Consider the following 230686-nt stretch of genomic DNA (forward strand, 5'->3'; position numbering starts at 1 on the left):
CAACAATAACAGAGGGGACGCCGGCGACGTCGGCCGCGAGCCGTGCGGCGTTCAGCGTGCGGACATGCTGGGCCGTGGGGATCAAGACCTTCCCGCCGAGGTGGCCGCACTTCTTCTCGCTGGCCAGCTGGTCCTCCCAGTGCACGCCGGCCGCGCCGGCGCCGATCATGGACTTCATGAGCTCGTAGGCGTTCAGCGGCCCGCCAAAGCCGGCCTCGGCGTCGGCCACGATTGGTACCAGCCAGTCCTCCACGGATTGCTTGCCTTCGGAGAATTCGATCTGGTCCGCCCGCAGCAGTGCGTTGTTGATGCGCCGGACCACTGTGGGTACCGAGTTGACGGGGTACAGGGACTGATCGGGATAGGTGTTGCCGGAGGTGTTGGCGTCGGCGGCAACCTGCCAGCCGGAGAGGTAGATGGCCTTCAGCCCGGCCTTGACTTGCTGCACGGCCTGGTTGCCGGTCAGCGCGCCGAGTGCGTTCGTGTAGCCCTCGGGGCCGGCGTTGCGCAGCTGGTCCCAGAGCTTTTCGGAGCCGCGGCGGGCCAGGGTTTGTTCCTCCATGACCCGGCCGCGGAGCTTCACGACATCACCGGCCGAGTAGCTGCGTTCGGTGCCGTCCCAGCGGGGGTTGGCGGCCCATTCAAGTTCGAGGGCGGCCGCGGCGTCAACGTTGTTCTGCTCCGGCGTCGTTGCGGGTTCAAATGCTTCAGTCATGGTGGTCGCTCCTTTGCGTACAATCCGTGTTCCTTCTTCGTGATTTCAACTATTCAGGTGTTCCCAAGGGCTTTCTAGAGGTAAATGCTGGAAAGATTTGCACTTCTTCGCGTATGGTCAAGAAATGAACAATGTGGGCTGGAACCTCAACGATGCGGCGCCCGACGACGATGGCACCGGAAGCGACGACGCCGGCGTTGACCTGATCGCGCTGGGCCGCCGCGTGCGGCACCTGCGCAAGAAGTTGGGCATGACCCTTGACGATCTTGGCGCGGCCGCCGGAACCGCGCCTTCCCAGTTGTCGCTCATCGAAAACGGCAAACGGGAGCCCAAGCTGACGCTTCTGCAGCGCCTGGCCGGGGCACTCGGCGTCGGGCTTGACCAACTCCTGGGAGCCGAGCCGCCCAGCCGGCGCGCGGCCCTGGAAATTGAACTGGAAAAGGCACAGCGCGGCCCCCTGTACCAGTCGCTCGGTTTGCCGAAAGTCCGCGTCAGTTCGCGGCTTTCCATGGAGGTGCTCGAGTCCCTGGTGGGGTTGCAGCACGAGCTGGAGCGGCGGCTGGATGAACAGTCGGCAACGCCCGAGGAGGCGCGCCGGGCCAACAACGAGATCCGGCTCGAGATGCGCGCCCGCAACAACTACTATCCGGAGATTGAGCGGCAGGCGCAGGACCTCCTCGCCGCGGTGGGGCATGACCGCGGGCCGTTGTCGCACCATGTGGCGGCGGACATCGCCGAACACCTCGGTTTTGACCTGCACTACGTGGGGGATCTGCCGCATTCCACGCGCTCCGTGACGGATTTGAAGAATCACCGAATTTATCTCACGCAGGGCCAGCGCTCCGACCACGACCCCCGTTCGGTGCTGCTGCAGGCACTGGGGCACTACGTGCTGGGCCACAAGACGCCGCGCAACTATGCGGATTTCCTGCGCCAACGCGTGTACACGAACTACTTTGCGGCGTCGCTGCTCATGCCGGAGCGGGCCACGGTGGACTTCCTGAAGGAGGCCAAGGCCGCCAAGGAGCTGGCCATCGAGGACATCCGCGACGCCTTCGCCGTGTCCTATGAGACCGCCGCGCACCGTTTCACCAACCTCGCCACGGAGCATCTGGGCATCACCACGCACTTCCAAAAGGTGCACGAATCCGGAATCATCCACAAGGCCTACGAGAACGACGGCGTGAACTTCCCCGCCGACCACACCGGCGCCATAGAGGGCCAGGCTGTCTGCCGGTTCTGGACCTCACGCGCCGTCTTCGACGTGCCGGATAAGTTCCGGGCGTTCAACCAGTACACGGACACGGCCGTGGGCACATACTGGTGCACGGCCCGGACCGAGCGGCATTCCTCGGGGGAGTACTCGCTGAGCATCGGCGTGCCCTATGCGCACGTGAAGTGGTTCCGCGGCCGGGACACCACGGAGCGCTCGCAGTCCCGCTGCCCGGATCCGGCGTGCTGCCGCCGGCCGCCTTCGGAACTGTCCGCCGAGTGGGCCGGCAACGCCTGGCCGTCCACCCGCGCCAACTCGCACCTGTTGGCCGCGATGCCGCAGGGGGCGTTCCCCGGCGTGGACGAGACCGAGGTCTACAAGTTCCTGGCCGCGCACGCAGACCGGTGACGTCCTTCCAGGGCCGGCGCTTACCTTGATGGCCGGCGCCGGCCGCGCCTGCCGGACCCGCAATTGTTGCCCGACGTTCATGTGGGGGCCACTCGCCCGCACCGCGGTGTGCGTAGCGTGAAAGGTGTCCGGCAGCACCAGCAGTTTCCAGCAGTGAGGATCAATCGTGACCACGAATCAGTATCCCGTCGTTTTGACCGTGGACGGCACCGAGGCCAGTAACGAGGCAATTGTCGATGCAAACGTTTCGGCCGTGAACTCCATGTTCGCGGCCCTGCTCAACGCCGAGGAAATCGCACCCAACGCCCTCCGCGCCTACTTCGTCGACTTCTACCTGACCCAGGCGCTCGACGGCGGATTCGCCCAGTATGTCTTCATGTCCCCGGACCGTGCCGAACTGGACACCTACATCCGCGACGGCCTCGAAGGCATGGGTGCCGCCAAGCACCTGGAACTCTTCAACCGCACCGCGGAACTCTTCGACTCGCTGTCCGACGACGACGCCCAGGCGTACCTGGATGGGGACCCCGAGGAGGTCGACGTCGTCCGGAGCGGGGGCGTGAAGTCCATGGACCTGCTCGATGGCGAATTCGACGACCTCCTGGACACCGAGGACCTGACGGCACTCGGCGCAGCCTGGCTGCGCAGCCAGGAGGGCCTGTTGCTGCTCGATGGCGAGGGCCTGGCCCTGCACATCGCCGGCCTCGTCGAGTTGATCCCGAACCTGGCCGAACGCCAGGCCGAGGCGGAGGAGGCCGAACTTGCCGACGCCCCCGAATTCGAGACCATCATCCGCGAACTGTGCGAAGTGGCCGGCTACCAGCTGGAAAAGATCACCATGGGCGATCCCAACTTTGAGCACAACGGCGAAACCGTCCTGGCGTGGCACTTCACCACCGACCACGGCGAGTTCATCATGATCGAAGAGGATGAGGAAGCGTTCATGATCAACCCCGAAACCAAGGCCGTCATCGCCATGGTCGAGTTTGAGGACGAGGACGAGGACGAGTTTGCCAGCGCCTAGCTGAAACACCAGCTTGATCGTTGAGGGGCGCATCTTTCGCGAAAGATGCGCCCCTCAATGCGTTTTGGCGGAGAAAACATCACTAAACGGGGCTGCGGTTGGTTTTATCCGCGCAGCCATTGTTGCGAATTTGTTTGCAAGAGTCCCGCGATGTTCAATTGACTGTAATTGGCGCCAGTGATCCCGGAATGCCAAATATGAAATCCGGCGGGGGTGCGGGAAAAGCTAATCGGCTAATTTGAATTAGCCGGACAGCTATTTGTCATGTGCGGAGAGTCCCGGGTTTATTCCCTGGATAGCTCCGGTCCGTGGCTGCCGGCGGGGGCGGTATTGGGGTGGTCGTCATTTTCATCCCTGACAAAGTCGGCGATCGTATTTCCCGTGAGAATGTCAATGACTTTGCCTAGAAGTCGCCTCATGCGTAGTCTCCCCCGTTGCGTGTGAAGCCAGTATTTCGGCATATCGGATTGATTGCAAGGGAATAGGCCGGCTTACGCGGGGATCGGTAATTATGACGAACCATTGCCGATCGTTGGCGCACATTGGCATAATAAATTCGGACAGCATGGGGGTTGTCACGGAAATTGAAACTCTCTTTGCTCGTCGTGTCCTTGAATCACGAACACGCCCTTCCAGAGAGAAGATTTTTCACATGGATAGAACGATTTCAGCCCGCTTGACTGCCGAGTTCCTGGGTACCGCCGTACTGGTCTTTGGGGGCTGCGGAAGCGCAATATTCTCCGCCAAGGTCCTGTCCGACAACACCGTAAATATGGGCATCGGCTTCCTCGGCGTCGCCCTGGCCTTCGGACTCACCGTGCTGGTCATGGTCTACGCCGTGGGCCACATCTCGGGCGGTCACTTCAACCCGGCCGTAACGTTCGGCGCCGCGATTGCCGGCCGCATCGAATGGAAAGCCGTCCCGGCCTACATGGTCACCCAGATCGTCGCCGCCTCCGTCGCCGGGTTGGCCCTCTTCGCCATCGCCAGCGGCAAGGACGGTTTCAACGCCGTCACGTCCGGCTTCGCCTCCAACGGTTACGGTGACCGATCCCCGAACGGCTACAACATGGTCTCGGCCCTGTTGGCCGAAATCATCCTGACCGCGATCTTCCTCTACGTAATCCTGGGCGCAACCGACAAGCGCGCACCCAAGGGCTTTGCCGGCCTGGCCATCGGTTTGACCCTGACCCTGATCCACCTGGTCTCGATCCCGATCACCAACACCTCCGTCAACCCGGCCCGTTCCATCGGTGTTGCCTGGTTCGCGGGCCCCGAGGCCCTTGGCCAGGTCTGGCTGTTCATCGTTGCTCCCCTCGTGGGTGCCGCGATTGCCGGACTGAGCTACCACAAGCTCTTTGGCGCCAAGGCGGTTGCCCTCGCAACCGCCGAGGAAGCAGCATTCGTCAAGTAGCCTCCGCCGCACGGGCATGGACGAGTCCTGCCGGGGAGGGCCGGCTTCCGGCCCTCCCCGGCATCGGCGTCCGGCGTCCGGCCCGTGCCGCAACGGGTACCTGCCCGGGGAGGCAAGGAGATGGCCGACACTGGAAAAGGGCGGCCGACGCCATGTGTCGTAAGGTCAACGCATGGATGATCTCAAATGGAGCGCTACGGCGCCCGCCGATGTCGCATGGGCGGCCACCCCTTCGCCCCCGGCCTTCACAAGTGGTACCTGACCGGCGCGATGCCCAAGGACATGGATTGGCCCGCGGAACTGAAGCCCCTCAAGCGTGGGGACCTGATCTATGTGGGGAAGGCGACGAACCTGCGGAGCCGGGCCCGGCACCACGCGGTCCAAACCTCAAAGTCCACCTTCCGCCGTTCCCTCGCAGCGCTCCTGGGCCTGCAGGCCCAGTGGCACGGCAAATCCGCCCATCCGCGCCTCACCGACCCTGACGAGGAGATCCTCAGCGCCTGGATGGTGGCCAACCTTGGCATGTCGTTCTGCGTGGTGCCGAAGCTGGAGCTCGTTGCCGGGCTGGAAGAGTCCATGCGGGAGGAACTGAGCCCGCCCCTGAACCGCGACGGGCGGACGCCCGAACAACTGCACGTCTCCGCCGTGGCCGGTGTCGCCCAACGCAACGCCCTGCGCGAGAAGGGCTGAGCGCCCCGATCCCTTGACCTTGGCGGCATTCCCCAGCATGCTGGCAGTTACCAACCGGTAGGCGGCTGGTGCGCGGGCTGCTGCGCGGAACGTGGAAAGGGCCCCATGGACCAGCAATGCCAACGGTTGCAGGGCAGGATCGCCCTGGTCACGGGCGCAAGCAGGGGGATCGGCCTGGCCATCGCGCAACGGCTGGTGGCCGAAGGCGCCCGGACGGCCATCACTGCCCGCGGCGCGGAGCAACTCCTTGCGGCGGGAAAATCGTTCCCGGAAGGGTCGGTCATCACCGTGGCCGGCCACGCGGATGACCCCGCCCATCGCGCAGAGGTGCTGGAGGAAGTCGCCCGGACGTGGGGCGGGCTGGACATCCTGGTCAACAACGCCGGCATCAACCCCGTGTTCGGGCCCCTTGAAACAGCCGATCTTGCCGCGGCCCGCAAAATCCTTGAGGTCAACGTCCTCGCCACGCTCGCCTGGACCCAGGACGTGCTGGCGCATCCCGGGCTCGGATTCCGGGAGCGGCGCGGAAACGTGGTCAACGTGTCCTCCGTCAGCGGCGACGTCCCGGCGCCGGGCCTTGGTTTGTATGGCATCAGCAAGGCCGCCGTCTCACACCTCAGCCGCACCCTCGCCGTCGAACTGGCCCCGGAAATCCGCGTGAACGCCGTGGCGCCGGCCGTCGTGAAGACCCGGTTTGCCCGGGCCCTGTATGAGGGGCGCGAAGACCAGGTGGCCGCCGCCTACCCCCTCAAGCGTCTGGGCACGCCCGAGGACGTCGCCGCCGCCGCGGCGTTCCTGGCCTCCGCCGACGCCGGCTGGATCACCGGCCAGGTGCTCACGCTCGACGGCGGCCTGGGCAACGCCGGTGGGCTCGGCTGAGCCACCCGCACACCAACCGCAAGGAGGAGCCGTGACGACAACTGCGCACCGGGAGGGCATGGGCCCGGCGGAGGCTGAGGAGCTGCGCCTGCGCACCCGCGACTTCATCCGCGGCACCGTGATTCCCGCGGAACCGCGCCCGGGCCAGGCGCTGAACCTGGCCGTCCGGCGTGAACTGGGGGCGGCCGCCAAGGAGGCAGGTGTCTACGCCCCGCACGTGCCCCGGCAATTCGGCGGGCAGGGGCTGCCGGTGGAGCACTGGTCGCCGGTCTTCCAGGAGGCGGGGTATTCGCCCATCGGCCCGGCCGCCCTGAACTGCATGGCCCCGGACGAGGGCAATATGCACATGCTGCATCTGATCGGCACGCCCGCGCAGCAGCGACACTACCTGGCACCCCTGGCCGCCGGGGACATCAGCTCCTGTTTTGCCATGTCCGAGCCACACCCGGGAGCCGGTTCCGACCCCGAGGCACTCGCCACCACTGCCGTCCGCGGCCCCAGGGGCTGGATCATTACCGGTCACAAGCGCTTCACGAGCGGCGCCTCGTTCGCCGCGTTCGCGATCGTCATGGCCCGCACGCCCGACGACGGCGCCGCGAAAGCGGGCGCCACCATGTTCCTGGTGCCCATGGACACCCCCGGCGTCCGGCTCGGCGCCCCCATCCACACCATGGACAGGTACCTGCCCGGCGGCCACCCGCATGTACACTTCGACGGCGTCCACGTGCCCGAAAGCGCTGTCCTGGGCGAGGTGGGGCTCGGGTTCAAGTACGCCCAGGTCCGCCTTGGCCCCGCCCGCCTGACCCATTGCATGCGCTGGCTGGGCCTGGCCCGCCGCGCGCACGACATTGCCCTCGACCGCGCCAACAGCCGCGAAATCTTTGGCCGGCACATTGCGGAGCTGGGCATCGCACAGGACATGATCGCCCAATCGGTCATCGACATCGAGACCTCGGACGCCATCATCGCCAAGTGCGCGGCGCTCCTCGGCACGGACCCCAGGGCGGGATCGGCGCTGTCCTCGGTGGCCAAGGTCCACTGCTCCGAGGCCGTCTACCGGGTCATCGACAGATCGCTGCAGCTGTGCGGCGGCGACGGCGTCTCCGACGGACTGCCGCTGGCCCAATACCTGAACGAGGTGCGCCCCTTCCGGATCTACGACGGCGCCACGGAGACCCACAAATGGGCCATCGCCCGCCGGGCCGCCGCGGACCGCAGCCGCGCCGTGGCCGGCGGCGAACCGTTCCGGGGAGCGGCCCGCACCCATGAGGACGAACTTCCGTGACCACCGCCCGCGACGTTGCGCAGACCTCCGCCGAGGCCCAAGGCATGCCCCTCCCGCCCCTGCTGGTGGTGGACCGGGTGGCGGAATTCCTGGACGCCTCCGGCATCGGCGCCGGCCCGCTGCACGTGTCCCGCATTGGTGCGGGGCAGTCCAACGTGACGTTTCGGATCAAACGCCACGGCGCCGACGTCGTGCTTCGCCGGGGGCCGCGGCCGCCCCTGCCGCCTTCCACGCATGACATGGTGCGGGAGGCGCACATCCAGGCGGTGCTGGCGACCTTGGGCGTCCCCGTGCCGCGCATCCTGGCCGTCTGTGCCGATCCCCATGTACTGGGCGTGCCGTTCTATGTCATGCACCATCTCGACGGCGAGGTGCTGACGGACGCCATCCCGGCCCATCTGGACACCCCAGCGCAGCGCCGGGCCGTCAGCGAGGCGGTGGTCGACACGCTGGTGCGGCTGCACTCGGTGGACACGAGCCACGGCGAGATCGCCGCGATCGGCCGCCCCGACGGCTACCTGGAACGCCAGCTCCGTCGCTTTGCGGGGCTGTGGGAAATGGTGGCCACCCGGGAGCTGCCGGCCGTGGCGCGGCTCGCCGCGTGGCTGGCGGCAAACCGGCCGGACACGCAACGGACCGCGTTGATCCACGGCGACTTCCGGGCAGGGAACCTCATGTTCAAGGCGTCCGGCCCGGCGCACGTCCAGGCGGTCCTGGACTGGGAGATGGCAACGCTGGGGGACCCGCTGGCCGATCTCGGCTACCTGACCGCCACCTGGACGGAGGCCGGCACGCCCGCAAGCTTCATGGACCTGACACCGGTCACGGCGCTGCCGGGATTCCTGACGCGGGCAGAATTGACGGCTCGCTACAACGAACGCGTCGGCCTCGATTTGTCGGCGCTGCCCTGGTACCAGGCGCTGGCGTTGTGGAAGGCGGCGATCTTCAGCGAGGCGATCTACGGCCGCTGGCAAAAGGGCGAACGCGGCGGTGATGCCCGCTTTGGCGAGGTCCTTGAAAGCGGCGTGCCGCAACTCTTGGACGTTGCGGCCGCGCACGCCGCCCGGCTGTAGGCCCGGCGGCGTGCAAGGCTGCGCAACTACCCTGCGACGTAGACGAGCCGCTTGTTGACGAATTCGTCCATGCCCAGCGGGCCAAGCTCGCGGCCGTAGCCCGAGCGCTTGACCCCGCCAAACGGCATGCCGGCGCCTTCGCCCTCAGCGGCGTTGACGGCTGCCATGCCCGACTGGACCTGGCGGGCCACGGCCTTGGCACGCTCCTCATCCGTGCTGAACACGGCGGCGCCGAGCCCGTAGTCGGAGTCGTTGGCCAGCGCCACGGCCTCCTCGTCGCTGGAAACCTTGTAGACCACCACGGCCGGGCCGAAAAGCTCCTCGCGGTAGGCGCGCATCTCTTTCGTGATGCCCGTCAGCACGGCCGGTTCCACGTAGGAGCCGGGGCCGTCCACACGCTTGCCGCCGGCGTGCAGCACGGCGCCCTTGGCCACGGCGTCGTCGATCTGGGCGAGCAGGCCGGTGGCGGCGGCGGCCGAGGACAACGGCACAAAGGTGTCGGGTTCCTCGCCGGCAGGGTCGCCCGGGGTGATCCGGGAGGCCTGCGCCGTCAGCTCGGCAACGAAGTCGTCGTAGATGTCGTCCATGACGATCATGCGCTTGTTGGAATTGCAGGCCTGCCCGGCGTTGCCCATGCGCGTTTCAAAGGCGTCACGCGCGGAAGCCTTGACGTCGGCGCTGTCCAGGACGATGTACGGATCCGAGCCGCCCAGTTCCAGGACCACCTTCTTCAGGTTCTTCCCGGCGATCTGGGCGACGGCGGCACCGGCACGCTCGGAACCGGTCAGCGAGACACCCTGGATGCGGGGATCGGCGATGATCGTCTCGATCTGGGCGTGGCTGGCGAACACGTTCACGTAGGCACCCGCCGGCAGGCCGGCGTCGAGCATGAGCTGCTGGATGGCCAGCGCCGAGCGGGGGCAATTTTCGGCATGCTTGAGGATGATGGTGTTGCCGAGCATGAGGTTCGGGGCGGCGAAGCGGGCCACCTGGTAGTACGGGTAGTTCCAGGGCATGATGCCCAGCAGCGGACCCACGGGAAGTTTCTCGATGACGGCGCTGGCGCCGCCAAATGCCTTGATGGGTTGGGCGGCGGCCAATCCGGGCCCTTCAGTGGCGAAGTACTCGAAGATCTCGGTGCAGAACTCCGCCTCGCCCACCGATTCGGCCAGGCGCTTGCCCATCTCCTCGGTGATGATGGCGGCCAGCTGGTCCTTGCGCTCGCTGAACAGCTCGCCAATGCGGGAGACAATGATGGCGCGTTCACTGATCGGCACCTTACGCCACGTCTGGAAGGCGGTGTCGGCGGCCGTGATGGCCTGCTCCACCTCGGCGTCGGTGGCCGTGGCGAATTCCTCGACGACGACGCCGGTGGCCGGGTTCACCACGCGGTAGGCGGGTGAGGAGGGGGTGGGGTTGCTGGCGGTGGTGGTCACGACCGGGGCCTTTCCTTCGATGGGGCGGGGACGTTCGGGGTGGGGTGGCAGGGCGCCGCGAAACGGCGCCGTCCACCAGCAAAACCTGGGAGGACGACGCCGTTCCGCACCATACCTTGATCCTAGGGCCGGGCGGCCTTCGGATACCAGACCCGCCCGCCGTCGGGAGCGGCGGAATAGTCCGGCCAGGCGAACTCGGTGGGCGGCATGAAGTCCGCCGGCAACAGTGCTTGCATGGGATCCGCCCGTACGCGTTCGTCGAACTCGGACTTCGCGGCGGCCAGGACGTCCGGGCTCGTGAGCAGGTCCGTGAACGTCCCGGCGATCGTCTTGCCGGCCACCTCGATGGTGGGGTCGATGGTTTCCGCGATCCCACCCAGGGCGTTCATGACCCAGCCGGGGTAGGCGCCCTGTCCGGGGGCCGGTTTCAGGGCCGGCCGGGAGACGTAGAAACGGACGGTGGGCGCGTAGTGGGTCATTTCCACGTAGTCGTCGCTGGTCCAGTTCTTTTGCCACGGGGCCAGGTGTTCGCGCAGGGCGGCCTCGGCATCCTGCGGGCTGATGAGCCGTTCGCACTCGTCCAGGAACGGCTTCTCCATCGGATCCAGGCCGAGGGTGCGTTGGATGTCCTGTGCGGCCGCAATCGCTGCGGGCCCGTACTGCGGCGCCCCCACGGATTCGAGGTTGTCGTACAGGGCCTGGGCGAGCACGTGGTTGGTGCGTCCCGGTCGGTTGCGGGCCACCCACGTGGTCTCCAGCGAACAGTGCGCCATGGCGGCGGCGTGTTCGGCGTTGCGGTCCAGCACGGTGAGCACGTGCTCTGCCATTTCCAGGGTGGGGCAGCGCCACGAATACTGGATTTGCGCGATCCGGGCCGGCAGGTTGTCCGCCGTGGCCTGGCCCTGGGTGAAGATGGCATCGGAGAGGCTCCAGCCGCCAAAGCTGGGCAGCATGGCGTCCTGCATGATGCGCGAGTTCGTGTACATGGCCATGAGAGCCACGTTCGCCCCCGGGGCCCGGGCCGCGGAGTGTGACGCCGGGATGGGCGAGTTCGGGTTCGCGTTCAACTGCCAGGTCTCCGGTTCGTCGCAGACGAACGTGTAGACCTTGCTGTAGTAGCTGCCGCATTGGGTGTCCCAGCGGGCCGTGTTGCACAGCGGCAGCATGTAGAACGGGTGGAAGCTCACGATCGCGTCGACGCCGTCGTAGTAGCCGCGCAGGCCGTGGACCACCTTGGAGCCCTGCACTTTTTCGGCCGGCTCGCCCGTGTATTTGAGCGTCCCGTCGATGCCGTGCACCGTCATGGCGTGCTTGGCGCCGAGCAGCCCGGCCAGCGTGGAGATGCCCAGCGCGGAGTGCGGATCCGTGTGGCCGGGCGCGTAGGGGCTCAAGCCCTCGCGGGGCGCCGCCTCGGTGCCGGCCGACTGGCAGTTGCCGGGTACGGCGTCGTATTCGGCATACGTCAGCAGGACCGGACCGCCGGATCCCTGCGACCATTCGGCGCTGAAGGCGGTGGGCATGTCGCCACTGCCGGCCTCCACCGTGAAGCCCTCGGCGCGCAGCAGCTCCACGTACCATTGGGCGGATTTGTATTCGCGCCAGGCCGGTTCGGCGAGCTCCCAAATGTGCCGGTGCCACAGCGACAGCCGGCCCATATTGTCTTCGATCCACTGCTGCGCGGTGGCCTTGGCGGCCGCGCCCAGCCCAGCCTTGGACAGCCCTGCCGTGGCGGTCTTCTCGTCGTGTTCCGTGGCGGACATCGTCATGGCGGCGTCCTAGTTCTCGGTGGTGGCGGCTGCGAACAGCTCGACCGGGACGTGGAGGAGCTGCAGCCCGCGGGCGTCGATGGCCTGTGCCAGCATCGGGGCGAAGTCCGTGGCGCTCGCAACCTTCCGGCCCGTTCCGCCGAACGCGGTGGCCAGGGCGGCCCAGTCGGGCTGGACCAGGTCCACGCCCACGGGGGTGATGCCGCGGTCGGTTTCATTGGCGCGGATTTCCGCGTAGCCGCCGTTGTCCACGCACACCACCACCAGGTCGATCCGCTGTTCCACGGCGGTCATCATTTCCTGCACGGCGAACATGAGCGCGCCGTCGCCGAGGATGCAGACCACGGGGCGTTCCGGGGCGGCGATCTTGGCCCCGATCGAGGCGGGCAGGCCGTAGCCGAGCGTCGCGTAGGCGGGGGTGTAGAGGAACGAGTGCGGGAGTTCCTGCGGGATGAACGACGCCGTGCCCAGGTAGGTGATCTGCGAGGAGTCGCCACCCACGATGGTGTTGGCGGGCAGCACGGAGGCGGCTTCCTCGGCGATCCGGCTCAGCTCGGGGGAAAGCGCCCGGGCCTGGTTGCGCAGGGTTTCCCGGAGCGCGGCGACCTCCGCCCGGGGCCGCGTTTGCGTACCAAGTTCCGCGACGAGTTGGGGGACGACGACGGCGGCGTCACCGATGAGCGCGACGTCCGAGGCCAGGTTCTTGTCCGCCTGGGACGGCAGGATGTCCAGCCGGATGACTTTGCCCCGGGGTGCAAGCTTGCCGCCCCACATCTCGGACTCGCCCACCTTGGAACCGACCACGAGCAGCACGTCGGCGCCGTCGCAAAGCTCTTGGGCGGCGGGCAGGCGGATGTCCGAACCCAGCGACAGCGGGTGGGATTCGGGCAGGGCGCCCTTGCCGTTGAGCGTGGTGACCACGGGTGCCTGGAGCGCCTCGGCCAGGCTGGCCAAGTCGGTGCGGGCCCGCAGCGAGCCGCCGCCGGCCAGGATCACGGGGCGAACGGCGCCACGCAGCAGGTTCGCAGCCGCCTGTACCTCTGCGGTGCCGGCGCCCTTGCCGGGGCGAAGCGGCTCGGCCTCAAGGAGTTCCTCCGGGCAGTCCGAGAGACTTTCGAGGATGTTCAGCGGCACCTCGATGTGGATCGGGCGGGGACGGCCGTAGCGGAACAGGACAAAGGCGTCATGGATGGCGGCCACGGCTTCCGTGGCCGAGTGGACGCGCCGGCTCCATTCCACGATGGCCCCGGCGGCCGCCGTCGAATCCTTAGTTTCGTGCAGGGACCCGATGTCGGCAAACTCCTCGCCCTCGGGGACGCCGGGGGAGAGGATGATCAGCGGCCGGGACTCGCAGTACGCGGTGCCCGCAGCGGAAAGCGCGTTGAGCAGTCCGGGGCCGGAGGTGGTGATGACCACGCCGGGCAGGCCGGTCTGCTGTGCCCAGCCGTCGGCGCCGTACCCGGCACCTTGTTCGTGCCGGGTGGTGACCGGGCGGATGCCCAGGGGTGCCAGGTGGCGGTAGAACTCCAGGTTGTGGGTGCCCGGGATGCCGAAGATCGCGTCAACGCCATAGTTGCGCAGGGTCTTCAGGATGGCGTAGCCGGCGTTGTTCACGATCGTCTCGCCGCTGGGGACGACGTCGCTTGGATTGGTCTGCTCTGTGGTGGTTTGCACGGGGAGCTCCTGTCAGGAAGTGGCGTGGTCGAGGACGGGCATGAGGCCGGAAACAGTTGGGTCCGCAGTGTATTGGCAGCTGCCGTCCACCCAGGTTTCCAGGACCGTGATCCCGGCGAGGTGTTCCGGGGCGTGCGTGAGGGGGTCGTGGCTGAGGATGGCGAAATCGGCGCGCTTGCCGGCGGCCAGCGAGCCAAGGTCGGCCTCGCGCCCCAGTGTCTTGGCCGCGTTGATGGTGTGGCCGGCCAGGGCCTGTGCGGCCGTGATGCGCAGATTGTCCGGGCCCAGCTTGTGCCCGTTGCGGGTCACCCGGGTCACGGCCGCCTGGATGGCCTCGAGTGGGCGCGGATCGGCCACGGGGGCATCCGAGCTGATGGTCACCGGGACTCCGGCCTCGATGAATTCGCCGAGCGGGTTGAACCGCTCGCCCGGGGTGCCGATGGCCTGCTGCACGCCCTCGCCCCAGTTGTAGTAGTGCTGCGGCTGGTTGACCGGGTAGATCCCGGCGCTCGCCATCCGTTGGATCTGCGCGGACGTGGGCAGGCCGCAGTGTTCAATGCGGTGCCGGGCGTCGGCGTCGGGCCGCTCGGCCAGTGCCGATTCAATGGCGTCGATGACCATTTCCAGCGCGGTCGGGGACTGGGCGTGGGTGGCGGTCTGGAGCCCTACGGCGTGCGCCTTGCGGATCAACTCCTTGTACGCGGCCGGCTCGTGGTAGAGCTGGCCCGTGCGGCAGGGGTCGCCCACATAGCCGTCGGGGAAGTAGGCGGTCCAGCCGCCCAGGGTGCCGTCGGCGTAGAACTTGATGCCGGCGAAGCTCAGCCGGGAGTTGCCGAACTGGCCGTGCAACCCCATGTCGAGGGCGTCGTCGAGCAGGTGGGAGAGCAGGTACATGCCCACCCTGACCTTGAGCTGGTTCGCGTCCGCGAGCTTGAGGTACATGTCGAACTCGCGGCGGGACACCTGGCAGTCACCAATGCTGGTCACGCCGCCGGCCAGGAAGTTCTCCTGGGCGACGCCGAGCTGGCGCAGATGTTCCTCGGGCTCGTCGGCCAGGTGGAAGTTGGGGCCGTGGTGGCCGATCTTCACCCCTTCCAGGCCGGTCAGGATGTTGCAGGCCGCGTCGGAGAGTTCGCCGGTGAGCTCGCCGTTGGCGTCGCGGAAGAATTCGCCGCCCTGCGGGTTGGGTGTTTCGCGGCCCACGCCGTGCAGTTCGAACGTGAAGGAGTTGACCACGCCGCCGTGTCCGGAGGCGTTCATCAGGTAGACCTCGCGGTCTGTGGCCACCTCATCCAATTCGAAGCGGGTGGGGTGGCGTTCCTCGAGGAGGTTGCGGTGTTCGTAGCCGTAGCCGCGAACCGGCAGGCCGTTCGGAATGCCGGCCGCCGCTTCCTTGAGCAGGGCCACGATCTCCGGGATGCTCCGGGCCTTGGCCGGGCCGCAGTCCACCCAGCTCATCATCTGGCCGAGCATGAGCGGGTGGGCGTGCGCGTCGATGAAGCCGGGGACGATCGTCACGTCGCCGAAGTCGCGGATGTCCGGCTCCTGCCGGCTGATTTCGGCGGCCACTGCGCGGCAGCGGGCCAGGGTGCCGACGGCGGCAATTTCCGGGCCCACCATGAGGAAGGCCTCGGCCGTGGGGTTCTCCGGATCCATGGTGCGGATGGTTTCCGCGGTCACGATGGTGGGGCGGTGGCCGAACGGGCGGCTGTCAAAACTGGTGAGGGTACGCAAAGTGGTCTCCGGTGGGATCTCGGGTGGTGTGGAACGGGCTAGCGGAGTTCTACGACGGGCGCATCGGGCCGTCCGGCCTGGTGCCAGCTTGCGACGTTTTGGGCTTGCTGGCGGACGTATTCGGCCTCGGTGAAGTCCGACAAGTAGGCGATGTGCGGTGTCACGAGGATGCGGGGATGGCCCAGCAAGGGATGGTCCGCGGCGGGTGGTTCCTGGTCCAGGACGTCGAGGCCGGCGCCGGCCAGGTGGCCGGAGTCGACGGCGGCCCTGAGTGCGGCCGGGTCGACGAGGGCGCCGCGGCTGACGTTGACCAGGTGGGAGCCCTGCGGCATCCCGGCGAGGAAGCCGGCGTTGATCATGTTCTCGGTGTCGGCCGTCAACGGCATGTGCAGGGACAGCACGCTGGCGTGCTCCCGCACCTCTTCAAGGGTGGTGCGGCGGATCCCGGCGGCGGCCAGCCGTTCCCGGGTTTCCGGGGTGTCGGGCAGGACGGGGTCGTAACCGATGATTTCGCCAAAGACCTTTGACGCCATCTCGGCGAAGCGGGTGCCGATCCGGCCCAGGCCCAGGATGCCGAGGGTGGCCTGGCTGAGCCGGCGGGGTACGATCGTGTCGCGGTCGTTCCAGGTCCCGGCCCGGACGCTGGCGCCGTAAAACGGGAGTACCCGGGTGAGCGCGAGGGTCAGGGTCAGGGCGTGGGTGGCGACCTCTTCGGTGGCCGCGCCCGGGATGTTGGTGACCCAGATGCCGCGGTCCCGGGCGGCTTCGACGTCGATGTTGTTGAAGCCCATCGACAGCAGGGCGATGATGCGCAGCTGTGGCATCGCATCCATCATGTCGGCCGTGATGGTGGCGTAGCCCACCAGCAAGGCGGTGACGTCCCGGCCCCGGGCCACGATCTGCCCGGGGTCAGTCGTGTCCAGGTAGTCGACCTGGAAACCGGCGTCCCGCAGGAGTTGGGCGCCGGCGGTGAAGTCGACGTCGTCCATGTCGGTGTAGGCTGCGCGCAGGGTGGCCTGGGCGGTGGTGGTGTTAGTGGACATGGCTGAGGAATTTCCTGGTTCGTTCGTGCTGCGGATTTTCAAAGAATTGCTCGGGATCGGCCTGTTCGACGATCACGCCGCCGTCGAACAAGGTGACCTCGTCGGCGACGCGCCGGGCGAAGCGGACCTCATGGGTCACCACGATCATGGTCATCCCGGTCCCGGCCAGGTTCTCCATGACCTCCAGGACTTCGCCGACCAGTTCGGGGTCGAGGGCGGAGGTGGGTTCGTCGAAGAGCATGACGGACGGGTTCAGCACCAGGGCCCGGGCAATCGCGACGCGCTGCTGCTGTCCGCCGGAGAGCTCGGAGGGGTAGTGTTCGGCCCGGTTGCCCAGCCCCACCTTGGCCAGCATGTCCATGGCGTGGGTGCGGGCCTCGTGGTGGGAAACGCCCTTGACGCTGGTCAGGCCCAGCATCACGTTGCGGACGGCCGTCAGGTGCGGGAACAGGTTGAAGCGCTGGAACACCATGCCCACGTCCTGGCGTTGGACGGCCAGCTGGCGTTCGGGCAGGTGCAGGGTGCCTCCCCTGTGGTCCCGGCTGCCGATCCGGGTTCCGTTGAGCAGGATCTGGCCGGAATCGGCGGGTTCCAGCAGGGCCATGAGGCGCAGCATGGTGGACTTGCCCGAGCCGGACGGCCCCAGGACGGCCTTCACCTGGCCCTTGTTGACCTCGAATTGCACACCCTTCAGGACGGCGTTGCCGTTGTAGGTCTTGTGCAGGTCCCTGACTTGGAGGACTGCTTGGCTGGTCATGGCGTGCTCCCGGGTGGTGTCGATGGAGGTCTTCATCAGATGCCTGCCTTGCTGGCTTCGAGGACGACGTCGTCGCTCTTCTTGGTCTTGGCCGTTTTGGACGTCCAGGCGAACTTCTTCTCCAACAGGCTCTGCAGGATCGACAGGACCGAGACGATGACCAGGTAGTAGACGATGGCGGCCGCGTAGTACTCGGCGTAACGGAACGTGATGTTCACGCCCACCTGGGCCGTCGTGAGCAATTCCCGCAGCGAGATGACCGAGGCCAGCGAGGAGTACTTGACCAGGCCGATGAACTCGTTGCCGGTGGGCGGCAGGGCGATCCGGATGGCCTGCGGCAGGACCACCTTGACCATGACCTTTACGGGCGACATCCCCAGGGCGCGTCCGGCCAGGGCCTGGCCGTCGTCGACGCTCAAGAGCGCGGAGCGGATGATTTCCGACATGAACGCGGCCTCCACCAGCCCCAGGCCGACCGAGGCGGCCAGGAACGGCGAGAACCAGTCGGCGCGCAGGGCGGGGATGAGCTGCGGGAGCGCGTTCCACATGATCAGCAGCACCAGCAGGGCCGGGATGGCCCGGAAGAACCACACGTACAGGTGGGCCGGGGCCTGCAGGTACTGTTTGCCGGAGGTGCGGGCGATGGCCATGAAGAAGCCGATCACGGTGGCCAGGATCAGGGAGAAGACGGCCACCCCCACCGACAGGAGGGCGCCCTTCATGTAGTCGGGGCTGACCAGCTGGGCGAAGAAGATATTGGGATCAAAAAGCATTAGCTCGTTACTTTCCTGGGGAACGTGGGTACCGGCCCACTGGTGTCTGCGGCGGCCATGGTGCTACTTGACGTCCAGGATCGTCGGCGCCAGGTTGTACTTCGTGGCAATCTTTGCCAGCGTCCCGTCGGTGTGCAGGGTCTTGAAGGCCGAGGCGATCTCGGGGCTCAGCGGCCCGCCCTTCTTGCTGAAAACGCCGAAGGTGGTGTCGGGCTCGAAGACCTGGGCGGCCAGGGCCAGCTTTCCCTTGTTCTGCGTGACCATGTAGGCGGCGGCCACGTTGGTTTCGACCAGGACGTCGGCCTTGCCGTTGAGTACCGCCAGTACGGTGTCGGAGGTCTTGGGGTATTCGGAAAGGCTCGGCGCGGGCTTGCCGGCGGCCTTGCACTGGTCGCCCATCGCCGCCACGGTTGCGGCATTGCTGGAGGCGGACTGGGCCACCACCTTGCGACCGCACAAATCGAGCTTCGACTTCAGCTCCCCGGCCAGGCCCGGCGCTGCCAGTGCGGCGGGGCCGGCGTTCATGATGGGGGCCGCGTCGGCCACCTGCAGCCGGGCCGCGCTCGTGTACAGCCCGCCGAGGATCATGTCGCAGCGGCCGCTTTGCAAGCCGGGCATGAGGCCGTCGAACGACGTGACCTCGTACTTGACCTTCACGCCCCAGTAATCGGCCAGGGCGCGTCCGGCGTCGGCGTCGAAGCCGATGATGTCGCCGCCGGAACCGTCCGCGTAGTACTCCAGCGGCGGGTATTCGGGGTCGATGCACATGGTGACCTGGCCGGCGTTGACCAGGTCCTTGGGCGTCTTGCTGTTGCCGGCTCCAACGTTGTCGGTGCCGGCGCCGGAGCAGCCGGAAAGGGCCAAAGTGCCGATGGCTGCAGCAGCGGCGAGCTTGAAGAATTTCGTCATTGTAGTTCTCCTCAACGGTGGGGCAGTGCTCTGGGGAAGTGCGGCTGCCGGGGCGTGGACTCAATTGTGTGGCACGACTCACATTAAGTCAACAAATTATCGGCCAAATAGCGTTCTGCCTAAAGTTATGGTCATCATGACGGGCTTAAGTCCCCGTTTTTACTAAAAATTGGCGAACATATTAATAATCTGCACCGACTGCCGGTTCTTGTTGATATAAAGGGAGGGTGAACCCATTGGACAGAGCCCTCATGCAACAGCTCCAGCTGGACGGACGAGCATCCTTCAGCGATTTGGCGAGGGCGGTGGGGAGCAACAGAACCGTTGTGGCGGCCCATGTGAACGAGCTGCTGAACTCCGGCAAGGTGCGGGTCATTGCCGCCATCCACCCGCGCGTGCTGGGACTGGAGGTGCTCGCCCACCTTGCCATCAAGGTTTCCGGCGATCCCGGGGAGGCCCTGGCTGGCCTGGACGACCTCGATTCGGCCGTGTACATTTCCGAAACCACGGGCACGTACCAGATTGTCATGGAGGTGCGCATGCCCGCGATGGGCGGACTCTACGACACCATCGCGTACGTCAACGGGCTGCCCACTGTGCAGGAAGTCAACGTCCTGGTCTACGAGCGCGTGATCCGCAGCCTGTTCCTGGGGGAGGAGCCGGCCATGGACCGCGTGGCACTCGACCAGACCGACATCGACATCATGCGGATCCTGCAGCGTGACGGCCGCACCGGCTTTGCCGAAATCGGCGAGGCCGTGGGCGCCTCCATGAGCACCTGCCGAAGTCGCGTCCTGCGCCTGCTCGATGCCAACATCATGCAGGTGGGCGCCATCGAGAGCCGCAGCGACACCTCGGGGACCATCGTGTTCGGCTGCGGGATGTCATTGGCGGGCAATGAATCCGCCGCCGTCGTGGAGCACCTTGCCGGCGTCGACGGCGTCGAGTTCGTGGCCCGGACCATCGGCCGCTACGCCATGGTTGCCACCATTGCCGTCGGCTCGCAGCGCGACTACAACCAGGTGGTTCGTGCCATCCGGGCACTGCGGGGCGTCAAGCACCTCGAAACGTGGCTGCACACGAACATCCTCCAGGAACGTTATGAGAACACCCTTGAGCAGTTGGTTCCGCACGGCAGCAGGTGAAGCCCACCGAAGGCCGCGCCCGCCGAAGCGCCGCGCCCGCCGAAGGCCGAGCCCGCCGAAGCGCCGCGCCTCAAAAGGCCGCGATCAGGCGAGCAAACCGCCCCTAGGCGGCCGCCGGCGTCGTCCTGCGTTGCCTTACGGCCAGGACCGCCACGAACGCCGCGATGGCCAACGCCCAGCCAATGCTGACGGGACCCGTGCCCCAATCCAGGCCGCCGCGGGCGTGCGAAACGGCCATCCAGTCGGCGAAGGAGGCGCCCAGCGGGCGGGTGATGATGTACGCGGCCCAGAATGCCGGGATGGCCCTGAGCCCCAGCTTCCAATACGCCAGGGCGGGGACGGCAATGGCAACGGCAAACAGCACGCCGGAGCCGAGGTAGCCGAGGTTGAACGTCACGGCCGTGAGGTCGCCGGCGGCGGTGCCCAGCGCAAAGGTGGCCAGTACGGTCAACCAGTAGAACGCTTCGCGCCGACGCGTGTTGATGCTGTGGATCGACAGGGTGCCCTCCACCCGCCGCCAGACGATGAACACCGCGGCGAGCACAACGGCATAGAAGATGGTGGATACCAGGTAGGGGATGCCCAGCCCCACGTGCAGCACGTCCGCCGCCATGGTGCCAAAAACGCTGACCATGGCCACGGCCAGCCAATATACCCACGGAATGTAGCGCTTTACGGCGAACTGCAGGGCCAGGGCGGCCGCGAAGCCGAGCCCGCCAAGGCCCACCGCAACGGCCGGGTCGAGGGTGTGCGCCAGGTAGTCGCTGGTGGTTTCGCCCATGCCGGTGGTGAGCACCTTGGTGATCCAAAAGATGGCCGTCACCTCGGGCACCTTTGACGCCAAAAGGCGTGCGGTACCGGGGGCCGCCGCCGTCGTTGTATCAGGGTGCGGGGAGTCAGGGGCCATAGGTGGATTCTCCAAGGCCAGTCTGGGAGATTCCGGGGAATGCCGTCCGCGGCGTCCGGCAGCGGGGTGGCGGCGCTAGGGTGAAGCTATGGGCAGGCTGCGGCTCACTGACTGGTGGGACAAACTCTTCGCGATCGGCATCCTCCTCAAGGGCCTCGACGGCGTCCTTGAGTTGGCGGCCGGCACCCTGCTGCTGTTCGTGGCTCCCGAACGGATCCACGCGTTCGCCGTAATCCTCACGCAGCCCGAACTTGCCGAGGACCCGCACAGCTGGGTGGCCAACCACATCCTCAACGGCACCTCGGCCCTCAGCCACGGCACGGTGTTTTTTGCCGCCATCTACTTGTTGCTGCACGGCGTGGTCAAGGTGGTCCTGGTGGTGGCGCTGTTGATGAACAAGCTCTGGGCGTACCCCTGGATGATCGTCGTGCTGGCCTTGTTCACGGCCTACCAAATCTACCAAATGGTCACGTCCCCATCCATCGGCCTGCTGGTCCTGACGGTGCTCGACGTCCTGGTCATCATCCTGACCGTGCACGAATACGGCAGGCAGCGCGACCATCGCCGGCGGCGTGAGGTGACTCTGTAGCTCCTCCACGACCACCGCCCGACGACGACGGCGCCCGGCCGCACCGCCGTCGTCGCACCGCTTGGGGCCCGGCCCGGAAACGGGGGGCGGGCATACAATGGCCAGAGTGTCAGAAAAGCAGCCCGTTACCGTGTCCATCGCCCGCACCGTCCAGCCCGGTTACCACCGACAATTTGCGGCGTGGGCGCATGCCGGCCAGGAGCTGGCCCGCGAATGGCCCGGCTACCTGGGTTCCGGCTGGGTCAGGACGGCCCCGGATTCCGATGAATGGCATGTGATGTACCGGTTCGCGGACGTGGATTCGCTGCAGGACTGGGACGATTCCCAGGAGCGCCGCTGGTGGATCGACAGCGCCGGAGAGATCATGGAGATCACCCGGGTGGAGCACCGGACGGGCATTGAGGGCTGGTTCGATCAGCCCGGCGACGTGTCCATCGCCGTCCCTGAAACGGTGGTCCCGCCCCGGTGGAAGCAGGCCGTGAGCATCTTCCTGCCGTTCTTCCCGCTGAGCCTGCTGGCGAACTTCCTGCTGCACCCGGTCACCGGGCATTGGCCGCTGGTGCTCTCCGTGCTGCTGAACATCTGCCTGTTAACGCCGCTCATGACGTACCTGTTCCTGCCGCTGAGCACGCGCCTGCTCCGGCCCTGGCTGCAGGCGCCCCGCAAACCCCGCAAGGGGTCCGCGGGGCGGTAGGGCCTACTCGCTGAACGGGGTGAGCACGATCTTGCCGCCGCCATGGCCGGCCATGTTCGCCTCGAACGCCTGCGCGAGCTGTTCCATGGGGTAGCTGGCGGACACGTCTACGGTGAGAGTGCCGTCGTCGACCAGCGCGCTGAGGCGGTCCAGTTCCTTCGCATCCGGGCGGACCCAGATGTAGCGTCCGCCGTGGCTCATCACGGTCCAGTCGGCGATCGAGGCGTGCTTGCCGCCCTCCTTCAGGACGGCGAGCGTGGCGTCGAGGGAGTCGCCGGCAAAGTCGGCGACGGCGTCAACTCCCTCGGGGGCCAGCGCCTGCACGCGCTCCACCAGGCCCTCTCCGTATTCGACGGGCTCGGCGCCGAGTTCACGCAGCCGCGCATGGTTCCGGGCGGACGCCGTGGCGATGACCCGGATCCCGGCGTGGACGGCCAGTTGGATGGCGGTACGGCCCACGCCGCCGGAACCGTTGTGGATCAGCAGGGTTTCGCCGGCGCCCAGGGCCAGGGCGTCAAGGGTGCGCTGGGCCGTCATGCCCGTCAGCGGAAGGCCGGCGGCCTGTTCCCAGGACAGTGATGCCGGCTTGCGTGCGACGACGGCGGCCGGGAGCGCGACGAACTCGGCGAACGTGCCGCCCTGGACGGTGTCGCGGCGGCCATAGGAGTACACCTCGTCGCCCACGGCGAATTCGGGGGTGTCAAAGCCGACCGCGACCACCGTACCGGCCACATCCCAGCCCGGGGTGACGGGGAAGTTGACGTCCATCAGGGCATCCAGGCCGCCCGCCATGATCTTCCAGTCCACCGGGTTCACACCCGCCGCCATGACCTTGATCAGCACGGCGCCCGGCGAAACCTTGGGCATGGGACGCTCGCTGCGCTCGATGACTTCGGTGCCGCCGTATTGTGCGTACGTCATGGCCTGCATTGTTGAACTCATGGGACTGCATCCTTTCGAAGGGGTCTATCCGGCACAACGTACGCCACCCGGAGGGTGATTCCCACCCCTGTGCGTGAAACTCGCCACGAATTCCGTGCAGCCGCGTCACTGGCGCGCAACCCGCCGCGGCTTGGGCGCATACCGGTGAGCCGGTCCGGCCGTCCGGGCGTAGTGTGTGGGGAAACAGCGTAGGGAAAGGTAACCGGCATGCCCAGGAACACCCGCAAGATCGAATCCGGCATTGAGACGGACTTCAGCGACAAGATGAGCTACGGCGGTTATCTGGCCCTGGACACGCTGCTCAGCGCGCAACGGCCCGTCAGCACGCCCGAACACCACGACGAGATGCTGTTCATCATCCAGCACCAGACCTCCGAGCTGTGGCTGAAACTGGTGCTGCACGAGCTGCGGGCCGTGCGGGAACACCTCGCTGCGGACAATTTGCGGGCGGCCATGAAGGGCGTGGCGCGGATCAAGCACATCCAGCGCTCGCTGACGGAGCAGTGGAGCGTGCTGGCCACGTTGACGCCCAGCGAATACGCCCAGTTCCGCGGTGACCTGGGGTCGTCGTCGGGCTTCCAGTCCTACCAATACCGGGCCGTGGAGTTCCTGCTGGGCAACAAGAACGCCGGCATGCTCAAGGTCTTCGCCGACAACCCGCACGCCCAATCCATGCTGGCGGAGCTCTTGGACCAGAGCAGCGTGTACGACGAATTCCTGCGCCTGCTGGCCCGGCGGGGATTTGCCGTCCCCGCCGAGGTGCTCGAGCGCGACGTCACGAAGGCCCACGTGTTCAACGAGGGCCTGGTGCAGCTGTTCAAGGTGGTCTATGAATCCCCGGACGAATACTGGGACCTGTACGAGGCCTGCGAGGAATTGGTGGATCTGGAGGACAACTTCCAGCTGTGGCGCTTCCGGCACATGAAAACTGTGATGCGCACCATCGGCATGAAGACGGGCACGGGCGGGTCCACCGGCGTCGGCTTCCTGCAGCGGGCCCTGGACCTGACGTTCTTCCCGGAGCTCTTTGCCGTCCGGACCGAAATCGGAAACTAGGCCCGCGGGCCTTTTGCCATGCGCAGGGCACGCCGGCGGCCGTTGCGCCCACCCCGTGCCTGCGCAACGCGTGCCCGCGTGTCGTGCGCATCCCACAACTGTCAGGCCGGGCGCTCCGCCCAGCGGTGCTGTGCGGCGGCGTCGACGGCGGCCTCCGCCCAGCGCCCCATGCCGGCATACGCCTGGGCCCTGACCTCCGCCGCGGAGAGGAACACGTCGTGGAACGCCGCCGGGATCCTGTGCAGGGTCACGTCCCGGCCCAAATCCAGTGACCGCTTGGCCACGGAATCGACGTTCAGCACCACGTCGGCGGCCAGTGCGTTGGAGGACCATTTGGGTTGCAGGTAGCTCTTGTCCGAGAGCATCACCAGCACGGGCACCTGGATGCCCAGGCCGCGGGCCACCTGCGCCTGGCCCTGGAAGACGGCGTTGAGGAACGCGGGCGTGACCGGGAAACCGCGGTCCGGGCGCCATTGCGGCTCATAATTCCATTCCCCGTCGTAGCGGGAGGAGACGGCGCGTGTGTAAAAACCGGGGTCGATCGGCGGCAGCGGCGCGAGCGGCTTGAACCGGGACCGGGCCTGGATCAGCGGCGCCACCACGGCCCTGCCCATCTCGCTGGCCTGGAACTCCAGCCACGGACTGTTCAGCACGACGGCGGCCGCGGCACCCGGGTGCCGGGCGGCCCACAGGCTCAGGGTCAGCCCGCCCGTGGAGTGCCCCAGCAAAATCAGCGGCCGCTCGCGCGGAACCGCGGGCGCTGCGGGGCGTTCCCGGCCCGTGAGCGCGTCGATCGCGGCACCCAGCCGGTGCCGGGCAGCTTCCAAGAATGCGTGTTCAAAGCTGGCCTCGTCCGGGGCATCCTCCGGCGCCGGGGCGGCCATCACCTCTTCGGCGGCCACGCTCCGCCCCATGGCGGACAGTGCGGCGGCGATGTCGTCGTCGTACTCGGTGAGGGAGGCAACCTGGCCCGGGACATGGCCCGGGCGCAGGCTGCGGCCGTAGTTGTGCAGGTCCAGGGCGTAGAAGTTGGCGCCGGCCCGGTGCCAGAACTCGGCCAGTTCGCGCTGGAAGAAATAGTCCGACCAGCCGTGGACGTACAAGACGTCGGCGCCCGTGAGCGCCGACGCCTCCCACGGCTCGGCGTCCCCGGCGTACCGCACCAGCGTGGCCGGGGCGCCGGCGGGCAGCTCGAGGGTGAGCTGTTCAAAATCCGGGCCGAGGACGTCCTGAAGCCATGAGGTCATGGCTCGATGCTAGCCGCTTATGACCAGTATCCGAGGGAGAACTCCGCGATGACCACCGAGAGCAGGAACGACGCCGTGATGGCCACCAGGCCCACGGGGATGATTTTCCAGCCAATGTTCCGCAGCAGCGGCACGTCCTTGCCCAGCGACAGCCCGGCCAGGGTCAGCATGACGGTGGCGATGGACAGGAAGTCCACGGCCGACACCAGGTCCGTGAGCATCTTGGCGCCGAAGAACCAGGGGCTGGAAACGTAGGCGCCAATGGTCGTGATCCAGATGATGGCCGAGACCTTGCGGGTGACCTTGTGCAGGAACAGGCCCAGCAGCACCAGCGCCATGAGCACCACGTAGCCGCCAATGATGTTCCAGTGCAGACCCTTGGCGGCCACGGACGCGGTGCCGACGCCGAGGATGGTCAGGGTGCCCAGCGACAGCCACAGCGGCAGCTTGACCTCGGCGGAGGACTTGGCGACCTGTTCGCGGAACTCGCGGTTGACGGCGTCGGCCTCGGTCTCCTCGCCGGTGGCGGTGGCGGCGGCCGTTGCAGCGGCGGGGGCGCCGGATGGGGTGACCGTCCGGGACTCAAGGGCGGCCTCGGTGGCCGTGCGCTTGCGGGTGAGGACCTTGTAGAACTTGTCGGCCAGGGGCAGTGAAACGTAGATGCCCACATACACGCCCAGGATGGTGGTGATCAGGTTGGAGACGGCCGCCATGCCCAGGATGGCTTGTTCGTTGCCCGGGTAGGCGTCGATGATGCTGGCGGCGGAGGCGGCCATCATGGAGCCCGAGCCCACGCCGGACCCCATGGCCAGGGCCAGCGGGTTGAAGAAGCCCCAGTTGGCCACGAGGGATGTCAGCAAGGTGATGAACACGGCGCCAAAGAGGGTGCCGAACACGTACATGGCGAGCACGCCGCGGTACTGGTCGGAGTCGGGGCCGTACTTTTCCGAGACCATGGCGAAGGACGGTTCACGGTCAAGGGAGAACGTGGCGCCCACGGTGGCCTTGCCCATGCGCAGTAGCACGGCCAGCGGCAGGGCCAGGAACACGGTGCCCAACAGGTGGCCGACCTCCTGCAGCAGCAGGGCCGGTCCGGCCTTGACCAGGGCGGGCAGGCTGGGGCCGATGTTGAAGGCCAGCCGGGCCACGAGCAGCATGACGGCCACGCCCACCAGGGCGGAGGCCACCTTTTGCAGGTCAATGCCCAGCGGCTTGAACTTTTGGATCGAGACCAGCAGGCCCACGATCAGGCCCCACACCATGGGGAAGATGACGATCGAGCCGATGCCGACGTTGATCTTGGCCTGGCCGATGTACTGCACGGCCAGGGCGATGATCAGCGCCAGCAGGGCGATCGGCAGGGTGTGCTTCATGCCGGCCTTGGCCGGTGCGGTTCGGGTGCTCATGCTGATTGGTCCTTGGATTGGGCTGCGCCGGAAAGTGCTGCGCGGCTGTGTGCGGCGGCGATGAAGCGCTCGCGTTGAGTGGGGGAGGTGGCGGCGTCGGCTGTGGTCCAGGCCAGCGCCACGGCGGCCTCGAACATGACGTCGTAGGCGGCCGGGGTGTCGGCCAGTGCGGCGAACGCGTGGGAGTGGATGGGCACGTCGGCGCCGGGGATGCTCAGCCATGGGTGGAGGCTGGGGATGACCTGGGAGATGTTGCCCATGTCGGTGGAGCCGCCGCCGAGGCCGGCGGCGGGGGAGGTGTCCTTGCCGAATACGTCCATGGCCGCCGTCCAGTGCGCGGCGAGGTCGTCGTCCTGGAGGAGTGGTTCGTACAGCGGCTCGGTGGATTCGATGGCCAATTCGGTGCCCGTGGCCAGGGCCGCACCCTCAAAGCAGTGGAGGACGCGGGTCAGCAGGGATTCGTAGGCGGGCAGCGTGAAGGCGCGGCACTCGAATTCGACGACTGCCTTCTCGGGAATGATGTTCGTGACGTGGCCGGCCTCGGCGACGTACATGGCCACGCGGTGGTCGCCGGGGATCTGCTGGCGCAACAGTCCAACGGCCACCTGGCTGAGGACCGCCGCGTCGGCGGCGTTGACGCCCAGGTGCGGGGCTGCGGCGGCGTGGGCTGCCTTGCCGGTGAACGTGGCACGGTAGCGGCCCACGGCCTGCGCGCTGGTGCCGGCGGGGTTGTAGGTGATGCCGTCCTGGACGGGGTGGACCATCAGGGCCAGCCCGACGCCGTCGAACGCGCCGGCGTCGAGCATGATCGCCTTGCCGCCGCCATGTTCCTCGGCGGGCGTGCCGATCGCCTTGAGCGTGATGCCCAGGGCGTCGGCCAGCGGGGCCAGGGCGAGCGCGGCGGCCACGGAGGCGCCGGCGATCAGGTTGTGGCCGCAGGCGTGGCCGATCTGGGGGAGGGCGTCGTATTCGATGCACAGCGCCACGGTCAGGTCGCCGCTGCCCGCGGTGGCCGTGAAGGCGGTCGGCAGCCCGGAGGTGCCGGTTTCAACCTCAAAGCCGCCCTCGCGGAGCAACTCGACAATGGCCGCCGAGGCGCGGACCTCCTCGAAGGACAGCTCGGGGTTGGCGTGGATGTCGCGGGCCAGTGCGTGGACCTTTTCACGCCACTGCACGACGCCGGAGGCCAGCTCGGCGTGGACGCCGTCCGCCTCAGTGGCGATGTTCGTCAAATTCATGGGGGTGCTCCTTGGGGCGCGGGATGATCGGTGCTGCGAAGGGGGTAGGAACGCGGCGGTGTTACTCGAGGTGGATGTCGAGGTCCTTCCACAGCTGTTGCGAGCGGCGGATGGTTTCGCGGCTGCGTTCCGGGTGGGCGGCCTGCATGCCGGCCAGCAGGCCGTAGACGAGGGACGTGGTGGCGGTGACCGATTGGAAGAACGCGATGCCTTCGGACGGGACGATCAGCAGGTGCTTGGCGATCGCGGCGAGCCGGCCGCGGCGCATGTCGCTGATGGCGATGATGGTGGCGCCGGCCCGATGCGCGGCCTCCGCGGCGGCGATGACCTGGCCAATGGAGCGCCAAATGTTGATGATGACCATGACGTCGCCCGGGCCCAGCGTGTTGGTGCTGGTGGCCAGGTGGACGCCGGCCCGGCTTTCCAGGTGGATGGGGTAGCCCATGGTGGCGCCCAGGTGGGCCATGACGCTTGCCGGTGCGGCGTAGGATCCGTGGCCCACCACCAGGATCGACTTGGCCGCCGCGAGGGTCGCGATGGTGGCCTCGACGTCGTCGGCCGAGTTGGTCTCCAGGGTGAGCCGGAGGTTTTCCATGTCCCGGGTCAGGGCGGCGTGCAGCGGGCTGCTGTGTTCGCCGTGCTGGATCAGGGTGTCCTCGGTGGAGATCTTCACCAGGTAGCGGGAGCGCAATTCGCGTTGCAGGTCCGGCCAGCCCAGGAACCCGAGGGCCTGGGCCGTGCGGACCACCGTCGAATTGTTGACCTCGGCGCGGGCCGCGATCTCCGCAATTTCCGCGTAGGACGCCAGCTGCGGGTTGCGCATGATGACGTCCGCCACGCGGTTCTGGGCCTTGGGCAGCGACGTGCCGGACATGATGTCGTCGAGCCAGTCGATGCCGGGGCCGGTCGGTGATGTTAGGTGGGTCACTCTAGCAATTATGATTGCAGTCACGTTCAATTGCAATCCCAGTTGCGGAATGTGGACATGTTGCATCGCGGCCGCCCCGCGTGCCTATGCTGGGGTTGCCGGGGTGCCGAGCCCACGAGGCCTGTGGCGCCGGCGGTGAATGAACCGGAATTTTTCAGGGAAAAGAGTGAAGGTTATGGCTGATTGGCGCGATTCATTGGGCGAGTGGGGAGCGGCCTGGGCTGCCGTGCGGGACCGGGAGGCCGCGGCCGACGCCGGCCTGGTCACGGTTGCCGGGGACCCCGCCGAGGTGATTTTCGCCTGGCCGGATGAGGCGGCAGCCCAACACGCTGCGACGTCCGCCCCGGGAACACCGCTGCGTCTGGTCACCGACGATGCGGACGGTGCCACGGCGTTTGCGGCGTCGCAGGGCTGGACCCCGGCCGGGACGCTTGTGCTGCTGTCCGCCCGGACCGAGGACCTTGACCTGGTGCCCAGCCTCCCGGCCGAGGCCAACATCGCCGAGGCGCCCATGGAAAACTACGACGCCGTGGAGGTCGCCGTGTTTGACCGCCCCGCGGCGGCCGGGCGGATCCGGCTCGGGGACGGGCTGGCCGTGCTGGCCGGATTGCGCGTGGAGGACGGCCATGACGAATTCGTGGACCGCTTTGAGCAGGCCATGGTGGCATCCCTGGGCGAGGAGGCGTTCCTGCACGGGGCCGACGTCCTCTACCTCGTGGCGGAGCCGGCCCAGGCGGCCCGCTTCGCCGCCGTGGACGGCTGGGAGCGGGTCGCCGAAATCCTCGGTTTCACCCGCTGACGCGGGGTTTTGAAACGGCGGATTTCCGGCAAGGCAGCGCTTGTCCTGCTTTTAGGGTGGCCCTAACCACCCTGAAAGCGGGACAAGCGCCGACACGTGGACAAACCGCAGTAGTGCGGGCGCACGCAGTGCGGGTAATGCGGAAGTTTGACCACGGGGGCGGCAAACGGGCTACCCTGAAAAGGCCAAGCAAAGTACCAGCGAAGTCCACGCAAGGAGTCTGCAAATGCACTATTGGTGGGTCAGTCACGGCCGCAACTATGAACAAGCCATCGCCGACGGGATGCTCTGGGCATGCCCGGACCCCGACGGGAAACTGCCCGACGGCGTGGCGCCGCTGAAGGACATGGGCCAGGGCGATGTGGTCTTCAACTACTTTGGTCCCTACGTCCGCGCCGTCAGCCTGGTGACGGAAAAATGGCAGGCCGCGGCCCGGCCCGAGGGCTTTGAGTCGCAGCTGGGCGAGCCCGACGACGGCCTGCTGGTCCGCACCACGGCCCTGGCCAAGGACCTCCGGGTGCACCGGGAGCGCGCCGCCGACATCACCGAGGAGGGCGAGGGGCCGTTCAACGCGGCCGGCAAGCCCTACCAGCGCTACATCACCGAGCTGAGCGAGGAGGAGGGCCAGGCCCTGCTGGCCGAGTGCGGCGTCACGGCCCCGCAAACCTCCGCCGGAAGCCTGCGCGGCCTGCCCGGAAGCGTCTTCGGCGTGGAGGAGCCGGACAAGAAGACCCTCACCACGATTCGCCTGGAGCAGGCCCACCTCCGCAAGCATCTGCTGCGCGGCCGGTTGAAGGCGCCGTGCGCGCTGTGCGGGGAGGACCTGCCGGCCCGGCTGCTCAGTGCCGGCTATATCAAGCCGAGGTCGCACCTGACCGAGGAGGAGCGGATGGATTACGCCGGCTCCGCCATGCTGACCTGCGCACTTAGCTGCGACGCCCTGTATGAATGGGGATACATCGTGGTGGGCGCGGACGGCGGCATTCATGCCGGGCAGCCCGCCGAGACCGAGCGGGTCCGCAACGCCGTGGACCGGCTGGTGGGCCGCCACTGCACGGCCTTCAACGAACAAACCCAGGCCCGCTTTGCCGAAAACGAGGAGCTGATGCTGGCGCCGCAACCCTAGCCGGGGCGCCCCGCGGCGGGACATGGCAGAATTGGGGGCGGCCCGGGTGCAGACGGGTCCAGTGATAATACAGCCGGCCGGCTGCCCCGCGGTTTCGTTGCGGGGTGGTGTGCTGGGCGAACCACTTACCCACGATTTGAGATTCCCCCTTATGTCTTCGCTGCAAAGCAACGCTTCCGCAACCACACCCGCCCCGAAAACCGGCCCCCGGTTTGCCGCCGTCGGGAGTCCCTACTTCGGCATCCTGCTGGCCTGCATGGCCGTCATCGTGATCCTGTCCAACATCGGTGCGTCCAAGGGCGTGCTGATTGGCCCGATCGTCACCGACGGCGGGTTCTTCCTGTTCCCCTTCGCCTACATTCTGGGCGACGTAATCAGTGAAATCTATGGCTTCAAGGTGGCCCGGAAGGCCATTTTCACCACCTTTGCCCTGTCCATTTTCGCCTCGCTGACTTACTGGGTCATCATCATCCTGCCCGGCTTCAGCGACGATTACGGGGTGGCCAAGCAGCATGCCCTGGAGGACGCGCTGGGCCCGGTTCCGCAGATCGTGCTGGCCAGCCTGCTCGCCTTCCTTGCCGGGCAGACCATCAACTCGTTCATCATGGTCCGGCTCAAGGCCCGCCAGGGTGAGCGCAAGCTGTGGGCCCGCCTCATGGGCTCCAGCGGTCTGGGCGAATTCGTGGACACCCTGATCTTCTGCACCATCGCCGCACCCGTCATCGGGATCGCCGGCTTTGGCATGTTCGCCAACTACGTACTGGTCGGCTTCCTCTACAAGACGGGCGTCCAATACGTGATGCTCCCGATCACGACGCTCGTGATCGGCTGGTTCAAGCGGCACGAACCCAGCTACGCGGCGTAGCTTTTCACCGAGTCTGACGGACCGACGCCGAGTCTGACGGTGCGCAACTGCGGTTTCGCAGCGCTCCGTCAGACTCGGCGTCGGTCCGTTTCTCTTTGGGACACGCGAACGCCTTTACTTGACGCTTCAAGTTAATTTCTGCGACACTTTACTTGTAGCTTCAATAAACTGAGGCCCTGCGCCTGCTCATAAAGGCCCGCCATGACCCCACGAAACGGTGAAACCCCATGAACAACCCCGCATTGACCACGGCCGCCCGAACCATCCTCCGCGTCGTCGTCGGCTTCCTCTTTGCCGCTCACGGCTGGCAGAAGTACAACGAGTTCACGATCGCCGGCACCCAGGGCGCCTTTGCCCAGATGGGCGTGCCGGCCGCGGACTTGGTGGCCCCCGTCGTGGCAACCTTGGAACTCGTCGGCGGCATTGCCCTGATCGTTGGCTTCCTGTCCCGCCCGGTCGCCGCCCTGCTGGTGCTGGACATGCTCGGCGCCCTTGTCCTGGTCCACGCCTCCGCGGGAGTCTTCGTCCAGACCGGCGGATTTGAGCTGGTGCTCCTGCTGGCCGCCGCGGCGCTGGCCGTGGCGCTGGCCGGCCCCGGCCGCGTGTCGGTCGACTACGTGTTGTTCGGCCGCAAGAGCTCCAAGCTGGCCGTACTGGCCTAAGGCGTTCCCTGCGGGGGCCGTTGTGGTGATCCGACGCCGGCCGGCCGGGGTCGAATCACCACAACGGCCCCCGCTCCGCGTGGCTAGCGGTTCGGGTAGTAGCGGCGCAGCGTCTCGGCCTTGAATGCGAAGAACGTGCCGTCCTCGATGGCGAGCCGGGCGTCGTCGACCATCTTCACCACGAAGCGTTCGTTGTGGATGGAAACCAGCGTCGCCGCGACCATCTCCTTGGCCTTGAACAAGTGGTGGATGTAGGCGCGGGTGTAGTTGGCGCACGCATAGCAGTCGCACTCCTCCGACAGCGGCGTGAAGTCGCGCTTGTACTTGGCGCCCGAGAGGTTGAAGCGGCCGTCCGGGGTGTAGAACGCCGAGGTGCGGGCCACCCGGGTGGGGGAGACACAGTCAAAGGTGTCCGCCCCGTTTTCGATGGCCGTGAAGATGTCGTCCGGTTCGGAGATGCCCAGCAGGTGGCGCGGCTTGTCCTCCGGCAGCTCCTCGGCACACCAGCGCACAATGGTGCCAAGGTTTTCCTTCTCCAGCGCCCCGCCGATGCCGTAGCCGTCGAAGTTCATGGCGCCCAAATCCTGGGAGGCCTTGCGGCGCAGGTCCTCGTACTGGGCGCCCTGGATGACGCCGAACAAGGCCTGGTACGGCTTGCCGACCCGCTCCTCGGTGAGCCGGAAGTGCTCGGCGATGCAGCGCAGCGCCCACAGCCGGGTGCGTTCCAGGGACATCTCCTGGTAGCCGCGCGAGTTCAGCAGCGTGGTCAGCTCGTCGAAGGCGAACATGATGTCCGCGCCGATCTGGTGCTGGACGTTCATGGACACCTCGGGCGTGAAGCGGTGCATGTCCCCGTTCAGGTGCGACTTGAACCAGACGCCGTCATCGTCAATGTGCGCCAGCCGCTCCTTGCCCACGGCCACGGAATCGTCGGCGCCGGCCTGCGGGGAGGCGGCCGCGGCGTCCATGTTGATGACCTTCTTGAAACCCGAACCGAGGCTCATGACCTGGAATCCGCCGCTGTCGGTGAACGTGGGGCCCTGCCAGTTCATGAACTTCCCGAGCCCGCCGGCGGCGTCGAGCAGCTCCGCGCCGGGCTGGAGGTACAGGTGGTAGGCGTTGGACAGCAGCGCCTGCGCGCCCAGTTCCGCCATGGATTCGGGCAGCACCGACTTCACGGTGGCCTTGGTGCCCACGGCGATGAAGGCCGGGGTCTTGATGGTGCCGTGCGGGGTGGTGATGACGCCGGTGCGGCCCTGGAACTTCCCGCCGTTTTGTGCGACGACGGCGGCCGACGGCGCGCATGTATCGTTCAGCCGGGTGGTGACCCGGAATTCAAACTCGCTCTGCGACGCCGGCCGGCCCGGGGCGGCGTCGGGTGCGGCCGGTGCGGCGGCCGGGCTAGTTGCGGGGTCGGTGAAAAGCAGGTCCGTGCTGGATTCTGGGGAGGGCATTAGTCCATTTTGCCAGTGTTTCGCCGCGCGCCCCGCCAGAAAGGACCCGGCGAGGAGCCTGCCGGGCATTGTCCGGGCACTAGGCCGGAGCTAGGCGGGTGCTACCCGGGCCGCTACGCCTCCGGGTAGTGGGACTCCATGAAGGAATCCCACTGGGATCCGATCGTCTCCAGCGCGGTGGCGCCGAGGCCGTAGGTAGAGGCGATGATTTGGGCTCCGGGGTGTTCGCGCAGCCCTTCGACGGGGGACTGCTGGGCCAGGATCAGCAAGCCGTCGCCGTGCTCGGCATAGCCGGTCACGGTCAGGCCCACCTGGGAGTCGGTGCGGTACCAAACCCGCCCGCCGAGGGTGGCTCCGGTGTTGAGCGTGACCTGGTACTCCTCGCCGGGGTCCGGGAGCCAGCCGGTGTCGATGCCGAGCGCGTCCCACAGATTGGTGTGGGCGGCGCTGGTGCCGTCGACGAAGATGGTGCGGCGCGGCGTATGGGGGTGGCGTTCCAGGGCAAAGCGGAGCTGCTGGATGAACATGGTCCAGCCCTCGGTGATGTCGGAATCGTATTTGGCCCACTCGCCGGTGGCCACGCCGCGGGTCATGGTCAGCAAGGTGCCGTCCGGGTGCGGTTCCAGCACGAACGAGTCGCCCATTTCCAGGTCGAGGCGCAGGTGGTCGGCGCTTTCGCTGACCTCGCTGAAGTAGATTTGCCGGATCTCGTCGTCCAGGCCCTCCATTTCCCAGCCATGCCACTGGGCCACCCGTGAGGGTTCCCGGAGCATGTGCCACACCTGTTCGGCATCGGCGTTGATGAGCACTGAGAGCTGGGTGGTGGTCATGAAAGGTAATCTACGCTGGTTCACCTAAACGAACCAGCAGCACGCGGCCGCTCCCACTGATCGCATCCGAACTGGGCCCACGCTTGCCAGGTTCCGGGGAAATCGCGCCAGCGATTTATTCGGCCGGCAAGTGGGGATTAACGGCCCAAACCCGCGTAGGCGATCGCCTGGCGCACCAGCGCCCCGCGGCCGCCCACGAATTCGGCCTGCACGCCGGGGCTGAGCACTTCCTCCGGCGTCATCCAGGTCAGTTCCAGGGCGTCCTGGCGCGGTTCGCATTCGCCGGTCACGGGAATCACGTAGACCAGGGCGACGGCGTGCTGGCGTTCGTCGGTGAATCCGGTCTGCGAAGGGGAGGGCAGGTATTCGGCCACCGTGAACGGCACCGGGCTGACGGGCAGCTGCGGCAACGCCAGCGGGCCCAGGTCCTTTTCAATGTGGCGGATGAGCGCGGCCCGGATGGTTTCCCGGTACAGCACCCGCCCGGACACCGTGGTGCGCACCATGGAACCCTCGTCGTCGGCCTGCAGCAGCAGGCCCACCTCGTTGACGTAGCCCAGCGGGTCCAGGCGCACGGGAACCACCTCCACGTAAACCATGGGAAGACGGTTCCGGGCCTCGTACAGGTCCTCGTCGGACAGCCAGCCGGGGTAGGGATCAGGGGTGCGGACGCTCATACATAAGTTGTACCCCATGAACCGCCGGCGCACCGCTTTCGGCCCGGTGCCGTTTCCGCCGGGCCTGCTTTAGGGGCGAAGGATCCGCAGCGCAGTCCCGTCGGGCGTGCGGAGCGAAAGTGCATCGGCGTCCGGCATGTCCGTCGCAACCCCCGCCGCGGTGAGGCGGGCGCCCAGGGCGGCAAGGTCGCCGCAGTACTCAAGGCCCAGTTCGACGCCGTTGTGCCCTGCCGGGTGCGTGGCCACGAGGCCGCCGTTCTTGGCCCGGAAGAAGGAGCCGCCGCCGGGGCGGGTGATGAGTGGGCGGGCGCCGATATCGGCAAGCACCTTCCGTGCGCCGGCGTCGTCGGTGGTGTGCCAATGCATGACGACGGTCAGTAGGCCCGGTCCCACGAGGATTTCCTGAGCGACGGGAACGGCCAGGAACGCGGTGCCGTCCGGGGCATCCACCCGGGCGGCCGGGCCGTAATCGGAGTCGACCAGCTCGGCGGGCGTGCCGTCGGCGAGGGTTCGGTGCACAAAGATCTCGTGGTCCCGGACCTCGAACTCCAGGCCTGTGGTGCCGTCCTCGGCGCTGCCGGCATCTACCCGGAGCAGCCCAACCCTGCCGTTGCCGGAGTCAAAAACCCGGCGGTCGCCGTCATCCGCTATGCAGCGCAAACCGAGCGCCGTGAGCAGGTGGGCGTACTCCTCGAGGCGGGAGGTGAGGTGGATGGGTCTGACGCGCAGCATGGGCTCTCCGAAGTTGGTGGTTTGTCCACGGTAGCAATGCGGGGAAGCCGGGCGGGAACTAGTGTTGACCCAATGAGCGAACTTCCCGAACTCCTTGTCCCGGATGTGGCCGCGTGGCGTGCGTGGCTGGCGGAGAACCACACCTCGTGCCCCGGCGTCCGGCTGGTGCTGCACAAGAAGGGCGGCACGGTCACGGCGCTCGATTATGCGGCCGCACTGGATGAGGCGCTGTGCTTTGGCTGGATCGACGGCGTGGTGGGCAAGCGCGACGACGAGTCCTTTGTGCGCCGCTTTACGCCCCGCACCAAGGCCAGCAAATGGTCCAAGATCAATGTCAGCCACTTTGAGCGGCTTTCCGTGGACGGGCGCATGACCCCAGCCGGTGTGGCCGCAGCGGATGCCGCCAAGGCTGACGGCCGGTGGGAGGCCGCTTATGCGGGGCAGGCCGCCATGGAAGTTCCGGCCGACCTCTTGGCTGCGATCGCCGCCTCCGGGCCCAAGGCGCAGGCCATGTTCGACGTGTTGACCGCCACCAACCGCTACGCGTTCCTGTACCGGATCGCCAACGTCAAGAGCGAGGCCGCCCGGGCCGCGAACATCGAGCGCTTTATGGCGATGCTGCAAGCCGGCGAAACCTTTTACCCGCTAAAGCGCCGGCCCGCCCCTGTGGGGTGAACGCGGTTCGCCCGGGGTTAGCCGCGTGTGGCGCGATCGTGGATGGTGACCGTGTAACCGTCGGGATCCTGGAATACGAAGGTCATGCCAAATGGGCCCTCGAAGGGTTCCCGAACGATGGTTGTGCCGGCCTCCGCGAGCGTTTGATGAAGGGCGACGGCCTCGGGGTCATGGAGCCAAAGCGCGACGCCGAGCCCCAGCTTGCCGGATTCGAGGTCCACTCCCGGTTCGGGGTCGCGAATCGCGAAGGTCGGCTGGGTGTCGAAGACGACCGCGTGTGGAGGTGAGAAAGGTGCCCGGTTTAGGCCGACGGTGTTCTCGTAAAAATCAGCAGCCTTCTCGAGGTCGCGTACCTGCAGGGCAATGAAATCGGGGCCGGTGATGGCCATGATGGTTCTCCTTGTATGTCAGTTTCCTTACATATAACAGTATGTCAGAATTCTTACATGAACAACAGTGAAGTGCAGCTCGGATATGTGGTGAAGCAGGCGCAGTCATTGCTTCGCCTTCGCATGGAGGAGGCGCTGCACCCGCACGCCCTCACCGTTTCCCAGTACTCCTGCCTGCACCGCCTGCTTCGCGAGCCGGGGATCTCCGCCGCGGGGCTGGCCCGGGCCACGTTCATGACCCGCCAATCCATGAACTCGATGCTGCAGCAATTGCTCGAACGCGGACTGGTCGAACGTCCCGCCCGACCCGAATCCGGACGCGCCTTGCCGACAGCACTGACGCCGGCAGGCGTTGAGCTCCTCGCCGCGGCACAGGCCGAAGTGGACGGAGTCGAGGAGCGGATGCTCTCGGGCCTTGGTCCGGCCGAGATCGTCTCGCTCTCTCGCGGACTCAGCGCCTGCGTAAAAGCGCTCGGCGGCTGAGCCTGCAAAACCCGGCTGCGGGCGCGACGGCCTGGAGTTGAAGCCGGCGAACCCGGGGGTGCCGCCGGGCCGGTGCAGGAATTAGTGTTGGCCCATGATTGAACTTCCCGAATTGCTGCTCCCGGACGCGGACGCGTGGCGCGGCTGGCTTGCGGAACACCATGCCTCAAGTGCCGGTGTCAGGCTGGTGCTGCACAAGAAGGGCGGCACCGTCACGGCACTGGACTACGCCGGAGCTTTGGACGAGGCGCTGTGCTTTGGCTGGATCGACGGCTTGATCGGCCGGCGCGACGACGGCAGCTACCTGACGCGGTTCACGCCCCGCACGCGCACCAGCAAGTGGTCCAAGAACAACGTGGAGAACATTGCCCGGCTGACCGCCGCGGGGCGGATGCAGCCCGCCGGGCAGGACGCCGTCGACGCCGCCAAGGCCGACGGCCGCTGGGAAATGGCATACTCCGGCCAGTCGAAGGCGGAGGTTCCCGCGGACCTGGCGGACGCCATCGCGGCCAACCCCAAAGCCCAGGCCATGTTTGAGGTGCTTACGGCCGTCAACCGCTTCGCACTCATCTACCGCACTACCACGGTGAAAACCCCCGCCGCCCGGGCAGCGAAGATCGACCGGCTCGTGGCGATGCTCGCCTCCGGGGAGACCCCGCACCCGCAAAAACGCCGCCCGTCCTGAAACGGCGTCTACACGCCGGTGGCCTTCCGGGTGAAGGCGTGCCGGTACTGGCTCGGGGTCAGTGACGTGGATTTCTTGAAGACCTGGCGGAAGTTGGCGCCGGACCCCAGCCCGACCGAGGCGCCGATGGCCTCGACCGGTGCCGTGGTGGTCTCCAACAGCTCCTTGGCCCGGTCGATTCTTTGGACGGCCAGCCACTTCATGGGCGTGAGCCCCACATGCGTGTCAAAGCGGCGGGAAAGGGTCCGTTCGCTCAATGAGGCGGCCGTGGCGATCTGCCCAATCGTGATGGGTCGCTCCAGGTGGGTGCCCGCCCACTCCATGGCGGCGGCCACGTCCCGGGGTTGGGATGCCGCACCGGATCGCGGGCGGCGCTCGATGAATTGTGATTGCGTGCCTTCGCGCCTGGGTGCGGCAACGGTGGACCGGGCCGTGCGATTGCCCTCGGCCGCACCCCAGTCCGATTTCACGATGTGCAGGCAGAGGTCTATGCCGGCCGCAACGCCCGCCGAGGTGAGCACCTGCCCGCTTTCGACGAACAATACGTTTTCATCGACGGCCACTGCGGGGTAAAGGCGGGCCATCTCGGCCGTGTGCTCCCAGTGGGTCGTGGCCCGCACGCCGTCGAGGATTCCCGCCTGGGCCAGGGCGAAGGCCCCCGTGCAGATCGAGACCAGGCGCGCCCCGCGAGCGTGCGCGGCCTGCAAAGCCAGCCTCACGTCGTCGTGCAGTGGAAGCCGGGCGGAAGTGAAGCCCGGGATCACAATGGTCGACACCTCCTCCAGCAGCTCAAGCCCGCGGTCCGGAACCACCGTGAATCCGCCGTCGGCGCGCACCGGCAGGCCGCCGGCGGAGCAGGTGGCCACCTCATACAGGTGCGCGGCATTGCGCCCGAGGATCTGGATGGGGATGCCAAAGTCCAGGGCCAGGACCTCCGGCAGGGCGAGCACGGCCACCTTGATCCGCTCGGGAACTGCAGCACCGGGTGCGGTTGTCTTGGCGGGATAGTTTCGCATAGTGGCTATTCTGCCACTGTTGCACGGGGCGATTCCTTGAAAATGTGGACTCATGACCATCTCCGCGCCACGTTTTCGCGTCCTGCTGATTCAGCTGATCGCCGCCCAGGCCTGCTACTACATGATCGTCAGCGCCGACCTGACCCTGACGGGACTCGTGGGACTGTCCCTGGCGCCCAGCCCCGCCCTGACCACGCTGCCGCTGAGCCTGATCGTGGTGGTGGGGACCGCGTGTTCGTTTATCGCCGGAAATGCCGCCTCACGCTACGGATACCGCCCCGTCATGATTGCGGGCGCCGCCTGCGCCGTTGCCGGCGGGGCACTCTCCGCGGTGGCCGTCGGCACGCATTCCTTTGCCTTGTTTTGCGTTGGCACGGCGCTGACCGGCGGATATCGTGCCGTAGGCGGGTTCCTGCGCTTCATCGCCTCCGAATACGCGCCGCCGGCCCGGCGCGAACGGGCCCTGGCCCTGGTGTTGTATGGCGGAATCGTCGCCGCGGTGTTGGGGCCGGTTGCGGCGGTTGCGGCCTCAACGGCATGGAGTCGGCCGTATGTGGGCTCCTGCTTGTTGATCGCGGCCCTGGGCCTGGCTGCGGCGGTGCTCGCCCGGACCCTGCCGCCGGCGCAGCGAAGTATGGACCAAACGGCCGTGGAAGCGGTGCGGATCAGGGACCGGCTGGGGCACCCGAAATTCCGGCAGGCACTGCTGGTGCTGGCGGGGTCCGGACTCGTGATGACCCTCGTCATGGCGGCCGGCCCGCTGGCGGGTCACCATGCCGGCCATTCCTCGGCCATGGGCGCCGCGATGATTCAGTGGCACCTGGTGGGGATGTTTGCGCCATCGGCCCTGAGTGCATGGGCGCTGCGGCGGCTCGGCACCGGCAAAACAGTGGCCATTGGCCTGGCCGTCATGGCCGGCGGCTGCGCGCTTGGAGCCGTGGGCGTGGCCGCATGGGCCATGGTCGGATCCCTGGCGCTGGTTGGCGTCGGCTGGAACGTGCTGTTCGTGGCCGGCTCGGCGCTGCTCCTGCAGTGCTACCCGCAAGGCCGGGGAAGCCGGGTCCAGGGATTCATCGAAGGCGCCACGGCCGGCGTTTCCGCAATTGGATCCTTCGCCGCAGCCGACATCCTGATGGGCGCGGGCTGGGGCGGGACCAGCCTGCTGGCCCTGGCTGCCACGGCGGTGCTTGGCGCCTTGTTTGCGATCCTGTGGCGCCGGAAAGTCACCCAGGAGAAGGGTCTGGAAGCGATCAACGCCTGAGTGATGGACCGTCCCCGGCCAGTGCGGCGCACACCGCCGCGGCCTCGAAGATGGTCCAGCGCTGCACGGCGGCGGACAGCAGCACCGGTTCCGGCCCGGTGAGGGATGCCGCCGTGCCCAGCACCAGATTCGACGCCGTCGTCCGGGCCTGGGCGGGCAGCCTCGGGTCGCCCGCGGCCACGGCCAGGTAGCGGCACAGGATGCCCGTGAACAGGCTGCCGTCGCCGCCGGGTTCCAGCCGCAGCGCCATGGTTCCCGGCGCGGCTAGCTGATGTTCGACGGCGGAAATCAGCGCCGCCGCCTGCTCGGCGTAGCGCGGATGGTCCAGGTGCAGGAGCGCGGCGAGGATGGGCCCCTGGTTGTAGGTGTAGATGGTGCGCTCCACGTCCCGGCCGGTCGCCGAGGGGTGGATGCCGTCCAGGTAGAGCCCCGTGTCGGGGTCGAACAATTCGGTGCGCAGCCAGTCCGCCACGGATTGGGCGAGGGCATGGTCGCCCGTCCGGGCAAACTGCAGGGCGGCCGGGCCGTTGGCGGGCGTGTTCTTGTAGTCCCGCTTCCTGGACCAGTAGATGCCGCCGCCCAGGACGTCGTCGTGCGCGCTTCGCAGCTGGCTCGTCAACACCGCCTCGGCATGCGGGGCAAGGCGACCCGGCTTGCCGAGGACCGTGCGGGAGAGCCCGGTGAGGCGTCCGGCGGCGAGCGCCAGCCAGGCCATGTCGTCGAAGAAGTAGTTGGGGATGCGGCAAAAGTTGCGGATCATGATGCCGCTCAGGAGGCTGTTTGCGAGGACGGCCGAGTCCGTGGCGGCCCGCCGGTCACCCGCGCGCATGGCCCGCAGGCCGGCATCCACCAGGACATCCACATAATGAGCCTGCCACCAGTAGTTCCATTCGCTCCACGGCATTTGCTGCGGGGCGGCCGGCGCCGTGACGGCGCCGATCCACGTGCCCGGCAGGCCCAGGAGTCGGTGGCCAAAACGTGCGTTGACGTCGGCGGCGGCGCGGGCGGCCAGCCCGGCCCAATCCGGCAGTGCTTCGCCGTGGCCCGCGGGTTCACCTTGATCGCCGATCATGGACTCAAGCGTACTGAGTGTTCCGGACGTGGCAAGGGGATGGCGCCCTCCCCGTTTGCCCCAAGGGTTTTCAGTTAGTATGCATTAACGCAGTTTTCACGGTGCCGTCCGCCTTGCGCGGCCGGCACGCCTCGACGAGGAGGACGCATGAAGATTTCAGGCAACGGCACGGTTGCACTCATCACGGGTGGCGCATCAGGCCTGGGCGCCGCGACGGCGCGCCGGCTGCATGCGGCGGGGGCCGGCGTCGTGCTGGTGGACCTGCCGCAGTCCAGCGGGGCGGAACTGGCGGCCGAACTGGGGGAGCGGGCCGTGTTTGTCCCGGCCGACGTCACCAATGAGGAGCAGGTGCGGGCCGCCATTGCCGCGGCCGCCGGGCTGGGCACGCTGCGGATCGCCGTCAATTGTGCCGGTATTGCTACCCCGGGCAAGGTGTTGGGGCGGGAGGGCGTGCTGGCGCTGGAACAGTTCAGCCGGGTCATCCAGATCAACCTGATCGGCACCTTCAACGTGGTGCGCCTGTGCGCCGAGGCCATGGCCGCCGCCGAACCGCTCGAGGGCGAGTTTGGCCCGGAGCGCGGCGTCATCGTCAATACGGCCTCCGTGGCGGCGTTCGACGGCCAGATCGGCCAGCCCGCGTACGCCGCGTCCAAGGGTGGAGTTGCCGCCATGACCCTGCCTCTTGCGCGTGAACTGGCCCGCACCCTGATCCGGGTCATGACCATTGCCCCCGGCATTTTTGAGACGCCCATGCTGGCGGGCCTGCCGCAGGCTGCGCAGGATTCGCTGGGGCAGCAGGTGCCGCACCCGTCGCGCCTGGGCAAGCCGGCCGAATATGCGGCGCTCGTGGCACACATTGCCGCCAACGCCATGCTCAACGGCGAGACCATCCGCCTCGATGGTGCCATCCGGATGGCACCAAAATGACGGGTGCCGGGCATGAGCTGCCCTCCGCGGACTTTTACGACTACGAGTCCCTGCTGACCGACGCCGAGGCGGCCAAGCTGGCGCAGCTGCGCGAATTCCTGGCCGCCGAGGTGGCTCCCTACGCCACCGGCTGGTGGAACGACGCCGAGTTCCCGGCGCACATCCTGCCCAAGATCGCGGCCCTGGAGCTGGCCGCCCCGGACCGGCGCAGCTTCAGCCACCTGTTCACGGGCCTGGTGGTGGCCGAGATGACCCGCACCGACACCTCCCTGGCCACGTTCTTCCTGGTCCACCACGACCTCTTTGTCCAGGCGCTCATCGACTTCGGCTCCGAGGAACAAAAGGCCCGGCTGTTGCCGGACGCCGTATCCCTGCGCACCACGGGCGCCTTTGCGCTGACCGAGCCCGACCACGGCAGCGACGTGGCCGGCGGCATGGTCACCACGGCCCAAAAAGTCCAGGACGACGACGGCACGCACTGGGTGCTCAACGGCGCCAAGCGGTGGATCGGCAATGGCACGTTTTGCAACCACATGCTCCTGTGGGCCAAGGACGCCGACACCGGCGAGGTGCGCGGCTTCATCCTTGACGCGTCCCTGCCGGGAGTCACGCGCAGCAAGATCGAGAACAAGATTGCGCTGCGGACCGTGCAGAACGCGCACATCGTGCTGAGCGACGTGCGTGTCGAGGAACGGGACAGGTTTTCCGGCGTCGGCTCCTTCGGCGACACCAACAAACTCCTGCGCCATTCCCGGATCTCCGTCGCCTGGCAGGCCGTGGGGCAGCAACTGGCGGCCTTCGACGTGGCCCGGGCCTACGCCGTCGAACGCCAACAATTCGGCAAGCCGCTGGCGTCCTTCCAGATGATCCAGGCACAGCTGACCAGGATGCTCGGCAACGCCAGTTCATCCCTGGCGCTCATGGTGCGGGTGGCCGGGCTGCAGGACCGGGGCGGCGACGGGGACGCCACCATGGCGCAGGTGGCGCTCGCCAAGGCGCACACCACCGCCGCGATGCGCGAGACCGTCTCGCTGGGCCGGTCAATCCTGGGCGGCAACGGAATCGTCTCCGATTACCGGATGGCCAAGATCTTCGCCGACGCCGAGGCCATCTACACCTACGAGGGATCGCACGAGATCAACACCCTCATCGCCGGCCGGGCGATCACGGGCGTCTCGGCGATCGTGTAACAGACCCAAGCCCGCGACAAAGACCTTGGCCCGCGAGACAGGTGGTGGTCAACGCCTGTCTCGCGGGCCAGGGTCTGCCATGCGGCTGCGGGTCTGTCTCGCGGCAGGCCTGGCCGGAAAGTTACTTGCGCGGGTCGCGCTCGCCGGCTTCGACGGCGGCGTTGATGCGGTTGCCCTCCACGGGCGCCGGGCAGGTGCCGAAATCGGTGAACGCGCTGGGGTAGTTGATGGCCCGGTTGAAGTCGACCACCACGGTGCCGTCGGGGCGCGGCCGGGTCAGCTCCAGCTTGCGCCAGTGCGAGCTGGTGACGTTGTTGGTGTCATCGAAGAACGTCACGATCAGCGAGCCCAGCTGGCCCTCCTCGGCGGCGAGCCGATAGGTGGTGCCGTCCAGCTCAACGACGACGTCGCCCACCGTCACCGCGACACCGGGAACCTCCGGGTTGGCCGTGACGATGTCAACGGTGCGCGGCTCGGCATACCGCTCAAAGGTGCCGGTGAGCACGAGCCCCGGGTTGTAGTCGAACGCCGGGACGCCGTGGAATTCGGTCAGCGTGGGGGACTGGGAATCGCGGGTGCGGATCATGTAGCGGTTGGCGCGCACACCCAGCTCAACCACAACGGTGCCGTAGCGCACCCATCGCAGCGATTCCTCGTCGGCCAGTTCGGCCGTGATGGTGCCCACCACGGGTTCCCCAGTCGAGACCAGCGTGACCTGGTCCTCGGCACTGACGGTGAGGGTCGCCGTCGTGCCGTCACTGCGCCACAGGCCGGGCACGCCGTCCAGCGTCTCCGGAGCCGACGGCAGCCAGTGGAAGGAGGTCAGTGTCAGCCAGCCGTGCTCGGTGGCCAGTGCCGTGGCGCGGCCGGCGCGGAACCGGTCCCAACGCTCGGTGAGGCGGGTGAGATCTGCGGTTTGTACAGTCAACGGTGCTCCTAAAATGCCCTGCGGGTGTGCGGCTCAAGCCACTGTAGGCACAACGGGCGGGCACCTGCGGGTATTCCGGCGACGGCGGTCACTGGACGGTAGCGTTCCGCCGCAGCTCGGAGCGCAGATAACGAAGCTGCCAAGATTTCCAGAATCCCACACACCGGTATCCGTTCGGGGTAGCTTGCAGGTGTACCGGAACGCGGGGACGCGCCCGCCGCATGGCGCGGGGCGAAGACTTTTGGGGGTCCAACGATGGCGTATCGCAAACCAGCATCACCCGTGGCTCGGCGGCTCCCCGTCGCCTGTGCCATCCTGGCCTTTACCGGCATCGTCCTCTTGCAGTTCGATCCCACGGATCAACCGGGGCACTGGTGGGTGCCCGGGTTCACGGCATCAATAATCTTTGCCCTGGCAACCCCCGTCGCCTTCACCGTGCTGGTCGCGGGGCGGGTGCAGAAGCCAAACCGCGATATGCGGTGGCTCATCGCAATCACGGCCCTGCTGGCTGTTCTCTCCGTCGCCGCGAGTTCGCAGATGCTGTCATACGGGAGCAGATACGGCGCCTCCGGTGATATCGGCGGCACCGCCATGTGGCTCCTGTCGACTGTCGGCTTGCTCGCGGTGGCGCTTGTGACGACGACGTACCTGCCCAAGTCCTCGCCACCATCCGAGCCACAACAGGAAAGCCCGGACGGGCCGCAATCGCCCTAAAACCCCTCACAAGAATGAACCGCCGGGAACTGGTGAAAGAATGGCGGGATGGCAAGTAATACCGAAATGAACAAGGACATGGCCCGCTTCGAGCTGGGCACCGTGACGGCCCTGGACGGCGATCGCGCGCAGTTGACGCTGACGCGGGATTACGAGGCGCCCATGGAGCAGATCTGGGCCATGCTGACGGATCCGGAACAAACCCAAAAGTGGTGGTGCAAGGTCCGCGGCCAGGCCCGCACGGGCTCCTCCTTCGACCTGAAATGGCTCAACGTCAAGGACGAGGGCCACGGCATCGAGACCGACTGGTGGAACGGGCGCGTGGTCAATGCCGAAGAACCGCACGTCCTGGAGGTCAGCAACTCCATGCACGGCACCATCCGGGTGGAGCTGTCAGCGCACGGCACGGGCACCACGCTGACGTTCACGAACATCATTTCCGTCCCCGACGAGGTGGTGTTGATGTCGCTGGCCGGCTGGCATGTGCACCTGGACCACCTGCAGGAGGCGCTGGAGGGCAAAAGCGTCGACTGGCCGCACTGGTGGGACGACTTCTACCCGTGCTGGGAACAAATCCACGCCGCCTACGCCGCCGTGCACGGCCAGGGGCGCCCCGACACTATTTGAGACGGATTGGCCCGTGTGAGCGCCCGCACAGTAGGATCCAAACGGCCCTGTTTCCGGGCCCCACCGTATTCAGCGCCGCATACGAGCACCTTAGAAGCACGACCGTACAGACCGTAAGGACGCTGACTCATGAGCTCAGAACTGCATCCAGACCCCCAGGGCACCTTCGCCGATCCCGCCGAGGACTCCGATCTTCGCCGCGACGTGCGCCGCGTCAGCACGCTGTTGGGTGAATCCCTGGTCCGCCAGCACGGCCCGGACCTGCTGGCCATGGTGGAACAGGTGCGCCTGCTGACCAAGGAATCCAAGGAAGCGGCCCGCGGCGAGACCGGCACCGGCCCGTGGAGTGCCAACGACGTCGCCGAACAGGTCCGCGAGGTCCTCTCCTCCCTGCCGCTTGAGCAGGCCACCGATCTGGTCCGTGCCTTCGCGTTCTACTTCCACCTGGCCAACGCCGCCGAACAGGTGCACCGCGTCCGTAGCCTGCGCTCGCGGCCCGAGCAGGACGGCTGGCTGGCCAAGGCCGTCACCGAAATCGCCGAAAAGGCCGGCTCCGAAGCCCTGCAAAAGGTCGTCAACGAACTCGACGTGCGCCCCATCTTCACCGCGCACCCCACCGAGGCCTCGCGCCGCTCCGTGCTGGACAAGATCCGCAAGCTTTCGGACATCCTGGCCACGCCATCGGATGAGGGCAGCACCGCCCGCAGCCGGCAGGACCGCAAGCTGGCCGAAATCATCGACCAGATGTGGCAGACCGACGAGCTGCGCAAGGTCCGTCCCACGCCCATGGACGAGGCCCGCAACGCCATCTACTACCTGAACAACATCCTCACGGACGCCATGCCCGAGGTGCTCACCGAGCTCACCGACCTCCTGGCCGTCCACGACGTGAAGCTGCCGGCGGATGCCGCACCGCTGCGCTTCGGCTCCTGGATCGGTGGCGACCGCGACGGCAACCCGAACGTCACCTCCGACGTCACCCGCGAGGTGCTGGTGCTGCAAAACGCGAACGCCGTGAAGAACAGCATCGCGCTCATCGACGAACTCCTGACGGTCCTCTCCAACTCCAGCTCCCTCTATGGTGCGGACAAGGAACTGACCGACTCCATCGCCGTCGACCTGGCCAAGCTGCCCGGAATCGATCCGCGCGTGCTGGAGCTGAACGCCGAGGAACCGTACCGGCTGAAGCTGACCTGCATCAAGGCAAAGCTGCTGAACACGCGCAAGCGCGTTGGCGCCGACGGCTACCACGAGCCCGGCCGCGACTACGCCAACACCGCCGAGCTCATCGCCGACCTGGAACTGCTGGAAACATCGCTGCGCAACAACTCGGCCGCCCTGGTGGCCGACGGCGCCCTGGCCTCCGTGCGCCGCGCGATCGCCTCCTTCGGCCTGCACCTGGCCACCCTGGACATCCGCGAGCACGCCGACCACCACCACGACGCCGTCGGCCAGCTCATCGACCGCGTCGGTGAGCTCGGCAAGCCCTATGCGGACCTGGAGCGGGACGAGCGCATGCGCGTGCTCAGCGCCGAACTGGCCAGCCACCGCCCGCTGTCCGGCCACCCGATCAAGCTCGACGGCATCGCCGACGGCACCTACGACGTCTTCCGCGTGGTGCGCCGGGCCCTGCACACCTACGGCCCCGACGTCGTCGAAACCTACATCATCTCGATGACCCGCGGTGCCGACGACGTCCTGGCCCCGGCCGTGCTGGCCCGCGAGGCCGGGTTGGTCCAGCTCACGGGCGAGAACCGCTACGCAAAGATTGGCTTCGCCCCGCTGCTGGAAACCGTGGACGAGCTGCGCGCCTCCGCCGAGATCGTGGACCAACTGCTTTCCGACCCGTCCTACCGGGAACTGGTGCGCCTGCGCGGCAACGTCCAGGAAATCATGCTCGGCTACTCGGACTCCAACAAGGAATCCGGCGTCATGACCAGCCAGTGGGAAATCCACAAGACCCAGCGCAAGCTGCGCGACGTGGCACTCAAGCACGGCGTGAACGTGCGCATGTTCCACGGCCGCGGCGGCTCCGTGGGCCGCGGTGGCGGACCCACCTACGACGCCATCATGGCCCAGCCCAACGGCGTCCTCGAAGGTGCCATCAAGTTCACCGAACAGGGCGAGGTCATCTCCGACAAGTACTCGCTGCCCGAGCTGGCGCGCGAGAACCTGGAACTGTCACTGGCCGCCGTCATGCAGGGTTCGGCCCTGCATCAGGCGCCGCGCCACTCCGAGGACGACCTGGTCCGCTTCGGTGAGGTCATGGAGACCATCTCCGACGCCGCCTTTGGCACGTACCGGACGCTCATCGACCACGATGACCTGCCCGCCTACTTCCTGGCCTCCACCCCCGTGGAACAGCTGGGCAGCCTGAACATCGGCTCCCGCCCGTCCAAGCGGCCCGACTCCGGCTCCGGCCTGGGCGGCCTGCGCGCCATCCCGTGGGTGTTTGGCTGGACCCAGTCGCGGCAAATCGTGCCCGGCTGGTTCGGCGTGGGCTCGGGCCTGAAGGCCGCCCGCGAGGCCGGCCGCGGCGAGGAACTGAAGGAAATGCTGGCCAACTGGCACTTCTTCTCCTCCACCATTTCCAACGTGGAAATGACGCTCGCCAAGACTGACATGGACATCGCCGCCCACTACGTGCGCACCCTGGTGCCGGAACCGCTCCAGCACCTGTTCGCCGCCATCCGTGCCGAATACGAGCTCACGGTTGCCGAAGTGCAGAACCTGACGGGCGAGGTGGAGCTGCTGGACAAGCAGCCGCTGCTCAAGCGCTCCCTGAACGTCCGCGACCAGTACCTGGACCCGATCTCCTACCTTCAGGTGGAACTGCTGCGCCGCGTCCGCGAGGCCGACATCTCCCAGAGCGAAGTGGACGAGCGCCTGCAACGCGCCATGCTCATCACGATCAACGGCGTGGCCGCCGGCCTGCGCAACACGGGGTAGTCCCTGCGACGGAGGGACCGGCATGCCCTCGGCTGCTTTCCGATCCTCGGCCGCGGGCGGCCTCCGGTCTCCCTGACGCAGCCTACGGGCAAACCAGTCCCTCCGTCGGTGCTTGTGGGGACCCATGTCGTTTAAGCTGGGTCAATGCCTTCCTTCCGTGCCACGCTGCAAATCACCGGCCTGCGCCCCGGCCACGCCCCCGAAGAGGTCATGGACATGGCCGTGGCGGTGCTCGGCTCCGCCCATGTAGTGGAGGCGAACCAGCTCGACGTCGTCGCCGGCGTCCCGCGGATCACCGTGCGTTTCATGGTGGAGGCCAGCGAGTACGACGCCGAGGACCGGCAGGCGCGCGACGCCGCAGCCGCGCTGCAACACGGCGTCAACGCCGTAGCCACCACGGGCGCCCTGCGAGCCTTCCGCCGCTCGGCCGGCAAGTGGCTCGCGCTCTAACGCGGCGACCCACCGCAATTCTTGGTCCTGGCTCCCTCGGCCACGGCGAGTGCGCAGCTGATGTCGCTTTCCGCGACCGATAACCGCATTATGTGCGCACTCACGAAGCCTCATGCAGATGTGATGCGGATCACAGTGAATTGACCGTGACGTTATTACTCCCCGGTACGCCTTATCTGTGAAGGCGCCAAACGGCACCAAGCGCACAGCAGCATGATGCGCATCGACTATTGGGAGTGATTGTCTTGACTACACAGCCTCAGGGAAAGACCCCGGCAACAGTACAGCAGGCCGGCACCAACAAGCCCGCAGCAAACACCACGGCCACGAGCCGCGGCACCACCACGGTGGCCGACGCAGTCGTCGCCAAGGTTGCCGGCATCGCCGCCCAGGACATCGCCGGCGTCTACGCCCTTGGCGGCGGCGCAGCCCGTGCCTTGGGCACGCTGCGCGAAGCCGTGGGGCAGAAGGACCTCACCCAGGGCGTCAGCGTCGAAGTGGGCCAGACCCAGGTGGCCGTTGACGTGACCCTCGTGGTGGAATACCCGCACCCGCTCCAAAAGGTTGCCGACGACGTCCGTGACGCCATCTACGCCGCCGTCGAGGACGTCGTGGGCATGGAAGTGACCGAGGTCAACGTCTCCATCACCGACATCCACATCTCCGGCGACGACAGCGACGACAAGCACTCCGACGACCGTCGCGGCGACGACAGCCGCGTTGACACCCGGAACGCCGATAACGCCGGGGAGCCCCGCGTGCGGGAAGCCCGCGTCTCATGAGTTCGGCCACCGTGGGCGTTGCCGTAGGCGCCGTCCTGGCGATCTCGGCCGTGGCGTTCGGATTCTGGGCCATGCTCCTGGTGGCGCTGTTCATGGCCGTTGGCGCCGTCGTCGGACGGGTCGTGGAGGGCCGGCTGGATTTGCGCGGCGTCCTCGATGCCCTGCGCGGCAAACGGACCTCGTCATGAGCGCCGGCACGCTGGAAGCAACGCGTGCCGGGCACACCTCAATCTCCGCCGGAACCATGACGCGCCTGGCCGCAGCGATTGCGGCGGACGCGTTCAAGGTGCCGTTGCGGGACGTTCGCGCCGGTGTCCGGGACGGGCAGGGACAACTTAGCGTCTCGCTCGCCCTGGCACTGGCCATTACGCCCTTTTCGGAAATTGCCCGCACACCGCGGGATCCCGATAACAACCGAAACCCCGGCGTCGGCACCGTGTTCCAGCGTGCCGACGCCGCCAGGGCGGTCATTGCCCGGCGCATGCAAGAGCTGGCCGGAAGCAGCGTGGGGCGGGTGGACATCCGCTTTACCGGGGTCCAGATGGAAAGCAGGGAGAGGGTCCAATGAGCCAGACATCATTCATTCGACGCACGGGCCGCCGGGAGACGCACTCGTCGCGCGCGGCACTGTCCGTAGTGAGCGCCGCCGTGATGCTGGCCGCAGTGCTGTGGCTGGTCCTCGAGCTGGTGCTTTCCCTGACGGGCAACACCGCGCTGCTGATCTCCCCAACGGAGCTCCTGTCGAGGCTGGCGTCCTTGGGAACTGCGACCATTCCCGCGGCCTTGATCGCCGCCGGCGTGGTGCTAGCGCTGATCGGGGCGGCCTATGTCCTGGCCGCAATCCTGCCCGGCACCAAGCCGCGGCACATTATCGAGAACCAGCGTGCCGCCGTCGTGGTGGAGCGTGACGTGCTGGCATCGGCGGTGGCCCGGACGGCCCGCACCGCGGCGCAACTGGCGCCCGAACAAGTCACCGCAAGCGTGGGACACCGGGACGTCCAGGTGCGGGTCCACCCCACCTCGGGCAAGGCCGTGGACCAGCTGGCCGTCCAGGAGGCGGTGGACCGGGAAGTCTCCGGCTATGCCCTGGCGCGGGCGTTGAAGGTAACCGTCGTGGTTGCCCGGCAAGGGGCGGTGGGGGTATGAACGGCACCCGTCGCGGACTGAACCGCACACTGTTGGGGGTATTCGGACTGGTCCTGATCGGCCTGGGAGGGCTCGCAGTGCTGGCCGGCAGCAACCAGGACTTTGCGAAGTCCTGGACCCGCAACGGTACAGAGCTGTGGGCCAGCATCCAGCAACAGCTGGCGGCGGCCAGGATTCCCGGCCAAGGCTACAGCTGGTGGACCGTCGCGGTCCTGGGATTGGCCCTGGTGGCCGCCATCCTGCTGGTGTGCTGGATCGCCTCCCAGGGCGGCGGGCGCACCAACCAGCTTGCCCGGCACGACGGCGACCCCGGCACCAGCACTGCCGGCACCACCACTGCCGGCACCACCACGGTGGAAACCGCCGTCGCCGGCCAGGCCATCAAGGCGGCCCTGGCCGGCAACTCGCAAGTACTCGCAACCACCGTCCAGTCGTGGCGGGTCAGGGGCGGGAACGGCCTCAAGATCAGCCTGCAAGCCCGCAAGGGCGCCTCACCCCGGGAGCTGACGGCGGTGCTCGACGACCTTGTCGAGGGCCTGGACGTCCTGCTGGGTGAGGAAATCCCCGTGCTGATCCGCATCAGGGCCGGCACCCGGACCAGGTTCGCCCGCACCGAACGCGTGGCATGACCGCCGCGGAACCACTGCGAAAAGCTGTGAACACAACCAACTGTAAAACCAAGGAGAACGTCATGGGACTGAACGAGAAGATCGGCAACAGCGCGGAAAAGGGCCTCGGCTCGGCCAAGGAAAAGGCCGGCAAGCTCCTGGGCAATGAGGAGTTGGCGCATCAGGGCCAGCGCGACCAGGCCTCCGCCGCCGCGAAGCAGGCCGGCGAGAAGATCAAGGATGCGGCCGCCGAGGCCGGCGACAACATCAAGGACGCCGCCCGGAAGCTCAAGGACGGCTTGACCAAGCACTAAGCACCAAACATCACGCTCGCAGCACCAAAAACGATAGGAGAACCCCATGGGTTTCTTTGGATTCATCATTCTCGGCCTGATCATCGGCGCGATCGTCAAGGCCATCATGCCCGGAAAAGTCGGCGGCGGGTGGATCACCAGCCTGATCCTGGGCGTGGTGGGCGCCCTGGTGGGAGGGGCGCTGGGTTCGCTGATCTTCCACACGAGCCTTGGCACCTTCTTCGACCTGCGCACCTGGCTGCTGTCCCTGGTCGGCGGGCTCGTCGTGGCCTTTGGCTACGGCGCCATCAAGGGCCGCAACTAAGCCGCAAGCAAGACAGGCGCTGCAGGCCGGCGGGCATATTCGTCCCGCCGGCCCGCAGTGCGCATAAGCTCATACCCATCGCAGGTGGACACCGAACCCGGGAAGGGACGGAAGTCGATTGATACGCAGCAATGAACCGGCCAGCCGGCTCGCCGACGCCCCTGACGCCGTCCTGGCCGAACGCGCCGGCGACGGCGACGTGGCCGCCTTTGAGGCGCTGGCCCGGCGGCACGGTCCACTCATGCGCGCCTACGCGCGGCGCCTGCTGAATTCCCCCGCCGAGGCCGACGACGTCGTCCAGGAATCCCTGATCACGGCCTGGAAGGAAATCGGTGCGCTTCGGGACGGCGCGGCCGTGAAAGCCTGGCTCATGCGGATCGTGGGGCATCGGGCGGTGGATGCCGGCCGGCGTCGGAAGTCCCACAGCAATGTGGAGGACCAGCACGAACTCTTCGACCCCGCGCCCGGGCCGGCACAGGCTGCCGTCGCCGACTCGGCCCGTACGGCCCTTGGCCGGGCTCTGGGCCGGCTTCCCGCCGAACAGCGGCGATGTTGGGTCTTGAAGGAATTTGGCGGCCAATCCTATGAGGAAATTGCCCAGACCCTGGGCATCAGTGCTGCCAGCGTGCGCGGCCGGTTGGCACGGGCACGGACCACGCTTGTGACCGAAATGGAGGAATGGCGATGAACCCCACGCGTGATTGCGGCCGGCGCATCGAGGACCTCAGCGATTACCTGGACACGGGCACATCGGAGGATTCCGAGCACATTGACCACTGCCCGCAGTGCCAGGCGCGGCTTGCCGGGCTGCGCAGCCTGCATGCCGCGGCCCTTGACCTGATGGACGACGACGTCGCCGCGGCGGGTGCCGACGATTCCGGCTGGCTCGATGGCATGTTGGCGAACCTGCGCCTGGAAACCCGTGCCGGACGGTCGATTCCGCTCTCCGGGGACCCCGGCGATGTCCTCACCGAGACGGAGGGCGCCGTGATCGCGCTGGTCCGCAACGTGGGCGACGCCCTGGGCGGAGTGCTCATTGGCAGGTGCCGGCTCGACGGTGAGGTGGGCGTGCCCGGTGCACCCGTGGACGTGAACATCAACGTCTCCGCCCGCTACGGCTACCCGCTGCCCGCCATGGCGGGGGAACTGCGCGAGGCCGTGCGCGCCGAGCTGGAAGTCCACACCGAACTCAACATTGCCGCCGTGAACGTGGCGTTTACCGACATGCGGGCGCCGCTGCCCGCCGCCGATCCCGTCGAAAGGGGCGATCAATGAGCCTGGAAGAGGAGCTTCACGCCCTGGTGCGCGGCCTGCCCGGGGTGTCCATCGTGTATGCGGCTGACCCCGTGTGGCGCTCAGTGGTGAAGGCGGTGGGCGCCATGCTCGGGCCCGGATCCGCCGACACGCAAATGCCTTTTGTGGTCTGCCAGATCGGCGACGGCGGCGACGAAGGTCCTGCCGGCGGTGGCCGGGGCGACGTCGGAAGCGGCGGTGGCCGGCAGGTCATGACGGTGCGGATCCGGATCGGTACGGACGGCTCCGTGCCCGCCCCGGCCCTTGCCCGGGCCGTGGCGGCCGCGATCCGCGCGCATGTGGCGGGAGCGGAACCGGGCGTGGACGTGGTGGCGGCCGTGGAGATTGCCGCGATAGGCGTTTAGTGGGGGAAGGCGGAGAGCTGCAGTTTCGACGCGAACCGCGTCGGTTCCCCGGTCAGCGGATCCGTGAAGGAGATGCTGTGCGCCAGCAGCTGTAGCGGCCTTGAGTAATCGTCCGGCGCCTGCTCATGCAGCACGGGGTAGAAGGGGTCGTTGAGGATCCCGATGCCCTGGCTGGCCAGGTGGACGCGCAGCTGGTGCGTCTTGCCGGTGTGCGGCTGGAGGTCGTACAGGCCAAGCGTCTGCCCCGTGACCGGATCCGTGCGGGTGTCCAGCAACTCGATCCGGGTTTCGGCGTTGGGCTCGCCCTCGACCTCCTCGGCCAGCAAATAGGTGCGCGACTTGATCATGCGGCTGCGCACCACCAGCGGCAGCTCCAGTTCCGGGCTGACCGGGGCAACGGCGTGGTACGTTTTTTGGATCCGGCGCTTCTCAAAGAGCAGCTGGTACTTGCCGCGCGTTTCCGGGTTGGCGGAAAACAGCAGCACGCCAGCGGTCATGCGGTCCAGGCGGTGGATCGGCACCAGATCGGGCGCGTCGAGCAGCACGCGCAGCCGCACCAGGGCGGATTCCTGCACGTACATGCCGCCGGGCGTGGTGGGCAGGAAGTGCGGCTTGTCCACCACCACCAGGTCCTCGTCCTGGTGCAGCACGCTCAATTCAACGGGCAGGCGGTCCTCCACGGGCAGTTCGCGGTAGTACCAAATGAACACGTGCTCGTTCAGGGCGGTGGCCGGCGTGACGACTTCGCCGCCGAGCGCCTTGACCTCGCCGCGCTCAAAACGTTCCACGATTCCGGCCGGGTCGACGTGGTTGAACTTGTCCAACACGTAGTCCATGGCGGTGGTCCACGGACCCTCCTCCGGCATTCGCATGCGGGTTGCATTGACGCCATTGCGCACGGGGAGGGGAGATTTCATCACCATTCAAGGGTACCGAGGGTTCCTGAAAGCCTGGACCAGTCGCCGTGGATTTCGACGAACCGCCCGTTGTGGCGGGGCACGGGATGGTGCGGCGGGGAGTTCGCCCCATGGGGGCTGGGGCCGGATGTTGGTAGCCTGACCATTCACGCTGTATGCGCCGTACGAGGTTGGAGGATGCCATGCCGGCAGGAATGCTCGGCGCCGACCCCGAGCAGTTGCGCGCCTTCGCCAAAGACCTGCAGACCTCCGCGGCAACCCTGGACCACATGGCAATGACCCTGACATCGCTCTCGGGCCGCATGCGCTGGCACGGACCGGACGCCGAGGAGTTCCGCCGGTCCTGGAGCGTGCACCGGCAAACCATCGGCAAGGTCTCCAGCGGCCTGGATGCGGCCTGCGCCGAGTTGAACCGCAACGCCGCCGAGCAGGAGAAGGCCAGTAGCGTCGATTCCGGTCACCTGCCGGCCGGCACGGGCATAGCGGGCAGCCCCGAGGACAAGGCGGCCGCACAGGACCTCACCGACAAGCTCAACGCCATGACCCCGGATGAACGCGCGGCCTACCTTGGCAGCGAAGAGTTCAAGCAGTGGGCGGCGCTCCATCCAGGAGGTGCAAAGCTCGCCATGGATGCCGCCGCAGACTCCGGCCTGATCCCCAAGAACTCCGAGGAATACGCCGCCTTCCTCAGCGACTATTGGAACAACCTGGCCATGCAGCGGATGGGCATTGACCCTGCCGTCTGGGACACGTCCAAGGGGACGACCGCCAACTGGGAGACCATCAAGAAGGTCTACGACTTTTACGGGCAGCAGTTCCTGGCCAACCCGGACCTGCAATGGGCGGGCATGGCGAACATGATCGGACCCTCCTTTGCCGGCGGGTTCAAGGACATGGCCATGATGCGCGACATCGCCCAAAAGATCGTCAGCGGCCCGGTCTCGGACATTCCGTTGAAGGAACTGCAGATGCTGCGCACGGTTGCGGCCATGGGCGATTCCGAGATCAAGTTCTACGAAACCTCCATGCTGGACATGAACAAGGAAATCTTCCTCGACCAGGCCCGCCAACACATGGCCTATGAACAAGGCGGCATGGCGGAGATCGAGCGGCTGCGCGACTCCGGAGCCATCACCCCCGCAACGGCAAACGCCTGGCGCGAGATCAACACCGGCGATCCCAAACAGGTCAAACATGGAAACACCGTGCTGTTGGACCGCGAACAAAACGAAATCATCAACGACGACTACAACACCATGCGCGGTCACCCGGTCACCGGGGAAGCCATGACCTATGTAGTCACCCTGGCCGGTGAACCGTCCATCCCGGGGGCCAAGAGCTACCCGGAGGTCTTCCCCTACAAGTTCAACATCGAATCACCCGGGCCAAAGGACATTCCCTTCACCAACACCGACAACCCTCTGCAATTCCGCACCGAGGTGACCACCGGATTCCCGAACGGAAACATCACGGATCAAAACCAGCGGTGGCAACTGATCAGCAAGGACACGCTGCCCGCCTACCAAAACCTCCTGGCGAACAACCCGGAGCATGCGCGGGAGATCATCGGCTCCGACTTCAACGACAGGGTTGAACAGTACCGACCCACCAACAATGTGGTTCCGATCGTGGCCAGGATTCTTGGCGGGTTCCACGCGGAGGTCCACCAACGATGACACCCAAGCAGCGCAAGGGGCCATGGCACGGCCGTGTGGCGGTCCTCGCCGCCACACTATTGATCGCATGCACACTGGCCGGCTGCGGGTTCACCGTCAGCGGACCGAAAAACGCTACCCAGGGGAGCACCATGGAAACCACGGAATTTTCAAGGCTTGACGACGCCGGCGTCGCACAAATCCTGGCCTCGAAATCAATGCGCCTGGACTTCCGCCAGGGCACCATTCCCAAGGCCGAGGTCGGCCTGCCGGACTCGGCCTACGCACCCGACGTGGTGGCCCCCACGGGGGACAAATTCACACTGAGCGTCACCGGCGGATCCGGGACCCTGAACGCCCAGACGGACCATGTCCGCTTCACCACCACCGACACCAGCCCGGACCTTGACCTGGTCTATTACTTCCTGACCACGGAGAGCCTGGACCAGTACGTGCAGTTGGTGCGCGACGCCGTCACGGACTACGGGCTCAATGCCGACGCCGCCAACCGGTGGATCGATGGTGCACTGAAGGACCCGGGGAAGAAGAGCAACTACTCCCTGGGAGACGGCAACAAACTGGGATTCAACGTGGGCTACGACCTCCGCTACGACGGCAGCAAGAAGACCCAGGTCATCATCGTCACCGTCTCCGCGGCGTCGTAGGGCTACACGCGGTCCAGCAGAAACTGGACCTCGCCGCCCACCACGGTGCCCAGGATCGAGCTCGCGGCCAGCTGGTCCGGAGCGGCCGTCAGCGGGTCAATCTCGAACACCGTGAAGTCGGCGTGCTTGCCCACCGTGATGGATCCCGAGACATCCCAGAGCCCCGCGGCGCGGGCCGCATGCGAGGTGTAGCCCTCCAGGGCCTGCAGCGCCGTGAGTGCCTGCTCCGGCACGATGGGCTCCTGGTCCGGGCTGCCGGAGCGGCGCCGCAATTGGGCGTCGGCCATGATGGGCAGCGGGGCAAACGGTGCGATGGGCCAGTCAGAGCCCAGTGCCAGGACGACGCCGGCGTCGCGCAGGTCCCGGCACCGCCACGCCTGGTTGGCCCGCTCCGTGCCGAGCCGGATGGACCAGTTGTCGCTGTGGTCGGCGCGGGAGTAGTGGGTGCAGTGGGTTGGCTGCATGCTGGCCACCGCGTCCAGCCGGCGGAACCGTTCCACGAGCTCATCCGGCACGGATTCAATGTGTTCGATCCGGTGCACGGCAGGCGCCGCATCCGTTGGCAGGGACTCCAGCGCGTCCAACACATGGGCCACTCCCGCATCACCGATGGCGTGGGTTGCCGTCGGGATGCCGCGGCCGGCAAAGAAGTGGACTGCAGCGGTGTAGTCGGCCGGGCTGGGCCAGAACGGCGCCGTCGACTCGCCGTACACGTCGGGCTGAGCCAGCCAGGCCGTGCCGTTGTCGATGGTCCCGTCGACGAACAGCTTCACGGCGTCCACCGACCAGCGGCGTCCGCCCCGGCCAACCTGGGCCGCGAGCTCCGCCCAGTCGTTTTCGTTCCCGCCGGGCATGCACCACGGGGCGCAGCGCAGTCGCAGCGGGAGCCGGCCGGCATCGTCGAGCTCCTGGTACAGCTCGGCGGCGTCCCCGCCCATGTCCATCACGTGCCCGCCGGTCAGGCCGGCACGGGAAAAGCCGTCCATAAGTGCCGCGAGCCGGGCCTTGCGGGATTCCGCCGGCTCCTTCGGCAGTCCGCGGGCCACGAGATCGATCGCGGCGGCCTCCAGGAGCAGGCCCGTGGGCTTGCCCCCGGCGTCGCACACCACCTCGGCCGCCTGGTCAAAGGTGTGCGGGCCGTCGATGCCGGAGAGCTCCAGGGCCGCGGCGTTGGCCAGTGCCGAATGCCCGTCAAAGAGCCGGATGAAGACCGGCCGGCCGCCCGGGATGCCGTCGATCTCGCGGCGGTGCACCGCCGAGGCGCCAAAGACGTTGGGGTCCAAACCCCAGCCAAGCACCCAGCCGGCCGGATCGGCGTCGTCGGCCGCGGCCCGCAGCAGGCTCCGCACCTCGTCGAGGTTCGCAGCCCCGGACAGGTTGGTCCCGCCGGTCATTTCCAGGCCGAAGATGGGGTGGATGTGGCAGTCGACGAGGCCGGGCGTGAGTGTTGCCGGGCCCAGCTCGATGACCTCGGTGGCGGCGGTCCGCCAGCCGGCGGCGTCCTCACGGCTGCCCACGGCGGCGATCATGCCGCCCTGGACGGCAACCGCCTGGACCGGGGTGGCATGCCCGTCCATGGTGTGGATGGTGTCTGCGAGCAGGATCAGCTCAGGATTCATGGCTTTCAAAACTTCCTATTTGGTTGAAGACGGCGGGGCGGGCCTTGCGCAGCCGCCGGGCGATGAGCAGCCCGGCGATGAACACGGCCGGTGCGATGACCATCAGGATGTTGTTGGTGAGGGCGTCGGCGCCGGTCAGCAGCTCGATGTTTTGGGCAATCAGCCAGACGACGCCGAACAGCAGCACGGCGGAGACCACGCTCAACGGGATGAGTAGCCGGCTCGTCACGGCGCCAGGGTGGCGGCGCAGGTACAGGAACGCCGCCACGGACACCAGGCCCTGCAGCCCCACGATGCCGAAGATGCCGGGGGTGTTGACCCAGATGAGCAGCTGCTTGTACGGGTCCGCACCCAGCACGGCGCAAATGATGATGACGACGGCGGCCAGCACGGTTTGGAGCTGGCCGGCAATGTGCGGGGACTTGTACCTGCGGTGCGTCCGTCCGAGGAAGGCCGGCAGCACGCCGTCGCGCGCCAGCATGTACGTGTACCGGTTGATCGCGTTGTGGAAGGCGAGCTGGGAGGCATAGACGCTCGTGACGATCAGGATGTACATGACCACCTCGGCCCACGGGCCCACGTAGTGGTTGATCGTGGCAAAGAACATGCCGCCGGAAAGCTCCTGAGCGGCCTTGACCACCTCGCCGTCGCCGTACGCCTGGATCACCGTCCACACGATGAACGCGTAGAAGATGGACATGAAGCCGACGGCGATGAACGTTGCGCGGGGACGGACTTGTCCGGGTTCTTGGCCTCGTTGCGGTACAGCACGGTCGATTCGAAGCCCATGAAGGCCGCGAAGCAGATGCCCAGGATGGCCAGCACACCCGGGTTGAAGGCGTGTTCGGGTGCAAAGGTCGCCATGCTGATCCCGTGGGCGCCGCCGCGGGCCAGGATGCCGACGCCCATGACGGCCAGGATGGCGGTTTCGGCGACGAGCAGCACGCCGAGCACCTTGGCGCCGACGTCGATGCCTCGGTAGCCAAGGAACCAGACGGCGGCCACTGCGGCCAGCGCCAGCACGGGCCAGGACACGTTCAGGCCGAAGAGCACTTGCAGCATGGCCTGGGTTTGGATGGCGAACAGCCCGTAGACGCCGATTTGCAGGCAGTTGTAGGAGACGATCGCCAGGATGGCCGCGGCCAGGCCCACGGTCTTCCCCATGGAAATGGTGATGTAGGTATAGAAGCCGCCGGCCGCCTTGACGTGCCGGGTCATGGCCATGAAGCCGATCGCGAAGACCAGCAGCACGACGCCGGCAATCAGGTAGCCCATGGGCGCCCCAATGCCGCCAATACCGATGGCCACGGGCGCCACGCCGGCCATGACGGTGAGGGGTGCGGCGGCGGAAATGACAAGGAAGGCGATGCCGCCGGTGCCGATGGCATTGCGTTTGAGGCCGTTGTCCACGGCCTGGGCCGGTGGCTTTGTTTCAATCTCAGACATGGTGTTTCCTCTGAACGGGGAACGGGAACGGGTAACCGAAAGGCTTTCGTTTAAGAGTATGATGGGCTGTGACCTGCCGCACAATACCCTTGGCGAATTATTTTTCGTTAGGGTCGTAGCAACCGTTCGAATGGAGAACTGCCCATGGCCCGCCCGCTGGTTCCACTGATATCCGTCGATGCCCTGGTCACGGCGGCGCTTGAGCTCGTGGACGAATACGGCGACTTCAGCCTGCCCAAACTGGCGCGGCGCATTGGCGTCAGCCAGTCCTCGATCTACAGCCACGTCAGCGGCCGGGAGGAGATCCTTGAGCTGATGCGGGGGCGGACCATCTCCGAGAGCCCCTCCGTCCCGGTGGATGAGCTCTCCTGGGCGGACGGCCTGCGGGCCGTGGTGCGCAACTACCGGGACGCCTTCGCCAGGCACCCCCGCCTGGCCCCCCTGATGGTGCTGCAGACCGTGCAAAACCTGGACGTGATCGCCATGTACGAGGACATGGCGCTGCTCCTGGAACGGGCCGGATTCACCGGCCCCGACGTGGTGGCCGCCATCTCCATGGTCGACAGCTTCGCGTTGGGCGCCGCCCTGGACCTGGCCGCACCCGAGGTGGTCTGGGCGCCGCCGTCCACGGGATTCCCGGCGTTGAGCCGCGCGCTCGGTTATGCCGGGCCGCCCACGCAGCGCGGCGAGGATGCGTTCAACTTCGGCCTGGAAACCCTTATCGCGGGCTTGCGGAGCAGGCTCGCCGGTGATTGAGCTCGGTGGTTGAGCCTGGTGATTGAGCCTGTCGAACTCACGTTCGGGGCCGGCTACGGACTCGGCTGGCAGCGCGGGCACCAATAAATGTCCCGCGGAGCGTGCGTTGGCGCGGCGGGTTCGGCCATTTTCGCGTGCCGGATCAGCGTGCCGCACCGCTTGCACGGCCTGCCCGCGAGCCCGTAAACCCACACGGCCGCATCTCCCCGTGCCGGCCCGCCCGTGGTGGAACGCGCGGACCTGTCCTTGTTCGCCTCCAGCAGGCGCTTGGCCAGTCCGATAATCCGGGGCAGGCCGGGCACGGAACCGACGGGCGTCGCGGGGTGCACGCCGCCCAGGAAGCACAGTTCGTTGCGGTAGATATTGCCGATCCCCGCGAGGTTCCGCTGGTCCAACAGGGCCAGCCCCAGGGGGCGGGCGGGATCGGCGAGCAGCCTTTCCGTGGCCATCGCGGCATCCCAGCCAGGTCCCAGGAGGTCCGGGCCCAGATGCCCGACGGCGGTGCCAAGGTCTGCTTCCCGCAACACTTCCAGCAGGCCCAGGGCGAACCCCACGGCGGCCACCCGGTCCGTGCCCAGCACCGCCCTGGCGGTGTGGGCCGGCCGCCGCCAGCGCGGAGCCGTGCCGTTGGCGGCCAGGGGATAGACGTCCCAGCGGCCTTCCATCGACAGGTGCGAGTGGATGACGTGGCCGTCCACATGCATCAGCAGGTGCTTGCCCCGGCTTTCGACGGATTCCATCACCTGGCCCGTGAAGTCCACCGTGGCGAAGGCGGGAACCCGGAAATCGCAGCTCGTCAGGACGGATCCTGCCAGCGCGTCGTTGAGCTCGCGGGCCGCCCGCCAGACGGTGTCCCCCTCAGGCACGGACCCGCACCCCTCGCGGCGTGCTGTAGGCGCCGGCCGCCAGGAGGGCCGCGGCGAGCGGGGTGTCCAGGATGTCGGCGCCGTTGACCTTCTCCATGGCCAGCTTGTCGATGCCGCCGCGGCGCACCACCGCCACGAGTGCGGCGGCCGCGAGGGCAACGGCGGCATCGTCCTCGCTAAAGCACAGCAGAGTGCGCCCGCCCCGCTCCACGTACAGGACCAGGGCGCCGTCGACCATGACCACCAGGGCACCGGCCTTGCGCCCGGGCCGATGCCCGGAATCCAGGGCCGGCCAGCCCAGCGCCGCCCCATAGGGGTTGGCGGGGTCCGTGGCGGCCAGTGCCAAGGCCTGCGGCGGGCGAGGATTGGCGGCGGCGTCCTCGCTGAAGGTGCGCAGCCTGTCCACCGTGGCGGGAACGGCAAATTGGGCGGCACCCAGGTGCTCAATGAAGTACCCGCGCCGGCATTTGCCGGTCTCCTCCAGCCGGGCCAGCACCTTGTACATGAGCCCGAACCCGCCCGGGATGCCGGCGTTCATGACTGAGCCGCGCGTCACCACGCCGAAGCGGTCGAGGAACAGCTCGGCCAGGGCATGGCTGCGCAGGGTCACGGCGCCTTCGGCGAGGGTATCGGCCTCGGGCAGCGCGCTCCACCGCCCGGCACCCATGGGGGGTGCTCCGCGTTGGGCGGCTGACGCCCGCCCCGGCAACCTGCCGTAACGCCCGGAGCGGGCCGGGCGCAGCCGCGACGGCGCCGGTTTTTGCTTGTGGGCGGAGTGCCCGCCGGACAGCAGGGCCCGCACCGGGGCAAAGGTGTCATTGCTGATCCGCCCACCCCAGAGCAGTTCCCACAGCGCCGCCGTCAACTCGTCGTCGGAGGGCACCAGGTCCGGGCCGTCCGCGACCATTTCGCGCAATTGGTGGAAGAAGTACGCGCCTCCGCCGGCCAGCGCGGCAAGGACCTGCCGGGCCAGCGCCGTCGGTTCAAAGTCCGCGGGCGGGTTCAGCGTCAGCTCCGCCGACTCGGCCACGTGCAGGCTCAGCCAGCCGTCGGTGCCGCCCAGCGCGCCGGCACCGGAGACGATCACCTCGCCGGTGGCCGTGAGTTCATCGAGCATGGCGGGGGAGTAGTCCGCCACTCGCTGCGCCAGCACCAGCGGCTCCCAGGCAGACGCCGGAATCGGCACGCCCGCCAGCTGGTCCACCACCGTCAACAATCCGTCGAGCCCCCGCAAGGCGGGTGTGCCGGAGGCCGCACCCACGTGCTGCCAGGCCGGCAGGAACCGCCCAAACGTGGTGGCATCCACGGGCTCCACCTCGGCGCGCAGCACGGCCAGCGAGCGGCGGCGCAGCCTGCGCAGCACCTCGACGTCGCACCACTCGGGCACCCCGGCATGTGGCGAAGCCTGGGATGAGGCCGGCAGGAATTCGCCCTCGGAAACTCGTTTGTCCGCGACGAGCCGTGCCAGCCCGGACTGTACGACGGCGACGCCAAGTCCCAGCCGTGCCGCGGCTTCCGCGGCGGTAAAGGGACCGTGGGTGCGGGCATAGCGGCCCAGCAGATCGCCCAGGGGGTCGGCCACCGGTTCGATGAAGGCCAGCGGAACGCCCATGGGCAGCGGGATGCCCAGCGCGTCGCGCAGCCGGGCCGCATCCTCAACGGCCGCATAACGCTGCCCGCCCGCCATGTTGACGCGCAGGGCCCTGTTGGCGGCCACCAGTTCCTCGAGATGGGCGGCGGCAGCCAAGTGCCCGGCGTCGTCCGGGGTGACGGGCGGGGAATTGTCCCCGTCCTCGTCCGCTGTGGCAGACGGCTCGGGGACCAGGCGTGCGGCAACCTCGGCAACGCTCAGCGGGCCCAGCAGGCGCAGGAGATCGGCCACGCCCTCCATGCCGCGGGCGCGCCGGTCCGGTGCCAGCCGCTGGAGCTCGGCCTCGGTGGTGGCGATGACGTTGGGGTCCAGGAGTTCGCGCAGCTCCGCGCGGCCCAGCAGCTCATCGAGCAGCGCCGGGTCCAGGGACAGGGCGGCCGCGCGGCGTTCGGCCAGCGGGGAATCGCCCTCGTACAGGAAGCTCGCCACGTAGCCAAAGAGCAGCGAGCGGGCAAAGGGCGACGGCTGTTGGGTGGTGGTCTCCACGATCCGCAGCTCGCGCCGCTCGATGCCGGCCGCTATGTCCTTCAGGGCGGGCAGGTCATAGACGTCCTGCAGGCACTCGCGCACGGTTTCGAGGACAATCGGGAACTGCGGGTACTTGCGGGCCACGTCCAGGAGTTGGGCGGATCGTTGGCGCTGCTGCCAGAGCGGGGAGCGTTTGGCCGGGTTCTGCCGGGGGAGCAGCAGCGCCCGGGCGGCGCATTCGCGGAAGCGGCTGGCGAAGAGCGCCGATCCGCCCACCTCGGCGGTGACAATCCCGTCCAGTTCGTCCGGGTCAAAGAGGAACAGTTCGGCGCCGGGCGGTTCGTCATCCATCATGGGAACGCGCAGCACAATGCCGTCGTCGGAGGCCATGGCAGAGCCGTCCAGACCGTAGCGTTCGTGCAGGCGGGCCGCCACGGCCAGCGCCCAGGGTGCGTGGACGGGCATGCCGAAGGGGCTGTGCAGCACCACCCGCCAGTCGCCCAATTCGTCGTGGAAGCGCTCCACCATGAGCGTCTTGTCGTCGGGCACCTGGGATGTGGCGGCCTTTTGTTCGTCCAGGTAGCCAAGCAGGTTGTTGGCAGCCCAGGTGTCCAAACCGGTGGCCGTGCAGCGGGCTAGGGCCTCCTCCCTCGGCGCGGCGCTGACCTCGCGGATGAACGCGCCCAGTGCGCGCCCCAAATCCACCGGCCGGCCCAGGGAATCGCCCTTCCAAAACGGCAGCTTGCCGGACTGGCCGAACGCGGGGGTCACGAGCACCCTGTCAAAGGTGATGTCCTCGATTTTCCAGCTCGTGGCTCCCAGGGCAAAGACGTCGCCCACCCGGGATTCGTAGACCATTTCCTCGTCGAGCTCGCCCACGCGCCGCCCGCCCTTGTTGGCCCCGGCGTCGTCGGATGGGCCCACGCCGGCGAGGGACCCGGAGCGAGCTTGCGAGCCCTGGGAGCCGGTGGGGACGATGTAGACCCCAAAGAGCCCGCGGTCGGGGATGGTGCCGCCGGAGGTCACGGCCAGGCGTTGGGCGCCGGGGCGGCCCGTGATGGTGCCGCCCACCCGGTCCCAGATGATCCGCGGGCGCAGCTCGGCAAACTCGTCCGAGGGGTAGCGCCCGGCCAGCAGGTCCAGCGTGGCGTCGTAGGCGGAGCGGGGCAGCGCGGCAAACGGGGCGCTGCGCCGGACCGTGTCAAACCATTCGTCGACGTCGATGGACCCCAGCGCGGTGGCAGCCACGGTTTGCTGGGCCAGGATGTCCAGCGGGTTGGCGGGCACAAACAGCGGTTCGATGCGTCCGGCCAGCATGCGCTCCACCGTCACAGCCGAATGCAGCAGATCGGCCCGGTGCTTGGGGAACAGCACGCCCTGGGAGATCTCTCCCACCTGGTGCCCGGCCCGGCCCACGCGCTGCAGGCCGCTGGCCACCGACGGCGGGGACTCCACCTGGATCACCAGGTCCACGGCACCCATGTCGATGCCCAGTTCCAGGCTGGAGGTGGCAACCACGCACCGCAGCCGTCCGGACTTCAGGTCGTCCTCGATGAGGGCCCGCTGTTCCTTGGACACGGAGCCGTGGTGGGCCTTGGCCAGCACATTGGGCGCCCCGGCCGTCGTGCCGGCCTGCGCCATCATCTCGGCGGGCATCCCCACCCGCTCCCCAGCCTCGCGACCCCGGCCGGGGCCCCTCGCGGGCGTGGCCCCGTCCGGGAACACCACAGTCCGCCACGGATCCGCAGCGGTGGGGGCGTCGTCGGCGCCCGGCTCAACGGCCGCGGCCTCAACGGCCGCGGCCTCAAGGGCCGCCAGCTCGAGGCGCTCCACATAGATCTCGTTCAGCCGCCCCGTGAGGCGCTCGGCCAGGCGCCGGGAATTGGCGAAGACGATGGTGGACTTGTTGGCCAGCACTGCGTCAACGATCTTCTCCTCCACGTGCGGCCAGATCGAGGCATTGGGCGCCAGCCCGGACGCCGGTCCCACGTCGTGGGCCTGGGCCAGGGCCGGCAGCGCCGTCATGTCCTCCACCGGGACGGTGACGGTCAGGTTCCAGTTCTTGGTGCTGGCCGGTGCCACGATGGTGACGGGAGCGCTGCCGCCCAGGAACCGGGCCACGGTGGACCGCGGTTCCACCGTGGCGGACAATCCGATCCGCTGCGCGGGCCGCTCCAGCAACGCGTCAAGTCGTTCCAGGGATACGGCCAGGTGGGCTCCGCGCTTGGTTCCGGCCACGGCATGGACCTCGTCGACGATCACCGTGTGCACCCCGGCCAGGGTTTCCCGCGCCTTGGACGTGAGCATCAGGAACAAGGATTCGGGCGTGGTGATGAGGATGTCCGGCGGGTGGCTGAGCAGGCGCCGGCGCTCATTGGCCGGGGTGTCGCCCGAACGCACGCCAACGCTGATGGCCGGCACCTGCTGCCCCAGCCGCACGGCGGTTTGCGTGATGCCGATCAGCGGCGCGCGCAGATTGCGTTCGACGTCGACGCCCAGGGCTTTCAGCGGTGAAATGTACAGCACGCCGGTGCCGCGCGTGGCGCCTGCCTGTGCGGAGGCCAGCCCGTCAAGGGCCCAGAGGAAGGCGGCGAGGGTCTTCCCGGAGCCCGTGGGCGCCACCACGAGGGAGTGGCTGCCCTGGGCGATTGCGTCCCACGCACCCGATTGGGCGGGGGTGGGGGAGCCGAACGCGCCCAAAAACCATTCACGGGTGGGGGCCGCGAACTGGTCCATGGCGTCGCCGGGCAAAATTGCGTTCACCGCTCCATCATCCCCCACGGCTCCGACATTGATGCGAGAGGATAACGATTCGGCCGGGAGGTCCCGGCGTCGGCGAAAACTGTCGGAGGGGCGCTGTAATCTAGCGGTAAGGGGTGGCAATGGTTGCCGTTGCTGTTCCACACGGGTTCTTCGTGTCCGGCCGGCGTCCCCGGCGAAAAATGGGCAAGGAAGGGCAAGCGCGGTGAAGTCACGGCATGTGGGGAACAACTGGGTCCCGCTCGTTTGCTTGTCGCTGCTCTTTTTGTTCTCCGGCGCCCTCAGCATGATGGTCCAGCGGGGCAATGGCGCCATTCCCGGATTCTTCGCCCTGGGCACCCTGGTTGCCGGCATTGTCAGTGCCGGCTGGCTGTGGCGGCACCCGTCCTGGTGGCTGGCCGAACGCAAAAACTATTTGTACCTTGCCGGCGGAACCGTGGCCGGCGTGCTGCTGACCGCCCTGATCCCCTTCCTCAACGGTTGCGGCCCCTGGGTGGTGTTGGGCGCCGCCGTGATCACCTACGGCGTCTTTGAACGCCTTCGCCTGCTGGTGACCGTGGGCGGGGCGGTGGCCTTTGCCGGATTCCTGGCCCTGGTGATCCGGGCGGACGTGTGGGGCGGGGCGCTGCACCTGATCTGCGCCGTGATCCTGGCGTTTGGCGCCAACCGGCTCTATGTCCTCCGCCACGGGCGCCCCCGCGAAGTCCAGGACAGCGACCCGTCCTTCATCGGCTCGTTTGAGGAATTCGAGGACGACGGCCGCGTGGGTTTCTAGGCAAAGGCTTCCAGATCTAAAAACGGCAAGGGCCGGCGCCCGCCACCCAGGTGGCGGGCGCCGGCCCGTTAATGCAAGTTGCTGCAGGAATCCCTACGAAGTCACCGCAGGCCGTGGCTGTGCGCCAGGGCGATGGCCTCGGTGCGCGATCCGACGTCGAGCTTCTTGAACAGGTTCCGCACGTGGAACTTCACGGTGTTCTCGCTGATGCCCAGCGTCACGGCGATGGTGCGGTTGCGTTGTCCGGCGGCCAGGTGCTGGAGCACTTCGAGCTCCCGGGCGGCAAGGTTCCAGCCCTCGACGTCCCCGGCCGGCTGCGACGGCGGGTCCAGGGGAAGGGTGACAAAAACGTCCGAACCCCAGCCCGGCATAACGTCGATCTGCAGGCGCCCGGTGAGCGCCTGGACCCGGCGGTCAAGGCGGCCGATGCTGGGCGCGTCGACGGCGAGCGAGCCGCCGCCGTCGTCGCGCACGTTGATCAGCAGGTTCTCGCCGTCGCAGTCCCACTGCGTCCGGATCCGGCTGACATCGTTTTGTTCCATCATGACCAGCACCAGCCCGCGGACGATCGCCCGTGCCGCATGGGCCACTTCGCCCGGCAAGTCCCGCCCCTTCAGTGGCGGCTTGATGAATTCGACCTCGATGCCGCTGAAGCTCGTGAGCGGCCGCAGGTCCTCCCGCAGGCGTTCGAACGCCGTGGCGACGGGCTCCTTCACCAGGTCCGTGGTGCGGTCACTGAGCGTGCGCAGCCCCACGAGCGCCTTGGCGGTGAGGTCGGTGACGGTGGTTCGCGCCACTGCATTGTCCATGGAGGACGAGCGCAGGGCGGCCAGCAGGGTCTCCAGCGTGGTGGAGTGCAGATCGGTCAGCTCGGCCGTCACGCGCACGCGTTCGGCCGAGGCCGCCCGCGATTCCAACAGGTACGACGGCGGCGCATCGGCCACCTTTTCCTGGATCCGCCGGGCCGTGATGCGCCACAGGTAGGCCACCAAGTCCATGCCGGCGTCGTTCCCAGGATCGACCGGCCGGGGATCCGTGAGGACCAGGAGGGCGCGGCTGGACGGGTGCTTCAGGGCGAGCACCGGGCGGATCCGCCCGGCGAGCTCGGCTTCCCCGAACCAGGGGCCATTGTCCGGCAGGGTGCCGCGAACCGTGTCAAGTTCCGCGATGGAGACCCGGGAAATGATCTCCTCGTCCCCAGCCTTTTTCTGCGGCCGTCCCGTGCAGTCCTCGGTGAAGATGACCAGTGCGCTGCTTCCCATGGCCGGCGACATCGCTTCGCGCAACCGGTCGGCTATCTGGGTCAAGGGGGCGTCGGCCAAGGCTTCCACGGCCTGCAAGAGCGGCCACTGCAGTTCTGACAAGGACATCGTTGTTCCTTAGATAGGGCTCGTAGGGGCTGTGTTTTGGGTCAGCCTGTGGGTGTGGTGCGGGTCTCCAATCCTAAAGTGTAGTCAGAACTGTCAGAAAACAGTGTTACTCCTATCCGTTTGTTTCGACAGGATGGTTATCAGTTAGCAGGTATCCATTCGGTTCCCGGTTGTCGGGGGTGGTGGATCGATCAGGAAGGGATGTAGTTGTGAGTTCTGTAGCAGTGGCACCGCGTTCGGTGCATAGTAGCGCTGATGATATTGTCCGTAATCTTTCCCTGGTTCGTGATGAGATCGCGGACACGGCGGCGAAGATCGATGAGCATGAGGTGGCGGGCCTGGCCGGTCATTTGAGCCAGAACGGGCGGGTCTTTATCGCCGGTGCGGGCCGGAGTGGTTTGGTGTTGCGGATGGCCGGGATGCGGTTGATGCATCTGGGGTTGACGGTCCATATTGTCGGGGATACCACGACGCCGGCCATCAGTGCCGGGGACCTTCTTCTGGTGGCGTCGGGGTCCGGGACCACGGCCGGGGTCGTGAAGGCGGCGCAGACCGCGGCGAAGGCCGGGGCCCGGATCGCGGCCTATACGACGAATCCGGTCTCCCCGCTGGCCGAGCTGGCTGATGCGTTGGTGATCATTCCGGCGGCGCAGAAGACCGATCACGGCTCGAACCTTTCCCGCCAGTACTCCGGTTCCTTGTTTGAGCAGGTGTTGTTCCTGGCGACCGAGGCGGTGTTCCAGTCGTTGTGGGACAACACGGACGTGCCGGCCGAGGAGCTTTGGCTCCGCCACGCCAACCTCGAATAACCCCCAGACTTACCCCCTAGTTTTCCACCCTGTTTTTTTACCCATGTAGTTCCCTAGAGAAAGAAGCATGATCATGAAACTCCAAGTAGCGATGGACCTGTTGACGGTCGAAGATGCCCTCGAGTTGGCGAACCAGGTTGCCGAGTACGTGGACATTATTGAATTGGGTACTCCCTTGATCAAGGCTGCCGGGTTGGCCGCGGTGACCGCGGTGAAGAACGCGCACCCGGATAAGATCGTTTTCGCCGATATGAAGACCATGGATGCGGGCGAGTTGGAGGCCGATATCGCGTTCAAGGCCGGCGCCGATCTGATGACGGTCCTGGGTACTGCCGATGATTCCACGATTGCCGGGGCGGTCAAGGCTGCCAAGGCCCATAACAAGGGCGTCGTGGTGGATTTGATTGGTGTGGCCGATAAGGTCACCCGGGCCAAGGAAGTTCGTGCCCTGGGGGCGAAGTTCGTCGAGATGCATGCCGGCCTGGACGAGCAGGCCAAGCCCGGCTTCGATCTGCGCGGGCTGCTGACCGCGGGCGAAGAGGCCCGTGTTCCGTTCTCCGTCGCCGGTGGCGTGAACCTGAGCACCATCGAAGCCGTTCAGCGCGCTGGTGCCGACGTCGCCGTCGCCGGTGGCTTCATCTACAGCGCCCAGGACCCGGCCCTGGCCGCCAAGCAGCTCCGCGCCGCCATCATCTAACCCCCACCAAGGGTGGCGCCCCACACCAAAACAGTGGGGCGCCACCCTCGGGCCGGCTCCTGGGGGAGCCGGCCCGAGGGGCATCCCCATCCCTGGAAGGAAGCCGTTCATCATGCGTAGTCAAGGCACCGAGCATTTGGAAGTCGTCGTGACCAAACCTGGTCAACTGCACGAGTTGCTCGACAATGCGGAGGCCGTGCTCCGGAAGGTGGCAATAGCCCAACGGTCCGCCGGCATCCTGGTGACCCGTCATGATCCGCTCCGCTACACGCTTGCCCTCTGCGACGCGGTCCCCTTCGGCGAGACCTGGGAGCAGACACTGTCGCGGCCGTTGGTCAACGGTCGCACCGCCGGGCCGTCACCGGTCGAAAATTAGAAGGCCACAATGTCCGTACATTTCATCGATTCGTGCGTGACGTCCGGAAGTACCGTCACCTCCGGGCGCAACCCGCTCCGGGACAGCCGGGACCGCAGGCTGTCCCAGGTGGCGGGCCCGTCGTCGCTGGTCCTCTTCGGGATCACCGGCGACCTCGCCCGCAAGAAACTCATGCCCGCCGTGTACGACCTCGTCAATCGGGGGCTGCTGCCGCCCAGCTTTGCCGTGGTGGGCTTCGCCCGGGCCAACCGGGAGAATGAAGATTTCATCGCCGAAATCAAGGAAGCTGTCCAGGCCTATTGCCGGACCCCCTTTGATGAAGCGGTGTGGAACCAGCTTGCCGAGGGCCTCAGTTTTGTCCGGGGCGAGTTCGACGACGACGATGCCTTCGTCCGGCTTGCCGCCATGCTGGCCGAGCTCGATGAGCAGCGGGGCACGCAGGGTAACCATGCGTTCTACCTCTCGATCCCGCCGAAGGCCTTTGAACTGGTCTGCCGCCAACTGTCCAAGCACGGCCTGGCCCAGGCCGAGGGTGAGAAGTGGCGCCGGGTGGTGATCGAGAAGCCGTTCGGGCACAACCTCGAATCGGCCCGGACGTTGAACAGCATCGTCGAATCGGTGTTCCCGCCCGACGCCGTGTTCCGGATCGACCACTACCTGGGCAAGGAAACGGTCCAGAACATCCTGGCGCTGCGCTTCGCGAACCAGTTCTTTGAACCGCTCTGGAACGCGAACTATGTGGACCATGTGCAGATCACGATGGCCGAGGACATTGGCACCGGTGGTCGGGCCGGTTACTACGACGGTGTGGGCGCGGCCCGTGACGTCATCCAAAACCATCTCCTGCAGTTGTTGGCCCTGACGGCCATGGAGGAGCCCATCTCCTTCAACGCCGAGGACCTGCGTGCGGAGAAGGAAAAAGTCCTCGCCGCCGTGAAACTGCCGGCGGATTTGTCCACGCATTCGGCGCGCGGCCAGTTTGCCGGCGGCTGGCAGGGCGGCGAGCAGGTCCTCGGTTACCTGCAGGAGGAGGGCATTCCGGCCGATTCGACCACGGAGACCTTTGCCGCGATCCGCCTGGACATCAACACCCGCCGCTGGTCCGGGGTCCCGTTCTACCTGCGGGCCGGCAAGCGGCTGGGCCGGCGGGTCACCGAGATCGCGGTCGTGTTCAAACGGGCACCCAATCTGTTGTTCACCGACCATGCGGAGGATGACTTCGGTCAGAATGCCGTGGTGATCCGGGTCCAGCCCGATGAGGGTGTGACGATCCGTTTTGGGTCCAAGGTGCCGGGCACGCAGATGGAAGTCCGCGATGTCACAATGGACTTTGGCTACGGGCACGCGTTCACCGAATCGAGCCCGGAAGCCTACGAACGCCTCATCCTGGATGTGCTGCTCGGCGAACCGCCGTTGTTCCCGCGCCACCAGGAAGTGGAACTGTCCTGGAAGATCCTGGACCCGTTTGAGAAGTTTTGGGCTGCCGAGAACGTGCAGCCCGAAAGTTATGAACCCGGCAGCTGGGGGCCGGCGTCAGCGGATGAACTGCTGGCCCGGGATGGAAGAACCTGGAGAAGGCCATGATTGTTGATTTGTCAGCGACTACCACGTCGAAGATTGCCAAGAAGATCACCTCCCTGCGGGAACAGGGCGGCGTGAATGCCCTGGGCCGGGTCATGACCCTTGTGGTCATCACCAAGAACGGGCTCGAGGAGGAAGCCATCGAGGCGGCCAACCTAGCCAGCCGCGAACACCCCTGCCGCATCATCGTCGTCACGGATGCCGGTGCCGATGCGCCCACCCGGTTGGATGCCCAGATCCGGGTCGGTGGTGACGCCGGCGCCTCCGAGATGATCGTGCTGCGTGGCTACGGGGAACTGGCCGGCGCCAGCGAGTCACTCATCGCGGGGTTGTTGCTCCCGGACGCCCCGATCGTGGCGTGGTGGCCGCACGGCGCCCCGGCCAATGCGGGGCAGATTTCCATTGGCAGGATCGCGCACCGGCGCATCACCGATGCGGCCAACGAGGCGGACCCGCAACAAGCCCTGGCCGCACTCCGGCGCAGTTACACTGCCGGGGACACGGATCTGGCCTGGACCCGGCTGACGAACTGGCGGATCCAACTCGCCTCGATCCTGGACCAGCTCGACGCCTCACCCATCACCGCTGTCACGGTTGAAGGTGCCCCCGATTCACCCAGCACCACCTTGCTGGCAGCCTGGCTGCACCGGGCCCTGGGTGCTCCCGTGACCATCCTCAAGCAGCCGGCCGGCTCCGGGATTCGCGGGGTCCGGCTTTACCGGGCCGCGGGAGAGATCCGCCTGGCCCGGCACGGACACGGCGCCAACGGATTGACCGTGACCGAACTGACCCAGCCCGGACAACCCCTCCAACGAATCTCCCTGCCACCCCGGACCCTCCAGGACTGCCTGACAGAGGAACTGCGGCGCCTGGGCCCCGACGACGTCTTCGGTGAAACACTCCGCAGCCTTGAGCCGGGCCCGGCCCACCAACAAATCCGCTCCACCGTCACCAGGGGCGCCCAGACGAAACTCGCCCAGAATCGACTGGAACTGGTCCCCGCCTAAGGACCATGCATCAACAAGGGGTCCAACGGAGCGCTTCCGCGCTCCGTTGGACCCCTTTTGCCGTTTCCCGTCAGAACAGGAACGGTGCCAGTCGTGTCGAGAGTTCACGGGCCGATTCCGCATGCTCACTGATGGTGCTGAACCGGTCCGAGGGGCCGGAGAGGCAGATCGCTGCACCGATGGACCCATTGGGCATCCTCACGGGAAGCGCCAGGGTGGCGGAGCCTTGCTCCAACTCGTTGATCTCTGAGGCCTCGCCGTTGAACCGCACCGCCACGAGGGACTCCTCCAGCGCCCGCCTGTCCGTGATGGTGTGCTGTGTCAGCTTCATCAACGGCCCGCTCGGAAGAGGGGACGCCGAATCGCCAAGCGAGGCAAGCATCAGTTTCCCTGCGGCCGAGGCATGCGGATACCGGAGCATCTCAAAGGTTGATTGGAGCGGATAGTCCGGATCCTCGTCGCCGACCCGCAGGGAGGCGTTGCGGAACATGACCAGGTGCACGGCAAATCGTTTCCCGCTCCGGAACTTCTCCACTACCTGGCGGGCCGCCGTGGGAACTGTTGGCGGGGTGGCAGCCGTGATCAAGCCCGAAATGGCGTGGCCCAGCGCAAATCCGCGGAGGTCGGAGGTGCGGGCAAGGTATTCGTCGCCAACCAAGGCATTGAGCATCCGGTAGGCGGTCGCCGGGGGCATCTTCAGCGCATCGGTGATTTCCTTCGCCGTAGTCCCGGTCCCCAACTGGGCCACGATCTCCAAGATCCGCAGTGAGTTTGATGCCGTGCTGGGCCCGGACGTTCAGACCTGTAGCTCATTGGACGGGACCGCCACGAAACAGGTCCATTTCCCGGGTCTCGTCGTAGATGCCCACCGACGCCAGGCGCGCGGGCCGCCGGAGGCGCAGGAACAAGGCGTAGAGCACGCTGGCCAGGAGGACGCCACAATAGATAAAGGTCTGCGGGCGGCCATCGCCGATGGATAATGTGGCAGCTTTCCAAAGGACTGCGCCAAGGGCGAGGGAGGTTGCGGCCCCCAGAATCCAACTCGCGTAGGTATCCTCGCCAATCCGGCGCAGGAAGAAAGGCAGCGAAGCGCTGGCAAGGATATAGGCGCCCAGGTACCCATAGGCGCCCAAAGTGAAGAGCATGACGAGGCCCTGCTCGGCGCTGGCGCCGGAGACGATGACCACAACGGGAACCAAGGCGATCACCGGCATGACCACCATGATTGCCATCGAGGGGGTCTTGTAGGAGGGATGGGTGCGCCCGACCACCCGCGGTGCAACACCTTCCCTGCCCATGCAGAAAAATATCCGGGCAAGCGCATTGACGGAGGCGATTGCGCAGGCGAAGAACGATGCGGCGATACCCAGGTCAAGCACTGCGGCGAATACGGGGGAAGTCTGGGAAAACAGGTCGGACAACGGTGTGGAGCTGGACGTAATGCTTAACGGTGCATCGTGCAGGGCCACGTCCTGTGCCGTGACGGCAAGTAGGTACAGCACTCCGGTCACGATGGGGGTCCAGGTAATGGCCCGGGGGACGCTCACGAACGGTTTGTATGCCTCGCCTCCCAGCGTCGTCGGGCTTTCGAAACCGACAAATGCGCTTACGGCTACGACTATTCCGATCCACAACGAGTCGAAGTTTCCGTTCCAGGCAAACACGCTTGCGACACTCACCGTTGGTGTGTTGAAGGCGAAGTAGACAACCATGAGGATGGTCAGGACTGCGATGGAAATGGACTCCATCAACAACGTAAACCATGCCGATACCTGGATGCCGCGCACCATGAGGAAACAGGCGGCAGTCGCGGCAACCAGGACCACCAACACGGTGAAAATCTTTGGATTCGCCAACTGCACCCCGAGGTTGAAGAACAGTTGGGTGATGTAGGTGCCCACCACCAGCAGGCCGGCCATGGCCACGAGGCCGTAGCCAAAGATCGCCGACCAGCCCACGGTGATGGCCGTTCGCTGGCCCAGGCCCTTGGCCGTGTAGCTGTACAGGCCGCTGACGGCGGCCATGCGTTTTGCCATCGGCCTCAGGCACAGGGAAACCAGAATCATGATGGCCATGGTTGCGCCGAACGTCAGCACCAGGTTCGGTCCGGTGGAGCCAAAAATCAGGGCAGGGAAGATCAGCGCCGGAATCACCGACATGGCGCCGGCCGGTGCCACGGCGGCCACCGCTTGCGCAAAGACCGGCAGGAAGGAGAGCTTTCGGCGGCTTAGGCCCTCCACCGGGGAGCGGGCAGTGATGAAGCGGTCACCGTGAGTAGACACTGAGCATCGACTTTCCCTCCGACGGGCAGGCCCGCCTTGGCTATGGGACACAAGTCATCGACCCGAAGTCCAAAACATTAGCATTCCCGGATCGGCAATCACACCATGTGGCAGGTTTCTTAATGTTTCCAACATGTAAACTGCGTTGGGAAAATAGGTCAGAGAGTTTCTCACGTAAATATTCAATAAGGACTCGCCTCAAAGAAATTCTTGATGTAATCGCAATTCGCAAAAAAGGGTTATTCGACCTGTTTTAGTTCGGTCGGGTCCTTGGTGGAGCTCGACCGATCCGCCAAAAGTTGGGAATGCCGTCGTCGTCGGCGGGCCTGTCCATCCCTGGCTCCGGTTTCCCGCCAGTTGGCGGCGGAGAAGGCCGACACGGTTTGCGCCCACATGGGTAGCTCGCCGGGGTCCGACCCACCCGCCCAAGGGTCCGCTCGATCCCTGCAGCCATCCTCATTGGTCCTTTTGGGCCTGAATCTAGCGGGTTTCGGCCATTTGGCGGCCCAATCCTAAAGTGTAGTTAGAACCATCAAAAAACAGTGTTTCCCCCGCCCGCTTGTTTGGGGATCATGGATACCAACCGGAAAGCATCCGTCCGGCAGTTACGGGCCGACGGTCGAATCGAAGGGGATCAATCGTGAATCCAACAGCGAATGCACAAGTGGTGAAGCAATCATCACGGGCAGACACTGGGCAGCAACTTTCCCTCAGGAGGGCGGGGCCTCCTGGACCATGAGAGGCGCAAATCGCCGGCGTGCAAGTGCCGGCAATGACCGTCGCGGACATGATTTGGAATGTTTCCAACATGTTAACTGCAGTGGGAAAACGGGGATTCGAATTTCTCATGTAAATATTCAGCAAAGACTCGCCTAAATGAATTCACTGACGTACTTTTACTTACGTGAAAAGAGTCAAAGTGACTCACGTCACGCCAGTAGAGCTCAGAGTGGAGCTCGGCTGACCCTCTAGAAACAGAGAAAGTCGGGTTTGCAGGCGATACCTCCCGAATCCCAACCAGGATTTTGGAGAACGCGTGCAGCGCAGTCCTCAATGCATCAATGATGAACAGTTCTGACAATGACGAACAGTTCTGACGGTCCAAAGATCCTTAGCTATCCAGCGGCGCCGCAACGGCCACTACGGCCTGGCGGGCCGGATACCGGATCAAGTCCGGCTTTTGACTCACCTCAACTGCCAGGCGACACGGACACTCATCCTGAACAAAGAACCAAGGAGAAAACCATGACTATCAACACCGCAACCGAAGCTTCAGTAGGCGTTTCGCATCCTCTTGATCAGTTGTCTCGTGCGGAGATTTCCCGGGCTGTGTCGATTTTGAAGGATGGTCCGGCCGGGGCGGAGACGTTCCGTTATATCAGTGTTGAGATGCGTGAGCCGTCGAAGGAGGACTTGCGGAACGGGACGGTGACTGAGCGTGAGGCGGACGCGGTCCTTATTGATCGGGCGGACGGGCGTGCGTATGAGGCGATCGTGAATCTTGATGCGGGGCTCGTGACCCGGTGGACGCAGTTGGCGGCCGGCATTCAGCCGCCCTTCATGCTGGATGAGTTTGCCGAGTGTGAGGAGAACTGTAAGAAGGACCCGCGCGTGGTCGAAGCCCTGAACGCTAGGGGTTTGACGGATCTGGATTTGGTGTGTTTCGAGCCGTGGTCGGTGGGTTGGTTCGGTGAGGATGCCGAGGGTCGGCGGCTGATGCGGGCCCTGGTGTTCGTCCGGCAGGATCCCGACGATAGCCCGTACGCGCACCCGATCGAGAACCTGGTGGTCATTTATGATCTGAGTTCGGGCACGGTGGCCCGGATCGAGGACAACGAGGTCATCCCGATCCCGGCAGCCTCCGGTAACTACCTGCCCAAGTATGTGGGCCCGGCCCGGACGGATCTGAAGCCGCTCTCGATCACCCAGCCCGAGGGTGCCTCCTTCACCGTCACCGGCAACCACGTGACCTGGGCTGATTGGTCCTTCCGGGTCGGGTTCACCCCGCGTGAGGGCCTGGTGCTGCATCAGTTGCGGTTCCGGAACAAGGACACCGAACGTCCCGTGATCAACCGTGCCTCGCTGGCGGAGATGGTGGTCCCCTATGGTGACCCGGCCCCGGTGCAGGCGAAGAAGAACGCCTTTGATTCCGGGGAGTACAACATCGGTAACATGGCCAACTCCCTCAAGCTCGGTTGTGACTGCCTGGGTGAGATCCAGTACTTCGACGGGATCACCACCGATAGCCACGGCAACCCGATGACGATCAAGAACGCGATCTGCATGCACGAAGAAGACGACAGCATCTTGTGGAAGCACTTCGATTTCCGGGAGGGCACCGCCGAGGTTCGACGCAACCGTAAACTCGTCATCTCCTTCATCGCCACGGTCGCGAACTACGAGTACGCGTTCTACTGGCACCTGTTCCTCGATGGCAGCATCGAGTTCCTCGTCAAGGCCACCGGTATCCTTTCCACCGCCGCCCAGCACCCGGACCAGAAGACCCCGTATGGTCAGGCGTTGAACAACGACGGCCTCTACGCCCCCATCCACCAGCACCTCTTCAACGTGCGGATGGACTTTGAACTGGACGGGCTGCGGAACTCCGTCTACGAAGTCGACACCGAAATCCCGGAAGACAACCCGACGCTGACGGCGTTCCGGGCCGTGGACCGGCTCCTGGAAACCGAACAACAAGCGATCCGTAAGGCCGACGTCGCCAAGCACCGCTTCTGGAAGGTCGTCAACCACGAGAGCAAGAACCTCGTCAACGAGCCCGTCGCGTACCGGTTGATCCCGACCAACGCGATCACCCTCGCCGCGGACGAACGCTCCCACGTGAGCCAGCGTGCCCAGTTCGCCCGCAACAACCTCTGGGTCACCCCCTACAACCGCGACGAACGCTTCCCGGCCGGGGAATACCCGAACCAGTCCACCGGCGGCGACGGCCTGCCCGAATGGACCAAAAACGACCGGAACATCGTCGATGAAGACCTCGTGGTCTGGTACACCTTCGGCATGCACCACGTCGTACGCCTCGAAGACTGGCCCGTCATGCCCCGCCAGAACATCGGATTCATGCTCGAACCCCACGGCTTCTTCGACCAAAACCCCGCACTGAACCTGCCCGACCTCACCCAGGCCGCCACAACAACCAATGAAAGCACCTGCTGCAGCGGACACGAACAATGAGCCGTAAAGGCATCGTGGGGAATGCGAAACACACGGCAAGTTCCGGGGCTGCCAAGCCCCGTACCCAACCGGGTAGTTTGAAGCCCAACAGCCTGGGGCTGTGGGATGTGGTTTTCATGGCCGTCGCGACGTCCGCGCCGATCACGGTCATGAGCGGCAATGTCCCGTTTTCGGTCGGTTACGGCGTGGGAACGGGAACTCCGGCAACATACATTTGGGCGACGGTGATCCTGTCGATCTTTGCGATCGCCTACGTCACCATGGCCCGTTATGTGACATCGACGGCCGCGTTCTACGGTTTTATCTCCCGCGGTTTGGGACGCGTGTTCGGCCTGGGGACCGGTTATATGGTCACCTTTGGCTACATTGTTTTTGAAGCCAGCATCATCGGCATCTTCTCCTACTTCGGGGAGCTGGCCTTCAAGGAACAATTGGGACTGAACGTCTCATGGATTGTTTTCGCGGTGGGCGGTCTCCTGCTTATCGGGCTGCTGACCTACTTTGAAATCAGTCTGGCCGCGAAGATCCTGGCCGTATTGCTGGCCACCGAGATCGCGATTCTGGCAGTCATGGCCTTCGGCGTCCTCTTCCATGGAGGCGGACCCGACGGACTGATGCCGGAGACGCTGAACCCGGTCAATGCATTCAAACCCAATGGGTTGCTGGTGGCTTCGGCCGGCCTGGCCATGTTCATCGCTTTCTGGTCCTGGACCGGATTCGAATCGACGGTCATGTATGGCGAGGAATCCAAGAATCCGAAGAAGATCATCCCGATCGCCACCATGATCGCGGTGACCGGCGTGGGCGTCTTCTACACCTTCGTCTCCTGGATGTCGGTTGCCGGTAATGGTGCCAAGGGTGCAATTGCCTTGGCACAGAGCGCCAATCCGCTGGACATGTTCTTCCACCCCACGGACGTCTTTGTCGGCCACGGGTGGGTCCTGGTCATGCAGTGGCTGATGATGAGTGGATCCTTCGCCTGTGCGATGGCTTTCCACAACGCCGCATCACGGTACATGTACGCGCTGGGAAGGGAAGGAATCCTGCCCGGTGTGCTTGGCAAGACCCACAAGAAGCACGGGTCTCCGTTCATCGCATCGTACGTTCAGACAACTGTCGCCATCGGCTGGGTCGTCGGGTTCTGGCTCCTGCACAAGGATCCGTACCTGGATGTCTTCGTCCTCCTGGCAGTGCTCGGGACGTTCTCGCTCCTGATTGTCCAGACCATCACGATGGCCGCGGTATTCAACTACTTCCGTCATCACCATCCGGAAGAGAATGTGTGGCGCACCAAGGTCGCCCCCATACTCGGCGGGGTGGGGATGTTGGGAGTGGTGATCCTGATGGCCATGAACCTGGATACGGCGGCAGGGCCGGCAGCATCGTCCCTGCTCTTCAAGCTCATCCCGTACATCGCGGCAGCACTCTTCCTCACCGGCGCCGGCCAGGCGCTCTACCTGAAGAAGACCAACCCGCTCAAGTACGAGACCATCGGCCACGTGGTCCTCGCCGAGGACTCCCACGGCCTGGTCCTGAGCGAGGAAGATCCGGAGCCGGTACCCGCGATCGACTTCGCCCTCATCAGGGACCTGGAGCTTGAACCCAAGAGCGATCTCGATCTCGAACTTGAACTCGAGCTCACCTTGGAAGACGAACGCGAGCTGGATAAGGACTAGCTCCAAACAGATGGTCCCCGGTGCGGTTGGCAGCCGCACCGGGGAACAGCTGTACCCACCCCGAACCTTTAGTGAGAGTGTGAATCGCGTGTTTAGTATCCCCGCAGTTACCTGGACCCTCACGGCCGTCCTGCTGTTGAGTGGAAGCTACCATTTCATGGCGGCAGCTAGGGCCCACCGACTCACGGACCGGGTCAACAACGGCCTCCACGCCCTCATGACCGTCCTGATGGCAGCCATGTTGTGGAACCTCGCGCCGTCGACCATGCTGGTCCAAATCGCAGTCCTGGGCGCCGCGGCACTGTGGTTTGTCATTCAGGCGGTTGCCCGGCCGGAATTCAAACTTCTCTGCGCGGGCAGCCAGGGCCGGCTCAAGTGCGTCTATCACAGCCTCACCATGGCCGCCGCCGCCGTCATGGTCGCAATGATGGGCCACGTGACCACCGGCAGCCACGGGACTGCGCCGATGGACGGAATGTCGATGAGCGGCATGTCGATGGGACATGACCACCATGCGATGGCAGCCGCAGCCCAAAGCACTGTCGCGGTAACATCCAGCCATTCGCCCGGGCTGGCGATCCTGTTGACGGTATTCTTCGGAACCGCGGCAGTGATTTTCATGATCCTCCTGCTGCGCTTCCGGGCAGCAAAGACTGCGCACCGCCACCACGGGACTCCGCGACGAACGTTTGGCGCGGATCACGGACTCGAAGCCATCGGGGCCGCCGTCATGGCCCTGATGTTTGCCACCATGGTGGCCTAATTCCCGTTCATCCCCGCCCATACTTTCGGGGACCGTGTGGACAGCGTCGTCCTGCCGGTTCCCGCCGAGCACCCATTGTAGCCGCCATCGAAAGGCAAATATCATGTCTGCAACACCCCTGAAGTGCTGTATCAATCCCAGTATCCTGTCCGCTGATTTTGTGAATCTTGAGGCTGAGCTGGCCCGGATCGCCAACGCCGATGCCGTGCATGTGGATGTCATGGACAACCATTTCGTGCCGAACCTGACCATTGGTTTGCCGGTGGTGGAACGGTTGCAGGCGGTCAGCCCGGTGCCGTTGGACGCGCACCTGATGATTGCCGAGGTTGACCGGTGGGCGCCGGCCTATGCCGATGCCGGGTTGGCGTCGGTGACGTTCCATGTGGAGGCGTCCAATGCGCCGATCAAGCTGGCCCGGGAATTGCGGGCCCGGGGGGCGAAGGCGGGGATGGCGTTGCGTCCGGCGACCCCGGTGGAACCGTATTTGGACATGCTGAGCGAACTGGACATGTTGTTGATCATGACGGTGGAGCCCGGTTTTGGCGGGCAGTCGTTCCTGGATGTGACGTTGCCCAAGATCCGCCGGGCCCGGGCCGCGATCGAGGGCTCCGGGGTCAATGTGGCGATCCAGGTCGACGGCGGCATCACGGAGGAGACCATCTCCCGGGCCGCGGAGGCCGGCGCCAACGTCTTCGTGGCCGGCTCCGCCGTCTACGGGAAGGCCTCACCCGAGGAAGCCATCGAAACACTCCGCGCTCACGGCCAGTTCGCGTTCGTCTAAACACCCAGCAGCAACCCCACTCCCAACAACTCGAAGGACCACTCATGCGCGTTCACATTGGAACCGACCACGCCGGCATGGAGCTTAGCGCCCACCTCATCACGGCATTGACAGCAAGCGGCTACGAGATGATCGACCACGGGCCGCAGGCCTACGATGCCGAGGACGATTACCCGTCGTTCTGCATCAACGCGGCCCTGGCGGTCGTGGCGGACCAGGAAGCCGGCGTGGATGCGCTGGGCATCGTTTTGGGTGGTTCGGGCAATGGTGAGCAGATTGCCGCGAACAAGGTCAAGGGTGTCCGTGCGGCGCTGGCGTGGAATCTGGATACGGCCAAGCTGGCCCGCGAGCACAACAACGCCAACGTGGTGGCCGTGGGCGGCCGCCAGCACAGCGTTGAGGAGGCCACGGAGCTGATCGAGGCGTTCCTGGCGGAGCCGTTCAGCGACGCTGAACGCCATGTGCGCCGCATCGGCAAGATCGGCACCTTCGAGACCACCGGCGTCGTCGGATAGCTTGAAGCATCGCTTCACCAAAAAAGGACGAGGGACCACGCTTGCCGGCGTGGCCCCTCGTCCTTTCCGTCTGCGCCGGCCAAAAACTGCGCCGGCCAAAACTGCGCCGGCGCAGACGCCCACGGGGCGGTTACGTGGCGGGACGGGTGGCGTGCCCGCCAAACTGCTGGCGGAGGGCCGACACCATTTTCATGGCGGGGGAGTTGTCCTCGCGGGAGGCAAAGCGGGCGAACAGGGCTGCGGTGATGGCGGGGGTCGGCACGGCGTTCGCGATGGCCTCCTCGACGGTCCAGCGTCCTTCGCCGGAGTCTTCGACATAGTCATCGATCGATGCCAGGCCGGGATCCTCGTCCAGGGCCTTCACCATGAGGTCAAGCAGCCAGGACCGAACCACGGTGCCTTTTTGCCAGGCCCGGAACGTGCCGGGCAGGTCGGTCACGATGTCCTTCGCGGCCAGCAGCTCATAGCCTTCGGCATAGGACTGCATCAAACCATACTCGATCCCGTTGTGGACCATCTTGGCGTAGTGCCCCGCACCGACGCCGCCCACATGGACAAAACTGTCCGCCCGATCACCCTCGGGGCGGAGCGCATCAAAAACAGGCAGGGCGCGCTGGATGTCCGTGGCGTCTCCTCCGGCCATCAGGCCATATCCGTTCGCCAGGCCCCAAACGCCGCCGGAAACGCCGCAGTCCGCGAACCGGATGCCGTTGACGGACAACAGTGCGGCGTGCTTCTGGTCTTCGGTGAAACGGGAATTGCCGCCATCGATGACCAGGTCTCCCCGGTCAAGCTTGGCCGCAAGTTCGCCAATGACGGCGTCGGTGACCTCGCCGGCCGGGACCATCACCCAAATCAGCCGCGGCGCCGGGACGGCCGCCAGCAGTTCATCGACGGACCCCACGTCGCTCACGTCGGGGCTGCGGTCGTAACCGGTGACGTCGATCCCTCCCTTGCGCAGGCGTTCGCGCATGTTGAAACCCATTTTGCCGAGGCCTATCAATCCAATGTGCACGGTGAATACTCTTTTCTGCGCCGGTTGAACAGGACGGGCATGACCAGATGATTCCTGGTCATGCCCGTCAGTGCCAGCCGGCGCTGTAATGGTGGTGGTTTGCCGGGGAAATGCGAAGAACGTCCTTGCCTGTGGTTTAGGCTGCGTTGCGTGCGGTGGTGAGGGCGGTGTTGATGTCGGTGAGGAGTTCTTTCCAGCTGGTGACGAATTTTTGTAGGCCTTCGGTTTCGAGTTGTTCGACGATGGTGTCGTAGGAGATGCCCTGGTCTTCGAGGGCGTCCAGGATGGTGGCGGCTTCTTGGTAGTGGCCGGTGATGGTGTCGCCGGTGATGGTGGCGTGGTGGTAGGTGGCGTCGAGGGTTTTTTCGGGCATGGTGTTCACGACGCCGGGGGCGGCGAGTTCGGTGACGTAGAGGGTGTCGGGGTAGGTGGGGTCTTTGACGCCGGTGGAGGCCCAGAGGGGGCGTTGGGGGCGGGCGCCGGCGGCGGCGAGAACGGCCCAGCGTTCGGTGCTGAAGAGTTCTTCGTAGAGTTGGTAGGCCAGGCGGGCGTTGGCGAGACCGGCTTGGCCTTTGAGGGCGCGGGCTTCGTTGGTGCCGAGGGTCTCGAGGCGGTGGTCGATTTCGGTGTCGACGCGGGAGACGAAGAAGGAGGCGACGGAGTGGATCGTGGTCAGGTCGTGGCCGTTGTCCTTGGCTAGTTTCAGGCCGGCTTGGAAGGCGTTGATGACGGCGCTGTAGCGTTCCAGGGAGAAGATCAGGGTTACGTTGACACTGATCCCGGCGCCCAGGGTCGCGGTAATCGCGGCCAGGCCTTCCAGGGTGGCCGGGATCTTGATCAGCACGTTGGCTTTGTTGACCTTCTTGTACAGTGCCTTGGCTTCGGTGATCGTGGCTTCGGTGTCCCAGGCCAGGCGTGGGTCGACTTCGATACTGACCCGCCCGTCCACACCGTTAGTGGCCGTGTAGAGCGGGGCGAAGAGATCGCAGGCGTCGGCGACGTCGGCGGTGGTGATCTCAAAGATCGTTTCTTCGACGCTGGCGCCCTGGGCGGCCAGGGCGGTGATCTTTTCCTGGTAGTCGGTGCCGGAGGTGATCGCGGCCTGGAAGATCGAGGGGTTGGTGGTGACCCCGACGACGTTCTTCTCGGTGATGAGGCGTTGGAGGCTGCCGCTGCTGAGCCGGGCCCGGGAGAGATCATCGAGCCAGATCGACACCCCGACCGCAGAAAGCAGCGCAGTCGGAGTCTCGGTTGTGGTCGGGGTTGTGGTGGGGGTTGGGGTGGAGGTGGTGGTGGTGGTCATGGCGGTTTCTTCCTTCAAAAAGGGGAGGGGTGCGTGGAGGGGGTGGGGGTGCGGCCGGCACCATGGACCTCCCCCCAAAAAGGTTGGGGGAGTGGTCCGTGGTGCCGGCCGCGTGTTGCTGGGTGTTGCTGGGTGCTGGGGGGTGGTTAGTTGGTGTTTGCTGTGGTGAGGGTGTTTTTCGCGGCGGTGGTGACGGCGTGGGTGGTGATGCCGAATTCCTGGAAGAGGCGCTTGTAGTCCGCGGAGGCACCGAAGTGTTCCAGGGAGATGGACTGGCCGGTGTCGCCGACGAATTCCTTCCAGCCCAGGGCCAGGCCGGCTTCGACGGAGACCCGGGCTGTGACGGCGGCCGGGAGTACGGACTCCTTGTAGGCGGGGGTCTGCTGGTTGAACCATTCCACGCAGGGCATGGAGATGACCCGGGTCGCGATGCCCTCGCCCTGGAGTTGCTGGCGGGCCTCGATGGCGAGTTGGACTTCGGAGCCGGTCGCGATCAGGAGCACCTGCGCCGGGACCGTGACCCCGTCCCTCGAGGCTTCGGCCAACACGTACCCGCCACGGGCGACGCCGGCGGTGGAGGCGAAGGTGTCACCGGTGGCCGGGCCGGTGCCGCGGGGGTAGGTGGGGACGTTTTGGCGGGTCAGGATGATCCCGGCCGGGTTGTCCTGGTTGCCCAGGATGGTTCTCCAGGCGGCGGCGACTTCGTTCGCGTCCCCGGGACGGACAACGTCCAGGCCCGGGATCGCCCGCAGGGTCGCGAGTTGCTCCACGGGCTGGTGGGTGGGCCCGTCCTCACCCAAACCGATCGAGTCATGCGACCACACATAGATCGACGGGACCCCCATCAACGCGGAGAGGCGGATCGCGGGGCGCTGGTAATCGCTGAAGATCAGGAACGTGCCCGAGAACGCCCGGGTCGGACCCCCCAGGTGGATGCCGTTGACGATGGAAGCGGCGGCGTGTTCCCGGATGCCGAAGTGCAGCACCCGCCCGTACGGGTTGCCCTTCCACGCGTCCGTGGAACGCGAGGCCGGGATGAAGGAGGGGGAATTTTCGATGGTGGTGTTGTTGGATTCGGCCAGGTCGCAGGACCCGCCCCAGAGTTCGGGCAGGACGGGCCCGAGTGCGTTGAGGACCTTCCCGGACGCCGCCCGCGTCGAGACATCCGTGCCCGCTTCGAAGACCGGCAGCACCGTATCGAGGTTGGCGGGGAGTTCCTTGGCTTCGATGCGCGCCAACAACGCCGCGTTTTCCGGATGCGCCTCCTGCCAGGCCTGGAACGCGGTGTTCCAGGCGGTGTGGGTGGCGGCACCCCGGGCGGCCACGGCACGGGCATGCGCCACCACGGCCGGGTCAACCTCGAAGGACTGGGCCGGGTCGAAGCCGAGCACGGTCTTCAACGCGGCGACTTCCTCGGCGCCCAGGGCGGAGCCGTGGATTTTGCCGCTGTTCTGCTTCTTCGGGGCCGGGTAGCCGATGATGGTCCGCAGCGAAATGATCGAGGGCCGGGTCGTGTCGGCCTTCGCCGCAACCAGGGCCGCATGAAGGGCCCGGACGTCCTCGACATACTCGCCCGTGCGGGTCCAGTCCACGCGTTGGGTGTGCCAGCCATAGGAGGCGTACCGGGTCAGGACGTCCTCGGTGAAAGCAATATCGGTATCGTCCTCGATGGAGATATGGTTCTCGTCGTAGACCACCACCAAATTGCCCAACTCCTGATGCCCGGCCAAGGAGGACGCCTCACTGGTGACGCCTTCTTGGAGGTCACCATCGGAGGCAATCACCCAGATCGTATGATCAAAGGGGCTCGTGCCCGGGGCCGCGTCGGGGTCCATGAGGCCGCGCATGCGCCGCTGGGAATACGCGAACCCGACCGCGGACGCCAGGCCCTGCCCCAACGGGCCCGTCGTGATCTCCACCCCCGGGGTGTGCTTGTATTCCGGATGCCCCGGCGTCAACGACCCCCACGTCCGCAACGCCTGCAAATCCTCCAGTTCCAGGCCGTAACCGGAAAGGAACAGCTGAATGTACAAGGTCAGGGAGGAATGCCCGGGAGAAAGAATAAACCGGTCCCGCCCCGTCCACTCCGGCACGGCCGGATCATGACGAATCACCTGCTGAAAAAGCAGATACGCCGCCGGAGCCAACGACATGGCCGTCCCGGGGTGGCCGTTACCGACCTTCTCCACCGCATCCGCGGCCAACACCCGGGCCGTATCCACCGCCCGCCGATCAAGCTCCGTCCAGGAAAACGGGGCCAACCCCGACCCGGGAACGGAAACAGCAGGAATGGATGGTGAAAGTACCGCAGTCGTTGGATTCACGATTCTAGATCCTCTTCGAGTAAGTCAACAACCCCACAACAGGGTCGACTGGATGATGCCTGGCTACATCCATCGTCTCGAATCAAACAAACAGGCGGAACACTGATTTCTGACAGTTCCCACTACCCAAAAGAACAGCAACCACCCCAACCACACCCACAACCCAGCCACCAACCCCACCCAAACAGGCAGCCACATCGCCATAAAACCCCGGCATGTCCTAGCTAGGGCTGGAACGCCCCGATCGTCAACAACTGGATCGCACTGTTGCTGCACGCCGTCAACGGGTGGGCAATGATGATCCTGTCCGTGGCACCCGGGGGATAAACCATCACCGAATCGGCCTGGACCTGGGTGCAGCTGGGGTAGTTTCCGGCCTGCGTGTACCGCAGGGCGGCGGATGCGCTGGCCCCGGGCGCCAGCGAGATGGGCCCGCTCGACGGCGCGGAGGCATCGCGCACCGCGGGCGCCCCGATGGGGGTGTCGGAGCTGGCGTTGACCAGGGAAACCCCGGGGTAGCCGTCCAGGATGCAGGTGGTGGAGGAGGAGTTCTTCACGATGAGCTGCATATAGATGTGTCCCGCCGCCCCGCCGCCGGAATCATCCAGCGAACCGGCCAGATCGGCCGCGGTACACAGGGCCGCAGCCGCTGTTGTGGCAGTCCCCGTTGTGGATGGGGTTGCGGAGCTGGACGCCGTGGCGCCGGACTCGGTGGGTGCGGCGCTGCTTTCCACCGATGAAGGCGAGGACGACGTCGTCGGGCTGGCCGAGGTGGGCGCCGCGGGGGAGGATGTGGTGGCTGACGGAGAGGGGGTGGAGGTGCATCCGGAGAGCCCCAGTGCGATCACGGCGGCCACGCCAAGGATGGCGCCCGCTCCGCGATTCCAAGGTGCGTACCGGCGGGACGAGGTGTTCGGATCCGTGTTCATGGCTCCACCTTTGCGCCCCTGCCGGTGGGAGTCAACTGCCCCCGCCGCAAAAAACGCGGGTCCACACCAAATTGGTATCAACGGTGAAATCGAAGATGCCGGCATTGGTGCGGACCCGCGCCGCCACTCACGCGGTGCGGCTATGCCTTGGTGCGTCCGGAGCGCATGAACGCGATGGCGCCCATGACCAGTCCGGCCAGCCCCGTGCCAAGGCCGAGCCAGGACGGCCAGGTGGGGGCGGCGGCGTCGTTCATGTCGGAGGAGGCCGCAGCGGGGGTGGCGGTACTGTCGCCGTGGCCGTGCTCCGTGGTGGCCACGGCGGCGGTCACGGCCAACGACGGCGCGGGGGACTTGACGCTGTCGTGGTCCTGGCCCGCCGCGGGAATGTCCTTCCAGTCAGTGGAGCCCTTTTCACATGTTTGCAGGGTCGGGAAGTACAGGGTCTTCCCCGCGGCATCCGGTACCTTCAGCGACAGTGTGAATGAGTCGCGCTGGTGGGCGTCCAACGGCGTCTTGGCCGTGTAGGTGACCGCGCTGGTGCGTTGGGTGATCTTGCTGCCGTCGGCCAGTTGGCGGGGCGTGGTGAACTTTTCGATGGATTCGCTGATGGTCCAGTTCGGGTTGACCGTGGGGGTCACCGCGTTCAGCTCCTCCGGCAGCGTGATCCTGATGCTGGTGGTGGACGAGCCGTCGCAGCCGTGCGGCACCGAGAACGTGAACAGGGAGTAGCTGCCGACGGCCGTGTCGGTGGGGGTGGCCGAGACATGGGCGGACGCAGAGCCCAGGCCCAGGGTCATCAGGCCGGCGGTGGCGCCGAGGGCAAGGGTGGTCTTGAGGGTACGGGAAAAACGCATGGGAATACCTTTCGATAGCGCCGGGGCGCAACAAAATGAGGGGGGTACGACACCCCTCAAAATTGTTCGAAGGGTGCTAGACGAAAAATGCCGCGAGGGCGGGCGGGCCGCGCTGGGGATCCGGCGGAAGGTTGCGCCAGGGCAGCTGCGGCAGCGGCATCGGCGCCACCGCGGGGCGGGCCTGCCGGGCCGGAAGTGGCCGAATCGCGGACGCGCTCCGGTAGAGGGGCCGCAGCCATCCGGCCAGGGCCCACAACGCCTTTTCGCCCTGGGCCAGCACCACGGCGGTGACCAGGGTGGCCACGATGTGTGCCGGCACCATCGCCCCGGACAGGGCGTTGGCATGGCTCATCAGATCCATGCCAACGGCGCCCGATTGGCCGGTGGAGCCCAACAGCGCTGCCGATTGCAACATGGCGGAGGTCTGCGCCTCAGCCGAAAGGGAATGGTCGTGGAGGGGGATGCCGGACGGCATGGAACCCCTGGGGATGCCGGCGGACAGGAAGCCAAACGCCTGGTGGAGCGCAAGCTGGCTGGTGGCTAAAAGTGCCAGCATGGCCGGAAGGCCCAACCGGAACTGCGTGACCACCGTGGAGCAAAGCACATGCAGCGCCAGGAGTGCTGCCATGAGCGGAGGGACCGGGAGCGTTCCGCCGGCCACAAGGTGTGCGCCGGCTGCCAGGCCAAGGATGGTGGCGCCGATCGCGGTGGTTCTGAGCAGCCTGAAGGGGGCGTGTGCGGTGCGCATACTGCTCCCTTCGATAGGCCGAGTGCATAGCCTATCGAGGAAAACCCTTACTGGGGAGTTGTTCGCGCCGTTATGACGTGGGCAGTTTTGCCAGGGTGTCCTCCGGCAGGCCCTCCGACGAGCTGTTTTGTTCGCCGTTCCTGGGACTTTCCTTGGCGCCGTCCCTGGCATGGTCCGTCAAGGCTTTGGGACCCAACACTCGGATCGCGGCGGTCACGGGACCGCTTTTGGGGCCCTCCGGAAGGGGCGGCAGGCGCAACGTGAAGCTGGTTTCGCCGGGATTGCTGGTGACGTCCACCGAGCCGTGGTGTGCCGTCATGATGGCCTGGACAATGCTCAGGCCAAGTCCGGTGCTTCCGTGGGTGCCCGTGCGGGCCACGTCGGCCCGGGAGAACCTGTCAAAGATGACGTCCCGGAACGCCGGGTCAATGCCGGGGCCGTCGTCGCTGACCTCGATGACGGCCGTGCCGTCGCTTTCCTGGCTGACGACGGTTGTCACGGTGGTTCCGGCCGGGGTGTGCTTGGCCGCGTTGGAGAGCAGGTTCAGGACCACCTGCTTGAGCTGGCCGTCGTCGCACTTGGCATTGACGGGTGAGTCGGGCACATCAAGTTTCCAATGGTGGCCGGCGGCACCGACCCGGACGTCGCTGACCGCGTCCATGACGATGGGGGTCAGATCGACGGTGCGCAGTTTCAGCGGCTGGCCCTCATCGAGCCGGGCCAGCATGAGCAGGTCCTCCACGAGCCGGCTCATGCGCAGGGATTGCGCCGTGACCCGGCCCAGCGAGGTCTTGCCGTCGGGGCTCAGCGACTCGGTCATCTGCAGCAGTTCGGTGTATCCGCGGATGGCAGTCAACGGGGTGCGCAGTTCGTGGCTGGCGTCGGCCACGAAGCGGCGCACCTTGGTTTCGCTGCGCTGGCGGGCCTGCAGGGCATGCGAGACGTTTTCCAGCATGGCGTTGAACGCGTGGCCCACGTTGCCCACTTCGGTGCCGGGCCGGGCTGCGCTGTCCGGGACCCGCACGCTCAAGGCGACCTCACCGGCGTCGAGCGGCAAATGGGCCACCTTGGTCGCGACGCCGGAAAGCTGCTCCAGCGGTTTCATGCTGCGGCGGATGATGAACGAGCCGGCCAGTCCCAAAAAGACCAGGCCCGACAAGGAAACCAGGATGATGGTCAGCACCAGGGCCGCCAGGGTTTGCTCGGAGGCAGCCAGTGGCAGTCCGGTGATCAGGACGTCACCGTTGGGCACACCGGTGGCCTTGAGCCGGTAGTTGCCGATCGAGAGGGTGGCGTCGGTCAGGACGCCGGTGGTGGGCAGACCTGCCAGTATTTGGGCGTCCGCGTTGGTGAGTTTCTGATGGGCGCCGGTGGCGTCCAGGATGCCCGCGTAACTGACGACGCCATTGCTCAGCACACCGCTGAGCTGCCCGGCGCTCGTGGCCCGGGCATTGAGCGGGTCCCGGGTGCCCCCGGCCGGCGGGGCGGAGAAGTAGAACTGGTTGGTGCGCAGGCTGGCCTGCTGGACGGAAGCGTCGAGCTGGTTGTTCAACGAAACACTGATCGTTGTGTAACTGACAAAACCCACCAGCGCACAAATGACCGTGAGCAGGGCAAGCATGACGGCGACAAGGCGGGTGCGCAGGTGCCAGGTGCCAGGGTGGATGGCCCGGGAGGCGGTGGCACGCAGGCTTGCCAACGCGGAGCGGCCCGCCGTTCCGTCTGTTTTCCCCGTCGCTGCCGGGGCGCCGTGGGTTACGCGCATGGCTTGATGACGTAACCGGCGCCGCGGACTGTGTGGATCATGGGTTCGTTGTCGGCGTCGATCTTCTTGCGCAGGTAGGAGATGTACAGCTCCACGATGTTGCTTTGGCCGCCGAAGTCGTAATCCCAGACCCGGTCGAGGATGCGGGCCTTGCTCATCACGTGGCGCGGGTTCTCCATCAGGAACTGCAACAGCTCAAACTCGGTGCTGGTGAGCGGGATGTCGACGCCGGCGCGAGCCACCTCGCGGGTGTCGCGGTTCAGGACGAGGTCGCCCACCGTGAGTTCGGCGGAATTGGGGGCCGTGACGCCGGCGCGTTGGACGATCCGGTGCAGGCGCAACAGCACCTCCTCCATGCTGAACGGCTTCGTGACATAATCGTCGCCACCGGCCGACAGCCCGGTCAGCTTGTCCTCGACGGCGTCCTTCGCCGTGAGGAACAAGGCCGGAATATCCGGGTAGATCGTGCGGATTCGGCCCAGCAATTCCACGCCGTCCATGCCGGGCATCATGACATCAAGGACCAGTACATCGGGGTGGAAGGCGCGGGCCGTCTTCAATGCGGCCTGGCCGTCGTGGGCCACGGCGATCTCCCAGCCGGCCAGTTCAAGGCCCATGCGCATCAGGTCCGCCAGCGACTCCTCGTCGTCTACGACGAGCGCGCGGATCGGCTCACCGCCTGGGCGGGTGAGTTTGCTGAGGCCGGCCGATGCAAAAGGAAGGGACATGCATCCATTCTCTGACGCTTGACCCGAATCCGTCTGTACGATTCCTGAATGTTCTCTGTGTTTCAGGGGCCTCATCCCGGCGCCCGCGTGAGACAGACCCGGGACCGCGAAACAGTGGCTGGCCAACGCCTGTTTCGCGGGGAAGAGTCTGTTTCGTGCCCCAGGGTCTGTCTCGGGCGCGTCCCGGGAACGACAAAGGCCCCTGCTTCCCTTATAAACAAAGGGAAGCAGGGGCCTTGCCACTTGGCGGTGACGGTGGGATTTGAACCCACGTCAGGCTCTCACCTGAACAACATTTCGAGTGTTGCACCTTCGGCCGCTCGGACACGTCACCAACGCGTCAACCTTACCGGGTCAACGGCCCACAACAAAAATGAGTGCAGCGGCGGCCGCCCCGATGGGGCAGGATAGGCGCATGGACAGTGCGACGCAGCGTGCCTGGAGCTGGCACAAACAAGGCTTGGACGGCTCGTTGGCGGGCAAAAATGCGGCGGAAACGCTCACCGCCGCCGGCTGGGCCCGCTCGGTGGGCGGAGCCAATCCCTACCTGTCCTTATTTGCGCGTGCGGGGATCCGGCGGGAAGAGGCCGACGCCGACGTCGCGGCCCTGCGCATCCATGAACTGCCGACGGCGCGCGGCTGCACCTATGTGCTCGGCGCGGACGACTACCCGTGGGCGCTCACACTCGGACTGGCGGCCGCCGAAACGCAGGCGAAGGTCCTGGACAAGCTCGACGTCCCCCGAGCGGATCTGGCCACCCTGGAACAGCAGGTCCTCGCGGTCCTGACGGACGCCGTCGAACCTCTTGACCCCAAGCAACTCAAGGACCAGCTGGGCGATGCCGTCCGCAGCCTCGGCGAGGCCGGCAAGAAGAAGGGCGCCTCCACCACGCTTCCCGCCGCCCTGGGCCTGCTGCAGGCGGACGGCCGGATCCGGCGCGTTCCGGTCAACGGCCGGCTGGACCAGCAGCGCTACGCGTACACGGCATGGGGCCTGGAAGCGGCCGCCGGGACGCCCGAGCAGGCCAGGACTACGCTCATGGAGCGCTACCTTGGCTGGACTGGCGGCGCAACGCTCAAGCAAACCCAGTGGTTCACCGCATTCACCGTGGCCCAAAGCAAGGCGGCGCTGGCGGGTGCCGGCGCGATCGAGGTTGACGGCCTGTGGATACTGCCGGCAGACGCCGAGGCGCGCGCCACCTTCACGGCGCCCAAGGACGAACAAATCCAGCTGCTCGCGGGAACCGACGCGTTGTTCCTGCTCCGGCGCAACGCCGGCGACCACTTCGCCGAACAAGACCAGGACCGCCAACTTGAGACCACCCGCCTGGCCCTGACCGCCGACCTGCCCGACCATCCCATCGTGGACCGCGGGCGCATCATCGGCCTGTGGCAATACGATCCCGCCGGGGAACGCATTGCCCACTGGCTCTTTGACGCACCCACCAAGGCCGTGGCGCACCGGATCAAGGAGGTGGAGGCGTTCATCCGCGAGGACCTGGGAGACTTCCGCTCCTTCAGCCTGGATTCACCGGCGTCGCGCGCGAAGCGCATCGCGGCCCTGGACGCGGCCGGTACCGCCTAGCCACGCGTCGGGCTGGGCGCCGACCCCGCGCCACACGATGCGCTCACCCATCGAGACGCTCATCTCGCCAAACTGGGGGCCGGCGTCGCCCAGGGTATAGGGCTGCATGATGCTCAGGGATGCGCCTTCAACGTGTTCGGTTGCCAGGTGGACGGCGTCCGTGCCCTGGTACCGCAGCGTGACGTCGGAGACCACGATGGACGCGCGAAGCTCATCTCGGCGTTCGGTCAGGCCGTGGTAGCAGTCGGCGATGATCTCCGTCGATTCGGGATTCTCCTCCTGGCGCGGTTCGGCCATGATGTAGACGGGCTGGCCGTCCGTGCCGATGCCGGCCGCAAACGGCAGGAACTCCCCGTACTTGCCCAGGCACTGGTGCGCAAAGGGCAGGGCGATGTTCAGCAAATTCTCCAGGTCCTCCTGCGCCGCCTCGGACACTGAATCCCGCCATGATGCCACTGCAAACCCCCGAATAAATTGTCCTGCGCCCGGTTATCGGGCCCGGCAGCCGACTTTATCAAGGCGCCGCGGCTGGTGCGGGAGCGGTTAGCGGTGGGCGCCGAAGAAATCCTTCAGCAGCACGGCGCATTCGTCCTCCCTGACGCCCGGGAACACCTCCACCCAATGGTTGAGCCTGCGTTCGCGCAGCACGTCAAACACGGACCCGGCTGCACCGGCCTTCTCATCCCAGGCACCAAAGACGACGCGCGGCACCCGGGCCAGCACGATGGCCCCGGCACACATGGTGCACGGCTCCAGCGTGACCACCAGGGTGCATCCCTCCAGCCGCCAGGCGTCCAGCTTTTGTGCCGCCTGGCGGATGGCCACGACCTCCGCGTGTGCCGTCGGATCCTTGTGCGCCTCACGTTCGTTGCGCCCCACACCCAGCACCGCGCCGTCGGGCCCGAGGACGACGGCGCCAATCGGCACGTCTCCCGTGGCCAGGGCCAGCTGCGCCTGTTCGAGGGCCAGACCCATCCACCGGGCATGCGCCGTCGTGGCGGGGGTCTCGATTTGGCGGGATTTCGCAGTGGAGGACACGGCTCAATGGTAGCTTTTATCTATGCGCGTACTGGTTGCGGATCATCCGCTGATTGCCCACAAATTAACCGTCCTGCGGGACAAGACCACCCCGTCGCCGATTTTTCGGCAGCTGACGGAGGAGCTTGTCACCCTGCTGGCGTACGAGGCGACTCGCGAAGTCCGCGTCGAGCCCGTCAACATTGAAACTCCCGTGACCGCCACCGTGGGTACCGGACTGACCAAGCCCACCCCCCTGGTGGTGCCGATCCTGCGCGCCGGCCTGGGCATGCTCGAGGGCATGACCCGCCTGCTCCCCACGGCCGAGGTCGGCTTCTTGGGCATGGCCCGCAACGAGGAAACCCTCGAGGCCATCACCTACGCCGAACGCCTCCCCGAGGACCTGACCGGCCGCCAGGTGTACGTCCTGGACCCGATGCTGGCCACCGGCGGCACGCTGATCGAGGCGTTCAAGTTCCTGTTTGACCGCGGCGCGGCCGACATCACCTGCATCTGCCTGCTGGCAGCCCCCGAGGGCCTGGCCAAGCTCGAGGCCGCCCATGGCGACCGCGACAATGTCCACGTGGTCCTGGCCTCGATCGACGAAGGCCTCAACGAGCAGTCCTACATCGTGCCCGGCCTGGGCGACGCCGGCGACCGCCTCTACGGCGTCGTGGACTAACCCACGCTTGCCACCTAAAACTGTGACGCGGTAGTTGCTGAAAACGTTCTCGTTTTTAGCAACTACCGCGTCACAGTTGGTTAAGGCGCAATTCGTGCCGGCCTAGTACCAGCCGACGGCCACTTCCTGAGCCCAGGCGCCGCAGGGGCTGCCGTAGCGCTCCGAAATGTAGCCCAGGCCCCACTGGATCTGCGTCTTGTAATTGGTGCGGTAATCCGCCCCGGCGCTGGCCATCTTCTCGGCCGGCAGCGACTGGGCAATGCCGTACGCGCCGCTGGAGACGTTCTCGGCGGACGTCAGCCAGCTGGACTCCTGCGTCCACAGCTGGTTCAGGCAGCCCATCTGGTCCTGGCCCCAGCCCTTGGAAGCCAACAGGCTTGAGGCGTAGGCCTGGGCCGCGGCCGGATCATCGACCAGCGCCGGAGCGGCGGCCTTCACTGGAGCAGCGGCCTTGACCGGTGCAGCAGCCTTGGCCGGAGTGGGCGTGGGCGTCGCAACGGGAGTTACGGCGTCGGCCTCGCTCTTGACGGTGGTGGAGGGCTTGGCTGCAGCCTTCGTGGAGCCGACCTGGATCCGGGAGAAGTCGATGGCGATGTCCGTGGGCGCCGAAATGGCGGACGGGGTCGCTGCGGCAGACGGGGCCGCCGTGGCCGCGACGGTGGCAACATAGCTTGCCGCGGACAGAGTGTTGCTGGAGGTGTTGGTGGCCGCCTGGGCGAGTCCGCCGCCGGCCAGCAAGACGCCGGCTACGGCAACAATGGCCATGCGCCGGACGGGGCCGGCGGCCTTGGAGCGGGAGCGGGCCGCTGCACGGGTACCGGTTGCGGTCGGTGCGGTTTCGGCTGTGGATGGGCGGACTGATTCGGCGCGGCGTCGGCCGTGCTGGGGTGCTGCAGACATAGAAATAGAGCCTCTCTACGCCTGCGAGGTGAGCTGTCGGGAACGGATTAGAGCATCCGGCCGGGCGGCAGGCAGCAACAACTGCTTGCGTTTCGGCTTAACCCCAAGGGCATCCAAGTGGAGGCCCGTAAAGATTGGGTCCCCCGTCTCTGCCATACATGTGAACGGGAAATGGGCGGCGGCAGAGCTCGGCGATCCGTCCATTTGTGCCAAGGAACCGTGGGTGGTTCGGCGGGCACGTTTTTCACACTACCCAACCTTTTCGGTGATGTCACATTTTGGTAACGGCCGTGAGGGGTTTCATATTTACTTAGCATTGCTAATGAACTAGGCTGCTTTGTAGTAGATACGTAACCTTGTGAGCCAGGCAGATACAGACGATGACGCAGAATTCAATGAAACTTTCGACGCCGGGGCCAGCCCCGGAAGCGACCCCTCCGCAACGCCAGGCGCGGACCGAGGGGGTGACGAAGAACACATCACGACCCACCGGCGCGGCGCCGCTCGCCGCCGAACTTCGTGTGGCAATCATGCGCACCTCGCGCAGGCTGCGCGCGGAAGCCGCCTCCCATGACATCAGCCCCGGCCAGTACTCGGTCTTGGCCGCCATCCTTCGCGCCTCCATGACGGTTGGCCAGCTGGCCGAACGCGAAAAAATCCAGGCACCGTCCATGACCCGGATCGTCAACGACCTGGCCGCCGCCGGCCATGTCACGCGGGGGGCAAACCCGCTGGACAAGCGCCAGGTGCTGGTCCAGATCACCGACGACGGCGCCGCGGTGCTGGAGCGGGCCCGGAACAAGCGCACCCAGTGGCTGGCCAAGCGGGTGGCCGCACTGACGCCCGAACAACGTGCCACGCTCCATGAAGCGGCCCTGATCCTGGCGGAGATGAGCAGCTCATGAACGCCATGTTCCGCGCCCTGAAGGTGTTCAACTACCGGCTCTGGGTGACCGGGGCATTGGTTTCAAACATCGGCACCTGGATGCAGCGCGTTGCCCAGGACTGGCTGGTGCTGACGGTGTTGACGCACAATTCCGGAACCGCAGCAGGCATCACCACCGGCCTGCAGTTCCTCCCGATCGTCTTCCTTGGGCCCTTTGCCGGGCTGCTGGGCGACAGGGTCAACAAACGCAAGCTTCTGCTGTGCACCCAGACGGCCATGGGCCTGTGTGCATTGCTGCTGGGGCTCCTGGTGGTCACCCACTCGGTGCAACTGTGGCACGTCTACGTGCTGGCCCTGCTGCTCGGTGTTGCCAGCGCCTTTGACGCCCCGTCGCGCCAGGCGTTTGTCTCCGAGGTGGTCGCCAAGGCCGACGTCCCCAACGCCGTCGCCCTCAACAGCGCCTCCTTCAACCTGGCCCGCCTGGCCGGCCCCGGTGTCGCCGGACTGGTCATCGCCGCCTTCGGCACGGGCCCGGCATTCCTGATCAACGCGGCCAGTTTCGCGGCCGTGATCGTCTCCCTGTGGCGGATGCGGGTTTCGGAACTGCAACCATCCGTTCGCGTGCCGCGGGCAAAGGGGCAGATCCGCGAGGGCTTCTCCTACATCCGGCAACGCCCGGACCTGATGATGATCATGGCGCTGGTGTTCATGATCGGCACCTTCGGGATGAATTTCCAGATCACCAACGCCCTGATGGCCACCACCATCTTCCATCTGGGGCCGGGCGAATACGGCCTGCTGGGCTCGGTCATGGCCGTGGGCACCCTGGCGGCGGCCCTGCTGGCCGCCCGCCGCAAGAACATGCGCATGGCCTACATTGTTGGCGGGGCGCTGGCCTTCGGGGTGACGGTGGCCATCGCCGCCTTCATGCCCAGCTACGCCCTGTACGCCCTGGCACTGGTCCCGGTGGGCCTGGCCTCCCTCACCTTCATGAACGCCTGCAACACCACCGTCCAGCTGACCACGGATTCGGCCATGCGCGGACGCGTATTGGCCGTCTACATGGCCGTGCTGCAGGGCGGGACGCCCATCGGGGCGCCGCTGGTGGGTTGGATCGCCACGGAGTTCGGCGCCCGCTGGTCCCTGGGGATCGGCGCGGTCGTGTCCGTTGCGGCGGCACTCATTGCGCTGGCCATGATGAACAGGCGCAACCACGTCCGCTTCCGCGACCAGGTACGCGGCCTGCGTCCCTTCGCCATGGCGCAGGCACTGCACCGCTGATTCCGGCAACTCCGGGGTCCTGCAACGCGGGTCAAAAAGGGCCGTTGCGGGGCCGGAGAGTGCAGCGCATTACGTGAACTTCTGTTTACCTAGCGTAAAATGCTGGGGATTATCTGGGTGTCCAAAAGGGCTTGCGGCAGGCCACCGCGGCAGACAAAAACGCTGGATGAATTAATTTATTGAAAAGCGGACTTGCGTCGAATATTTTTCACGGATAGGCATCAAAATTGTGATTTTGTTTGACGCAAGCCGTCATCGGCGATTCAAATGAGATCAAAGTGACAGTGTTACCTTCATCACAAAATACGCCAAAGTCTCAAAATGTGGACGTATTGCCCCATTGTTACTTGCAAGTTCCGTTTATTACGTAGGACACTGACTTATGTGAACACCCACTCAGTGAATTCTGCAGCCGCAGCAACCGTCCTTGATGACACCCATGGACGGTTCTTGTGTAGTTGTCGAATGCCGGCCTAGCTCACAACCCATTTGTTTTAGGCACTTTCGGCCATCTGGCCAGCCCCTGACCGGGCATTTAGTCCCGGCCCGCCGGGATACGAAAAAAGCATTCGCGCCGTAGGATACGGCCATACACCTAGGTAGTTCAATGTCTGTAGCTTCCGGATACGTCCACATCTCAGTTCGAAATGCAGCCAAGGCAGTTGCCCGCGGCGGCTCGCAAAACCCGCTGGCCAGGGCACCCCAGCAGGATCAGCCGTCCTACGGCAATCCCGCCGCCTACCGCCGCGATAACGACGCCGTCGCCGCCCGGCTGCGCGCCGTCCCCCCGATCGACGCCCACCCCATGACGGCGCCCACCCCCGTCATTGCCGGCAGCGACAAGCTCCGCGGCGTCAGCCCGGACAACGTGGCCCGCGGTTTCGTGCTCTACGTCGGGGTGGATGAAGACACCGCCGCCGCCGCCGGAACTTCGCTCGCCAAACTGGCCCAGGACATCCGCGCCTACGCCCAGAGCCTCGTCCCGCAGGCCCAAAGCTACGCAGCCGTGGCAATTGCGCCGTCGGACGCGGTGGGAACCGCGCTTGACGTGGTCCGCTCCACGTTCGGCGACCCCACCGTGGCCAACCGCCAGCGCCAGGAAGCCGTCCGCGTGCCCGTCGCCGCCGAACAGCGCCCCTCCGGCGTGCTCATCGACCTGGCCCGCCGCGAGGTCCACCTCGACGGGGAAACCCTGAACCTGACGTTCAAGGAATTTGAACTCCTGAACTACCTGGTGGAGAACGGCACCCGCACCGTGGGCCGCGACGAGCTCCTGGAAGGGCTCTGGAGCAACGCCGACGAGATCCCCAACGAACGCACCATCGACGTCCACATTCGCCGCCTGCGCTCCAAACTGGGCCGCCTGGCCAACACGGTCCGCACCGTGCGCGGCGAGGGCTACCGCTTCTACGAGCACCCCGAAGTGGTTGTCTGGGCCGCCCCGGAATACTCCATCTAGTCCCCACGCCCTCCCACTGCCCGCAGGCTCGCAGCGGGCCCTGGGGCGCGTGGGACCAGCGATGCATTTGGAACGACGGCGGTCCGACCCTCCCGGGGGTGGGACCGCCGTCGTTCTCCTTTAACACTCACTAAACTGTGAGCATGAGCGAACACCATGTGAAACGGCTGATCCTGATGCGCCACGCCAAGGCGGCGTTCCCGCTGGGTGTTGCGGACCATGAACGCCCCCTGGCCCAACGCGGCCACAACGAGGCGCCGCTGGCCGGAAAATGGTTGCTGGAAAACGATGTGGTGCCCGACTTCATCCTGTGTTCCTCGGCGCTGCGTACTCGGCAGACCTGCGCGTGGGTGGGCCAGCAACTGGGGGAGAAGGGGCCCACGCCCAAGCTGGAGGACGAGCTGTACGACGCCGGCCCCACCCGGATCCTGTCGGTCATCAACCACGTCCCCGAAACCGTCACCACGCTCATGGTGATCAGCCACATGCCCGGCATCCAGGAGGTGGCGCTGCGCCTTGCCTCCCGCGATTCGGACCAGGAGGCCTATATGTCGCTCGCCTCCGGCTACCCCACCAGCGCGTTGACCGTCCTGGAGCACACGGGGGACTGGGCCACGCTCGACGGCCAGGACGCCCGCGTCACCCACTTCGTGGTGCCCCGCTAATCACCCAGGCCCGCGAAGCAGGCGAAAGGATTGTGGAATGCGCAATGACCGGCTCATGCCGATTCACGGCCCCGAATTCAAGGCCATGGCCGGGCGGGTCCTGCAGGTCACGGCACTCACCTCCCGCCTGAATGCGCTGCCTTTTGAGGACGACGCCGGCAAGGCCGCGCTGCTCGAGCGGATCCTGGGCCGGGCGCTTCCGGAGCGGGTGACGATCTACCCGCCCTTCTACACCGACCACGGGCTCAAGCTGGAGCTGGCCGAGCGCGTCTTCATCAACCAGGGCTGCACGTTCCTGGACTATGCCGGAATCCGGCTCGGCGAAGGCGTCATGATCGGACCGAAGGCCACCTTCATCACGAGCGGCCACCCCGTGGACCCGGCCGAGCGCAGGCTCTACCTCACCGGCGCACCCATCGACGTGGCCGAGAACGTGTGGATCGGCGCCGGGGCAACCATCCTGCCCGGCGTCAGCATAGGCCGGGACGCCGTGATCGCCGCCGGCGCCATCGTGGCCGACGACGTGCCCGCGGCGAGCCTGGTGACAGGCACCAAAGCCGCCGTCCGGCGTCGTTGGTGACGGCCGGACGGCAACGCCCGCACCCGGCGCTGGTGTGACTAGACCTCGATCTCCGGCATGAGCGTCTTGAGCGTCCACGTCTTGCTCTTGAAGGACGCCAGCCAGGCCAGGCCCAGGCCCAGCAGCGTATAGCCGGCCAGGCCCAACACGATGGGCAACAACGGGGTCAGGTCCGCCCCGTAGATCAGGTGCCGCATGCCGTCCACCACATGCCCCATGGGCATGATCTGGTGCACAAGGTGCAGGGGCTGCGGTGTGGTTTGCCAGGGGAACGTGCCGCCTGAGGACACCAGCTGCAACACCAGCAGGAGCAGCACCACGAACTTCCCCGGCGTACCCAGCAGGGCCACAATGCCCTGGATCAAGGCGGTGAAGGCCAGTGAGGCGAGCGCCAGCAGCCCCAGGGTAAGCCACGGATGGCTGGGGGACAGCCCCAGGCCAAAGACCACGACGCTGTACAGCAGCGCTGCCTGCACCACGGACACCGTGGCGAACGGCAGCCAGCCGCCCACCGCGATCTTCCATGACGGGGCGTTGGAGGCCAGTGCGCGCTTGGTCAGGGGCCGCATGGCCTGGACCAGCATGAACGCCCCGATCCACAGCGCCAGGACCAGGAAGAACGGAGCAAGGCCCGAACCGTAGTTGGCGGCCTTGGCCTGGGAGATCGAGTTGACCTCGATCGGGTTGGCGATGACGCCGGCCGCGTTGGCCTGGTCCTTGCTGGAGGGATTCGGCACCGCCCCGGCGCCCTTGTCCAGCTGGGTGGCGAGCTCCTTGGCGCCCGAGGCCAGCTTCGTGGAGCCGGTCTTCAACTCGGTGGCCCCGGAATTGACCTTCTTGGCGCCCGCGGCCAGCTGGTTGGCACCCTCAAGGGTGCTGTTCTCCCCGTCCGCGAGGGTCGTGGCGCCGGAGGAGAGCTGCGCGGCGCCGGAGTGGGCCTGGCCAATCGCCGAGGCCAGGGCCGGCGTTGCCGCCGACAACTTGGCGGCGCCGTCGGCCACGGCCCGGGAGCCGTCGGCCAGCTTTTGGATGTCCGCGGCATCGGTGGCGAGTTTGTCCTTCACCGCCGTCACGGCCGGACTGGTCGTGGCGGAGGCCAGCGAGGTGCGAATTTGTGTGGCCTGCGCCGCCGTAATGGTGCCACCGGAGACCAGCTGGTCCAGTTTGCCGTTGATCGCGGCCGTTGCGGCAGTGTCGAGCTCATCCGCGGTACCGATGGCACCCTGGACTTTCGTATTCAGCGCGGCGTTGCCGGCGGCCACAGCGGCGGCCCCGGACGAAAGCGTGGCGGTATCCGCCGGCAGCTTGGCCGTCTGGGTCTGCAGTTGGTCCAGGCCCGAATTAAGGGCGGCAGCTCCCGAGGACAACTGCTCCGCCCCGGCCGCGAGTTGCACCTGCCCGGCCGCCAGCGCATCCGCGCCCCGACTCAACTCGGCCGTACCGGATTGCAGGGTCCCCACCCCCGTATTGAGCGTGGCTGCGCCGTTGGAAAGTTGCGTGGCGCCGGCAACGGCCTGCACCAGCTGCGCATGGATGGTCCCATACCCGGAGAGCAGCGCATTGGCCGTCTGTTCACCGACCTGTTGCGCCACCGATGCGTGCACGGAGGTGGTGAGCTTGTCCACGATGGACGTCAGCAGGTAGTTGTTCGCGTCGTTGGTGGTCACGCTCATGATGGCCTGCGTGGCCGCGTCAAAGTTTTCGGGGGAGGCCAGGTTCGCGGAGAAATCCTTGGGAATCATCAGCGCAAAGGCGTAGTCGCCGGAGTCGACGCCGGCGTTCGCCGCAGCCGGGCTGGACACCTCCTGCCAATTGAACATCTTGGCGTCAATCAGGTTCCGGGCCACCTGCTCGCCCACCTTGAGGTCCTTGCCGTCCTTCGTCACGGTGCCCTCATCCTGCATGACGATGGCGGCCTTGAGCTGGTTCAGGTGGGCGTAGGGATCCCAGTTTGCATACAGGTAGACGGCGCCGTAGAGGAGCGGCACCATCACGAGGGCCACGATGGTCAGCTTGGGCAGGATGCCGCCGGTCATGCGCTTGAGCTCGGACAACGCCAAACGGAAGACGGTCATCGGGATTCCTCCGGGATTTCGGTTGGTTCTAAGGTTTCGGTGTCGTCGTCGCCCGTGCTTGGGTCCGTGTTTTGGACCTCTGCCCTGAGGGACTCGGCCCGGGTATGCGGGGGCCGGGACGGGATGGGCGGCTGGACAAGGTGTTCGGCCGCGGGTTCGCCTGCGGGAGTCTCGACAGGCTCGACGACGGCGGTCTCGGCGGCCACTGGGGTCTCGACAGGCTCGACCGACGGGGTCTCGACAAGCTCGACCGACGGGGTCTCGACAAGCTCGACCGACGGGGTCTCGACAAGCTCGACCGACGGGGTCTCGACAAGCTCGACCAACGGAGTCGGGGCCTCGGCAGGCTCGACCACCGGGGTCTCGACAGGCTCGACCAACGGAGTCGGAGCGACCACTTGGTGCACGGCATTGCCGGCAATGATGGCCGGACCGTCCCAGTCGTCGGGGAGGCGCCCCACCACGCCAACCACCACCAACGGCCGGGCCGTGTCGGCGGCGGCCTGCACCAGCAGCGGCAGCCAGGCACCGACGTCGGCCGTGTGCCTGTCGGGGGAGTCCACCACCATCAGGGTTGCCGCCGGGTTGGAGAGGGCAAGTTCGATCTGCAGGTGCAGCAGCCGGGCCGGCTCCAGCTCCTCGACCCATTTCGTCACGATGTCGCGGAAGCCGTGCTTCACCAGCCATGCCGTGGGGCGGGTCCGGTCGCGGAACTTCGATGGCACCAGGGCCAGATCCTCGGCCGCCAGGGAGCGCACCGTCAAGTGGTTTTCCGGTTCGTTGACATCGGGGGAGTCCACGATGACGCTGTGCTTGCGCAGGCCGGAGAGGGTCTTGTCGTGGCCCAGCGCCACGGCGCCCGAGGACGGCTTCATCCGCCCCGTCAACGCGAGGGAGAGCGCCGTGCGCCGTTCCTGGCCGTCGGCCTGGATCAGCAGCACCGCCCCGGGCTGAGCTTCAAGGGTGGTGGCGGGCAGCAGGGTGTGGCGGCGCCCGGCGATGTGCAATTTGTTGGCGGTGAGCAAGTGGGCGCTCCTTCAGCGAGGGGTTAGCTGTACCAAATTACCAGTACTGACCGGTCAGTACAATTGATCGTGTCCCGACTCACTTGCCACCCTCCCACAAAGGCGTGCGCCCGCGCCTCAATCGCGAGCCAATTGTTACCGTTCCTGCCGGCTTCCAGGTTTGCACCGGCGAGGGTCCGGCGACCACGCAAAAAGGTGGCCCCCGAGTCACGGGAGCCACCTTTTGTGAACTATCAAGGGACGCGGGCGCGCCCGCGGGGTGCCTTAGGCCGTCAGCGCGTCCTTGAACCAGCCGGTGATCGTGGCCGGGTGGGTGATGGCGGTGCCGACCACCACGGCGAAAGCGCCGGCGTCGAGGGCCTGGCGGGCCTGTGCGGGGGAGTGGATGCGGCCCTCGGCGATGAGCGGCTTGCCCAAGTCTGCGGCGGCGATCTGGGCAATGAGCTCCAGATCGGGACCGTCGGTCTTGGGGCGTTCGCCCGAGTAGCCGGCCAGGGTGGTGCCAATCAGGTCGGCGCCTGCCTCGGCGGCCGCCACGGCGTCCTCGAAGGATCCGCAATCGGCCATGACCAGGGCGTTGGAGCCGCTGTGGATGCCGGCAATGGTCTCGGCCAGGGTCAGGCCGTCCGGGCGGGGGCGGCGCGTGCCGTCAATGGCCACGATATGCGCGCCGGCGCTGGCGCAGGAGAGCGCGTGGCGCAGCGTGGGCGTGATGAAGACGCCGTCGTGGCCGTCCTTCCACAAGCCGATCACGGGCACCTCCACGGCGGCGCGGGTGAACTGGATGTCGGCAATGCCCTGCACGCGGATCGCGGCAGCCCCGCCAATAACGGCCGACGCCGCCACCTGGGCCGTGGTGCGGGGGTCGCGCATGGGCTCGCCCGGGTAGGCCTGGGCGGAAACCACAAGCGCACCGGCGAGGGAATCGAGATCTGTCAGTTTCAGCGTCACGGGGACTCCTAAAAGAGGGTTGAACTATTGCTATTTACGACAGGAAAATTAGTGACAGGACTGTCTAGGAGAGGGCTGTTTAGGAAAGGACCAGGGAGGCGGCGCCCACCATGGCGGCGGTGTTGCCCAGGGATGCACGCACCACGGACACGCCGGCCAGGGGCGCCAGGAGTTCGGCGCGCAGGGCCGCCTCCATGGGAGTCCACCATAGTTCGCCGGCGTCGGCCAGTCCTCCGGAAACAACCACGACGGCGGGATCCAGGATGTTGACCAGGCCGCCAACAGCCTGGCCGGCGGCACTGGCGGCGATGTAAATGACCGAGCGGGCCAGTTCGTCGCCCAGCCGGGCGGCGTCGAACACGGCGCGGGTATCCGGCAGGGAGGTGCTGCCGCCGTTGCGCACGTAGGCGGCGTGGATGGCGGGGCCGGAGGCGATGGCCTCGACGTGCCCGCTGTGGCCGCAGGAACACGGCAGCGGAATGGTGCGGTCCACGGCGTAGGGGGAGGCGAAGTGGCCCACATGGCCGCCCACGAAGTGGTGGCCCAGCAGCGGCTTGCCGTCGACCACGAAGCTGCCGCCCACACCGGTGCCAAACGCGACCATGAGCGAGGTTCCGTTGCCCGCACCGGCGCCAAGCCAGGCCTCGCCCATGGCGTGGGCATGGACGTCATTGACGACGGCGGCCGGCAGTCCCAGCCGCGCGGCCAGTCCCGCGGTGATGTGTGTACCGGTCCAGCCGAGGATCGCATCCGTGGCCGAGATGACGGTGCCTTCGGCGGCATTTATGACGCCGGCCGAGCCGATGCCTACCGCATCCACCACGGCACCCTGGGCGGCGACACGCTCCACGAGGGAGCGCACCAGCGCGGCCGTGGCGTCCAGGATGGCCTCGCCGCCGTCGCGGTTCAAGGTGGGGACCTGGTCGGTGAGCAGCACCGAACCGTCCTCGCCGATGACACCGGCCGCCGTCTTGGTCCCGCCAAGGTCAACGCCAACTACATACCGCATGAAGAATCCTTTGAAGTTCAAATCAAGCAAAAACAAGTGCTCCCCAACCGGGCGCGTGGGCCAGCGATTTGGGCCCACGCGCCCGAGGGGCCCCAACCGAATTCGCGCCAGCGGATTCGGTTGGGGAGGGCGTGGGGACTAGATCAGGCCCGTGCGCGCAAGGATGACCTTGATGGCTGCGGTCTCGTCCTCGTCCAACGCGAGCATGGGGGTGCTCATGACGTTGGTCTTGATGATGCCCATGAGCATCAGGGCGGTCTTGAAGGCGCCCAGGCCCGCGGCGTTGCCGGAAACGCGGCCGGCCTTGGGGGTGTAGACGATGTTGAAGACGTCGGTGATGCGGTCCTGCTCGGCTGCGGCACCGGCCCAGTCGCCGGCGACCGAGAGGTCGTACAGGCGGCGGTAGGCGGCCGGGTCAACGTTGCCCAGGCCCGGCACGACACCCTGTGCGCCACCGAGGAGGGCGCCGTCAACAACCACTTCGTGGCCGGTGAAGATGTCGAAGTTCGGGATGTCCTTGGCGCCGATGAGCAGCTGGCGGAAGGAGACGTCGTCGCCCGAGGAGTCCTTCACGCCGGCCAGGACGCCTTCGCGGCCCAGTTCCAGCAGCAGGTCGGTGGGCAGCTTGAAGTGCGTGCGCACTGGAACGTCGTAGGCGAAGACGGGGACGTCCACGGATGCAGCGATGGCGCGGAAGTGGCGGCCGTTTTCCTCGGCGTTGCTGATGGCGTAGTACTGGCTGGTGGCCACGATGCCGTCGGCGCCCAGGGCGGTCAGGCGGGCGGCTTCCTCGATCACGCGGTTGGTGGTCTGCTCAACGGCACCCACCAGCAGCGGAACCTGTCCGGCGTTGACGCCGGCAATGGTGGTCAGCACGGTGTCGCGCTCGTCGTTGGTCAGGTGGGTGACCTCACCGGAGGAGCCGTTGACGAACAGGCCGGTCACGCCGCCTTCGATCAGGTGGCGGGTGACGTTCTCAAGGGAGGGGACGTCGATGGCGCCGTCGGCCGTGCGGGGGGTGACGACGGGCGGGATGACGCCCTGGAAACGGGAAGCGACAGTAGTCACGGTATAACTCCAGAATATTGTGGTGATTGGTGAGAAAACGAGGGGCCATGCGCCCTAGGGCCCCACTTTGGTGCGGAGCACCAAAGTGGGAGGGAGGACACGGGGATTAGATGTGAAGCAGGGACGGCGCGGCGCCGAGCAGCTTCTTGGTGTAGTCGTTGGTCGGATTGTCGAAGATCTGCTCCGCGGAGCCTTGCTCGACGATCTGTCCGTAGTACATGACGCAAATGCGGTCGGAGACGTAGCGGACGGTCTGGATGTCATGGCTGATGAACACCATGCCCAGGTTCAGTTCCTTCTTCAGGTCCGAGAGCAGGTTGAGCACCTGGGCGCGGACGGAAACGTCCAGCGCGGAGGTGGGCTCATCCGCCACGATGATGTCCGGGTCCAGGGCCAGGGCGCGGGCGATGGCCACGCGCTGGCGCTGTCCACCGGAAACCTGCGACGGCGTGACCTCGGCTGCCGACTGCGGCAAGCCAACCAGCGACAGCAGCTCCGCGACCTTGGCCAGGCGGGATGCGCCGTTGCCGATGCCGTGGACTGCCAGCGGATCAACCAGGATGTCCTGGATGGTCATGCGCGGGTTCAACGCCGTGGACGGGTCCTGGAAGACGACCGAGACCGAGCGGCCAAATTCCTTGCGCATCGCTGCGTTGCGCTTGATGGCCGGCTTGCCGTGGAAGAGCACCTGGCCGGAGGTGGGCGTCTGCAGGCCCACCAGGACCGAGGCCAGCGTGGACTTGCCACAGCCGGACTCGCCCACGATGCCGACGGTTTCGCCGCGGCTGATGGAGAAGTCCACGCCGTTGACGGCCTTGACGTAGTTCGGCTTGAACAGGCCGCCGGAACGGGTCCGGTGGTGGACGTGGAGGTCCTTGAGTTCAATGACGGGAATGCTCATCGTGCACCTTCCTGGTCTGCGCCGGCGCCGGCAAGGGCGTCCTCGCGCTGGTGGCTGGCCCAGAAGTGGTCGGTCTCTACGCCGTCACGGGTGAGCGGCACGAAGGCGAGCTTCTGGGCCGGGTCGGCGTCCTGGCGCTGCGAGCGGCCGGCGAACCGGTCGCCGTCGGCGAATTCGCGCGGCGACGGAACCGTGCCGGGAATCTGGTGCAGGCGGACGGCGTCGGACTCGATCGAGAGGACGGCGCCGAGCAGGCCACGGGTGTATTCGTGGGTGGGGTGCGCCAGCAGCTCCGAAGCCTGCGCGGACTCGACGACCTGGCCGGCGTACATGACCGTGATCTTGTGGGCCAGGGAGGCCACCAGGGCCAGGTCGTGGCTGACGAAGACCATGGCGAAGCCGAGCTGTTCGCGCAGTTCGTTGAGCAGGTCCACGACCTGCTTCTGGACCGTGACGTCGAGGGCCGTGGTGGGCTCGTCGGCCACCACGATCTTCGGCGAGCGGGACAGTGCCATGGCGATCAGCACGCGCTGGCGCTGGCCGCCGGAAAGCTCGTGCGGGTAGCTCTTGAGCGTGCGGACAGGATCCAGCTTCACCATTTCCAGCAGTTCCGCGGGGGTCTTGCGGCCGTTGCGGCGGGTCAGCTGCAACATCTGGTCCTTGATCAGCATGGACGGGTTGAGCGAGCTCAGCGCGTCCTGGTAGACCATGGCGATCTGTTCGCCGCGCAGGCCGACGTAGGCCTTCGCGTCGCTGTGCTTGGTGGCCGGGTCCAGCAGTTCCTTGCCGTCGAACTTGATGGAACCGGTGACGACGGCGGTCTTGGGCAGCAGGCCCATGATGGCTAGGGAGGTGATGGACTTGCCACAACCGGACTCGCCCACCAGGCCCATGGTCTCGCCTTCGCGGACCGTGAAGGAGACGTTGTCCACGATCCGGGTCTCGCCGAAGCGGGCCGGGAAGCGGATGGAGAGGTTGGTGACCTCCAGCACCACGCGGGCGTCGGCGTTGACCTGCGGGAGGCGGTCGGAGCGGGTTTGCTCAACTGCCTGCAGGAGGAGCAGTTCCTTGTTCAGGGCCGCGAACGGGTCCTCGATGGCTGCCCGGGCGGCGGCGTCGGCCTTGGCGAGCTCCAGCGCGGCGGCGGCGGAACCGTCGTCGTCCTTCACAGCCGGGGCCTTGCGCAGCTTCGGGTTCACCATGGCGTCGGTGAGGCCCTCGGCCAGGATGTTCAGCGCCAACACGGTCAGCAGGATCACGATACCGGCGAAGGTGGTGGCCCACCAGCCGCCCGAGAGCACCAGGTTGCGGCCGTAGGAGATGACGTTGCCCCAGCTGGGGTTCGGGTCCTGGATGCCGGCGCCCAGGAAGGACAGCGACGCCTCGAGGATGATGGCGTCGGCAACCATGACGGTGGCGAACACCAGTACGGGGGCCGCGGTGTTCCGGACGATGTGCTTGAGCATGATGTACAGGCGGCCGGCGCCGATGACGCGTTCGGCACGGACGTAGTCCTCGCCGTACTGGGCCAGGACGTTGGCGCGGACCACGCGGGCAATCTGCGGCGTGTAGATGATGGCGATGGCGACGATGATCGTGGGGATCGAGTTGCCGAACGCGGTCAGCAGCACGGCGGCCAGGGCGATGCCCGGGAATGCCATGAGGATGTCCATGACGCGCATGATGATCTCGTTGACGGCCTTCGACGACGTCGCGGCGAGCGAGCCGAGCGTGGCGCCGATAATGATGGCCAGTGCCACCGAACCGAGGCCGATCATCAGCGATGCCTGGGCGCCGTAGAGCAGGCGGGACAGGACGTCACGGCCGATCCTGTCGGTGCCGAACCAGTGGGCGGCGCTCGGGGCCTGGGCCGGATCGCCGGTGGCCAGGGGATCGAACGGGGAGATCACGGGTGCCAGGATGGCGACGACGATGATGAACAGCAGGAAGATGAGGGCCAGCTTGGAGCCCAGTGTCAGGGCCTTGAAACGCAGGCCGGGCGCGCTTAGCCGTTCGGCAAGTTTGCTTCGCATGACTTAGACCGTCCTGATTCGGGGGTTGATGAGCAGGTAAAGAAGGTCGACCAGGATGTTCACGATCACGAACGTCACGGCGATCACGAGGACCACGCCCTGGACCAGGTTCGTGTCCGAGTTGGTGATGCCGTTGAGGATCTGCTGACCCATGCCCGGCAGGGAGAAGATCATTTCAATCACGACGGCGCCGCCGAGCAGGTAGCCGATGCGCAGGCCCAGCACGGTCACCGGGGTGACAAGGGCGTTGCGCAGGACGTTGCGGGAGACGACGGTGAAGTACGGGACGCCGTTGCCGATGGCGGTGCGGACGTAGTCGCGGTCCAGTTCCTCCACCATCGAGGTGCGGACCACGCGGATCAGCGAGGCGGAGACGGGGACTGCCAGGGCCAGGGCCGGCAGCGTCATGGAGCTGAGCCAGCCGGAGAAGCCTTGGGAGGGATCGGCCAGGCCGCCGGAGGGGAACAGCGAGTTCTCACCCAGGGCGAACCACTGGATCAACAGGATGCCCAACCAGAAGGAGGGGGTCGCGATGGCTGCGATGGAGAAGACGCGGATCAGCTGGTCAACCCAGGTGTCGCGGTACAGGGCCGCAAGGACACCGAAGACAAGTGAAATGACAACCGCGATGATCACGCCAACAAACGTCAGCTGCAAGGTCACGGGGAACGCGCTGGCAATGACATCGACGATGGGCTTGGCCGGCGGGAGCGTTGAACCAAGGTTGCCCGTGATGAGCTTGCCCAGGTAGCTGAAGTATTGAATGAAGAGGGGATCGTTGAGGCCGTTGACCTGGCGGTATTGTTCCAGTGCCTCGGGGGAGGCGCCTTCACCAAGCGCGGCAACGGCACGGTCGCCAGGGGCGAACTGCAACACCACGAAGACGAGCAGGGTGACACCCAGGATCATCAACGGAAGTGCTGCGAGCCGGCGTCCCAGCAGTCGCAAAAAGTTTGCCAATGTACTAACTCCGGTTCTATTTGCGGCACTGTGTGCTGCGTCATAGGAAAGATGGTGTGACACGGGAGGGGCCATGGCCGAAAGGCCACAGCCCCTCGCGGTCTGTGAAACGTGGTTGGACCTAGGAGGTCCGGCCTACCCCAATGAAGGCAACGCCCGTGGTGGGCAGCGGTGCGAAGCCCTTGAGCTTCGAGCTGTCCCACGCGGTGGGCAGCTTGCGGTGGAAGATCGGGTACAGCGGAACGGCATCGGAAATGATGTCGATGATTTCCTTGTACAGGGCCTTCGCATCGGCGTCGGAAGCAGAGACGGCAGCGTTGAGCTTGGTCTGGACTTCCTTGTACTCTGCGGTGTTGGACCAGGCAAAGCGGTTCTTGGCCCAGGTGTCGCCGCGGTAGAACCAGCTGAGCAGGATGTCGGCGTCGTTACCGAACACGGACGGATCGCCGGGGGCGGCGACGACGTCGTAGTTCAGGCCGCCAACCTTGTCGGGGGCGTAGACGGCGGCGGAAGCCAGCGGCTCCAGCGTGGTGGAAACACCAATGGCGTCCCAGTTCTTCTTGATCAGCGGGATGACGTCCTTGACCCAGGCGGTGTCGGTGCTGGTCAGGGTCAGCTTCAGGTTGGTCACGCCGGCGGAGGCCAGCAGGGACTTGGCCTTGGCCGCGTCGAAGCCGTAAACCGTAGCGGCTTCCTGGTAGTTCGGGCTGCCGGGCTGGAAGTAGGAGGACGCCGCGGAGCCGTTGCCCAGGAGGGCCGTCTTGATGATGGATTCCTTGTCCAGGGCGTAGTGCAGTGCCTGGCGGACTTCCTTCTTGTCGAACGGTGCGCGGGACAGGTTGAACATGAGGAACATCAGGCCGAAGGACTGTACGGACTGAACGTCCACCTTGGACTTGAGTGCGTCAACGTCCAGGTAGGGGACGTCCTCGATGGCCTGGACGCGGCCGGACTGCATGGCCGTGACGCGGGCGCTGGCGTCGGAGAGCAGGAACCAGGTCATGCCCTTGGCCAGTGCCGGCTTCGGGCCGTTGTAGGCGTCGAAACGCTCGAAGACGATCTTGTCGTCCTTCGCTGCGGAGACGAACTTGTACGGGCCGGAGCCGACGGGGTTGGCGTCGAAAGCCGACTGATCCTTCTCGGCGACGGCCTTCGGGACAACCTTGACCACGGAGATGCGGGGGCGAAGCTGGCGAACGGGGTGTTGAGCTTGAACTCAACAGTCTTGGCGTCAACCTTCTTCACGGAGTCGATGAAGAAGATGAACTGTGCGAACAGGGCCTTGTTGGCCGGGTCCATGACGCGCTCGAACGAGTAGACGACGTCGTCGGTCGTGACGGGGGAGCCGTTGTGGAACGTTGCGCCGTCGCGGATGGTGACCTGGTAGGTCTTGTCGTCGATCTTCTTGGGGTCGGAAGCGGCGAGTGCGTTGTAGGGCTCGCGGGTTGCCGGGTGGAGTTCAACCAGGCCTTCGAAGATGTGCAGGTTTGCGGCCAGCGGCGTGGCGCCCGAGGAGGACATCGGGTCAAAACCGGTGGACAGTGAGTACGAGATGCCGGCCTCAATGGTCAGGTCTTTGTTGACCGTACCGTTATTGGCAGCGCCGCTCGTGCTCGTCTTGGACGAGCCGCCGCAAGCGGCGAGGGTGGCGGTAAACGCCGTTGCGGTTCCCAGGACGCCTGCGGCCTTAAGGAACTGACGGCGCGAAGCCTTGTTCAGAGGCAGGTTCTGAAGAGAGTTGCTCATTCTGTTGACTCACCATTTCGTATGTTAGTTATCGGATGTAGGACGTCCGATGCTTATGAGGAAACTGTAATAGCGGTCACAGCGATTGGTCAAGTGCCCTTGCGATGTTGTTTTGGCGGCTATTTGCCCGGCGTTGGCCAAATGGTTGCCTGGTGGTCAGGAGCACGGCGCTGTGATCGAATGTCTGGTGGGGTGGTTGATGGGTTTCGCGCCCGACATGAAGTGCTGCGCGGATTCGCCGGCGCGCGGAAGGTCTCAAGGATGCGCATCGAGGATTCTCTTGCCATTATGTAGGCAAGTGGTGGGACATCCGATATTCTATGTTCTAGATCACGTTTGGCAAAGAGTGCCGATCGGATGATTGACTTGCATCACTTGTACCGATATTTAGGAGTTCCGTTGCCCACCTCCACACTAGTTCCGAAGGCGCGCTTCAGCGCGCATGTGCGTTTGCGCGCACTGCAGGCCGACATTATGGAACTCATTTTGGACCGGGACCTCGACGCCGGAGACCCCATGCCCACGGAGAACGAACTCTCCGAGGTGCTCGGTGTCGGGCGCAACACGCTGCGCGAGTCCCTGAAGGTGCTCCAGGCGCTGGGCGTCATTGAGATCCGTCATGGTTTTGGCATGTTCGTGGCCCCCAGCAACTTCGACGCCCTGGCCGACGGGCTGACGTTCCGCGGCCGGCTGTCCCTGCGCCACGAGGGCCTTGAGGCACTCCAGCTCGTCGACATCCGCCAGGCCCTGGAATCCGGCCTGATCGGGGCCTCGATCGCCCAGGTCAGCGACGATCACCTGGCGCGCATCGATGCCGCCGTGGCCAAGATGGAGGAGCTCGCCGCACAGGGCGAGGCCTTCACCGAGGCCGACGCCGAATTCCACCGGCTGCTCTTTGAGCCCCTTGGCAACGACCTGCTCATGAACCTGATGAGCGTCTTTTGGAAGGTCTACCGCAAGATCCACCTGGAAATCGGGACCGGCGGCGCCGACCTTGTCGACACGGCCGCCCAGCACCGCGCCATTTACGACGCCGTCGCCGCCAAGGATGCCCCCCTGGCCTCCGAACTCCTCAACCGCCACTTTGACGGGATCCGGGCCAAGATCCAGCAGTTCGTGGACGCCGAGTAGGCACTTTCGCCGGGGCCCGCGCCCGCGAGGGGCCCCGCCCGGGGTACGAGGGCGGGGACTGTTTCGGGCCGCCTTTACGGCGAAGGCCCGCACCTCGGACATACTGTGGAGATGACGGTACGCAAGGTGGTGGCGGGTGGCCACGTGGTGGTCACCACGGACAGTGATGGGGTTGCGGGGCGGACATTCCTGCTGGTCCACGGGATCGGCATGGGCATTTCCTACTTTGCCCAGCTCAGCGACGCCCTCCAGGCCCACGGCCGGGTCGTGGCAATCGACCTGCCCGGCTTTGGCGACGCGCCCGAACCGGAGCAGGCATTGACCATGGCGGAACTGGGTGCGGTGCTCGTTGACTTTGTGGCCGTGGAGGGGTTGGGCCGGCCCGTCCTGGTGGGACATTCCATGGGCACCCAGGTGGTGGCCGAGGCCGCCGCGCAACGCCCGGAATTGTTTCCCGAAGTGGTCCTGGTGGCGCCCACCGTCAACCGGCACGAACGCAGCATCCGCCGGCAGGCCTGGCGCATGGCCCAGGACTTGTTTGGCGAGAGCCCCCGGGTATGGGCCATCGGCATGCAAAACTACGCGAAGACCGGGCCCCGCTGGTTCATCAAGAAGCTGCACAGCATGATGGACCACCCCATCGAGGAAACCCTGCCGCTGATCCAGGCCCACACCCTGGTGATCCGCGGCAACCGGGACCCCATCTGCCCGCAGGGCTGGGTGGCGGAGGTTACGGCGCTGATCCCGGATGCCCGCATGGTGGAGGTTGCCGGGCGCGGGCACGAAACCATGGTCAAGGACGGTGAGTGCGTGGCGGACTACATCGTGGCGCATGTGGAGCACCGGTGAGGACTGCCGTACGGGCCTGGTGGTGGCTTCTGGACTACCTGTACGCACTTCGGCGGCAGCTGGCGTCCGCGTTCCGGCCGCGCGTTCCGGCCGCCTACTCCGCAGGGGATCCCGCGTTGCCGGCCATTGTGCTGCTTCCCGGCGTCTATGAAGGATGGCTGTTCCTCGAGCCCGCGGCCAAGCGCCTCAACAAGCTGGGATTCCGGGTGTTCGCCGTGCCGGAGTTGGGTGCCAACAGCAGCACGGTCCCGGCCTCCGCGGCGATAGTGTCGAAGGCGTTGTCCGGTTTGCGGGTCAGCCACGGGGTGGAGCGGTGCATCTTGCTGGCGCACAGCAAGGGCGGGCTGATTGGCAAGGCCCTGATGCTCGACGCCGGTATCCGGGAAGAAGTTGATGCCCCGGGAGATGCCGGCGTGCAGGTCCAGGTCCAGGTCCTGGGCCTGGTGGCGGTGGCCACCCCATTCGCCGGATCGCGCTACGCCCGCTACCTGCCGTCGCGGTCCTTGCGGTCGTTTTCCCCCAGGGATGCCGTGTTGGTGTCGTTGCAGGCGCAAACGGCCGTCAACGCCCAGGTGGTCTCGATCTATCCGGAGTTTGATCCGCACATTCCCGGCGGCAGCGCCCTGCCGGGTGCGGTGAACGTGGAGCTGCCGGTCTCCGGGCACTTCCGCACCCTGGCCGATCCCACTGTGCTGGCCGCCGTCGAGCTCGCCGTGGTGAGGCTCTCCGGCGGCGACGATCGAGCATAAGGGCGCTTTCTTCGCTTATCGGCGGGATATTACCCGCCTATAAGCGAAGAAAGCGCCGTCAAGCGGCGAATCCGCGGCTACGGGTTGCCGGCGGCCACGAGCTGTTCCAGGACATCCGGGGTGAGCGGGCTGCCCGGGAAGGACGCAATCCGGCCCAACGGCATGGAGCCGACCATCTTCATGAGCTCCGGATCGGAGAGCAGCGCCATCATTTCGCCGCCTTCGCCCGAAGATTGCGCGGCGGCAAACGCGCCGCCCAGCACCTGTCCGCCCACCGGGTGTGACAGCCACTCGGCGAGCGTCGAGTTGCCGTCCAGGGGCACCAACAACGTGTCGCCGTCCACCGCAACGGAGGCATGCTGCCGGATATCGCGGGACGACGCGCCCACCTCCACGAGGTAGTCGCCGCACTCCACGGTCCAGCCGGCCACCGGCACGTTGTAGTAGGCCAACTCGTCGCGCGGGATGTCCAGGACAACCCGCTTTGTTTCGCCGGCCTCCAGGGCCACGTTCGCGAAGGCGCGCAGTTCGCGCGGCGCGCGGACCACGGCGGAGCCCGGCAGCCCCACATAGACCTGGACCACTTCGCGGCCGGCCCGGGCGCCGGTATTCGTGACGTCAACGGACACGCCCACCCCGGCCTCCGTCGCCGCGACCTCCAACCCCGCGTAGCCGAAGCTCGTGTAGGAGAGCCCATGTCCGAACGGGTAGCCGACGTCCATGGTGCGGGCGTCGTAGTACCTGTACCCCACGAACAGGCCCTCGCCGTAACGCACATGCGAGTTTTCGCCCGGAAAGTCCAGGAAGGACGGGGTGTCGGCCAGCCTCACCGGGATGGTTTCGGCCAACCGGCCCGAGGGATTGACCGCGCCGAACAATACGTCCGCGACCGCCCCGCCTCCGGCCTGGCCCAGCAGCCAGCCCTCCACGATGGCGGGCACGCTGTCCGCCCAGCCGGAGAGCCGCACCACGCTGCCGTTGGAGAGCACGACGACGGTCCGCGGGTTCGCGGCCACCACCGCCGCGAGCAGTTCGGTCTGCCCGGCCGGCAGTTCGATGTGCGTGCGGTCGAAGCCCTCCGACTCGTCCCCGCCCGGCAGGCCCAGGAACACGAGCGCGACGTCGGCGGCCGCCGCAGCGGCGACGGCCTCGGCAAGCAGGCCGGTGGCGTCGGCGCCGTCAAGGGCGTAGCCGGGTGCGAACGTCACATCCGCGCCAATTGCCCGGATCTCGTCCAGCGCGTTGTCGAGCTTCGTGGGGTTGATGAGCGAGCTGCCGGCACCCTGGTAGCGGGGAGTGCGCGCAAATTCGCCAATGACGGCCACCTTGGCGGAGGCGGCCAGGGGGAGGGTGCCGTCGTCGTTCTTCAACAGCACGATGGCGCGCCCGGCGGCCTCTCGGGCCAGCGCATGGTGGGCGTCCTGGTCGTAGGAGGCGTTGGCATCGGCGCCGGCAACGGCCTTGTCCACCAGTTCAAGGGCCCGGCGGGCGGCCGTATCCAAAACGGCCGGATCCAGGCTGCCGTCGGCCACGGCCGCCACGATCTGGGCGTCCGTCACGCCGCCGCTGGCCGGCATTTCCAGGTCCAGGCCGGCCGCGAGCCCGGCCACGCGGTTGTTGACGGCGCCCCAGTCGGAGACCACCAGGCCGTCAAAGCCCCATTCGCCGCGCAAAACGTCCGTCAGCAGCCACGGGTCCTCCGAGGCGTAGACGCCGTTGATCTTGTTGTAGGAGCACATGACGGTCCACGGCTTGGCCTCGGTGACCACGCGCTGGAAGCCGCGCAGGTAGATTTCCCGCAGCGGGCGTTCGTCGACGTCGGCGCTGACCCGGAGCCTGTCGGTCTCCTGGTTGTTCGCGGCAAAGTGCTTCAACGACGAGCCCACGCCCTGGCTTTGCAGGCCGTTCACGAGCGCCGCGCCCAGGACGCCGCTGATGTGCGGATCCTCGGAGAGGTATTCAAAGTTGCGCCCGCCCAGCGGGGAGCGCTTGATGTTGATGCCGGGGCCCAGCAATACGCCAACTCCCTCCGCCTTGGCCTCCTCTCCAAGTGCGACGCCGACCCGTGTCACCAGTTCGGAGTCCCACGTGGAGCCGAGGGCGACGGCGGGCGGGAAGCAGGTGGCCGGGACGCTGTCGGCGAGGCCCAGATGGTCGCCGCCCTCGCGCTGCTTGCGCACCCCGTGCGGGCCGTCGGTGAGCATGATGGCCGGAATGCCCACCCGCTCCACGGGCTTGGTGTACCAGAAGCTGGCGCCGCTGGTCAGTGACGCCTTTTCCTCGACGGAAAGTTTGGACAGTGATTCTTCTGCGTGGGTCATGGTGTTCCTTATGGGGTGGAGGAGGTTTTAGGCGGAGTAGCGCAGGCCGTGGCCGAACCGGAACAAGGGGTCGATGGTGTCAAACGGTACGTCCGGAAGGTTGGCGTGTACAGCCTCCATGGACCGGGGCAGGTCCATGGGCAGCTTGCCCTGCGGGGCGGACACTCCGAACAGCACGTCCAGCAGGGCCGGGCTGCCGGCGCCGAAGTTGGCGGTGATGGCGGCGGCCTCGCCGGCCAGTGGAGTGAGGATGGCCGGGCGGTCCAGGAAGACGTCCAGGACTGTCGGCACGGTGCGGCACAGGGCTGTCAGCTCCGCAATCTGTTCCGCCGGGTAGTCCAGCGAGCCGGCGTGGAAGAAGTTCTCGAACATGGTCTCGCGCTGCTCGTAGGGCGCCTGCAGGCGGACAATCGCGACGTCGGCCTCCTCGGGGGTGTCCACCACGATGGCATAGCCGGCCGCGGCCTCCGCATCGACGCCGCGCAGGTAGACCTTGACGCCGCGGGGCAGCGGCAACGTGGGCGCGCCTCCGTCCGCGGGCTGGTTGGTCAGCAGCGTGAACGACGCCCGTTGCGCGGCGTCGCCGGCGGCCCGGAATTCGTCGCTGCCCACCACGGCGGCGGCCTTTTCGACGTCGACCAGGGGCTTGTCGAACAGGCCCAGCACGAACTTCTCCCGCAAGAGCCGGCGGGCGGACACATCGATCCGTTCCTCACTGACCTCGCCGCTGCGGACCAGATCGATCAGCACCTCCGGGATGGCCTCGCCGCCAAACTGGTCTGCTCCCGCGTTCAACACGGCCAGCATGCGCTCGCGGGTGGAGAGGTGTTCCACGCCCCAGGCGCGGGCCGGGAACGGGGATCCGGCGATGACGGCGTCACTGAGCAGGCCCCAGTCGGTGCATACGACGCCGTCGAACTTGTAGCGGTCGCGCAGCAGGCCGGTGATGACGGACTTGTTGAAGCCGAAGCCAACCTCGTCGTACTCGGTGCCGACGGGCATGCCGTAGTAGGGCATGATCTGGCTGGTGCCGGCGTCGAAGGCGGCCTCGAACGGCTTGAGGTGGTGTTCAAAGTTGTCGCCCGGGTAGACCTGTTCGCGGCCGTAGGCGAAGTGCGGGTCCTCGCCGTCCTTTTGCGGGCCGCCGCCGGGGAAGTGCTTGGTCATGGTGGCGACGGAGTCTTCGCCCAACGTTGCGCCCTGGAAACCGCGGATGTAGGCGGCGGCCAGCTTGCCGGTGAGCTCGGCGTCCTCGCCAAAGGTGGCCACCTGGCGGGCCCAGCGCGGCTCGGTGGCGAGGTCGATCTGCGGGTGCAGTGCCACGCGAAGTCCGACGGCGGTGTACTCCTGGCGGGCGATGTCGCCAAAGCGCTCCACGAGTTCTTCGTCGCCAATGGCGGCCAAACCCAGCGGTTCGGGCCACTGCGAGAACGGACCGGCCAGCATGGCGGTGCCGGGGTTTTCGGTGAAGGAGTGCCGGGGGTCGGTGGACAGCGTGACGGGGATGCCCAGGCGGGAGGAGCCGGCCAGTTCCTGCAGTTTGTTGTGCCAGCCGGCCATTTCCGCGGCGCTGGTGGCGGCGCCAAAGACGTTGAAGTGGGTCATGGCCCGGTCCGACACCAGGTCCTGGGTGGACGGGATGCCAAAGACCGGGTTCGCCTCGGCCAGCTCGCCGCCCTCGCCAATGGCGAGCATGGTGTGGAAGAACAGCCCGGCCTTCTCCTCCAGCGTCATCTGGCCGAGCAGCTTCTCCACCCGCTCCTCGAGGGGCAGGCTGCCGTCCCGGAAACTCGTGTCAATGGCGTTACTTGTGGTGCTCTCGCTCATGGTGTTTGTTCCTTTGTTGTTGAAAATTTTGGCTCAGGGTGCGGTGTGAAGTTTGCGCCGGGTGCGGCGGGCGTCGTCGCGGGCCAGCAAGGGGGCGCACAGCCACCACAGCATCAGGGTCACGCCGGCGCCGAGGACGGCACCGGCCACGGTGTCCGTGAGCCAGTGGGCGCCCAGGAAGGTCCGGCTCCACATCATCACCAGCACGAACGCGATGCCCACGGGCCACCAGAAGCGGCGCACCGCGGGTGCCAGCAATACAGCGATCAGGATGACGAACGCCGCGGTCTGGACCGCATGGCCGGACGGGAAGGATCCGTGGTCCACGATCACCAGAGGGTCGGCCGGGCGGGGCCTGTCCACCATGTTCTTGAGCAGCTGCGCGAAGAGCATCGGCACCATGTAGCAGAGGACGGCGAACAGCATGGCCCACCAGCGACGGGCAAACGCCAGGATGACCAACAGCACGGGCAGCACGATCAGGCCCGGCGGACGGCCAAACGCGTCCAGGAACGCGACCACGCCGGAGACCTTGTAGCCGGCCGGGGCCGTGGCGATGGAATGCCACCACGCGTCCAGGCCCTGGTAGAACGGCTGGGCCGGATTGGGCAAGAGCGTGAGCGTCACCGCGACGATGAACGCTCCGCAGCCGGCAGCTGTTACCCACTGCCAACGCCCGCGCCCGCCCCCGGAAAGTGACGCCCGGCCACTTTGCCGGGCACCCGGCGTCGTCCGCTGCCCTGCATTCACGGCACCGGACACTAGCGCACCGACTTGATCGGCAGGATCGCGACGGCGCCGAGGAGGGCGAACACCATGGCCACCGGGAACAGTGTTCCGTAGCCGCCAAAGCTGACCACGATGACACCGGCCACGGCGGGGGCGAGGGTCTGCGGCAAGGTGGCTGCGATGTTCACCACGCCCAGGTCCTTGCCAAAGTCCGTCTTGGAGGGCAGGACCTCGGTGATCAACGCGGTGTCGACGGCCTGGAAGCAGCCAAAGCCGACGCCGGAGATCGCGGAGTAGATCATCATGCCGGTCAGGGTGGGGGAGACGAACGGTACCAGGAGGGCCGCTGCCAGCAGGACGGAGGCGATCACGACGAAGATCTTGCGGCGGCCGAACTTGTCGGAGAGCGGGCCCGAGACCAGGGATGCCGCAATGATGCCGACCAGGCTGATCAGGCCAAGCAGCGGCACGTAGCTGATGGCGCTGTCCCCGAGGCCGATGTAGTCCTGGAGCATGTAGAGCTGGTAGCCGCTCACCGCAAAATAGCCGGTGTACAGCAGGAGCCGGCCGGTGAAGCCCCAAAAGAAGTCGGGGTGCGCCACGGGGTTGACCCAAAAGGTCTTCAGGAACAACACCAGGGAGAACGGTTCACGGGGTTCGCCAACGCTGGAGTGGTCGGGGTTGAAGACGACGAACAGCGTGATGACCACGAGGGTGATCCCGGCCAGGATGACGTAACCGGCGGGGATGTTGGAGGCCAGTTGCGAACCAAGGATCTGTCCACCGATCGAGCCCAGCATGAGGCCGAGTCCGGAGAGGGCGGCAAAGGTGCCGCGCACGGAGCGGGGCACCCGGTCGGGCATGATGGCGCTCAGGGGGCCCTGGGTGAAGTTGAAGGCTATTTGCACCATGACCCAGGCAAGGGTGATCTGCACCAGCCCGTTGGCGGCGCCCATGCCGATCAGGGACAATCCGCCCACCAGGGCGCCCAAAACCATCCAGGGGGCGCGGCGGCCAAACCTGCTGCGGGTCCGGTCCGAGACCATGCCGGCAATGGGCTGGGCGAGCATGGCGGCAAAGGCGCCGATTCCGGACACCAGGGCCAGGTTGGCGGCCTTGGCGCCCTCGTCGATGTGCTGGATCTGCAGGGCCAGCAGGATCCCCGGCACGGCGCCCCAAATGAGGAAGATCGAGATGTTGGTGGGCAGCATCCAGATGAGCAGCTTGCGCAGCCGGCCCTTGATGGGGACGGCTCCTTCGGTGGAGCCGTCGATGAGCTGCGGGTGGAGATTCCCGGCGTGTGACGTCGTCGTCATGGGTTCATGGCCTCTCGGGTGGGCGTCATCCTTGACGCGAATAGCAAAACCATACAATGCACGGTTTTGTCGCGCAAGGGTTAATTTTTTCCCCGTGCCGGTGTTGTAGCATCGGGACATGTCAGCGAAAGGTTCCTACCCCAAAGGCGTCGCCAAGCGCGAGGAAATTCTGCGCACCGCGCTGGAGATCTTTTCCCAGGAGGGGTACCGGGGCACGTCCCTGCGTGAAGTGGCCCGCGCGTGCGGCCTGAGCCTTCCGGGGCTCATGCACTACTTCAATTCCAAGGAAGAGCTGCTGGCGGCCATCCTGAAAAAGCGCGACGAGAACGACTTCGCCACCCGGTACGTGGAGGGCGAGGACCCGTTCGCCATGCTCAGCGCCATCATGCGGCACAACGCCGAGGTGCCCGGGCTGGTCCAGCTTTACGCAACCCTGTCCGCGGCGGCCAGCGATCCCGCCCACCCGGCCCACGAATTCTTCGTCGAACGGTACCGGGAGGTTCGTTCCAGCGTGGCCGGGGCGATCCGCGAACGGCAGGCCGCCGGGAAGCTCGCCGGCAACCTGGACGCGGACAAGGTGGCCGCCATCGTCATTGCGCTCGCCGACGGGCTGCAGGTGCAGTGGATGCTCGAGCCGCACATCGACATGGCCGAACACATCGACTATCTGCTCACGCTCATCAACGCCAAGGCACCCTCCGGGGCGTCCGCCAACTGAGCGCGCCGCCAATGGCTAAACTCGGGCCATGGCACTTCGAAGTTCCCCCGTCGCAAACGATCCGGCAACAACCCTTGTCAGCGGCGACGTGCGCCGGCACAACCTGAGCATCGTGGCCCGCTACCTGGTGGACCACGGCGCGAGCTCGCGCAGCCAAATTGCCGACGGAACCGGCCTGACCCGTGGATCCGTCACGGCATTGGCGGCGCTGCTGCTGGAAGCCGGGGTCCTGCACGAGGCCGCCCCGCAGGACGCCCGCGGCAAGGGCCGCCCGCTGACCCTGCTCAATCTCGCCGCCGACCACGTAGCCATCCTGGCGCTCCAGCTGGACGCGGACCAGGTCACCGGATTCCTGACCACGCTCACGGGTGAGCCGCTGCTGCGCATTGCCGAACACCACGGCCGTCCCATGGGGGCGCCGGAGCCGATCCTTGACCAGCTGGCCACTGTGCTGGGGCGAACCCTTGACGCCTGCGAGTCCCTTGGCAGGCGCGTGGCCGAGATGACCGTCGTCGTCTTCGCCCCGGTGGGCGGGGAGCCTGCCGTGGTCATCGCCGATACCGATCTGGGCTGGGGGACCGTGGACGTGCTGGAAGGCTTGCGACGGCGCGAGCCCCGGACGCCGTCGTTCGCGCAATTGCTGCCGGACTCCACCCTGGCAGCGCAGGCGGAACTGGGCCTGCTGGCGGACACCCGGGACATGATCTACCTCAAGAGCAACTCCGGCATTGGCGGTGCCGTCATCATCGACGGCGCCGTGGTTGAGGGCTCGCACAAGCTTGCCGGGGCGCTGGGCCACCTGCCGCTGGTGCCACACGGCGAGCCCTGCGGCTGCGGCCAGCGCGGATGCCTGGTGACGGTTGCCGGCCCGGACACCGTGCTGCGCGCGGCCGGCCTCGGCGAGCTGTTGGATGCCCGGGGGCTCACGGAAGCGCTCGCCGAACTGACCGAACGAATCCTCGCCGCCGAACCGCGCGCGGTGGCCGCCTGGAGTGCCGCCACGTACTGGGTTGGCAAGGCCCTGCAAATCCTGACCATGGCCGTGGACCCGCAGGTCATTGTGGTGGGCGGCTACTGGGCACACCTTGCGGAGTCCATCGGGGAAAGCTTCACGCAAAACCGGCCGCTCGTGGTGCCGGAGGTGCCGTGGCCGGGGGTTGCGGTGGTGGCCGGACAGCTGGACAACGACGCCGCGTTGTTCGGGGCGATCTGGAGTGCCAGGGACAGGCTGTTGTTGGATCCGCTCCAAATTTCCATATAGTTCAACCCTTGAATTATTAGCTGCGTCACGGCATACTCGTTTTCTAAGCCCGTCATTTACCGGCGGGCGCACGTTTGAATCCGAGAAAACTCAACGATGAGGAATGTCGTGTCCACTCCAGCTCCCACTCCCGGCGTCGCCAGCCCCGGCGGCCCGGAAACCAACCCCCTTGGTCCCAGCAACGCAGCGGTTCCCGGCGACGAGGACCAGCTTTCGATCAGCCCACCCGCCGCCAGGGGGCTCCTGCCCTGGATGGCGATCGCCTCGGTCTTCCTCTTTGCCACCTATTCGGCGTTGACGGGCATCCTGCTGCCGGTCCAGGTGGCGCTGATCAGCAATGCCGACAAGGTCGCCAACCTGGCCATCGTCACCACGGTCTCGTTTATCTTCACCCTGTTTGCCCAGCCCATCGTCGGCGCCTTCAGTGACAGGACCCGCAGCCGGCTCGGTCGCCGCGCACCGTGGATGCTCATTGGCTCCTCGATCGCCGCGATCGCCCTGCTTGGCCTCGGCGGCATGAGGAACGTCCTGTGGATCACCGTTTTCTGGGTCATCATCCAGGTCGCCCTGAACGCCTTCCAGGGACCGCTTTCGGCCATCGTCCCCGACCGTTTCCCCCGCTCCAAGCGTGGTGCGGCCTCGGCCATGGTCGGCATGGGCATGATGATCGGCGCGGCCGTCGGAGTTGTTGCCGCCGGCCAGTTCGCCGGCAACGTGGGAATCGGATACACGGTCTTCGGCGTCGGAGTGCTCGTGGTGACGGTGCTCTTCGTGCTGTTCAACCGCGACAAATCCAGCGCGGGCCTCGTCGTCGAACCCTTCAACTGGAAGCAGTTCGCGGCCGGATTCTGGATCAACCCGAAGGAAAACCCGGACTTCGCCTGGGCCTTCGCCGCCCGCTTCTTCTTCATCCTGGGCTACTTCGTGATCTCGGCCTACAACCTGTACATCCTCACCGACTACATCCACCTCACGCTGGCGGACGCAGCCGTCAAGGCCGGCCTGCTCGCGATGATCGGCATCATCCCCACCGTGATCTCCATCGTGCTGGCCGGATTCTGGAGCGACAAGCTCGGCCGCCGCAAGATCTTCATCTACGCCGCCACCGTTGTCATGGTGGTTGGCCTCGCCATGCCGCTGCTGATGCCCAACTTCACCGGGATGCTCCTGATGAGCGCCATCAACGGCTTCGGCTTCGGCCTCTACATGGCCAGCGACACCGCCCTCATGACCGAGGTGCTGCCCGGCGGCGGCGTCGCTGCAGGCAAGGACCTTGGCATCCTGAACGTGGCCACCAACATTCCGCAGGCCATGAGCCCGGCGGTTGCCGGCCTGCTGATCGCCTTCCTCGGCGGCTACCACGCACTGTTCATCTTCGGCATGATCTCCGTGGTCATTGCCGCCCTCGTCCTCATCCCCATCAAAAGCGTCCGCTAGGAGCATCAACCATGACTTCCCCTTCACAGCAGCCCGAAGTAGCCACCCAGGCCGGCGCCGTTCGCGGCATCTGGCGTGACGGATCCGCGGCCTTCCTTGGCATTCCATTCGCGGAGCCGCCCGTTGGCGAGCACCGTTTCCAGGCACCCGTGCCGCACCGCCCCTGGGAAGGTGTCCGCCCCGCCGTCGAGCAGGGTGCCACGCCGCAACGCAAGGCCCTCGCCGAGGTCACGCTCATCCCGGAACCCTCCGTCCCCGGAGAGTCCACCCTCAACGTGAATGTGTTCACCCCGAACCCCGCCAAAGCGGACGACGGCGGCCTGCCGGTGTTGGTCTGGATCCACGGCGGCGGCTACGTGGCCGGCTCGCCCGCCAGCCCCTGGTACGACGGCGCCGCGTTCAACCGCGACGGCGTGGTCACCGTCAGCGTCTCCTACCGATTGGGCTTCGACGGCTTTGGCTGGATCGAGGACGCCCCGCGCAACCGCGGCGTCCTTGACTGGCTGCTCGCCCTGGAATGGGTCAGGGACAACATCGCCGCGTTCGGCGGGGACCCGTCAAGGGTGACCATCTCCGGCCAGTCCGCCGGCGGCGGCGCAGTGCTGACCCTGCTCGGCTCGCCGCGGGCGCAGCCGCTGTTCAACCGCGTCATTTCCCTTTCCGGCCCGCCCACCAACGTGACCCTGGCGGCGTCGGAGGCGTTGGGCCGCAAGCTGGCCGAACTCGGTGGGGTGGCCCCCACCGTGGCGGGCCTGTCCACCCTGACGGAGGCCGAAGTCCTGGCGCTGCAGGCCCAGGTCTCCTCGGTTGGCAACGACGGCGGCGGCGGCGGGGATCCGGTCGCCGGGCTGGCCGCGATGCTGGGTGAGGGCCTGACGCTGGGACCGGTGATCGACGGCGAGCTGATCCCGCTGCCGACGTCCGAGGCGCTGGCCGCCGGTATCGGGGCCGACAAGGAACTGATCCTTGGCACCACCGACAACGAATTCAACATGGTGCTGGCTGGCGCGGGGGAGGCCCTGGCCGCGGTTCCGGCGGCCGCCGTGCTGGGCGCGGTGGGTGCCGCGCCCGCCGTCGTCGAGGCCTACATTGCGGCCCATCCGGGGCTGGACACCGCCACGCTGGTGGGCCAGTACGTCACCGACCACATGTTCCGGGCGCCCGCGCTGAACCTTGCGGAGCTCCGCTCCTCGGTCCCGGCGCCCACCTGGCTGTACCGGTTCGCCTGGGATTCGCCCACCGTGGGCAGCGCCTGCCACTGCCTGGACGTGCCGTTCATGTTTGATGTGCTGGGCGGTGAGCGGATCGTGCCGTTGGCCGGGCCGAATCCGCCGCAGGTCCTGGCCGACGAGGTGCATGGCAGCGCCGTGGCCTTTATTGCCACGGGGGATCCGGGCTGGCCCGCCTGGGATGACGCGGACCGTGCCGTCCGGGTCTATGACCTGCCCACCACGGTGGTCGCCGACGGCTACGCCGACACCCGGGCGCTCCTGCCCGAGCGGGTGGGTTGAGAGCGGGATTTACGCATAACGGCGCATTCCGGGCTTATCGGCGGTTCCTTTCCCGCCGCTAAGCCCGGAAAGCGCGTACAAGCCGCGAAAGCAGAACTTAAACAAGGAAGCCCGGCACCAAGTGGTACCGGGCTTCCTTATGAAGTGCGCGCGAAGGGATTCGAACCCCCAACCTTCTGATCCGTAGTCAGATGCTCTATCCGTTGAGCTACGCACGCATATTTTGTTTCTTTGTTTCTTTGTTGACCCTCGGGCCGTGAATAACTCTAACCCAGCTTTGCCCTCGTGTACAAATCGAGAAGGCGTGAAAGCGCAGTGTTCCCCACCACTATACCGGTCTAGGTGATCTGCATCACAATTGGTTGCGATCACATTTGGGTAAACCCCCGGATTCTAGGCATTCCGGACTCGGCTGGGCCGTATAGATCCCATGTCCTTCCCCCGAAAGGCGGGATTTGCCGGCCATAGCATTTATCTCACCAACTGACTGACCCAATGAAGGGATACACGATGGGCCACGCGCCAGTGCAGGAATCTCCAGTGCAGGAATCTGTAGAGCAGGCAATGACCACCCACTCCGGCCTCGCGGCCTGGGTTGCGCAGGTTGCCGAGATGACTCAGCCGGAAAAGATCCACTGGGTTGACGGGACCGCGCGTGAATATGCCCAGCTGACGGGCGAGCTCGTGGCGGCCGGTACGTTCACGGCACTCAATCCCGAATTGTTCCCCAACTCCTTCGCCGCGTTCTCGGACCCGGCGGACGTTGCCCGCGTTGAGGGCCGGACCTTCATCTGCTCGGAGAACAAGCGCGACGCCGGCTTCACCAACAACTGGATGGACCCGGCCCAGATGCGCGGGATCCTGGATGAGAAGTTCGCCGGCAGCATGCGCGGGCGCACCATGTTCGTCATCCCGTTCGTCATGGGCCCGCTCGACGCCGAGGACCCCAAGTTTGGGGTCGAGATCACCGACTCCGCCTACGTGGTGGCCTCGATGCGCATCATGGCCCGGATCGGCACCGACGTGCTGCGCCAGATCGAGCTGAGCAACGCATTCTTCGTGCCGGCCCTGCACTCCCTGGGCGCACCACTTGCCCCGGGCGTGAAGGACGTCCCCTGGCCGTGCAACGAGGAAAAGTGGATCGTGCACTTCCCCGAGGAGCGCTCCATCTTTTCCTACGGCTCCGGCTACGGCGGCAACGCGCTGCTCGGCAAGAAGTGCTTTGCCCTGCGCATCGCCTCGGTCATGGCCCGCGACGAGGGCTGGCTGGCCGAGCACATGCTCATCCTCAAGCTCATCAGCCCCGAGGAGAAGACCTACCACGTGGCCGCGGCCTTCCCCTCGGCCTGCGGCAAGACCAACCTGGCGTTGCTGGAACCCACCATCCCCGGCTGGAAGGCCGAGACCCTGGGGGACGACATCAACTGGATGCGGTTCGGCAAGGAGGGCGAGCTGCGCGCCGTCAACCCCGAGGCGGGCCTGTTCGGCGTCGCCCCCGGCACAGGCTGGTCCACGAACCCCAACGCCATGGCCGCGATCGCCAAGGGCAACTCGATCTTCACCAATGTCGCCATCACCGACGACGGCGGCGTCTGGTGGGAGGGCATGACCGACGAGGTCCCCGCCCACCTCACGGATTGGCAGGGCAACAGCTGGACCCCGGACTCCGGACGCCCGGCGGCCCACCCCAACTCGCGCTTCTGCACCCCCATCGACCAGGTGGACATGCTCTCCAGCGAATACTTTGCCCCGGAGGGCGTGGAAATCAACGCCATCCTCTTCGGTGGGCGCCGCAAGACCACCATCCCGCTGGTCACCGAGGCCCGCGACTGGTCCAACGGCATCTTCATGGGCTCCACGCTGTCCTCGGAGACCACCGCGGCCGCCACGGGCGCCGTCGGCGTTGTCCGCCGCGACCCCATGGCCATGCTGCCGTTCATCGGCTACGACGCCGGCGACTACCTCAAGCACTGGATCGATCTGTCCGCCAAGGCCAACCAGGCCCGGCTGCCCAAGATCTTCCTGGTGAACTGGTTCCGCCGCACGGCCACCGGCGGCTTTGCCTGGCCCGGCTTCGGCGAAAACAGCCGCGTGCTCAAGTGGGTCATCGAGCGCATCGAGGGAACCGCCGACGCCGTGGAAACCCCCATCGGGTTCGTCCCGGCCCCGGACGCCCTGGACGTGACCGGGCTGGATCTGACGGCGTCGGACCTTGAGGATGCGCTGAAGGTGGTCCCGGCCGAATGGGAGACCGAGTTGGCGGGCATCGACGAGTGGTACGCCCGTTTCGGCGATTCCCTGCCGGCCGAAATGGCCGATCAGCTTGCCGGGCTGAAGGCCCGCTTCGCCGCCTAAACACAAAACTGTGGCGCAGTAGTTGCTGGAAATCCTTGGGTTCCCGGCAACTACTGCGCCACAGTTGTGTTCAATCGCGTTCCATGACGAGGCTACGCTCCCCAGATCTGCAGTTCACCCGGTTCCAGGAAGGGATCGGCGAACGCCCACCCGTCCGCGCTTTGGTGGTACGGGCGCACGGCGGAAACGCCGACGCCGGCGCTGTGCTCGGCCATGACGTGGATGGCGTCCGTGGCGTCGTCGGGCAGGTGGATGTCGCAGACGACGGCGGCGGCCCGGTTTTGCGCGCGTTGCTGGCCCAGCGCCTCAAACAGGTCGGCGATCATCTCGTCGGCGTCGAGCTCGGCTTCCGTCTCGCCCTCCACGGTGTTGGGGGAGACAGCCACGAGGCTGATCTCGCCGTCGTTGCTGACCACCAGCCCCACGGGCAGGAACGCGCCGTGGGCCTCGAGCTGGTCCCCGGCCACGCCGAGTGCGGTGCCGATCAATTTGTTCAAATCGTCCTGGACCTGCCGGTCGGCGGCGGTGTCCGGGGTGCTGTTCTCTTCCACGGTTTCTCCTTGTTTCGCGGCGCGGTTACTGGCGGACCAGGGCCAGGACGGCGTCGCGGACCTCTGCCATGGCGGCGGCGTCGACGGCCTCGGCGTTCAGGCGCAGGAACGGCTCGGTGTTGGAGGCGCGCAGGTTGAACCACCAGTTGCCGTCGTCGGCCGTGAACGTGACGCCGTCCAGTTCGTCCACCGTGACGCCGTCACGGGTGTAGGCGGCCCGGACCCTGGCCACGGCGGCGGGGACGTCGGCCAGCTGGGAATTGATCTCGCCGCTGGAGGCGTAGGGCTCGTATTCGCGGCCCAGCTCGGACAGGGCGCCGTCCTGCTCGCCCAGGGCGGCCAGCACGTGCATGGCGGCCAACATGCCGGTGTCCGCGTTGAAGAAGTCGCGGAAGTAGTAGTGGGCGGAGTGCTCGCCACCAAAGACGGCACCCTCGGCGGCCATGGTGGCTTTGATGAAGGAGTGGCCCACCCGGGTGCGCACGGGGCGGCCGCCGTCGTGCGCAATCAATTCCGGCACCGCGCGGGAGGTGATGAGGTTGTGGATCACGGCGGGGTGTTCCTCGCCGAGCGCCTTGACGCGGGCGATCTCGCGGCGGGCCACGAGGGCCGTGACGGCGGAGGGGGAGACCGGGGCGCCGAGTTCGTCGATGACGAAGCAGCGGTCGGCGTCGCCGTCGAACGCCAGGCCGATGTCCGCGCCATGGGCGACGACGGCGGCCTGGAGGTCGCGCAGGTTTTCCGGTTCCAGCGGGTTGGCCGGGTGGTTCGGGAACGTGCCGTCCAGCTCGAAGTACAGCGGCACGATTTCGAACGGCAGTCCCGGTAGCAGGGTGTCGCCCAGGACCGCGGGGGTGGTCATGCCGGCCATGCCGTTGCCGGCGTCGACCACGATCTTCAGCGGCCGTGAGCCGGACAGGTCAACGAGCTTGCGCAGGTATTCGGCGTAGTCCTTGAGCACGTCAATCTCCGTGATGGTGCCCGCAGTACCGGCCGGGATGCCGTTGGAAAGGTAGCCCTGGGCGAGGTCGCGGATGTCCATGAGCCCGGTCTCGGAGGAGACGGGGACGGCGCCGGCCTTGGCCATCTTCATGCCGTTGTACTGGGCGGGGTTGTGGCTGGCGGTGAAGACCACGCCGGCCGCGTCGAGCGCGCCGCAGGCAAAGTACAGTTCATCCGTGGAGATCAGGCCCAGCAATTTGACGTTGGCGCCGCGCCCGGACGCTCCGGCGGCGAACGCCTGGGAGAAGTCGGGGGAGGAGGGGCGCATGTCGCCGCCCACCAGCACCGTTTGGCCGGCCAGGCCCAGCACGTCCACGAACGCAGCGCCCACGGCCTCGACGGATTCCGCCGTGATGGTTTCGCCCACGATGCCGCGCACGTCATAGGCCTTGAAGGAGCTGGAGAGGTCAACAGGTACATTCTCTGCGGTAGTCACGGCATCCATGCTACCGGGGCGCCGCAGGGGAGAGCTTATCCACAGATTTGGAATTCGGCGGTTTCTTGTCGGTGGCCGCTGGGATACTGGGGGACATGACATTCAGCCAGGCCCCCGACCTCACACCCACCGTTTCACCCCAGGCCAACCCCGCCACGCGGGAGCAGGCGCAGCAGGTGCTACGCAAGCTCGTTGGCCATCCCGAGGCGGAGTTCCACGACGGCCAGTTTGAGGCCATCGAAGCATTGGTCGACGACGGCCGGCGGGCCCTGGTGGTCCAACGCACCGGCTGGGGAAAGTCCGCCGTGTACTTTGTCTCCTCCCTGCTGTTGCGGGCCCGCGGAGCCGGCCCCACGCTGATCGTGTCGCCGCTGCTGGCGTTGATGCGCGACCAGGTGGCCGCCGCCGAACGCGCAGGCGTGCGGGCCATGGCCATCAACTCCGCCAACGCCACCGAGTGGGACCTGGTCTCCGCGGCCCTGGCGGCCGACGAGGTGGACGTGTTGCTCGTGTCCCCGGAGCGGCTGACCAACCCGTCCTTCCGGGAAAACCAGCTGCCCACGCTGATCAGGCGCACCGGCCTGTTGGTGATTGACGAGGCCCACTGCATCTCCGACTGGGGCCACGACTTCCGGCCCGACTACCGCCGGATCGCGGACCTCATCGCCCATCTGCCGGCGTCGGTCCCCGTCCTTGCGACGACAGCCACGGCCAACTCCCGCGTGGTTTCCGACATCGAGGAACAGCTCGGTACCGGGGTGTTCACGATTCGGGGTCCGCTGGCCCGCAAGTCCCTGCGCCTGGGCGTGCTGCGCCTGCCCGACTCCCGGGACCGGCTGGGCTGGCTGCTGACGCACCTGGCCGAGCTTCCCGGCTCCGGCATCATCTACACGCTCACGGTGTCGGCCGCCGAGGACACCGCACGCCTGCTGGCGGAGGCCGGGCACGTGGTGCGCGCGTACACCGGCCGCACCGACCCCATGGACCGGGAGGCCATGGAGGAGGCGTTGAAGAACAACCAGGTCAAGGCCCTGGTCGCCACGAGCGCCCTCGGCATGGGCTTCGACAAACCCGACCTCGGCTTCGTCATCCACCTCGGCGCGCCGTCGTCGCCGGTTGCCTACTACCAGCAGGTGGGCCGTGCCGGCCGTGGCAGCGCCAACGCCGACGTCCTGCTGCTGCCCGGCAGCGAGGACATGGAAATTTGGAAATACTTTGCCACCGCCTCCATGCCCGCCCAGGACAAGGCAATGGCCGTGCTGGAGACGCTGGGTGAGTCGGCAAAGCCCATGTCCACGCCGGCGCTGGAGGCCCGGGTGGACCTGCGGCGCACCCCGCTGGAACTGCTGCTGAAGGTGCTCGCCGTGGACGGCGCGGTCCGGCGCGTCTCCGGCGGCTGGGAGTCCACCGGCCAGCCCTGGGTGTACGACGCCGAACGCTACAGGCGCATTGCCCAGGCCCGGGTCGATGAACAAAATTCCATGGTGATCTACGAACAAACCACCGGCTGCCGCATGGAATACCTGGCCGCCGCGCTCGACGACGACACCGCTGCCCCGTGCGGGCGCTGCGATTCATGCGCCGGGCGCTGGTTCTCCACCGATATCGGCTCGGGCGCCGTGGAAGCGGCCAGCGAGTCCCTCAGCCATGCCGGGCTGCCCATCGATCCGCGCACGCTGTGGCCCACCGGCATGGACCGGCTGGGCGTGCCGGCCAAGGGCAAGCTCAAGGCGGAGGAACAAGTGGCGCCGGGCCGGGTGCTGGCCAGGCTGACGGACCTTGGCTGGGGGAACGCGCTGCGGGCCATGTTTGCCGCCGGCGCCCCCGACGCCCCCGTCGACCCGGCCATGGCGCAGGCCGTGGTCGCCGTGCTGCGCGACTGGGGCCAGGCCCGGTGGGCAGGACAGGGGCGGCCCGTGGCCGTCGTGTCGATGCCGTCCCGGAACAAACCGGAACTGGTGCGCTCGCTGGCGCAGGCCATGTGCGAGATCGGTCGGCTGCCGTACCTGGGCGAAATGTCGCTTCAGTTTGGCGGGCCCACGGGCGAGCGCGGTGGCAACAGCGCGTACCGGCTCGCCGGCGTCTGGGACAGGCTTGCCGTCGGTCCCGAGCTGGCCGACGCCATTGGCGCGTACGGCGGCGGACCCGTGCTGTTGGTGGACGACCTCGTGGACAGCCGCTGGACCCTCACTGTCGCCGGCCGCGCACTGCGCCAGGCCGGTGTCGGACAGGTCCTGCCGTTGGTCCTCGCCCAGGCCGGCTAACCCGGGCCACGGCGTTCCCGGAAGCGGAAAGCGCAAGGCACGTTCCGCCGTCGTCCCCTAGAAACGCGGTATCACTTTTGGCGGCATAAGTGCCGACGCCGTATCACTTTTGGTTCGAAATACACCAACGACGTATCACTTTTGGTGCGAAATACTCCAACGACGTATCACCTCTGGTGGGAAAAACACCAACGCCGTATCACCAAAGGTGATACGGCGTTGGTCGAAAACTCACCAAACGTGATACCGCGTCGGTCGAAAACTCACCAAAAGTGATACGGCGTCGGCCGAAAGCGCGCCAAAGGTGATACGGCGTTGGGGCCTATTGGTTGGCGGGGCGCAGGCGGAGGGCCTGCATGCCGCCGTCGACGGCGATCGAGGTGCCCGTGGTGGAGCCGGACAACGGGCTGGCCAGGTACGCGACGGCGCCGGCGACCTCGTCGGGGTGCACCAGGCGTCCGTGCGGTTGGCGGGCGTTCAGGGCGGCACGCTCGGCGGCGGGATCGTCGGCGGAGTCCAGCAGGCGCCCCACCCAGGGGGTGTCGGCCGTGCCCGGGTTGACGGCGTTCACGCGAATGCCCTCACGCAGGTGGTCCGCGGCCATGGCCTGGGTCAGCGACAACACGGCGCCCTTGGTAGCGGAGTACAGGGCGCGCTCCGGCAGTCCGGCGGTCGCCGCGATGGAACAGGTGTTCACGATCGCGGCGGCGGCGGAGCGGCGCAGGTGCGGCAGGGCTGCCCGGGACACCCGGACCATGCCGACCACGTTGATGTCCCACACGCGGTGCCATTCGGCGTCGTCGTTGGCTTCGATGGTGCCCTGGGCGCCAATGCCGGCGTTGTTCACCACAATGTCCACGCCGCCAAACGCGGCAACCGTGCCCTCGATCGCGGCCTTGACGGACGCGTCATCGGAGACGTCGCAGGCAAAGCCGCGCTGGCCGGCGGGCAGATCGGCCGGGTTCAAATCAAGCACGGCCACCTGCGCGCCCATGGCTTGCAATTTGCTGGCAATCGCAGCACCCAGGCCGGACGCGCCGCCGGTGACCACCGCGGTTAGGGTGGAAAGTTCCTGGTTCACGTTATGCCTCCTGGGCGGTAGTACCGGTGGTGCCGGCGCGGAAGAATTCCTGGCGCTGGCGGCCCAGGCCGGCAATTTCAACTTCCACGACATCGCCGTCCTGGAGGTACGGGAAACGCCCGGACAGGGCAACACCCTCGGGCGTGCCGGTCAGGATCACATCTCCGGGTTCCAGCACCATGTACTGGGAGAGGTGGTGGATCACGGTGGGGACGTCAAAGATCAAATCCGCCGTGTTGGAGTCCTGGCGCGGTTCGCCATTGACCCAGCTGCGCAGCCGCAGGTCATTGGCATCGACCTCGGACGCAGGCACCAGCCACGGCCCCAACGGCGTGGACTTGGGCAGCGATTTGCCCTTGGTCCACTGGCCCGCGGCACCCGGAAGCTGGTATTCCCGCTCGGAGAGGTCGTTGGCAATGACGTAACCGGCCACGGCGTCAGCCGCCTCCGCCACGCTGGACAGGTAGCTGACCTCGCGGCCAATCACCACGCCCAGCTCCACCTCCCAGTCGTACTTGGCCGCCAGCGGCGGGATCGGCGAGGCGTCAAAGGGCCCGGCCACGGTGTTGTTCGGCTTCAGGAACACCACGGGAATGGTGGGCGGCAGCGCGCCGGACTCGGCCGCGTGCGCCGCATAGTTCATGCCGATGCAAACAACGCTGTTGGGCCGGTCCAGGGGCGAGCCGATCCGCAGCGTGTTGGCGCCTTCCAGCTCGGGCAGTCCGCCGCGGGCGACGGCGTCGCGCAGTTTGGCGATCCCGTCGGCTGCCAGGAACCCGCCATCAACGGCGCTCGTGACGGGGCGGGCGTCATAGGTGCGTTCGACGCCGGCGGCGTCCGGGGCGATGACGACGGGGATTTCCTGCCCCGGCTCGCCAAGACGTGCAATCTTCATGGGGTTCATTCCTTTAGCTGCCGGCCCACGGGGAGACGGCCTTGTTTCCGGATGTTCTGGACCAGTTTCAGGCCCTTAACGTCTGAGCTTTTAAGCCACTTTACCCACATGGTTCGGGTTTTTTCGCACTTATGACAATATTGACATGTAAAACATCGGATGTTTAGCTTGATTCAAGTGTTTCTCAGTTCACTACAACTTTTAGGGGCCATCTCGTGAGTACAGTCATCGCCGTGGAGACCAGCGACGTTCGTTTTCCCACGTCGCGGGATTTGGATGGCTCGGACGCCATGAACCCGGATCCCGATTACTCCGCAGCGTACTTGCGTGTGGTGACGGACAGCTCCGACGGCCACGAGGGCCACGGCTTCGTCTTTACCATCGGCCGCGGCAATGACGTGGAAACGGCCGCCATTACGGCGCTGACCCCCTACCTTCTGGGTCGCGACGTGGAGGAACTGCTCGCCGACATGGGCGCCACCTGGAAACTGTTGGCCCACGATTCACAGCTGCGCTGGCTGGGCCCGGAAAAGGGCGTCATGCACATGGCCATCGGCGCCGTCATCAACGCCCTCTGGGACCTGAAGGCCAAGCGTGCCGGCCTGCCGCTGTGGCAGTTGCTGGCCGCCATGACCCCCGAGGAACTTGTGGACCTGGTGGACTTCCGCTACCTCAGCGACGCACTGACCCGCGAGGAGGCGTTGGAGATCCTGCGTGCCGCCGAGCCCGGCCGGGCGGAGCGCACGGCAACCCTGCTGGCCGGCGGCTACCCCGGCTACACCACCACCCCGGGCTGGCTGGGCTACTCGGACGAGAAGCTGACCCGCCTGGCCCGCGAGGCGGTCGCCGCCGGTTTCAAGCAAATCAAGCTCAAGGTGGGCGCCGACCTGGCCGACGACGTCCGCCGCCTCCGCGCGGCCCGCGCCGCCGTTGGGCCGGACATCAAGATTGCCGTCGACGCCAACCAGCGTTGGGACGTGGCCGAGGCCATCGAGTGGATGAAGCACCTGGCGCCCTTCGACATCGCCTGGATCGAGGAACCCACCAGCCCCGACGACATCCTCGGGCACGCGGCCATTGCCCGCGGCGTTGCCCCGATCCCGGTGGCCACCGGCGAGCACGTGCAAAACCGCGTGGTCTTCAAGCAGATGCTCCAGGCCAATGCCCTGCAGGTCCTCCAGATCGATGCCGCCCGCGTGGCCGGCGTGAACGAAAACGTGGCGATCCTGCTGTTGGCCGCCAAGTTCGGCGTCCGGGTGTGCCCGCACGCCGGCGGCGTGGGCCTGTGCGAAGCCGTCCAGCACCTGTCCATGTTTGATTTCGTGGCTGTCTCCGGAAGCCTTGAGGGCCGCATGATCGAATTCGTGGACCACCTGCACGAACACTTCGTCACCCCGATCGACGTCCACGACGGCTGCTACTTCCCGCCCGTGACCCCGGGCGCCGGCAGCGAAATGCATGCGGCCTCGATTTCCGAGTTCACGTTCCCGGGCGGTAAATTCTGGCTCGAAGACGCCCAAGCACAGGCACTCAGCGGTGCAGTAAAGGAACTGGTGTAATTTCCATGTCGACCCAGGTACACATCGACCACGCGCCGTGGTTCACGGAAGCCCGCTTTGGCATGTTCGTGCACTGGGGGCTGTACTCGCTGGCCGCCCGGCACGAATGGGTCATGTACCGCGAACAGATCTCGGTGGAGAACTACAAGAAGTACTTCGAACACTTCGACCCGGACCTTTACGATCCGCGTGAATGGGCGGCCGCCGCCAAGGCCGCCGGCATGAAGTACGTGGTGCTGACCACCAAGCACCACGACGGCTTCTGCCTGTGGGACTCGGCGTTGACGGACTACAAGTCCAGCAACACGCCTTATGGGAAAGATCTGCTGACGCCGTATGTGGAGGCGCTGCGGGAGGCGGGCCTGAAGGTGGGCTTCTACCATTCCGTGATCGACTGGCACCACCCGGACTTCCCCATCGACGCCAATCACGCCGATCGCAACAACCCCGACGCGGTTGAGATCAACAAAACCCGCGACATTGCCAAGTACCGGGCCTACCTGCACGGCCAGGTGCGCGAGCTGCTCAGCAATTACGGGCAGATCGACTACCTGTTCTTCGACTTTTCCTACCCGAATGCCGGCGGCACGGCCCCGGCCGGGGACAAGTTCCCGGGCAAGGGCCGCACCGACTGGGGCTCCGAAGAGCTCATGGGCATGATCCGGGAACTTCAACCCGGCATCGTGGTCAACGACCGCCTGGACATTCCCGGGGACTTTGTCACCCCGGAGCAGTACCAGCCGGCCGGCGCCATGATGAGCGGGGACAAGCTGGTGCCCTGGGAGGCCTGCCAGACGCTCAACGGCAGCTGGGGCTATGACCGGGACAACCTCGATTACAAGTCGGCGGACCTGCTCATTCGCATGCTGATCGACGGCGTCGCCAAGGGCGGGAACCTGCTGCTCAACGTTGGTCCCACGGCCCGCGGCGAGATTGACGCCCGGGCCAAGGATGCGCTGGCCGGCATGGGCGAGTGGCTGCGCGTCCACGGGCGGTCCATCTACGGTGCGGAGGCCGCGGCCGCGGTGCCGCCGTCGGACGCAAGGTACACGCGCCGCGGCAACCGGCTCTACGTGCACCTGTTTGCGTGGCCCTTCGAGTATGTGCACCTGCCCGCCCTGGCCGGCAAGGTCGCCTACGCGCAGCTGCTCAACGACGCCTCCGAGGTGGCGCTGCTGGTGTTGGATCCGGACCAGGAGGCCGGGCACATGACGCCCGCGGGCCAGGCTGCCGGCACCCTCACGATCAAATTGCCGGTGCAGCGGCCCAACGTCGCCGTGCCCGTGATCGAGCTGTTCCTCAACGATGAAAGTGACATCTGATGCAGAAGATCGCCCTGCACACCCGGCTCAAGGCCGGCAAGGAAACCGAATACGACGCCGTCCACTCAGCCATCAGCGACGAGCTGGACGCCGCGCTGCGTGCCGCCGGCGTGGATAGCTGGAACATTTGGCGCAGCGGCCGGGAGCTGTTCCACGTCGTGGAGGTGGCCGACTACCAAGCCATGCGCAAGGAACTGGCGCTCAACCCCGTCAACATCGCCTGGCAGGCCGTCATGGCGGAACTGCTGGAGGTCGAGGACGACTACTCCGGTGCCGACACGGGCCTGGCGAAGGTGTGGGAACTGCCATGAGCCTGCCCGAGTTGGGCCGACTGGGCTTTGGTGCCGCCGGCATCGGCAATCTGTTCCGCGCCATGGACGACGACGTCGCTGCCGCCACCGTGGGTGCCGCCTGGGACGCGGGCATCAGGTACTTCGACACGGCCCCGCACTATGGACTGGGCTTGTCCGAGCGCCGCCTTGGCGCCGTGCTGGCGGGCAAGCCGCGCGGGGACTTCGTCATTTCCACCAAGGTGGGCCGCATCCTGGAGCCCGCCGCCAACCCGCAGGGCGCCAGGGACACCGAGGGCTTTGACGTGCCCGCGGACACCGTGCGCCGCTGGGACCCGTCCGAGGCGGGTATCCGGCGCAGCATCGAGGACTCCCTGGAGCGGCTGGGCCTTGACCGCATCGACATCGCCTACCTGCACGATCCGGACGTCTACGATCTGGAAGCCGGCATCAACCAGGCCCTCCCGGCCCTGGAAAAGCTCCGCGAGGAGGGCCTCGTTGGCGCGATCGGCGTGGGCGCGAACTCCGCCGACGCCCTGCGCGAGTGCGTGCAGGCCGCCGACCTGGACCTGATCATGCTGGCCGGGCGTTACACGCTTCTGGAACAGCCGGCGGCCGCGGACCTGCTGCCGCTGTGCGCCGAGCGCGGCGTGGGCGTTGCCAACTGCGGCGTCTACAACTCGGGCCTGCTGGCCCGCGCCGAGGTTCGCGGGGACGCGCACTACAACTACGCACCCGCCCCGGCATACATCCTTGAACGGGCGCGGGCCCTTGCCTCCTGCTGCGCCGAGTTCGGCGTGGAGCTGCCGACGGCGGCCCTGCAGTTCGCCGCCAAGAACCCCGTAGTGCGCACCGTGGTGGTGGGTGCGGGTACTCCCGAGCAGATCCGGCAGACCGCCCACCGCATGGCCGAACCCGTGCCGGCGGAGCTGTGGGAGGCGATGGCCGCCCGCGGCCTTCTCGCCGAAGACCTGGTCCGTGGCTGACATGACCGTTTCCGAGACGGCACAGGCTGAAACTGCCCTGGCGGGCGACGGCGTCGTCCGGCTGGACGCACACCTGCACCTTTGGGAGCTGGGGGAGGGACGCTATTCCTGGCTGAGCCCTGACCTTGGCCCGCTGTACGCATCCTTCACGGCCGCCGAAGCCCGTGACACGCTGGCTGCTGCCGGCGTTGCCGGGGCCATCCTGGTCCAGGCGGACGACACCGCCGCGGATACGGAAGCCATGCTGGAAAACGCCGCGTCCCATGACTTCATCCAGGGCGTGGTGGGCTGGATTCCGCTGGAAGACCCCGCCGCGGCGGCCGCACTGTTGGAGAAATGGGCGGCGCACCCGAAGTTCCGCGGCGTCCGCACCCTGATCCACGACGACCCGCGCGCCAATGTCCTTGGGTTGGCGCCGGTGCGCGAGTCCCTGGCCCTGCTGGCGGCGGCCGGGATTCCCTTCGACATGCCGGACGCCTTCCCCCGGCATCTGGGCCAGGTGGCCGATCTCGCGGCGGAGCTGCCCGGGCTCACCGTGGTGGTGGATCACCTCGGAAAACCGCCGCGGGCGGGGTCCGCCGACGCCATGGACGCGTGGGAAAGGCAGCTGCGCGCCGTGGCCGCATGCCCCAATGCCGTGGCCAAGGTGTCCGGGCTGCACTGCAGCGGCACGGCATTTGCGCCGGATGCGCTGGACCGGGTGTGGACGGTGGCGTTGGAGGCATTCGGCCCCGCGCGGCTCATGTTTGGCGGTGACTGGCCCGTGAGCCTGTTGGGCGCCCGCTACTCCCGCACGGTGGAGGTGGCGGCGGCGTTGATCGACTCCCTGTCGCCCGAGGAGGCCGCCGCAATCTGGGCTGGCACGGCCCAACGGGTTTACCAACAATAACTTTTTCGTAAACATCGGATGTTTTAGCGATTAATGTGTGATTTTGTGCCTTCGGTAACATAACATGATGTAAGTTGAATCACTCTCCGGCTTCGGAGGACGGGATGAGACCCCGGATTTACGGTATTTCCCGCACAATCTACCCGGCTTCTCCAGGCGGCACGGCACCTCCACAAGAGGTCTGATGTCAGATCTCATGGAAGGGGCTTGAGAGGGCAGTATGAGTAATCATCTTCTTCGCATGAGTGGTGTGAACAAGAGCTTCCCCGGAGTGAAGGCGCTCTCGGACATGCAGCTGGACCTGCGCCACAACGAAGTCCTTGCCCTGGTGGGTGAGAACGGTGCCGGAAAGTCAACGCTCATGAAGTTGCTGTCCGGCATCTACACGCCGGACTCGGGCACCTTTGAGATTGACGGCGAGGAGGTGGCCATCACCGGCACCAAGCACGCCCAGGAACTTGGCATCAGCATCATCCACCAGGAATTCAACCTGATGCATGACCTCACGGTGGCCCAGAACATCTACATTGGGCGTGAACCCCGCGTTGCCGGCATCTTCCTCAGCGAACGCCGCATGAACCGCAAGGCCCAGTTCCTGTTCGACAAGATCAACATCGATCTTGACCCCAAGGCGCGGGTGGGCGACCTGACGGTCGCCAAGCAGCAGATGGTGGAAATCGCCAAGGCGCTTTCCTACAAGTCCCGGATCCTGATCATGGACGAGCCCACCGCGGCGCTGAACGACGCCGAAGTGGCCACGCTGCACGATCTGATCCGCAACTTCACCAATGAAGGCACCGGCGTCATCTACATCTCCCACCGCATGGATGAGCTCAAGGCCATCTCCCACCGGATCAGCGTGATCCGCGACGGCGAGTACATTGACACCGTCAGCACGGCCGACACCTCCATGCGCGCCGTCATCAACTTGATGGTGGGCCGGGAAATCTCCGGCAACCAGCGGCCCGCGGAAATTCCCGCCACGGACCAGGTGGTCCTGAAGGTCACGGGCCTGTGTACCAAGGACCTGCTCCGCGACGTCAGCTTTGAGCTGCGCAAGGGCGAAATCCTCGGCTTTGCCGGGCTCATGGGCGCCGGCCGGACCGAGGTGGCCCGCGCCATCGTCGGCGCCGACAGGATCAGCGCCGGCACCATCGAACTCGGCGGCAAGGCCGTCACCATCGGCAACCCGGCCGTGGCCGCAACCCTGGGGCTGGGTTATCTGTCCGAGGACCGCAAGCACCTGGGCCTCATGCTCGAACGCGATGTCAAGGACAACATTGCCCTGAGCTCGCTGAAGATGTTCTCCCGCATGGGCGTCCTGGACAACCGCGCCATGAAGGCCACCGCCAGCGAATACATCGGCAAACTGCGCATCAAGACCCCGTCCAGCGCGCAGGCCGCCAAGAACCTCTCCGGCGGCAACCAGCAAAAGATCGTCATCGCCAAGTGGCTTGTCAAGGACTGCGACATCCTGATCTTCGACGAACCCACCCGCGGCATCGACGTCGGCGCCAAGGAAGAGATCTACGCCCTCCTGAACGAGCTGGCCGCCCAGGGGAAGTCAATCATCATGATCTCCTCGGAGCTGCCCGAAGTCCTGCGGCTCTCGCACCGGATCGCCGTCATGAGCGAGGGCCGCCTGACGGGCTTCCTCACCAACGCCGAGGCCAACCAGGAAAACATCATGGAACTGGCAACCCAAAACATTGCCACTGCCCAAACTGCCGGCGCGCAGCGCTAACCAAGCACAAAAGAAAAGGCACTAAAAATGACCTTGGTCAAGGAAACTGCGCAAACCAGCAAGATTGCCAGTGACAAGAAATCAGAGATGTCCACCCGGATCCGGGCCAGCTTCCAGCAACTGTTGGCGTTCGCCAGCCTGCTGGCGCTGGTGCTGTTCTTCTCCGTGGCCAGCGCCAACTTCTACCAGGCGGCGAACCTCTCCAACATCCTGCTCTCCACCGTGGTGACGGGCCTGCTGGCCCTGGGCACCACCTTCGTCATCATCACCGGCGGCATCGACCTCTCGATCGGCACCGGAATGACGCTGTGCTCGGTCATGACGGCCGTGTTCATGACCCAGCTGGGCATGCCCATGATCCTTGGCGTGCTGTGCGGGGTGGCCTTCGGCGCCCTGATGGGCGGCGTCAACGGCTTCTTCGTCGCGGTGCTGAAGATCCCCTCCTTCATTGCCACCCTGGCCATGATGATGGTGGCCGCCGGACTGGCACTCGTCATTTCCGGCACCAAGCCCATCTACACGAATGAGGTGTCGGGTTTCCAGAAGATCTTCGCCCTCGGCAAGTCCATCCCCGGCCTGGTCATCCCCAACGCCGTGTTCATCCTGTTTGCCGCCGCCATCATCGCCGGGCTCATCCTGTCCAAGACGATCCTGGGCCGCTACACCTACTCGATCGGCTCCAACGAGCAGGCTACGGCGCTGTCCGGCGTGAACGTGCGCAAGTGGACAGTGCTGATCTACACCCTGGCCGGCTGTTTCACCGGCCTGGCCGGCGTCATCGCCACGGCCCGCCTCAACTCGGCCCAGCCGGCCGGCGGCATGGGCCTGGAGCTTCAGGCGATCGCCGCCGTCGTTATTGGCGGGACGTCGCTGCAGGGCGGCAAGGGCTCCATCATCGGCACCGTGATCGGTGCGCTGATCATGTCGGTACTCACCAACGGCCTGTCCATCATGTCGATCCCGCAGGAATGGCAGCAGGTGGCCGTCGGCGTCGTCATCCTGCTGGCCGTCTACCTGGACATGATGCGCCGCAAGCAGACCGCCAAATAGTTTTCACAAACGCAAGACAACATCATCATCACTGAACCGCACGTCCTTACGAAGGAGTAAAGAAAATCATGCAAAGAAGGAAATTTCTGGCCCTGGCCTCGGTTGCCGCACTGTCCCTGACGGTTGCCGCGTGCGACACCCCGGCGGGAACCTCCGACGCCGTTGCCGGCAAGAAGCCGTACATCGCCATTGTCTCCAAGGGCTTCCAGCACCAGTTCTGGCAGTCGGTCAAGCAGGGTGCGGAAAACGCCGCCAAGGAATTCAACGTTGACATCTCCTTCGAGGGCCCGGACAAGGAAACCAACGTCCAGCAGCAGATGGACCAGCTGAACAACGCCATGGCCAAGAACCCGCAGGCCCTGGCCCTGGCTGCCCTGGATTCCAAGGCCGCCGAGGGCGTTCTCGAGGATGCCAAGAGCAAGAACATCCCCGTGATTGCCTTTGACTCCGGCGTGGACTCCGACATCCCGGTCGCCACCGCCTCCACCGACAACAAGGCCGCCGCCGCCGAGGCCGCAAAGCACCTGGCCGAGCTGCTGGGCAACAAGGGCGAGATCGCGATCATCGGCCACTCCCAGACCGCCACCTCCGGCACCGACCGCCGCGACGGCTTTGTGGACTACCTCAAGACCAACGCACCGGACATCAAGGTTGTCGACATCCAGTACGCCGACGGCGACCAGGCCAAGTCCACAGACGCCGCCAAGTCCATCATGACCGCCCACCCGAACCTGGCCGGCATGTACGGCACCAACGAAGGCGCGGCCATCGGCGTCGTCAACGCCGTCAAGGAAGCGGGCAAGACCGGCAAGCTGGTCATTGTGGGCTTCGACTCCGGCAAGGCCCAGATGGATGCCATCAAGGACGGCCTCATGGCCGGCGCCGTCACCCAGAACCCCGTGGGCATCGGCTACGAGACGGTCAAGGCAGCCGTTGCCGCCATCAAGGGCGAAAAGGTCGAGAAGGTCATCGACACCGGCTTCTACTGGTACGACAAGACCAACATCGCCGATCCCAAGATCGCCGCGAACCTCTACGAGTAGGATCCACGCACAGCAGGCCCGCCGTTCACGAGAACGGCGGGCCTGTTGTGCTTAAGGGTCGCGGGGGCTGAAACGGTGATTCGCCCCCGGCCGGCCGCCGTCAAAAGGCAACAGCGGCCCCCGGAGGTGCCGGAACGGCCCCCGCGAACGCTAGAGGGCCTGCCGGAGCCAGTGCTCCACGCCGCTGATGTGGACGGTGAGCAGGGCCTTGGCCAGTTCGGCGTCGCCGCGCTCCAGCGCCTCAATGATGGCCGAGTGCTCAAAGAGCGTCCGGTCCACGGCCTTCTCCTGGGTCAGCCCGCGCCAGATGCGGGCGCGGACGGTGCTGCTGGACAGCCCGTCGAGGACGCTGGCAAGGTAGGAGTTGTTCGCGGCTGTGGCAATCAGGCCGTGGAACACGAGGTCGTGCTCCACGAGGGATTCGACGCTTGTTTCGTCGCTGATGTCCCGCATCGTGGCGCGCAGGGCCGTGATTTGCTCGGGGGTGATCCGGCCCGCGGCAATGGCTGCGGCGGCCGGCTCCAGGATGCGGCGGACCTCAAAAATATCCAGGATGGACTTGTCCTGGTGCAGGTCCACGATGAAGGTCATGGCCTCGGTGAGCAGTTTCGGCTCCAGGCTGGTGACATACGTCCCGTCGCCCCGGCGCACATCCAGTACGCGGATGATTTCCAGCGCCTTGACCGCTTCCCGCAGCGAGCTGCGCGACAGGCCCAACTTTTCACTGAGCTCCTTTTCCGGTGGCAGGCGGTCGCCCGCGGACAGCTCGCCGGAGATGATCATGTCCTTGATCTTGGTGATTGCTTCGTCAGTTACGGCCATGAAGCAATTCTATTGGTCCGATGTTTGATTTGCCGCCCATTCGCAGGGGTGGCGGCATGTGAAGGCACACAAAAAAGCACCCCCGATGAATTCATCGGGGGTGCTTTTTCTCTGCGGAGACGGGGAGATTTGAACTCCCGGTGGAGTTGTGCCCCACACTTCATTAGCAGTGAAGCCCATTCGGCCGCTCTGGCACGTCTCCAGCACTGGCTAAGGTAGAAGCCCCTAACCAGCATCCCAAACTTTACCCAATGGGAGGGGTGCAAAGCAAAACGAGCGCCTCCGTTTGGTGAACCGGCCCGCGCTTACAGGGTGCCGGTGAGCGCCCGCCACAGGAATTCGTGCGAAGCGGTGTGCAGCCGGGCCGCCTGGGCGTTGTTTCCCGCACCCGCATGCCCGCCCTCAAGTGCCTCATGGAACCACAGCCCGCCGATGCCCATGGACTCCATCCGGGCCGCCATCTTCCGGGCCTGGACCGGCCCCACCCTGTCGTCGGAGGTCGCCGTCCAAATGAACGTCGGCGGGTACGCAACGCCGGGGCGCAGCAGGTGGTACGGGGAGAACGTCTTGATGAACTCCCACTGCTCCGGCACCTCGGGGTCGCCATATTCGGCAATCCAGGACGCCCCTGCCGAAAGCTTGGTGTACCGGCGCATGTCCAGCAGCGGCACCCCACAGGAGACGGCGCCAAACAGTTTGGGGTATTGCGTGAGCATATTGCCCACCAGCAAGCCGCCGTTGCTGCCGCCCACGCAGCCCAGATGCGCCGGCGAGGCGACGCCGCGGGCCGCCAGCTCGCCGGCCACGGCCGCGAAGTCCTCATACGCCTTGTGCCGGTTTTCCGTCAGCGCCGCCGTGTGCCAGCTTGGCCCGTATTCGCCGCCGCCGCGAATGGTCGCCACCACGTAGACCCCGCCGCGTTCAATGCCGTCGACCACGGCGCGCCGCTCCAGCCACGTCCGTCCCACGGTCCCGCTGTATGCCGGCGTGCGCGAAACCTCGAATCCGCCGTATCCGCTGAGCACCGTCGGGTTTCCGCCGTCGAGCACCAGGTCCTTGCGACCCACCTGGAAGTAAGGGATGCGGGTGCCATCCAGCGAGAGCGCAAAGTGCTGTTCCACGGTGTAGTCCGCGGCGTCGAAGAACGACGGCGCCTCCCGCACCACCGCCGCCGGTCCGCCGGGGGTGCCGGTCGCCAGGGTTCCGCGGCATACCGTGGTGGGGGTCAGGAAGCCGGAGGCGACGAGCCAGTAATCGTTGCCGGCGTCGTCGTCCTCGTCGTCCACGGCGAAGGCGTCCACCGAATGCAGGGGCGGGCAGGCGTCGAGTTCAGTGGCGGCAAAATCCTGTGCCGGGTCGAGGACCAGGATCTTGGAGGACACGTCTTCGAGCAGGTTCAGCAGCAGGAAGTCCTTGGTCCAGCTCCATGACTGCAGGGACTGGGCGGGCGTGGGGGCGAAGATCGTCCGCAACGCGCGGCTCCCGGCCAGGAACGCCTCCAGCTCAATGGCCAGCAGTGTCCCGGCGTCGTAGACGGCGTCGCCCAGATGCCAGTCGGTGCGCGGGCGCAGCAGCAGCCATTTGCGGTGGAGGGAGACGTTCATGTCGTCGGGGACGTCGATGTGCACCCAGTTGCCGTCCACGCGCAGGTAGCTGCGGCTGTTGAAGAAGTCCAGGACGTCGTAGGCCACGTCCCGTTCAAAGCCGGGCGTGCTGTCGTGGGACACGCCGCCGCTGAGGTGGTCCGGCGGCACCGCGAACAGCGGCTCCTTCGCCGCGAGGTCCGCCAGGGATTCCCCGCGGCGCAGCACCCGGGCCGCCGCGGGGTAGGAGGACTCCGTCATGGAGCCTTCCCCGGTGTCGGTCCCGACGTACAGGGTGTCGGCGTCGAGCCAGCTCAGCCGCGTCTTCGCCGTCGGAAGGTCAAAGCCGCCCTCCACGAAGGTGAGCGTGGCCAGGTCGAATTCCCGGTAGGCGACGGCGTCGCCGCCATCGGGGGAGAGCGCCACCATGGCCTGACGGTATTCCCCGCCCGGCGCCGGTCGCAGCACGGAGGCGCCCGCCCACAGCCATTGGGCGTCCTCGGCGGCGCTCAGGGCGTCTACGTCCAGGAGTACCTGCCAGTCGGGGGAGTCGCTGAGGTAGGAGTCCCAGGTGGTGCGCCGCCACAGCCCGCGAGGGTTCGCCTCGTCCCGCCAAAAGTTGTAGTACCAGTCTCCGCGCTTGGACACCATGGGAATCCGGTCCCGCGAATCCAACACCTCAAGGACGGAGGCCTCCAACGCCGTATAGGCGGGGTTCACCAGGGCTGCGTCGGTGCGGGCGTTGCGCTCACGGACCCAGGCCATGGCATCATCGCCGTGGATGTCCTCAAGCCACAGGTTCTCATCGGCGGGTTGCTCGGCAACTCCGGCCTCGGAAGCAACGCCGGCCTCGGAAGCAACTCCGGCTTCGGACGCAACGCCAACGGGGACGGAGGGGACGGCGGGTGCCGGGGTTTCTCTCATGAGCCAATCCTAGGGCTGCCCCCGCCGGCCCGGTGCCGCCATCCGTTAAGCTCAAGGGGTGGAATCTTTGGGCGGGACGGCAGTTGTCATTGTGGGGGCGGGGCCCCGCGGGACTTCCGTCATGGAACGCCTGCTGGCGCAGTATTCGGCAAGGACGGCGAGCACCGGCGTCTCCGAAGCGCTGGACATCCACCTCGTCGACCCATTCCCGCCCGGGCCCGGCCACGTCTGGCGCACGGAACAGTCCCGGCTGTACCTGATGAACACGCAGTCGTTCTTCCCCACCCTGATCCCGGACCAGGGTGTGGCGGCCCGCCCCCTGGCCGGCTGCACCTTTGACGAGTGGCGGCTGCTTCAACGATCCACCCCGGATGCCTCACTCAGCGACGGCGACCGCACCGAACTTGCCGCGCTCGCCGCCACCGGCTTCCCCAGCAGGGCCCTGTACGGGCGTTACCTCAGCTGGTGCTTTGCCCAACTCCTGGCGGCACTGCCGGCGGGTGCCACCGTCACCGTCCACCAAACCGTTGCCCGGCGGGTGGCGCGCGACCACGCCCTCGGCGGGTTCGGCGTCGAACTCCTGGACGGGCAGACACTGCACGCGGACAAGGTGGTGCTGGCGCTGGGCCATGTGGAGGCGCGGCTCAGTCCGGCCCAGCGGGAGCTGCGCGACGACGCCCGCGCCAACGGACTTCACTACCTGCCCCCCGCCGTACCCAACGACGTCGACTGGGCGCAGCTTCCGGCCGGCGAGACGGTGCTGGTGCGCGGCATGGGGCTGAACTTCTTTGACGTCCTGGGGCAGCTGACCGAGGGCCGCGGCGGCCGCTTCGAAGCGAGCGGCGGCGCGCCCGGACACACCCTGGCCTATGTGCCCTCGGGGCGGGAACCGGTGATCGTGGGCGCCTCCCGCCGCGGCACCCCGTACCGGGCCAAGGCCGAGCTGGAAAGCTACTACCCGTCCGGCGTCGAACTGCGCTTCCTGAGCGAGGACGCCGCCGCCACCATCCGGGACATGGGCGCCACGGCCGGTTTCGACCATGATATTTGGCCGCTGCTGCACCGGGACACCCTGTGGGCGTACTACACCACGCTGGCGCGCACCCGGCCCGACGCCGTGTCCGGGAAGTTCCTGCCCGAGCTGGATGAGCTGCTGCATTCCGGGCTCGACGGCGAGGCGCGCGACTGGGCCGGGCGGCTCAAGTCCCTCGTGGCCGGGCAGGTGGCCGAGGGCCACGCCCTTGATCTGCAGGCACTGGCGCGGCCGCTGCGCCGGGACCCGCTGAGCCCCGGCGGGCAGCACCGCTTTGCCTCCCAGGAACAGCTGGACCGGGCCGTTTTGGCCTATTTGTCCGACGACGCCGCCGGCTCCGCCCTGGGCGAGGACGACCCCGTCAAGATGGCGATCGGCGCGCTCAACGCGGGCCGGGCCGTCATCAAGTCCCTCGTGGCCGACAGGGGCATCACGCAGGAATCCTGGCTGGGCGAACTGCGCGGCTGGTTCGAAGGCTTCGTGGAGGGCCTGGCCAGCGGGCCGCCCGCCCTGCGCATGGAACAACTGGCGGCCCTGGTCCGTGCCGGGGTGGTGCACTTTGCCGGCCCGGACCCCGTCTTCCGGATCCAGTACGGCCGCTTCCTGACCAGCTCCCCCTGGGTGGCCGGCGAACCGTGGCAGGCGCGTTACCTGGTGGAGGCGCTGGCCCCGGCCAACCGGATCCAGGGCAGCGATTCGGTGCTGCTGAACAACCTGCTGGCCGACGGCCTGGTCAGGCCCCGGGTCATGATCGCCGCCGACGGCGACCCCGTGGTCACGAGCGGCCTGGACGTGACCAACCCGCCCTACCGCCCCCTGGACGGTGCCGGCAAGGCCGTGGAAGGCCTGTATGTCCTGGGCCTCCAGCTTTCCAGCGTGCAATGGGGCACCGCCATTGCGGCGCAGGCCGGTGCCGAATACCGCAGCGGCTACCGCACGGTGCTCGACGCCGACGCGATCGCCGCCGCCATCGTCGGCTAAATCGGACCGCCGCTGCTTCGGCCCGTACTTATTCGCCGCAACGCAAAGAAGGACCCCGCCGGTCCGAACCCTTGAGGGATCGGACCGCGGGGTCCTTGTTGCTACCAGCGGATGCTAGTGGCGGGCTTCCTTGCGTCGCGAGGCGAAGGCGAATGCCGCGCCGGCGCTGAGCAGGATCAACGCACCCAAACCGAAGGGAAGCATGGAGCTACCCGTCGAGGCGAGTTCGTCGTTGCCCTGTGCGCTGGTCGTTGCACTTGCACTCGCACCGCCCTTTGCCGGGGTTGTCGCAACCGTGCCGGACGTCGTCGTCGAAGTCATCGTCGCCGTTGCGGACGGTGAAGACGAAGACGTTGCGGTGTCCGTCGGGTTTGACGTTGCCGTGTCGCTCGGGTTCGAGGTAGCGGTGTCCGTCGGGTTGGCGGTTGCCGTGTCGCTCGGCTCGGCGGTAGCCGTGTCCGTCGGGTTGGCGGTTGCCGTGTCCGTCGGGTTGGCGGTTGCCGTGTCGGTCGGTTCTGCCGTCGCGTCGCCGGCCACCGGCACCAGGATCGGCAGGCGGGCGAACGTGCCGCCGTTGGTGGTGATGGTGATGCGGCCGCCGTTGAGCACTGCCGGCACCGTGAAGGTCAGCGTTGCCGAACCATTGGTGACGGGTGCGGTGCCCAGGACGGTCGGCATGACATCGGCGGTGACAACGGCAAAGCCGGTGCCGCCACCCACGCCCGAGGGCTCGTAATTGGCCGTGACCTCGGTGGACTTGGTGACGCCCAGGGACGTCAGGTCAAGCTTCTTCAGGCCAACGGTGACTTCCTGGCCCGGGGTGACCGTGGCAGGGGCGCCGACGACATCCACGCCGCGGCGGGAGAAGTCCGGAGCGATCGGGGTAACGGCCGACTTGTCACCCAGGTACTTGATCCAGGCATCGCGGTCAATGAGGCCGGAGTCCTTGGTGTTGGTGCCCTGGGTGAAGACGCGGAAGTTGTCGCCACCTGTTGCCAGGAAGCTGAACGTGCCCACGCGGTAGGAGCGCTTCTCATCCAGCGGTGCACCGTTGATGGTGACCGAGGTGATGTGGTCGCCGAGCTTGCGGCCGGAGTCGTACGTGTAGTCCACGTTCGAGGACAGGCCCAGGTTCAGGAACGGGCGGCTGGGGATGGATCCGTCCGCGTTGGTCTGCCACTGCTGCTCGAGCAACGTCTTGACCTGGGCGCCCGTGAGGGAGGTGGTCCAGAGGTTGTTGACGAACGGCAGGACGGCGTTCGCGTTGGCGTAGGTGACCACGCCGTCCGCGAAGCCGGCGTTCTTGTACAGCAGGTCAGCGCGGAGGCCGCCCGGGTTGACGACGCCGATTTCGGCACCGCCGGTCTGGTCCGACTTCAGGGATTCCAGGAGGGCATTGCCTACCAGGTTGCCCAGTGCGGATTCGTTGGCCCGGTCGTCACGGTTGAACGCACCCGTGACCGGGTCAACGGTCTGGGCGGTGGAGATGTCTGCGGAGATCTTGCCCACGGAGACGTTGCCGGCAAGCTTGGCGTCCGCCAGTGCCTTGTCAACGATGGTCTTCACCGTTGCAACGCGCGGGAACTTGGTGACAAGTGCGGCGTCGGCTTCCGTGGAGCGGGCAACGTTGCGTTCCTTGTACGAGGTCACCTTGTGGGTGTCCGCGTCGACGTAGAGCTGGATCTGGCCGATGTTCTCGCCGTAGCTGCCGGTCTGGAGCACGGGGCGGGTCTTCAGGGCGGCGTCGGCGGCAACACCGGGGATGGCTGCATCCCAGGAGTATTCCTTGTGCGTGTGGCCCGTGAAGATGGCGTTGACCAGCGGGCTGGTCTTCTCGACGATGTTCTTGAAGGCGCCGCCCTCGGCCAGTTCCTGGTCAAGGGTTGCACCGTCGGGTGCGCCTGCTCCGGCACCTTCGTGGTATTCGGCCACGATGACGTCGGCCAGCTTCTCGTCGCTGATCTTCTTGGCTACGCGGTTCACTGCGGCAACCGGGTCGCCGAATTCCAGCGTGGAGATGCCCGACGGGGTCACCAGCGTGGGGGTTTCCTGGGTGACGGTGCCGATGATGGCAACCTTCACGCCGTTGACCGTGAGGACCTTGTACTCGTCAAGCACCGGGGTGGTGGTGCCCTTCGCGTAAACGTTGGCGCCCAGGTAATCCCACTGCGCGGCGTCGCGAATGCGGCCCTGCAGATCGTTCCAGCCCTTGTCGAACTCGTGGTTGCCCACGGCCGAGGCCTGGAGCCCGAGGGCGTTGAGCACATCGATGGTGGGCTGGTCGTTCTGCGAGGAGGACGCAAACAAGCTGGCGCCCAGGTTGTCACCGGCGGACAGGAAGGCCGTCTTGTCATCACCGGACGCGGAGCGCAGGTTCTCGACCGTTCCAGCGAACTTCACCGTGTTGGCGTCGATGCGACCGTGGAAGTCGTTGATGTTAAGGAGGTTGATTTCCTTGGTCTCAGCGTCGCCCAGGTTCAGGCCCACCACGACGGGGTCGTGGTCGGACGCGGCAAACGCCGAGGTGTCGTAGAAGTTGGTCGCGTTGTAGTTGACGCGGCTGTAACCCATGGCGATGGTCTCAACGGAGTTGATGTTCCAGATGTCCACGCCGGTCACGAGTGCTTCGGCGGCGGGGGAGGCCAGGACGTGGTCCAGCGAGCCGACCATGCTGTCGTAGTTGTAGGAGTGCTTGGACGTCTTTGCATCCTGGTCGACGTAACCGGCATCGGTGATGGTCCGGATCGGGTCTTCGAACAGGTAGGCGTTGAAGTCACCCATGAGCAGCACCTTGTCGGTGCCCTGGGCCGCCTGCTGGTCCGTGGAGAACTTCAGCACCGCCTTGGCCTGGGCCGTACGCGCCAGGTTGGAGTTGCCCTGGCCCTTGTCGGTGTCGTCCGGGGTGGCAGCCGAACCCTTCGACTTGAAGTGGTTGACGATGATCAGCATCTTGGACGAATCCGGGGTGCCGACGCGCTTGAAAGACTGTGCCAGGGGCTGGCGGGCAATGTGGGTGAAAGCTTTGTCATCGAGGATGACGGAGTTGCCCACGGGAACGACCGTTGCCTTCTTGTACACGAAGGCGGTGCGGATAACGTCCTCGTCGGCCAGCACGGGGCGCTGGTCGGCTGCGGGAGAGCGAACGTAATCCCAGACTCCGGGTGCCTTTTCATTCAGGGCGGCGGTCAGGATGGAGAGGGCGTTGTCGCGGTCCTTGCCAAACTGGGCGGAGTTTTCAACTTCTTCCAGGGAGAGCAGGTCGGCGCCGGAGGCGATGATCCCGGAGACGATCTTGTCCTGCTGGTTCTTCAGCGCTGCGGGGTTGGCCGCGCCGCGCTGCAGGCAGCCGCTCTTGACCGTGACGGGAACGCCGGCGCGGTCGTTGTAGAACGCGCACTTGGGGTCCTGGTCACCGGTGGTGGGGAAGTAGTTCTGCACGTTGAACGAGGCAACCTTGAGGTTGCCGCCAACCGCGCTGGGCGTTGCCTGGCGGGTGTTGCCGAAACTGATCGGCAGCGAGCCGGCGTCACTTGCCGCCGTGACGGTGGTCAACGGCTGGAACTTGTACGCGTTGTTGCGGTTGTCAAAGATGACGGGCTTGGTGAACGTGGCCGTCGTGCCGACACGCATCGGGGTTGCGGCCGTCAGGTACGGCAGCGGTGTTGAGTTCCCGGCGGCGTTCAGGAAGTTGGTGCTGGCGCCGTCGTCGAGGCCGATCTTGTTGGCCGCGTTGAAGGCAACCTTGTCGTTGTACGCCTTGGAACCGACCGGGGCAATTGCGGTGGGCTGAATCAGGGCGGAGTCGCCCACGGCAAGGGTGACCTCGCCGTAGTTGTTCAGCGAGTAGTTGTCGGTGATGGTGAACTGGCCCTGGGGCATCACCAACATGCCTTCAAGGGTTTCACGCTGGGCGTCCGTGGACGGGAACGTCGACAGGACCGCTTCCTTGACCTCGGGCACAGCGTCCGGGAGGACCTTCATGCCGCCGGTGGCGACATTGATCTCGGTGGTCTTGTTGGCATCGGCTGCGCCGCCAAATTCGGTGACGAGGCCCGAGACCTCAACGTAGTCGCCAACCTTGACCGTGTCGACAGTGGCCGGGGAGTACACGAACACGGCGTCGGACGCCGTGTGGGTGGCGAGGTCGATGTCGCCGCCCGTGCCGGGGGTCTGGATGTAGTAACCCAGGAATCCGCCGGAGGGGTATACGGCCGTGACCTTGCCCTTGGTGGTGACGTTGGTGCCGGCGAGGGGGCTTTCGGCACCCGTTCCCTGGACTTCCGCGATGGTCTTGACACCGGAATCCGCAGGCGGCAGGGCAGGGGCAACCCCGCCCTGAGTACCTTCGGGCGTGGCTGCAGCGGCCGTGAAGTCGGCGCCGTTGTTGTCGGTGTCGACGAAGCCGGTGCGGTTCAGCGACTTGCTGACGCTGCCGATCGGGGCAAGCGCGCCCTCAAAGGTGTTTGAGGTGCCGTAGCCGAGCAGGTCGACTACGCCGGCCTGGCCAACCACCGTACCGGTCGGCAGGCTCGTGAACTTTGCGGTCTGGTCGGCGAGCACGATCGTGCCCGTGCCCGCTGCGAAGGCGAGCGAAGAGGATTCCGCATCGGCTGCCGGCAGGTCGTCACCGGCCGGGGTTGCCCCGCCGTTGGCCGCGCCCTTGACCAGGTAGTAGCCCTTGGCGGGGATGATTCCCGTGGTGCCGGGGCCGCCCAGGGTGGCGCCGATGGAGATGGCCCCGCCGTTGCCGCCGGGCCGGTACTGCAGACTCCAGTTGCTCAGGTCGACGGGTGAGTTCGTGGGGTTGTACAACTCCACGAAGCGGTTCTTGAATGATGCCCCGGCGCTGCCGCCGTTGAGGTAGGCCTCGTTGATGATCACGTGGGATGCTGCCGTGACGGCGGGCGCCAGGGCGCGAGTTTGCGCAAGCACCGCCGTCTGTGTCAGCTCCGCGGGTGCGGAGCCTTGGCTGGCCATCGCGGGCGCGAGCGCCAACGGGGCCGAGACAAGCCCGAGCGCCAATATGGCACCCAGGCCCGTCTTCATAAGGGTATTGCTCGTCATGTCTCCAACTCTCGTTGTCAGGCACATCTTTGTGGCCATGAGTGATGATGATCTGCTCTTTGGTTTTTGAATGAGGCAAACAAAAAAGGCTGGCCCCCGGCCAGCCAAGCAGGATCGTGTTTGATCCAAACACGCAAATGTGAATGAATCATGAATTGGTTGCTACGGTCAAGTGAACTGGGCCACGTTGTTAGGATTTGGATGAAAAAGTTTCATTTCGTAACCAACCTCACGTGTGGCTTGAATCACTGTGCGAACAAGTGGTTTTTTCGTGTCAATATTGTGACCCCGCTGTGATCCAATCGAGACGCCAAATTGGGACTTAAGAGCAAAAAGGGAAGCAGCCTCGTCACGAGACTGCTTCCCTGATATTCGCGCGGAAGGTGCGAGATTCGAACTCGCGGTACGGGGTTACCGCACACTGGTTTTCAAGACCAGCTCCATCGGCCGCTCGGACAACCTTCCTTACCCTAGTAGTGTTTCATAAGCAGAGCGGTGCCACCAAAGCGACCGGGTTGGGCCTGCAATTTTTGGCGGCAAGAGAATGTAAGTGGAGAGTGTCATGAAGGCGATTGTTGTCCCGCAGGCCGGGGGTCCGGAGGTATTGACCGTGGCCGACGTCCCCGCACCCGTTCCGGGCCCGGGCGAGGTGCTGATCGACGTGGTTGCCGCCGGAATCAACCGCGCCGACGTCCAGCAGCGGCGCGGCTTCTACCCGCCGCCGGCCGGGGCCTCGAACATCATGGGACTGGAAGTTTCGGGGCGGATCGCCGGCTTCGGCAGCAATGTGACCCGGCCGTTCGCCCTTGGCGAGAAGGTCGTGGCGCTGCTTTCGGGGGGCGGCTATGCCCAGCAGGTGGCCGTGCCGGCCGGCCAGGTGCTGCGCCTGCCCGACGGCGTCGACGTCGTCAGTGCGGCCGCGCTGCCCGAGGTTGCCGCCACCGTCTACTCAAATTTGTTCATGACGGCCCAGTTGCAGCCCGGGGAAACAGTCCTGGTCCACGGCGGCACCGGCGGGATCGGCGTCATGGCGGTGCAGCTCGCCAAGGCCGCCGGCGCCAAGGTCATTGCCACGGCCGGCAGTGACGAAAAAGTCGCGATGCTCACCAGTTACCTTGGCGCGGACGTGGCCGTCAACTACCGCACCCAGGACTTCGTAAAAGTGGTGGCCGACTTCACCGACGGCCAGGGCGCCAACGTGATCCTCGACGTCGTCGGCGCCAAGTACCTTGGGCAAAATGTGTCGGCACTTGGGCTGTACGGGCGCCTGGTGGTGATCGGCCTGCAAGGCGGGGCAACGGCGGAACTGAACCTGGGCACCCTGCTGGCCAAGCGCGCCGCCATCATCGGCACCACGCTGCGGGCCCGGCCCGTGCATGAGAAAGAGGCCATCATGGACGGCGTGCGCGACCACGTCTGGCCGCTCATCGCCTCGGGTGCCGTGAAAAACATCGTGGACAAGACATTCCCGCTGGCCCAGGCGGCCGCGGCGCACGAGTACTTCGACTCCGGCGCACACGTGGGCAAGGTCCTGCTCACCCTGTAACCCGGCTCCTTCCAGCTGTGGGTCATTTTCGGCTCCATGCTTGCTTCCTGCATACCCGGTAGGTAACGTGCTCCATACGCGGTATGTATGCCGTCGTTGCGACCGGTCATTGGGGGCGGTCGCGCCGAGTTGGGGGAGTTGCCATGTCGATCAGACATTCACTTTTGGCGTTATTGCAGGATCAGCCGCGGTACGGCTATCAGTTGCGCGGGGAATTCGAGGAGCGGACCGGGGCTACCTGGCCGTTGAACATCGGGCAGGTGTACACCACCCTTGACCGCCTGGAGCGGGACGCCCTGGTGGAAAAAGACGGGGACGACGGCGACGGCCACGTAATCTACAGCATCACCGCCGCCGGGCGCGCCGAGGTGGTGGGCTGGTTCGCCGCCCCCGTCGCGGCCACGAATCCACCACGCAATGAGCTGGCCATCAAGCTGGCACTGGCCTTGACCCTCGACGGCGTCGATGTTGCCGCCGTCATCCAGGCCCAACGCACCGCGTCGATGCGGCTGCTGCAGGACTACACCCGCCAGCGCCGCACCGCTGCGGGCAGTGCGGGGGTCGGTCCCACCGGGGCTGCCGGTGCGTCCGACGCCAATGACGCCGCCTGGCTGCTGGTGCTGGACTCCCTGATCTTCTCCACGGAGGCCGAGGTGCGGTGGCTGGACCACTGCGAGGGCTGGATGGCCCAGCGGGCCGTGAGGTCCCGGCAGGCTGGACCCCCGGTGGTCGAGCCTGCCGAGGCCAAGGCCTCCCGCAAGGCCCCGAAGGTGGCCTCCAAATGAGCAACGAGGTCCTGCAACTCGACGGCGTGAGCCGCACCTACGGCGAGGGCGCCACCGCCGTGGCCGCGCTGCGCAACGTCAATTTGACCATCCGCGCGGGGGAATTCGTGGCCATCATGGGTCCGTCCGGCTCTGGCAAGTCGTCACTGTTGACGCTGGCCGGCGGCCTGGACAAGGCAACCGGTGGCGAGGTGTTCGTGGAGGGCACCCCGCTGGGCGGGCTGAGCATCAACGAACTGGCCAGACTGCGCCGCCGCGCCGTGGGGTACGTGTTCCAGGACTTCAACCTGGTGCCCACCCTGACGGCCGCCGAAAACGTGGCGTTGCCGCGTGAGCTGGACGGCATCCCGGCGCGGAAGGCGCGCCGGCAGGCCAAGGATGCGCTGCGCCTTGTGGGCATCGAGGATCTGGCGGACAGGTTCATGGACCAGATGTCCGGCGGCCAGCAGCAGCGCGTTGCGATTGCCCGGGCCATTGTGGGCCAGCGTCGGCTGATCCTGGCCGATGAACCCACGGGTGCCCTGGACTCGGCGACAGGTGACGGCATCCTCGAGGTGCTGCGCGGCCGCGCCGAGGCCGGTGCCGCCGTCGTACTGGTGACCCATGAGGCGCGGCATGCCGGCTGGGCGGACCGGGTGGTGTTCCTCAAGGACGGGCGCATCGTGGACGAGGCTGCCTCGGCCCACGATCCGTCAGTGCTGCTGACCGGCTTGGGGCGTTGAGATGGCGCTCGACCTGATGCCCGTCAAAGGCGGGCGGCGGCACCGGCTGCGCCTGGCCCTGACCATGGCGTGGCGGGACATTCGCCGGCACAAGGGCCGCTCCGCGCTGATTGTTGCGTTGATTGCGCTGCCCGTCTTCGCCATGTCGGTGGCCGCTACGGCCGGCATGAGCATGGTGGCCACACCGGCCGAAACCGCCGCCATGGAACTGGGGCAGACCCAGGGCCGGCTGACCGAAATGCAAACCCTCAACAGCAAGACGGTCCAAAGCGTGCAGGGCGATACCGGCGGCGGCTGGGCCATGACGGGGGACCCCGATCCGCACTTCACGCCGACCGCCCCGGCCGACGCCGTTCCTGCCGGTTACACGGCGATTCCCTTGCAGTCCACCTCCCTCACCTCGCCCGTCGGCAAGGCCCAGGTGGACCTTTCGGCAGTCGTGACCGACGTGCTCAACCCGGCCTTCGAGGGCAAGTACGTGCTGCTGGCCGGCCGTGCGCCGTCGTCGGCGGGGGAGGCGCTGGGCTCGCCGGGCCTCTTGGACCGTTTTGGCTTGGCGCTCGGTGACAAGCTGACGACGTCGGCCGGTACCTTTGCCATTACCGGCACCGTCCGTGCAGTCCGCCAGGGTGACGGGGAGTCGTTTATCTTCCTCAAGCCCGGCCAGTTGCCCGCCGAGATCGCCAAGGGGCTGTCCCCGGCAACCATCTACCTGGCCGGGGACAGGCCGCTGGTGTGGGCCGACGCCAAGGCGTTCAACGCCAAGGGAGTGCTGCTCACTTCCCGCAGCCTGCTCCTGGATCCGCCCAGCAAGGCACAACTCGGCGAGGATGCCCAGTACATGCAGGATGACTGGCGCGGGACGATGATTGCCACGTACTTCGTCATGGGCCTGCTGATAGCCGTCCTTGCGCTTCTGGAGGTTGGTCTGCTGGCCGGGGCGGCCTTTGCCGTGGGAGCCCGGAAGCAGCAGCGCGACCTTGCCCTGTTGGCCGCCTCCGGGGCCGAGGGCGGCATGGTCCGCAACACCGTCACGGCCGGCGGGCTCTGGTTGGGCCTGGCCGGCGGCGTCGCCGGGGCAGTGCTGGGCACCATTGTTGCCATCATCGGCGTCCTCGTGGTGCGGTCAAGGGGGTTGGCCATGTTCCCGGGCCTGCACGTCATGTGGCTGCCGGCCCTTGGCTTGGTGGTGCTCGGCGTCGCAGCCGGAATCGTGGCCGCACTTGTGCCGGCCCGGGCCGTGGCAAAGCAAGCCACGCTGTCCGCGCTGAAGTCCGGCCGCACGGCGGACACTCCTTCCAAGTGGACGCCCCGCGTCGGCCTCGGGTTGCTGCTGCTTGCTGCACTTGCCATGGCGGCCGCCGCGGCCGTGACGGTTGCCACCCGTGGTAACGACTCGCAGTACCTGTGGGCCCCGTGGCTTGCCGGCCTGGTGGTGGCCGGTGCTGTCTTGTTGGTGGTTGGCCTGATCTGCCTTACCGGGCGCATCATTGGCGCCCTGACGGCACGGACCTCTTGGCTTCCTGTCCCGTTGCGCCTGGCCGCCCGGGACTCCGCCCGCAACCGTGGGCGCACCGTTCCCGCTGTGGCTGCCGTGCTCGCCGCGGCCACGTTGTCCGGTGCGCTCATGGTGGGTACCGCCAGCCTGATGCAACAGTCCAGCGACGACCACCAATGGCAATACAACCTGAACCAGGCCGGGGTTCGCCTCGAGTTCATTGAAGCCGACTACTCTCCCATGGGCGTCTCCGGCGAGCCGCGGCTGGCAACTGTTGACCCCAAGGTAGCCACGGCTACGCTGACGGACGTTCTGGGGCCCGCGGCGGTGACGCAGGTGCTGCGCGGCACGGCCAGTGACACACGGTGCACGCTGGACCAGCAAAAGGCCGACATGGCAAACAACGGCGCCCCGTCGGCAGACGCCACCGTGTGCCCTCAATGGGCGCTCGCGGAACCTGCGGAGAACCGCTGTGAAATGGCTAAGGACTGGAAGCCCAAGGACCTTGACGACTGGCGTTGCACCGGACCCATGAGCGGGCAGGGCTACAGCGCCGGAATCCCCGCGATCGTGGCCGGCGGCGAGGCCGAACTGAGCGTCTTGCTGGGCCGCGCGCCCAGTGCACAGGCGCTGCAGACCCTGGCCGACGGCGGCATGGTGATCACGAACAAAATCTTCCTGTGGCCGGGTGACACCGCCAAGGTCATCAGTTTCGATCCGAGGGCGGAAACCTCCTACACCCAGGTGGATCCGGGCAATTCAAATGCCATGTACTTGCGCCCAACACCGGTCCCTTTGACCGAGCAAGCGATTCCCGCCGTCGTGGAGGTGCCCGAGAAGCCGTTGAACTTCTATGGCATGGTCTCGGAAAAGACCGCAGCGGCCCTGAAGATCCCCGTCAGCGACCAACTGCTGCTGGTCACGGTGCCCCAACGTCCCACCGCGGCGGAATCCGACCGGCTGCAATCGGCCATGACCCCGCTGCTGGGGCAGTACAACGGGGTCTACTTTGAGCCCGGCCCCAACACCGCCATTGGGATCGTGCTGTGGACCATTGTGATCGGTGGCGCACTGATCACGCTCAGCGCGGCCGGCATCACCGCCGGGTTGGCGCTCGCGGACGGTCGCAGCGATCACGCCACTTTGGCCAGCGTGGGGGCCGATCCCAGGCTGCGCAAGGCGCTGTCCGGTTCGCAGACCCTCATGACCGCCATGATGGGGACGGTGTTGGGCCTGTTCGCCGGGGCCGTGCCAACCGTCGTCGTGCTGTCCTTCCAGCGCGGCATGCCGATTGTGCTGCCGTGGCTGCAGATGGGGGCGCTGCTGATTCTGGTGCCACTGTTCGGTGCGGGCGCCGCCTGGCTGCTCACCCGGGCCAAGCTGCCCATGACCCGGCGGCAAACCCTCGTGTAGCCCCAACTGAGACGCAGTAGTTGCTAAGAATCGGCGCAAATCCAGCAACTACTGCGTCACAGTTGGGAGGGGGCCGTGAGAGACTGGCCGTATGACTGAGAAGGCGCACACCCCGCCCAACGGAACTGCTCCCAACGGCGCCCCGGCGGAAGGCACTGTAGTGGACGACATCACCGAATCCGGCCGTCCGGCCGCGCATCCAAGCGTGGCCGACATGGTTGACCAGCCGGCCAAGGTCATGCGGATCGGGACCATGGTCAAGCAGCTCCTCGACGAGGTCAAGAGCGCGCCTCTGGACGACGCCGCCCGCGCCCGCCTGGCCGAAATCCATGAACGCTCCATTGCCGAGCTCGAGGACGGCCTGTCGCCGGAACTCGTGGAGGAACTCCACCGGCTGAGCCTTCCGTTCAGCGAAGACACCGCGCCCTCCGACGCCGAGCTGCGCATCGCCCAGGCCCAGCTCGTGGGCTGGCTTGAGGGCCTGTTCCACGGCATCCAAACAGCCCTGGCAGCGCAAGCCATGGCCAACCAGCAACTTGCCACCCGGATGGCCATGCGCCAGCTGCCGCCCGGAACCGTCATTGCCCCCGGCGTGGTGGTGGGCCAGAACGGTGAGCCGCAGCGGGCCCCGATGGAGCAGCCCGAGACACGTTCCGCGGATGCCGGCCTGCCCGACACCGGCGGCCCCGGACAGTACCTCTAAGCGGCATGCTGAAAGGACTTTTTGGCGGCTCCCGGCCGGGCCGGCGGGACGACGCGGAACTAGGCAAGGGTGTGTGGCGCCGCGCCCACGACAGATTCCGCCGCGGCCTGGACAGATTCCACCAAATGCTCGAAGGCATCGAGGCCGACGCAACCGGGCCGGCCGCCGGACAGGCCACGGCCGACACTTACGCGGCACTGATCCCCATCGCCGACGGCCTCGCGGACCTGCTGCCGCGGGTGCGCCGGATCGCCACCGACGCCCAGGCAATCGCGCCCAGCGACGGCACGGAGATCCCCACGGGCACGGGAGGCTACCTCAACGACGTCCACCGCGAACTCTCGCGTGCCGGCAACGCCCTCGCCGCCGCGGCCGAGGCCGTCGCCATGCTTCGGTTGGGCGCGGGGGAGCGGGCCGCCGTCGAACGCCGGGCAGCCATAGTCCACGAACACGTGGAGCGGGCCGAGGCGCTGCTGCGCAAGCGTTAACCTACCGGCGGGTAGCAGCATTGGGGTCGCAATTCACCCGCGCGCGACGAGAGCTGCGTCACATTTGGCCGCAATTAAGCCAAGGCTGCCCTTAGCTTGGATTACGATCAATAAACGTTCGCTATTTGTTTCCATCAGCCGAAGGGCCCCCATGAAGTCCGTGTTCAGCAAGTCTCTGTTCAGCAAGTCTGCGGTTAGCAAGTCTGCGGTTGCCGCCATTGCCGGCGTATCCATGCTCGCCCTGGCCGCGTGCGGGGGCACCACGAGCCCCGCAGCCTCGGAAGGCGCCCAGGGCTCGGCCACGGATGCCATCACCGTCTACAACGCCCAGCATGAGACCCTCACGCAGGCCTGGGTTGACGCTTTCACCAAGGAGACCGGCATCAAGGTCACCGTGCGCAACGGTGACGATTCCGAGCTAAGCAACCAGATCGTCCAGGAGGGCGCCAAGTCCCCGGCCGACGTTTTCCTGACGGAGAACTCACCCGCAATGACGCAGGTTGAAAACGCCGGACTGTTCACGGCCACCGACGCAAAGATCCAGGCGCAGGTCCCGGCCGAATACCGCCCCTCCACGAACAAGTGGACCGGCATCGCCGCCCGCAGCACGGTGTTCGCGTACAACAAGACCAAGCTCACCGAGGCCCAGCTGCCCAAGTCGATCATGGACCTGGCCGACCCCGCCTGGAAGGGCCGTTGGGCCGCTTCCCCGTCCGGTGCCGACTTCCAGGCCATCGTCTCCGCCATGCTTGAGCTCAAGGGTGAGCCCGCCACGCTGGCCTGGCTGAAGTCCATGAAGGAAAACTCCAAGGCCTACAAGGGCAACAGCACCGCCATGAAGGCCGTCAACGCCGGCGAAGTCGAAGGCGCGGTCATCTACCACTACTACTGGTTCGGCGACCAGGCCAAGACCGGTGAAAACTCCAACAACGTGGCCCTGCACTACTTCAAGAACCAGGACCCGGGCGCATTCGTCTCCATCTCCGGCGGCGGCGTGCTGGCCTCCAGCAAGCACCAGGAAAACGCGCAGAAGTTCCTGGAATTCATCACCGGCAAGGCCGGCCAGACCATCCTGCAGACCGGCACGTCCTTTGAATACCCGGTGGCCAGCGACGTTGCTGCGAACGCAAAGCTGACCCCGCTGCCCGAGCTGCAGGCGCCGAAGATTGACGCAGCCAAGCTGAACTCGCAAAAGGTCACCGACCTGATGACGCAGGCCGGTCTACTGTAGTACTGATGCCACAGACACAAAGTACGACGCCGGTCCAACCGCCGCGCACACGATTCTTCCGTACCGCCGGGGGCCGGGGCACACGCTCCGGCCCCTGGGCCGTCGTCGTACTCTGCGTCCTGATCGCGGCAGTATCCCTGCTTCCGCTGGGATACGTGGCCGTCATGACCGCCAACGCAGGGTGGGACACCGTCAAGGCCCTGGTGTTCCGCCCGCGCGTGGGCGAATTGTTGTTTAACACGGTTGCCCTGGTGGTGATCACCGTCCCGATCACCCTGGTGCTGGGCATTGGCGGGGCGTGGCTGGTGGAACGGACCCGGTTGCGCGGACACAAGGTCTGGGCGGTGCTCCTTGCGGCGCCGCTGGCCATCCCGGCCTTCGTCAACAGCTACGCCTGGGTCAGCGCCATCCCGTCGCTGGGCGGCGTCTTCGGCGGCGTGCTGATCTCGGTCCTGTCCTACTTCCCGCTCGTCTACATCCCCGTGGCGGCCGTGCTCAGCCGCCTGGATCCGGCGCTGGAACAGTCGGCGGCCTCACTGGGGCTGGGCCCGTGGCGGGTGTTCTTCCGGGTGGTGCTGCCGCAGTTGCGGCTGGCCGCGGCCGGCGGCGCGCTTTTGGTGTCCCTGCACCTGCTGGCCGAATACGGCGCCTTCGCCATGATCCAGTTCGACACCTTCACCACCGCCATCTACGACCAGTTCCGGTCCACCTTCAACGGGGCCGCGGCCAACATGCTGGCCGGGGTGCTGGTGCTCCTGTGCCTGCTGCTGCTCCTGGGCGAGGCCAAGACGCGCGGCAACGCCCGGTACGCGCGGGTGGGTGCCGGCGTGCAGGCCAACCCCGTCCGGCTGCCGCTGGGCTGGTGCCAGGCCCCCGCCCAACTGGGTTTGGCGGCACTCTCCGCGCTGGCTCTGGGCGTCCCGCTGTTCCATGTGGTTCGCTGGCTCGTGGCCGGCGGCGCCGAGGTGTGGACCCGCGACGCGCTGGTGACCTCGCTGCTGCAGACGCTCGGCTACGGGCTCGTGGGCGCCCTCGCCACCACCGTGGTCGCCTTCCCGCTGGCCTACCTGGTGATCCGGCATCCCGGCCCCATCACGAAGATGCTCGAAGGCGTCAACTACATCTCCTCCTCCATGCCCGGCATCGTTGTGGCGCTGGCCCTGGTGACCATCACGGTGCGCAACGTGCCTGCGATCTACCAGACCGCCGTTGTCCTCGTGGCCGCCTACGCCCTGCTCTTCATGCCGCGGGCACTCGTGAACCTCCGGGCGGGCCTGGCGCAGGCGCCCCGTGAACTCGACGAGGCCGCCCAGGCGCTGGGCAAGCCGCCGCTGCTCGCCTTCCTGAAGGTGACGCTGCGGCTCAGCGCCCCGGCCGCGGCCGGCGGTGCGGCGCTCGTGTTCCTGGGGATCGTGAACGAGCTGACGGCCACCCTGCTGCTGGCCCCCAACGGCACCAATACCCTGGCCACCGAATTTTGGGCGCTCAGCAGCGAGATCGATTACGCGGGCGCGGCACCGTACGCGTTGCTGATGATCCTGCTCTCGGCCCCCATGACCTACCTCCTCTTTGCCCAATCCAAGAAAGCAGCCGGACAGTGACAGCAACACCCGGGCCGTTGGCAGCAACCACCCCCATCGCCGGGTACAAGCCCGACGCCGGCCACGCCACCGAGCACTTACAGGTGCACGGCGTGCGGAAGTCGTTCGGCGGAACCGAGGTGCTCAAGGGTGTTGACCTGACGGTCGCCCAGGGCCGCACCACGGCCATCGTGGGGGCCTCGGGCTCCGGCAAGACCACCCTGCTGCGCCTCATTGCCGGCTTCGAGGCGCCCGACGCCGGCCGTGTTTCGTTGGGCGGTGCGGACGTGGCCGGACCCGGATCTTGGATCCCGGCCCACAAGCGCAGCGTGGGCTATGTGGCACAGGATGGTGCCCTTTTCCCGCACCTGAGCGTGGGCCAAAACATCGCCTTCGGCCTGTCGCTGCGCGGCAAGGCGGCCGCGTCCCGGGTGGCCGAGCTGCTGGAGATGGTGTCGATGGATCCGTCCTATGCCAAGCGCAAGCCCTCGCAGCTTTCCGGCGGCCAGCAGCAGCGCGTGGCCCTGGCCCGCGCCCTGGCGCGCCAGCCCGAACTCATGCTCTTGGATGAACCGTTCAGCGCCCTCGACGCCGGGCTGCGGGTCGCCACCCGCCGGGCCGTGTCGCAGACCCTGAGTGATGCCGGCGTGACCACCATTTTGGTCACGCACGATCAGGCCGAGGCGCTCAGCTTCGCCGACCAGGTGGCCGTGATGCGCGAGGGCCGGCTGGCCCAGATCGGCAGCCCCTTCGTGGTGTATACGCGGCCCTCGGACCGGGCCACGGCCGAATTCCTCGGCGACGCCGTCATCCTGGAGGCCTGGATGGAGGGCTCGCTGGCGCTGTGCTCACTCGGCGGCATTCCCGTGCGCCGCCCGCCCGTGCAGGGCCGCGTGCACCTGATGCTGCGCCCCGAACAGATCCGCATCTCCGAGGGTGGCAACATCCGCGGCCGCGTGGTGGACACCGACTACTTCGGCCCGGAAACCACCGTGCGGATCGCCCTTGAACCCATCGCCGTGGACCCCGCCAAGCCCGTGGACCCGCACCAGCCCGTGGGCGGGGAGATCATCAGCATCCGCCACTGGAACGCCATGCTGGCCCGGCCCGGCACCCAGCTTTCGCTCAAGGTCGTCGGCGAGGGCGTCGTCTTCCCCTGGGAGGGCTGAGCCCCACCGGCTCTGGCGTCGAAGCCGGCGTTCCGCCGGCGATTTTCCGGCCATCGGCCGCGGGCGGCCTTCGGCCTCCCTGACGTCGCCTACGGGAATACCGCCTCCGCAGCCTCGGTCGTCGACACCGACTACCGCCGGCGGTGCGCGATCTCCGTGTGGACCGTCAGGGCCACCAGCAGGGCCACGGCAACCGCAAGCAGCGCAGCCGCGGAGACCGCTGCACCCAGCGGGATGAGCAGCAAGGAAACGGCTATTGCGGGCAGGGCCCAGGGCAGCACCGCACGCATGGGCTGGCCGTAGCGCAGCGTCACCAAGCCGTTCGTGGCGTAGAAAAGTGCCAGGCCGCCGCCGAGGGCCGTCCGGGCACCCAGGGGCAAATGCTCGTAGGCTTCCGGAATCGCCGTGGCGATTCCCGCAGCAATGGATGTGATGCCCAGGACCAGCAAGAACGGCAGGAAGAGCGTGGTCTGCAGGATTCCGGTGAAGTCGGACCGTGATTGCAGCCGTTCCAGCCCGGCCGTCACCATTCCGGTGCCGTATTGGAAGAACGCCCAGCCCAGCAGCGCAACAAGCAGGAATCCGAGGGCGCCTGCGATTCCGGCTCCGGCGTTCCAGTCAGCCGATACCTCGCTGACAATGGTGAAAACCGCTTCACCCAGGACGATGACGACAAAGAGTCCCAGCCGCTCCGAGGCGTGTTCAATGTTCACGTCGGCCGCCGCGCGCCCGGCCCACAGCCGCCCGCCAATGGTCACCATGGCAACCTCCACCGCGATGGCGAGGGCCCACAAGACCACTGCGAAATGCAGCGGCAGGAAGGAGGACGCCAACCAGAGGACGGCAGTCCCGCCGTTGTAGATCCAGATCCGCCAGGGTGTTGGGCCCGGCTGTTGGCGGTCCTTGTAGAGCCATAGGACCAGCAGGATCACGCGCATCCCCGCGTTGCCCAGCGAAAAAGCCCAGGCCCGGTCCCCGAAAGCGCCGGGAGCTGCGGCGGCCATGACGCCGGCCGCTGCCATGGCCGCCAGCATGGCCACGCCCAGTGCTCGGGCGGACAGCCCGGGCATCAGGTTAACCACGGAGACGATGTTCGCCCAGGCCCACCATGCCGGAAAGAACAGCAGCACAAAGGTGCCGAACTGTGCCCACCCTGGGTCGCCGTGGATGCCGTGCGCCAGCTGACCCACGAAGACCACAAAGACGAGGTCGAAGAACAACTCCATCCAATGCACCCGGCCCGGTTCACGGGCGGCCTCCCGGCCCAGCCGCTGCACCCCGGTGTGTTTATCGTTCATGGGCCCATGCTAGGTCCAGACGGGTGGGAAACGGCTGCGGACGCCAAAAATCCCCCTGGAACGTGACTGCTCCAGAGGGATCGAGGGGCAGACCCGGCAGGATCGCCAAGCCATTGTCAGCTTAGACAGAGACTGCGGTGAGGTTTTCCGTGGCGGCGGGTTCGGCGTCGAGCGTCGACGGCAGGTGCACGGCCTCCTCGTTGCGGTGCCGGCCAAGGATGGCCAGGGCTATGCCCACCACCGACCAGGCTGCGAGCACCAGCCAGTGGATGCCCTGGGCGGCATCCGGGAAGTAGGACAGGTCCCGCAGGAGCGTGCCCGTGGCGCCCGGCACGAACCATTGGCCGATGGCGCCCCACGCGCCCGGCAGGAATTCCTGCGGGGACGTCAGCGAGGAGATCGGGTTGCCGATGAACATGGTCAGCACGGCGCCGATCGGGATGCCCGGCTTGCCCAGCAGCGATTCCAGCCCGACGATCGTGATGGCGATGGCAAACAGACCCAATCCCATGGCCAGGGCGTTCAGCAGGTACGGCCCGGACAGAATGCCGAACCAGCCCTGCAGGATGCCCACCAGGCCAAGGCCGCCGGCCACACCGTAGACGGCCGCGGCGGCCAGGCGCCGCCGGAATCCCGTCACGACCAGGGAAATCAGCACGCCGCCGATCATCCCGCCCATCGCGAGGGGCAGGCCCAGCAGCGCCAGCCCGGTGCCGCGGGAGTCCTGCGGGTTCAGGGGCACGACGTCGGTCACCGTCACCTTGGGTGCCGGCGCCGGCGCCGGCCCGGCGGCTGCGATGATCGCGGCGAGGTTGCCGGTGGCAATGGCCGAGTTCAACTGTGCGGCGTGTGCAGCGGCGGACTTCTGGGCCAGGCCCTGGGTGATGCCGGCAGCGGCCTGGTTCATGATCTGGACGACGACGGGGCTGGCGGCGGACGCCGTCAGGACCTCCACGCCGGATCCGTCCGGGGCCACCACGAAGGCGCCGTAGGCGTCGCGAGAGGTGACCGCGTCCACGGCTGCGTCCCTGCCCTCGACGGGGCTGAGGGCAAAGGCGCCCGTCTTCTCGAGTTGGGTGTTCAGTGCGGTTGCGGCCGGACCGCTGCCCGAGACCACCACGGGCAGGTTGTGCACGGAGGAGGTGACGGTGGGCCAGAGGAAGGCCAGCAGGATGACGGCAACCACGGCGGAGGCGCCAATGGCTGTTGCGAGCGTCAGCCCCCAGCGGGTGTGGGGTGTTGCGGTGGTGGCCATGGCGGCTCCTTTGAAAGAAAAAGAATGTTCGTTCTTTATTAAGCCATGGTGGCGCCCCTGCGTCAAGAACGTTCGTTCTCTTTTGCTGATAGTCTGCGTCACATGCCCCGTGTTAGCGATGAACATCGACAGATCATGACCCTGCGAATCGAAGAGGCCGCCCTGGAGTGCGCCCGGCGCAAGGGGGTGGCCGAGATGTCCATGGCGGATATCATCGGCGAATCCGGGCTGTCCGCCGGTGCCATCTACGGTTATTACAAGGGCAAGGACGAGATCCTTGCCGCCATGGCCAGGCGCCTGGTGGGTGGCAGGGTGGCGATCCTGGACGAGATGGCCGCACGCTCTCCCATGCCGCATCCGGCGGAGGCGTTGCTTGAGTTCATGGACTCGGTCTCCGGCCCGCTGCGTGACGGAAGCCTGGTGGTCCAGATTTGGGGCCTGGCCACCCATTCGGAAACCATCGGCCTCATTGCGCGGGAGTCCTATGGCCAATTAACCGAACACCTGGAAGGGTACCTGGTTGCCTGGTACCGGGAAGCCAGGGGAGTGGATGCCGCGGGCGGCAAGCAAGCTGCCGCCGCGATCCTTCCCGCCGTGCTTGCCTTGATGCAGGGTTGGCTGTTCAAGGTTCCGCTGGCCGGCATCGAGGACGACCAGCAATATTTGGACTCCGTGGCAACCTTGCTGCGACACCTCTAGGCCGGAGTCGGCGGGCAACAAAAAATCCCCCGGTTCACCAGGAACCGGGGGATTGAATGAGCCTCCAAACAGAATCGAACTGTTGACCTTTTCATTACGAGTGAAACGCTCTACCAACTGAGCTATGGAGGCCTGTGATCATCGAAGAACCCTTGTGGGGTTCATCCGCCGAACACAAGAAACAACTCTAATATGCTGCGGCCCGAAGTACAAAATCGAGTCCCCGTCCGGCACTAGCAGGTGGTTCCCGCAGCCGGGACGACGCCGTCCACAAAGTAGTTGTCCACCGCGGAAGTCAGGCAGGCATTGGATCGGCCGTAGGCGGTGTGGCCGTTGCCCTTCCACGTCACCAGGACCCCCGAATCGAGCTGCTTGGCCAGCGACTGCGCCCACGCGTACGGGGTGGCGGGGTCGCCCGTGGTGCCAATGACCAGGATGGGCCCGGCGCCCGGGGCATGGATGGCGTCCGCTTTTCCGGTGGGCGGGAACGGCCAGTATTTGCAGGCCAACCCCGAGTACGCCAGCAGCTTGCCAAACGTCGGGGACGCCTTTTCGAGTTCCTTCGCGTCCTGGCGCATGTAGGCGGTGTTGGAATTCATCTGGTAATCAAGGCAGTTGATGGCCGTGAAGGCCGCGGCGGTGTTGGAGTTGTACTTGCCGTCCGTGCCGCGGTCGGCCGAGTAATCGGCCAGCGTCAGCATGGCCGTGGCGTCGCCGGCAAAGGCCTGCTTCAGCGCGGCCGACAGCGGGTCCCACAAATCCGTGGAGTACATGGCAAAGGCCAGGGCATTGGTGAACTCGGTGCCCGTGACCACGCGGCCCTCATGGGTTTGCTGCGGCGTCTTCTCGTACACGGCCTGGAGCTCGCGGATCTGCCCCATGGCGTCGTCCACGGTTCCGGACACCGGGCAGTCGGTGCCGGACAGGCAGTTCTTGGCCCAGGCGCGGAGCGCGTTTTCAAAGCCGGCGGCCTGGCCCATCGAGATCTGGTCGATGGTCAGGGTGGGGTCCAGGGCGCCGTCCAGGGAGAATTTTCCCACCCTGTCCGGGAACAGCCCGGCATACGTGGCGCCGAGCTTGGTGCCGTAGGAGAAGCCCATGTAGTTCAGCTTGGGGTCTCCCACGACGGCCCGCAGGATGTCCATGTCGCGGGCGGAGCTGACGGTGTCAACATGGGAAAGCACCGGTCCGGTGTTCTTCACGCACAACGCGGTCTGGTCCTTCGTGGCAGCCTCGGCCTTGGCGAAGCCGGCGTCGGTGTCCATGTTGAAGTCCACCTGCCGGGCGGCGTCCGTCTGGGCGTCGTTGAGGCACTTGACGGGATCGGAGCGTTGCACCCCGCGCGGGTCAAAGCCGACAATGTCGTACGCGCTGCGGAGCTTGTCCGAAAAATACGACTTCGCGCTGTTCTTCGCCATGTCCACGCCCGACGCGCCGGGCCCGCCGGGGTTGATCAACATGGCGCCCAGCCTTTTGCCGGAAGCGGGCAGCCGGGTCACGGCAAGCCGGATCGTGGCACCCTTGGGCTTGGCGTAGTCCATGGGCACCTCCACGGTGGTGCACTGGAAGCCGCCGCTGCACGACGTCCAGGTGACCGGCTGCGAGTAGAAGCCGGACAGCTCCGCCGGGACGTCGCCGATGGTCGACGCCGCCGCGCTGGAGGTCACCGTGGCGGTGGGGGCCGGGGCCAGCACCGAGCAGGAACTGAGCAGCAGCGCACCCACCGTCGCCGCGGCGGTGAGGAACAGGCGGTGGCGGGATCGCCGTCGTAAGGGTCCTTGTGGCATGAACAAATCCTTCACGGGTTTAGAGCAGGCTGACGGTCATGGCTTCGAGGGCCAAAAGCGGGGAAACATTGGTGGTGGTGAGGCGCCGGCGCACGGAATTGATGGCATCCATGCGGGCCAGCGTCGCCTCGGGGCGGGCGCGTGCGGCAAAGTCGGCCAGGGCCTCGCGCAGGTAGTCGTTGACAAGCTCCACCTGGCCGGCCGCGGTGTCCTGCGTGCCGGGTTCGACGCCGTGGACGGCGTGCGCCGCGAGCTGGAGTACCAGCACGTCCCGGTAAAAGGAGAGCAGGTCCGTCAGGGCACGGTCCAGCTGGTCCGTCACGGAACGCTTGGAACGCCGTTTCTGGTCCTCCTCCAGTGCGCGCACCTGGGCGCGCAGGGGAGGGGGCAGGATGCCGGTCTCGGGGGCGCCCAGGGAGAGCAACAGCTTGGCCTTCTCCGTCGCATCGCGCTCCTCGTTGGAGGATGTCGCCTCGGCCTGGGCCAGTTCCAGCAGCGAACCGGCCGCGCGGACGGCGGCCGTGACGTCGCGCAGCGTCAGCGGGAGCCGCACGATCTCGTCGCGGCGGGCGCGGGCGTCGGCGTCCCCGGCCAGGCGGCGGGCAATGCCGATGTGGCTTTGTGCGGCCCGGGCCGCGTGCAGCGCGAGAGTGGGGTCGATGCCGTCGCGGCGCACCAACAGCGCGGCGACGTCGGCCACCGGCGGCAGGCGCAGGGTCAGCGTGCGGCAGCGGGAACGGATCGTCACCAGGACGTCGGCCGGGCTGGGCGCGCACAGGATCCAGATGGTGCGTGGCGGCGGCTCCTCGATGGCCTTCAGCAGCACGTTGGTGGTGCGTTCGGTCATGCGGTCCGCGTCGCCCACCACAATGACCCGCCAGCGCGACGACGACGGGCTGTCGTGGGCCTTGCGGACCAGTTCGCGGGCCTCTTCGATGGCGATGGTGGTCTTTTCCGTGGCAATGAACGTGACGTCGGCGTTGGTGCCGGTCAGCGCCGTGTGGCAGGCCTTGCATACGCCGCAGCCGCGTTCGGCCAGCTGTTCACGTTCACAGACAAGGGCCGCCGCAAAAGCGAGCGCCGCGTTGGAGCGGCCGGACCCGGGCGGGCCGGTGATCAGCCAGGCGTGCGTGGGGGAACCTGACTGCGCGGCACGGCGCAACTGGTCCACCACGGGGCCCTGGCCCTGGAGGTCAACCCAGACACTCATGCAGTCCCCGCAGGCTGTCCGGCCGGGTGACTTGCAAGAAGAGCGGAAACGCGGGCCTGAATGGCGGCGGCAAGTTCGGCCACCGGCTGCCCGGCGGGCAGGACCAGGTAGCGCTGTGGGTGGGCCGCGGCCAGGTCGAGGAACGCCTGGCGGATTTCGGCGTGGAACGTATCGGGCTCCGATTCGAGCCGGTCCTCCGCAGCGTCCCCGGCGGTGCGGCGGCTGCGGCCGTCCTCCGGCGTCACGTCAAGCAATACGGTCAAATCCGGCCACAGGCCCTGGGTGGCCCATTCGTTGACGCGTTCGACGTCGCCCGCGCCCAGGCCGCGGCCGGCGCCCTGGTAGGCAATCGAGGAGTCGATGTAGCGGTCGCTGATGACCACTTCGCCGCGGGCCATGGCCGGGGCAATGACCTGCACCGTGTGGGCCGCGCGCGCCGCGGCGAAAATCAACGCCTCGCAGCGGGCGTCAATCTCGCCCTGGCCGTGGTCGAGCACCAGCGAGCGCAGTTTCTCGCCCACGGGCGTGCCGCCGGGCTCGCGCGTGCGCAGCACCACCTTGCCGGCGTCGGTCAGTGCCTGGGTCAGCACGGCTGCCTGGGTGGATTTTCCGGCCCCGTCCCCGCCCTCGAAGGCGATGAACAGGCCGGGCTGGGAGGCAGAGGGAAAAGTCACGTCCCTAGCCTACCGGCCGGTGCTGTGAGGACTTCCGCCGCACCGCGCCAACGGCCGCGTGTTATCCACAAGCGGGTCATGGAATTGCGGCGGGCGTGACGGCGCGCACTAATCTGGAAGGCATGACCACTGAACCCTCCTCACACCCCGACACGCTCAGCCCTGACACCGTTGTGGTTGCCACCGGCCGCCCCGCCCGTGTCCACGACGCCGCCGTCAACCCGCCGATCGTGCTCTCCTCCACCTACGTCGGCACCGGCCAGGTCGTGGACGGGGACCGGGCCTACGGGCGCTACTCCAACCCCACCTGGGATCCGCTGGAGCAGGCGTTGTCCGAGCTGGAGGGCGCCGAGCTGCCCGGTCTGGTCTTTAGCTCCGGCCTCGCCGCGGTGTCGGCTGCGTTGTCGATCATCCCGGTGGGCGGTGTCCTGGTGATGCCGCGCCACTCCTACCAGGGCGCCCTGGTCATGGCACAGGAGCTGGCGGCCAAGGGCCTGTTTTCGCTGCGCACCGTCGACATTGCCAACAATGACGAGGTCATCGGCGCCCTGACGGGTTCGGGCGAGAAGGCCGCGGACATGTTGTGGCTGGAAAGCCCCACGAACCCCATGCTGGAAGTGGCCGACCTCCATGTCCTGTGCCGGTCCGCCCAAGCCGTGGGCGCCGTCGTCGTCACGGACAACACGTTCTGCACCCCGCTGGTGCAAAAGCCGCTGGACCTGGGCAGCGACGTGGTGCTGCACTCCGTCACGAAGTACCTGGCCGGGCACTCCGACGTCATCCTCGGGGCCCTGGTCACCTCCAACCCCGAGCTCCGGGCGCAACTGCTCCACCACCGCTCCATCCACGGCGCCATCGCCGGCCCGTTCGAGGCCTGGCTCGCGCTGCGCGGCCTGCGGACCCTGGCGCTGCGCGTGGAGCGGGCACAGGCCAGCGCCATGGATCTGGCCCAGCGGCTTGAGACGCACGACGGCGTCGACAAGGTCCTGTTTCCCGGCCTCGACTCCGACCCCGGCCACGACCGCGCCAAGGCGCAGATGCTCGGCTTCGGCTCCGTGCTCTGCATTGAGGTTGCCGGCGGCGAAGAGACGGCCACTGCCCTTGTGGAGGCGCTGCGGCTGTGGACGCCGGCCACGTCGCTGGGCGGGGTGGAGTCGCTGATCGAACGCCGCCGCCGCCACGCCAACGAACCCGACACCGTGCCCGCGAACCTGCTGCGCCTGAGCGTGGGCATCGAGAACGTCGAGGACCTGTGGAACGACCTTGCCCAGGCCCTGGAAGCGGTGGCTGCGCAGCGGTAGAAAACCGGCGGGAATCATCACGTGTTGCCGGCCGGTGCCACGCGCTAGGCTGGTGGTGTGATCTTTTTCGTGAACGTCGTCTCATTTGTCATTTTGACCGCACTGGGTGCCCTGGCATTTGGTATTCAGCTGTGGGCCCTGAGCGACTGCCTGCGGACCCCGGGACCCGACTTCCAGCGCGTGGACAAGCGCACCAAGCAGTTCTGGGGCGCGCTCACGGGCGTGTCGGCATTCCTAGGCTTCGTCTACATCCTGGGGCCGGTCACCTCGTTGACGGTCCCCGGCATTGGCCTGGGCATGATCTTCAACCTGGTCGCCGTGACCGTGGCCGGCGTCTACCTGGCCGATGTGCGCCCCGCGCTCGTGGAGGTACGCGGCCGCGGCAAGGGCAACCAGCGCCGCGGCTCGTCGTCCTGGTAAAGACCTAAAGCGGGTCGACGGCGGACCACGCCACCGTCAATTCGCCCAGCCGCCACCGTGACGGGTCCCGGGTGAGCGGCCAGCCGTCGTCGTGCATCCGGGAGCACATGTTCAGCCAGCGCTGGCGGTTGCCAAAGGATGCCAGCGGCGCCCCGGCCAGCCAATGCTGGTCAAGCGCCTGCAGGAACGCATGAATTTTCTCCCCCGGCACGTTGTGGTGGATCAGGGCCTTGGGCAGGCGCTCGGCCACATCGCTGGGAAGGTCAAAGGCGCCAAAACGCAGCGAAATGGTCAACGACTGCGGCCCGTTCCTGTCCAGGGCAACCCAGGTGCTGCGCCGGCCGATCTCATCGCAGGTGCCGTCCACGAAGATCCCGTGCGGGCTCAGCCTGGCGCACACCGTGGCCCAAATCAGCCGGACATCGGCCTCATCGTATTGGCGCAGGACGTTGAACGCCCGCACCATGACGGCGTCGCCGGGAACCGGAATTTCAAAGCCCCCCACCCGGAAATCCAGGCCCTCATGCTCCAGCGGCTTGGCCCGGCGCACCCGGTCCGGCTCGATTTCAATGCCGGTCACGTGGACGTCGGGGCAGGACTTGCTCATTCGCCCGTACAGTTCCACGGCCGTGGTGGGGGAGCCGCCGTAGCCTAGGTCCACCACCAGGGGCGCCTGATCCGGTGTCCAGTCCAGGCGCAGCCGCCACGCTTGCGGGCCGGCCAGCCATCGGTCCACCCGCCGCAGCCGGTTCGGGTTGGTGGTGCCACGGGTGACGTTGCCAAACGGCTTGTTGCGCTGCCGGGCGGGCGTGTTTGCGGGGTCGGCGGAGGAGCCCCCGACCCTCTGCGCACGTTGAACCACCCGGCAATTCTAGTGGCACGCGCTGTCAGCACACAGCCGCACCGGGCTTGGGCCATGCGCACGACACACCGGCGCGGGCTGCGCACACACGGGGTGGGCGCCAGCGACGCCGGCGTGTCGTGCGCATGGCACATCGAATTCGGGTGTGTGTCGCGCGCATGTCCAAACTGCGGGCGCGCGGCGTAGCAATTCAGGCCCGCGCAACCCCTGCCGGTAGAATATGGCCATGACTTATACGCTGATTTTGCTCCGACACGGCCACAGTGACTGGAACGCCAAGAACCTGTTCACGGGTTGGGTTGACGTCGATTTGAACGACCAGGGACGCACCGAAGCCGTGCGCGGCGGCGAGCTGCTCGTGGAAAACAACATCCTGCCGGACATCTTGTACACGTCCCGCCTCAAGCGTGCCATCAACACCGCCAACCTGGCGCTGGATGCTGCCGACCGCGGCTGGATCGACGTCAAGCGCGATTGGCGCCTGAACGAACGCCACTACGGCGCGTTGCAGGGCAAGGACAAGGCGCAGACCCTGGCCGAATTCGGCGAGGAGCAGTTCATGGAATGGCGCCGCAGCTACGACACCCCGCCGCCCGTCCTCTCCGACGACAGCGAATTCTCCCAGGCGCACGATCCCCGCTACGCCGGCCTGGGCGACGCCCTGCCGCGCACCGAGTGCCTCAAGGACGTCCTGGTGCGCCTGCTGCCGTACTGGGAATCGGACATCAAGGAAGACCTCAAGGCCGGCAAGACCGTGCTGGTCACGGCCCACGGCAACTCGCTGCGCGCCCTGGTCAAGCACCTGGATGGCATTTCCGACGAGGCCATCGCCTCCCTGAACATCCCCACCGGCATCCCGCTCGTGTACGAACTGGATGAGGACTTCGCCCCCATCACCCCCGGCGGCAAGTACCTGGACCCGGAGGCCGCAGCCGCCTCCATCCAGGCCGTGGCCAACCAGGGCAAGAAGTAACCCACCCCCGTTGAGGGGACACATTTCCCCACAAACGCGTTGAGAGGCCAGATAATCCTAGGATTATCTGGCCTCTCAACGTTGGTGCAGGGGTGGCTCAACTGCCGATGTTAGCCGGCCAGGAAATCCTCGGGCTGCCATTCGCCGGTCACCAGGTAGGAGACCTTGCGCGCCACGGACACGCCATGGTCGCCAAAACGCTCAAAGTAGCGGCTGGCCAGGGTGACGTCCACCGTGGTCGACGGCGTCTCCGACCACTCGGGTGCGGACATGGTGGTGAAGACCGTCCGGTGGAGCTTGCTGATCCGGGCCTTGGCGGTCGTGATGTCGTTGACGAGCTCCAGGTCGCGGGAGTCGAGGAGCTCGGTGACCTTTCCGGCAATGAGCACATCCAGCTGCGCCATCTCGGCAAAGGTGTCCGTCAGGGATGCCGGGATCACCTGGTTCGGGTAGCGCAGGCGGGTCAGCTGGGAGATGTGCCGGGCCAGGTCGCCCATGCGTTCCAGTGATGCGCTCATGCGCAGGGAGCCGACAATCATTCGCAGGTCGCTGGCCACGGGGCCCTGCAGTGCCAGGACGTCGATGGCACGCTCGTCCAGGTCGTTTTGTAGGAAGTCGATGCGGGCGTCGGCGGCAATAACCTCTTGGGCGGCCTGCAGGTTGGCAGTGGCAAAGGCAGCGGTGGACTTTTCCACGGCCTCAGTCACCAGAGACGAGATTTCAATCAAGCCCTCCCCGATTTGGTGGAGTTCGGCCTGGAAAACTTTGCGCACGCGTGTGTCCTTTCATGGATAGCCCAACTCACAAGTGGGCTCGATCATGACTTAGCCTGCCATCCAAGAGTGAACGCGGTCGCTCCACAAGGTGAACGTTAGTTGAACGGCAGGTCGCGACGGCACACTTTGAGGTAAACGTCCGGGTTGTGCGCATAGGCTTGAGGGGTGAACCCATTGCTGATTGGAGTTGCCGCCGGCCTGATTGGCCTGGCGCTGGGCGTCTTTGGCATGCTCGCTTTCAGCGTCAGCGAGCGGGCCCGCCGGCAAACAGTCGACGTCCGTGAGCCTGCCCTGCCGGACGGTTCCGCGGAGGTCCTCTCCGTGGTGGGCAAGGCGTTCATCGTCATCGACGTGGTGGACGGCGTGGTGCGGGCCAGCCCCGGAGCCTACGCGTTTGGCCTGGTCAGGGGCCATACGGTGGTCCACCGGGAACTCCTTGAACTGGCCCACCGGGTGCGCCGCGACGGCGTCATCGAGGAACGCGACCTGTTGCTGCCGCGTGTTGTGTTGCCGGGCGCCGGCCAGGGGACAGGCACGACGCCGGGCGCGGACCCGGGCGACTCAGTCCAGGGTGCTTCAACCCACGCCGCCGCGCACCATGGCGGGTCGGCGCAGGGAACCCTCGTCATCCAGGTCCGCGTGGCGCCGCTGGGCGAGGAATACATTCTCCTGCTGGCCGATGACCGGACCGAGATCGCCCGCACCGAGGCCGTCCGCAACGACTTCGTGGCCAATGTCTCCCACGAGCTGAAAACCCCCGTGGGTGCCATTTCATTGCTGGCCGAGGCCCTGGAGTCCTCCCCGGACGACGAGGCCACGGTGCGCCGCTTCGCCAAGCGCATGATTACCGAGTCGGCCCGGTTGGCGGCCCTCGTCCAGGACATCATCGAACTGTCCCGGTTGCAGAGCAAGGACGTCGCGCACGCCGGCGTCGACGTCGACATCAACGCCGTGATTGCCGAGGCCGTGGACAGGACAAGGCTGCCGGCGCAAAGCAAGAACATCACCCTGGTGGTGGGCCCGGCACTGCCGGCGCTGGTGCACGGCGACGGCCCGCAGCTGGTGACGGCGCTGCGCAACCTGATCGACAATGCCGTGCGCTACTCCCCGGAAAACACCCAGGTGGGGATCGGGCTGTCGGTGGGCAACGGCGTCGTCTCCGTCAGTGTCTCGGACCAGGGCGACGGCATGAGCCCGGAGGACCAGGACCGCGTGTTCGAGCGCTTCTACCGGGTCGATGCGGCCAGGTCGCGGCACACCGGCGGCACGGGCCTGGGCTTGAGCATCGTCAAGCACATCGTGGGCAACCACGGCGGCGAGGTCACGCTGTGGTCAGCGCCCAAGACGGGCTCCACGTTCACCGTGCGCCTTCCCCAACTTTCCGTACCGAACGACGACGGCCGGGGCCTTCCGGCCCTGCGGCACCAACGCTGAAAATCGCCGGGCAATAACTACAAGGAGCACTACGTACTTGAGCAGAATCCTGATTGTTGAAGATGAAGAGTCCATCAGCGACCCCTTGTCGTTCCTGTTGGCGAAGGAAGGCTACGAGGTGGAGGTGGCCGACAACGGACTGGACGCCCTCGTGGCGTTTGAGCGAGGCGGCGCGGACCTGGTGTTGCTGGACCTGCAGCTGCCGGGAATGAGCGGCACCGAGGTGTGCAAGCACCTGCGCCAGCGCTCCAGCGTGCCCATCATCATGCTCACCGCCAAGGATTCGGAAATCGACAAGGTGGTGGGGCTGGAACTGGGCGCCGACGACTACGTCACGAAGCCGTATTCGTCGCGGGAACTCATTGCCCGGATCCGGGCGGTGCTGCGCCGGCAGGGCGAGCCCGAGGAGCTGCTCAGCTCCACCGTCCACGCCGGGCCCGTCCGGATGGACGTGGAACGGCACGTGGTGACGGTGCACGGCGAGGGCGTCTCCTTTCCGCTGAAGGAATTTGAGCTGCTGGAAATGCTGCTGCGCAATGCCGGCCGCGTGCTGACCCGCGGGCAGCTGATCGACAGGGTCTGGGGTTCGGACTACGTGGGGGACACCAAGACCCTGGACGTCCACGTGAAGCGGATCCGCAGCAAGATTGAACCGGACCCGGCGGCGCCGCGATTCCTCGTGACGGTGCGCGGGCTGGGCTACAAATTCGAACCGTGATCGGATAGGGCGGCCCATGTGGGATGCGTAACATGAGCCGCTTTGTTTGAATTTGATTGTATTTAGAATTCTCAACTTCTAGTGTGAGATGGATAACACCTTTGCTGCGGTCTTGGGGGCCGCCTAAACACAGGGATCCATCTTTATGACTGTTCGATCATCGCGATTGCCGCATCATCCGAAAAAGGTGAAGGCGGCAGCCATCCTCGCCACCGCCGCCATGGGCCTGATGGCCATCTCCAGTCCCGCACTGGCCAACGACGTCGGCACACCGGCCCAGCCGCAGGCCGCTGCGGCAACGTCCGCACCGAAGGTCATCTTCCCGGGCAACGACGGCAAGGCCCACACCGTCACCACCGATTCAAAGTCGATGATGGTGGATGGTGAACGGCTTAACGTGTTCTCCGGCGAATTCCACTACTGGCGCCTGCCCAGCACGGGCGACTGGCGCGACATGTTCCAAAAGATGCGCGCCAGCGGCTTCAACGCGGTCTCCCTGTACTTCTTCTGGGGCCTGCATTCCACCGAGCCGGGCAAATTCGACTTCACCGGCATCAAGGACATCGACCTGCTGCTGACCATGGCCCAGGAAGAGGGCCTGTACGTCATTGCCCGCCCCGGCCCCTACGTCAACGCCGAAATTTCCATGGGCGGCCTGCCGGCCTACCTGACCAAGAGCGGCGCCGGGTCCCTGCGCAGCACCGATCCGGCCACCCTCAAGGAGTCCCTGAGCTGGATCGACGCCTTCGACAAGATCGCCAAGAAGCACCTGGTCACCGACGGCGGCGGCTCCATCGTCACCTACCAGGCGGAAAACGAGCTGCTCAACGAGGGCGGCGACCGCCCGGCCTTCATGAAGGCGCTCGTGACCAAGATCAAGGGCGACGGCATCACCGTCCCGGTCTTCCACAACGACTACAGCATGAACGGGTCCTACGTGCCCGGCAGTTCCAGCGCCGGCGGCAAGGTGGGCCTGGACTACTACGCCTTTGACAACTACCCGCTCGGCTTCACCTGCTCCAACGGCCGCGGGCAGGTCCCCGATACCGAGGCGCAATTCCGTGGCCTGACCGCCACAAGCCCCATGTTCATCGCCGAGGGCCAGGGCGGCGCGTTCACCCCGTGGGGCGCGAGCTTCAACACGAGCAAGTGCGCCGATTTTGTCGATCCCGCCTTCACCCGCCAGTACGGGGTCAACAACCTCAACAACGGCATCAACATGTTCAACTACTACATGGAGTATGGCGGCACCAACTGGGGTTGGACCGGTTCGCCGTCGTCGGGCTTCACCTCCTATGACTACGGAGCGGCCATCAACGAGGACCGCCAGCTCACGCCCAAGGCCACCGTGCAAAAGGAGCTTGGCTACTTCCAAAAGGACTTTGCGCCGATCTCCAACATGGTGACCCAGGCCGGTGCCCCGGTCACGGTTGACGGCGGCTCCGGCACCATCAAGTCCTACCAACGGATCGCCACCGAGGACCAGGCCGCCGAGTCCGTCTCCGGCAACGGCGCCCGCTTCCTGGGCTTCCGCCAGTCCGACAGCAACAGCACCGCGGAGTTGAAATACTCCTTCCCGCTGACACTGTCCCCGCGCGCAGACGTTGCCGCCGCCAGTTACTCCACCGACGACACCGACACCGCGGCCATCAAGTACACCGGCGCCTGGGAGCACGCCACCGGCATGAGCTGGACCGCGGGCGACTACAAGGGCACCGAAACCTTCAGTGCCACCACCGGCGACTCCGTCGAATACACGTTCACCGGCGCCGGCATCCGCGTCATCTCCCCGCAGTCCGGCAACCACGGCTACGGCGACGTCTACATTGACGGCCAAAAGGTGGGCCAGACCAACACCTACCGGGGCCAAAACGCCAACTTCCAGTACGTCGCGTTCCAAAAGGACGGCCTGGACACCTCGGTCCCGCACACCATCAAGATCGTGGTCACGGGCAACAAGGACGCCGCAAGCCAGGGCACGTTCGTCAGCGTTGACGCGTTTGACGTCATCCCCGCCCCCGTCACGGCCACCTCGGTGAAGATCGACGACGTTGACCCCGCCATCAGCTACTCCAAGACCGGCGCCGGCGCAGATCAGTGGACGCATGCCTCGGGCAAGGTCTGGACGGCCAACGACTACAAGGGCACGCAGACCTTCAGCGACATCGCCGGCGCGTTCTACACGTACACGTTCCGGGCAGCTGAGGTCCGCCTGATCAGCCCCCAGGCCACCAACCACGCCAAGGGCGACGTCTACATTGACGGCGTCAAGGTGGGCGAAACCAACACCTACGTGAACAACCCCGCCGGCCAGTCCGGCTTCCTGGCGTTTGAAAAGAAGGGCCTCGATCCGAAGGTCGACCACATCATCAAGGTGGTCAACACCGGCGTTAAGGGCGACCCCGCCGCGGACGGCACGTTCATCGGCATCGACTCGATCGAAACCTCCACCCCGGCCGGCAACACCACGCCGCCGGCCGACAACTCGGTCACGTTCGCCCGCGTCCCGCAAAAGGCCGGCACGTTCCTGAGCATGCACGGCCGTGACGCCAACATGGTCATCGCCGACTACGCCTTCGACGGCCAGAAGCTCATGTACAGCACCTCGGAGCTGTTCGCGAAGATGCCCGTCGCCAACGGCACGCTGCTGACCCTCAACGGCTCCAAGAACGACGCCGGCGAGACGGTCCTGCAGTACGCCTCGCAGCCCGCGGTCACCACCCTGGGCGGCACGCCCGTGGAATCGACCTGGGACGCGACCACCAAGACGCTGCGCCTGAACTACGTGCACGGCAACGGCACCGCCGTGAAGATCACCGGCGGCGGTGCGCCCGACCTGACCATCCTGACCACCGACCGCACCCAGACCGCCCAGCAGTGGAGCGTTGACGGCGCGGTCAAGGGCGGCACCACCAACAAGACCGTCATGGTCACCGGCGTCGACCTGCTGCGTACGGCACAGTTCGACGGCGACACCGTGAACCTGACGGGTGACACCACAGCGGCCCGCACCGCGAACATCTACGTCCCGGCCGGCATCACGAAGGCCACCTGGAACGGCGCCGCACTGGCCGTCACCCCGGGCGCCAACGGCCAGCTGGTGGCGCAGCTGGCCGGACCGGCAGCCTCCGCGCTGCCAGCCCTGGAGAACTGGAAGGTCTCGGGCGAAAACCCGGAATCCGCCGTCGCCTTCGACGATTCCGGCTGGACGGCGGCCACCGCCACCAGCTCGGCCAACACCCGCCAGGGCCCCGGCGCCAACCAGGGCAAGGTCCTGGACACCGCGTTCTACGGCTTCTACGAGGGCGACACCTGGTACCGTGCACACTTCACGGCCTCCTCGGATGCCACGACCATCAAGCTCCAGGGCCAGGGCGGCAATGCCGGCAACATGCTGGTGTGGGTCAACGGAAGCTACGTTGGCGCCGCCTCGGCCGACGGCGGCATGAAGACGTTCACGGTCCCGGCCGGCGTCATCAAGAGCGGCACCGACACCGTGGTCTCCGCGGTGGTCCGCAACAACGGCCAAAACCTTGACTGGTCCGACGACGGCCTGTCCCGGCAAAACCGCGGCCTCTACGACGCGGTCCTGCCCAGCACGGGCGCCGTGACCTGGAAGCTGCAGGGCGCCAAGGACAAGGCTGCCCCCGTCGACACCGACCGGACCATGTACAACACCGGCGGCCTCTACGGCGAGCGTGCCGGCTGGTATCTGCCGGGCTACCCGGACACCGCCTGGGCCAACGCGAGCTCCTTCAAGCCCGCCAAGGCCGGGGTCACCTGGTACCGCAACAGCTTTGCCCTGAACGTTCCCGCCGGCACCGACACCGCCATTGCGCTGAAGGTCAACGACGCGAAGTTCGACGCCGGCCGCCAGGACTACGCCCGCGCCGTGATCTACGTCAACGGCTGGAACATTGGCACCTGGGTGGGCAATGTGGGTCCGCAGAACACGTTCACGATTCCGAGCTCCTTCCTCAACAAGTCGGGCGCCAATACGCTTGCCGTGGCCCTGACCACCGAACGTGACGCCCAGGGGCCGGACTCCTTCACCCTGGTGGACCGCGGCACCAGCCTCGGCGGGGTACCCACCTCGCTGAACAAGGCGGCCAACTACACCCCGGCCGTGATCACCGCCGCAGTAGGGGCTGCCCCGGCCGCCCGTTCGCTCGATGCCAACGTCCCCGTTGCCATCAGCGGCACCGTGGCACTGCCCGCGATGGGCGATGGCGCCCTCACCACGGCGGTTGTCGACTTTGGTGACGGCGGCGACGTCGCCACGGTACCCGTCACGGGCGGCAAGTTCAGCGCCGACCACAGCTACGCGGGCAATGGCAACTTCACGGCCACCGTGGCCCTGAAGGACGCGGTATCCGGCGCGGTCCTGGGCACGAAGACCGTGGCCGTCACCGTGGGTGACGTGGCGCCGACCGAGACGGCCACGCCCACGGAGTCGGTAACCCCGACCGAGTCCGCGACGCCTACGGAATCGGCAACCCCGACCGAATCGGCGACGCCCACGGCGTCGGCCACGGCGACCGGTGGTCCGACGGCGACCGCTGACCCATCGCAGTCCGCAACCCCGACCGCATCGGGATCGGCTGCCCCCTCGGCGACCGCTTCCGGGCCGGCCTCGGCCAGCGCCTCCGCCGGAGGGTCGGCGTCGGCCGGAGCAACGGCGTCGGGCACGGCCGCAGGCATCAGCGGAACCGCATCGGCAGGCGCAAGCACGGCTGCCAAGCCGGCCGCAACGGCCGGCCCGGTTGCCGAGGACGATCTTGCCAGCACCGGATCCAATGGCCTGTTGATGGGCGGGATTGCGGTCCTGCTGCTGTTCGCCGGGATCGTGGTCTTCGGGGTCAACCGGCGCAAGGCGGCCGGCCACTAACGGGCCGCCGCCGCAAAAGCCCGAGGGCGGTTACCGGATCATTTGATCCGGTAACCGCCCTCGGGCTTTAAGCGCAGCAGGCATTCGTGCGGCGGCCGGTCCCTCACAGTGCCTGCGAGGTAGCCGGGAGTCAGAGCGGCAAAAGGAAAGGCCGGCCATCCCGCAACGGGATGGCCGGCCTCACCGGTGCACGCCGCCAGGTGGCCGCGTGCGAAACGCCTTACTTGGTCTTGGTGGGGACCGCGGTGGGGACCATGGAGGAGTACTCCGCGAGCGTGCCGTCAAGGACGGGAACGTTCAGCTGGCCGGACGTCGCGGACGGGCCGGACTCGGTCAGCGAGAGGGTCTCCATGGCGCCGGCCGGGGCCGCCACTGTGCTCAGGATGGCCTTGTCGGTGTCGCCGTTGAGGACCAGCGGGGCGCCGGGCGTGACGGTGACCTCGGTGGAGGAGCCCTGGGCGCCGCTGATGGTCAGCGTGACGTCGGAGGTGGACGTGTTGTAGAACGTGCCCAGCACGCGGCCGGGGCCGTCCGCCTTGGCGGAAACGATCAGCACGTTGCGCAGCTCCAGGCTGCCAAGGTTGGTCTTGACGCCGTCGGAGGCGGAGTAGTTCGCCGTGGTGCTCTGGGCGTTGATGGCACTGCAGCCGGAAAACGCCATGGCTCCTACGCCAATGGCGGCGATCAGGCCCAGGCGCTGTGCTCGTTTGGTTCCGCGAATGCCGGCAGCGATTCTCACGTCAGTAACTCCTCATGGAAAAGGTCAAAGATATCTCCGCACAGCTTATCCGCAAAAGCGCCAAATGTGCGCTTCGTGGCGCGGCGGCGGACCGGCTTGACGCCCAAACGGCGCCTCCGGGAGGCCGGGGACTGCACTAAACGGTCGTTTAGTCAAGGGTGCGGCAATTGTCCAATTGTTGGAACAATTGCGCGGTAAGCGTATCCCCAGACGGTCCTGACCTGCGGAAACTCAAGGGACTGGCAGGTTTTACGTGGTAAACTAGGAGCATTGGAAAGGGAGAATCCACATGCTTTTTGAGGTCGGCGAGACAGTAGTTTACCCACACCACGGTGCGGCAAAGATCGAAGAGATCAAGATGCGCACCATCCGGGGTGAAGAGAAGATGTATCTCAAGCTCAAGGTTGCCCAGGGGGATCTAACAATTGAAGTGCCCGCGGAGAACGTGGACCTAGTAGGGGTCCGCGACGTCGTAGGCAAAGAGGGTCTGGAGCACGTTTTCGAAGTGCTTCGCGCCGAATTTACGGAGGAGCCCACCAACTGGTCCCGCCGGTACAAGGCCAACCTGGAAAAGCTCGCTTCCGGCGACGTCATCAAGGTTGCCGAAGTTGTGCGTGACCTGTGGCGCCGCGACCATGACCGCGGCTTGTCCGCCGGTGAGAAGCGCATGCTGGCCAAGGCTCGTCAGATCTTGATTTCCGAGCTTGCTCTGGCTGAAAAGACCGACGAAGACAAGGCCGCAGAAGTCCTTGACGAGGTTTTGGCCTCCTAGGTTTTTGCCTCCTGCCGCCCGCCAATCCCGCGGCAGGAACGCTTGATAAGGAACCCCGGCACCCCATGGTGCCGGGGTTCCTTGCGTTCAGGGGGTTAGTCTAGGTGTCATGACTGAGCAGGTGGGCGGCACGTGCGCCGTGGTGATCGTGGCGGCAGGATCCGGGCAGCGCCTGGGATACGGCATGCCAAAGGCGAGGGTGCCGCTGGGCGGTGAGCCCATGTTGGCCCACGCGGTCCGCGGAGTGGTGCGGGCAGGTGTCGCGGCACAAATCTGCATTGCAGTACCCGCGGACGATGCCGAAATGGCCGATATTGCCCGGGACCTCGCCGCCAAGTCCGGCGCCGGCCCCGGGATCATCTGGAGCGTCGTGGACGGCGGTGCCGATCGCTCGGCGTCCGTGCGCGCGGCGCTGGGCGCCCTTGCCGCTCACATCACCACCGTCCTCATCCACGACGCCGCCCGGCCGCTGGCGCCGTCGGGCGTCTTTGACCGGGTCACCGCCGCCCTGCGCGACGGCGCCAAGGCCGTGATCCCGGCACTGGCCGTCGTGGACACCATCAAGACAGTTGTCCCCGCCGGACTCCCCGCAACGGGCGCCGGGGTGGAAAAGGTGTCGGGCACCCCGGCCCGAAACCGCCTGCGCGCCGTGCAAACCCCGCAGGGCTTTGAACTGGACACGCTGCGCCGGGCCCACGCCCACGCCGAAACGCTCGACGCCGCGGCTGCCGCCGCGATCACCGACGACGCCATGCTCGTGGAGGCGCTCGGCGAAGACGTGTATGTGGTCCAGGGCTCCACGCACAGCCTGAAAATCACCTCGCCCACCGACCTGCTGCTGGCCGAGGCCATGCTGCAGGGACCGCTGCGCCCGCGCTGGGTTGAGGGGTAGGAGTGGCCATGAACCTGCCGCGCACCGGAATCGGTGTCGACATCCATGCCTTCGCGCCGTTGGACGACCCCGCGCCGCTGTGGCTGGCCGGACTGTTGTGGGAGGGCGAGCGCGGACTCTCCGGACACTCCGACGGCGATGCCGTGGCCCATGCGGCCGCCGACGCCTTGTTCTCCGCCGCCGGAGTGGGCGACCTTGGTACGCACTTTGGCACCGACCGTCCCCAATACAAGGGCGCCAGCGGGGTGACCCTGCTGGCGGAGGCCGCGCGGATCGTCCGGGACGCCGGTTTTGAGATCGGCAACGTGGCCGTCCAGTTCGTCGGCAACCGGCCCAAGTTCAGCCCGCGCCGACACGAGGCCGAGGCAGCCCTCAGCGCGGCGGCCGGCGCGCCCGTGTCCGTCAGCGCAACCACCTCCGACGCACTGGGCTTCCCCGGACGGGGCGAGGGCATCGCGGCCATGGCCACCGCCCTCGTGGTGCACACCGGAAGCCCGGCCGGCGGCCCGCCGTCCGTGAACCTTTCCGCCGAAAGGTAACCTAGAGCCGTGACCCTGCGCTTCCATGACTCCGCCACCGCCGCCGTACGCGACTTCGTTCCGCTCAAAGACGGGAAGGCCTCGCTGTACTACTGCGGCGCCACGGTCCAGGGCGAACCGCACATCGGGCACGTCCGTTCCGCCCTGGCCTTCGACCAGCTGACCCGCTGGCTGCAGGTCAGCGGCTATGAGGTCACCGTGGTCCGCAACGTGACGGACATCGACGACAAGATCCTTCTCAAGGCCCTCGAGAACGACGAACCCTGGTGGGCTCTGGCCTACCGTTTTGAGCAGGCCTTCGAGGACGCCTATGACGCCCTGGGCATCCTCAAGCCCACCTACGAGCCGCGCGCCACGGGGCACATCCCCGAGATGCACGCCCTCATTGCGCTCCTCATCGAGCGCGGCCACGCCTACCCGGCCCTGGACGATTCCGGCGACGTCTACTTTGACGTCCGCTCCTGGAAAAAGTACGGCTCCCTGACCCGGCAGAACATTGACGACATGCAGGCCGCGCCCGACGCCGACCCCCGGGGCAAGCGCGATCCCCGCGACTTTGCGTTGTGGAAGGGCTTCAAGGAAGGCGAGCCGGAGACCGCCAAGTGGGAGTCCCCCTGGGGTGCGGGCCGTCCCGGCTGGCACCTGGAATGCTCCGCCATGGTCACCAAGTACCTCGGCACCGAGTTCGACATCCACGGCGGCGGGCTCGACCTGAGGTTCCCGCACCACGAAAACGAGATGGCCCAGTCCCAGGCCGCCGGCCACGGCTTCGCCAACTTCTGGATGCACAACGGCATGGTCACCTACGAGGGTGAAAAAATGTCCAAGTCCATCGGCAACACGATCAACCCGCGCGAAATGCTCGAAATCGCCCGGCCCCTCGTGGTCCGGTACTACCTGGGCCAGGCCCACTACCGCTCGGTGCTGGACTACCGGCCCGGCTCGCTCACGGAGGCCGCGGCCGCCGTCGAACGCATCGAAACGTTCGTGCGCGCCGCCCTGGCCTATGTGTATCCGGACGGCGCGTTCGGATACATGAGGAACCTTTCGCTGCCGGCGGCGTTCCGCGACGCCATGGACGACGACCTGAACATCCCCGCGGCCCTGGCCGTGCTGCACGAAACCGTCCGCGCGGGCAACACCGCGCTGGCCGCCAAGGACCGCGACGGCGCCGAGGCCGCGTTCCTGGCGGCCGTGTCCATGACGGACGCCCTGGGCATCAATCCGCTGGATGCACAGTGGTTCGAGTCGGCCGGTTCGGAGTCCATGGTCAACGCGCTCGACGTCCTCGTCAAGGCCCAGCTGGCCGCCCGCGCGAAGGCCCGGGCGGAGAAGAATTGGCCGGAATCGGACGCCATCCGCGACGTCCTCGCGGCGGCCGGCATCGAAATTGCCGACTCCGCCAACGGCTCCACCTGGTCCATCAAGCGCTAGCCCCGACGCGGTATCACCTTTGGTCCCCTTTTAGCGGACGCGGTATCACTTTTGGCGGTGATTTCGGGAACGCGGTATCACCGTGGCACCCAACGGCCCCACGTGAGACTGCGCACGTTTGTCCCCCGATATCCACAAATTTGCATGCAGGCCGTAAACTGATAGCTATGGGTTTGCACTTTCCCGTTATCTCGTGTGCCTAAAATGCGTTCACGAGCAGGTATGTTTGACGACTTCGGAGCCGCTGAAACGCGGGCGCCGCACCAATCTTAAGGGTTTTACCATGGCCACCAATAGTTCACGCCCCGGCGCAGTACGCAAGCTCAAGAAGGGCCCCAGCGTCGGTACCGGTGGTCATGGTCGGAAGGCGCTCGAAGGCAAGGGCCCCACGCCGAAGGCGTCGGAACGCACCTACCACAAGGCGTTCAAGAACAAGGAGCTGGCCGAACGCTCCGCAGCCAAGCACGGCGACGCACCCCGCGGCGCCACCCGCCGCCCCAGCGGTCCCAAGGGCCGTGCCACCGAAGAGCTCGTCACGGGCCGCAACTCCGTGGTCGAGGCACTGCGCGCCGGCATCCCCGCGAAGGTCCTCTACGTGGCCGTCCGCGTTGACATGGACGAGCGCGTCCGCGAATCCATCAAGCTGGCCGCCGAACGCGGCATCCCGCTGCTCGAGGCACAGAAGCCCGAGCTGGACCGCCTGACCGAGGACGCCATCCACCAGGGCCTGGTCCTGCAGATCCCGCCGTACGAGTACGAGGACGCCGTGGACATGGCCTCCGAGGTCATGGCCAAGTGGAAGAAGGGGCACATCGCCAACGCCCCGCTGATCGTCGCCCTGGACGGAATCACCGACACCCGCAACCTTGGCGCCATCATCCGCAGCGTTTCGGCCTTCTCCGGCCAGATCGTGGTCATTCCCGAACGCCGCAGCGCCGGCGTGACGGCCGCGGCCTGGAAGACCAGCGCCGGTGCCGCCGTGCGCGTCCCCGTGGCCAAGGCCCCCAACCTGAACCGTGCCATCGGCGCGTTCCAGAAGATGGGCTACTTTGTGCTGGGGCTCGACGGCGACGGCGACGTTTCGCTGCCCGACATCAGCGTGGCCACGGACCCGATCTGTCTCGTGGTCGGCTCCGAAGGCAAGGGCCTCTCCCGCCTGGTGCGGGAGAACTGCGACCAGATCGTCTCCATCCCGATCAACTCGGACATGGAGTCCCTGAACGCCTCCATGGCCGTCGGCATCAGCCTGTACGAGATCTCAAAACAGCGCGCAACCCAGGCGTAATATGCCGGTGACAGCAGTAGAAACCGTGGGCACCCTCGGGACGGCATTGTCGCGCCGTTTCCCGCTGGGTGTCAGCGTCCGCCCCGGGGAAACCGTCGCGGACACCGTCAACGTGGCCGTTTACTCGCCCACCTCCGCCCGGGTGGTGGTGTGCCACCAGCGCCCCGGCGGGGACTGGAAGGCCATGGTGCTGCCGGACGTGACCGACGGCGTCCATCACGGACTCGTGGCGGACATGCCGGTGGGCAGCCGCTACGGTTTCTACGTTGGCGCCCGCGACGGCGCCACCGACATCACGGAACTGGACCCGGAAACGGTGCAGCTGCTGCTGGACCCGTACGGGCGCTACATCGACGAACAGACCGCCGCCGACGGCACGGTGCGGTTCGCCTCCGTGCGCATGCAGTCGGGCTTTGACTGGGGCACCGTGACCCGGCCCAACACCCCGTGGCGCAACACGGTGTTCTACGAGGCCCACGTGCGCGGCCAAACCATGCTGCACCCGGACATCCCCGAGGAAATCCGCGGCACCTACGCCGGCATGGCCCACCCCGTCATGATCAAGCACCTGCAGGATCTGGGCGTGACCGCCGTCGAACTGCTGCCCATCCACTTCCACATCGACGAACCCCACCTGCACGGCACCGGCATGCGCAACTATTGGGGCTACAACTCGCTGGGATTCTTCGCCCCGCAGGTGGACTACGCCAGCGAGGCTGCGCGGGCCCGCGGCCCGGAGGCTGTCCAGGACGAGCTCAAGGGCATGATCAAGCTGCTGCACATGGCCGGGATCGAAGTGATCCTGGACGTGGTGTACAACCACACCGCCGAGGGCGGCCCGGGCGGGCGCACCCTGAGCTGGCGCGGCCTGGCCGAGGAACAGTATTACCGCATGAAGGACGGCCACTATGTGGACACCACGGGCTGCGGCAATTCACTGAACTTCGGCAACCCCCACGTCATCAAGATGGCCATGGATTCGCTGCGGTACTGGGTGGAGGAATTCCACATCGACGGCTTCCGTTTCGACCTGGCCGTGAGCCTTGGCCGCAACGGCGTGCACGAGTTCACCAGCCAGCACCCGTTCCTGCTGGCCGCGGCCACCGACGGCGTGCTGGCGTCCACCAAGCTCATTTCCGAGCCCTGGGACATTGGTTTTGGCGGCTGGCAGACGGGGCGCTTCCCCACGGGCTGGGCCGACTGGAACGATTCCTTCCGGGACCAGGTGCGCGAGGTCTGGCTGACGGACCGGGCCGCCAACATGGCCGGCGAGGCTCGCGGCAGCCTGGCCAAATTTGGCGACGCCCTGGGCGGATCGGCCGGGCTCTTTGCCGAGTCCGGGCGCAGCCCCATGGCCTCGGTCAACCTCATCACGGCCCACGACGGCTTCACCCTGGCGGACCTCACGGCGTACAACGTCAAGCACAATGAGGACAACCAGGAAGGCAACCGCGACGGCCACGGCGACAACCGCAGCTGGAACCACGGCGTCGAAGGCATTTCCAACAACTTCGGGATCCTGAACCAGCGCGCCAGGACCGCCCGAAACATGATGGCGACCATGCTGCTGGCCCTGGGTGTGCCGCTCATTACGGCCGGCGACGAGCTGGGTCGCAGCCAGGGCGGCAACAACAACGTCTACTGCCAGGACAATGAAATCGCGTGGCTTGACTGGTCCATGGACGACGACGCCAAAACCATGCTCGCGGCCACCCGCCGGCTGGTGCAGATCCGCAAGGACTTCCTGGCCGAACAGCCCAGCAGCTACCCGGCCCGTGGCGGCGAATCGTTCATTCACTGGTTCGGTGCGGACGGCTTGCCCATGACCCCGGAACGGTGGCGAAGCCCGCATGAGCGAGTGCTGACCATGCTTCTGGGTTCCCCCAACGGGCAGGTTGACGGCCTGGCGGTCTTCAACACCGGCATCACCGACGAGGACGTGACGCTGCCGGCCAACCCGCGCTACGTCGATGACCCCACTGTCGAGGCGCGCCCCTACATGCTGCGCATGACCACGGCCGCCGCGGGCATGGACCACGACGGCGATCCCACCTTTAAGCTGTCCCGGACGACGCCGCTGGTCCCGGCCGGTGGGGCCGTCGCCGTCGAGGCCAACACGGTTCAGATCTACCGCAACGACATCACCCCGCGCTAGGTGACCCGGAGTCGTTGAGGGCCCAGATAATCCCCGCGCCCTCCCGTCTTTACCGCGCTGGGCGCGATAAAGACGGGGCCCTCGGGCGCGGGGCCCAACTGTGGTGACCCACACTCGTTGAGGGCCCAGATAATCCCCGCGCCCTCCCTTCTTTACCGCGCTGGGCGCGATAAAGACGGGGCCCTCGCGCGCGGGGGCCCAACTGTGGTGGCCCACACTCGTTGAGAGCCCAGATAATCCTAGGATTATCTGGGCTCTCAACATTGTTGGCGGGGATTATCTGGGCTCTCAACGAGGGGGCGCTCCCCTCAACGGCGGCGCCTATGACGTGGCGATGAGCCCCAACTCGGCCGGGTTGGCCAGGGCGCAGTGCGTCGGCAGGACCTGGACGCCGTAGCCAAAGCTGCCCGAACGGTCAATGACGAGGTCGGCGGCGAACTGGTACCGGCCGTCGCCGAGGCCCGTGGCGGAATCCAGTTCCATGGTCCGGGTGTCGGAGAGCTCGTCGGTGTCACCCACGCGACCGTAGCGGACGCAAACCCGGACATCCTCGGCGTTCAGTCCGGCCAGGTGCACCGTGGCGCGGACCTGGAGCGTCTGGCCAATTTGGGGTTCGTCGGCCAGGCCGTGGGATTCCACATGTTCAATGCGCACCCCGTCCCATTCGGAGCGGACCTTGCCGATCCAGGACGCCAGCTCCCGGGTGCCGGCAAAGTCGCCGGCCCGGGCAAGGCGCCCGGCCTCGGCGGCCGGCTGGTACAGCCTCTGCACGTATTCCTTGACCATCCGCTCGGCGGAGACGGCCGGGCCCAGATGGGAGATGGTGTGCTTGATCATGGAGATCCAGTGTGAGGGCAGGCCGCCGTCGTTGGCCTGCGACGGCCCGGCAGCCCCGGCAAACTCGGCCGCGACGTCGCCGTAGAAGCGCGGCGCCACCTGGTTTTCCAGCAGCTCGTACAACGCGGCGGACTCGATGTCGTCGCGTTCCTCGTCGCTGGTGCCCTGGTTGGCAGTGGGGATCGCCCAGCCGTTTTCGCCGTCGTACAGCTCATCCCACCAGCCGTCCATGACGGACAGGTTCAGTGAGCCGTTGATGGCGGCCTTCATGCCGGAGGTGCCACAGGCCTCCAAGGGGCGCAGCGGGTTGTTCAGCCACACGTCACAGCCGGGGAACAGGGTCCGGGCCATGGCGATGTCGTAGTTGGGCAGGAATACGATCCGGTGGCGCACCTCGGGATCGTCGGTGAACTGCACCAGGTCCTGGATCATCTTCTTGCCGGCGTCGTCCGCCGGGTGCGATTTACCGGCGATGACCAGCTGGATCGGGTGCTCCGGGTGCAGCAGCAGCGCTTTGAGCCGGGCCGGGTCGCGCAGCATCAGGGTGAGCCGCTTGTAGGTGGGGACGCGGCGGGCGAAACCGATGGTCAGCACGTCGGGGTCCAGTGCGGAATCCGTCCAGGCCAGCTGGGCGTCGGCCGCACCGCGCTTCTTCCAGGAGGCGCGCAGTCGGCGCCGGGCGTCGTCCACCAGGGCCGTGCGCAGCCGCCGGCGCAGCGCCCAGACGTCGGCGTCGCTGACGTCGTAGACCTTGGACCAGTCCGGGCCGTCCAGCACGTCGGTGCCGAACTTTTCCCTGGCCAACTCCGCCAGGGCGGGGTCAACCCAGGTGGGCACGTGCACCCCGTTGGTGACCGAGGTGATGGGGACGTCGTCGTGGTCAAAGCCCTGCCACAGTCCGGAGAACATCTCGCGGGACACCACGCCGTGCAGCTTGGCGACGCCATTGGCGCGCTGGGCCAGGCGCAGGCCCATGACGGCCATGTTGAACACGTCGGGGTTGCCGCCGTCGTAGTTTTCCGCACCCAGGGCCAGGATCTCGGCGACGGGCACGCCGGGGGCAAGCTCGCCGGCAAAGAAGTGCTCGATCATGGCGCGCGGGAACCTGTCGATTCCGGCCGGCACGGGGGTATGTGTGGTGAAGACGGTCGACGCGCGGCCGGCGGCAAGTGCCTCGCTCCAGGACAGCGGTGCCGCCGTGACGGCCGGGTCCATGAGTTCGCGGATGCGCTCGATGCCCAGGAATCCGGCATGCCCCTCATTGGTGTGGAACACCTCGGGGGCCGGGGTGCCGGTCAGGCGGGCGTGGACGCGCAGCGCCTTGACCCCGCCCATGCCCAGCAGCAGTTCCTGCATGAGCCGGTGGTCTCCGCCGCCGCCGTACAGCCGGTCGGTGACGCCGCGGGCGGCGTCGTCGTTGTCCGCCACGTTGGAATCAAGCAGCAGCAGCGGCACGCGGCCCACATCGGCACGCCAAATGTGGGCGCGCAGCACCCGGCCGTCCGGCAGCGGCAGCGAAATTTCCGCCGCGGTGCCGTCCTCCTCACGCAACAAGGTCAGGGGCAGGGAATCCGGGTCCAGCAGCGGGTACGTCTCCTGCTGCCAGGCGTCCTTGGACAGTGACTGCTTGAAGTAGCCGGCCTGATAGAGCAGTCCGACGCCGATCAGCGGCACGCCAAGGTCGGAGGCGGATTTCAGGTGGTCGCCGGCCAGGATGCCCAGGCCGCCGGAGTACTGGGGAAGGACTTCGGTGATACCAAATTCGGGGGAGAAGTAAGCAATGGTTTGGGGGGCTTCGGAGCCCAGGGACTGGTACCAGCGCGGTTCGTTGAGGTACTGCTCGAGGCTGCGTTCGGCGTCGGCCACCCGGGCCACGACGTCGGGGTCGGCGGCCAGCGCCAGCAACTGTTCACGGGAGATTGCGGCCAGCATGGCCAGGGGGTCGTGGCGGGCTTCATCCCACAGGGCAGGGTCAAGGGATTCAAAGAGCCGGCGGGTCGGCAGATGCCAGGACCAGCGCAAGTTCGTGGCCAGGCGGGAGAGTGCGCCAATCTGCTGCGGGACAACGGTGCGGACGGTGAATCTACGGATAGCCTTCATGCCGGTCACCCTAGCGCAAGAAAGTTTCGGCATTGTGGCGCGCGGACATAAACCACAAGCGATGGCGTAACGAATTCCACTGCCGCCGTCAAATCCGCTGTCAACGTGAACTATTCGCGCAACATCACGGACTGTCTTAGCAATATGTGACCGGAGTCGCTAACGTCGTATTTGTGACTACCTCCCAGCCAGTACGTTCCGAAACAGCCCCGGCCAAGGCCGCCGCCGCCAAACGCGTGCCGGCCAAGAAAACGCCCAAGCAGGCTTCCCCGCAGGCGGACTTGCAGGCCGCCGGGACAGCAGCGGCGAACCCGGCGGAGGGTCTGCGGTTTGGCCGCATTCCGGTCACGAACGTCCAGCCGGTCCTTGAGGACGGCCGCTTTCCGGCGAAGGCCGTTCGCGGTGCCGACGTCCAGGTCCGTGCGGTGGTTTTCCGTGAAGGGCACGACGCCGTCGGCGTGACGGCCGTGCTGTTCGATCCCAGCGGCGCCGAGGTGCAGCGGGCCCGGATGGCGCCCGCGGGCAAGGGGACCGACGCCTGGAGCGGCGTGCTGACCCCCACCTCGGAGGGTGCGTGGTCGTTTGCCGTGGAGGGCTGGACTGACCTCTACGCCACCTGGACCCACAATGCCGCCGTGAAGATCAACGCCGGCGTCGACGTCGAGGTCATGCTCGCCGAAGGTGCCGCACTGCTGGGCGGGGCCGCGAAAACCGTTTCGGACGATGCCGCCGCGAAAACATTCAAGCACGCCGCCAAAGTCCTCGCCGATGCCGGGAGCAACGTCAACGACCGCCTGGCCGCCGGCACCTCCGCGGCCGTGCGCGCCGCCGTCGCCCGCTTCCCGCTGCGCGATCTCGTCACCGCCAGCCGCTCCTACCCGCTGGCCGTGGAGCGCGACGCCGCCGGCCGCGGCGCCTGGTACGAATTCTTCCCCCGCTCCGAGGGCGCCAAGCAGAACCCCGACACCGGCGCCTGGACCAGCGGAACGTTTACGACGGCGGCCCTGCGCCTCCCGGCCGTCGCCGCCATGGGCTTCTACGTGGTCTACCTGCCGCCGATCCACCCCATCGGCACGATCAACCGCAAGGGCCCCAACAACACGTTGACCGCGGGCCCGGGCGATCCGGGGTCGCCGTGGGCCATTGGCTCGTCGGCCGGCGGGCACGACGCCATCCACCCGGACCTGGGCACCTTCGCGGACTTTGACGCATTCGTGGCCGCCGCCAACGAGCTCGAGCTCGAGGTGGCGCTGGACCTGGCCCTGCAGTGCGCCCCCGACCACCCCTGGGCCACGGACCACCCCGAGTGGTTCACCACGCGCATCGACGGCACCATTGCTTACGCGGAAAACCCGCCCAAGAAGTACCAGGACATCTACCCGCTGAACTTCGACAACGATCCGGCGGGCCTGTCGGCGGAGATCCTGCGCATCGTGCGCCTGTGGATCGAGCACGGCGTGCGCATCTTCCGTGTCGACAACCCGCACACCAAGCCCGTCTGGTTCTGGGAGTGGCTCATCGGCACCGTCAACGCCGAGCGCCCGGACATCGTGTTCCTGGCCGAGGCATTCACCCGCCCGGCCATGATGGCCGCGCTGGGCCGTGCCGGCTTCCAGCAGTCCTACAGCTACTTCACCTGGCGCAACACCAAGGAGGAGCTGGAGGAGTACCTGCTGCACGTCAGCCGCGAATCGGCCGGTTACTTCCGGCCCAACTTCTTTGTCAACACCCCCGACATCCTCACCGAATTCCTGCAGTACGGTGGTCCGGCGGCCTACAAGATCCGCGCCATCCTGGCCGCCACGGGCAGCCCGTTGTGGGGCATGTACGCCGGCTACGAACTGTACGAGCACGTGGCCCGCCCGGGTTCCGAGGAGAACCTCGACAACGAGAAGTACGAGTACAAGGACAGGGATTTTGCCGGCGCCGAGGCTGCCGGGAAGTCGCTGGCCCCGTTCGTGACCTTGCTGAACGGGATCCGCCGCGCCCACCCGGCCCTGCTGGACCTGGAAAACCTGACCCTCCACACCAGCAGCGACGACGCAACGCTCGTGTTCAGCAAGCACAAGAGGATTGCGGCCAGCGCCGACGCCCCGGCCCGCAAGGACACCATCATCGTCGTCATCAACGTCGATCCGCACAGCATGCGCGAGGGGCAGGTCACCCTGGACCTGGACGCGTTGGAGCTGGACGGGCTGTCCGCGGACGGCACCTTTGAGGTCGAGGACCTGGTCACGGGCGCCACCTGGAACTGGGGCAAGCAAAACTACTTCCGCCTGGACGCACACCTGGAGCCGGCCCACATTTTGCACGTGCGGCGGTAGGCATGGCGCTCCCATTCAACGTCCCCGCCGGATCGGCCCGCGGTTCCTGATGCCCGCCACCTTCCTTGACCTCCTGGCGGACTGGCTCCCGCGGCAGCGGTGGTACCCGCTCAAGGGCGACGCCGGCCTCGGCGCCACCCTGCGCTGCGCGGGCACGCTCGAGTTGCCGTCGTCGAACCCCGGGGTCAGGTTCGTGGTCGTATTCGTGGACGTGACCCGTCCCGTAGATGAGGGCGGGGCCGACGACGCCGGGCACACAGTCACGCTGCAAGTCCCCGTCGCGCTGCACTTTAGCAAACCCGTTACGGCGCCCGGCGCCTCACCGTCGGGTACTTCGCTGATCGGAGAGGTGGGCCCGTCCGATTCGACGTTTGCCCCGCCCGCCGGCGAGGATACTGGCGGTTTGACCGGCGGCTGGGCCGTCGACGCGCTGTCCGATCCGGAGTTCCTGAACGCCTGGCTCGCAGTCCTCACCTCGCCGCAACGGCCGGCGTCCCTATCTACCTGGTGCAGCGACGCTTTTACGGAAGCGGCAGGCATGGCCGGCGACGTCGTGGACGCGGTACGCCCCGTCACGGCCGAACAATCCAACAGCTCGGTGGTGTTTGAGCTGGCCGGGCAGCGGTTCATTGCCAAATTCCTCCGAGTCCTCCAGGCTGGTGCGCATCCGGAGGTCGAACTGGGCAGGGCCCTGGCCGCGGCGGGCAGCAACAACGTTCCGGCGCTGCACGCGACGGTCTCGGCCCCGGTGCCGGCGGCTTCGTCATCGCCCGCCACGCTGTTTGTGATCCACACATTTCTCGACGGCGGCCGCGACGGCTGGGAAACCGCGCTCGGCGCCGCCTCAAGCGGCACCGACTTTGCGGCGGAGGCCCGCGCCATGGGCTCGGCCGTGGCGCAAGTGCACGCCAGCCTCCGCTCAACCCTGGGGTCGGCGGCGTGCACGGGTCCGGATGCCGCAGCTTTTGTCGAGACCGTCATTTCACGCCTGCGGTGGGCCTGGGACCTGGCCGGCGCCTCCGTCGGGCCTTACGAACCGGAACTGGACGCCGTGATTGACGGGCTGCGCGCACTTCGCCGATTGCCCGAGGTGCAGCGCATTCACGGCGATCTGCACCTGGGCCAGCTGGTCCGGGCCGGCAAACCGGGCGCCACCGGCTGGTACCTGCTGGACTTTGAGGGCGAGCCGCTGCGGCCGCTGGCGCAACGCGGCCTTCCCGACGTGCCGCTGCGCGACGTCATTGGCATGCTGCGCTCCTTTGACTACGCCGGGGCGCAGGCAGCCCGTGGCGGAACCGTCACCGCGGACGACGCCGCCGCCTGGACCAGGGCGTGCTGCGAAGCGTTCCTTGACGGATACCGGGGGAGTGCGGCCGGTGGCGACGACGCCGATCCGGCGCTCTTTTCGGCCCTCTGGCTGGACAAGGCCCTCTATGAAGTTGTCTATGAATTACAAAACCGGCCGGACTGGCTCTCCGTGCCGGTGCTGGCCGTGCGGGAATTGTTTGAATCAAGTGAAAGAAGTGTGGACATGGGAATGAAGAACGCGACCCCCTGGCAGTGGATGCCGGAATCCTGGCAAGTGTTTCCGCGGGGACCTACTACGCGCCGCATTCCGTACTGGGCGCCCACCTGAGCGGTTCGGCCGACGGCGCCGAGCTCGTCACGATCCGCACTCTGCGCCACCTCGCCCAGGGGGTATCCCTGGTGACGGCCGGCGGAAGCGTCCCGATGGCGCACGAACACGACGGCATCTGGGTCGCCGTCGTGCCCGTCGAAGAGGCGGGGCACGTGCCCGACTACCGGCTCGACGTCCGCTACGCCGACGGCGTGCACCGCATGGACGATTCCTACCGGTACCTGCCCACCGTGGGCGAGCTTGACCTGCACCTGATGGCCGAGGGCCGGCACGAGACCCTGTGGACGGTTTTGGGCGCCCACGTCCAGCACTACCACTCCAGCCTTGGCGACATCAGCGGCGTCAGCTTTTCCGTCTGGGTCCCGGCAGTGCGCGCGGTGCGTGTGATCGGGGAGTTCAACGGTTGGGACGGCCGCGGCCACGCCATGCGCAGCCTGGGCACCTCCGGTGTATGGGAAGTGTTCATCCCGGACGTGGAAGCCGGCGCCCGCTACAAGTTCCAGATCCTCACCGAGGACGGACAGTGGCTGGAAAAGGCCGATCCCATGGCTTATGGAACCGAGGTGCCGCCGTTGACGGCGTCGCGGGTTGTCCAGTCAAACTACGCCTTTGGCGATGCCGAATGGATGGCCGCCCGGGCCGCCAGGGACCCGCACAATTCGCCCATGAGCGTCTACGAGGTGCACCTCGGCTCGTGGCGCCAGGGCCTGGGCTACCGGGAACTGGCCACCGAGCTCGTTGACTACGTCAAGGACCTCGGCTTCACGCACATCGAGTTCATGCCCGTGGCCGAGCACCCGTTTGGCGGTTCCTGGGGCTACCAGGTCACCTCCTACTTTGCCCCCACCTCCCGCTTCGGCCACCCCGATGAGTTCCGCTTCCTCGTCGACTCCCTGCACCAGGCCGGGATCGGCGTCATCATGGACTGGGTCCCGGCCCATTTCCCCAAGGACGAATGGGCGTTGGCCAAGTTCAATGGTGGCGCCCAATACGAGCACGCCGACCCGCGGCTGGGGGAGCACCCCGACTGGGGGACGCTCATCTTTGACTTTGGCCGCAACGAGGTGCGCAACTTCCTGGTGGCCAACGCCCTGTACTGGATGGAGGAGTTCCACATCGACGGCCTCCGTGTCGACGCCGTCGCCTCCATGCTCTACCTTGACTATTCACGCGAGGACGGGCAGTGGAGCCCCAACCGCTTTGGCGGACGCGAAAACCTCGAGGCCATCAGCTTCCTGCAGGAAATGAACGCCACGGCCTACCGCCGCAACCCGGGCATCGTCACGATCGCCGAAGAGTCGACGGCATTCCCCGGCGTCACCGCCGCCACCGAAGCCGGCGGCCTCGGCTTCGGCATCAAGTGGAACATGGGCTGGATGCACGACTCCCTCGCCTATATGTCCGAGGATCCCGTCAACAGGGGCTGGCACCACAACCAGATCACCTTCTCCCTGGTGTACGCGTTCACCGAGAACTTCTTGCTGCCCATCAGCCACGACGAAGTAGTGCACGGCAAGGGCTCCCTGCTGCGGAAAATGCCCGGCGACCGCTGGCAGCAGCTGGCCAACCTGCGCGCCTACCTGGCCTTCCAATGGGCGCACCCGGGCAAGCAGCTGATCTTCATGGGTACGGAGTTCGGCCAGGAGTCCGAGTGGAGCGAACAGCACGGCCTGGACTGGTGGCTGGCGGAGAACCCCGCGCACCAGGGCGTCCAGCAGCTGGTCAAGGAACTGAACGCCGTGTACTCAACCACCCCGGCGCTTTCGGAATGCGACAACACCCCCGAAGGATTCACCTGGATCAACGGCGGCGACACCACCCATAATGTTGTGTCGTTCATCCGCCGGGACAAGGCCGGGCAGCCGCTGTTGTGCATCATCAACTTTGCCGGCGTCGCCTACGAGGGCTTCCGGGTCGGTGTCCCGTCTGCCGGCGCCTGGCGCGAGGTGCTCAATACCGACGACGCCGGCTACGGCGGTTCCGATGTGCGCAACGACGGAACGCTTAAGTCCGACGCCGTCTCCTGGGACGGGCAGGACCATTCGGTCAAGCTGCGGATCCCGCCGCTCGGAGCCCTCTACCTGCAGCCCGTCAAGGCCTAAAGGCCGGACTGGAAACCAACACCTGCTTGCCGTTTGGTTAACTCGGCAAGCAGGTGCTAGAGTTGGTACCCCACCGGGCAAACAGTCCGGTTCGGAACCAGACCAACATCTACCGAACCTTAAAAAGGTTCCAATGATGCGTGTTCAAATGAGAGTTAGAAACTAACTTCGGATGAACCAAGGGCTGGGAGCCGGATTTGACTTCCTGGAAGTCAATACGGTAACTTTATGAAGTTGCCCCGGCACTGATCGTCGTGAACAAACTGGTTTTGTTTGGGTGTGTTGGCTGGGTGTGGTTGTTGTTTGAGAACTCAATAGTGTGCCAAGTTTTATTGATACCAATTTATTGTATTGAATTGGTTATTTGGTTGGTTGTTGCCGCCCCTGTGGTGATGACTGGCCGTTTAGCTGGTTTCGAATTTAGTGCATGACTTCATCATCTTTTTCCGGTGTGTTGTTGTGTGTCTGTTTAGTTATTAACGGAGAGTTTGATCCTGGCTCAGGATGAACGCTGGCGGCGTGCTTAACACATGCAAGTCGAACGATGAACCGACGCTTGCGTCGGGGATTAGTGGCGAACGGGTGAGTAACACGTGAGTAACCTGCCCTTAACTCTGGGATAAGCCTGGGAAACTGGGTCTAATACTGGATATTGACTTTTCACCGCATGGTGGTTGGTTGAAAGATTTATTGGTTTTGGATGGACTCGCGGCCTATCAGCTTGTTGGTGAGGTAATGGCTCACCAAGGCGACGACGGGTAGCCGGCCTGAGAGGGTGACCGGCCACACTGGGACTGAGACACGGCCCAGACTCCTACGGGAGGCAGCAGTGGGGAATATTGCACAATGGGCGAAAGCCTGATGCAGCGACGCCGCGTGAGGGATGACGGCCTTCGGGTTGTAAACCTCTTTCAGTAGGGAACAAGGCCAGTGTTTAGTTGGTTGAGGGTACCTGCAGAAGAAGCGCCGGCTAACTACGTGCCAGCAGCCGCGGTAATACGTAGGGCGCAAGCGTTATCCGGAATTATTGGGCGTAAAGAGCTCGTAGGCGGTTTGTCGCGTCTGCCGTGAAAGTCCGGGGCTCAACTCCGGATCTGCGGTGGGTACGGGCAGACTAGAGTGATGTAGGGGAGACTGGAATTCCTGGTGTAGCGGTGAAATGCGCAGATATCAGGAGGAACACCGATGGCGAAGGCAGGTCTCTGGGCATTAACTGACGCTGAGGAGCGAAAGCATGGGGAGCGAACAGGATTAGATACCCTGGTAGTCCATGCCGTAAACGTTGGGCACTAGGTGTGGGGGACATTCCACGTTTTCCGCGCCGTAGCTAACGCATTAAGTGCCCCGCCTGGGGAGTACGGCCGCAAGGCTAAAACTCAAAGGAATTGACGGGGGCCCGCACAAGCGGCGGAGCATGCGGATTAATTCGATGCAACGCGAAGAACCTTACCAAGGCTTGACATAAACCGGAAACACCTAGAAATAGGTGCCCCACTTGTGGTCGGTTTACAGGTGGTGCATGGTTGTCGTCAGCTCGTGTCGTGAGATGTTGGGTTAAGTCCCGCAACGAGCGCAACCCTCGTTCCATGTTGCCAGCACGTAGTGGTGGGGACTCATGGGAGACTGCCGGGGTCAACTCGGAGGAAGGTGAGGACGACGTCAAATCATCATGCCCCTTATGTCTTGGGCTTCACGCATGCTACAATGGCCGGTACAATGGGTTGCGATACTGTGAGGTGGAGCTAATCCCAAAAAGCCGGTCTCAGTTCGGATTGGGGTCTGCAACTCGACCCCATGAAGTCGGAGTCGCTAGTAATCGCAGATCAGCAACGCTGCGGTGAATACGTTCCCGGGCCTTGTACACACCGCCCGTCAAGTCACGAAAGTTGGTAACACCCGAAGCCCATGGCCCAACCCGCAAGGGAGGGAGTGGTCGAAGGTGGGACTGGCGATTGGGACTAAGTCGTAACAAGGTAGCCGTACCGGAAGGTGCGGCTGGATCACCTCCTTTCTAAGGAGCACCAAACACCACGACGGAGACCGCATGGTTTCGTGTTGGTGGTGTGAGGAGTAAAGACCTGCTGCGAGAACGTTTGTTTCTCGGTGGGTTGCTCAAGGGTGGAATATCAATAAAACAGCCGATGATCGGCATCTGGCAGCCTGGTTCCAGTACAACACTTCCTTGTGGGGTGTGCGGAAAGAACCGTGATGGGTTGAAAGATGTGTGGTTGTTAAGCGTTTGGCACACTGTTGGGTCCTGAAACAACAACGAAAGTTGTTTGTTTCTGGTTTCCCACACACAACCGACCGTCACGGGAAGGACAGGCACTTTGGTGCGGGTTCGACGTGGTTGGGGAGTGTGTGTTGGGGTTGTTGTTTGAGAACTACATAGTGAACGCGAGCATCTTATAGAAGGAAGCAATTTCTTTGAGATATATGAACCTGGATCTGATGCTGTTGACACCCTTTTGGGGTGTTGGTGGTGTTGATTTTCATGGTTCTCTCGATATAAGTTTTAGTGTGTTTTTGACTATTTTGTGTAGTCAAGTTTTTAAGGGCACACGGTGGATGCCTTGGCATTAGGAGCCGAAGAAGGACGTAGGAATCTGCGATAAGCCTCGGGGAGTTGATAACCGAACTTTGATCCGAGGGTGTCCGAATGGGGGAACCCCGTTACCCGTCGCAAGGCGAGGTGATGACCCACACCTGAATATATAGGGTGTGTGGAGGGAACGTGGGGAAGTGAAACATCTCAGTACCCACAGGAAGAGAAAACAATAGTGATTCCGTTAGTAGTGGCGAGCGAACGCGGAACAGGCTAAACCGTGCCATGTGTGATAGCCGGCGGGCGTTGCATGGTCGGGGTTGTGGGACTTACCGTTACGAATCTGCCGGTTCGTTGAGGGGAATGGTGCATGTATAGGTGAAGGGCTTTGAATGGCCTGCCGTAGAGGGTGAGAGTCCCGTAACCGAAATGCAGTGCACTCCCTGGTGAGTATCCCAAGTAGCACGGGGCCCGAGAAATCCCGTGTGAATCTGTCAGGACCACCTGATAAGCCTAAATACTACCTAATGACCGATAGCGGACAAGTACCGTGAGGGAAAGGTGAAAAGTACCCCGGGAGGGGAGTGAAATAGTACCTGAAACCGTGTGCTTACAATCCGTCAGAGCCACCCTAGTTGTGGTGATGGCGTGCCTTTTGAAGAATGAGCCTGCGAGTTAGTGTTACGTCGCGAGGTTAACCCGTGTGGGGAAGCCGTAGCGAAAGCGAGTCTGAATAGGGCGATGCAGTGGCGTGATCTAGACCCGAAGCGAAGTGATCTACCCATGGCCAGGTTGAAGCGCGTGTAAGAGCGCGTGGAGGACCGAACCCACTTCAGTTGAAAATGGAGGGGATGAGCTGTGGGTAGGGGTGAAAGGCCAATCAAACTTCGTGATAGCTGGTTCTCCCCGAAATGCATTTAGGTGCAGCGTTGCGTGTTTCTTACCGGAGGTAGAGCTACTGGATGGCTAATGGGCCCTACAAGGTTACTGACGTCAGCCAAACTCCGAATGCCGGTAAGTGAGAGCGTAGCAGTGAGACTGTGGGGGATAAGCTTCATAGTCGAGAGGGAAACAGCCCAGACCACCAACTAAGGCCCCTAAGCGTGTGCTAAGTGGGAAAGGATGTGGGATTGCTTAGACAACCAGGAGGTTGGCTTAGAAGCAGCCATCCTTAAAAGAGTGCGTAATAGCTCACTGGTCAAGTGATTCCGCGCCGACAATGTAGCGGGGCTCAAGTACACCGCCGAAGTTGTGGATTTCAAACATTACCCAAGCTAAGGATTCGTTCCTGGTTCAGGGGTTTGGAGTGGTAGGGGAGCGTCGTGTGGGCATTGAAGCCGCAGTGTGAACTAGCGGTGGAGCCCACACGAGTGAGAATGCAGGCATGAGTAGCGAAAGACGGGTGAGAAACCCGTCCGCCGAATGATCAAGGGTTCCAGGGTCAAGCTAATCTGCCCTGGGTAAGTCGGGACCTAAGGCGAGGCCGACAGGCGTAGTCGATGGACAACGGGTTGATATTCCCGTACCGGTGAAGAACCGCCCATATTGAACTGATGATACTAACCACCCAAACCGCCAGTGCGTGTCCTTCGGGGCCAGGCTGTGTGGGGAGCGTGGGACCTGAGTCAGGGAGGTAAACGTATTAACAGGTGTGACGCAGGAAGGTAGCCGAGCCGGGCGATGGTAGACCCGGTCTAAGGACGTAGGAAACGCGATAGGCAAATCCGTCGCGTTGTCTTCAATGACGATTCTGAGATCTGATGGGACCCCCGTATGGGGGAATTCGGTGATCCTATGCTGCCTAGAAAAGCATCGACGTGAGGTTCCAACTGCCCGTACCCCAAACCGACACAGGTGATCAGGTAGAGAATACTAAGGCGATCGAGAGAATTATGGTTAAGGAACTCGGCAAAATGCCCCGTAACTTCGGGAGAAGGGGGGCCTGCCCCGTGAAGGAACCTAGCGTTCCGTGAGCGGGTGTGGGCCGCAGAGACCAGGGGGAAGCGACTGTTTACTAAAACACAGGTCCGTGCGAAGTCGCAAGACGATGTATACGGACTGACTCCTGCCCGGTGCTGGAAGGTTAAGAGGACCGGTTAGCTACTTCGGTAGCGAAGCTGAGAATTTAAGCCCCAGTAAACGGCGGTGGTAACTATAACCATCCTAAGGTAGCGAAATTCCTTGTCGGGTAAGTTCCGACCTGCACGAATGGAGTAACGACTTCCCCGCTGTCTCAACCATAAACTCGGCGAAATTGCAGTACGAGTAAAGATGCTCGTTACGCGCAGCAGGACGGAAAGACCCCGAGACCTTTACTATAGTTTGGTATTGGTGTTCGGAGTGGCTTGTGTAGGATAGGTGGGAGACTGTGAAACCGCAACGCTAGTTGTGGTGGAGTCATCGTTGAAATACCACTCTGGTCACTTTGGACATCTAACTTCGGCCCGTAATCCGGGTCAGGGACAGTGCCTGATGGGTAGTTTAACTGGGGCGGTTGCCTCCTAAAAAGTAACGGAGGCGCCCAAAGGTTCCCTCAGCCTGGTTGGCAATCAGGTTCGAGTGTAAGTGCACAAGGGAGCTTGACTGTGAGAGGGACACCTCGAGCAGGGACGAAAGTCGGGACTAGTGATCCGGCGGCACATTGTGGAATGGCCGTCGCTCAACGGATAAAAGGTACCTCGGGGATAACAGGCTGATCTTGCCCAAGAGTCCATATCGACGGCATGGTTTGGCACCTCGATGTCGGCTCGTCGCATCCTGGGGCTGGAGTAGGTCCCAAGGGTTGGGCTGTTCGCCCATTAAAGCGGTACGCGAGCTGGGTTTAGAACGTCGTGAGACAGTTCGGTCCCTATCCGCTGCGCGCGCAGGAAATTTGAGAAGGGCTGTCCTTAGTACGAGAGGACCGGGACGGACGAACTCTGGTGTGTCAGTTGTACTGCCAAGTGCATCGCTGATTAGCTACGTTCGGATGGGATAACCGCTGAAAGCATCTAAGCGGGAAGCTCGCTTCAAGATGAGATTTCCATACACGCAAGTGTGAGAGGCCCCAGCTAGACCACTGGGTTGATAGGCCGGACGTGAACGAGGACTAAAGACTCGTGAAGCTGACCGGTACTAATAAGCCGATAACTTACACTACACACAAGTATCACCACCACGGAGTGCGAATAAACCTTCAAAAGCTATTCACACCCCAGTACCGATACAACACACTGCTCACGTTCACTATGTGGTTCCCAACCAACAAACCCACCCCCGAACCAAACGGGGACCGGTTATCTACGGTTGACACGGGAAACCAAACACCACCACCTTTTTACCCACCCCACCAGGGCGGTCAATAAAAGGAGGAAAATGGTGTATAATATAATATTGTTGTTCCAACAAGAACACCCAACAAGCCACCCACCCGGATACCAGCAATGGAACCGGGATTGGGGAACGAGTTACGGTGTCATAGCGTGGGGGAAACGCCCGGTCCCATTCCGAACCCGGAAGCTAAGACCCACAGCGCCGATGGTACTGCATTCGTGAGGATGTGGGAGAGTAGGACACCGCCGGACAACACCAAAAAGGGTAGAGGCCCCGCACACACAGTGCGGGGTCCCCACCTTACAACCAAAACACACACACACACACCACACACCACCAGGCCCCCGCGAGGGGCCACCACTGTTTAAGGAACAGCACAACCACCACCAGGCCCCTTACGGGGCCACCACTATTTAAGTACCTTCGTTAGCGGAACGCCGGCTCCCCGGTAATGTGCTGGCCAATGATTAACGTATGGATTTCATCGGTGCCTTCGTAAGTTCGTACGGACTCAAGGTTGTTTGCGTGACGCATAGGTGAGTGGTCCAAAGTGATGCCGTTGCCGCCAAGAATGGCTCGAGCGTCCCGGCAGACTTTGATGGCCTCCCTGCAGTTGTTGAGCTTCCCCATCGAGATCTGGTGCGGTTGAAGCTTCCCAGCCTCCTTGAGCCGCCCGATCTGCAAGGCGAGGAGCATTCCCTTGTTGATTTCCAGGGCCATGTTGACTAGTTTCTCCTGGGTCAGCTGATAGCCGGCAAGCGGCCTGCCAAATTGCAGGCGCTCCTGCGAATAGCTCAGTGCTTCAAGGTACGAGTCTCGGGCTGCGCCCATGGCCCCCAGATAATCCCGTAGCGCGCCTCATTGAGGCACTCGAAAGGGCCGCTCAGTCCTTTGGCTCCTGGGAGCAGCGCTGTGGCCGGCAATCGGACGTCGTCGAGCTCTATGTCGCATTGGATCGATGCCCGCATGGACAACTTGGGTTCGATTGCCGTTGCCCGGAAGCCGGTGGTGTTCGTCGGCACTACAAAGCCACGGATACCTTCACCGGTCCCGGCCCAGATGATGGCAACGTCGGCAATGCTCGCCAACCCTATCCATCGCTTGGACCCGTTGAGGATCCAGTCGGCATCGGGGCCTGGGCCGGCGCGGTGTGCGAAGGTCGCCATGGAAGATGGGTCTGACCCTGCGGTAGGCTCGGTCAGCCCAAAGCAACCGATGACCTGGCCCGACGCCATTCGTGGCAGCCACTGCTGCTTTTGAACTTCTGACCCGTGCTTGTGGATGGCCGTCATAGCCAAGGATCCTTGAACGCTCACAAAAGTACGGATGCCGGAGTCGCCGGCCTCGAGCTCCAAGGCGGCCAGCCCGTAGTCGACGGCCGTGCGACCGGGACACCCGTAGCCTCCCAGGTGCATGCCCAGCAATCCAAGTCCGCCGAGTTCCCTGACGATTTCCGTGGGAAAGACTCCCCGCTCATACCAGGCGGCAATGTTCGGTTTGATCCTGTCCTCAACAAATGTGCGGACTCCCTGGCGCAATGAAACCTCCGATGGGGTCAACAGGCCGTCGATATCAAGCAAATCTGCGGAATCGCTCATGACAAATCTCCATTGAATTGTGTGGCTCAGGTCCCTTGAATGCTAGCGGATGCCTGCAGGAACTCTCGCTGTGCAGAATAAAAGTCGTTGTTAACTCTCCTGCGCCATAACAATGCAAGTCCTTTTAACTTCATCGTGTTTCTTCTGTACGACAACGAACCGCAGCGCTACATTTGCTCGGCACGGTAGGCAGCCGGAGGTCTTCATGGTCGCGGCCATTCCACCAGCCAAGGGCATCGGACGTATAGGCCGGCTCGCGGGAACTGGCTCGAAAGCAATGTAGCCGCGCCTCAGTGCCAAATAGGTGAAGTCACCAGGCCAGGGCGTGGTCTTCTCACGCCCTCCGTACGGTGTCGGAACCGCGTATTAAACCTGCCATCCATGACCGCCGCACAGACAGCGACGCCATTCGGCGCCGTCCGTTTGCAGACTGGCACATTCAAGGTGAGGCGTGGGAGCTTCATTCAGGGCAGGGCAGGGCAGGGCAGGGCAGGGCAGGGCAGGGCAGGGCAGGGCAGGGCAGGGCAGGGCAGGGCAGGGCAGGGCAGGGCAGGGCAGGGCAGGGCAGGGCAGGGCAGGGCAGGGCAGGGGTTCCCCGCCACTCAGGCTGTTGTCAGAATGGCCGCGTACATTTGGTTTTAGGTGAGGGCATTTGGTTTTCGTGTTGGTGGATTTGCGTGTTGGTGGAAAGGTGTGTATTGTTTTTCGAGTTGCCCCGGTGTTCGGGGGGACGGAATTCCTGTTTATGAAGGCCGGTTTTGCCGGTTCTTTTGGCGTGTTGTGGGTGGTTGGTTCACTGTTTGGTGGATTTGCTTTCCGGGATATGTTCGGGTAAGCTTGAAAAGTTGCCTCGGCACTGATCGTCGTGAACAAACTGGTTTTGTTTGGGTGTGTTGGCTGGGTGTGGTTGTTGTTTGAGAACTCAATAGTGTGCCAAGTTTTATTGATACCAATTTATTGTATTGAATTGGTTATTTGGTTGGTTGTTGCCGCCCCTGTGGTGATGACTGGCCGTTTAGCTGGTTTCGAATTTAGTGCATGACTTCATCATCTTTTTCCGGTGTGTTGTTGTGTGTCTGTTAGTTATTAACGGAGAGTTTGATCCTGGCTCAGGATGAACGCTGGCGGCGTGCTTAACACATGCAAGTCGAACGATGAACCGACGCTTGCGTCGGGGATTAGTGGCGAACGGGTGAGTAACACGTGAGTAACCTGCCCTTAACTCTGGGATAAGCCTGGGAAACTGGGTCTAATACTGGATATTGACTTTTCACCGCATGGTGGTTGGTTGAAAGATTTATTGGTTTTGGATGGACTCGCGGCCTATCAGCTTGTTGGTGAGGTATGGCTCACCAAGGCGACGACGGGTAGCCGGCCTGAGAGGGTGACCGGCCACACTGGGACTGAGACACGGCCCAGACTCCTACGGGAGGCAGCAGTGGGAATATTGCACAATGGCGAAAGCCTGATGCAGCGACGCCGCGTGAGGGATGACGGCCTTCGGGTTGTAAACCTCTTTCAGTAGGGAACAAGGCCAGTGTTTAGTTGGTTGAGGGTACCTGCAGAAGAAGCGCCGGCTAACTACGTGCCAGCAGCCGCGGTAATACGTAGGGCGCAAGCGTTATCCGGAATTATTGGGCGTAAAGAGCTCGTAGGCGGTTTGTCGCGTCTGCCGTGAAAGTCCGGGGCTCAACTCCGGATCTGCGGTGGGTACGGGCAGACTAGAGTGATGTAGGGGAGACTGGAATTCCTGGTGTAGCGGTGAAATGCGCAGATATCAGGAGGAACACCGATGGCGAAGGCAGGTCTCTGGGCATTAACTGACGCTGAGGAGCGAAAGCATGGGGAGCGAACAGGATTAGATACCCTGGTAGTCCATGCCGTAAACGTTGGGCACTAGGTGTGGGGGACATTCCACGTTTTCCGCGCCGTAGCTAACGCATTAAGTGCCCCGCCTGGGGAGTACGGCCGCAAGGCTAAAACTCAAAGGAATTGACGGGGCCCGCACAAGCGGCGGAGCATGCGGATTAATTCGATGCAACGCGAAGAACCTTACCAAGGCTTGACATAAACCGGAAACACCTAGAAATAGGTGCCCCACTTGTGGTCGGTTTACAGGTGGTGCATGGTTGTCGTCAGCTCGTGTCGTGAGATGTTGGGTTAAGTCCCGCAACGAGCGCAACCCTCGTTCCATGTTGCCAGCACGTAGTGGTGGGGACTCATGGGAGACTGCCGGGGTCAACTCGGAGGAAGGTGAGGACGACGTCAAATCATCATGCCCCTTATGTCTTGGGCTTCACGCATGCTACAATGGCCGGTACAATGGGTTGCGATACTGTGAGGTGGAGCTAATCCCAAAAAGCCGGTCTCAGTTCGGATTGGGGTCTGCAACTCGACCCCATGAAGTCGGAGTCGCTAGTAATCGCAGATCAGCAACGCTGCGGTGAATACGTTCCCGGGCCTTGTACACACCGCCCGTCAAGTCACGAAAGTTGGTAACACCCGAAGCCCATGGCCCAACCCGCAAGGGAGGGAGTGGTCGAAGGTGGGACTGGCGATTGGGACTAAGTCGTAACAAGGTAGCCGTACCGGAAGGTGCGGCTGGATCACCTCCTTTCTAAGGAGCACCAAACACCACGACGGAGACCGCATGGTTTCGTGTTGGTGGTGTGAGGAGTAAAGACCTGCTGCGAGAACGTTTGTTTCTCGGTGGGTTGCTCAAGGGTGGAATATCAATAAAACAGCCGATGATCGGCATCTGGCAGCCTGGTTCCAGTACAACACTTCCTTGTGGGGTGTGCGGAAAGAACCGTGATGGGTTGAAAGATGTGTGGTTGTTAAGCGTTTGGCACACTGTTGGGTCCTGAAACAACAACGAAAGTTGTTTGTTTCTGGTTTCCCACACACAACCGACCGTCACGGGAAGGACAGGCACTTTGGTGCGGGTTCGACGTGGTTGGGGAGTGTGTGTTGGGGTTGTTGTTTGAGAACTACATAGTGAACGCGAGCATCTTATAGAAGGAAGCATTTCTTTGAGATATATGAACCTGGATCTGATGCTGTTGACACCCTTTTGGGGTGTTGGTGGTGTTGATTTTCATGGTTCTCTCGATATAAGTTTTAGTGTGTTTTTGACTATTTTGTGTAGTCAAGTTTTTAAGGGCACACGGTGGATGCCTTGGCATTAGGAGCCGAAGAAGGACGTAGGAATCTGCGATAAGCCTCGGGGAGTTGATAACCGAACTTTGATCCGAGGGTGTCCGAATGGGGGAACCCCGTTACCCGTCGCAAGGCGAGGTGATGACCCACACCTGAATATATAGGGTGTGTGGAGGGAACGTGGGGAAGTGAAACATCTCAGTACCCACAGGAAGAGAAAACAATAGTGATTCCGTTAGTAGTGGCGAGCGAACGCGGAACAGGCTAAACCGTGCCATGTGTGATAGCCGGCGGGCGTTGCATGGTCGGGGTTGTGGGACTTACCGTTACGAATCTGCCGGTTCGTTGAGGGGAATGGTGCATGTATAGGTGAAGGGCTTTGAATGGCCTGCCGTAGAGGGTGAGAGTCCCGTAACCGAAATGCAGTGCACTCCCTGGTGAGTATCCCAAGTAGCACGGGGCCCGAGAAATCCCGTGTGAATCTGTCAGGACCACCTGATAAGCCTAAATACTACCTAATGACCGATAGCGGACAAGTACCGTGAGGGAAAGGTGAAAAGTACCCCGGGAGGGGAGTGAAATAGTACCTGAAACCGTGTGCTTACAATCCGTCAGAGCCACCCTAGTTGTGGTGATGGCGTGCCTTTTGAAGAATGAGCCTGCGAGTTAGTGTTACGTCGCGAGGTTAACCCGTGTGGGGAAGCCGTAGCGAAAGCGAGTCTGAATAGGGCGATGCAGTGGCGTGATCTAGACCCGAAGCGAAGTGATCTACCCATGGCCAGGTTGAAGCGCGTGTAAGAGCGCGTGGAGGACCGAACCCACTTCAGTTGAAAATGGAGGGGATGAGCTGTGGGTAGGGGTGAAAGGCCAATCAAACTTCGTGATAGCTGGTTCTCCCCGAAATGCATTTAGGTGCAGCGTTGCGTGTTTCTTACCGGAGGTAGAGCTACTGGATGGCTAATGGGCCCTACAAGGTTACTGACGTCAGCCAAACTCCGAATGCCGGTAAGTGAGAGCGTAGCAGTGAGACTGTGGGGGATAAGCTTCATAGTCGAGAGGGAAACAGCCCAGACCACCAACTAAGGCCCCTAAGCGTGTGCTAAGTGGGAAAGGATGTGGGATTGCTTAGACAACCAGGAGGTTGGCTTAGAAGCAGCCATCCTTAAAAGAGTGCGTAATAGCTCACTGGTCAAGTGATTCCGCGCCGACAATGTAGCGGGGCTCAAGTACACCGCCGAAGTTGTGGATTTCAAACATTACCCAAGCTAAGGATTCGTTCCTGGTTCAGGGGTTTGGAGTGGTAGGGGAGCGTCGTGTGGGCATTGAAGCCGCAGTGTGAACTAGCGGTGGAGCCCACACGAGTGAGAATGCAGGCATGAGTAGCGAAAGACGGGTGAGAAACCCGTCCGCCGAATGATCAAGGGTTCCAGGGTCAAGCTAATCTGCCCTGGGTAAGTCGGGACCTAAGGCGAGGCCGACAGGCGTAGTCGATGGACAACGGGTTGATATTCCCGTACCGGTGAAGAACCGCCCATATTGAACTGATGATACTAACCACCCAAACCGCCAGTGCGTGTCCTTCGGGGCCAGGCTGTGTGGGGAGCGTGGGACCTGAGTCAGGGAGGTAAACGTATTAACAGGTGTGACGCAGGAAGGTAGCCGAGCCGGGCGATGGTAGACCCGGTCTAAGGACGTAGGAAACGCGATAGGCAAATCCGTCGCGTTGTCTTCAATGACGATTCTGAGATCTGATGGGACCCCCGTATGGGGGAATTCGGTGATCCTATGCTGCCTAGAAAAGCATCGACGTGAGGTTCCAACTGCCCGTACCCCAAACCGACACAGGTGATCAGGTAGAGAATACTAAGGCGATCGAGAGAATTATGGTTAAGGAACTCGGCAAAATGCCCCCGTAACTTCGGGAGAAGGGGGGCCTGCCCCGTGAAGGAACCTAGCGTTCCGTGAGCGGGTGTGGGCCGCAGAGACCAGGGGGAAGCGACTGTTTACTAAAAACACAGGTCCGTGCGAAGTCGCAAGACGATGTATACGGACTGACTCCTGCCCGGTGCTGGAAGGTTAAGAGGACCGGTTAGCTACTTCGGTAGCGAAGCTGAGAATTTAAGCCCCAGTAAACGGCGGTGGTAACTATAACCATCCTAAGGTAGCGAAATTCCTTGTCGGGTAAGTTCCGACCTGCACGAATGGAGTAACGACTTCCCCGCTGTCTCAACCATAAACTCGGCGAAATTGCAGTACGAGTAAAGATGCTCGTTACGCGCAGCAGGACGGAAAGACCCCGAGACCTTTACTATAGTTTGGTATTGGTGTTCGGAGTGGCTTGTGTAGGATAGGTGGGAGACTGTGAAACCGCAACGCTAGTTGTGGTGGAGTCATCGTTGAAATACCACTCTGGTCACTTTGGACATCTAACTTCGGCCCGTAATCCGGGTCAGGGACAGTGCCTGATGGGTAGTTTAACTGGGGCGGTTGCCTCCTAAAAAGTAACGGAGGCGCCCAAAGGTTCCCTCAGCCTGGTTGGCAATCAGGTTTCGAGTGTAAGTGCACAAGGGAGCTTGACTGTGAGAGGGACACCTCGAGCAGGGACGAAAGTCGGGACTAGTGATCCGGCGGCACATTGTGGAATGGCCGTCGCTCAACGGATAAAAGGTACCTCGGGGATAACAGGCTGATCTTGCCCAAGAGTCCATATCGACGGCATGGTTTGGCACCTCGATGTCGGCTCGTCGCATCCTGGGGCTGGAGTAGGTCCCAAGGGTTGGGCTGTTCGCCCATTAAAGCGGTACGCGAGCTGGGTTTAGAACGTCGTGAGACAGTTCGGTCCCTATCCGCTGCGCGCGCAGGAAATTTGAGAAGGGCTGTCCTTAGTACGAGAGGACCGGGACGGACGAACCTCTGGTGTGTCAGTTGTACTGCCAAGTGCATCGCTGATTAGCTACGTTCGGATGGGATAACCGCTGAAAGCATCTAAGCGGGAAGCTCGCTTCAAGATGAGATTTCCATACACGCAAGTGTGAGAGGCCCCCAGCTAGACCACTGGGTTGATAGGCCGGACGTGGAAGCGAGGACTAAAGACTCGTGAAGCTGACCGGTACTAATAAGCCGATAACTTACACTACACACAAGTATCACCACCACGGAGTGCGAATAAACCTTCAAAAGCTATTCACACCCCAGGTACCGATACAACACACTGCTCACGTTCACTATGTGGTTCCCAACCAACAAACCCACCCCCGAACCAAACGGGGACCGGTTATCTACGGTTGACACGGGAAACCAAACACCACCACCTTTTACCCCACCCCCACCAGGGCGGTCAATAAAAGGAGGAAAATGGTGTATAATATAATATTGTTGTTCCAACAAGAACACCCAACAAGCCACCCACCCGGATACCAGCAATGGAACCGGGATTGGGGAACGAGTTACGGTGGTCATAGCGTGGGGGAAACGCCCGGTCCCATTCCGAACCCGGAAGCTAAGACCCACAGCGCCGATGGTACTGCATTCGTGAGGATGTGGGAGAGTAGGACACCGCCGGACAACACCAAAAAGGGTAGAGGCCCCGCACACACACCGTGCGGGGCCTCCCCACCTTTAACAACCAAAACACACACCACCCAGGCCCCCGCGAGGGGCCACCACTGTTTAAGGAACAGCACAACCACCACCAGGCCCCTTACGGGGCCACCACTATTTAAGTACCTTCGTTAGCGGAACGCCGGCTCCCCGGTAATGTGCTGGCCAATGATTAACGTATGGATTTCATCGGTGCCTTCGTAAGTTCGTACGGACTCAAGGTTGTTTGCGTGACGCATAGGTGAGTGGTCCAAAGTGATGCCGTTGCCGCCAAGAATGGCTCGAGCGTCCCGGCAGACTTTGATGGCCTCCCTGCAGTTGTTGAGCTTCCCCATCGAGATCTGGTGCGGTTGAAGCTTCCCAGCCTCCTTGAGCCGCCCGATCTGCAAGGCGAGGAGCATTCCCTTGTTGATTTCCAGGGCCATGTTGACTAGTTTCTCCTGGGTCAGCTGATAGCCGGCAAGCGGCCTGCCAAATTGCAGGCGCTCCTGCGAATAGCTCAGTGCTTCAAGGTACGAGTCTCGGGCTGCGCCCATGGCCCCCCAGATAATCCCGTAGCGCGCCTCATTGAGGCACTCGAAAGGGCCGCTCAGTCCTTTGGCTCCTGGGAGCAGCGCTGTGGCCGGCAATCGGACGTCGTCGAGCTCTATGTCGCATTGGATCGATGCCCGCATGGACAACTTGGGTTCGATTGCCGTTGCCCGGAAGCCGGTGGTGTTCGTCGGCACTACAAAGCCACGGATACCTTCACCGGTCCCGGCCCAGATGATGGCAACGTCGGCAATGCTCGCCAACCCTATCCATCGCTTGGACCCGTTGAGGATCCAGTCGGCATCGGGGCCTGGGCCGGCGCGGTGTGCGAAGGTCGCCATGGAAGATGGGTCTGACCCTGCGGTAGGCTCGGTCAGCCCAAAGCAACCGATGACCTGGCCCGACGCCATTCGTGGCAGCCACTGCTGCTTTTGAACTTCTGACCCGTGCTTGTGGATGGCCGTCATAGCCAAGGATCCTTGAACGCTCACAAAAGTACGGATGCCGGAGTCGCCGGCCTCGAGCTCCAAGGCGGCCAGCCCGTAGTCGACGGCCGTGCGACCGGGACACCCGTAGCCTCCCAGGTGCATGCCCAGCAATCCAAGTCCGCCGAGTTCCCTGACGATTTCCGTGGGAAAGACTCCCCGCTCATACCAGGCGGCAATGTTCGGTTTGATCCTGTCCTCAACAAATGTGCGGACTCCCTGGCGCAATGAAACCTCCGATGGGGTCAACAGGCCGTCGATATCAAGCAAATCTGCGGAATCGCTCATGACAAATCTCCATTGAATTGTGTGGCTCAGGTCCCTTGAATGCTAGCGGATGCCTGCAGGAACTCTCGCTGTGCAGAATAAAAGTCGTTGTTAACTCTCCTGCGCCATAACAATGCAAGTCCTTTTAACTTCATCGTGTTTCTTCTGTACGACAACGAACCGCAGCGCTACATTTGCTCGGCACGGTAGGCAGCCGGAGGTCTTCATGGTCGCGGCCATTCCACCAGCCAAGGGCATCGGACGTATAGGCCGGCTCGCGGGAACTGGCTCGAAAGCAATGTAGCCGCGCCTCAGTGCCAAATAGGTGAAGTCACCAGGCCAGGGCGTGGTCTTCTCACGCCCTCCGTACGGTGTCGGAACCGCGTATTAAACCTGCCATCCATGACCGCCGCACAGACAGCGACGCCATTCGGCGCCGTCCGTTTGCAGACTGGCACATTCAAGGTGAGGCGTGGGAGCTTCATTCAGGGCAGGGCAGGGCAGGGCAGGGCAGGGCAGGGCAGGGCAGGGCAGGGCAGGGCAGGGCAGGGCAGGGCAGGGCAGGGCAGGGCAGGGCAGGGCAGGGCAGGGCAGGGCAGGGCAGGGCAGGGCAGGGCAGGGCAGGGCAGGGCAGGGCAGGGCAGGGCAAAATCCTCCCCGCCACTCAGGCTGTTGTCAGAATGGCCGCGTACATTTGGTTTTAGGTTCACCCGAGGGCATTTGGTTTTCAAGTGCCCAGCGTCACACCTTTTCAATTGGTAATGGCGTGGAAAGGTGTGTATTGTTTTTCGAGTTGCCCCGGTGTTCGGGGGGACGGAATTCCTGTTTATGAAGGCCGGTTTTGCCGGTTCTTTTGGCGTGTTGTGGGTGGTTGGTTCACTGTTTGGTGGATTTGCTTTCCGGGATATGTTCGGGTAAGCTTGAAAAGTTGCCTCGGCACTGATCGTCGTGAACAAACTGGTTTTGTTTGGGTGTGTTGGCTGGGTGTGGTTGTTGTTTGAGAACTCAATAGTGTGCCAAGTTTTATTGATACCAATTTATTGTATTGAATTGGTTATTTGGTTGGTTGTTGCCGCCCCTGTGGTGATGACTGGCCGTTTAGCTGGTTTCGAATTTAGTGCATGACTTCATCATCTTTTTCCGGTGTGTTGTTGTGTGTCTGTTTAGTTATTAACGGAGAGTTTGATCCTGGCTCAGGATGAACGCTGGCGGCGTGCTTAACACATGCAAGTCGAACGATGAACCGACGCTTGCGTCGGGGATTAGTGGCGAACGGGTGAGTAACACGTGAGTAACCTGCCCTTAACTCTGGGATAAGCCTGGGAAACTGGGTCTAATACTGGATATTGACTTTTCACCGCATGGTGGTTGGTTGAAAGATTTATTGGTTTTGGATGGACTCGCGGCCTATCAGCTTGTTGGTGAGGTAATGGCTCACCAAGGCGACGACGGGTAGCCGGCCTGAGAGGGTGACCGGCCACACTGGGACTGAGACACGGCCCAGACTCCTACGGGAGGCAGCAGTGGGGAATATTGCACAATGGGCGAAAGCCTGATGCAGCGACGCCGCGTGAGGGATGACGGCCTTCGGGTTGTAAACCTCTTTCAGTAGGGAACAAGGCCAGTGTTTAGTTGGTTGAGGGTACCTGCAGAAGAAGCGCCGGCTAACTACGTGCCAGCAGCCGCGGTAATACGTAGGGCGCAAGCGTTATCCGGAATTATTGGGCGTAAAGAGCTCGTAGGCGGTTTGTCGCGTCTGCCGTGAAAGTCCGGGGCTCAACTCCGGATCTGCGGTGGGTACGGGCAGACTAGAGTGATGTAGGGGAGACTGGAATTCCTGGTGTAGCGGTGAAATGCGCAGATATCAGGAGGAACACCGATGGCGAAGGCAGGTCTCTGGGCATTAACTGACGCTGAGGAGCGAAAGCATGGGGAGCGAACAGGATTAGATACCCTGGTAGTCCATGCCGTAAACGTTGGGCACTAGGTGTGGGGGACATTCCACGTTTTCCGCGCCGTAGCTAACGCATTAAGTGCCCCGCCTGGGGAGTACGGCCGCAAGGCTAAAACTCAAAGGAATTGACGGGGGCCCGCACAAGCGGCGGAGCATGCGGATTAATTCGATGCAACGCGAAGAACCTTACCAAGGCTTGACATAAACCGGAAACACCTAGAAATAGGTGCCCCACTTGTGGTCGGTTTACAGGTGGTGCATGGTTGTCGTCAGCTCGTGTCGTGAGATGTTGGGTTAAGTCCCGCAACGAGCGCAACCCTCGTTCCATGTTGCCAGCACGTAGTGGTGGGGACTCATGGGAGACTGCCGGGGTCAACTCGGAGGAAGGTGAGGACGACGTCAAATCATCATGCCCCTTATGTCTTGGGCTTCACGCATGCTACAATGGCCGGTACAATGGGTTGCGATACTGTGAGGTGGAGCTAATCCCAAAAAGCCGGTCTCAGTTCGGATTGGGGTCTGCAACTCGACCCCATGAAGTCGGAGTCGCTAGTAATCGCAGATCAGCAACGCTGCGGTGAATACGTTCCCGGGCCTTGTACACACCGCCCGTCAAGTCACGAAAGTTGGTAACACCCGAAGCCCATGGCCCAACCCGCAAGGGAGGGAGTGGTCGAAGGTGGGACTGGCGATTGGGACTAAGTCGTAACAAGGTAGCCGTACCGGAAGGTGCGGCTGGATCACCTCCTTTCTAAGGAGCACCAAACACCACGACGGAGACCGCATGGTTTCGTGTTGGTGGTGTGAGGAGTAAAGACCTGCTGCGAGAACGTTTGTTTCTCGGTGGGTTGCTCAAGGGTGGAATATCAATAAAACAGCCGATGATCGGCATCTGGCAGCCTGGTTCCAGTACAACACTTCCTTGTGGGGTGTGCGGAAAGAACCGTGATGGGTTGAAAGATGTGTGGTTGTTAAGCGTTTGGCACACTGTTGGGTCCTGAAACAACAACGAAAGTTGTTTGTTTCTGGTTTCCCACACACAACCGACCGTCACGGGAAGGACAGGCACTTTGGTGCGGGTTCGACGTGGTTGGGGAGTGTGTGTTGGGGTTGTTGTTTGAGAACTACATAGTGAACGCGAGCATCTTATAGAAGGAAGCAATTTCTTTGAGATATATGAACCTGGATCTGATGCTGTTGACACCCTTTTGGGGTGTTGGTGGTGTTGATTTTCATGGTTCTCTCGATATAAGTTTTAGTGTGTTTTTGACTATTTTGTGTAGTCAAGTTTTTAAGGGCACACGGTGGATGCCTTGGCATTAGGAGCCGAAGAAGGACGTAGGAATCTGCGATAAGCCTCGGGGAGTTGATAACCGAACTTTGATCCGAGGGTGTCCGAATGGGGGAACCCCGTTACCCGTCGCAAGGCGAGGTGATGACCCACACCTGAATATATAGGGTGTGTGGAGGGAACGTGGGGAAGTGAAACATCTCAGTACCCACAGGAAGAGAAAACAATAGTGATTCCGTTAGTAGTGGCGAGCGAACGCGGAACAGGCTAAACCGTGCCATGTGTGATAGCCGGCGGGCGTTGCATGGTCGGGGTTGTGGGACTTACCGTTACGAATCTGCCGGTTCGTTGAGGGGAATGGTGCATGTATAGGTGAAGGGCTTTGAATGGCCTGCCGTAGAGGGTGAGAGTCCCGTAACCGAAATGCAGTGCACTCCCTGGTGAGTATCCCAAGTAGCACGGGGCCCGAGAAATCCCGTGTGAATCTGTCAGGACCACCTGATAAGCCTAAATACTACCTAATGACCGATAGCGGACAAGTACCGTGAGGGAAAGGTGAAAAGTACCCCGGGAGGGGAGTGAAATAGTACCTGAAACCGTGTGCTTACAATCCGTCAGAGCCACCCTAGTTGTGGTGATGGCGTGCCTTTTGAAGAATGAGCCTGCGAGTTAGTGTTACGTCGCGAGGTTAACCCGTGTGGGGAAGCCGTAGCGAAAGCGAGTCTGAATAGGGCGATGCAGTGGCGTGATCTAGACCCGAAGCGAAGTGATCTACCCATGGCCAGGTTGAAGCGCGTGTAAGAGCGCGTGGAGGACCGAACCCACTTCAGTTGAAAATGGAGGGGATGAGCTGTGGGTAGGGGTGAAAGGCCAATCAAACTTCGTGATAGCTGGTTCTCCCCGAAATGCATTTAGGTGCAGCGTTGCGTGTTTCTTACCGGAGGTAGAGCTACTGGATGGCTAATGGGCCCTACAAGGTTACTGACGTCAGCCAAACTCCGAATGCCGGTAAGTGAGAGCGTAGCAGTGAGACTGTGGGGGATAAGCTTCATAGTCGAGAGGGAAACAGCCCAGACCACCAACTAAGGCCCCTAAGCGTGTGCTAAGTGGGAAAGGATGTGGGATTGCTTAGACAACCAGGAGGTTGGCTTAGAAGCAGCCATCCTTAAAAGAGTGCGTAATAGCTCACTGGTCAAGTGATTCCGCGCCGACAATGTAGCGGGGCTCAAGTACACCGCCGAAGTTGTGGATTTCAAACATTACCCAAGCTAAGGATTCGTTCCTGGTTCAGGGGTTTGGAGTGGTAGGGGAGCGTCGTGTGGGCATTGAAGCCGCAGTGTGAACTAGCGGTGGAGCCCACACGAGTGAGAATGCAGGCATGAGTAGCGAAAGACGGGTGAGAAACCCGTCCGCCGAATGATCAAGGGTTCCAGGGTCAAGCTAATCTGCCCTGGGTAAGTCGGGACCTAAGGCGAGGCCGACAGGCGTAGTCGATGGACAACGGGTTGATATTCCCGTACCGGTGAAGAACCGCCCATATTGAACTGATGATACTAACCACCCAAACCGCCAGTGCGTGTCCTTCGGGGCCAGGCTGTGTGGGGAGCGTGGGACCTGAGTCAGGGAGGTAAACGTATTAACAGGTGTGACGCAGGAAGGTAGCCGAGCCGGGCGATGGTAGACCCGGTCTAAGGACGTAGGAAACGCGATAGGCAAATCCGTCGCGTTGTCTTCAATGACGATTCTGAGATCTGATGGGACCCCCGTATGGGGGAATTCGGTGATCCTATGCTGCCTAGAAAAGCATCGACGTGAGGTTCCAACTGCCCGTACCCCAAACCGACACAGGTGATCAGGTAGAGAATACTAAGGCGATCGAGAGAATTATGGTTAAGGAACTCGGCAAAATGCCCCCGTAACTTCGGGAGAAGGGGGGCCTGCCCCGTGAAGGAACCTAGCGTTCCGTGAGCGGGTGTGGGCCGCAGAGACCAGGGGGAAGCGACTGTTTACTAAAAACACAGGTCCGTGCGAAGTCGCAAGACGATGTATACGGACTGACTCCTGCCCGGTGCTGGAAGGTTAAGAGGACCGGTTAGCTACTTCGGTAGCGAAGCTGAGAATTTAAGCCCCAGTAAACGGCGGTGGTAACTATAACCATCCTAAGGTAGCGAAATTCCTTGTCGGGTAAGTTCCGACCTGCACGAATGGAGTAACGACTTCCCCGCTGTCTCAACCATAAACTCGGCGAAATTGCAGTACGAGTAAAGATGCTCGTTACGCGCAGCAGGACGGAAAGACCCCGAGACCTTTACTATAGTTTGGTATTGGTGTTCGGAGTGGCTTGTGTAGGATAGGTGGGAGACTGTGAAACCGCAACGCTAGTTGTGGTGGAGTCATCGTTGAAATACCACTCTGGTCACTTTGGACATCTAACTTCGGCCCGTAATCCGGGTCAGGGACAGTGCCTGATGGGTAGTTTAACTGGGGCGGTTGCCTCCTAAAAAGTAACGGAGGCGCCCAAAGGTTCCCTCAGCCTGGTTGGCAATCAGGTTTCGAGTGTAAGTGCACAAGGGAGCTTGACTGTGAGAGGGACACCTCGAGCAGGGACGAAAGTCGGGACTAGTGATCCGGCGGCACATTGTGGAATGGCCGTCGCTCAACGGATAAAAGGTACCTCGGGGATAACAGGCTGATCTTGCCCAAGAGTCCATATCGACGGCATGGTTTGGCACCTCGATGTCGGCTCGTCGCATCCTGGGGCTGGAGTAGGTCCCAAGGGTTGGGCTGTTCGCCCATTAAAGCGGTACGCGAGCTGGGTTTAGAACGTCGTGAGACAGTTCGGTCCCTATCCGCTGCGCGCGCAGGAAATTTGAGAAGGGCTGTCCTTAGTACGAGAGGACCGGGACGGACGAACCTCTGGTGTGTCAGTTGTACTGCCAAGTGCATCGCTGATTAGCTACGTTCGGATGGGATAACCGCTGAAAGCATCTAAGCGGGAAGCTCGCTTCAAGATGAGATTTCCATACACGCAAGTGTGAGAGGCCCCCAGCTAGACCACTGGGTTGATAGGCCGGACGTGGAAGCGAGGACTAAAGACTCGTGAAGCTGACCGGTACTAATAAGCCGATAACTTACACTACACACAAGTATCACCACCACGGAGTGCGAATAAACCTTCAAAAGCTATTCACACCCCAGGTACCGATACAACACACTGCTCACGTTCACTATGTGGTTCCCAACCAACAAACCCACCCCCGAACCAAACGGGGACCGGTTATCTACGGTTGACACGGGAAACCAAACACCACCACCTTTTACCCCACCCCCACCAGGGCGGTCAATAAAAGGAGGAAAATGGTGTATAATATAATATTGTTGTTCCAACAAGAACACCCAACAAGCCACCCACCCGGATACCAGCAATGGAACCGGGATTGGGGAACGAGTTACGGTGGTCATAGCGTGGGGGAAACGCCCGGTCCCATTCCGAACCCGGAAGCTAAGACCCACAGCGCCGATGGTACTGCATTCGTGAGGATGTGGGAGAGTAGGACACCGCCGGACAACACCAAAAAGGGTAGAGGCCCCGCACACACACCGTGCGGGGCCTCCCCACCTTTAACAACCAAAACACCAGGCCCCCACAACAAACACACCACACCACCAAAACCCAGGCCCCCACACGGGGCCATCTTTGCTTAACAGCACAACCATTTTCTCGACGACCGGTAGATTGGCAAGGACGCCATCGGGGCGGAGCGGAGGGGGAAAACATGCTGGCCAGACAGCCACATCACGACGGTTCGGTGCTCTACGTGGAGGACAAGCTACCGGTCTTGGGGGAGCGGCTGCGATTGCGGCTGCGCGTGCCCCACGCCTGGGGAACGCCATCGCGTATTTGGGTGCGCAGCGTTCAGGATGCCGAGCCGCGCTATGACGAGGCCAAGCATCTGGGTGACACCGCCACGGACGGTTGGGCCTGGTGGGAGGCCTCAATGCTGGTGGTCAACCCGGTGGCCCTCTACCGCTTCGTCATTGAGGTCCCTACTGCGGGCCAGGGGAACGTGTACTGGACGCTGAACAACTCCGGCCTGTTTGACCGGGACACCTCGGATTACCAGGACTTCCGGGTCACCACAGCCGCACGGCCGCCCCAGTGGTCAACGGATGCCGTCATGTACCAAGTGTTTCCGGACAGATTTGCCCGCTCCGAGGCCGCCGCAGCGCTGCCGGCTCCGGACTGGGCCGTGCCGTGCTCGTGGCAGACGCCGGTGCAAGGCACTGGTCCCGAGGCCGGAACCCAGTTCTACGGCGGAGACTTGTGGGGCGTGCGGGACAAACTGGACCACCTGACGGAGCTCGGGGTGGACATTCTCTACCTGACTCCGTTCTTTCCCGGCCGGTCCAACCACCGCTACGACGCATCAACGTTCAAACACGTTGATCCTCTGCTGGGCGGGGACCAGGCCCTGGTTGCGTTGGTGGAGGCAGCGCACGCCAGGGGCATGAAGGTTATGGGAGACCTGACGGCCAACCACACCGGAGACGCCCATGAGTGGTTCCAACGTGCCCTGGCAGATCCCGCAAGCCCCGAGGCCGATTTCTACTACTTCAACGCCGACCACAGCGACTACGAATCCTGGTGGGGCGTGAAGTCCCTGCCGAAACTCAACTGGGCGTCGCCCGGTCTGCGGGAGGCCTTCGTTACAGGTGAAGACTCCGTGGTGGCCCACTGGCTCAAGCCGCCGTTCAACCTCGACGGGTGGCGGATCGACGTCGGAAACATGACCGGCCGGCTCGGTGCGCAAGATATCAATAGGGAAGTGGCTGCCCTCATTCAACACCGGGTCCTGGGCATCAACCCCGACGCGCTGTTGCTGGGCGAGGAAACTTCCGACGCCGGCGCCGACGTCGACGGTTTTGGCTGGCAGGGGGCCATGACGTACTCCAACTTCACCCGCCCCATGTGGCAATGGTTGGCCAGGCCCGGTGTACGCGTGGACTTCTTCGGCACGCCCCTTGACGGCCCCAACAGGGTGGGCGCGGAGACGGTCCTTGCCACGCACCGGGACCTTTCCGGCGCCTTTAGCTGGCCCGTCAGGAACGCCACAATGAACGCCTTGAACACCCACGACACCGCCCGGGCCGCAACCGTGATGGTCGACGGCGGTGTCGTGGTGGCGGCCGCGTTGTCCATGCTGTTGCCGGGCATCCCCGTGGTTTTTGCGGGTGACGAGTTTGGCCTGCAGGGCGATCGCGGTGAATCCTCACGCACCCCCATGCCGTGGGGCGAGCCGGACCGGATTGGCGCCGATTTCACAGGCGCCTACGCGGCGCTGACCGCGCTGCGCCATTCGAGTCCCGCTATCGCCCACGGCAGCGTTCGCTGGCTGCTCGCCGACGGCGACGTGCTGGCTTTTGCGCGCGAGTCCGAGCAGGAGTCGCTGCTGGTGATCGCCGTGCGGGCAGATGTCCCCAAGCTTGGGCTCGCGGCCTTGGACCTCGGTGCGGCAGGTGCAGCGGCCCTGGACGAGCCTCCACTGTTCCGGACCGGCAACATCACCACGGGAGAAACCATCGGTCTGGCCGGTCCGGGGATCTACGTTTGGCGACTGCCCGGCGTCCGGCCGCCGGCGTCGTAAGTTCTAGACTGGAAGGGGCCCGCAGTGGGCCGGAATGGAAGGGTTTACACGCACATGGTGGCATTTGAGGTTCGGTTGAACGAGGAATTTGAACGCGGATTGCGCAGCAGCCTGCGGGAGAACCAAATAAGCGTCAGCCCGGCCGACCTCAGGACCTTCGCCGTCGACCAGGGCCCCGTCACCGACTACCAGGAGCCCGCAGCGGTGGTGTGGGCGGAGTCGGTGGCAGATGTCCAGGCCGTGGTGCGCCTCGCTGCTGCCCATTCCGTGCCCGTGGTGGCCCGTGGGGCCGGGACGGGTGTCTCCGGCGGCGCCCATGCCACGGCCGGTTGTGTGGTGCTGGACCTGGAGCGGATGAACAAGATCCTTGAGCTGAACCCGGAGGATGAAATCGCCAGGGTGGAGCCCGGCGTCGTGAATGCGGACTTGAATTCGGCCGCCGCCGTGCATGGGTTGATGTACGCGCCGGATCCAGCCAGCTACAAGATCTCCACGATTGGCGGGAACGTGGCCACGAACGCCGGCGGCCTGCGGTGCGCAAAGTACGGGGTGACCCGGGACGCCGTGCTGGCCCTGGACGTGGTGCTGGCCGACGGCGAACTCATCCACACCGGGCACCGCACCTTCAAGGGAGTGGCCGGGTACGACCTTACAAGCCTTTTTGTGGGCTCCGAGGGGACGCTGGGCATCGTGGTCGGCGCGACGGTTCGGCTGAAGTACCTGCCCGTCGATGTGCGGACCCTGGCCGTGTTCTTCCCCGACGTGGCCTCGGCGGCTGCTGGCGTGCTGGTCCTGGGTGCCAAGCGCGTGCAGCCATGCATTCTGGAGATGCTCGACGGCGCCAGCCTCGTTGAGTTGGACTCCCACCACGGCACCGATCTCTCCCAGCGTGGCAATGCACTCCTGTTGGCCCAGTTCGATGGCCTGGCCGCGGCCATGGAGGCCGACATCGCCGCCGAGGCGCTGGCGGCTTTGGGCGGGAGTGTGAACCGTGAGGACCCGGCGGAAGCCGAACGGCTCGTGGAGTTGCGGCGGAACAATCGCGGCCTGGACGTGGACTCGGACATCACGGTGGGTGAGGACGTTGCCGTGCCTCGCTCCCAGCTGGTCCACTACATCGCCGCGCTGGAGGAAATGGCGGCTCGGCACGGCGTCGGTGTGCGGATCATCGCCCACGCCGGCGACGGCAACCTGCACCCGACGTTCTGGGTTCCCGAGTCCGAGGCGGCCGCCGTGGCAGCTCTCAATGCGGCCCTGGACGAATCCATCGACAAGGCGCTGGAACTGGGCGGCACCATCACCGGAGAACACGGGATCGGCCAGTACAAGCTCAAATGGCTGCCCCTGGAACAAGCAGAATCGGTACTTCAACTCCAGCGGCGCATCAAGGACTTGTTTGATCCCCAGGGCATCCTGAATCCCGGCAAGGCGATCACCTCCCGCCCCTAGACGCCGTATCACTTTTGGTGCACTTTTCCCCGACGCCGTATCACCAATGGCTGGCTTTTGCCGAACGCGGTATCACCTTTGGCGCTGTGCGTTCTTGAGGTGATACCGCGTTGCCTCAAAGCTCACCACTAGTGATACCGCGTTGCGGGAAAGGCGGCCAAAGGTGATACGGCGTCGGGGGAGGTTACTCGTCGCCGAAGGCGGAGTCCGGCAGTACGCCGCTCTCGAGCATCTTGATGGTGGCCGTGTCCGTGCTGAGCATGATGGCGTCCTCGTCACGGCGGAAGCGCAGGATGTTGTCCACATAGGATTGGACCGCCTCGGCCAGCGGCACGTTGCGTTCCTCCTCCTGTGACATGTACCAGCGGTGTTCCAGGACCTCGTGCACCACCTCGGCCGGTTCGAGCTTGCTGCTCAGCTCGCGGGGGATGGAGCGCACGATGGGCTCGAAGATGGTGCTGACCCAGTTGTGGGCGCTGATTTCTTCGTCCGCGCCCGGGCTGGAATCGGCGCGGAAGGAGTCCATGTCGTTCAGCAGCCGGCGGGCCTGGTTTTCCTGGGCGTCAATGCCCGTCAGGCGCAGCAGGCGGCGCTGGTGGTGGCCGGCGTCGACCACCTTGGGCTGGAGCTGGATGGTGGAGCCGTCGGGCGTGGTCTTGATGGCGTATTCCTCCACGTCGAAGCCCAGCTTGTTCAGGCGGCGGATGCGGGCGCCCACGCGCCAGCGGTCCTCCAGCTCGAAGGACTCCTTCTCGGTCAGCTCGGCCCAGAGGCGGCGGTAGCTTTCCATGATGAGTTCGCTGGTGGCCACGGGATCCACCTTTTCCTCGATGAGCCCGCCTTCGAGCAGGTCCATGAGTTCGCCTGCAATGTTGACCCGGGCGATTTCCAGATCGTACTCGCGCTGCCCGGTGGACAGATCCGGGTACAGCTCGCCGGTTTCCGCGTCCACCAGGTAGGCGGCGAAGGCGCCGGCGTCGCGGCGGAACAAGGTGTTGGAGAGGGAGACGTCGCCCCAGTAGAAGCCCACCAGGTGCAGGCGGACCAGCAGGAGGGCCTGGGCGTCAATGAGGCGGGTGAGCGTGTCACGGCGCAGCTTCTGCGAGAACAGGGCCCGGTAGGGGAGCGAGAACTTCAAATGCCGGGTGACCAACACGGGGTCCAGGGGTGCGCCCGTGGGGTGGTGCGGCCCGTGATGACGGCGACGGGTTCAACGCAGGGCACGTCCAGCCGGGCGAGCTTGCGCAGCATGTGGTACTCGTGGCGGGCAACGTGCTCAGAGGTTTCCTTGATGGCGATCACGGAGCCGTCCAGGTGGGCGAACCGCACCACGTGGCGGGAAATGCCGCGGGGGAGGGCGGCCAGGTTGGCGGCTGGCCACTCCTCGAGCTTGATGTGCCAGGGGAGGTCCAGCAGGCCTGGATCAGCCGTGGCTGCCGTGATGTTCAGCGAGCCCATGACGGGGGCCGGCGGCGCGGACTGGCGCGGCAGCTTCCCGATCTGTTCAAAGTCGGTGGGTTCGTGGTTCCATTGCGCGCCGGGCAGCTCAGTCATGGGCCAATTCTCTCTTAAAAGGTGAGTGCCGGCAGCCTGGGGTCCGGGTCTCGACAAGCTCGACCACCGGACCGGCAGGCTACCGGCACTCATTCAAACGGTTGTTAGTTGCTCAGAACGCTTTCGTTGCCCAAACGCAGGCCCGAGGTGGCGTCGAACAGGTGCACGTGGCCAACCTGGGGGCGGACGTGGATGGTGTCGCCCTTCAGCGGAGGGCGGCGACCGTCGACACGGACAACCATGTCGCGCTCGTTGCCGTCGATCGTGGTGTGGCCGTAAACGTAAGCGTCGGCACCCAGCTCTTCAACGACGTCGGCCTCAACAGCAAGGCCCTCACCGGCGCCAACGATTTCGAGGTCTTCCGGACGGACACCAACGGTGACGGTGTTGCCGGCAGCCGCGCCCAGGACGTCGCCCTTGACGGGGTAGACGGCTCCACCGAACTTCACGCCGCCGTCGGTGACGGGCAGTTCGAGCAGGTTCATGGCGGGGGAGCCGATGAAGCCGGCGACGAACACGTTCTGCGGGCGGTCGTACAGGTTGCGGGGGGTGTCGACCTGCTGCAGCAGACCATCCTTGAGGACGGCGACGCGGTCACCCATGGTCATGGCCTCGACCTGGTCGTGGGTCACGTAAACCGTGGTGACACCCAGGCGGCGGGTCAGGGACGCGATCTGCGTACGGGTCTGGACACGCAGCTTGGCATCGAGGTTGGAAAGCGGCTCATCCATGAGGAAGACCTGCGGGTTACGCACGATGGCACGGCCCATGGCAACACGCTGACGCTGACCACCGGAGAGTGCCTTCGGCTTGCGGTCGAGGTAGGCCTCGAGGTCCAGGAGGCGTGCGGCTTCCTTGACGCGGGTGGCGCGCTCTTCCTTGGATACACCGGCGATCTTCAGGGCGAAGCCCATGTTGTCGGCGACGGACATGTGCGGGTACAGCGCGTAGTTCTGGAAGACCATGGCGATGTCACGGTCCTTCGGCGGAACGTCGGTGACGTCGCGGTCGCCAATGAGGATGCGGCCGGAGTTGACGTCTTCCAGGCCGGCGAGCATGCGCAGGGAGGTTGACTTACCGCAACCGGAGGGGCCGACCAAAACGAGGAACTCGCCATCGGCGATATCAATGTTGAGCTTGTCAACAGCGGGCTTCGTGGTGCCCGGGTACAGACGCGTAGCGTTGTCGAAAGTTACTGTAGCCACAGTAGTAAATCCCTTCATCGGCAGGTACGTGCCGAACGATCCGTTGTGAATGGTTTTTTTATTCAGTTGTGCGGCCGTGCTTGTCCAGCAGGGCCGATATCAGGCCAGAGTCCACCTAGGGCGAAATCATCACTGATGTATGAAGTATGACACATCCGCGCAGTGCTTTGCGTCACTCGGGCGTTTTGGCACCTGTTCGGGCGGCCAGGAGCAGTTCCAGGACAGCCGGCAGGGCGTCGGGGGAGGGGATGCGGAACGCCGCGGACGTGGCGCCGTCGCCCACCTTGATGCCCACATCGCCGTTGCGCAGGGCCTTGAAGGCGTGTTCGTCGGTGACGTCGTCCCCAACAAAAACGACGGCAGTGGCACCGGTGGTGTCGCGGAGCATGGCGAGGCTTTCGCCCTTGTTGGCGTTGACCACCGAGATTTCCAGGACCATTTTGCCCTCGGTGATGAATACGGCGGGTTCCCCGGCCAGAGCCTCGAGCAGCTCGCGAACAGCTGACTCGCCGTGTTCGGCCGAGGCCTGCCGGTAATGCAGGACGACGCCGGCCGGCTTGTGTTCCGCCGTTGTCCCCGGGTGCCTGCCGGTCACGTCCGCAACACAGGCGCGTGCCCTTTCCAGCTGTTGCGCCTGCACCGCGGTCAGCTCCAACCCGGCGGAGTCCGGACCCAGCCACACCTCGGCACCGTGGCTGCCCACCAGCAGGGTTCCCGCAGGTGGTGTGGCGACCGC

At 65.4% G+C, this 230686-nt stretch carries 174 protein-coding genes, 5 tRNA genes, 9 rRNA genes, 4 pseudogenes and 1 riboswitch (2 of these 193 running past the window's edge); of the genes and pseudogenes, 111 read left to right on the forward strand and 81 right to left on the reverse strand.

Annotated elements, in window-relative coordinates; translation table 11 throughout:
- Nucleotides 1-715, reverse strand: partial view of an isocitrate lyase gene (aceA, locus tag AL755_RS01845; RefSeq protein WP_054009462.1) — the 5' portion only. The gene continues 608 nt to the left of window position 1, outside the view; the window shows 715 of its 1323 coding nt (coding positions 1-715); it begins with the start codon at nucleotides 713-715; the stop codon falls past the left edge of the window.
- 124 nt (nucleotides 716-839) lie between these two features.
- Here aceA and AL755_RS01850 point away from each other — a divergent pair, with 124 nt between their 5' ends.
- From AL755_RS01850 to AL755_RS01880, 7 genes are all read left to right on the forward strand, one after another.
- Nucleotides 840-2336, forward strand: a complete 1497-nt coding sequence (locus tag AL755_RS01850; protein WP_107503778.1) for a helix-turn-helix transcriptional regulator — start codon at nucleotides 840-842, stop codon at nucleotides 2334-2336.
- Nucleotides 2337-2502: 166 nt separating this feature from the next.
- Nucleotides 2503-3360, forward strand: a complete 858-nt coding sequence (locus AL755_RS01855) for a DMP19 family protein (protein ID WP_054009464.1) — start codon at nucleotides 2503-2505, stop codon at nucleotides 3358-3360.
- Nucleotides 3361-4012: 652 nt separating this feature from the next.
- Entirely contained in the window at nucleotides 4013-4774 is a 762-nt protein-coding gene (gene aqpZ / locus AL755_RS01860; protein ID WP_054009465.1) for an aquaporin Z, read from the forward strand.
- Nucleotides 4775-4990: 216 nt separating this feature from the next.
- Nucleotides 4991-5464 carry a GIY-YIG nuclease family protein gene (locus AL755_RS01865; protein ID WP_054009466.1) on the forward strand — a complete coding sequence of 158 codons (474 nt, stop codon included), beginning with the start codon at nucleotides 4991-4993 and terminating at the stop codon, nucleotides 5462-5464.
- Nucleotides 5465-5569: 105 nt separating this feature from the next.
- Nucleotides 5570-6343 carry an SDR family oxidoreductase gene (locus AL755_RS01870; protein WP_054009467.1) on the forward strand — a complete coding sequence of 258 codons (774 nt, stop codon included), beginning with the start codon at nucleotides 5570-5572 and terminating at the stop codon, nucleotides 6341-6343.
- A 31-nt stretch (nucleotides 6344-6374) separates the two neighbouring features.
- Entirely contained in the window at nucleotides 6375-7628 is a 1254-nt protein-coding gene (locus AL755_RS01875) for an acyl-CoA dehydrogenase family protein (RefSeq protein WP_337589534.1), read from the forward strand.
- Nucleotides 7625-8701, forward strand: a complete 1077-nt coding sequence (locus tag AL755_RS01880) for a phosphotransferase family protein (RefSeq protein WP_237762409.1) — start codon at nucleotides 7625-7627, stop codon at nucleotides 8699-8701. Before AL755_RS01875 ends, AL755_RS01880 begins: the two co-directional genes overlap by 4 nt.
- A 26-nt stretch (nucleotides 8702-8727) precedes the next feature.
- On the opposite strand, the gene AL755_RS01885 is transcribed toward AL755_RS01880, so the two are convergent.
- The 8 genes from AL755_RS01885 to AL755_RS01920 form a co-directional block, all read right to left on the reverse strand.
- Nucleotides 8728-10137: an NAD-dependent succinate-semialdehyde dehydrogenase gene (locus tag AL755_RS01885; protein WP_054009469.1), complete on the reverse strand. Its 1410-nt coding sequence runs from the start codon at nucleotides 10135-10137 to the stop codon at nucleotides 8728-8730.
- A 122-nt stretch (nucleotides 10138-10259) separates the two neighbouring features.
- Complete coding sequence (locus AL755_RS01890; RefSeq protein ID WP_237762455.1) at nucleotides 10260-11897, reverse strand: amidohydrolase; 1638 nt, start codon at nucleotides 11895-11897, stop codon at nucleotides 10260-10262.
- Between the two features lie 15 nt (nucleotides 11898-11912).
- Nucleotides 11913-13577 carry a thiamine pyrophosphate-binding protein gene (locus AL755_RS01895; protein ID WP_082368806.1) on the reverse strand — a complete coding sequence of 555 codons (1665 nt, stop codon included), beginning with the start codon at nucleotides 13575-13577 and terminating at the stop codon, nucleotides 11913-11915.
- A 12-nt stretch (nucleotides 13578-13589) separates the two neighbouring features.
- Nucleotides 13590-15311, reverse strand: coding sequence for an amidohydrolase (locus tag AL755_RS01900; RefSeq protein ID WP_054009470.1), 1722 nt, complete (start codon nucleotides 15309-15311; stop codon nucleotides 13590-13592).
- Nucleotides 15312-15349: 38 nt separating this feature from the next.
- A complete protein-coding gene (locus AL755_RS01905) occupies nucleotides 15350-16354 on the reverse strand; it encodes a C-terminal binding protein (protein WP_054009471.1) in 1005 nt (334 codons plus the stop codon).
- Nucleotides 16344-17147, reverse strand: a complete 804-nt coding sequence (locus tag AL755_RS01910) for an amino acid ABC transporter ATP-binding protein (protein ID WP_445290185.1) — start codon at nucleotides 17145-17147, stop codon at nucleotides 16344-16346. The genes AL755_RS01905 and AL755_RS01910 overlap by 11 nt, the downstream gene beginning before the upstream one ends.
- Entirely contained in the window at nucleotides 17147-17884 is a 738-nt protein-coding gene (locus AL755_RS01915; RefSeq protein ID WP_054009472.1) for an amino acid ABC transporter permease, read from the reverse strand. The genes AL755_RS01910 and AL755_RS01915 overlap by 1 nt, the downstream gene beginning before the upstream one ends.
- A gap of 63 nt (nucleotides 17885-17947) precedes the next feature.
- Entirely contained in the window at nucleotides 17948-18793 is an 846-nt protein-coding gene (locus AL755_RS01920; RefSeq protein WP_054009473.1) for a transporter substrate-binding domain-containing protein, read from the reverse strand.
- A gap of 251 nt (nucleotides 18794-19044) precedes the next feature.
- Here AL755_RS01920 and AL755_RS01925 point away from each other — a divergent pair, with 251 nt between their 5' ends.
- On the forward strand, nucleotides 19045-19938 hold the full coding sequence (locus tag AL755_RS01925) for an Lrp/AsnC family transcriptional regulator (RefSeq protein ID WP_054009474.1): 894 nt from the start codon (nucleotides 19045-19047) through the stop codon (nucleotides 19936-19938).
- A gap of 103 nt (nucleotides 19939-20041) precedes the next feature.
- Here AL755_RS01925 and AL755_RS01930 read toward each other — a convergent pair whose 3' ends face one another.
- Nucleotides 20042-20845: a COG4705 family protein gene (locus tag AL755_RS01930; RefSeq protein WP_054009475.1), complete on the reverse strand. Its 804-nt coding sequence runs from the start codon at nucleotides 20843-20845 to the stop codon at nucleotides 20042-20044.
- 88 nt (nucleotides 20846-20933) lie between these two features.
- On the opposite strand from AL755_RS01930, the gene AL755_RS01935 reads away from it, so the two are divergent.
- Together AL755_RS01935 and AL755_RS01940 are read left to right on the forward strand one after the other, a co-directional pair.
- Complete coding sequence (locus AL755_RS01935) at nucleotides 20934-21434, forward strand: DUF2127 domain-containing protein (protein ID WP_054009476.1); 501 nt, start codon at nucleotides 20934-20936, stop codon at nucleotides 21432-21434.
- A gap of 106 nt (nucleotides 21435-21540) precedes the next feature.
- The gene (locus tag AL755_RS01940) at nucleotides 21541-22128 is read left to right on the forward strand and encodes an antibiotic biosynthesis monooxygenase (RefSeq protein ID WP_054009477.1); all 588 of its coding nucleotides are present in this window, start codon (nucleotides 21541-21543) and stop codon (nucleotides 22126-22128) included.
- A 3-nt stretch (nucleotides 22129-22131) separates the two neighbouring features.
- Here the strand turns inward: AL755_RS01940 and AL755_RS01945 are convergent, their stop codons facing one another.
- Nucleotides 22132-23070 (reverse strand): NADP-dependent oxidoreductase, encoded by a 939-nt coding sequence (locus tag AL755_RS01945; RefSeq protein WP_054009478.1) that lies wholly within the window; start codon nucleotides 23068-23070, stop codon nucleotides 22132-22134.
- Nucleotides 23071-23277: 207 nt separating this feature from the next.
- Between AL755_RS01945 and kynA the strand changes: the two genes are divergently transcribed.
- The gene (gene kynA / locus AL755_RS01950) at nucleotides 23278-24126 is read left to right on the forward strand and encodes a tryptophan 2,3-dioxygenase (RefSeq protein WP_054009479.1); all 849 of its coding nucleotides are present in this window, start codon (nucleotides 23278-23280) and stop codon (nucleotides 24124-24126) included.
- Between the two features lie 101 nt (nucleotides 24127-24227).
- Here kynA and AL755_RS01955 read toward each other — a convergent pair whose 3' ends face one another.
- The 4 genes from AL755_RS01955 to AL755_RS01970 all read right to left on the reverse strand — a co-directional run bounded on the left by AL755_RS01955 (nucleotide 24228) and on the right by AL755_RS01970 (nucleotide 28891).
- A complete protein-coding gene (locus AL755_RS01955; RefSeq protein WP_054009480.1) occupies nucleotides 24228-25373 on the reverse strand; it encodes an alpha/beta hydrolase in 1146 nt (381 codons plus the stop codon).
- 17 nt (nucleotides 25374-25390) lie between these two features.
- Nucleotides 25391-26779: a DUF3100 domain-containing protein gene (locus AL755_RS01960; RefSeq protein WP_054009481.1), complete on the reverse strand. Its 1389-nt coding sequence runs from the start codon at nucleotides 26777-26779 to the stop codon at nucleotides 25391-25393.
- The gene (locus AL755_RS01965) at nucleotides 26776-28017 is read right to left on the reverse strand and encodes an amidohydrolase (protein ID WP_054009482.1); all 1242 of its coding nucleotides are present in this window, start codon (nucleotides 28015-28017) and stop codon (nucleotides 26776-26778) included. Before AL755_RS01965 ends, AL755_RS01960 begins: the two co-directional genes overlap by 4 nt.
- Nucleotides 28018-28078: 61 nt before the next feature.
- On the reverse strand, nucleotides 28079-28891 hold the full coding sequence (locus tag AL755_RS01970) for a MurR/RpiR family transcriptional regulator (RefSeq protein ID WP_107503787.1): 813 nt from the start codon (nucleotides 28889-28891) through the stop codon (nucleotides 28079-28081).
- A 229-nt stretch (nucleotides 28892-29120) separates the two neighbouring features.
- Between AL755_RS01970 and AL755_RS01975 the strand changes: the two genes are divergently transcribed.
- The 4 genes from AL755_RS01975 (at nucleotide 29121) to AL755_RS01990 (ending at nucleotide 32397) form a co-directional block, all read left to right on the forward strand.
- Nucleotides 29121-29744, forward strand: a complete 624-nt coding sequence (locus tag AL755_RS01975) for a hypothetical protein (RefSeq protein WP_054009483.1) — start codon at nucleotides 29121-29123, stop codon at nucleotides 29742-29744.
- A gap of 226 nt (nucleotides 29745-29970) precedes the next feature.
- Nucleotides 29971-30870 (forward strand): hypothetical protein, encoded by a 900-nt coding sequence (locus AL755_RS01980; RefSeq protein ID WP_054009484.1) that lies wholly within the window; start codon nucleotides 29971-29973, stop codon nucleotides 30868-30870.
- Between the two features lie 151 nt (nucleotides 30871-31021).
- The gene (locus AL755_RS01985) at nucleotides 31022-31735 is read left to right on the forward strand and encodes a queuosine precursor transporter (RefSeq protein WP_054009485.1); all 714 of its coding nucleotides are present in this window, start codon (nucleotides 31022-31024) and stop codon (nucleotides 31733-31735) included.
- A 227-nt stretch (nucleotides 31736-31962) separates the two neighbouring features.
- Complete coding sequence (locus AL755_RS01990) at nucleotides 31963-32397, forward strand: DoxX family protein (RefSeq protein ID WP_054009486.1); 435 nt, start codon at nucleotides 31963-31965, stop codon at nucleotides 32395-32397.
- An 83-nt stretch (nucleotides 32398-32480) separates the two neighbouring features.
- Here the strand turns inward: AL755_RS01990 and tgt are convergent, their stop codons facing one another.
- The 4 genes from tgt to AL755_RS22750 form a co-directional block, all read right to left on the reverse strand.
- Nucleotides 32481-33851, reverse strand: a complete 1371-nt coding sequence (gene tgt, locus AL755_RS01995; RefSeq protein WP_054009487.1) for a tRNA guanosine(34) transglycosylase Tgt — start codon at nucleotides 33849-33851, stop codon at nucleotides 32481-32483.
- 113 nt (nucleotides 33852-33964) lie between these two features.
- Nucleotides 33965-34681, reverse strand: a complete 717-nt coding sequence (locus AL755_RS02000) for an SRPBCC family protein (protein ID WP_054009488.1) — start codon at nucleotides 34679-34681, stop codon at nucleotides 33965-33967.
- A 137-nt stretch (nucleotides 34682-34818) separates the two neighbouring features.
- On the reverse strand, nucleotides 34819-35358 hold the full coding sequence (locus AL755_RS02005) for an NUDIX hydrolase family protein (RefSeq protein ID WP_054009489.1): 540 nt from the start codon (nucleotides 35356-35358) through the stop codon (nucleotides 34819-34821).
- 69 nt (nucleotides 35359-35427) lie between these two features.
- The gene (locus AL755_RS22750) at nucleotides 35428-36090 is read right to left on the reverse strand and encodes a hypothetical protein (protein ID WP_054009490.1); all 663 of its coding nucleotides are present in this window, start codon (nucleotides 36088-36090) and stop codon (nucleotides 35428-35430) included.
- A gap of 72 nt (nucleotides 36091-36162) precedes the next feature.
- Here AL755_RS22750 and AL755_RS02015 point away from each other — a divergent pair, with 72 nt between their 5' ends.
- On the forward strand, nucleotides 36163-36765 hold the full coding sequence (locus AL755_RS02015; protein ID WP_054009491.1) for a YdeI/OmpD-associated family protein: 603 nt from the start codon (nucleotides 36163-36165) through the stop codon (nucleotides 36763-36765).
- 17 nt (nucleotides 36766-36782) lie between these two features.
- Here the strand turns inward: AL755_RS02015 and AL755_RS02020 are convergent, their stop codons facing one another.
- Nucleotides 36783-37154 carry a VOC family protein gene (locus AL755_RS02020; RefSeq protein WP_054009492.1) on the reverse strand — a complete coding sequence of 124 codons (372 nt, stop codon included), beginning with the start codon at nucleotides 37152-37154 and terminating at the stop codon, nucleotides 36783-36785.
- A gap of 57 nt (nucleotides 37155-37211) precedes the next feature.
- On the opposite strand from AL755_RS02020, the gene AL755_RS02025 reads away from it, so the two are divergent.
- The gene (locus AL755_RS02025; RefSeq protein ID WP_054009493.1) at nucleotides 37212-37637 is read left to right on the forward strand and encodes a MarR family winged helix-turn-helix transcriptional regulator; all 426 of its coding nucleotides are present in this window, start codon (nucleotides 37212-37214) and stop codon (nucleotides 37635-37637) included.
- A 94-nt stretch (nucleotides 37638-37731) separates the two neighbouring features.
- On the forward strand, nucleotides 37732-38322 hold the full coding sequence (locus tag AL755_RS02030) for a YdeI/OmpD-associated family protein (protein ID WP_054009494.1): 591 nt from the start codon (nucleotides 37732-37734) through the stop codon (nucleotides 38320-38322).
- Between the two features lie 8 nt (nucleotides 38323-38330).
- Here the strand turns inward: AL755_RS02030 and AL755_RS02035 are convergent, their stop codons facing one another.
- Nucleotides 38331-39338: a GlxA family transcriptional regulator gene (locus AL755_RS02035; protein ID WP_054009495.1), complete on the reverse strand. Its 1008-nt coding sequence runs from the start codon at nucleotides 39336-39338 to the stop codon at nucleotides 38331-38333.
- A gap of 52 nt (nucleotides 39339-39390) precedes the next feature.
- On the opposite strand from AL755_RS02035, the gene AL755_RS02040 reads away from it, so the two are divergent.
- Nucleotides 39391-40599 carry an MFS transporter gene (locus tag AL755_RS02040; RefSeq protein ID WP_054009496.1) on the forward strand — a complete coding sequence of 403 codons (1209 nt, stop codon included), beginning with the start codon at nucleotides 39391-39393 and terminating at the stop codon, nucleotides 40597-40599.
- Here the strand turns inward: AL755_RS02040 and AL755_RS02045 are convergent.
- Complete coding sequence (locus tag AL755_RS02045) at nucleotides 40589-41671, reverse strand: glycoside hydrolase family 76 protein (protein WP_054009497.1); 1083 nt, start codon at nucleotides 41669-41671, stop codon at nucleotides 40589-40591. The genes AL755_RS02040 and AL755_RS02045 overlap by 11 nt on opposite strands.
- A gap of 153 nt (nucleotides 41672-41824) precedes the next feature.
- Between AL755_RS02045 and AL755_RS02050 the strand changes: the two genes are divergently transcribed.
- Nucleotides 41825-42598 (forward strand): SDR family NAD(P)-dependent oxidoreductase, encoded by a 774-nt coding sequence (locus AL755_RS02050; protein ID WP_107503788.1) that lies wholly within the window; start codon nucleotides 41825-41827, stop codon nucleotides 42596-42598.
- A complete protein-coding gene (locus AL755_RS02055) occupies nucleotides 42595-43788 on the forward strand; it encodes an acyl-CoA dehydrogenase family protein (protein WP_054009499.1) in 1194 nt (397 codons plus the stop codon). The genes AL755_RS02050 and AL755_RS02055 overlap by 4 nt, the downstream gene beginning before the upstream one ends.
- A 121-nt stretch (nucleotides 43789-43909) precedes the next feature.
- Here the strand turns inward: AL755_RS02055 and AL755_RS02060 are convergent, their stop codons facing one another.
- Nucleotides 43910-44716, reverse strand: a complete 807-nt coding sequence (locus AL755_RS02060; RefSeq protein ID WP_054009500.1) for a DUF1684 domain-containing protein — start codon at nucleotides 44714-44716, stop codon at nucleotides 43910-43912.
- Between the two features lie 255 nt (nucleotides 44717-44971).
- Between AL755_RS02060 and AL755_RS02065 the strand changes: the two genes are divergently transcribed.
- From AL755_RS02065 to AL755_RS02130, 14 genes are all read left to right on the forward strand, one after another.
- The gene (locus tag AL755_RS02065) at nucleotides 44972-45430 is read left to right on the forward strand and encodes a hypothetical protein (RefSeq protein ID WP_150116977.1); all 459 of its coding nucleotides are present in this window, start codon (nucleotides 44972-44974) and stop codon (nucleotides 45428-45430) included.
- A gap of 48 nt (nucleotides 45431-45478) precedes the next feature.
- Complete coding sequence (locus AL755_RS02070; protein ID WP_082368810.1) at nucleotides 45479-46057, forward strand: SRPBCC family protein; 579 nt, start codon at nucleotides 45479-45481, stop codon at nucleotides 46055-46057.
- A 129-nt stretch (nucleotides 46058-46186) separates the two neighbouring features.
- Nucleotides 46187-49006 carry a phosphoenolpyruvate carboxylase gene (gene ppc, locus AL755_RS02075; protein ID WP_054009503.1) on the forward strand — a complete coding sequence of 940 codons (2820 nt, stop codon included), beginning with the start codon at nucleotides 46187-46189 and terminating at the stop codon, nucleotides 49004-49006.
- A 144-nt stretch (nucleotides 49007-49150) separates the two neighbouring features.
- Complete coding sequence (locus AL755_RS02080; RefSeq protein ID WP_054009504.1) at nucleotides 49151-49456, forward strand: hypothetical protein; 306 nt, start codon at nucleotides 49151-49153, stop codon at nucleotides 49454-49456.
- Between the two features lie 245 nt (nucleotides 49457-49701).
- On the forward strand, nucleotides 49702-50238 hold the full coding sequence (locus tag AL755_RS02085) for an Asp23/Gls24 family envelope stress response protein (protein WP_054009745.1): 537 nt from the start codon (nucleotides 49702-49704) through the stop codon (nucleotides 50236-50238).
- Nucleotides 50235-50426 carry a DUF2273 domain-containing protein gene (locus AL755_RS02090; RefSeq protein ID WP_054009505.1) on the forward strand — a complete coding sequence of 64 codons (192 nt, stop codon included), beginning with the start codon at nucleotides 50235-50237 and terminating at the stop codon, nucleotides 50424-50426. The genes AL755_RS02085 and AL755_RS02090 overlap by 4 nt, the downstream gene beginning before the upstream one ends.
- A complete protein-coding gene (locus tag AL755_RS02095; protein WP_054009506.1) occupies nucleotides 50423-50806 on the forward strand; it encodes a hypothetical protein in 384 nt (127 codons plus the stop codon). Before AL755_RS02090 ends, AL755_RS02095 begins: the two co-directional genes overlap by 4 nt.
- The gene (locus tag AL755_RS02100) at nucleotides 50803-51384 is read left to right on the forward strand and encodes a hypothetical protein (protein WP_054009507.1); all 582 of its coding nucleotides are present in this window, start codon (nucleotides 50803-50805) and stop codon (nucleotides 51382-51384) included. The genes AL755_RS02095 and AL755_RS02100 overlap by 4 nt, the downstream gene beginning before the upstream one ends.
- A complete protein-coding gene (locus AL755_RS02105; RefSeq protein ID WP_054009508.1) occupies nucleotides 51381-52013 on the forward strand; it encodes a hypothetical protein in 633 nt (210 codons plus the stop codon). The genes AL755_RS02100 and AL755_RS02105 overlap by 4 nt, the downstream gene beginning before the upstream one ends.
- A 62-nt stretch (nucleotides 52014-52075) precedes the next feature.
- Nucleotides 52076-52306 carry a CsbD family protein gene (locus AL755_RS02110; RefSeq protein WP_054009509.1) on the forward strand — a complete coding sequence of 77 codons (231 nt, stop codon included), beginning with the start codon at nucleotides 52076-52078 and terminating at the stop codon, nucleotides 52304-52306.
- A gap of 46 nt (nucleotides 52307-52352) precedes the next feature.
- Nucleotides 52353-52610: a GlsB/YeaQ/YmgE family stress response membrane protein gene (locus AL755_RS02115; protein WP_054009510.1), complete on the forward strand. Its 258-nt coding sequence runs from the start codon at nucleotides 52353-52355 to the stop codon at nucleotides 52608-52610.
- Nucleotides 52611-52728: 118 nt separating this feature from the next.
- Nucleotides 52729-53298 (forward strand): RNA polymerase sigma factor, encoded by a 570-nt coding sequence (locus tag AL755_RS02120; RefSeq protein ID WP_054009511.1) that lies wholly within the window; start codon nucleotides 52729-52731, stop codon nucleotides 53296-53298.
- On the forward strand, nucleotides 53295-53885 hold the full coding sequence (locus AL755_RS02125; protein WP_054009512.1) for an Asp23/Gls24 family envelope stress response protein: 591 nt from the start codon (nucleotides 53295-53297) through the stop codon (nucleotides 53883-53885). Before AL755_RS02120 ends, AL755_RS02125 begins: the two co-directional genes overlap by 4 nt.
- Nucleotides 53882-54268, forward strand: coding sequence for a hypothetical protein (locus AL755_RS02130; protein ID WP_054009513.1), 387 nt, complete (start codon nucleotides 53882-53884; stop codon nucleotides 54266-54268). The genes AL755_RS02125 and AL755_RS02130 overlap by 4 nt, the downstream gene beginning before the upstream one ends.
- Here the strand turns inward: AL755_RS02130 and AL755_RS02135 are convergent.
- The gene (locus AL755_RS02135) at nucleotides 54265-55185 is read right to left on the reverse strand and encodes an RluA family pseudouridine synthase (RefSeq protein ID WP_054009746.1); all 921 of its coding nucleotides are present in this window, start codon (nucleotides 55183-55185) and stop codon (nucleotides 54265-54267) included. The genes AL755_RS02130 and AL755_RS02135 overlap by 4 nt on opposite strands.
- A 182-nt stretch (nucleotides 55186-55367) precedes the next feature.
- Here AL755_RS02135 and AL755_RS02140 point away from each other — a divergent pair, with 182 nt between their 5' ends.
- Both AL755_RS02140 and AL755_RS02145 read left to right on the forward strand, forming a co-directional pair.
- Entirely contained in the window at nucleotides 55368-56861 is a 1494-nt protein-coding gene (locus AL755_RS02140; protein WP_054009514.1) for a WXG100 family type VII secretion target, read from the forward strand.
- 131 nt (nucleotides 56862-56992) lie between these two features.
- Nucleotides 56993-57505, forward strand: coding sequence for a hypothetical protein (locus AL755_RS02145; RefSeq protein ID WP_237762411.1), 513 nt, complete (start codon nucleotides 56993-56995; stop codon nucleotides 57503-57505).
- Nucleotides 57506-57507: 2 nt separating this feature from the next.
- Here the strand turns inward: AL755_RS02145 and AL755_RS02150 are convergent, their stop codons facing one another.
- On the reverse strand, nucleotides 57508-59124 hold the full coding sequence (locus tag AL755_RS02150) for an amidohydrolase (protein WP_054009516.1): 1617 nt from the start codon (nucleotides 59122-59124) through the stop codon (nucleotides 57508-57510).
- Nucleotides 59114-60570: pseudogene (locus tag AL755_RS24340) on the reverse strand (APC family permease). Before AL755_RS24340 ends, AL755_RS02150 begins: the two are co-directional and overlap by 11 nt.
- Nucleotides 60571-60714: 144 nt before the next feature.
- Here AL755_RS24340 and AL755_RS02160 point away from each other — a divergent pair.
- Entirely contained in the window at nucleotides 60715-61326 is a 612-nt protein-coding gene (locus AL755_RS02160; RefSeq protein WP_054009517.1) for a TetR/AcrR family transcriptional regulator, read from the forward strand.
- Between the two features lie 53 nt (nucleotides 61327-61379).
- Here the strand turns inward: AL755_RS02160 and AL755_RS02165 are convergent, their stop codons facing one another.
- Together AL755_RS02165 and AL755_RS02170 are read right to left on the reverse strand one after the other, a co-directional pair.
- Nucleotides 61380-62192: a DNA-formamidopyrimidine glycosylase family protein gene (locus AL755_RS02165; protein WP_054009518.1), complete on the reverse strand. Its 813-nt coding sequence runs from the start codon at nucleotides 62190-62192 to the stop codon at nucleotides 61380-61382.
- On the reverse strand, nucleotides 62185-67047 hold the full coding sequence (locus tag AL755_RS02170; protein WP_054009747.1) for a DNA glycosylase AlkZ-like family protein: 4863 nt from the start codon (nucleotides 67045-67047) through the stop codon (nucleotides 62185-62187). Before AL755_RS02170 ends, AL755_RS02165 begins: the two co-directional genes overlap by 8 nt.
- Nucleotides 67048-67276: 229 nt before the next feature.
- On the opposite strand from AL755_RS02170, the gene AL755_RS02175 reads away from it, so the two are divergent.
- On the forward strand, nucleotides 67277-67846 hold the full coding sequence (locus tag AL755_RS02175) for a hypothetical protein (protein WP_192841597.1): 570 nt from the start codon (nucleotides 67277-67279) through the stop codon (nucleotides 67844-67846).
- A gap of 101 nt (nucleotides 67847-67947) precedes the next feature.
- Here the strand turns inward: AL755_RS02175 and AL755_RS02180 are convergent, their stop codons facing one another.
- Nucleotides 67948-69216, reverse strand: a complete 1269-nt coding sequence (locus AL755_RS02180; RefSeq protein ID WP_054009520.1) for a helix-turn-helix transcriptional regulator — start codon at nucleotides 69214-69216, stop codon at nucleotides 67948-67950.
- Between the two features lie 209 nt (nucleotides 69217-69425).
- Here AL755_RS02180 and hxlB point away from each other — a divergent pair, with 209 nt between their 5' ends.
- The 5 genes from hxlB (at nucleotide 69426) to AL755_RS02205 (ending at nucleotide 73686) form a co-directional block, all read left to right on the forward strand.
- Complete coding sequence (gene hxlB / locus AL755_RS02185) at nucleotides 69426-70025, forward strand: 6-phospho-3-hexuloisomerase (protein ID WP_054009521.1); 600 nt, start codon at nucleotides 69426-69428, stop codon at nucleotides 70023-70025.
- A gap of 73 nt (nucleotides 70026-70098) precedes the next feature.
- Nucleotides 70099-70722 (forward strand): 3-hexulose-6-phosphate synthase, encoded by a 624-nt coding sequence (gene hxlA, locus AL755_RS02190; protein WP_054009748.1) that lies wholly within the window; start codon nucleotides 70099-70101, stop codon nucleotides 70720-70722.
- A 112-nt stretch (nucleotides 70723-70834) separates the two neighbouring features.
- Nucleotides 70835-71098, forward strand: a complete 264-nt coding sequence (locus tag AL755_RS02195) for a hypothetical protein (RefSeq protein ID WP_150116979.1) — start codon at nucleotides 70835-70837, stop codon at nucleotides 71096-71098.
- Between the two features lie 9 nt (nucleotides 71099-71107).
- Entirely contained in the window at nucleotides 71108-72682 is a 1575-nt protein-coding gene (zwf, locus tag AL755_RS02200; RefSeq protein ID WP_054009523.1) for a glucose-6-phosphate dehydrogenase, read from the forward strand.
- Nucleotides 72679-73686, forward strand: coding sequence for a glucose-6-phosphate dehydrogenase assembly protein OpcA (locus tag AL755_RS02205; RefSeq protein ID WP_054009524.1), 1008 nt, complete (start codon nucleotides 72679-72681; stop codon nucleotides 73684-73686). The genes zwf and AL755_RS02205 overlap by 4 nt, the downstream gene beginning before the upstream one ends.
- Nucleotides 73687-73756: 70 nt before the next feature.
- On the opposite strand, the gene AL755_RS02210 is transcribed toward AL755_RS02205, so the two are convergent.
- Together AL755_RS02210 and AL755_RS02215 are read right to left on the reverse strand one after the other, a co-directional pair.
- The gene (locus AL755_RS02210; protein ID WP_237762414.1) at nucleotides 73757-74434 is read right to left on the reverse strand and encodes an IclR family transcriptional regulator; all 678 of its coding nucleotides are present in this window, start codon (nucleotides 74432-74434) and stop codon (nucleotides 73757-73759) included.
- A 61-nt stretch (nucleotides 74435-74495) separates the two neighbouring features.
- Entirely contained in the window at nucleotides 74496-75968 is a 1473-nt protein-coding gene (locus AL755_RS02215) for an APC family permease (protein ID WP_192841598.1), read from the reverse strand.
- Nucleotides 75969-77213: 1245 nt separating this feature from the next.
- On the opposite strand from AL755_RS02215, the gene AL755_RS02220 reads away from it, so the two are divergent.
- The 5 genes from AL755_RS02220 to AL755_RS02240 all read left to right on the forward strand — a co-directional run bounded on the left by AL755_RS02220 (nucleotide 77214) and on the right by AL755_RS02240 (nucleotide 82895).
- The gene (locus AL755_RS02220) at nucleotides 77214-79160 is read left to right on the forward strand and encodes a primary-amine oxidase (protein WP_054009526.1); all 1947 of its coding nucleotides are present in this window, start codon (nucleotides 77214-77216) and stop codon (nucleotides 79158-79160) included.
- Nucleotides 79157-80836: an APC family permease gene (locus tag AL755_RS02225; protein WP_082368813.1), complete on the forward strand. Its 1680-nt coding sequence runs from the start codon at nucleotides 79157-79159 to the stop codon at nucleotides 80834-80836. Before AL755_RS02220 ends, AL755_RS02225 begins: the two co-directional genes overlap by 4 nt.
- Before the next feature lie 88 nt (nucleotides 80837-80924).
- Nucleotides 80925-81599, forward strand: a complete 675-nt coding sequence (locus tag AL755_RS02230) for a DUF5134 domain-containing protein (RefSeq protein WP_160318820.1) — start codon at nucleotides 80925-80927, stop codon at nucleotides 81597-81599.
- 103 nt (nucleotides 81600-81702) lie between these two features.
- Nucleotides 81703-82380 carry a ribulose-phosphate 3-epimerase gene (rpe, locus tag AL755_RS02235; RefSeq protein WP_054009528.1) on the forward strand — a complete coding sequence of 226 codons (678 nt, stop codon included), beginning with the start codon at nucleotides 81703-81705 and terminating at the stop codon, nucleotides 82378-82380.
- Nucleotides 82381-82424: 44 nt separating this feature from the next.
- Entirely contained in the window at nucleotides 82425-82895 is a 471-nt protein-coding gene (locus AL755_RS02240; protein WP_054009529.1) for a ribose-5-phosphate isomerase, read from the forward strand.
- Nucleotides 82896-83025: 130 nt separating this feature from the next.
- On the opposite strand, the gene gnd is transcribed toward AL755_RS02240, so the two are convergent.
- From gnd to AL755_RS02285, 9 genes are all read right to left on the reverse strand, one after another.
- A complete protein-coding gene (gene gnd / locus AL755_RS02245; protein WP_054009530.1) occupies nucleotides 83026-83910 on the reverse strand; it encodes a phosphogluconate dehydrogenase (NAD(+)-dependent, decarboxylating) in 885 nt (294 codons plus the stop codon).
- Between the two features lie 136 nt (nucleotides 83911-84046).
- On the reverse strand, nucleotides 84047-85213 hold the full coding sequence (gene tal, locus AL755_RS02250) for a transaldolase (RefSeq protein WP_054009531.1): 1167 nt from the start codon (nucleotides 85211-85213) through the stop codon (nucleotides 84047-84049).
- Between the two features lie 146 nt (nucleotides 85214-85359).
- Nucleotides 85360-87474 carry a transketolase gene (tkt, locus tag AL755_RS02255; protein WP_082368814.1) on the reverse strand — a complete coding sequence of 705 codons (2115 nt, stop codon included), beginning with the start codon at nucleotides 87472-87474 and terminating at the stop codon, nucleotides 85360-85362.
- Between the two features lie 287 nt (nucleotides 87475-87761).
- Nucleotides 87762-88466, reverse strand: coding sequence for a DUF4232 domain-containing protein (locus AL755_RS02260; RefSeq protein ID WP_082368815.1), 705 nt, complete (start codon nucleotides 88464-88466; stop codon nucleotides 87762-87764).
- A 140-nt stretch (nucleotides 88467-88606) separates the two neighbouring features.
- Entirely contained in the window at nucleotides 88607-89320 is a 714-nt protein-coding gene (locus tag AL755_RS02265) for a YcnI family copper-binding membrane protein (protein ID WP_054009532.1), read from the reverse strand.
- 76 nt (nucleotides 89321-89396) lie between these two features.
- Nucleotides 89397-90068: a hypothetical protein gene (locus AL755_RS02270; protein ID WP_054009533.1), complete on the reverse strand. Its 672-nt coding sequence runs from the start codon at nucleotides 90066-90068 to the stop codon at nucleotides 89397-89399.
- A gap of 70 nt (nucleotides 90069-90138) precedes the next feature.
- Nucleotides 90139-91833, reverse strand: coding sequence for a sensor histidine kinase (locus tag AL755_RS02275; protein ID WP_082368816.1), 1695 nt, complete (start codon nucleotides 91831-91833; stop codon nucleotides 90139-90141).
- Entirely contained in the window at nucleotides 91824-92561 is a 738-nt protein-coding gene (locus AL755_RS02280; protein WP_054009534.1) for a response regulator transcription factor, read from the reverse strand. Before AL755_RS02280 ends, AL755_RS02275 begins: the two co-directional genes overlap by 10 nt.
- A 244-nt stretch (nucleotides 92562-92805) precedes the next feature.
- A tRNA-Ser gene (locus AL755_RS02285) sits at nucleotides 92806-92895 on the reverse strand.
- Between the two features lie 81 nt (nucleotides 92896-92976).
- On the opposite strand from AL755_RS02285, the gene AL755_RS02290 reads away from it, so the two are divergent.
- Nucleotides 92977-94146 carry a DNA glycosylase AlkZ-like family protein gene (locus AL755_RS02290; protein WP_237762416.1) on the forward strand — a complete coding sequence of 390 codons (1170 nt, stop codon included), beginning with the start codon at nucleotides 92977-92979 and terminating at the stop codon, nucleotides 94144-94146.
- On the opposite strand, the gene AL755_RS02295 is transcribed toward AL755_RS02290, so the two are convergent.
- Both AL755_RS02295 and tadA read right to left on the reverse strand, forming a co-directional pair.
- Nucleotides 94090-94581, reverse strand: a complete 492-nt coding sequence (locus AL755_RS02295) for a hypothetical protein (protein ID WP_054009536.1) — start codon at nucleotides 94579-94581, stop codon at nucleotides 94090-94092. The two genes, AL755_RS02290 and AL755_RS02295, sit on opposite strands and share 57 nt — an antisense overlap.
- 108 nt (nucleotides 94582-94689) lie before the next feature.
- On the reverse strand, nucleotides 94690-95121 hold the full coding sequence (gene tadA / locus AL755_RS02300; protein WP_054009752.1) for a tRNA adenosine(34) deaminase TadA: 432 nt from the start codon (nucleotides 95119-95121) through the stop codon (nucleotides 94690-94692).
- A gap of 85 nt (nucleotides 95122-95206) precedes the next feature.
- Here tadA and upp point away from each other — a divergent pair, with 85 nt between their 5' ends.
- Nucleotides 95207-95845 carry a uracil phosphoribosyltransferase gene (upp, locus tag AL755_RS02305; RefSeq protein WP_054009537.1) on the forward strand — a complete coding sequence of 213 codons (639 nt, stop codon included), beginning with the start codon at nucleotides 95207-95209 and terminating at the stop codon, nucleotides 95843-95845.
- Between the two features lie 102 nt (nucleotides 95846-95947).
- On the opposite strand, the gene AL755_RS02310 is transcribed toward upp, so the two are convergent.
- Nucleotides 95948-96745: a hypothetical protein gene (locus AL755_RS02310; protein ID WP_054009538.1), complete on the reverse strand. Its 798-nt coding sequence runs from the start codon at nucleotides 96743-96745 to the stop codon at nucleotides 95948-95950.
- 6 nt (nucleotides 96746-96751) lie between these two features.
- A riboswitch (cyclic di-AMP (ydaO/yuaA leader) is annotated at nucleotides 96752-96933 on the reverse strand.
- 276 nt (nucleotides 96934-97209) lie between these two features.
- On the opposite strand from AL755_RS02310, the gene AL755_RS02315 reads away from it, so the two are divergent.
- The 5 genes from AL755_RS02315 to AL755_RS02335 all read left to right on the forward strand — a co-directional run bounded on the left by AL755_RS02315 (nucleotide 97210) and on the right by AL755_RS02335 (nucleotide 101616).
- Nucleotides 97210-97650 carry a MarR family winged helix-turn-helix transcriptional regulator gene (locus AL755_RS02315; RefSeq protein WP_054009539.1) on the forward strand — a complete coding sequence of 147 codons (441 nt, stop codon included), beginning with the start codon at nucleotides 97210-97212 and terminating at the stop codon, nucleotides 97648-97650.
- Entirely contained in the window at nucleotides 97647-98912 is a 1266-nt protein-coding gene (locus tag AL755_RS02320; RefSeq protein ID WP_054009540.1) for an MFS transporter, read from the forward strand. The genes AL755_RS02315 and AL755_RS02320 overlap by 4 nt, the downstream gene beginning before the upstream one ends.
- Before the next feature lie 607 nt (nucleotides 98913-99519).
- A complete protein-coding gene (locus tag AL755_RS02325) occupies nucleotides 99520-100371 on the forward strand; it encodes a winged helix-turn-helix domain-containing protein (protein ID WP_054009541.1) in 852 nt (283 codons plus the stop codon).
- Between the two features lie 143 nt (nucleotides 100372-100514).
- Complete coding sequence (locus AL755_RS02330) at nucleotides 100515-101036, forward strand: SixA phosphatase family protein (protein ID WP_054009542.1); 522 nt, start codon at nucleotides 100515-100517, stop codon at nucleotides 101034-101036.
- A 37-nt stretch (nucleotides 101037-101073) separates the two neighbouring features.
- The gene (locus tag AL755_RS02335; protein ID WP_054009543.1) at nucleotides 101074-101616 is read left to right on the forward strand and encodes a DapH/DapD/GlmU-related protein; all 543 of its coding nucleotides are present in this window, start codon (nucleotides 101074-101076) and stop codon (nucleotides 101614-101616) included.
- A gap of 38 nt (nucleotides 101617-101654) precedes the next feature.
- Here AL755_RS02335 and AL755_RS02340 read toward each other — a convergent pair whose 3' ends face one another.
- The 9 genes and pseudogenes from AL755_RS02340 to AL755_RS02380 all read right to left on the reverse strand — a co-directional run bounded on the left by AL755_RS02340 (nucleotide 101655) and on the right by AL755_RS02380 (nucleotide 113384).
- Nucleotides 101655-103691, reverse strand: coding sequence for a YhgE/Pip domain-containing protein (locus AL755_RS02340; protein WP_054009544.1), 2037 nt, complete (start codon nucleotides 103689-103691; stop codon nucleotides 101655-101657).
- Entirely contained in the window at nucleotides 103688-104716 is a 1029-nt protein-coding gene (locus tag AL755_RS23580) for an ABC transporter ATP-binding protein (protein WP_192841599.1), read from the reverse strand. The genes AL755_RS02340 and AL755_RS23580 overlap by 4 nt, the downstream gene beginning before the upstream one ends.
- A 264-nt stretch (nucleotides 104717-104980) precedes the next feature.
- Nucleotides 104981-105667, reverse strand: coding sequence for an N-acetylmannosamine-6-phosphate 2-epimerase (locus tag AL755_RS02350; protein WP_054009545.1), 687 nt, complete (start codon nucleotides 105665-105667; stop codon nucleotides 104981-104983).
- Nucleotides 105668-105746: 79 nt separating this feature from the next.
- The gene (locus tag AL755_RS02355; RefSeq protein WP_054009546.1) at nucleotides 105747-106676 is read right to left on the reverse strand and encodes an ROK family protein; all 930 of its coding nucleotides are present in this window, start codon (nucleotides 106674-106676) and stop codon (nucleotides 105747-105749) included.
- A 138-nt stretch (nucleotides 106677-106814) separates the two neighbouring features.
- A complete protein-coding gene (locus AL755_RS02360; RefSeq protein WP_054009547.1) occupies nucleotides 106815-107744 on the reverse strand; it encodes a dihydrodipicolinate synthase family protein in 930 nt (309 codons plus the stop codon).
- Nucleotides 107745-107850: 106 nt separating this feature from the next.
- A complete protein-coding gene (locus tag AL755_RS02365) occupies nucleotides 107851-108645 on the reverse strand; it encodes an ATP-binding cassette domain-containing protein (RefSeq protein WP_054009548.1) in 795 nt (264 codons plus the stop codon).
- Nucleotides 108642-110678: a dipeptide/oligopeptide/nickel ABC transporter permease/ATP-binding protein gene (locus tag AL755_RS02370; protein ID WP_054009549.1), complete on the reverse strand. Its 2037-nt coding sequence runs from the start codon at nucleotides 110676-110678 to the stop codon at nucleotides 108642-108644. Before AL755_RS02370 ends, AL755_RS02365 begins: the two co-directional genes overlap by 4 nt.
- A 3-nt stretch (nucleotides 110679-110681) precedes the next feature.
- Nucleotides 110682-111587 carry an ABC transporter permease gene (locus tag AL755_RS02375; protein ID WP_054009753.1) on the reverse strand — a complete coding sequence of 302 codons (906 nt, stop codon included), beginning with the start codon at nucleotides 111585-111587 and terminating at the stop codon, nucleotides 110682-110684.
- Nucleotides 111588-111759: 172 nt separating this feature from the next.
- Nucleotides 111760-113384 (reverse strand): annotated as a pseudogene (locus AL755_RS02380) (ABC transporter substrate-binding protein).
- 399 nt (nucleotides 113385-113783) lie between these two features.
- On the opposite strand from AL755_RS02380, the gene AL755_RS02385 reads away from it, so the two are divergent.
- The 3 genes from AL755_RS02385 to AL755_RS02395 all read left to right on the forward strand — a co-directional run bounded on the left by AL755_RS02385 (nucleotide 113784) and on the right by AL755_RS02395 (nucleotide 116113).
- Entirely contained in the window at nucleotides 113784-114515 is a 732-nt protein-coding gene (locus AL755_RS02385) for a FadR/GntR family transcriptional regulator (RefSeq protein ID WP_054009550.1), read from the forward strand.
- 111 nt (nucleotides 114516-114626) lie between these two features.
- Nucleotides 114627-115364: an alpha/beta fold hydrolase gene (locus tag AL755_RS02390; RefSeq protein ID WP_054009551.1), complete on the forward strand. Its 738-nt coding sequence runs from the start codon at nucleotides 114627-114629 to the stop codon at nucleotides 115362-115364.
- Nucleotides 115361-116113 (forward strand): alpha/beta hydrolase, encoded by a 753-nt coding sequence (locus AL755_RS02395; protein ID WP_054009552.1) that lies wholly within the window; start codon nucleotides 115361-115363, stop codon nucleotides 116111-116113. The genes AL755_RS02390 and AL755_RS02395 overlap by 4 nt, the downstream gene beginning before the upstream one ends.
- 77 nt (nucleotides 116114-116190) lie before the next feature.
- Here the strand turns inward: AL755_RS02395 and AL755_RS02400 are convergent, their stop codons facing one another.
- From AL755_RS02400 to AL755_RS02415, 4 genes are all read right to left on the reverse strand, one after another.
- Entirely contained in the window at nucleotides 116191-118434 is a 2244-nt protein-coding gene (locus tag AL755_RS02400) for a glycoside hydrolase family 3 C-terminal domain-containing protein (RefSeq protein ID WP_054009553.1), read from the reverse strand.
- A gap of 27 nt (nucleotides 118435-118461) precedes the next feature.
- Nucleotides 118462-120261: a glycoside hydrolase family 3 protein gene (locus tag AL755_RS02405; RefSeq protein WP_054009554.1), complete on the reverse strand. Its 1800-nt coding sequence runs from the start codon at nucleotides 120259-120261 to the stop codon at nucleotides 118462-118464.
- Between the two features lie 33 nt (nucleotides 120262-120294).
- A complete protein-coding gene (locus tag AL755_RS02410; protein WP_160318821.1) occupies nucleotides 120295-120873 on the reverse strand; it encodes a phosphatase PAP2 family protein in 579 nt (192 codons plus the stop codon).
- A 149-nt stretch (nucleotides 120874-121022) separates the two neighbouring features.
- Entirely contained in the window at nucleotides 121023-122306 is a 1284-nt protein-coding gene (locus AL755_RS02415) for an MFS transporter (protein ID WP_054009556.1), read from the reverse strand.
- 118 nt (nucleotides 122307-122424) lie between these two features.
- On the opposite strand from AL755_RS02415, the gene AL755_RS02420 reads away from it, so the two are divergent.
- From AL755_RS02420 to AL755_RS02435, 4 genes are all read left to right on the forward strand, one after another.
- The gene (locus AL755_RS02420; protein WP_054009557.1) at nucleotides 122425-123024 is read left to right on the forward strand and encodes a TetR/AcrR family transcriptional regulator; all 600 of its coding nucleotides are present in this window, start codon (nucleotides 122425-122427) and stop codon (nucleotides 123022-123024) included.
- 28 nt (nucleotides 123025-123052) lie between these two features.
- The gene (locus tag AL755_RS02425) at nucleotides 123053-124285 is read left to right on the forward strand and encodes an ROK family protein (protein WP_054009558.1); all 1233 of its coding nucleotides are present in this window, start codon (nucleotides 123053-123055) and stop codon (nucleotides 124283-124285) included.
- A gap of 108 nt (nucleotides 124286-124393) precedes the next feature.
- The gene (locus AL755_RS02430; RefSeq protein ID WP_237762417.1) at nucleotides 124394-125722 is read left to right on the forward strand and encodes an MFS transporter; all 1329 of its coding nucleotides are present in this window, start codon (nucleotides 124394-124396) and stop codon (nucleotides 125720-125722) included.
- Between the two features lie 11 nt (nucleotides 125723-125733).
- Nucleotides 125734-127233 (forward strand): carboxylesterase/lipase family protein, encoded by a 1500-nt coding sequence (locus tag AL755_RS02435; RefSeq protein WP_054009560.1) that lies wholly within the window; start codon nucleotides 125734-125736, stop codon nucleotides 127231-127233.
- A 145-nt stretch (nucleotides 127234-127378) separates the two neighbouring features.
- Here the strand turns inward: AL755_RS02435 and AL755_RS02440 are convergent.
- Nucleotides 127379-127451, reverse strand: a tRNA-Arg gene (locus tag AL755_RS02440).
- A gap of 292 nt (nucleotides 127452-127743) precedes the next feature.
- On the opposite strand from AL755_RS02440, the gene AL755_RS02445 reads away from it, so the two are divergent.
- Entirely contained in the window at nucleotides 127744-129588 is a 1845-nt protein-coding gene (locus AL755_RS02445) for a phosphoenolpyruvate carboxykinase (GTP) (protein WP_054009561.1), read from the forward strand.
- Nucleotides 129589-129680: 92 nt separating this feature from the next.
- Here the strand turns inward: AL755_RS02445 and AL755_RS02450 are convergent, their stop codons facing one another.
- Complete coding sequence (locus AL755_RS02450) at nucleotides 129681-130139, reverse strand: hypothetical protein (RefSeq protein ID WP_054009562.1); 459 nt, start codon at nucleotides 130137-130139, stop codon at nucleotides 129681-129683.
- 25 nt (nucleotides 130140-130164) lie between these two features.
- Nucleotides 130165-131577, reverse strand: coding sequence for a phosphomannomutase/phosphoglucomutase (locus tag AL755_RS02455; protein ID WP_054009754.1), 1413 nt, complete (start codon nucleotides 131575-131577; stop codon nucleotides 130165-130167).
- Nucleotides 131578-131672: 95 nt separating this feature from the next.
- On the opposite strand from AL755_RS02455, the gene AL755_RS02460 reads away from it, so the two are divergent.
- Nucleotides 131673-133841, forward strand: a complete 2169-nt coding sequence (locus AL755_RS02460; protein WP_054009563.1) for a RecQ family ATP-dependent DNA helicase — start codon at nucleotides 131673-131675, stop codon at nucleotides 133839-133841.
- 322 nt (nucleotides 133842-134163) lie between these two features.
- On the opposite strand, the gene AL755_RS02465 is transcribed toward AL755_RS02460, so the two are convergent.
- Nucleotides 134164-134922: an SDR family NAD(P)-dependent oxidoreductase gene (locus tag AL755_RS02465; RefSeq protein ID WP_054009564.1), complete on the reverse strand. Its 759-nt coding sequence runs from the start codon at nucleotides 134920-134922 to the stop codon at nucleotides 134164-134166.
- A gap of 1 nt (nucleotide 134923) precedes the next feature.
- Nucleotides 134924-135817, reverse strand: coding sequence for a fumarylacetoacetate hydrolase family protein (locus AL755_RS02470; protein WP_054009565.1), 894 nt, complete (start codon nucleotides 135815-135817; stop codon nucleotides 134924-134926).
- Between the two features lie 215 nt (nucleotides 135818-136032).
- On the opposite strand from AL755_RS02470, the gene AL755_RS02475 reads away from it, so the two are divergent.
- The 8 genes from AL755_RS02475 (at nucleotide 136033) to AL755_RS02510 (ending at nucleotide 144700) form a co-directional block, all read left to right on the forward strand.
- Nucleotides 136033-137376 (forward strand): L-fuconate dehydratase, encoded by a 1344-nt coding sequence (locus tag AL755_RS02475; protein ID WP_054009566.1) that lies wholly within the window; start codon nucleotides 136033-136035, stop codon nucleotides 137374-137376.
- Between the two features lie 5 nt (nucleotides 137377-137381).
- Nucleotides 137382-138698: an alpha-L-fucosidase gene (locus tag AL755_RS02480; RefSeq protein ID WP_054009567.1), complete on the forward strand. Its 1317-nt coding sequence runs from the start codon at nucleotides 137382-137384 to the stop codon at nucleotides 138696-138698.
- On the forward strand, nucleotides 138698-139009 hold the full coding sequence (locus tag AL755_RS02485; protein ID WP_054009568.1) for an L-rhamnose mutarotase: 312 nt from the start codon (nucleotides 138698-138700) through the stop codon (nucleotides 139007-139009). The genes AL755_RS02480 and AL755_RS02485 overlap by 1 nt, the downstream gene beginning before the upstream one ends.
- Entirely contained in the window at nucleotides 139006-139974 is a 969-nt protein-coding gene (locus AL755_RS02490) for an aldo/keto reductase (protein WP_054009569.1), read from the forward strand. Before AL755_RS02485 ends, AL755_RS02490 begins: the two co-directional genes overlap by 4 nt.
- 1 nt (nucleotide 139975) lies before the next feature.
- Entirely contained in the window at nucleotides 139976-140863 is an 888-nt protein-coding gene (locus AL755_RS02495) for an amidohydrolase family protein (RefSeq protein ID WP_054009570.1), read from the forward strand.
- Nucleotides 140864-141083: 220 nt separating this feature from the next.
- Nucleotides 141084-142607, forward strand: a complete 1524-nt coding sequence (locus AL755_RS02500) for a sugar ABC transporter ATP-binding protein (RefSeq protein WP_054009571.1) — start codon at nucleotides 141084-141086, stop codon at nucleotides 142605-142607.
- A gap of 27 nt (nucleotides 142608-142634) precedes the next feature.
- Nucleotides 142635-143657, forward strand: a complete 1023-nt coding sequence (locus tag AL755_RS02505; RefSeq protein WP_054009572.1) for an ABC transporter permease — start codon at nucleotides 142635-142637, stop codon at nucleotides 143655-143657.
- 68 nt (nucleotides 143658-143725) lie between these two features.
- The gene (locus AL755_RS02510) at nucleotides 143726-144700 is read left to right on the forward strand and encodes an ABC transporter substrate-binding protein (protein ID WP_054009573.1); all 975 of its coding nucleotides are present in this window, start codon (nucleotides 143726-143728) and stop codon (nucleotides 144698-144700) included.
- Between the two features lie 150 nt (nucleotides 144701-144850).
- Here the strand turns inward: AL755_RS02510 and AL755_RS02515 are convergent, their stop codons facing one another.
- The 3 genes from AL755_RS02515 to AL755_RS02525 form a co-directional block, all read right to left on the reverse strand.
- Entirely contained in the window at nucleotides 144851-145522 is a 672-nt protein-coding gene (locus AL755_RS02515) for a FadR/GntR family transcriptional regulator (RefSeq protein WP_054009574.1), read from the reverse strand.
- A 114-nt stretch (nucleotides 145523-145636) separates the two neighbouring features.
- A tRNA-Ser gene (locus tag AL755_RS02520) sits at nucleotides 145637-145724 on the reverse strand.
- A gap of 103 nt (nucleotides 145725-145827) precedes the next feature.
- Nucleotides 145828-148029, reverse strand: a complete 2202-nt coding sequence (locus AL755_RS02525; RefSeq protein ID WP_082368819.1) for a prolyl oligopeptidase family serine peptidase — start codon at nucleotides 148027-148029, stop codon at nucleotides 145828-145830.
- Nucleotides 148030-148087: 58 nt separating this feature from the next.
- Between AL755_RS02525 and AL755_RS02530 the strand changes: the two genes are divergently transcribed.
- On the forward strand, nucleotides 148088-150043 hold the full coding sequence (locus tag AL755_RS02530) for an FAD/NAD(P)-binding protein (protein ID WP_054009575.1): 1956 nt from the start codon (nucleotides 148088-148090) through the stop codon (nucleotides 150041-150043).
- 114 nt (nucleotides 150044-150157) lie between these two features.
- On the opposite strand, the gene AL755_RS02535 is transcribed toward AL755_RS02530, so the two are convergent.
- Together AL755_RS02535 and AL755_RS02540 are read right to left on the reverse strand one after the other, a co-directional pair.
- Nucleotides 150158-155107, reverse strand: coding sequence for an ExeM/NucH family extracellular endonuclease (locus AL755_RS02535; protein ID WP_237762418.1), 4950 nt, complete (start codon nucleotides 155105-155107; stop codon nucleotides 150158-150160).
- Nucleotides 155108-155484: 377 nt separating this feature from the next.
- Nucleotides 155485-155572, reverse strand: a tRNA-Ser gene (locus AL755_RS02540).
- A gap of 97 nt (nucleotides 155573-155669) precedes the next feature.
- On the opposite strand from AL755_RS02540, the gene AL755_RS02545 reads away from it, so the two are divergent.
- The 9 genes from AL755_RS02545 (at nucleotide 155670) to AL755_RS02585 (ending at nucleotide 166242) form a co-directional block, all read left to right on the forward strand.
- On the forward strand, nucleotides 155670-156653 hold the full coding sequence (locus AL755_RS02545) for an NAD(P)H-quinone oxidoreductase (protein ID WP_054009577.1): 984 nt from the start codon (nucleotides 155670-155672) through the stop codon (nucleotides 156651-156653).
- 143 nt (nucleotides 156654-156796) lie between these two features.
- A complete protein-coding gene (locus AL755_RS02550) occupies nucleotides 156797-157438 on the forward strand; it encodes a PadR family transcriptional regulator (protein WP_054009578.1) in 642 nt (213 codons plus the stop codon).
- Complete coding sequence (locus tag AL755_RS02555; RefSeq protein ID WP_054009579.1) at nucleotides 157435-158160, forward strand: ABC transporter ATP-binding protein; 726 nt, start codon at nucleotides 157435-157437, stop codon at nucleotides 158158-158160. The genes AL755_RS02550 and AL755_RS02555 overlap by 4 nt, the downstream gene beginning before the upstream one ends.
- A 1-nt stretch (nucleotide 158161) precedes the next feature.
- Nucleotides 158162-161071 (forward strand): hypothetical protein, encoded by a 2910-nt coding sequence (locus AL755_RS02560; protein WP_054009580.1) that lies wholly within the window; start codon nucleotides 158162-158164, stop codon nucleotides 161069-161071.
- A gap of 91 nt (nucleotides 161072-161162) precedes the next feature.
- A complete protein-coding gene (locus AL755_RS02565; RefSeq protein WP_054009581.1) occupies nucleotides 161163-161774 on the forward strand; it encodes a bacterial proteasome activator family protein in 612 nt (203 codons plus the stop codon).
- A gap of 5 nt (nucleotides 161775-161779) precedes the next feature.
- Nucleotides 161780-162262, forward strand: coding sequence for a hypothetical protein (locus AL755_RS02570; RefSeq protein WP_054009582.1), 483 nt, complete (start codon nucleotides 161780-161782; stop codon nucleotides 162260-162262).
- Nucleotides 162263-162494: 232 nt separating this feature from the next.
- Nucleotides 162495-163493 carry an iron ABC transporter substrate-binding protein gene (locus tag AL755_RS02575; protein ID WP_054009756.1) on the forward strand — a complete coding sequence of 333 codons (999 nt, stop codon included), beginning with the start codon at nucleotides 162495-162497 and terminating at the stop codon, nucleotides 163491-163493.
- A 5-nt stretch (nucleotides 163494-163498) separates the two neighbouring features.
- Nucleotides 163499-165094, forward strand: a complete 1596-nt coding sequence (locus tag AL755_RS02580; RefSeq protein WP_082368822.1) for an ABC transporter permease — start codon at nucleotides 163499-163501, stop codon at nucleotides 165092-165094.
- 35 nt (nucleotides 165095-165129) lie between these two features.
- The gene (locus AL755_RS02585) at nucleotides 165130-166242 is read left to right on the forward strand and encodes an ABC transporter ATP-binding protein (RefSeq protein WP_054009758.1); all 1113 of its coding nucleotides are present in this window, start codon (nucleotides 165130-165132) and stop codon (nucleotides 166240-166242) included.
- 131 nt (nucleotides 166243-166373) lie between these two features.
- Here AL755_RS02585 and AL755_RS02590 read toward each other — a convergent pair whose 3' ends face one another.
- Nucleotides 166374-167540, reverse strand: a complete 1167-nt coding sequence (locus AL755_RS02590) for a low temperature requirement protein A (RefSeq protein ID WP_054009583.1) — start codon at nucleotides 167538-167540, stop codon at nucleotides 166374-166376.
- A gap of 121 nt (nucleotides 167541-167661) precedes the next feature.
- Nucleotides 167662-168795 carry a hypothetical protein gene (locus tag AL755_RS02595; RefSeq protein ID WP_054009584.1) on the reverse strand — a complete coding sequence of 378 codons (1134 nt, stop codon included), beginning with the start codon at nucleotides 168793-168795 and terminating at the stop codon, nucleotides 167662-167664.
- A 102-nt stretch (nucleotides 168796-168897) separates the two neighbouring features.
- On the opposite strand from AL755_RS02595, the gene AL755_RS02600 reads away from it, so the two are divergent.
- Nucleotides 168898-169494 carry a TetR/AcrR family transcriptional regulator gene (locus AL755_RS02600; protein ID WP_160318822.1) on the forward strand — a complete coding sequence of 199 codons (597 nt, stop codon included), beginning with the start codon at nucleotides 168898-168900 and terminating at the stop codon, nucleotides 169492-169494.
- Between the two features lie 59 nt (nucleotides 169495-169553).
- Here the strand turns inward: AL755_RS02600 and AL755_RS02605 are convergent.
- The 4 genes from AL755_RS02605 to tmk form a co-directional block, all read right to left on the reverse strand.
- Nucleotides 169554-169626, reverse strand: a tRNA-Thr gene (locus AL755_RS02605).
- 101 nt (nucleotides 169627-169727) lie between these two features.
- A complete protein-coding gene (locus tag AL755_RS02610; protein WP_054009586.1) occupies nucleotides 169728-171281 on the reverse strand; it encodes an alpha/beta hydrolase in 1554 nt (517 codons plus the stop codon).
- A gap of 19 nt (nucleotides 171282-171300) precedes the next feature.
- Nucleotides 171301-172491, reverse strand: coding sequence for a DNA polymerase III subunit delta' (locus AL755_RS02615; RefSeq protein ID WP_054009587.1), 1191 nt, complete (start codon nucleotides 172489-172491; stop codon nucleotides 171301-171303).
- A complete protein-coding gene (gene tmk / locus AL755_RS02620; RefSeq protein WP_054009588.1) occupies nucleotides 172488-173165 on the reverse strand; it encodes a dTMP kinase in 678 nt (225 codons plus the stop codon). The genes AL755_RS02615 and tmk overlap by 4 nt, the downstream gene beginning before the upstream one ends.
- 122 nt (nucleotides 173166-173287) lie before the next feature.
- Here tmk and AL755_RS02625 point away from each other — a divergent pair, with 122 nt between their 5' ends.
- Entirely contained in the window at nucleotides 173288-174466 is a 1179-nt protein-coding gene (locus AL755_RS02625) for a trans-sulfuration enzyme family protein (protein WP_054009589.1), read from the forward strand.
- Between the two features lie 57 nt (nucleotides 174467-174523).
- Complete coding sequence (locus AL755_RS02630) at nucleotides 174524-174886, forward strand: DUF2516 family protein (RefSeq protein ID WP_054009590.1); 363 nt, start codon at nucleotides 174524-174526, stop codon at nucleotides 174884-174886.
- A 4-nt stretch (nucleotides 174887-174890) separates the two neighbouring features.
- On the opposite strand, the gene AL755_RS02635 is transcribed toward AL755_RS02630, so the two are convergent.
- Nucleotides 174891-175748 carry a class I SAM-dependent methyltransferase gene (locus tag AL755_RS02635; protein ID WP_054009591.1) on the reverse strand — a complete coding sequence of 286 codons (858 nt, stop codon included), beginning with the start codon at nucleotides 175746-175748 and terminating at the stop codon, nucleotides 174891-174893.
- 226 nt (nucleotides 175749-175974) lie between these two features.
- On the opposite strand from AL755_RS02635, the gene AL755_RS02640 reads away from it, so the two are divergent.
- Complete coding sequence (locus tag AL755_RS02640; RefSeq protein WP_054009592.1) at nucleotides 175975-176721, forward strand: phosphoglyceromutase; 747 nt, start codon at nucleotides 175975-175977, stop codon at nucleotides 176719-176721.
- Between the two features lie 110 nt (nucleotides 176722-176831).
- On the opposite strand, the gene phoU is transcribed toward AL755_RS02640, so the two are convergent.
- Nucleotides 176832-177494 carry a phosphate signaling complex protein PhoU gene (phoU, locus tag AL755_RS02645; protein WP_054009593.1) on the reverse strand — a complete coding sequence of 221 codons (663 nt, stop codon included), beginning with the start codon at nucleotides 177492-177494 and terminating at the stop codon, nucleotides 176832-176834.
- Between the two features lie 177 nt (nucleotides 177495-177671).
- Between phoU and AL755_RS02650 the strand changes: the two genes are divergently transcribed.
- From AL755_RS02650 to AL755_RS02660, 3 genes are all read left to right on the forward strand, one after another.
- Complete coding sequence (locus AL755_RS02650; protein WP_054009594.1) at nucleotides 177672-178931, forward strand: sensor histidine kinase; 1260 nt, start codon at nucleotides 177672-177674, stop codon at nucleotides 178929-178931.
- A gap of 37 nt (nucleotides 178932-178968) precedes the next feature.
- A complete protein-coding gene (locus tag AL755_RS02655) occupies nucleotides 178969-179649 on the forward strand; it encodes a response regulator transcription factor (RefSeq protein ID WP_054009595.1) in 681 nt (226 codons plus the stop codon).
- Nucleotides 179650-179794: 145 nt separating this feature from the next.
- A complete protein-coding gene (locus tag AL755_RS02660) occupies nucleotides 179795-184537 on the forward strand; it encodes a beta-galactosidase (RefSeq protein WP_150116981.1) in 4743 nt (1580 codons plus the stop codon).
- A 220-nt stretch (nucleotides 184538-184757) separates the two neighbouring features.
- Here the strand turns inward: AL755_RS02660 and AL755_RS02665 are convergent, their stop codons facing one another.
- Nucleotides 184758-185276 carry a hypothetical protein gene (locus AL755_RS02665; RefSeq protein WP_054009597.1) on the reverse strand — a complete coding sequence of 173 codons (519 nt, stop codon included), beginning with the start codon at nucleotides 185274-185276 and terminating at the stop codon, nucleotides 184758-184760.
- Between the two features lie 289 nt (nucleotides 185277-185565).
- On the opposite strand from AL755_RS02665, the gene AL755_RS02670 reads away from it, so the two are divergent.
- The 6 genes from AL755_RS02670 (at nucleotide 185566) to glgX (ending at nucleotide 192353) form a co-directional block, all read left to right on the forward strand.
- Nucleotides 185566-186048 carry a CarD family transcriptional regulator gene (locus AL755_RS02670; protein WP_054009598.1) on the forward strand — a complete coding sequence of 161 codons (483 nt, stop codon included), beginning with the start codon at nucleotides 185566-185568 and terminating at the stop codon, nucleotides 186046-186048.
- 109 nt (nucleotides 186049-186157) lie between these two features.
- Complete coding sequence (ispD, locus tag AL755_RS02675; RefSeq protein ID WP_054009599.1) at nucleotides 186158-186940, forward strand: 2-C-methyl-D-erythritol 4-phosphate cytidylyltransferase; 783 nt, start codon at nucleotides 186158-186160, stop codon at nucleotides 186938-186940.
- Between the two features lie 8 nt (nucleotides 186941-186948).
- Nucleotides 186949-187479 (forward strand): 2-C-methyl-D-erythritol 2,4-cyclodiphosphate synthase, encoded by a 531-nt coding sequence (gene ispF, locus AL755_RS02680; RefSeq protein WP_054009600.1) that lies wholly within the window; start codon nucleotides 186949-186951, stop codon nucleotides 187477-187479.
- 9 nt (nucleotides 187480-187488) lie between these two features.
- Nucleotides 187489-188913: a cysteine--tRNA ligase gene (cysS, locus tag AL755_RS02685; RefSeq protein WP_054009601.1), complete on the forward strand. Its 1425-nt coding sequence runs from the start codon at nucleotides 187489-187491 to the stop codon at nucleotides 188911-188913.
- Nucleotides 188914-189196: 283 nt separating this feature from the next.
- On the forward strand, nucleotides 189197-190198 hold the full coding sequence (gene rlmB / locus AL755_RS02690; protein WP_054009602.1) for a 23S rRNA (guanosine(2251)-2'-O)-methyltransferase RlmB: 1002 nt from the start codon (nucleotides 189197-189199) through the stop codon (nucleotides 190196-190198).
- A gap of 1 nt (nucleotide 190199) precedes the next feature.
- Nucleotides 190200-192353 carry a glycogen debranching protein GlgX gene (gene glgX, locus AL755_RS02695; RefSeq protein WP_054009603.1) on the forward strand — a complete coding sequence of 718 codons (2154 nt, stop codon included), beginning with the start codon at nucleotides 190200-190202 and terminating at the stop codon, nucleotides 192351-192353.
- Nucleotides 192354-192674: 321 nt separating this feature from the next.
- Here the strand turns inward: glgX and glgP are convergent, their stop codons facing one another.
- The gene (gene glgP / locus AL755_RS02700; RefSeq protein ID WP_054009759.1) at nucleotides 192675-195290 is read right to left on the reverse strand and encodes an alpha-glucan family phosphorylase; all 2616 of its coding nucleotides are present in this window, start codon (nucleotides 195288-195290) and stop codon (nucleotides 192675-192677) included.
- Nucleotides 195291-195571: 281 nt separating this feature from the next.
- Here glgP and AL755_RS02705 point away from each other — a divergent pair, with 281 nt between their 5' ends.
- The 6 genes from AL755_RS02705 (at nucleotide 195572) to rrf (AL755_RS02725) (ending at nucleotide 207463) form a co-directional block, all read left to right on the forward strand.
- Nucleotides 195572-197614: an alpha-1,4-glucan--maltose-1-phosphate maltosyltransferase gene (locus AL755_RS02705; RefSeq protein WP_054009760.1), complete on the forward strand. Its 2043-nt coding sequence runs from the start codon at nucleotides 195572-195574 to the stop codon at nucleotides 197612-197614.
- Between the two features lie 49 nt (nucleotides 197615-197663).
- The gene (locus AL755_RS24345) at nucleotides 197664-199250 is read left to right on the forward strand and encodes a phosphotransferase (protein ID WP_337589535.1); all 1587 of its coding nucleotides are present in this window, start codon (nucleotides 197664-197666) and stop codon (nucleotides 199248-199250) included.
- Nucleotides 199175-201355: a 1,4-alpha-glucan branching protein GlgB gene (gene glgB / locus AL755_RS24350; protein ID WP_337589536.1), complete on the forward strand. Its 2181-nt coding sequence runs from the start codon at nucleotides 199175-199177 to the stop codon at nucleotides 201353-201355. Before AL755_RS24345 ends, glgB begins: the two co-directional genes overlap by 76 nt.
- Nucleotides 201356-201831: 476 nt before the next feature.
- A 16S ribosomal RNA gene (locus tag AL755_RS02715) occupies nucleotides 201832-203366 on the forward strand.
- 530 nt (nucleotides 203367-203896) lie between these two features.
- Nucleotides 203897-207039 (forward strand): 23S ribosomal RNA (locus AL755_RS02720).
- Between the two features lie 308 nt (nucleotides 207040-207347).
- Nucleotides 207348-207463, forward strand: a 5S ribosomal RNA gene (gene rrf / locus AL755_RS02725).
- Together the 16S, 23S and 5S rRNA genes form the textbook arrangement of a ribosomal RNA operon.
- A 175-nt stretch (nucleotides 207464-207638) precedes the next feature.
- Here rrf (AL755_RS02725) and AL755_RS02730 read toward each other — a convergent pair.
- Nucleotides 207639-208810, reverse strand: a pseudogene (locus AL755_RS02730) (acyl-CoA dehydrogenase family protein).
- A gap of 652 nt (nucleotides 208811-209462) precedes the next feature.
- On the opposite strand from AL755_RS02730, the gene AL755_RS23085 reads away from it, so the two are divergent.
- The 4 genes from AL755_RS23085 to rrf (AL755_RS02750) all read left to right on the forward strand — a co-directional run bounded on the left by AL755_RS23085 (nucleotide 209463) and on the right by rrf (AL755_RS02750) (nucleotide 215533).
- A complete protein-coding gene (locus tag AL755_RS23085; protein WP_150116982.1) occupies nucleotides 209463-209645 on the forward strand; it encodes a hypothetical protein in 183 nt (60 codons plus the stop codon).
- 251 nt (nucleotides 209646-209896) lie between these two features.
- A 16S ribosomal RNA gene (locus AL755_RS02740) occupies nucleotides 209897-211427 on the forward strand.
- A gap of 529 nt (nucleotides 211428-211956) precedes the next feature.
- Nucleotides 211957-215106, forward strand: a 23S ribosomal RNA gene (locus AL755_RS02745).
- 310 nt (nucleotides 215107-215416) lie between these two features.
- Nucleotides 215417-215533, forward strand: a 5S ribosomal RNA gene (rrf, locus tag AL755_RS02750).
- A 167-nt stretch (nucleotides 215534-215700) separates the two neighbouring features.
- Here the strand turns inward: rrf (AL755_RS02750) and AL755_RS02755 are convergent.
- Entirely contained in the window at nucleotides 215701-216873 is a 1173-nt protein-coding gene (locus AL755_RS02755) for an acyl-CoA dehydrogenase family protein (protein ID WP_054009605.1), read from the reverse strand.
- Between the two features lie 1149 nt (nucleotides 216874-218022).
- Between AL755_RS02755 and AL755_RS02760 the strand changes: the two genes are divergently transcribed.
- The 5 genes from AL755_RS02760 to AL755_RS02780 all read left to right on the forward strand — a co-directional run bounded on the left by AL755_RS02760 (nucleotide 218023) and on the right by AL755_RS02780 (nucleotide 227191).
- Nucleotides 218023-219557: ribosomal RNA gene (locus AL755_RS02760) — 16S ribosomal RNA — on the forward strand.
- Nucleotides 219558-220087: 530 nt separating this feature from the next.
- A 23S ribosomal RNA gene (locus AL755_RS02765) occupies nucleotides 220088-223237 on the forward strand.
- 310 nt (nucleotides 223238-223547) lie between these two features.
- Nucleotides 223548-223664 (forward strand): 5S ribosomal RNA (rrf, locus tag AL755_RS02770).
- A 209-nt stretch (nucleotides 223665-223873) separates the two neighbouring features.
- Nucleotides 223874-225742: a glycoside hydrolase family 13 protein gene (locus AL755_RS02775; RefSeq protein WP_082368826.1), complete on the forward strand. Its 1869-nt coding sequence runs from the start codon at nucleotides 223874-223876 to the stop codon at nucleotides 225740-225742.
- A 54-nt stretch (nucleotides 225743-225796) separates the two neighbouring features.
- Nucleotides 225797-227191 (forward strand): FAD-binding oxidoreductase, encoded by a 1395-nt coding sequence (locus AL755_RS02780; RefSeq protein WP_082368827.1) that lies wholly within the window; start codon nucleotides 225797-225799, stop codon nucleotides 227189-227191.
- A 184-nt stretch (nucleotides 227192-227375) separates the two neighbouring features.
- Here the strand turns inward: AL755_RS02780 and AL755_RS02785 are convergent.
- The 3 genes and pseudogenes from AL755_RS02785 to otsB form a co-directional block, all read right to left on the reverse strand.
- Nucleotides 227376-228745, reverse strand: a pseudogene (locus AL755_RS02785) (DUF4032 domain-containing protein).
- A 104-nt stretch (nucleotides 228746-228849) separates the two neighbouring features.
- On the reverse strand, nucleotides 228850-229950 hold the full coding sequence (locus tag AL755_RS02790; RefSeq protein WP_054009606.1) for an ABC transporter ATP-binding protein: 1101 nt from the start codon (nucleotides 229948-229950) through the stop codon (nucleotides 228850-228852).
- Nucleotides 229951-230122: 172 nt separating this feature from the next.
- On the reverse strand, nucleotides 230123-230686 hold the 3' portion of the coding sequence (gene otsB, locus AL755_RS02795; RefSeq protein WP_337589537.1) for a trehalose-phosphatase. 120 nt of this gene lie beyond the right edge of the window; the window shows 564 of its 684 coding nt (coding positions 121-684); the start codon falls outside the window, past its right edge — the gene reads right to left on this strand; its stop codon occupies nucleotides 230123-230125.

It is taken from the genome of Arthrobacter sp. ERGS1:01 (assembly GCF_001281315.1).
Taxonomy (GTDB): Bacteria; Actinomycetota; Actinomycetes; order Actinomycetales; family Micrococcaceae; genus Specibacter.

What these genes read in the sequence shown, in the direction of transcription:
- AL755_RS01850 (WP_107503778.1), top strand. Translation starts at nt 840, where the DNA reads ATGAACAATGTGGGCTGGAACCTCAACGATGCGGCGCCCGACGACGAT.
- aqpZ (WP_054009465.1), top strand. Translation starts at nt 4,013, where the DNA reads ATGGATAGAACGATTTCAGCCCGCTTGACTGCCGAGTTCCTGGGTACC.
- AL755_RS01865 (WP_054009466.1), top strand. Translation starts at nt 4,991, where the DNA reads ATGGGCGGCCACCCCTTCGCCCCCGGCCTTCACAAGTGGTACCTGACC.
- AL755_RS01870 (WP_054009467.1), top strand. Translation starts at nt 5,570, where the DNA reads ATGGACCAGCAATGCCAACGGTTGCAGGGCAGGATCGCCCTGGTCACG.
- AL755_RS01890 (WP_237762455.1), bottom strand. Translation starts at nt 11,897, where the DNA reads ATGTCCGCCACGGAACACGACGAGAAGACCGCCACGGCAGGGCTGTCC.
- AL755_RS01905 (WP_054009471.1), bottom strand. Translation starts at nt 16,354, where the DNA reads ATGTCCACTAACACCACCACCGCCCAGGCCACCCTGCGCGCAGCCTAC.
- AL755_RS01910 (WP_445290185.1), bottom strand. Translation starts at nt 17,147, where the DNA reads ATGAAGACCTCCATCGACACCACCCGGGAGCACGCCATGACCAGCCAA.
- AL755_RS01915 (WP_054009472.1), bottom strand. Translation starts at nt 17,884, where the DNA reads ATGCTTTTTGATCCCAATATCTTCTTCGCCCAGCTGGTCAGCCCCGAC.
- AL755_RS01920 (WP_054009473.1), bottom strand. Translation starts at nt 18,793, where the DNA reads ATGACGAAATTCTTCAAGCTCGCCGCTGCTGCAGCCATCGGCACTTTG.
- AL755_RS01925 (WP_054009474.1), top strand. Translation starts at nt 19,045, where the DNA reads ATGCAACAGCTCCAGCTGGACGGACGAGCATCCTTCAGCGATTTGGCG.
- AL755_RS01930 (WP_054009475.1), bottom strand. Translation starts at nt 20,845, where the DNA reads ATGGCCCCTGACTCCCCGCACCCTGATACAACGACGGCGGCGGCCCCC.
- AL755_RS01935 (WP_054009476.1), top strand. Translation starts at nt 20,934, where the DNA reads ATGGGCAGGCTGCGGCTCACTGACTGGTGGGACAAACTCTTCGCGATC.
- AL755_RS01945 (WP_054009478.1), bottom strand. Translation starts at nt 23,070, where the DNA reads ATGAGTTCAACAATGCAGGCCATGACGTACGCACAATACGGCGGCACC.
- kynA (WP_054009479.1), top strand. Translation starts at nt 23,278, where the DNA reads ATGCCCAGGAACACCCGCAAGATCGAATCCGGCATTGAGACGGACTTC.
- AL755_RS01955 (WP_054009480.1), bottom strand. Translation starts at nt 25,373, where the DNA reads ATGACCTCATGGCTTCAGGACGTCCTCGGCCCGGATTTTGAACAGCTC.
- AL755_RS01960 (WP_054009481.1), bottom strand. Translation starts at nt 26,779, where the DNA reads ATGAGCACCCGAACCGCACCGGCCAAGGCCGGCATGAAGCACACCCTG.
- AL755_RS01965 (WP_054009482.1), bottom strand. Translation starts at nt 28,017, where the DNA reads ATGAATTTGACGAACATCGCCACTGAGGCGGACGGCGTCCACGCCGAG.
- AL755_RS01970 (WP_107503787.1), bottom strand. Translation starts at nt 28,891, where the DNA reads ATGTCCGGCACGTCGCTGCCCAAGGCCCAGAACCGCGTGGCGGACGTC.
- AL755_RS01975 (WP_054009483.1), top strand. Translation starts at nt 29,121, where the DNA reads ATGGCTGATTGGCGCGATTCATTGGGCGAGTGGGGAGCGGCCTGGGCT.
- AL755_RS01980 (WP_054009484.1), top strand. Translation starts at nt 29,971, where the DNA reads ATGCACTATTGGTGGGTCAGTCACGGCCGCAACTATGAACAAGCCATC.
- AL755_RS01985 (WP_054009485.1), top strand. Translation starts at nt 31,022, where the DNA reads ATGTCTTCGCTGCAAAGCAACGCTTCCGCAACCACACCCGCCCCGAAA.
- AL755_RS01990 (WP_054009486.1), top strand. Translation starts at nt 31,963, where the DNA reads ATGAACAACCCCGCATTGACCACGGCCGCCCGAACCATCCTCCGCGTC.
- tgt (WP_054009487.1), bottom strand. Translation starts at nt 33,851, where the DNA reads ATGCCCTCCCCAGAATCCAGCACGGACCTGCTTTTCACCGACCCCGCA.
- AL755_RS02000 (WP_054009488.1), bottom strand. Translation starts at nt 34,681, where the DNA reads ATGACCACCACCCAGCTCTCAGTGCTCATCAACGCCGATGCCGAACAG.
- AL755_RS02005 (WP_054009489.1), bottom strand. Translation starts at nt 35,358, where the DNA reads ATGAGCGTCCGCACCCCTGATCCCTACCCCGGCTGGCTGTCCGACGAG.
- AL755_RS22750 (WP_054009490.1), bottom strand. Translation starts at nt 36,090, where the DNA reads ATGCTGCGCGTCAGACCCATCCACCTCACCTCCCGCCTCGAGGAGTAC.
- AL755_RS02015 (WP_054009491.1), top strand. Translation starts at nt 36,163, where the DNA reads ATGAGCGAACTTCCCGAACTCCTTGTCCCGGATGTGGCCGCGTGGCGT.
- AL755_RS02020 (WP_054009492.1), bottom strand. Translation starts at nt 37,154, where the DNA reads ATGGCCATCACCGGCCCCGATTTCATTGCCCTGCAGGTACGCGACCTC.
- AL755_RS02025 (WP_054009493.1), top strand. Translation starts at nt 37,212, where the DNA reads ATGAACAACAGTGAAGTGCAGCTCGGATATGTGGTGAAGCAGGCGCAG.
- AL755_RS02030 (WP_054009494.1), top strand. Translation starts at nt 37,732, where the DNA reads ATGATTGAACTTCCCGAATTGCTGCTCCCGGACGCGGACGCGTGGCGC.
- AL755_RS02035 (WP_054009495.1), bottom strand. Translation starts at nt 39,338, where the DNA reads ATGCGAAACTATCCCGCCAAGACAACCGCACCCGGTGCTGCAGTTCCC.
- AL755_RS02040 (WP_054009496.1), top strand. Translation starts at nt 39,391, where the DNA reads ATGACCATCTCCGCGCCACGTTTTCGCGTCCTGCTGATTCAGCTGATC.
- AL755_RS02045 (WP_054009497.1), bottom strand. Translation starts at nt 41,671, where the DNA reads ATGATCGGCGATCAAGGTGAACCCGCGGGCCACGGCGAAGCACTGCCG.
- AL755_RS02055 (WP_054009499.1), top strand. Translation starts at nt 42,595, where the DNA reads ATGACGGGTGCCGGGCATGAGCTGCCCTCCGCGGACTTTTACGACTAC.
- AL755_RS02065 (WP_150116977.1), top strand. Translation starts at nt 44,972, where the DNA reads ATGGCGTATCGCAAACCAGCATCACCCGTGGCTCGGCGGCTCCCCGTC.
- AL755_RS02070 (WP_082368810.1), top strand. Translation starts at nt 45,479, where the DNA reads ATGGCAAGTAATACCGAAATGAACAAGGACATGGCCCGCTTCGAGCTG.
- ppc (WP_054009503.1), top strand. Translation starts at nt 46,187, where the DNA reads ATGAGCTCAGAACTGCATCCAGACCCCCAGGGCACCTTCGCCGATCCC.
- AL755_RS02080 (WP_054009504.1), top strand. Translation starts at nt 49,151, where the DNA reads ATGCCTTCCTTCCGTGCCACGCTGCAAATCACCGGCCTGCGCCCCGGC.
- AL755_RS02090 (WP_054009505.1), top strand. Translation starts at nt 50,235, where the DNA reads ATGAGTTCGGCCACCGTGGGCGTTGCCGTAGGCGCCGTCCTGGCGATC.
- AL755_RS02095 (WP_054009506.1), top strand. Translation starts at nt 50,423, where the DNA reads ATGAGCGCCGGCACGCTGGAAGCAACGCGTGCCGGGCACACCTCAATC.
- AL755_RS02100 (WP_054009507.1), top strand. Translation starts at nt 50,803, where the DNA reads ATGAGCCAGACATCATTCATTCGACGCACGGGCCGCCGGGAGACGCAC.
- AL755_RS02105 (WP_054009508.1), top strand. Translation starts at nt 51,381, where the DNA reads ATGAACGGCACCCGTCGCGGACTGAACCGCACACTGTTGGGGGTATTC.
- AL755_RS02110 (WP_054009509.1), top strand. Translation starts at nt 52,076, where the DNA reads ATGGGACTGAACGAGAAGATCGGCAACAGCGCGGAAAAGGGCCTCGGC.
- AL755_RS02115 (WP_054009510.1), top strand. Translation starts at nt 52,353, where the DNA reads ATGGGTTTCTTTGGATTCATCATTCTCGGCCTGATCATCGGCGCGATC.
- AL755_RS02125 (WP_054009512.1), top strand. Translation starts at nt 53,295, where the DNA reads ATGAACCCCACGCGTGATTGCGGCCGGCGCATCGAGGACCTCAGCGAT.
- AL755_RS02130 (WP_054009513.1), top strand. Translation starts at nt 53,882, where the DNA reads ATGAGCCTGGAAGAGGAGCTTCACGCCCTGGTGCGCGGCCTGCCCGGG.
- AL755_RS02135 (WP_054009746.1), bottom strand. Translation starts at nt 55,185, where the DNA reads ATGAAATCTCCCCTCCCCGTGCGCAATGGCGTCAATGCAACCCGCATG.
- AL755_RS02140 (WP_054009514.1), top strand. Translation starts at nt 55,368, where the DNA reads ATGCCGGCAGGAATGCTCGGCGCCGACCCCGAGCAGTTGCGCGCCTTC.
- AL755_RS02145 (WP_237762411.1), top strand. Translation starts at nt 56,993, where the DNA reads ATGGAAACCACGGAATTTTCAAGGCTTGACGACGCCGGCGTCGCACAA.
- AL755_RS02150 (WP_054009516.1), bottom strand. Translation starts at nt 59,124, where the DNA reads ATGAATCCTGAGCTGATCCTGCTCGCAGACACCATCCACACCATGGAC.
- AL755_RS02160 (WP_054009517.1), top strand. Translation starts at nt 60,715, where the DNA reads ATGGCCCGCCCGCTGGTTCCACTGATATCCGTCGATGCCCTGGTCACG.
- AL755_RS02170 (WP_054009747.1), bottom strand. Translation starts at nt 67,047, where the DNA reads ATGGACCAGTTCGCGGCCCCCACCCGTGAATGGTTTTTGGGCGCGTTC.
- AL755_RS02180 (WP_054009520.1), bottom strand. Translation starts at nt 69,216, where the DNA reads ATGTCCTTGTCAGAACTGCAGTGGCCGCTCTTGCAGGCCGTGGAAGCC.
- hxlA (WP_054009748.1), top strand. Translation starts at nt 70,099, where the DNA reads ATGAAACTCCAAGTAGCGATGGACCTGTTGACGGTCGAAGATGCCCTC.
- AL755_RS02195 (WP_150116979.1), top strand. Translation starts at nt 70,835, where the DNA reads ATGCGTAGTCAAGGCACCGAGCATTTGGAAGTCGTCGTGACCAAACCT.
- zwf (WP_054009523.1), top strand. Translation starts at nt 71,108, where the DNA reads ATGTCCGTACATTTCATCGATTCGTGCGTGACGTCCGGAAGTACCGTC.
- AL755_RS02205 (WP_054009524.1), top strand. Translation starts at nt 72,679, where the DNA reads ATGATTGTTGATTTGTCAGCGACTACCACGTCGAAGATTGCCAAGAAG.
- AL755_RS02220 (WP_054009526.1), top strand. Translation starts at nt 77,214, where the DNA reads ATGACTATCAACACCGCAACCGAAGCTTCAGTAGGCGTTTCGCATCCT.
- AL755_RS02225 (WP_082368813.1), top strand. Translation starts at nt 79,157, where the DNA reads ATGAGCCGTAAAGGCATCGTGGGGAATGCGAAACACACGGCAAGTTCC.
- rpe (WP_054009528.1), top strand. Translation starts at nt 81,703, where the DNA reads ATGTCTGCAACACCCCTGAAGTGCTGTATCAATCCCAGTATCCTGTCC.
- AL755_RS02240 (WP_054009529.1), top strand. Translation starts at nt 82,425, where the DNA reads ATGCGCGTTCACATTGGAACCGACCACGCCGGCATGGAGCTTAGCGCC.
- tal (WP_054009531.1), bottom strand. Translation starts at nt 85,213, where the DNA reads ATGACCACCACCACCACCTCCACCCCAACCCCCACCACAACCCCGACC.
- AL755_RS02260 (WP_082368815.1), bottom strand. Translation starts at nt 88,466, where the DNA reads ATGAACACGGATCCGAACACCTCGTCCCGCCGGTACGCACCTTGGAAT.
- AL755_RS02265 (WP_054009532.1), bottom strand. Translation starts at nt 89,320, where the DNA reads ATGCGTTTTTCCCGTACCCTCAAGACCACCCTTGCCCTCGGCGCCACC.
- AL755_RS02270 (WP_054009533.1), bottom strand. Translation starts at nt 90,068, where the DNA reads ATGCGCACCGCACACGCCCCCTTCAGGCTGCTCAGAACCACCGCGATC.
- AL755_RS02275 (WP_082368816.1), bottom strand. Translation starts at nt 91,833, where the DNA reads ATGCGCGTAACCCACGGCGCCCCGGCAGCGACGGGGAAAACAGACGGA.
- AL755_RS02280 (WP_054009534.1), bottom strand. Translation starts at nt 92,561, where the DNA reads ATGTCCCTTCCTTTTGCATCGGCCGGCCTCAGCAAACTCACCCGCCCA.
- AL755_RS02290 (WP_237762416.1), top strand. Translation starts at nt 92,977, where the DNA reads ATGGACAGTGCGACGCAGCGTGCCTGGAGCTGGCACAAACAAGGCTTG.
- tadA (WP_054009752.1), bottom strand. Translation starts at nt 95,121, where the DNA reads ATGGGTCTGGCCCTCGAACAGGCGCAGCTGGCCCTGGCCACGGGAGAC.
- upp (WP_054009537.1), top strand. Translation starts at nt 95,207, where the DNA reads ATGCGCGTACTGGTTGCGGATCATCCGCTGATTGCCCACAAATTAACC.
- AL755_RS02310 (WP_054009538.1), bottom strand. Translation starts at nt 96,745, where the DNA reads ATGTCTGCAGCACCCCAGCACGGCCGACGCCGCGCCGAATCAGTCCGC.
- AL755_RS02320 (WP_054009540.1), top strand. Translation starts at nt 97,647, where the DNA reads ATGAACGCCATGTTCCGCGCCCTGAAGGTGTTCAACTACCGGCTCTGG.
- AL755_RS02325 (WP_054009541.1), top strand. Translation starts at nt 99,520, where the DNA reads ATGTCTGTAGCTTCCGGATACGTCCACATCTCAGTTCGAAATGCAGCC.
- AL755_RS02330 (WP_054009542.1), top strand. Translation starts at nt 100,515, where the DNA reads ATGAGCGAACACCATGTGAAACGGCTGATCCTGATGCGCCACGCCAAG.
- AL755_RS02335 (WP_054009543.1), top strand. Translation starts at nt 101,074, where the DNA reads ATGCGCAATGACCGGCTCATGCCGATTCACGGCCCCGAATTCAAGGCC.
- AL755_RS02340 (WP_054009544.1), bottom strand. Translation starts at nt 103,691, where the DNA reads ATGACCGTCTTCCGTTTGGCGTTGTCCGAGCTCAAGCGCATGACCGGC.
- AL755_RS02355 (WP_054009546.1), bottom strand. Translation starts at nt 106,676, where the DNA reads ATGCGGTATGTAGTTGGCGTTGACCTTGGCGGGACCAAGACGGCGGCC.
- AL755_RS02365 (WP_054009548.1), bottom strand. Translation starts at nt 108,645, where the DNA reads ATGAGCATTCCCGTCATTGAACTCAAGGACCTCCACGTCCACCACCGG.
- AL755_RS02370 (WP_054009549.1), bottom strand. Translation starts at nt 110,678, where the DNA reads ATGCGAAGCAAACTTGCCGAACGGCTAAGCGCGCCCGGCCTGCGTTTC.
- AL755_RS02375 (WP_054009753.1), bottom strand. Translation starts at nt 111,587, where the DNA reads ATGATCCTGGGTGTCACCCTGCTCGTCTTCGTGGTGTTGCAGTTCGCC.
- AL755_RS02390 (WP_054009551.1), top strand. Translation starts at nt 114,627, where the DNA reads ATGACGGTACGCAAGGTGGTGGCGGGTGGCCACGTGGTGGTCACCACG.
- AL755_RS02400 (WP_054009553.1), bottom strand. Translation starts at nt 118,434, where the DNA reads ATGACCCACGCAGAAGAATCACTGTCCAAACTTTCCGTCGAGGAAAAG.
- AL755_RS02405 (WP_054009554.1), bottom strand. Translation starts at nt 120,261, where the DNA reads ATGAGCGAGAGCACCACAAGTAACGCCATTGACACGAGTTTCCGGGAC.
- AL755_RS02415 (WP_054009556.1), bottom strand. Translation starts at nt 122,306, where the DNA reads ATGACGACGACGTCACACGCCGGGAATCTCCACCCGCAGCTCATCGAC.
- AL755_RS02420 (WP_054009557.1), top strand. Translation starts at nt 122,425, where the DNA reads ATGTCAGCGAAAGGTTCCTACCCCAAAGGCGTCGCCAAGCGCGAGGAA.
- AL755_RS02425 (WP_054009558.1), top strand. Translation starts at nt 123,053, where the DNA reads ATGGCACTTCGAAGTTCCCCCGTCGCAAACGATCCGGCAACAACCCTT.
- AL755_RS02435 (WP_054009560.1), top strand. Translation starts at nt 125,734, where the DNA reads ATGACTTCCCCTTCACAGCAGCCCGAAGTAGCCACCCAGGCCGGCGCC.
- AL755_RS02445 (WP_054009561.1), top strand. Translation starts at nt 127,744, where the DNA reads ATGGGCCACGCGCCAGTGCAGGAATCTCCAGTGCAGGAATCTGTAGAG.
- AL755_RS02460 (WP_054009563.1), top strand. Translation starts at nt 131,673, where the DNA reads ATGACATTCAGCCAGGCCCCCGACCTCACACCCACCGTTTCACCCCAG.
- AL755_RS02470 (WP_054009565.1), bottom strand. Translation starts at nt 135,817, where the DNA reads ATGAAGATTGCACGTCTTGGCGAGCCGGGGCAGGAAATCCCCGTCGTC.
- AL755_RS02480 (WP_054009567.1), top strand. Translation starts at nt 137,382, where the DNA reads ATGTCGACCCAGGTACACATCGACCACGCGCCGTGGTTCACGGAAGCC.
- AL755_RS02485 (WP_054009568.1), top strand. Translation starts at nt 138,698, where the DNA reads ATGCAGAAGATCGCCCTGCACACCCGGCTCAAGGCCGGCAAGGAAACC.
- AL755_RS02490 (WP_054009569.1), top strand. Translation starts at nt 139,006, where the DNA reads ATGAGCCTGCCCGAGTTGGGCCGACTGGGCTTTGGTGCCGCCGGCATC.
- AL755_RS02495 (WP_054009570.1), top strand. Translation starts at nt 139,976, where the DNA reads ATGACCGTTTCCGAGACGGCACAGGCTGAAACTGCCCTGGCGGGCGAC.
- AL755_RS02500 (WP_054009571.1), top strand. Translation starts at nt 141,084, where the DNA reads ATGAGTAATCATCTTCTTCGCATGAGTGGTGTGAACAAGAGCTTCCCC.
- AL755_RS02505 (WP_054009572.1), top strand. Translation starts at nt 142,635, where the DNA reads ATGACCTTGGTCAAGGAAACTGCGCAAACCAGCAAGATTGCCAGTGAC.
- AL755_RS02510 (WP_054009573.1), top strand. Translation starts at nt 143,726, where the DNA reads ATGCAAAGAAGGAAATTTCTGGCCCTGGCCTCGGTTGCCGCACTGTCC.
- AL755_RS02515 (WP_054009574.1), bottom strand. Translation starts at nt 145,522, where the DNA reads ATGGCCGTAACTGACGAAGCAATCACCAAGATCAAGGACATGATCATC.
- AL755_RS02525 (WP_082368819.1), bottom strand. Translation starts at nt 148,029, where the DNA reads ATGAGAGAAACCCCGGCACCCGCCGTCCCCTCCGTCCCCGTTGGCGTT.
- AL755_RS02535 (WP_237762418.1), bottom strand. Translation starts at nt 155,107, where the DNA reads ATGACGAGCAATACCCTTATGAAGACGGGCCTGGGTGCCATATTGGCG.
- AL755_RS02545 (WP_054009577.1), top strand. Translation starts at nt 155,670, where the DNA reads ATGAAGGCGATTGTTGTCCCGCAGGCCGGGGGTCCGGAGGTATTGACC.
- AL755_RS02550 (WP_054009578.1), top strand. Translation starts at nt 156,797, where the DNA reads ATGTCGATCAGACATTCACTTTTGGCGTTATTGCAGGATCAGCCGCGG.
- AL755_RS02555 (WP_054009579.1), top strand. Translation starts at nt 157,435, where the DNA reads ATGAGCAACGAGGTCCTGCAACTCGACGGCGTGAGCCGCACCTACGGC.
- AL755_RS02560 (WP_054009580.1), top strand. Translation starts at nt 158,162, where the DNA reads ATGGCGCTCGACCTGATGCCCGTCAAAGGCGGGCGGCGGCACCGGCTG.
- AL755_RS02565 (WP_054009581.1), top strand. Translation starts at nt 161,163, where the DNA reads ATGACTGAGAAGGCGCACACCCCGCCCAACGGAACTGCTCCCAACGGC.
- AL755_RS02570 (WP_054009582.1), top strand. Translation starts at nt 161,780, where the DNA reads ATGCTGAAAGGACTTTTTGGCGGCTCCCGGCCGGGCCGGCGGGACGAC.
- AL755_RS02575 (WP_054009756.1), top strand. Translation starts at nt 162,495, where the DNA reads ATGCTCGCCCTGGCCGCGTGCGGGGGCACCACGAGCCCCGCAGCCTCG.
- AL755_RS02580 (WP_082368822.1), top strand. Translation starts at nt 163,499, where the DNA reads ATGCCACAGACACAAAGTACGACGCCGGTCCAACCGCCGCGCACACGA.
- AL755_RS02590 (WP_054009583.1), bottom strand. Translation starts at nt 167,540, where the DNA reads ATGAACGATAAACACACCGGGGTGCAGCGGCTGGGCCGGGAGGCCGCC.
- AL755_RS02595 (WP_054009584.1), bottom strand. Translation starts at nt 168,795, where the DNA reads ATGGCCACCACCGCAACACCCCACACCCGCTGGGGGCTGACGCTCGCA.
- AL755_RS02600 (WP_160318822.1), top strand. Translation starts at nt 168,898, where the DNA reads ATGCCCCGTGTTAGCGATGAACATCGACAGATCATGACCCTGCGAATC.
- AL755_RS02610 (WP_054009586.1), bottom strand. Translation starts at nt 171,281, where the DNA reads ATGCCACAAGGACCCTTACGACGGCGATCCCGCCACCGCCTGTTCCTC.
- AL755_RS02615 (WP_054009587.1), bottom strand. Translation starts at nt 172,491, where the DNA reads ATGAGTGTCTGGGTTGACCTCCAGGGCCAGGGCCCCGTGGTGGACCAG.
- AL755_RS02625 (WP_054009589.1), top strand. Translation starts at nt 173,288, where the DNA reads ATGACCACTGAACCCTCCTCACACCCCGACACGCTCAGCCCTGACACC.
- AL755_RS02640 (WP_054009592.1), top strand. Translation starts at nt 175,975, where the DNA reads ATGACTTATACGCTGATTTTGCTCCGACACGGCCACAGTGACTGGAAC.
- AL755_RS02660 (WP_150116981.1), top strand. Translation starts at nt 179,795, where the DNA reads ATGACTGTTCGATCATCGCGATTGCCGCATCATCCGAAAAAGGTGAAG.
- AL755_RS02670 (WP_054009598.1), top strand. Translation starts at nt 185,566, where the DNA reads ATGCTTTTTGAGGTCGGCGAGACAGTAGTTTACCCACACCACGGTGCG.
- ispD (WP_054009599.1), top strand. Translation starts at nt 186,158, where the DNA reads ATGACTGAGCAGGTGGGCGGCACGTGCGCCGTGGTGATCGTGGCGGCA.
- ispF (WP_054009600.1), top strand. Translation starts at nt 186,949, where the DNA reads ATGAACCTGCCGCGCACCGGAATCGGTGTCGACATCCATGCCTTCGCG.
- rlmB (WP_054009602.1), top strand. Translation starts at nt 189,197, where the DNA reads ATGGCCACCAATAGTTCACGCCCCGGCGCAGTACGCAAGCTCAAGAAG.
- glgX (WP_054009603.1), top strand. Translation starts at nt 190,200, where the DNA reads ATGCCGGTGACAGCAGTAGAAACCGTGGGCACCCTCGGGACGGCATTG.
- glgP (WP_054009759.1), bottom strand. Translation starts at nt 195,290, where the DNA reads ATGAAGGCTATCCGTAGATTCACCGTCCGCACCGTTGTCCCGCAGCAG.
- AL755_RS24345 (WP_337589535.1), top strand. Translation starts at nt 197,664, where the DNA reads ATGCCCGCCACCTTCCTTGACCTCCTGGCGGACTGGCTCCCGCGGCAG.
- AL755_RS02755 (WP_054009605.1), bottom strand. Translation starts at nt 216,873, where the DNA reads ATGAGCGATTCCGCAGATTTGCTTGATATCGACGGCCTGTTGACCCCA.
- AL755_RS02775 (WP_082368826.1), top strand. Translation starts at nt 223,874, where the DNA reads ATGCTGGCCAGACAGCCACATCACGACGGTTCGGTGCTCTACGTGGAG.
- AL755_RS02780 (WP_082368827.1), top strand. Translation starts at nt 225,797, where the DNA reads ATGGTGGCATTTGAGGTTCGGTTGAACGAGGAATTTGAACGCGGATTG.